The sequence below is a fragment of the Clostridium sp. NkU-1 genome (genome assembly GCA_001312405.1).
The window spans coordinates 56,539-286,209 of sequence record BBDR01000003.1; the positions used below are offsets into that span (position 1 = coordinate 56,539).

Below are 229,671 nucleotides of genomic sequence, written 5' to 3' on the forward strand. Positions count from 1 at the left end.
TTCGCAGCCGGGGCAACGGTCCCGACTTCCACGGTTAAACCTGTAGCCACATGGGTTGCTGAGGGGGGGACCTCTGATAAGCAGAAAAAGACAACCGGGCAGATTGACATTAAAGGCTATAAGCTGAGATGTGCAATTTCAATGACACTTGAAACCTCTGTAATGTCTCTGCAGGTGTTTGAAACAACGTTTGTAAACAATGTATCAGAGGCAATGGTAAAGGCCCAAGAAATTGCTTTTATCTCTGGTACTGGAACCGGTCAGCCGAAAGGTGTATTAACTGAAACTGTTGAAACTAGTCAGAACATCGAAGTTGCAGCGGCAAACGATCCTACATATCAGACGCTTGTTGACGCAGAAGCCGCGCTTCCACTGGCATATGAAAACGGTGCCGTTTGGAACATGACTAAGAAAACATTCATGAAGTTTATTGGAATGGTTGATAGCAATAAGCAGCCGATTGCCAGGGTAAACTATGGAATTAACGGGCAGCCGGAAAGATCATTGCTTGGTAGGCGCGTGGTTTTGAATGATTATATGACAAGCCTTGGTACTACAATCACATCTGATACAGTGGTGGCATTCCTGTTTGACTGGTCCGATTATATGTTCAATACAAACTATAACATGACCATTAAGTCATACGAGGACAATGATACTGAGGATCAGGTGACTAAGGCTGTTATGATCTGTGATGGAAAGACGATTGACAAGAATTCTCTGGTCACCGTAACTAAGAAATCAGCATAATAAAGGGGTGGTTATATGCTGACCATAACTGTATCAAAAGAAGAAATGCGCAGTATGGTTAGAATCAGCCACACGAAACTGGATGACGAATTAGAAATGCTGAAAGAGGCATATCTTACGGATTTGAGTATGGGGGGAGTTAACACCATACCAACCGGGGATATGCTTGCTTTGGCTGCTCTAAGACTATATCTAAGGTGGCAGATGAACTATAACGGCGAAGCTGACAGGTACAGGCAATCCTATGAAGCGACCAAGATAGCTATGTCGCTTGCCAGCGAGTACAAAGGAGAGGAGGTAACACCATGAGGAATGAAGTATGTATACTGGTCGCTCTCACAGCGATTGGAAGCGAAGTTGATCCGACTGAAATAGAAGTATTCTGTAATAAGGCATCTTGTACTAGAAGCGAATTTTATCAGGCTTATGCCGTTGGGTTATCTCCTAAACTCTCTTTAGAGATTGATCCTGAGGATTTTGAAAATGCGTCAATTCTTAAAGATGAAGAACTGGTTAGTCCGCAGCAGGTGGTATACAAAGGAGCCAGATACAACATTTTGAGAACATTCCAAAAAGATGAATCAACATTATCTTTGACTGTGGGGTGAGTATATGAGGGTTGCAATTGATTACAAGGAAGAAATCTCTTATATTGACCAGATGCTTAAAGACCTTCCAAAGGAAATGCAAGCAGAAGAACGAAAGGTCTTGAGTAAAGCCGGGGCTGCGATAAAAAAAGAACGTTGTCAGGTATCTACATAGCAGTGATATTGAATCACTACTTGATATTGAACCAAAAAAATTATGACGGCACCCGTCCATATGTCCATATGAAAGATGATGTAAGATTCACTGTCAAGAAAAATAAGCAAGGTGCCCTTTATGTCAGCGTCAAGGGCGGAAAGTATACCGGTTATAAGTGGCATCTGGCTAATGATGGTCATATAGCCAGAGATGGGAAAACCTTTGTTCCTGGCTTAAAATTCATGGAACGCGCCTTACAGGCATCAGAGGGAGATATCGAAGCAGCGATCAATGATATGATGAAAAAGGTGATGCAGTAATGGATATAGAAAATATTATTAAAACCGTATTAAATATCCCCGTAATAGAATTATCTCAACCGATTTTACCACCTTGTGCTACATGGTATAAATTATTCGAAGAACCGGAGTTATCTGGAGACGGTGAGGTGACGGAAGAATCAGAAACTTACGAGATTAATATATGGGGCAAGGCCAGGGAGGACGTAATAAATAAAACTGGACTCTTAAAAAAAGTCTCTGATTGGTATAAAGTATAACACTTTCCCAAACGTGACTTATTCCTATGATACTAACGGAAAGTCATGGCGTGGAATGATTAATTTTAAGCATATGAAGGAGGATACAGATGTCGTCTAAAAAGTCGAATAGAATAAATGTAGCTAGACTTGTCTACTGCTTAGTGCTTACAGACGCAGCAGAAGGGACTACATACGGACCAGTGAAACCATTTGGAAAGGCCATGCAGATACAACTCACCCCGCAGGTTGCAACAGGTACGCTTTATGGTGACGGAAACAAAGAGGAAGATGTGGGATTACTTAAAGGAATTGCGGTTGCGGTAGACACAAACAAAGTCTTTGCAGAGACCAGAGCCGAAATCATGGGAAATACGATAATTGATGGGGTGGTCATTGAAAAATCAGGAGATCAGCCGCCGGACATTGCCATGGGATATGAAGTTGATCAGCTTGGCGGAACAAAAGAACAGGTTTGGTTACTCAAAGGCAAGGCACAGCCAGGGAACCAGACTATTCAGCAGTCTACAGATAACGTAAACTTCTCCACTGATTCAACCACAATTAATTTTATCCCACGTGAATCAGACAGTCAAATAAGATTTTTTGGTGATACAGCAAATACGGATTACACAGCAGCCCAGGCGGCTGCCTTTTTTTGAGTCCGGTCCGGTCACTTATCCTAAAAAGCCAGAGACACCTTAGGAGGTAAACCATGGCAAGAAAAATAACGGCACTGCCGGCGGAAGAAATATGTATAGAGTTTAATGATAAAGAGTTGATTGCCACATTCAACATGAAAGCTGTCGGGTATATGCAGCAGGAATTATTGAAAAGAAAAAGTAAGAAAAACTCTATTCTTGAATTCGGTTCGGTTGTTCTATATGGTGGAATTAAAGCCAATGATCCGAACTTTACCATAGAAGAGGCCCGAGCATTGGCCCTGACAATGAACCCATCAAGCCTAAATGAAATCATAGAAGCTTATACCGAATCTGCCGGAGCAACTGCGGAAAGCGAATTACTTGACGAAGCGAAAAAAAAATCCTGGCACAGATGTTAATGAATCTTGCGAAATAAACAGCGAATCGTTGATTATAGATTTTGATTTGCTGTTTTATAGGTATTGCTTCCAGCTACACCGATCTGAAGATGAATTTTTATCCAGTTCCCTTGAAAAAGTAGTAAAAATGATTGACATAGCGAATGATGAAGCATTGTTGAAATCAAGTATCATGAACAACGAACCATACACACCTCGTTATTTCACCACGGGAAATAACGACAGAAGCAGAGAGGTAACTACGATTACAAGCATGAAGGAGGTCGAAGGTTTCTTATGAATAGCCAGTACAAAAAAACAATTGTAATCGGCATGGATTATTCTGAGTTTTCGGGTGGGATTACAGAAATCAACAGGAAAATGGGCCTCCTTGATGCTGAATTTAAGAGGGCTACTGCCGAAGCTGATTTATACGGTGATTCAACTGATAAACTTGGTATCCAGCAAGATATACTAAGACAAAAGATAGAACTGCAAAAGAAAAAAGGTCGAGGAAACCGCAAAATCTTATGATAAGATTGTAACTGCTCATGGTTATGAATCAAAAGCAGCCGATCAAGCAGATAAGGCACTGCTGAACGAAAGAACAACCTTATTAAAGCTTGAAGGTGCATTGAAAGATACAGAAGATCAAATTGAAGATACTTCTGATGAAAACCGGTCTTTTGGTGATGCATTACGTGAAGTTTCCGACTTTATTGGGTTAAGTGCAAGCCCAGCTGTTGAAAAATTCGCAGAAAAATTCGACGATGTAGATGCTAATGTAGGGAAAGCTATTCTTACTATAGGTACAATGGTTACGGCGCTTGGTTCACTTACGCTAGGCACCGCAGACCACGCTAAAGAGATAAGTATTGTATCGCAGAGAATGGGAATGACAACAGACCAATACCAAGAATGGGATTATATTATGAAATTGGTAGGAAGTGATGCTGAAAGCATGACTGGAGACATTGCGGCCCTTGCAGAAAAGGCTCTTGATGCAACTGACAAGACCAGTGACACAGCAAAAACCTTTCGACTTCTAGGCGTAAATGTGCGTGATTCTCATGGAGCACTAAAATCACAGAATGAATTATTTAATGATGTGATTAGAGGTTTGCAGAATATGGAAGATGTGACTAAGAGAAACGCCATAGCCAGTGACCTATTATCAACAACTGGAGAAAATTTAGGCCCTATATTGAATATGACTTCCAGAGAAATAGCGAACTTAAAGAGGGAAGCCCATTTAATGGGATATGTGATAAGCGAAGAATCAATTGAAAAATTCGTACAATTAAAAGAGGCTATGAATGATACCAAGACGATTGGAGAAGGATTAGCTAACAGCTTTGCAGCTGCGTTACTTCCTGTTCTCACAACATTATTTTCTGCCATATCTGCTATACCGACTCCGGTTTTAACAATGATTATAACGCTTACCGGTATGATTGCAGCAATGGTCAGTATTGGAAAAGCTGTTGAAAGTACCATTGGAACATTTGGAAAATTTGGTAAGTTTCTCACAGGATTTGACTTTAAAGCAAATCAAACGGCCATGGTGATCTTTGGAGTTGTGGCAGCTTGGCAGCTCTGGCAGCAGTAATTGCGGTAATTATTGGAAAAGGAAGCGAACTTGATAGAACAATGACAGTTGTTGGCAATAGCGTATCAAACATACAAAGTTCTGCCTTGACAGGGCGTACACAGCATTATGCTGCTGGTACTGATTATGCAGAGGGCGGTGAGGCTTGGATAGGAGAACACGGGCCTGAAAGGGTAATCATTCCAAGAGGTTCGAGAGTGCTTACAGCCGAGGAAACACGCAGATCATCAGGTGGAGATACATATATTCTGTATGCCACAATACCTGCAAGGGATATCAAAGAATTGAACGATGTTGTTAATTTCATGCAGCAAGGAAAACAGGCCGCAAGAGCAGGAAGGAGCAAAATGTAATGGCAACACAGATAGTGCAGTGCAAGGCTGATACTTACACATATTTTTCCTCGCCTAATGATAATTTTAGTACATTAGATCATATGCTTGTTAATCGCCCGGTTACGTCAAACGCGATGCTTGCATTTATACAATTTGATATTCCGAAAATGGAAAACAAACAGATTACCAAGGCGGAATTAAAGATATTTTGTATACAAAAAGGCAAGCGATGTATAATTGATGCAGCCCAATATGATATACCAGTAAGCGTAAATACGTTGACAGGCAAAATTGTAGGGAATCAATATATAGATAGTGATATGGCGCATTCGCCGACACAATTAACATCATCTATCACTGTAGCCGGTGCAAATGTATGGGTGTCATGGGATATAACAAGCATAATATCAAATACGCTTGGGAAAAATGATGTTGTTTTTGGACTCCAAGACTTAGAAACGAATATAGCAATTACGGAGTGGTGGAAATTTGCCTCCAGAGAGTCAGGAACATACCATATGTTGAGATTACTTATAACGATGCAGTTCCTGATCTTCCGACTATTCTGTATCCGAATGGTGACGTGATTGAGAAGGGTAATGCTCTGACATTTCAATGGAAGCATAATTCCATGTATGATACTGGCCAGACAAAATATGATTTTGGTTGGAAGCAACAGGGGAACGCTTCTTGGACAGAGGCTTTAGGTATTGTTACTACACAGCAAAGCCGCACGCTTGATACCAACTCCATGCCTACCGGAATTATTGAGTGGAGAGTAAGAACTTACAATGCCAACAATGCTGTATCTGAGTATGCTTATGGTGCTTTTGAACTTACTGGCCGCCCTACTGCTCCTATTATTGACACTATGAAAATGATGCAATTACAGAAATTGCATGGCGGAGTAATGAGGCTGAAACGGCAATATTCAGAATATGGATATACCAAGGCGCAATGCTGGTACATGACAGCGGTGAAAGGCCAGGTGGATTAACAAGTTCATACGTGCCTAATATGATGTTTCCTAACGGTCAATACACTGTTAAAATGCGTATTGGTAGCGTATACGGAGTATGGTCAGATGAAAGCGCAAAGGTATTTACCATATCCGCTGCTATTCCTTCCGCACCCGATATAACGCTGTCTGCCGCGCGCGGTGGAATATTAGTTACTACTTCGTCTACTGCTGCCGATAAGATTGTTTACCGCTCAGAAGACGGGACAACGTTTGTACCCATAGGCCGTTTTAGCGGCTTAACATATATTGACTATGCTGTGAAGTCAGGGAAAATGTATGAATACTTTATAAGGTCGCACAACGGCAGTTATGCTGATAGCGTAAAACGGCCCATGAAAATCAAGTATAAAGGGGCGCTATTATCGGAAATAAAGACTCCAGGCGATTACATTGAAATTTACAAATCAGATAGTGATTGGTTTAACAGCATTAAAACAAAACATTCCAATGAAGCCGAGTTGATCAAGTATGAAGGACGTATATATCCGGTAAAAGAATCTGGAATACATAAAGACTTAGAAATCGGAACTTCATTTTATCTTAGTAATTCCAACGCTGAAAAAATAGAAACATTATATGGGATTAACGGGATTTATTTGTTCAGAAATTCAGAGGTATGTTTTTGTTGTGAAATTAGCAGTTTCAATTATGAAAATACCCTGTTTAATATCGGAAAAAACGTAGAAATATCACTAAGCCGTATTGATTACAGTTTGGAGGTGAGGTTTGATGTATAGCCTCGCGCAGGCGGCATACTCTCATGAAGATGTGTTGAAAATGCTTGAATCTGACCGGACTATCAATTTCAGGTACGAATTGCTTGATAAAAATGAAGTCAAATTAAAAGACCTGGAGAATGTAAGCGGAAACCTAAGATTTGACAGTTCTCAGGAAATCATGTGTACAGCCTCGTTGACAATAAGAGAAATAGGGGACGTAGACCTTAAAACTGTTGATTTGAGGATACGTCCTTTTTTTCAGGCTTAAGACCCCTTCTGGTTGGCTTGAATATCCTATTGGCACTTACATCATGAGCAGCCCGGAGAGATCGAAACAAGGCAGTGGAGTAATGCAACAGGTCGATTGTTATGATTACTCTACCATTCTAAAAGAGGATAAGGTAACAACAAGATTGTTCATAGCGGAAGGTACAAACTACGTTACACAAATACGAAGCATTATAGTGGCAGCAGGAATAAAAAAGACGAACATAGAAACATCACCACTTACTGTAAGTAAGGGCCTTGAATTTGAGATAGGCACCAGCAAACTAGATATAATCAATGATCTTCTTACCGCAATCAATTACGAGCCACTACATTTTGACAATAGAGGATATGCCGTAAGCCGTAGGTACATTGAGCCTCTTAACCGCCGCACAGAGCAATCGTATGCAACTAATGACAGGAGCATTATAAAAAGTGGTGCTAAGCAAAGCGTTGACATATATAATGTACCTAATATATTTGTGAGGTATACCGATGATCCTGACGGGGCAGAACTCAGGAGCGAGTATATAAACGATAGCCCGGGGAGTGTAATATCGACTGTGAACCGTGGCCGTAATGTGGTTGATATTGAAAGCGTAGATGATGTAGCTGATCAATCAACTCTTAACGATCTGGTCCGCCGTGTTGCAATCGAAAAAAAGTCAGACTTACGATGCTGTTATATTGCCTACGGCTCTAATGCCGCATCACTCATACCGTGATTGCATTTATGTAGGCGAAAACAGCCTTGCAGTAGGAAACAAATATATAGAGTATGCATGGGAAATGGACTTAAACGTAGGCGGTACTATGACACACACTTTAAAGAGGGTGATAAAACTATGATGTGGGATAATCCGGGGCAGCAGATTGATGAATTACAAAAGCTGTTTGAAGGAGAAAAGGCTTATCGTATGGCCGTAGTTGAAAATGTTACAGGTGGTAGGCCATACATCAGGTTTTTTGGCGAGAATATGGCAAGCCAGAAACCTTACAAATACCTGCAATCTTATACTCCAGTGGTAGGTGACAAAGTACTTGTTGCACGTGTGGCTAAAACTTATGTAATACTTGGAAAGGTGGTTTAAGATGAATTATGATGTAGTACTCAATGCAAACGACAACGCCATACTGGAGACACAATATGCCTTTACCCAAGGTGATTATGGACAAATACAGTTTAGTATCCGCGTAAAAGCTGATGGGCAGTATATAGCTAATGCAAGTCGGGCTTATATACTGTTTACCCTGTCAAATGGAATGATTGTGACGGGGGCGGATATGCCAAAGAACGTGGCGACATATACGTATGTCTTCCAGGGAAATGAGCTGCAATCCCCCGGGAAAGTGGTGGCAGATGTAAAACTGGTATATGCAAATGGACAAATATCCTCTAATAAATTTACCTTCCTATGTCGTTTTGATCCTCTGGCAGACAAATCAGTTCCGGCGGCTCCATATATTACCGTGTTGCAGCGCATTGTCGATGAAGGGCAGGAGAAAATTGACTATCTGCAAACACTTATTGACTCTATCCAGGGGAGTATTGGAGAAACAGCGATTACAAGAAACGATTTACAAAGCACACGCGATCCTGTAACAGCAGGATTAAAGGCTTTAGATGCTCATTTGGCACAATATATGATGCTAAAAAGTGACCTTGTTAATAATGGGTTAACAACAGTGGAAGGATTTGCCCTTGACGCTCGATACGGAAAAAATTTACAGGACCAGATTACTACGGTAAATAGCAATTTAAATAATAAATTCCTGTTGAACGCAGATTCTAAATACTTAGCAATTAAACAATTTTCTGCATCTGATTCAGGTGGCACTAACTGGATTAATATAAGCTTATCACAGTTGGGTATCACAGGTAAAAAGATGCCAGAATATTGCGCGCCGATGGCTTGCATATCATGGAATACTGGAAATGGCTTTCAAGTAACCTATTGTCATCGTTATGATGACACTACATTACAGGTTGGGTTTAATATTTCATTAGCATCAGCTTTTCGCGTTACACTTATATTTGGACTCATTGATGCCTAAATGATCATTTTGCAATCGCTATCCAATCGACTGTAATAGGGTAATTGGGGACCTTAATTCCTGCCGCCGTACTTTCAACAACGATTATGCCAAATCCGGTTGTAGATGGGTTACTTATTTTAGCGGATATTATTACATCTGGAGCTGAACCTCGAACAGTTAGACTTACTTTAGGTGCCACAGAAAATGTTTTACCGTATGTAACTAAAACACCCCCATCTCCGGCAGGAATTGTGGCTGTTCCTGCTATTAAATTGCTATTTACATTATTAAATAAACTTGTAAACCAGTCCCTTATGGGGCTATTTTTATTGCCTGGAAACAGGCAGAAAGGAATTATATATGAACAAAGAAAAAAAATGATTCTTAATGATGGAACTGCAATTAGTTTGGAAACAGGCGCAAGCTTACTGAGCTTACTGCGATTTTCAAAGACTGGACGGCTGCAGCTTCCATTATGCCAAAGCTGACGGAAGAAAACCTTGCAAGCGTCAAGGTACAGACCGGAGAGGGCACGACCGTAGGAAATTATACTGATCTTGTTCTGCAGCCGGGGTCATGGGAAGAAAAAGCAGATGGTTTATACATCACTATCTCATTGCGTGAAAAAACAGACATTGAAAAACGTCTGGATAAAGTGGAATCAGGACAGGAAGTACAGGCAGGAGCTATAGGAGAACTGGCCGGAATGATGGGAGGTACACAATAATGGTGGCTTTTTATTTAATGAGAATTACAGATGGAAAAATGACGGTGGAAGAAGTACCGCCAAAATGGCATGACGAAGTGGAAGAAAAATTAAAGGAAGAGTGAGGCAAATGAGAATGAAATTTATTGACAAATACAATGCTCTGGTCGGAGCTGCGGTAACAGTACTGACGGCATTATTCGGTACATATTGGTATGTGTTTGCAGGATATTTATTCTGCAATATAGTGGATTATGTAACAGGTTACGCAAAGGCCAGAAAGAACCATACAGAATCAAGTAGTATTGGTATTATCGGAATCGCCAAAAAAATAGGATATTGGATCATTGTTTCGGTATCTTTTTTTAATTCCGAGTTTGTTTGTAAATTTGGGGAAAGATATGTTCGGAATAAACCTATCTTTCCTGGAATTGCTTGGCTGGTTTACGCTTGCGACACTCTTAATAAATGAGATCAGGAGCATATTGGAAAATCTTGTGGAATACGGATGCGATGTACCAGAGTTTTTGATCAAAGGGCTTGCAGTTACCGAAAAACTGATATCAGCCGGAGCAGATAAAACCGAATAAATATAGTGTAGGGCCTGGGATTATCCTGGGCCATTTCTTTGTAAAAGGAGAAGATGTTATGAATATTAGCAAACAGTTTATAAATATAAGCAATTATAACAGGCCAGGAACGAAAAGAAAAAAAACACTACTGCGATAGCCTGCCACTACATAGGAAATCCAGGAACCAGTGCGCAGAACAACAGAGATTATTTTGAAAATTTAAGAACTGTAGGACCACAAAAAGAAGCCAGAGGAGAAAAGGTAACAAAAGCAAGTTGCCATTATATAATCGGCTTAGATGGAGAAATTATTCAGCTAATACCGGAAGATGAAATCTCTTGGTGTACCAATAGTGCAAACAGCTATACTATGTCAATTGAAGCCTGTCACCCAAAGGCGGACGGGGTATTTAATCAAAAGACGTATAATGCGTATGTAGAGTTGTGCGCAGACCTCTGTACTAGATGGGGGCTTGATCCCCTTCATGGGGGCATGATCCGGCATTATGATGTGACAAGAAAGGTATGCCCTAAATGGTTTGTAGATGCACCGCAGGAATGGCAGAAATTTAAAGAAGCTGTTGCCGCAAAAATGACACCAAGATATGATTTGGAGTGGAATCATGACGCTAATGGCTGGTGGTACGCAGATACAAATACTTCCTATTATAAGGCGTGTTGGCAGCTAATACACCATCATTGGTATTATTTCAATCCAGATGGATATGCGGTAACAGGCTGGCAAGTTATTAACGGCAAAGACTATTATTTTGAACCGAGAGCAGGACACCCGTTAGAATGCGCATTATATAAGACCGATGATAGTGGGGTGCAGGCACCAGGAGAATTTTAAGCGTTTGTTCATATTATATAAAAAAATCATATTTAGGCAGGCTTCCGGATTATCGGGCCTGTCTATTTTTTATTGTAAAAAAAATAAGAAAATAGGAATGTTTGGCTAGATAATTATGGGAAGCCTAACCGTGTAAGCGTTGTATTGACATTCATTTCTATGGTGATTTGAATAAAAACACTTGAAAATCTCATAAAAGTGTGGTAAAGGACGAAAACATGTATTATACTGTACTTGAGAGGTAGTAAGAGGTAGCAAGACGGAGGGAGTAGTATGAGATCACCTATGGATAAAAAAACCTTTATGAGTTTTTATAAAAATACGATTTTAGGTTATTCTAATAATTTACAGAGATATATATGCAGTTTATTGGAAGAACAGAATCTTATAACATTTGAGGAACAAAGGAGATTATTTGACTCTGATGAAATAACATATTTTGAATCAAAGAGAGATACTCAGGGGATTATATCAAGGACTTCTTCTGATGAAAAATTTATCGGTTTTTATGAGAAGTGGGAGTTTATTAAATTATATAAATATTCAGTACCTTTATTTTATGAAATTAAAGATAAAACAACGCTTATTGAAAGATTACAGCAAAAAAAATTAATTATCTTTAATGATGAATGTTATGCACCGGAGTATATAATAGATACAGAGTTAAACAGTTCTGTACCTATATATATGATTGAAGAAAATAAAGTATTTATAAAGTTCGTGTTACAAAAATCATTTTTAATTCCTGAGCCATTTGAGAGAATTGATTATCGTTATCCAGTAATAGTATACTTTGATATAAAGAATAGCTGTTTGGAGATTCGCTATGATTCAACAAAGTATAACGCATCTTTTAATAGTGAACTATATGAAAGCATCGTTAATGACTGTATTGATTGGTTAAAAAAAGAATTAGAATTAGATTTATTTATCAGTGAACACAGTAATGCAATTGATGTTATAAATGATAAGAAAAATGAATCGGTAAAAATGTATAAACAAATGATGGAAATGAGTTCAGGTGGTTCGGCTGAGTTGACGTCATCGGAAAACACAGATTATGTGTTGCCGTTTATAGGAGAAATTAGAGAATTAATAGATGAAAATAAAGAGTTATTTAATGAAGCGGAAGAAGTAAAACAATTATTGTTACAATATCTTGAAGATAAGGAAGCTACAGCAAGATATCCATATATATATATTAAATGGATCAAACCTGTAGAATCTCAAAGCTATATAGTAAAAGTAACTTTTGATTATTTAAATCATAAGTATACATTGTTGCAACATATAACGGGAAGTTGTAAAGATTTAGGAATGGAGCGAATGAATGATGCTATCGAATATCTTTGTAAAAGTAGCTCCTTTGTTAGAGGAGAAGAAATATAATACTGATCTAATCATAGGGTTTTTGGGAAAATATAAATCAACACAATATATATACCCAAGTGCAATGCATAGAGAGTTGAAGATAGATATAAAAGCGGTATATGAAATTTTGGAACTGTGTGTTGAAATTGGATTAGTAGAACAATGGTTAGAAATTTATTGTCCAAAATGCAAACGTTTTACTGGGCAGTGCTTCAAGACGGTGGAGGAGATTCCAGAAGAGTTATACTGTTTGAATTGTGATGAGGAAATTTTACATCCATTGAAACATGCACTGGTAATTTATAAGGTGCTGTAGATGAAAGAGAAAAATGATAACGAAATCTTAAGTAAGGCTGAAAAGTTTTTTTGAAGAAAATGATTTGAACTTATTTAAACTTATTGAAATAACTGGTAGGAGTAATTCAAGACTTTTACAATTAGATAATAAAAATTACACTGCATTAAATGAAGTATATTATAAAATAAAAAAATGAAAAAGGGAATAAATCAGTAAAAGGAAAATGGTTGGAGGATTTGACCAATATAGTATTCCATAAAGGAAATTCAAAATTATTAGAATGTCGTAGAAATTGCAGAACTAGTACAAATGAAATTGATTTGCAACTCAACTGGACGCAAGAAGCTAGGTTAGCAGGAGTTAATAATGCTTTTCCTTGCTTTGGTGAGTCTTTTTTTATGCGAATGTAAAAATTATGCTGGAAAAGTAAATGTAACGTATGTTGGAAAATTTTATTCGCTTCTGAAAACATCAAATTGTAAAATGGGAATTTTGGTTGCTTGGGAAGGAGTAACCCGTAGGGGTACTTGGTCTGATTCTTTGGGATTGATTAAGAAAATTGCATTAAAAGATGATACATATATTATAGTAATAGATAAAAATGATTTTGACCGAATTATTGCTAAAGAAACTCATATATTTGAAATTATCTATTCGAAATATATTGCAATGAAAAATGAAATAGATTATTCCAATTATATCTCTAAGCATGAAAATGAAGATAAATTTATAATTTAATCAAAGGTGAGAACTTTAAAGATTAAGGGCGGTTTCCGTAAGGAGGTCGCCCTTTTTCTATTACTATATATGGGAGGAAAAAAATGGACAACAATTAGCCCTATTCTGCTGTATAATAAATGTTATTATGATCATATGTAGGAGGACATTAGATTACATCGTAAATAGCAATTTTAGATAGTGAATTTAATTCCAATAATATTATTGAAAGTGTTACACTATCCCGTCTGCGATATATGCCGAAGGTTAAGGTGCTATACAGATTCCAGGTTTACCGCTATCATTTCTGGTTATAAGATTGCGGAGATCCGTATTCCTTTTACTTTACGTCAAGTGCGGCAGTGATTAACTGTGCCACGCTCGGCTTTTTACGATAATAAGTAGCATGTCCACTTTGTTTTTTTAGTTTTTCGTGTTAAAATATAAGTTATAATAATATAAAGGGGTAAAGCAATGTCAAAAATGTTTAATGGACTTGAGCGTATTGACCTTTTCGCACAAGAGGTTATTTCTCAAATCTCTTTAGGAAAAAGGGAAAGTGTCAATAAAATTATTGAAGAAATGGGCAACAAGAACGTTGTGCATTATTTATTCAACAAGTATAAAGATGATTGGTTTTTATCACTTGATGAAAATTGTCCCTACAATGTTGATGATTGGGAAGAAAAATACTCTGAACTTGCTTATATAAGCGAAAATGATGCTCGCCGCAAATGGGGCATTAGAAACGAAGATGAGGGGCTTTTGCTACTCGTTACACTTACCTTTGAAGTTTTGAGAGAAGTTTTGCATAAAGCATAGTTAAAAATCCCGCCGGCTGTTATAGATGGCGGGATTTTTTTCCGTTTGATATTGCTGTACCACCGAACGCAATCTTACTTAAAGTTTTTCTTAAAGAAGATAAAGTTACAACGTTATATTTGGTAGTATAGCAAAATGGAAAAATGCCGTATTTACGCGGGTAAAGTTACCACGTTATACTACATATAATAATGAAGTTACCTTGCCAAGGTCGGGGTCGCGGGTTCGAGTCCCGTCTCGCGCTCTTATTGATTAATAGTGGAAACCTGGATTTTATCAGGGTTTTCACTATTTTTTGTTATGTAAAAATGCCTTTTCGGGGATAGACTGGGGCAGACATTAGACCGTGCCTTTGCAGTTAATGGTATGATCCGTCTTTTGTTGTCACATTCCGCTTGCCGGCCACCCAATCTGAATATTTTCTTGACATTTCTTTATTGGGTGCCAGTTAAGTCGACCCCTTTGTTCTGGCACCAATTTTATGGATTTTTTTAAAAGTTATTTTTGGTCAAATTATCTTATCAGGACGCGCGGAGGAATTCCGAATTTCTTTTGAAAGGACTCCGAGAAATGGCTCACGTTTGTATACCCCACAGCAAAGGCCGATTCACTCACATTATGCTCCCCTTGCTCTAGCAACGCAAAGGCTTTTTCAAGCCGCTGCTCCCGAATAAATTCATAAACGGTTTTCCCAAAATACTGCTTAAAAGAACGTTTTAACTTGCAATCATTCATATGGATTATCCGGGATAATTCCAGTAATGTTGGGGGTGACTCCAGCCGATTCAGAAGAATCTCACGTGCATAAGCCAAACGATCCATATCTGCTCTGGATAGCTGGCTTACATATTCCTTGCTGTTATCTTTGCAAATCAGCCTTTCTATATTAATGGATAACAGCTCTAAAATATAGCTTTCTAACAGAAGTCTGTTTATTTGATCCGCTTCTTTTATAAAACACATATCCAATTTATTTATAATGCTTTCTTCCCGAGCATCGCTTTTAAAACCACAGCAAGAATACGTATCTTTTTGGAAAGAGCGAAAACCAATATTGCTTTTACCACAAACCGCTTCACAAAAACCATCGAACGTGTAAGGGCTGACCCAAATAGAGTATAGCTGAACTTCTTCACCACTGTTGTATTCTGAATGTGCGGAAGCCTCTCCTAAAAAAACCCAGCGACGAATATCCGGCTGAAGTTCCACAGGCATACCATTTACCTCGCCGTATATGAAATTTTTTCGAGTATAGCTTAGTTCAAACACAGGGGATGTGGTGCCAGATTGTCTCTTTGTATTATTGGAAAATATACCAGAGGATACCATGATATGTACATCCGGACGTATTGCAATTGTTTTTTTCGGAAATATGTTTGATGATTCAAATTTCAACGGTAAATATGACATTCTATCAGTCCTTTGTAATGTCCGTTTTCGAACAAAGAAAATCCGCCGAGGGGCAGAAAACATTTTATCAATCTACTATATTATAGTTAGCTTTGACTAACTAGTCAATAGTTACTTTCTGAAACAAATATCCAGTGCGTACTGCAGGAATACGACTGACCCATACAATTCCGCCAAGGGGCAGAAAAACTCCGTCTAAGCAGAAGGTAAGCCGGACTTTATGTATACTATCAAGGTTAGCAATACCTAACTAAAATGCACGATTTACATTAGGAGGTTTAAAGTGAAGAAACGACTTATGATTCCAATTTGTCTTATGCTGGTGACGGCACTGGCCGCATGCTCGCCTGCGGTAGATCACTCACAAGCATCAGCCAATCAACACCTTCGGCTCAGGCTGCAGAACCAGCAGGTCAAAATGGCGATACCATTATGGTTGAAGACATGAAAGGCCAGGTTGAAATTCCCGCTGATCCCCAGCGCATTGTGGACGTTTCCGGTTTGGCAGATGAACTAATCATTTTGGACATGCCATTTATTGCATCAGCCAACACCAGTATGTATGATGGCATAACCGTTCCGGACTATCTTCAGGAATATTTCACCAATAACAAGATTGAAATTGTTGGCAACTATTCCGGAGCTGCCGCATCGGGTGATTTGAACCTTGAAAAAAATTGCTGAGCTAAAACCGGATCTTATTATTATGAATATCCGGCATGACAAGGTATATGAGCAGCTCAAAGGCATCGCACCTACGGTGATGATTAACGATGACATCAGCTATGTCAACTGGCGGGGACGTTTTCAGCAGTTAGGCCAGTGGTTTGGGAAAGAGGACGTTGTGACACAGTGGCTTGCTGATTATGATGCAAAGGCCGCTGAGCTTTCCGCAAAGGTTAAGGAAATGGTTGGCGACGATACCTTTGCTGTTGTGGAAGCCAATTCAGTGCATTTCGGTTCCTATTATGTTTATCGGACCGGAGGCCCGGGTGAACTGATATACGATGAATTAAAGCTGGCACCTTCCTCGGGAGTTCCGGAGAACGTCTGGGGAGAAGTAGTTGATGCGGAGTACTTTTCAAAAATTGATGCGGATCACATTTTCTTTTTCAGCGATGACGGCCGGATTGGAGATATAGGAAACAGCCCTGTTTGGCAGAATCTAAAAGCCGTAAAGGCCGGAAATGTATATTATGGTAAGAATGAGGCGCAATATAATATGGCTTATACGGCAAACGGCAAACTGCTATATATGGAAAAACTGGCAAATGCCATTCTCAATCACAGCAATGTTGAATGATCACAAAGCTCCGGCAGGCCTTTCGCCTATGCCTGTGCGATGGCTTCGAACCAAAACAGGCTTTGTATTATCTCTTGTTTTGATGGGGTGTGGGTTGCTGCTCTCCCTCCTGTTCTCAGCCAGCGTCGGTGTGGCAGGCGGGAATATTAGTATTTTAATAGATACGCTTTTACATCCTGCAGCATCTACCGACATGGGAAGAATTATGCTGGAGATGCGTATGCCCAGGGCATTGGCTGCCTGTGTTACCGGGGCGGCCTTTGCCCTTGCAGGTGGAGTGATGCAGGGTGTGACGAGAAATCCTTTGGCAGATGCCGGGCTTTTAGGAGTCAATGCGGGGGCTGGGTTTTTCATTGCTCTCACCGCGGTCCTTTTGCCGCCCTTGCCAAGCTTCGGTACGATGATTTTCGCGTTTATGGGAGCGGCATTGGCCGTGCTCCTGGTATATGGGATAGGAATGGGTAAGCATAAATCCGGGTCTATTCGGCTCATCTTGGCCGGAAGTGCTGTTTCCGCCCTGTTAACTGCATTAAGTCAGGGGATTTCTCTCACCTTTGGACTTTCAAAATCGCTGTCATTTTGGACGGCTGGGAGCTTGTCCGGCATCACATGGCAGAGCCTTCTCCTGACTGCTCCATGGATCGCGGGTGCAGGGTTTATCAGCCAGCTTCTTTCCGGAAGATTATCGGTGCTTGCCCTGGGAGAGGAAAGTGCGGCGGGACTTGGTGTAAACGTATGGGCTGTCCGGCTGACCGGCATTGTAGTGGTGTTGATTTTGGCGGGGGCCAGCGTATCCCTGGTAGGCGGAATCTCATTCCTGGGGCTGATCGTGCCGCACATTGCACGATTCCTTGCCGGTGAGGATTACCGCAGGCTTTTGCCGGTATCCGCACTGTTGGGGGCAATACTGCTCGTGCTGGCGGATATCGCCGCCCGTTCCATTAACGCTCCTTTTGATACGCCGGTAGGTGCGCTGGTATCAGCCATTGGCGTTCCGGTCTTTCTGGTGCTGACGTACCGGAAGAAAGGAGCAGTTTTATGAAAAAGAAACACAGGCAAAAGCTTGTTCCATGGGTTCTCCTGTTGGCGGTAATCGGGGCTGTCCTGCTATCAATTAACAGCGGCTATTCAAATATCTCTTATTCAGATGTGGCTGCAAGTCTGCGCCATCCGGGCGCCCCGGATGCATCCGTCACTCTTTTGCAAATTCGCCTTCCTCGCATTATCCTTGCCGTCTTATGCGGAATGGGGTTAGCACTGTCCGGCTGCACACTGCAGGCTGTGACAGAAAATCCACTGGCTGATCCGGGGGTATTGGGAATCAATGCGGGAGCTGGATTTACAGTTATGCTGTTTTTGACTTTTTTTCCCCTCCCTGCACATCAGCACCATGGTCTATCAGCCGCTTTTTGCCATGGCGGGTGGTTGGTGGCAGCGGGCATATTATACGGATTTTCCAAAAGAAACGGGAAGATCATGCCGTCTTATCTCTTGCTTGGCGGCATTGGTATTTCGGCCGGTTTTTCGTCCCTGATGCTGATTATGGCTGCCGACATGGAAAACAGCAGTTATCAGCTGGTAGCCAGATGGCTGGCAGGTAATATCTGGGGCACCAGCTGGTATCAGGTGAAGGCACTGCTTCCTTACCTGCTGATTCTGATTCCGCTGCTTCTTGCCAAAGCAGATATTTTTGACTTACTGCTTTTGGGAGAAGAAGCATCCCTTGCATTGGGGGTTCGCGTGGAGAGGGAACGAAGAATCTTATTGGTTGTGGCAGTGGCATTGGCAGCCAGCTGCATTTCCGTCAGCGGCGGAATCGGCTTTATCGGATTGGTTGCCCCCCATATAGCAAGAAAATTTGCAGGAGGGCGGCACCATGTGCTTTTACCTGTATCCATGCTGCTTGGAGGATTACTCCTGCTTTTTGCGGACACCATAGGGCGTTCTCTTTTTGGAGTCATTGAAATTCCAGTTGGAATCGTGATTTCCGTTCTGGCCGCACCCTATTTTCTCATTCTGCTTCGCAGGCAGACATAAGGAGGTGAAAAATTGTGCAATCATGTATTACAGCTGATAAGCTGTCCGCCGGTTATAACGGCATTTCGGTTTTCCGTGACATGGATATTGACATTCCCACAGGGAAAATAACAACGCTGATTGGCTCCAATGGCTCTGGCAAATCAACCATTTTGAAAACCATGTCCCGCCTGATCGTGCCGTCCGGCGGAGCAGTCTATTTGGAAGGCCAGTCCATTCACAGTATGCCAACCAGGCTGGTGGCACAAAAGCTGGCGCTCCTTCCCCAAGGAGCCCAGACGCCTACCGGTATCACTGTGAGCGACTTAGTGGAATACGGGCGATTTCCCCACCGCACTAAGCTGTCAGGACTTACATCAAAAGATCAGGAAATCATCCAATGGGCGTTGTCCAGCACAAGCATGACAGCGCTTGCCGACCGGGAAATGGATCAGCTTTCCGGCGGACAGCGGCAGCGGGGGTGGATTGCCATGGCGTTGGCGCAAAAAACAGATCTACTGTTTCTGGATGAGCCAACTACATATCTGGATATTTCGCACCAGCTGGAAATCCTGCAGCTTTTGCGGAAATTAAATAAAGAACAGGGTGTAACTGTTGTTATGGTTCTCCATGACTTAAATCACGCCATTATGTTTTCCGATTATTTAGTGGCAATCAAGGCTGGAAAAAAACACAGCGCCGGTTCGCCGGAGGATATGATTACACCCCAGACGCTCCGGGAGGTTTTCGATGTGGAGGCGGCGGTGATTTGTCATCCGGTTCTTGACGTTCCCGTATGTCTGCCTTACGGCGTAAGAGGACAGGTATTTCAAAAATAGAATCAAAAAATGGGAAACAGAGGAAATGAACAATGAAAAAAATAACTTTAGTGATGGCTGCGGCATTGTGCATACTGACACTTCCCGCCGGCTGCGGCCGTTCCGCGGATACCTATAAATCCGGAACTTATACGGCTGCCGCCGAAGGGTATGCCGGTGATGTGGAGGTGGAGGTGGAGTTTGATCAGGACTCCCTCCTTTCTGTAAAAGTAACCGATCACAACGAAACCATTGGCATTGGTGACAGAGCGATTGAGGAATTGCCCCTCAAAATCGTGGAGGAGCTAACCTGGGAGGTGGATGGGGTTGCCTCTGCTACCGTGACCAGTGGTGCAATCAAGGCTGCGGTAAAGGACTGTATAAATCAGGCTAAGAAAAAATAGTTGTTAGGAGGTGAAGGAGGTTGAATACAGAAACTGCTATAAAACATTCCGCTGTGGGGGGAATCATGACCTTTGCACAAGGGAAAAAGGGGCATATGCTGCTTTCTGCCCTATTGTCTATTCTTGGGGTTGTAAGTGGATTTGTTCCCTATCTCATGATAGGCCAGATTGCCAGCAGCTATCTTTCGGGAAATCTGACCTATAAAAGTTTGCTGCTCTCAATTGCCTTGTCTGCAGCAGCATATATTCTCCAAGGGATACTGCAAAGCGGAAGTACGCTCATATCCCATCGGTACACCTTTGAAATCCTTGAAAACATTCGTAAAAGTGTAACTGATAAAATGAGCCGGCTCTCTATGGGCACAATTCGGAAGTATTCATCGGGTGAATATAAAACCTTGTACTGGATGAGGTGGAGAAGCTGGAATACCCCCTTGCCCATGCAATTCCAGAGGTAACCGGCAACCTGTCTGCGTTCTTAATGGCTTTTGTTCTCATGCTGTATATGGATGTCCGTTTGGCTTTCAGCGCTCTGATTACGATTCCCATAGGAATATTGATCATGAAAGCCATGTTTCGCGGATATGGGAAGCGATATGAGCAGTTTATGAAGGCGGGAGATGTTCTCAACCAAACCGTGGTGGAATATATTGATGGAATTGACGTCATAAAGATTTTTAACCAGGTGGACGGCAGCTTTGAAAAGCTTCATCATGCCGTTAACGGCTACAAGGAGTTCACACTGAAATGGTATCGGCACAACTGGCTCTATAAATCGGCATACTATGTGATTTTACCTTCTGCTATTATCGGTGTTTTGCCGGCAGGCATGGCTTTACTTGGGCGGAGTGAGATTTCTCTGGCGACCCTGCTCTTGTTCATTCTGCTCTCGTTTGCGTTAATTTCGCCGCTGCTTAAGCTGACTGAGTTTATTGATAACTTTGCCCTTATTATAAAAACAGAACGTGAGGTGCATGATTTTCTTGCACAGGAAGAACCCCAATATGCTTCTGCTTTGGTAAAGATAAACGATTACGGGATTACTGCAGAAAACGTCCGATTTTCCTACAACCAAGCCCTTGTGCTGGACGGTGTGAGCGCAGAGTTCCCATCCTCCGGTATTACAGCGATTGTTGGTGAATCTGGATCTGGAAAAAGCACGTTTTTGCGGCTGATTTCAAGATTTTGGGATATAGACAGCGGAAAGATATGCATTGGTGGCAGGGACATCCGTGATATTCCCCAGGAACAGCTGATGGATAGTATCAGCATTGTTGATCAGGATAATTTCCTGTTTGACATGAGTATCCGGGACAACATCCTGTTGGGGAAGCCCAGTGCAACCCAAGACGAGCTTTTGAAAGCGGTGCAGGCTTCCGGATGCGGGGAAATCATTGACAGGCTGAAGGAGGGATTGGATACCGTTGTAGGCAGCGGCGGCGATTTGCTCTCTGGTGGTGAGCGTCAACGGGTCTGCATTGCACGTGCCATTCTGAAAAAAAGCCCCGATTCTGCTGCTGGATGAGCCTACCGCCAGCATGGATATGGAGAACGAACGAAAGGTGCAGTTGGCCTTACACGAGCTGGTACAAGGAAAAACTGTCATTGTGGCAGCACATCGGCTAAAGACCGTTGCAGGTGCGAAACAAATTCTCGTTATGGATCACGGGAAACTGCTTGACAGCGGAACCCATTCCGCGCTGCTGCAGCGCTGCCCGCATTACACAAGGCTATGGAATGCCTGTGTCAGTGCAGAGACATGGAGTATTGGGGGAATGAACATGATTAAGCTGCTGCGCCGTGTACTCAAAATGTCCGGCAACCTAAAGCCACGCATTCTTTGGGGCTTTGCCTTCGGGTTTATGGACGGCATTTTTAACATATTCCCATTGATCGCAATCTTTTACGCTGTCAACAGCAGCATATCCGGCAGGGAGGTCGCAGTCACCACCGGCATACTTTTGATTGGGCTCATGGGACGGATACTGTTTCATTATTTGTTATCCAGATTTCAATCCTCCGCAGGATTTGAAATGGTTGCGGAAAACCGCCTGAAAATTGGAAACCTGTTGAGGCAGGCACCTATGTCGTTTTTTTGATACACACAAGCAAGGTGATTTAACTGCCTGTGTGACCACTGATTTGGGTTTTATCGAGATGTATGTTATGTTTATTCTGGATAAGGTTATAAACGGGTTTTTGATGACTGCTATAACAGCGGTGTTTCTGTTTGCTTTTGACTGGCGGATAGGACTTGCAGCTGTTGTGGTATTATTACCGTCGGTCATTGTTTTTGCTGTGCTTCAGAAAAAGGGGAAAGAGCTGGGGCCTCTTCGTCAGAACACCCAGGCGGAGCTGGGTGCGGCTGTGATTGAATATGCACAGGGAATCATGACGGCGAAAGCATATGGCATGAAAAGCCGACAGGCAAAGCGCATTTCTGACGCGTTTCATAACAGCAACGTACATTCCTTTCAGGTGGAGCGCGGGTTTGTAAAGTGGGTGTCAATTTTCCAGGTGAATGTAAAGTTGGCAGGATGTGTGATTGTCCTTGTTTCATCCCTGGCAGCACTTTCCGGCATTCTTGAATCATCCGCCTATCTGATGCTTCTGGTTGCCTCCTTAACAATGTTTGCAGGGCTTGAACAGTGTGCTTCCCAAACACCTATGCTGCGCATAATGGAGGCTTCTCTGGATCGTGTGGAGGAAATTACCAATGCTGGATTAGAAGGAAAACCTAAAAAAACGGCTGGTGCCATACCTGATCGCTTTGATATCACCTTTGATCATGTAACGTTCGGCTATGGAAAAGAACCGGTTTTGAAGGATTTGTCGTTCCATGTGCCGGAGCATACATCTGTGGCACTTGTCGGCCCCTCCGGCAGCGGAAAAAGCACCATTACAAAGCTAATTCCCCGTTTCTATGATGTCTCACAGGGAAAGATTCAAATTGGAGGTATAGACATACGGGATATGCCCCTGGATCAAATCCTTTCCTATGTCAGTATGGTATTTCAGAAGGTATATCTGTTTGGAGATACGATAGCCAACAATATTCGTTTTGGCAAGCAGGACGCTTCCATGGAGGAACTGATTGAGGCGGCAAAAAAAGGCCTGTTGCTATGATTTTATTATGGAAATGGAGAATGGCTTTGACACAGTAATTGGAGAAGGAGGAAATACACTTTCCGGCGGACAGAAGCAGAGAATATCTATTGCAAGAGCCATCCTAAAGGATGCTCCAATTATCCTGTTGGATGAAGCGACCTCCAGCATAGACCCAGAAAACGAAGCCTTGATACAACAGGCAATCAATCATTTGATTAAAGATAAAACACTCGTCATTATAGCACACAACTTGTCCGCTGTTCAAACTGCGGATCAAATTCTCGTTCTTAATCATGGCCAGCTTGCAGAGTCAGGAAAGCACGATACACTTCGCCTTAAGCACGGTCTTTATAAAGACCTGTGGGATATCAGTCAGGAGGTCATCCTGTGGCAGACTAAGTAGGTTATTCGGGTTTAACCAGGGTATATCATGAATCGGAGGCTGGTGGTTGCCGGAAAGAAAAAAACTTCGTAAATTTTAGTATAAAAAACTAGCTTACAATAAACATGATAAGCTAGTTTTTCTCATTATTTCATCTGTTTATCTTGGCAGATTACTTAAAAAGCTTGCATAATCCATATACCAGTTTTTAACATTACCAAATGTACCTACTATGTCCATATGATCTGTATTAATAATTCCATGCATTCCATTCCATTGCCCTATTTTAATTCCACCATTGAATTGTACAATAACATCATTGGAACCTGGCTTAGGCCCATTTTGCTTTTTTTAATCCCCATATCATGCAGATGCCTGTGTCTATCATGTAAGCGTTGGGAGGATTATGGTTCACCCTCAATTTCAACCAATATTAACGTAACATAATCATCTCTGTCTTTTGTACCTATCTCAAATATAAGATATTCCTCATAAGCATTTTTCCCCAGTTTTATCTGATGATCCTTTGCGTACTGCATAATCTTTGTATACATTTCACTGATATTACGATAGCTTCCCTTGTAATAAACCTGGAGATACCAGCCTTCTTTCCGCACCAGGGTATTATTTTTTTTATCAGCATTATTCGTTTTAGTATACAAATAGGAAAAGCTGTCGAATCTTTTATCACGGATATTATCAATGGTAAGCGATGCTCCCAGAAAATCGATGGTACTTGCATTGCTGTTATTTCGAAATGCGATCAGCTCTGTTAAAAAGGTTGGGTAAGAATTGTCATTATCCATTAAGGCACTGCAAAGAGCTTTCATACTTTTATGATAAGCCGGCTCTATGATATTGTATTTTACAGATAAAGCATGTTCTGTTAAATCCTTAAGAGACTCTATCTCGCGTTTCGTGTTTTTTTAACTTTTTAATTTCCTTAGTCACTTCATTTGATTTTTGTTCCAGTAAATCAATTAATTTTTCAGGGTTTCTTTCATCCATATACTTTTTAATTTCTTTTAGTGGCATTCCCAGCCCTTTTAACGCAGAAATAATAGAAAAGGTATCGAATTGGCGGAAGGAGTAATAACGGTAACCATTTTCTTTTGTGATCTCAGGCTGAAAAAGCTTTATCTGATCATAATGAAATAAAATATGCTTGGGAATTCCGCAGATTTTTGCAAATTCTCCTGTTGTTAAGTATTCATTTTTATCTTTAGACATAAAATTACCCCTGTTCTATGCTGCACCTTAAGAATTTCATGTTTGCAGCCGCAGCATAGACCCAAACTTGATTCGGTTAAAATAATAGAAAATATCAAACAATAATGATAATGTATTTATCGGATTTTTTTTCTTGACTATAAGACAACCTTATAGTTTATAATAGTCAAGCAGCCTTTTCCTGTCAAGGAATAGGGCTGAAATTATTTATACATTTATTAAGTAAAGCGAAAGGAGTTAAGTTATGAAGTTAATGTTAAAATATCTGAAAAGATATCCCAGATTAATTCTGTTAAACACCATAGGAATCTTTAGTTTCGTAGCAGTACAGCTTGGAATTCCTACAGTTATGGCATGGATGATTGATAACGGAATAGGCAAAGGCGATATAGATTATATTAAAAAGATGGGAGGAATCATGCTGATTGTCTGTCTCCTCGGAGGTGCAGGTACCATTTTATTAACTTTCGCTTCTTCAAGAATTTCAACCTATATGATTCGTGATATCAGAAATGATGTTTTTGCTCAGTCACAAAAATTCTCCCACACAGAATATAATAAATTTGGTGTATCTTCAATGATTACGCGAACAACAAACGATGCATTTCAGTTAATGTTGTTCTCCAATTTATTGTTTCGAACGGCACTTTTGGCGCCCGTAATGATCTTTATCAGTGTTTTTATGACCATCAAAACCAGCGTTAATCTTTCTATGGTTATCGGAGGAAGCTTCCATTTATAGTAGCGGGTGTTATTATTATTGCCAAAGTGACCAATCCGCTTTCTGAGAAGCAGCAAAAGGGTATGGACCAGCTGAACCGGATTTCAAGAGAAAGTTTAACAGGGGTCCGGGTGATCAGAGCCTTTCGAAAAAGCGAATATGAAGCAGAACGTTTTGCGGAGACCAATGAATACTATGCTTCTAATTCCAAGAAATTATTTAAAATCATGTCATTTACACAGCCGGCCTTTTTCTTCCTATTACACGTTGCAATGATGGCAGTGTTTTGGATATCAAGTGTTATGATTGATAAAGGTACCTTACAGGTTGGGCAGTTAGTTGCTTTCCTGGAGTATCAGTTCCATGCAATGTTCTCTATTATGCTGTTTTCCATGGTATTTGTCATGTATCCGAGAGCGCAGGTATCTGCAAACCGTATTCAGGAATTATTAGATGAGGAACCATTGGTGGAAAGTCCTTTAAAGGGGATCACAGCTGAAAATAAAGGGATCGTGGAATTTGACCATGTTACGTTTCAGTATCCGGATGGGGAGCTTCCTGTTATAAAGGATGTATCCTTTACTGCGAACAAAGGAGAAACTGTTGCGTTTATCGGAAGTACAGGCAGCGGAAAGAGTACATTAATTAATTTGATTCCAAGATTTTATGATGTGACAGGCGGTTCGATTAAAATTGATGGTGTGGATATTCGTAATTATGATTTAAAGGCACTCCGTCAAAAAAATTGGTTTTATCCCTCAAAAAGCATTTCTATTTAAAGGAACCATAGAAGAGAATCTTAAATTCGGCAATCCCAATGCAACTCCGGAAGAAATAGATCATGCAGTTGAAGTGGCACAGGCAAAGGAATTTATTGAGAATAAGCCGGATAAATTACAGGAATATATAAGTGAAGGTGCAAAAAAATATTTCTGGCGGTCAAAAACAGCGAATTTCCATTGCAAGAGCATTGGTCAGAAGACCTGAAATCTACATTTTTGATGACAGTTTTTCTGCCCTTGACTATAAGACAGATGCAACCTTGCGTGCCGCACTTAAGGAAGAAACAAAAGAATCCGTTGTATTCATTGTTGCACAAAGAATTAGTACAATCATGAATTCGGACAAAATAATCGTACTAAATGAGGGTGAAGTGGTTGGCATGGGAACCCATAAAGAATTATTAAAGTCATGCAATGTGTATTATGAAATTGCAGATTCACAATTAACAAAGGAGGAGCTGGAACGATGAGAAAATTATATCCGTATATTAAACCATACTTAAAATTTTTTGTTGTGGCGATTCTCCTTACCATAGGATACTCAGGCTTCTTGTCAGCGGCCCCAATGGTGGAAGGTTTAATCACAACAAGGCTGAAAGATGATATTGTAGATATCGCGAACAAAGTTCCCGGGGCCGCCATCAGCTTTTCCTATATTATTAAAATCTTAAAGATTCTGCTTGCTATTTATATTGGAAATGTGCTGAGCAACTTTGGTTCCCAATATTTTTTTGACAAATGGCATACAAAATACAATGCGTGATTTAAGAAATGATGTGCAGAAAAAGATTTCAAAGCTGCCGGTCAGTTATTTTGATAAACGTACCGTGGGAGATATTCTCAGTATCATCTCCAATGATATCGATACTATGTCAAATGCGCTGCAGCAGAGCCTGTCAAGGATATTGAGTGCTTTCTTATCCATTATTTTGGCAACAGTACTAATGTTTTATATTAATCCGGTTATGGGTGCTGTTGCAGCTTTACTGATACCGGGAAGTGCTTTTATTATGAAATTTATTATGAACCGTTCTTCCGCCATGTTTGAAAAACAGCAGGTTGCACTTGGCGACTTAAATGGTTACATTCAGGAACGATACACCGGGCTGACCGAAATTAAACTGTATGGAAAGCAGGAAGATTCCATAGAACAGTTTAAGGAGATTAATAATAATCTTTGTGAAAACGGATTTAAGGCACAGTTTATATCCGGGCTGATGTCACCGTTGATTTCGTTCATCACTTATATAGGGATTGTAGCTGTTTGCGTATTAGGAGCCATATTTGCAATTACTGGCGTCATAACGGTTGGACAGCTTCAGGCATTTATCCGGTATATCTGGCAGTTAAATGAGCCGCTTGAGCAGGTGGCACAATTATCCGCTTCCATTCAGTCTGCCATGGCGGCAGGGGGAAGAGTGTTTGAATTTCTCTCTGAAACAGAAGAAGTACCGGAAGCCTCCAATCCCGTAAAAATAGATAACCTGCAGGGAAATGTTACCTTTGAAGATGTATCTTTTGGTTACAGCAAAGATAAAATGCTTATTGAGCATTTAAATATAAACGTGAAAAGCGGTCAAATGGTAGCAATTGTGGGCCCCACCGGCGCCGGAAAGACCACGCTTATCAACCTCTTAATGCGTTTTTATGACGTAAATGAAGGGGCGATCAAGGTTGACGGTGTAAAGATCAAGGATATGAAACGGGATGATCTTCGTTCGATCTTTGGTATGGTGCTGCAGGATACCTGGTTATTTAACGGAACGATTGCTGATAATATAAAATACGGGAAAGAGGATGCAACGCAGCAGGAGATTGAAAATGCTGCAAAAACAGCTAATGTAAATCATTTTATCAAAACACAGCCAGATGGCTACAATATGATATTAAATGAAGAATCTTCAAACGTATCAGTGGGTGAAAAACAGCTTTTAACAATAGCGAGAGCGTTTTTAGCAGACCCGGCCATTTTAATCCTTGATGAGGCCACAAGTTCAGTGGATACCAGGCTTGAGTTAATGCTTCAGACAGCTATGAAAAATATCATGAAGGGCAGAACAAGCTTTGTTATTGCCCACCGCCTTTCAACCATTCGAAATGCGGATTTAATTCTTGTTATGAATAACGGAACGATTATTGAACAGGGAAACCATGATGAATTAATAGCAAAGAAGGGATTTTATGAAAAACTGTATATGAGCCAGTTCCAAAATCAGGCTTAAATAGATTTTTAATTAATTAAAGCAGGCTTTCGTTTATGAGAGCCTGCTTTTGCTTTAGGAATCAATCCAATTCCATTTTTTTTATTTTTTCCAGAATGTCCAACACTTCCCAAAGCCCGTTTATGGAATAAGCCGCCAGGCTGCGGTCAAAACTAAATCTGTCATCAATGACGGAGGCAACGGTCATTCCGGCACTATATCCGGCCATGATCCCATAGGTGGAATCCTCCACCACCAGGCATTCCTTTGGCTCACATTTAAGGGTGTCTGCCGTATGGAGGTAGATTTCCGGATTAGGCTTACTTTCCTTAAATTCCTCGCCGCTTACAACGTAGTCAAAGTCACCTTTCAGCCCGCAGCTGGTAAGTACATCTTCAATTCCTGCCCTGCTGGTAGAAGATGCCAGGGCCACCAGATAGCCTCTTTGGTGAAGCTCCCTTAAAAGCTCCGGGACTTCTTTTCTTAAGATGGAGGGGTAGTCCGGACGGCAGTCGGCCCAAAGTCCTGCATATAATTCCTGGAAAGCAGGGGAATCCACATCTTCTCCGATCACACTGCTTACAATCTCCATCGTCCTTTTGGCGGTGGACCCCACCACGGCAAACAGCGCTTCTCTGCTGATATCAGGGTAGAAAAGCCTCAGCTTTTCATACATATGGTCTAAATATATGATTTCGCTGTCAATCAGGACTCCGTCCATATCAAATATAACTGCTTTTATCATTGATTAAATTCCTTTCTGCCATACAGGGCTAAGCTCAGCCTTTGGTCAGCTTACGCCACTAAGTCCGCGTTAAGCCTGATTAATCCAGAAAAAAAGCAACCGTCTTTTTGTATATCTCTACAGTATCTGAAAATATGCAGTTTTAATACTTGATTTACACTTTGTTTGAGGATACTATATTCGTGTCAGCTGCTTTCTCCGGGTTTAACAATAATTATACTATCAAAAGAAATATATCACAATGGCTAACTGGAAACCAGCCTGAATAGTAACCTTTTTTTATTCCTTTTAATAAGATAATGGGAATCAGGCATTGCAATTAACGCTCGAAAATATTATAATACGGAAATGCAATTTCATAGCTGAAATACCAAGGAGGCACATATGGTACATGTTAAAAACATACTTAAAATTTTTGCCGGTGATATAAAACGCATTGCGATTAACCCGGTAGCAGTCATTATTGCACTGGGGCTTACGCTGATACCGGCTTTATACGCATGGTTCAATATTGCCGCCAGCTGGGATCCCTATGCAAATACAAAGGGACTTAAGGTTGCTGTTGTCAACCTTGACAAGGGGGCTTCCATTGACGATATATTTGACACGGATATTGATGATTCTTCCATTAATATTGGTGAAATGATCCTGGATGAACTCAGAAAGAATGAGCAGATAGGCTGGCAGTTCGTCAACAAGGAAGTGGCAATCGATGGAGTGGAATCCGGGAAATATTATGCGGCTGTCATTGTTCCCGAGGATTTCAGCCAGAAAATATCAAGCGTCCTCACCTCTCACATTGAACGGCCGGTGCTTGAGTACTATGTAAATGAGAAGAAAAATGCCATTGCCACAAAGATTACAGGCAAAGGGGTGGAGAGCGTACAGCAGCAGATCAATGAAACCTTTATCAATTCCACTTCAAAGGTAGCTGGGAAGGCCTTAAATAAATATTCAGACAACTGGAGTGTTGACAAGGAAACAGACAGGAACGATGCAATCTCCACTCTTACAGATGTAAAAACAGACTTAGACCAGCTGGTGGAAACCACCACCATGCTTCAGTCCACTCTCCGAACCGTCAACAGTTTAAATGGCGGCATGAAGGGAACTCTCCCTGATGTGAGCAAAATGATCGATTCAGGCGGACAAACGGCCGAAAGTGCAAAAACCCTGATCGATTCTTCCAGAGGGTTCTCTGATACAATGACAGGAGGAATTAAAGATACCCTGGATAATATCAGTCAGGTAGAGGAATCGGTGTATGAATCCTTCCAGGTGATCGGCAAGCTGTCGGATACCTCCGCTGACGGGGCTTTGGATGCATTAAAAGCCACGGAAAAGCTGGTTGAAGGAAGCATCAGCCAGTGCAACAGCGTAAATAAGGTCTTAGGGGAAATTAACCAGAAGCTTCCCATCCCTCTGAAAGACATAACAACTCTTCAGCAGAAGCTTACCGATACCGTTAAGCAGCAGCAGGATCTGGTCAGGAAGCTGCAGGCTGCACAGCAGACGATAAAGCAGACGAAAAGGCTGCCGGATAACATGGAAAAGGATATTGGAGATTCTCTTGATGGGGTTTCTAATTCCATATCAGACGTTCTTAACTTTTATACCGGTAAGGTGGAAATTCCCTTAAAGGACAGCCTTGATAAGACCTATGATGCCCTGGGCACTACTGCAGGGGCTTTAGACAGCATTGGGAGCATGGTGGGGCAGATTGATACCACCCTTGACAGCGTAACCGCCTCATCCCAGAGCCTGATCGAAGCTTTGGACAGCGCCGTCAGCCTGATGAACAGGAGCCAGGAACGGGTGGATGATATGATCGACAGTGTAAATAAGCTGGCGGATAATGAGAAGCTGAATAAGATCATGGACATTATGAAGAATGATCCGGATCAGCTCAGTGATTTTATGAAGATGCCTACGGATATGGTTACCAACAAGATTTATCCTGTAGAAACTTACGGTTCTGCCATGGCTCCGTTTTATACCATTCTGGCCATCTGGGTGGGAGGACTCATTTTGGTGGCTCTGGTAAAAACCAAGGTGGAAGAGAACAGATCCATAGGGCTTAAGCTGTATGAAACCTATTTTGGAAGGTATCTTACCTTCATGCTGTTTGGAATCGCCCAGGCGCTTGTGGTGGCTTTGGGAGATTTGTATATGTTAAAGATCCAGTGCCTTTATCCGGGAAAATTTGTGCTGGCAGCTGTGGCAGCCAGTATTATATTCACCAATATCACTTATTCCATGACGGTTTCCTTTGGGGACGTGGGCAAAGCGATCGTAGTAGTCTTTATGGTCATTCAGGTGGCAGGCTCCGGCGGCACGTTTCCCATACAGGTAACTCCCCGGTTTTTCCAGATGGTATACCCATTGCTTCCATTTACTCATCTCATCAATGCAATGAGAGAGTGTGTGGGAGGTACTTATGGGAATGATTATTGGAAAGACATACGAAATGTGCTGGTCTATATTCCTATATCACTGTTGGTTGGAATCGTATTGCGGAAGAAGGTGTTAAAACTGAATGAATTTTTTTGAAGAAAAACTCAGCCAAACAGGGATCATGTAAGATGGGAAAGGAAAAAAAAACGCCGGGAATCAGACGGCGGCTGGCCTGGGCCGGCGGGGTGGTACTGCTTTTAGGGATTCTTGGTGTTTGGACGTGGCACTATCTTCCTATGCATTATGCAAAGTTTTACCTGACCCGCTCGGCGCTGCAGACCAGAGGGCGGCTAATGGATCTGTGGGGCAAGGACCAGGAAGGAGCTAAGGAGGATTCCTTAAAGCTGATAGCGGATGAGGTGGAATGGAATGGTCATTCGGTGCTGATCCTTCCGGGAGGGTTTGGCATCAACTGGAAGGAACAAAGGGATGAGGGAAATACCTTTGCCCAGGGAAGCCTTGATGTGTATTTTCTGGGGGCTGTAAGGGACGGAGTCCATTACCTGGCGGATAAGGAGAATGCCGTGATTTCCGCGCCTGGGATTAGCGGAACGACCATAAGAACCAGCCAGGATACATTAAAAGAGGTTTTGGGATTCTCCATTGTCCCGGAAGAGCGAAACCATTTAAGAGATCAGCTTGAAACCTTAAAAAAAGGACACCATCAGCATGATGAACCAAAGCCATGTGGAGTTTGTGGGAAGGGATGAGAATGGCGTAACAATTAAGGCATTGGTCCCTTCCGGCATCTTTGACTCTTATGTGAGCAAGATAGGAGAGCTGCTTAAAGAAGGCCCTGGAAAGGATATAAAAGAATGGGGACAGATGTTAGAGGAACGGAAAACCCAGGGAGAGACCCAGGAAATTCTTTTTGCCATTGACAAAGGGCTGCATATAACGGAAATCAAAGTGGAAGGCCTGTCTGATATGAGCCTTTTGCTGGAATCCAATGGCGGAATCCAGCTGGCAGGAAGTATCATGCTTAAAGAGCGGGAGCTTCATATGAGTGCAAAGATCTATTTCGGCAATGGGCATGAAGGGAAGAGGGCATTTCAGATCCCCGAACTAAATATTACATATCATAATGAGGGGTTCCGGCTTTTACTGAAACTGAGCGGAGGCTATGAAGGCGGTAAGATTTCCTCTGAGGCCTTGGAATATGGAAAGCTGTCTGAAACAGGAGGAGAATCCTCTGATGACGGATTAGAAAAGGTCAAGGATGAATTCCTTAAAAGAGCCGGAGAATTAGGCCTTGACTTATATAAGTAAATAAAAAAATCTATTGACAAATACAACTGTAACTTTTATAATAACAGTAAAGATACTGAAACTTACAAAGTTACAGTTATCCGGCAGGTAATAATCCAAAAAACGGGGATATTTAAGGCAATTATGATAAAACTATAAAAAAGAAGACCGTTGGCTGGAAGAAATTGCAGAGGATGTACTGTTCATCATATGATGCGGCGGCATTTCCAGGATGCAGTGAAATGTTGTGAATAGTGAATGAATGGCGCTTTTCGTGAATACACAAAAAGCAAGTCAAGAAGGAGGAACATGATATGGCAGTGATAACATTAACACAGGAAAATTTTGAAACGGAAGTAGCAAATAACAGCGGCATTGTGCTGGTGGATTTCTGGGCGACCTGGTGTGGTCCCTGTAAGATGTTTGCACCAATAATAGACGAAATTGCAGAAGGGAATCTCCCAGGCGTTAAGGTTGGCAAGGTGGATGTAGACCAGCAGCCGGACCTGGCAGGGCAGTTTAAGGTCATGAGCATTCCTACTCTTGTACTTTTCAAGGATGGAAAGGCAGCAGTCACTTCCGTAGGAGTCAAATCCAAGAAAGAAGTTTTGGAAATGATTGAGAAATTAAGATAAATATGCAGTAACAGGCCACGGGTCATCCGGATCACCGGAAGGCCGGTGGTCTTTTTTTACAGATATTTACTATTTGCAGATGCCATTTTTTTTGTATAATAGATTGCATAAGTAGTTGTTGACATTCCCCTATACAGGAAGGATTATACTAAGTTCATCAGTACAAGGAAGCTCGTAAATGAAAGGTAATCTAATATTTAACTCTTAGACAACGCACAGGCTTATGGGGGTTTCTATGGAAGAAAAGAAATTGTATTCAATTGGGGAAGTTAGTAAGATCTGTAATATTTCTACAAAAGCCTTGCGGTTTTATGATAAAATCGGGATCATATCCCCTGATATGATCTGCAAGGAAAACAGCTACCGGTATTATAACAAAGAGTCCCTTCTGACAGTTCCGGTGGTGAAATACTACAAGCAAATGGGATTTAAACTGGAAGAGATGCAGGGGCTGGTGGAAGGTAATACGTATTATTATCTGGAACAGAATTTCCGTAATAAGATTGACCAGCTGTGTCTTCAGGAGCAGCAGATCCATAACAGCTATATTGCGGTTAAGGACTGGTATGAGCTGATACAGGAAGCCAAACTGGTGCTCCAGAACGATGTACATGATGTTGCTGTAAAATATATACAGCCCACCACCTATTGTGGTATGGAGCAGGACTTTGACTATAATTACATGGAATCCATCATTAATATAGAATGGACCAATCACTTAGAATCAGCTGAAAATGAGATCACGGGGCCGGTGATTTTAAAGTTCGACGCGTTTGAGGAAAAGATGGTTGGCAAATGCAGCCGCACCAGAATCATGCAGCAGGCCATTCATCCATGCAGGGGCTGCATGAACCGGCAGATCTTTGGAGGGTTTATGGCCGCATCGGTTTATCATATCGGCAAGCATGAAACCATTGATGAGGAGTATGATAAGATCCTTAAATGGGCGGCTAAAAAAAGGCTATAAGTGCGGAAAAGAAAGCTTTGAACGGTATGTGGTAGATTACTGGACCACCAGAAACCGGGAAGAGTTTGTTTCAGAGGTAATTGTTCCAATATACAGAGAATAAGGGAGCATGTTGTAACGGTTGGCTCCCCTGGATACAGTATAAAAAAAGGTGCTGTACCAGGGGAGTCTTTTTGATATGCCCGGATGTGACCGCTTCTCCCAATATTTGGAGCATAAAAAAAGTTTAAAAACCTGTTGACATTTCCCCTAGGGGGAAGATTTATACTAAATGCATAGAAAAACACAAACCGTCTACCTAAAATTAGTAACATTAACTGGCGTGATGTGTTTTCTAAACGTTTTCAGCTGAACGTAAAGAAAAAAACAGTGAAACAGGCTAACTTGAATTTTGTGCAGTATCAAATGGGGAAGGAAAACTTAGATGACGGAAGCACGAAAGAAATTTAAAGCAATTGGCATTACGACAGGCTTACTGTCCGGCCTTATGTATGGGTTATATACCACATTCGTTTTGATCGCCGGATATTACAAGCCTCTTGCCGGAGCAGTTGGATTGTTTGCTGCTCCATATGTAACCTCAGGCCTCAATGATTTGTTTGCTGGCCTCTGGCTGACCGCTTATAACGTCAAGACCGGAAGAATCCGGGAAATCGGAAGAAGCTTAAGCCTGTTCCCGGGAAAAATCATTCTGATCGGTTCTCTGGTTGGCGGACCCATAGCAAGCGGCGCTTACCTTATGGGACTTGCCATGGCAGGAGCCTATGCAATACCGATTTCTGCTATGTATATACTCTTTGGAGCATTGTTCGCAAGGATTTTCTTAAAACAGAAAATCGTTCCGAGAGTAGGCATTGGTATGGTGATCTGTGTGGTTGGAGCGATTGTCATTAACTGGGTAAAGCCGGAAGGCAGCACTAATTTTACTCTTGGGATCATCTGCGCGTTTGTTGCAGCCGTCGGCTGGGCTCTGGAAGGAGTATTTGCAGCTTACGGAAGTGCCATGCTGGATACTGATGTGGTAATCAATATCCGCCAGCTGTTATCCGGTATTGTGGATTTGATTGTTATTTTGCCGATGGTGGGAGGCATGGGACTTTTAAAGGGTACCCTTTTTGCACTGCCGCCGGTTGCGTGGCTGCTGGTTTCCGGACTTTGCGCCGCAATATCCTACTTGTGCTGGTATAAATCCAACAGTACAATAGGCTGCGCCATGGGAATGTCACTGAATATTACCTACGCGTTCTGGGGCGTGCTGTTTTGTATTCTGTTCTTAAAACAGCCATTGACCCCGACTATAATCATTGGTTCCATTATTATCATTCTGGGTGCGGTTTTAGTATCCGTAGACCCGTTTGAATTGCTCAATAAAAAGGAGGAAGTAAGCAATGAAATATGATGCATTAGGAATGATTGAGACAAAGGGCCTGATTGGTTCTATCGAAGCTGCAGATGCAATGGTAAAGGCAGCAAACGTTACTCTGGTAGGAAAAGAATTTGTCGGCGGCGGACTTGTTACCGTTATGGTAAGAGGTGACGTAGGTGCGGTTAAGGCAGCGACCGACGCAGGTGCGGCGGCAGCCCAGAGAGTTGGAGAACTGGTTTCCGTTCATGTAATCCCTCGTCCTCACGCTGAGGTTGAGACCATTCTTCCGAAAGATAAAAAGGAGTGTAAATAATGAGTAACCAAGGAATGACATCTGGATCCGCGGATGCAAAAATGGCGGCAGTAAACAAAAAATTCAGGACAACCGGTATGACAACCGGTGCATTATCCGGACTGACATACGGAATCTATACCGTACTTGTACTGGTGGCCGGATATTATGAACCTCTTGTCAGTGCGGCAGGACTTTTGGCAGGACCATATGTATGTTCCGGCTTAAACGATCTTTTCGCAGGAATCTGGCTGACTGCTTATAATGCAAAAAGCGGCCGTATCCGTGAGATGGGAAGAAGCCTTAATACATTCCCTGGTAAAATGATCGTTATTGGATCCCTTCTTGGCGGCCCCATTGCCAATGGCGCTTATCTGGTAGGTCTTGCCATGGCCGGTGCCTATGCGATTCCGATTTCCGCATTATGCAGTTTGTTCGGAGCAATTTTTGCATGGATCTTCTTAAAACAGAAAATCACCAAGAGAGTCATGATGGGTATGCTGGTATGCGTAGCCGGTGCCATCATCATCAACTGGACAAAGCCGGAAGGCAGTGATAACTTCACCCTGGGAATTATATTCTCCTTTGTCGCAGCCATCTGCTGGGCCCTGGAAGGCGTATTCGCTACTTACGGCGGAGCCATGATCGATACCGATGTGGCAGTAAACTTACGCCAGCTGATTTCCGGTATTGTAGATTTATTCGTGATCCTGCCAATCGTTGGCGGCATGGGACTTCTGGGCGGAACACTTTTTGCAGGAATTCCAGCCATCTGGCTTGCAGTATCCGGCTTAAGTGCCGCAGTGTCATTCCTTTGCTGGTATAAGAGCAACTCCACGGTTGGATGTGCTGTAGGAATGTCCTTAAATGTAACCTATGCGTTCTGGGGAGTTTTCTTCTGTATCCTGTTTTTGGGACAGGCAGTGACACCTACGATTGTAATCGGTTCTTTTGTAATCGTATTTGGTGCGATTCTGGTAACCATGAATCCACTGGATTTATTCAGGAAAGGGGAATAAAGATATGTTATTACCTGCAAGAACAGCGGTTTTAAATTATTTATACGGAGTAAAAAGTGCGGATATCGGCCAGATCATGGAGGCTTTAAAGCCCCTTTACGGCGGAGAGCGCCAGTTCACCAAAGAACGTTATTTGGATCATGTCATGTCTTTGGAAGCAAACGGTATGGTCAACTTAAGCAGCTATGACCTGGATCAGAACGGGGAGCTGCGCATGTGCTACGAAATCAATGATGACGGAAGAAGCGCTGTTGACAAATATGTGGATAAGAAATACCGCAAATAAAAAAAGTGGAGGTTTACGAAGGTGAGATATTACGGAGATGAAGCTTTAGGGCTGGTTGAGACCGTTGGACTGGTTCCTGCACTGGAAGCAGCAGACAAGATGCTCAAAGCAGCGGATGTAGAATTGATTTCCTATGAAAACGTAGGTTCCACCCTGGTGACCATTATGGTAAAGGGTGATGTGGCAGCGGTACGTTCCTCAGTAGATGCAGGCGCGGAAGCAGCGGCAGCCATTGGCAAAGTGACTGCAAAGAACGTGATGCCAAGACCCATCAAAGAGGTCGGCGACATTGTATCAGTGCACGATATTGACGCATAGAGAAAGGAAAACAGTATATGGAAAGATATGAAGCCCTGGGCTCAATAGAAACATTTGGTCTGGTATTTGTTCTCGAAGCGGCGGATGCAATGTGCAAGGCGGCAGATGTGGAACTCATCGGCTATGAAAATGTAGCTTCCGGTTATATTTCTGTATTGGTACGGGGAGATGTGGGAGCCTGCAAGACGGCTGTGGAAGCCGGAATCAAGGCAGTAAATGATATGGGAGCAGAAGTTTACAGCTCCGTAGTCATACCAAGACCTCATCCCCATCTTGAAAAAATCATCAGACGATATGCCTTAAATACTGCTCCTGAACAGGAATAGCAGGCATCCCGGATGAAGGGAGAATAGGAAATGAGTTTTGTAGATAAAGACCTGCTCTCCATACAGGAGGCAAGGATTTTAATGGAAGGTGCACGGGAGGCCAGAAAGACCATGCTTACCTTCCCCCAGGAAAAGCTTGATCTCATTACCGGCGCCCTGGCTGCGGCAGCAAAGGAAATGGCGGAGGAGCTGGCGGTTATGTCCGCGGAAGAAACCGGATATGGACGTTTCCAGGACAAGTACGTGAAAAACACCTTTGTCTGCAATTTCCTGCCGGAACGTTTAAAAAATATGAGATGCGTCGGCATCTTAGAAGAAGATCCCCAGTCAAAGACCATGGCAGTAGGCGTTCCTGTGGGCGTGATTGCCGCCCTGACGCCGGCAGTGAGCCCGGTTTCGACCGCGATCTACAACGTACTGATTGCCGTTAAGTCCGGCAATCCCATCGTTATCGCTCCCCATGAAAGGGCGAGGAAGGTAACGGGCAGGCTGCTTGACCGGCTGATAGAGGCAGGAAAATCCTGGGGACTTCCGGAAGGTGCCATCGGGTATTTAAAGACAGTGACAAAGGCAGGAGCTCTGGAACTGATCCGTCACCCGGCAGCGGCATGGTGGTCAACACCGGCGTTCCGGAGCTGTGCCGGGAGGCGGCAGAAAGCGGAAAGCCATATATTTACGGCGGCACGGGAAACGGACCGGTCTTTGTGGAGCGGACTGCCGATGTCAGACAGGCGGTAGAGGATATCATTGCCAGCCGTACTTTTGATTACGGTATCGTGTCTGCGGCCGAGCAGTATATGGTGGTAGACAGCCTCATTGCAGCAGAAGTAAAGGCCGAGATGTTAAAGAACGGTGCCTACTTCATGAATGGGGAAGAGGAGAAAAAGCTGATTGAACTCCTCTGCCTGGAAAGCGGGAAGGCGGATACGGAAATCATGGGAAGGCCGGCAGCAGAGCTTGCGGTCAGAGCAGGATTTACGGTGCCTGAGTCCACGACGGTGCTGGTTTCTGAACAGAAGTATATTTCTGACAGGAATCCGTTTGCAAGAGAGCTCCTTTGTCCCGTACTGGCCTATTACATCGAAGATGACTGGATGCACGCCTGCGAGAAATGCATGAGCCTTCTGGTTAACGAAAGCCATGGACACACCCTGGTGATCCATTCCAGGGATGAAGAAGTAATACGTCAGTTCGCCTTAAAGAAGCCGGTGGGCAGAGTTCTTGTCAATACTCCTGCCACCCTGGGCAGCATGGGAGCCACAACGAACCTGTTTCCGGCTATGACTCTTGGCAGCATCACCGCAGGTGCCGGAATTACGGCTGACAACGTTTCACCCATGAATTTCATCTACACCCGGAGCGTGGGATATGGAGTCCGTAAGGTAAAGGAATTCCTTGGGGCTGCGAAGAACGCTTCAGGCGGATATGAGAAAGCTCCTGAGACAAAGGGGAACTGTGAGGATGCAAAAGCACTCCTTAGGCAGATTTTAGAAACCTTGTCCAAAGAGCTAGATGATAAGTGTTGAAAGAAAAGCGTCTTTCAACCTTGAATTTGTGAATCAACTGGATATGCAAGCATATCCGCTTGATTCATTAGGCGGCAAATAATTGAAAGAGAGGGAAACCAGATTGGATATTCGTGAATTTTCAAATAAATTTGTGGAAGCAACGAAGAACATGACACCAGAAGAAAGAGCTTCTTTGATGAAGATGTTTGAAACTGTTTCCGATGAAATCAACAAAAAAAGAACCTGCTGTCCAGTCAGCAGTATGCTGTGAGGGAGGAAAGGAGATACCGAATGGCATTACTCCTAGACTTCAGAATTTAAAGGAAAATTATTTAAAACATAAACCATCTATTACAACATACCGTGCACGTGCTATTACCAAGATCGCAAAAGAAAATCCTGGTATGCCAAAGATCATGCTTCGTGCAAAATGTTTCCGTTACTGCTGCGAAACAGCACCCCTGGTCATTCAGGACAACGAGCTCATCGTAGGCGCTCCCTGCGGCGCTCCCCGTGCAGGTGCATTCTCCCCGGATATCGCATGGAGATGGATGGTAGATGAGATCGATACCATCGGAACACGTCCTCAGGATCCATTCTATATTTCCGAAGAAGACAAGAAAATCATGAAAGAAGAGCTGTTCCCTTACTGGTCCGGTAAATCTGTTGATGAGTATTGTGAGGATCAGTACCGTGAAGCAGGCGTATGGGAATTATCAGGAGAGTCCTTTGTATCTGACTGCTCCTACCATGCCATCAACGGCGGCGGTGACTCAAACCCCGGTTATGATGTGATCCTTATGAAGAAGGGCATGCTGGATATTCAGCAGGAAGCCAAGGATCATTTAGAAGAACTGAAATATGAGAATCCTGATGATATTGAAAAGATTTATTTCTACAAATCCATTATCGATACCACAGAAGGCGTTATGATCTACGCAAAGAGACTTTCCGAGTATGCAGCAGAGCTTGCAGCAAAGGAAACCAATCCAAAGCGTAAGGCAGAACTGTTAAAGATTTCTGAAGTAAATGCTTACGTTCCTGCTCACAAGCCAAGAACCTTCTGGGAAGCTATCCAGGCTGTATGGACCATTGAGTCTCTGCTTGTAGTGGAAGAGAACCAGACCGGTATGTCCATCGGACGTGTGGATCAGTATATGTATCCATTCTACAAGGATGATATTGAATCCGGACGTATGAATGATTTCGAAGCATTTGAGCTTGCCGGCTGTATGCTGATCAAGATGTCTGAGATGATGTGGATCACCAGCGAAGGCGGTTCCAAGTTCTTTGCAGGCTACCAGCCATTCGTAAACATGTGCGTAGGCGGTGTGACCCGCAGCGGACATGATGCTACCAATGATTTAACTTACCTGCTTATGGATGCAGTCCGTCATGTAAAGATTTACCAGCCATCACTTGCATGCCGTATCCACAACAAGTCCCCGAAAAAGTACATGAAAAAAATCGTAGATGTGGTACGTTCCGGTATGGGATTCCCGGCTTGCCATTTTGACGATGCCCACATCAAGATGATGCTTGCAAAAGGCGTATCCATTGAAGATGCACGTGATTACTGCCTGATGGGCTGTGTAGAGCCTCAGAAATCAGGACGTCTGTATCAGTGGACCTCCACTGCTTATACCCAGTGGCCGATCTGTATCGAGCTTGTTTTAAACCACGGCGTTCCGTTATGGTATGGCAAGCAGGTTTGCCCGGATATGGGTGACTTAAGCAACTTCAAGACCTATGAAGAGTTTGAAGCAGCTGTAAAAGAAGAAATCAAATATATTACAAAGTGGACTGATGTTGCCACCGTTATTTCCCAGCGTGTTCACAGAGATTTGGCTCCAAAGCCGCTCATGTCCATCATGTACGAAGGCTGTATGGAAAAAGCCAAGGATGTATCCGCAGGCGGCGCAATGTACAACTTCGGACCTGGTGTGGTTTGGTCCGGACTGGCTACCTATGCAGACTCCATGGCAGCCATCAAAAAGCTTGTTTTTGAAGAGAAAAAAATATACACTGGAGCAGATAAACGAGGCGTTAAAGGCAGACTTCGTGGGATATGACCAGATCCGCACCGATTGCCTCAATGCTCCAAAATACGGAAATGATGATGATTATGCAGATTTAATTGCAGCTGACCTGGTTGACTTTACAGAGCATGAGCACAGACAGTATAAGACCTTATACTCTGTTTTAAGCCATGGTACCTTATCTATTTCCAATAACACCCCATTCGGACAGATGACAGGCGCTTCTGCCAACGGCCGTAACGCATGGCTGCCACTTTCCGACGGTATCAGCCAACCAGGGTGCAGACTTCAAGGGCCCGACCGCTATCATCAAGTCCGTATCCAAGTTGTCCAATGACAGCATGAACATCGGTATGGTTCATAACTTTAAGATCATGGCAGGGCTTCTGGATACTCCGGAAGGAGAAGAAAGCCTTATCACCCTGCTTCGTACGGCATGCATGTTCGGAAACGGTGAGATGCAGTTCAACTACTTAGACAATAATACCTTAGTTGAGGCTCAGAAGCATCCGGAGCTGTACCGCGACTTGATCGTCCGTGTAGCCGGCTATAGCGCATTCTTCGTAGAGTTATGCAAGGATGTACAGGATGAGATCATAAGCAGAACCATGCTGACACATTTCTAAAAGAAAACGGAGATAAATCATAATGGACCATGGAATGACAGGAGAGATTGAACGTAAGGCGTTTATCTTTAACGTGCAGAAGTACAACATGTATGACGGGCCGGGAATCAGAACCCTGGTATTCTTTAAAGGTTGTCCTCTCCGGTGTAAATGGTGCTCCAATCCAGAAGGAATGGTGCGGAAATTCCAGGTAATGTTTAAGCAGAATTCCTGTACAAACTGCGGGGCGTGCGCTGATGTGTGCCCCGTAGGAATCCATGTGATGTCCAGTGAGACCGGGAAGCATGAAATCAAACGGGATAAGGATTGCATCGGATGCATGAAGTGCAAGAATGTCTGCCCCAATAAAGCGCTGACCATTGCCGGAGAGGTTAAGACCATTTCAGAACTGCTTAAAATTGTGGAAGAGGATGCTGCCTTTTATGATATTTCAGGCGGCGGCGTAACCCTTGGCGGCGGTGAAGTGACTGCCCAGCCGGAAGCAGCTTTGAATCTGTTGATGGCCTGCAAGCAGGAAGGGATCAATACGGCGATTGAGACCTGCGGTTATACCAATACGGAAACCATTTTAAAAATTGCGGAGTATGTGGACTTATTCCTGTTTGATATCAAACACATGGACCCTGTCCGCCACAATGAGCTGGTGGGTGTGAACAATGAACAGATCCTTACCAATCTTAAGGAACTGCTTCACCACCGTTTCAATGTGAAGGTCCGCATGCCCATGCTGAAGGGGATCAATGACAGCCGGGAAGAGATCGATGAGGTCATTAAATTCCTGATGCCCTTCCGTGATTATAAGAATTTTAAAGGAATTGACTTACTTCCGTACCATAAGCTGGGCGTGAACAAATACAATCAGCTTGATATGAAATACCCCATTGATGGTGATCCAAGCTTAAGCGCAGAGGATTTAGACCGGATTGAAGTGGATGAAGGAATATCAGTTCCCGGTTACTGTGGTAAAGCACTAAGAAAGGGGAAGAGGCCATGATTGAGATGCAGCGTGTCATAGAGGAGTCCGTTCCGGGCAAGCAGGTGACCATAGCCCATGTAATCGCATCTCCCATACCGGAGGTGTATGAATGCCTTGGCATTGATGAACTGGGTGCCATCGGAATTCTCACTCTGTCCCCTTTTGAAACCTCCATCATTGCGGCGGATATTGCGGCTAAAGCAGCAGACGTTGAAATTGGCTTTTTAGACCGTTTCACAGGCTCTGTGATCATTGCAGGCGATGTGGACAGTGTAGAAACCGCTTTGACTGCGGTATGTGATACCTTAAACCGCGGGCTGGGTTATATGGTGCCTGCGGTAACAAAAACATGAGAAAAAAAAGAATCATGATCATCGGTCCCTGCGGCAGCGGGAAAACTACCCTGGCGAATGCATAAACGGCTTTACCGGTCCTGCCAGGAGAACCCAGAACATGGTATATGGGGAAAAGACTCTGGATGTTCCGGGGGTTTACTTAGAAAGTCCCTGGATGCACAAGCATATCATTGCGGCGGCACAGGATGCCTCCCATGTACTGATGCTGGTAGACCAGTCCTCATGCCGGGAGAGTTATCCGCCTGGATTTGCAAAAGTGTTCCGGGTCCCTGTGATCGGTGTGATTACAGGAAGCGGAGAAAAACCGGAAAATGATGAGTGGTGTATCCGTCAGTTAAAAAAAACCGGAGTTCATGAGCCCTGTTACCATATTAATCTGTCTGAAGGGACCGGTCTTCATGAATTAATGGAAGCATTAAAATAAAAGGAAATACCCTGCGGGTATACCTGTATGCCCAAGGAACATGGGCAAATTTAGAGAAAGGAGGGAAATGTAACGTGGAGCAATTTGTAATGAATACAAAGGTATATATGGGATCGTCCTGTCTTGATAAAATGAAGGAACTTCCAGTGACAAAGGCTTATATAATCTGCGACCCCTTTATGGCCCAGTCCGGAAAGGTGAACTGGATCACAGAGCTTTTGCAGGAGAAGGGGAGCAGCTATGAAGTGTTTTCTGAGGTAGTACCTGATCCGACCATTGAAGTAGTTTCAAAGGCCATTGGTGGAATGAAGTGCTTTGGTCCGGATGCAGTGATTGCCCTTGGCGGCGGCTCTGCCATTGATACGGCAAAGGCTGCAAGCCACATCTACAGTCAGATGGGAAATGAGAAACTGTGTTTGATCGCAGTTCCAACAACCAGCGGTACCGGAAGTGAAGTAACCAATTTTTCCGTAATATCCGATCCTCAGGCCCAGGCGAAATATCCACTGCGTTCCGATAGTATGGTGCCGGATGCAGCCTTTCTTGACCCCCGCTTTACGGTATCGGTTCCGCCTCACATTACAGCGGATACTGGAATGGATGTTCTGACCCATGCCTTAGAAGCCTATGTTTCGACCAATGCAGGTGATTTTACCGATGCCTGTGCGGAAAAGGCTGTAAGGCTGGTATGGAGCTATCTGGCACGTACCGTAGAGGAAGGAAGCGACATGGAAGCCAGAACTCACATGCACAATGCATCCTGTCTGGCCGGAGTTGCTTTTAACGGAGCTTCCTTAGGCTTTGCCACAGCATGGCACATGCACTTGGAGCACGCTTTCACATTCCTCACGGAAGAAGCAATGCAATCCTGCTTCCCCATGTCATCAGCTACAACGCTGGTCTGGAAGATGCGGGAGAGCAGATAGCCTGCGCAAGATATATGGCAATCGCAAACATGCTTGGAATCGCAGCAGGAACAGATAAGGCCACGGTACACGGCCTGGTGCGTCATATCAAGAATCTGATGAACAAGATCAAAATACCTCAGCAGATTACGGACTTAAAAATTGATAAAGACGAATTTGAACAGGCTGTACATGAAATGGCGGAAAAAGCCTGGCTGATAACTGCACATTGACCAACCCAAGAGTGCCAACGGTAGAAGAAATTGAAGCCATCTACCGGAAATTGTGTAAGGGGGGCTATTAATGAAATTCATCACCGAAGACGATTTGAGGATTTTATTTAAAAAAGGACCCTTTACCTCCTATGATCTCCCTGTGGGAACCAGACTGACACCCGGAGCGCGCCAGTTCCTGGTGGATAAGAAGATTCCCATAAGTGACGATCCCTTTGTGGTAAAACGAAAAAAAATGAAAAACCTGCAGAGAAAAAAAGAAGAAGCACCGAAAAAAGAAATCTGTCAGGATCATTTCTTATTAAAAAGGAAAACCCTTCAGGCACAGTTTCTGGAGGCAGGTCTTGAATTATTAAATCGGGACGTGCTGTTAGCGGAGCAGATATTTGAGCTGGAACGAAAGCTTTCTGACCTTGGGAAAGAAGGCAGGGAAGTGGAAATTTCCCCCTCGCCCTGTACCGGATTTCATAAGGAGAACTTTAACCAGCCTTATGAGGACTGCTTCGAAATCACAGGTTTTCATGCACAGTCAGAAAAGGGGAAGGAAATCCTTATTCTGCACCGGCTGCGCTGCAGCGTAAGAGAGCTGGCGGCGGAAACGGAGAATGGGATCCTTAACCCGGTGATCAACCGCTTATCACAGATGATATGTCTGGAATATGGAGGGAAAACATGTCAAAGGAAGTAATTACATTTGATGGTTGCAATGAACTGGTGAGCCAGTTTGAAGCAGTTGTTAAGCAGCCCGTTAAGGAAGCTCCTCTGTTTATTATACCGGAGTCGATCTGGGAACAGCGTGCGTGGTACTGGCCGTGCTGGATGAGAATTACAAACCTGTGCAGGTGCTTACCGTTATGCGGATGTGGTCCGGGATGGAATGGTCGTGGATTACATCGGTGCCATCCGGATCGTACGGGAGCTTAAAGAAGAACTGGAGGAAAAGCTGGGCACAGAATTGCTTTATGCGGCTGCAGCCATTCCTCCGGGCACCGATTCCCTGGACGGAGGAGCGATTAAGAACGTGGTCCAGGGAGCCGGATTTGAAATAACAGCCCTTCTCGATGAGCCAACGGCGGCAAATGCAGTTTTAAAAATTAAAAACGGTGCAGTCGTGGATATCGGAGGCGGCACCACCGGAATCTCCATTTTAAAGGATGGAAAGGTGGTGTATGTAGCGGATGAACCAACTGGAGGAACTCATTTCTCCCTGGTGGTCTCCGGTGCTTATCAAATGTCCTTTCAGGAAGCAGAGGTTTATAAACGGAAGGAAGAAAACCATAAAGAACTGCTGCCGGTTTTAAAACCGGTTGTGGAGAAGGTTGCTTCTATCATAAGCCGCCACATTAAAGGACATGATGTGCAGGAAATCTATCTGGTAGGCGGTACCTGCTGCCTTACCGGGATTGAAGCAATCATTGAAAAACAGACGGGAATCAGGACACGCAAACCTGAGAACCCGATGTTTGTAACACCTCTTGGAATCGCATTTTCCTGTACGCAGGAAGAGCTGGCATAAAGGATGTGGACAATATGGAATACCGTATAATTAAATCACCGTCACAGGGAACAATCGATATTTTGAACCGAAGAAAAGGCTCCGGCAACTCCTCCCCCATAGGAGCTGTGGACGCAGTGGGACTGGTACAGGGCAGAATTATCGAAATGGTCTGTGCCGCAGATGTGGCAGAAAAAGCAGTAGGTGTTACGGTAGAAGACATCAGAGGAAGCTGCCCGCAGAACATGATCATGCTGGCGATTTTTGGAGATACGGCATCGGTAGAGGCAGCTATGGATGAGATTAAGCAAAGAGAGAAGAGAGGGGTGGAAGAATGGTAGCGGCCAGATTGATTGATAACATATGGGCAACCAGAAAAGCGGAGTCCTTAAATGGATATAAATTTATGCTTGCCGAGATCATTGGAGGCACACGGGAAGGCGAGCGGCTGATCGTAGCAGATATCATCAGTGCTGGAATCGGTGACCGTGTGATCATTTCCACCGGCTCTTCTGCCAGACGGATGCTGGGAAGCGATGAGGTTCCCGTAGATGCCGTAGTAATTGGGATTATTGATGAAGATTGCCAATTTATATAGGAGGGAAGTGATCATATGAAGCAGTTGATTTGTGCAAAAGATGTAGAGAAGTTAAACGCTGAGGGAAAAAAAGGTATTTTACGTGGAAAACGGAAGTATCATCACTCCGTCTGCAAAGGATGCTGCAGATTCATTCGGCATCAAATTCTGCGATAAGGCAGAGGAGCAGCAGACACAGGCCCCGGCTGCTTTTGCAGGCATGGATATTGACAGCGATAAAATTTATATGGTACTGAAGACTTTGATGGAAAAGGGTTTGTTAAATGATATTTTAAAACCCTATGAGTCAGAAAGCCATGGAAACGGCCTTAAGGTGGTTCGTGGAAGCTCTGTGAAAATGGATGTATTTGATACGGGTGATCCATCTGTCAAAGCTTATTACCAGGAACTTGTAAGCAAAGACGAGTCCCATATCAGTGCAGGTTTCCTTGTGATCGACCATTCAAGCTTTGAATGGGAATTGACCTATGAAGAGATCGACTATGTAATTGAAGGAACCTTAACCGTTACCATTGACGGAAAGACCTATACGGCAAAAGCCGGAGATGTGCTCTTCGTGCCGTCAGGCTCCAAGGTAATCTGGGGTTCACCAGATAAAGCAAGAGTATTTTACGCAACGTATCCGGCAAACTGGGCTGATTTGGTTTAAGGAGGTAAACAATGCAGGCACTTGGCTTTATAGAAACAAAAGGCGTGCTGGTAGCTATTGAGGCGGCAGATGCCATGTTAAAGGCAGCAGACGTGTCTCTTCTGGAAAAGACTAAAGTCGGCGGAGGTCTCGTTGCTGTTACGGTGACCGGTGATGTGGCGGCAGTAAAGGCAGCGGTGGACGCCGGAGCAGCAGCGGTGGAACGCATAAATGCTGCTGCTTTAGTAACACGCCATGTGATTGCCAGGCCTCATGATGAGCTGACGGCTGTAATTGGCGGAGGTACTCCTGATGAACCGGAAAAAGAACCAGTTCCGGAAATCGAAGAAGAACCATTGGCTGAGGAAGTAAAAGAAATACCGGCAGAGGAGCCGGTGGAAGAACCTTCCAATGAACCGGAAACGGTGGATACCATAAAGCGGGAAACCGTGGACTTATGGATGAAGCAGGACGGTCTGGAAGAAACTATGAAGATACTTGAAGATATGAAGGTAACAGAGCTTAGGACACTTGCCAGAGAATATCCGGAATTCAGTATAGCTGGACGGGAAATTTCAAAGGCAAATAAAACCCTGCTGCTGGAAGAATTCGGGAAGTATTACAGACAGAATGATTAATATTTTTAGAAAGGGAGAACGGGAACATGGAAAATTTTGATTATGATTTACGTTCCATCCAGGAAGCAAGGGACTTAGCAAGATGCGGCGAAGCTGCCGCAAAGAAAATCGCCGAATTTACGGCAGAACAAATTGACACCATTCTTAAGAGCATGGCAAAGGCAGGAGAGGAACATGCTCTTTGCCTGGCAGAAATGGCTGTAGAAGAAACAGGTTTTGGAAAGGTCATGGACAAGGCATATAAGAACCATGCTGCTTCCACTCTTTTATATGAAGAGATAAAGGATATGAAGACAAGAGGGATCCTTTCAGAGGATACCGTAAATAAGACCATTGATGTGGCAGAACCGGTAGGCCTTGTAATGGGTATCGTTCCATCTACCAACCAACCTCAACCGTATTCTTTAAATCCATGATCGCCATTAAATCTGGAAACGCAATTGTATTTTCTCCTCATCCTTCTGCTGCTAAATGCACCTTAAAGGCTGCAGAGGTTATGCGTGACGCTGCAATTGCAGCAGGCGCACCGGAAGGAATCATCGGCTGTGTATCCATGCCATCCATGGGATCTACCAATGAACTGATGAAGTGCAAGGAAGTTTCCGTTATCATTGCAACCGGTGGCCCTGGCATGGTAAAAGCTGCATACAGCGCAGGAAAGCCAGCCATCGGCGTAGGTGCAGGAAACTCTCCGGCTTACATTGAAAAGACAGCAGATGTAAAGCAGGCGGTAAAGACAATCCTTGCCAGCAAGACCTTTGACTATGGTACCATCTGTGCTTCCGAGCAGTCCATCATCTGCGAGGAGAGCAATCACGCAGAAGTCGTAGCAGAGTTAAAGAGCCAGGGCGGTTACTTCATGACAAAGGAAGAAACCGATAAAGTTTGTGCTTTGTTATTTAAAAATGGTCATAACATGAATGCTAAATTTGTTGGCCGTTCCCCACAGGTGATCGCTCAGGCCTCAGGAATCCAGATTCCTGAGGGAACAAAAGTCCTCATCGGAAAACAGGAAGGCGTTGGAGAGGGATATCCCTTATCCTACGAAAAGCTGACAACCGTACTTGGTTTCTATACCGTAAAGAACTGGGAAGAGCCTGCGGCTTAAGCATCCGTCTTTTACAGAACGGAATCGGACATACCATGAGCATTCATACCCAGGACAGGGATATGGTTCTTAAGTTCGCTGCAAAGCCTGCTTCCAGAATCCTTGTAAATACAGGCGGAAGCCAGGGCGGAACAGGAATCAGTACAGGCCTTCCGATTTCCTTTACATTAGGATGCGGAACCTGCGGAGGAAGCTCTGTTTCTGAAAACGTCAGCCCGAAACATCTCCTCAATGTGAAAAAGGTAGCTTTCGGTATTAAGGATTGCTCTACCATCGCAGCAGATGATCCAACCTTTACATGGAAGGAAACAACCCAGGCTGCATCCTTTAGTCCTGCTGACTTCGTAGCATCCTTTGATAAAAAAGAATGCGCACCGGCTTCTTCCTGCCAGGGAGGAAACGATGAAAATGAGAAGCTGGCAGCTCTTGTAAAGGAGATCGTACTGGCTATGAAGGGCCAGTAAAACGAACCAGAAAAGGAGAACAGGAATGGATAAGTATGAAGCGGTAATCAAACTCTTAATGGAAGCCGTGAAAACGGAATCCGGAACCGATGAGTTTCGAATACCAGTCGGCGTTTCCAACCGCCACGTACATCTGTCCCAGGAAGACTTGGATGCTCTTTTCGGCCAGGGTTACCAACTGACCAAACTAAAGGAGCTATCCCAGCCGGGACAGTATGCATGCAAAGAAACAGTCACCGTATGCGGCCCCAAGGGAGCCATTGAAAAGGTCCGCATATTAGGCCCGGTCAGAAAGCAGACTCAGGTTGAAGTCCTGGCAGCAGACTGTTTTAAGCTTGGAACAAAATCAGAACCTAAGATGTCCGGGGAATTAGCCGGAACACCAGGGATCACATTGGTGGGTCCTAAGGGCTCCGTTCAGACAAAGGAAGGCCTTATCATCGCCCAGAGACACATTCATATGACTCCTCAGGATGCCCAGAAGTTCGGTGTACATGACGGACAGACGGTAAGCATTCAGACAGAAGGAATCCGCGGCGGTATCTTTCATCATACGGCAATCCGTGTAACCGATACGTCGAGCCTGGAATGTCATCTTGATACGGAAGAAGCAAATGCCATGGGACTTGGCAGTTCTTCAAGCGTAACCATTGTAAAGTAAGTGAACCATTAAAAATTAATTATAAATCAGGAGGATTTAAAAATGAAATACGATGCATTAGGAATGATTGAAACAAAAGGTTTAATTGGATCCATTGAAGCAGCAGATGCTATGGTAAAGGCAGCAAACGTTACTCTGATCGGCAAAGAATTCGTAGGCGGCGGTCTTGTTACCGTTATGGTAAGAGGCGACGTAGGAGCAGTTAAGGCAGCAACAGATGCAGGTGCAGCAGCAGCTCAGCGCGTAGGAGAACTGGTATCCGTACATGTAATCCCACGTCCACATGCAGAAGTTGAAACAATTCTTCCGGGCACAAAAGAAGCATAGTTAAAAATTCGTTAAAGGTCTGTTTTTTACGGGGTTTTTCTCGCAAAAAAACAGACCTTTTTTGAAGGATTTTTTTGTCTAAACCATGTAGAAGTATGGAGTTTTTTTGACGTGTCAAGAATTATACAGAGTATTGATATACGATGGTTATACAATTACGGATATTATATACATCTTCCATGAAAAACCAGATAAATTTCCGTATATAATAGACAAAATTAATTTTATTAGGTATAATATCAGGTATATGTGCAGGATGCAGAAAGCAGGTGGAATTATGCGCCATAAAAAGAGCGTAATGAGAAGTTTCATGATGGTGACCCAACTGGGAATCAGTGTCATGGTACCTGTATTTGTCTGTATTCTTGCCGGTTACTATATTGACCGGTATGCTGGGACAAAGCTGACGTTATTATTTCTGTTTCTGGGATTTCTGGCAGGAGGTTTAAATGCCTATAAGCTGGCAAAGACCACACTAGCATGAATGAAAGGGAGGAGCGGGCTGAGGATCAGAAGGAGCGCATGGAGCGGCAGGAGGAGGCAAGACCCAAGTCCATAAGCCGAAGCAGCCAAGCCGTGTGAAGGGACATGAAGATGAGAAACTTTTGTAGACAGGAGGACTTGTAATGGGGAAGGAAACAAAGAATCTGATGCTTGAGGTTTCTGCTGGAATTGTATTTTTCACGGCGGTAGTTATGCTTGGGGCATTATTTGTGTATCCAAGACGTGCTGTTTTTGCAGGATTGATTTTGGGAATGGCGTTAGCCCTGGCCATGTTTTTATCCATGGCTATGGTACTTGAACGTTCTATGAAGACGGAAGATCCAAAGACTGTTCAGAAGCAGAGTATTATCAGCTCAGTCATTCGCTATCTGCTGCTTGTTGTTATAATGGTAGCAGTCATTGTCCAGTTTTCGGACTGGTTCAATCCGGTCGCAGTAGTAATCGGAGTCTTAGGACTCAAGGCTGGAGCATTTTTTTCAGCCTGTTATACACAAGATCGCGGTCCGAAGGACAAAAGGAGAGTGATCTTCTTTGCGGTCAAGTGGGATCTCTTAAGAAAGGAGGCTTAAGCGTATGGTAGTTGCGAGTGCCAATAATGTGGACTTTATGATCAAAGGAGTAACAAAATTTCATGCCTTTGGGCAGGAGCTTTGGGTTACAACCACAGAGATAGGCCTTAGCATTGTGACAATCGTAATCCTGATTATAGCAGTGATTGCCAACCGGAAAATGAAGCAGGCCACAGAAGTGCCTGGCACCTTCCAGAATATAGTGGAGTTTGCTGTGGAAGCGCTTGATAACCTGGTGAACAGTACTATGGGTCACAATGCAAAAAAATTTGTTAATTATATCGGAACTATATTTATCTTCATACTGTTCTGCAATATTGGCGGCTTATTTGGCCTTAGAACGCCAACAGGAGACTTTGGTGTTACCTTTATGCTTGGTATTTTCACTTTCTGTATCGTGCAATACCAGGGAATCAAGAATCACGGAATCGGTCATCTGACAAGCTTGTTTCAGCCATTTCCGGTTTTGTTTCCGATTAATTTAATCGGTGAAATTACCAACCCATTATCCCAGGCGCTTCGTTTATTCGGTAATATGATGTCAGGTGTTGTTATTATGGGATTGTGGTATGGGATGATGCCAATTTTTGTAAATATTGGTATCCCATCATTTTTACACGTATATTGCGACGTATTTTCCGGCTGTATCCAGACCTATGTGTTCTGTATGCTGACCATGGTATATGTCAATGATAAGATGGATTAAACTTCAATAATATTAAATTCAGGAGGAATTTTTCTATGAACGGATTTTCAGGACAGGATTTTATCTTAGGCTGCTCAGCAATCGGTGCAGGTCTTGCGATGATCGCAGGTATCGGACCTGGTATTGGACAGGGTATCGCAGCAGGCCACGCAGCTGCTGCAGTTGGACGTAATCCAGGCGCAAAGGCTGATATTACATCTACCATGCTTTTAGGACAGGCCGTTGCTGAGACAACAGGTCTTTATGGTTTCGCTGTTGCTGCTATCCTCATGTTCTTAAAGCCATTCAGCTAAAGAGTGGAGCGGCGGGCGGAAAAAGCCTGCCAGTAGAATGGGGAAAGAATAAAGAGCGAGAGGAGGCGAAACCTTGGAACGATTATTGGGATTTGACCCACAGCTGCTTTTTACTTCATTTATAACAGGCATTAACATATTCATCCTGTTTTTTGCGTTATCCTATATGCTGTTCAATCCGGTGCGGAAAGTCCTGGAACAAAGAAAACAGAAGATTGCGGGAGCATTAAAAAAACGCTGCAGACGATAAGGAAGCTGCGCACGCAATGAAGGAAGAATATGAAGCCAAGCTTCATGAAGTGAAAAAAGAGGCAGAAGAAATCTTAGAGGATGCCAGAAAAAGAGCAAAACAGCGTGAGGCTGAGATTATTGCAGAAGCCAGGGAAGAAGCGGACCGCATTGTTACACGGGGCAACCGCGAGGTGGAACTGGAGAGAAAGAAAGCGCTTGATGATATGAAGGAACAGATTATATCCATCGCTTCTGTTATGGCCGGCAAGGTCGTGGCTGCTTCCATTGACACTACGGTGCAGGATGCCCTGATTGACGAGACTTTGAAAGAGATGGGTGAGAGCACATGGCAAAGCTAGTATCAAAGGTATACGGCGATGCATTGTTTGAGGAAGCTTTAAGAAAGCAGGAAGTGGACACTTTGTTTGAGGAAGTGAGAGGCCTGCAGGTGGTTTGGCGTGAGAATCAGTCATTGGCAGAACTTCTTGATAATCCGAAGATTGTAAAGGATGATAAAATCGGCATTATTAAGAATATTTTTGACGGACGCGTATCAGATGACCTGATGGGTTTTCTGGCAGTCATTGTCGACAAAGGCAGGCAGAAGGAGATTCCGGCAATCTGTGAATACTTCGTAAACACTGTCAAGGAATATAAGAAGATCGGCGTGGCCCATGTGACCAGCGCTGTTGAATTAAATGAGGGCAGAAGGCCCGGCTTTTGGAAAAACTGCTGAACACCACTCAGTATGTGGAGTTTGAGATGGATTATCAGGTGGATCCGTCAATCATTGGCGGCATGGTGATCCGGATCGGTGACCGGGTAGTGGATTCCAGTATTAAGGCACAGATTTATGATCTGCGCCGCAGCCTGTTAAAGCTGCAATTGGCGTGATTTACTTAATGAAAGCAGGCGTAAGCGGGGCTTTTATTCAGCAAATCAGCCGTTGGAGGAGCCGTGAGGCGAATCGAGTTTCCATATAAATAAAGAAAGAAGGTGCAAACCTTAATGAATTTAAGACCAGAAGAGATCAGTTCTGTCATCAAGGAACAGATTCAAAGATATTCTACGAAACTGGATGTCTCTGATGTCGGTACAGTCATTCAGGTGGCGGACGGAATTGCCCGTATCCATGGCCTTGAAAATGCCATGCAGGGAGAGCTTCTTGAGTTTCCGGGAGAAATCTACGGCATGGTGCTCAACCTGGAAGAGGATAATGTTGGTGCGGTATTATTAGGTAGTGGCGCTATCAGCGAGGGCGATACGGTTAAGACTACCGGACGAGTGGTGGAAGTACCTGTTGGCGATGCATTGACCGGACGCGTTGTAAATGCGTTAGGACAGCCCATTGATGGAAAAGGACCGGTCCAGACAGACAAATTCCGTAAGATCGAGCGTGTGGCTCATGGAGTTATTGACAGAAAATCAGTAGACACCCCTCTTCAGACAGGTATTAAGGCTATTGATGCCATGATCCCCATCGGAAGAGGACAGCGTGAGCTGATCATCGGCGACCGCCAGACCGGAAAGACGGCGATTGCCATTGATACCATCATTAACCAGAAGGGCCAGGGAGTTCATTGTATTTATGTTGCCATTGGCCAGAAGGCATCTACGGTTGCCAATATTGTTAAGACACTGGAAGAGTACGGCGCAATGGATTATACCACCATTGTTGTATCCACTGCTTCTGATTTAGCTCCTCTTCAGTATATTGCTCCATATTCCGGATGCGCCATTGGAGAGGAATGGATGGAAAACGGAGAAGACGTATTGGTTGTTTACGATGATTTAAGTAAACATGCAGCCGCTTACCGTACCCTGTCCCTGCTGCTTAAGAGACCGCCGGGCCGTGAAGCATACCCTGGTGATGTTTTCTATCTGCATTCCAGACTGCTGGAGAGAGCCTCCAGGCTTTCAGAGGAGCTGGGAGGAGGTTCTTTAACAGCCCTTCCCATCATTGAGACCCAGGCAGGTGACGTATCCGCATATATTCCGACCAATGTTATTTCCATTACAGATGGACAGATTTACCTGGAGACAGAGATGTTTAACTCCGGTTTCCGTCCTGCCATCAACGCAGGTCTTTCCGTATCCCGTGTAGGCGGCTCCGCTCAGATCAAGGCTATGAAGAAGATCGCAGCTCCTATCCGTGTGGAACTGGCACAGTACCGCGAGCTTGCAAGCTTTGCACAGTTTGGTTCCGAGCTTGATAAGGAAACAGCAGAGCAGCTTGCCCAGGGCGAGAGGATCAGAGAGGTATTAAAGCAGGGCCAGTATCAGCCGATGCCGGTTGAATACCAGATCATCATTATCTTTGCAGCGACCAAGAAGCTGCTCCTGGATATTCCTACCAGGAAAATCCTTGATTTTGAAAAGGCTTTGACCAGTTTTATTGATACCAAATATTCTGAAATTCCCGCAAGCATCCGCGAGACAAAGCAGATCACGCCTGAGACAGAGGAATTGCTGGTAAAGGCAATTAACGAATGCAAAGCAGGTGTTTTTTTAAAGGCAGGTGAACAATCATGGCATCCATTAGGGATATCAAACGAAGAAGAGACAGTATTTCCAGTACCGAACAGATTACGAAAGCCATGAAGCTCATATCTACCGTTAAGCTGCAGAAGTCCAAAGCAAAGGCAGAGGAATCCAAACCTTATTACGACATGATGTTTGATACCATAGGTTCCATGCTGCGCAAATCCGGCAGTATTGAACATAAGTATTTAAAGTCAGGCGACTCTAAGCGGAAGGCAGTCATCGTCATCACTTCAAACCGTGGACTGGCAGGGGGCTATAACAGCAACATTGCCAAGATGGTTCATGGGGATGAGAGGCTTGCGCCGGAGCTTACGGATGTTTACGCCATTGGACGGAAAGGGAAGGAAGCACTGGTGAGAAGGGGATATACGGTTGCCGCGGATTATTCCGAAGTGATCAATGAACCGATCTACCGCGATGCGGCCGATATTACCATGGAGCTTTTAGATGCCTTTGGACAGAACCGGATAGGTGAAATTTATCTGGCTTATACATCTTTTAAGAATACTGTAACCCAAATACCGACTCTTAAAAAGCTTCTCCCGGTTGAAATGGAAAAGGAAAGTGAAAAGACGGATCTGACTTTAATGAATTATGAGCCGGATGAGGACCAGGTATTGGATTCCATTATTCCTAAGTATATGAGCAGCATGATCTATGGCGCTTTGCTGGAGGCCGTTGCAAGTGAGAACGGGGCCAGAATGGCAGCCATGGACTCTGCGACCAATAATGCGGAAGAGATGATAGAAGAACTTGGACTGGCGTATAACCGGGCAAGACAGGGTTCTATTACCCAGGAGCTTACCGAGATCATAGCCGGAGCCAATGCGATTTCATAAGGCGAATCAAACTTTATTTTTCAGGAACGAGAGAAATATAAAAGAAGGAGAAACAAGATGGCAGGACAAAATATTGGTAAGATCACCCAGATCATCGGTGCCGTACTGGATATCAAGTTCAGCCAGGGCAAGCTGCCTGATATTAATGAAGCAATTGATATTGCTACAAAGGATGGCAGCAGACTGGTTGTAGAAGTATCCCAGCATCTTGCGATGATACAGTAAGATGTATCGCCATGGGATCCACCGATGGACTGGTACGTGGTATGGACGCGGCAGCTACCGGCGCTCCGATTACCGTACCGGTTGGAGAGGAGACATTGGGACGTATATTTAACGTTCTGGGTGATCCAATCGATAATAAACCGGCACCGGAAGTAAAAGAGCATTTTCCGATTCACAGGCCAGCCCCTAATTTTGAGGAGCAGTCCACGGAAACGGAGGTTCTGGAAACCGGTATCAAGGTCGTTGACCTTCTCTGCCCTTATCAAAAGGGTGGTAAGATCGGACTTTTCGGTGGTGCAGGAGTAGGTAAGACCGTATTAATTCAGGAGCTGATCCGTAACATTGCCACAGAGCACGGCGGATATTCCGTATTCACCGGCGTTGGCGAGCGTACCCGTGAAGGAAATGACCTCTATCACGAGATGCAGGAATCAGGCGTTATTAACAAAACAACCATGGTATTCGGACAGATGAACGAGCCGCCGGGTGCCCGTATGAGAGTAGGTCTTACCGGCCTTACCATGGCCGAGTATTTCCGTGACCAGGGCGGTAAGGATGTATTGTTATTCATTGACAACATTTTCCGTTTCACCCAGGCAGGCTCTGAGGTTTCCGCTCTGCTTGGACGTATGCCTTCCGCAGTAGCTATCAGCCGACCCTGCAGACCGAGATGGGCGCTCTTCAGGAGAGAATCACTTCCACGAAGAATGGTTCCATCACATCGGTTCAGGCAGTTTACGTTCCGGCCGATGACCTTACGGACCCGGCTCCGGCCAACACATTCGCCCATCTGGATGCGACCACGGTTCTTGACCGTTCCATCGTGGAGCTGGGTATTTATCCGGCAGTTGATCCTCTTGGATCCACATCAAGAATCCTTGATCCCCGTATCGTAGGAGAGGAACACTACCGTGTTGCCCGTGGGGTTCAGGAGGTTCTTCAGAAGTATAAAGAGCTTCAGGATATCATTGCCATGCTGGGTATGGATGAGCTTTCTGAGGAAGATAAGATCACGGTGGCCCGTGCAAGAAAGATTCAGAGATTCCTTTCTCAGCCTTTCTTCGTTGCAGGACAGTTTACCGGTCTGGAAGGCCGCTATGTGCCGCTTTCTGATACGATTCAGGGCTTTAAGGAGATCCTCGAAGGAAAGCATGATGATATTCCGGAGAGCTATTTCTTAAATGCAGGCAGCATCGAGGACGTTCTTGCCCGTGTGAAAAAATAGGGGGTGGGAATATGGCTGATTTATTCAAACTGCAGATCATCACTCCGGAACGAAAGTTTTACGAGGGAGAGGCTTCCATGGTGGAGCTTACTACCACGGAAGGGGATATCGGTGTATACCGGAATCATATCCCCATGACTGCTATTGTTGCCCCGGGAGTCTTAAAGATTCACGAGGAAGGCGGAGTGAAGGAAGCGGCCCTGATGTCTGGTTTTACTGAAATCTTACCGGAGAAGATCGTCATAATGGCGGAAGTTGTTGAATGGCCGGGAGAGATCGATGCAAACCGCGCAGAGGAGGCTAAGATCCGTGCAGAACGCCGCTTAAAGGAACAGAGCGGAGAAATTGATATTGTTAGAGCGGAAGCTGCTCTGAAAAGGGCTTATATAAGGCTTTCACTTACAAAGTAATAGAAAGGGATTTGGACCTTGTGAAACAGGTTCAAATCCCTTTTTCTGTGACAAATGTATTTTTCTAAATGGGAAGAGGGACTGGGGATAATACGGTATCTATGGATTAAAAGCTTCTTTTGTGGTATACTATTAGGCAGATTAAACAAACAGGGAGATAGTATTATGAAGAAAACATCATTAGTGATTATGGCGGCGGGCATTGGCAGCCGGTTTGGCGGGGGGATCAAGCAGCTGGAACCGGTAGGACCAAGCGGTGAGATTATCATGGACTATTCCATATACGATGCTTTAAACGCCGGATTTGACAAAATCGTGTTCATCATAAGAAAAGATCTGGAACAGGATTTTAAGGAGATCATTGGAAAGAGGATCGAAAAGATCGCTCATGTGGAGTACGCCTATCAGGAGCTGGATGACCTTCCCTCAGGCTATACGAAACCGGCTGACAGAACAAAGCCATGGGGAACCGGCCAGGCGCTTTTATGTGCCAGATCGGTGATCCATGAACTTTGTGGTGATCAATGCGGATGATTATTATGGAAAAGAAGGCTTTATAAAGATTCATGAATATCTGGTAAATGAGATGGATCCAATGTCAAAGCCTTTTGATATCTGTATGGGAGGATTTGTTCTGGGCAACACCTTAAGCGAAAATGGAGGGGTGACCAGAGGGGTATGCCAGGTGGATGAAAAAGGGATACTTAAAGAGGTCACAGAAACATATGAGATCAGACGGTGTGATGACTGGGCAGAGGGCAGCAGTGAGGAAGGAACCCCGGTGAAGATCCCCCTGGATCAAAATGTTTCCATGAATATGTGGGGGCTTTCCCCAGCGTTTCTTGAGGAGCTGGAAAGAGGATTCCCAGAGTTTTTAGCCGGTATAAAAGAAGGGGATGTGAAAACGGAATATCTGCTTCCAAAGATCATCGATAAACTGGTCCATTCCCAAAAAGCCCAGGTAAGGGTGCTGGAAACAAGAGACCGGTGGTTTGGCGTGACCTATAAAGAGGACAAGCCTGCTGTGGCTGCTGCTATCAGGGGCCTGGTTTCAGAAGGTGTGTATCCGAAGCGCCTGTTTGATGTGAGGTAAAAAAAGACGGTTTTCTGATGATCTGCCATCGGAAAACCGTATTTTCTTTTCATGGGATATAGCACCTTACCTTTTTGCTTTGCATACTATAGTGTTGTATAAGCAGAAAGCAGGGAGTGATAACAGTCGTGCCCATTAACCCGGATTATACTTATGGAAACAAATCTCAGGAACTGGAGCCATATATGCTTTATGGTGACAGGAGTGCTGCAGGGCGTTCCTTGGAAAGAAGGGATTCTATCGTACAGGATTTGGAATATCTACAGGGAATGTACCCAGGACATATGAAACAATTGCAGGAATATGTGGTTTCAGCGTGTGATCATCTGGATTATAAGAACAGTCCCATGTATGACGAATATCCGGACCGAATGATGATTAACCAGATCTGCGATTCTATATGCGATCAGATACGTAAGGATGGTATCCTGATGGATGAAGTGGCAGAAGAACCAGATTATGCAGAAACGACGGCTGCGGAGCAAGAGCTGGCGGAACAGATGGAGTGGGGCGCAGAGGAGATGGATGAAGCGGATCTGCTGTCCCAGGACCGTGGTTCTACATGGGATCCGTGGGGGCCAAAAGGACCAAGAGGCCGAGAGGGCCGAGAGGGCCAAGAGGACCAAGGGGACCCAAAGGGCCGTGGGGACCTTGCGGTCCATGGGGGCCTTGTGGGCCGGGAGGCCATTGCGGGCCAGGAGGCCGTTGCGGTCCATGGGGACCATGGGGGCCATGGGGACCGAGAGGGCCGTGGAGCCAGAGGTCCGACGGTATGCTGGATGGCGTCGTAAACGTGCTTCTGCTTAATGAGATGCACCGCAGGAGATGCCGCAGCGGACTTTGCAGATAAGAAAAAGGAAAGCAGCTGTCCTTGGCAGGACGGCTGTTTTTTATATGGTCAACAGAGCAGCCCCATTCTGTGCAACGTTTAACGAATGTTTAAGAAAGTTTTCATTGTAGTTTTGGATATTATTGTATACAATAAAGAAGATAAGGTTGAAAGAAAAAAAACTTTCTGCCCTCCGTTTGTGAATTGAACGGATATGCATGCATATCCAGTTGATTCATTAATACAAAATTGCAAAAACAGAGGAAATTTGAGATGAATCGATTGGTAAAAAAAATAGGAATTTTATCTGCGGTTTTTGTAGCGGCAATCGCAGTTTATTTTATGTGGAACCAGAAAAGTACAGAAAAAAACGATGTTATGGTATACACCTCCATGGATGAGGCGGCTTTGCCCGTGGTATATTCCGATATGTACGGAAGAAAGATGAACCTTCTCCATGGGTATACCCAGGATATGAAGCAGGCCGTCTCCCGGGAAGCCCTTACCGTTCTTCCTGCGGACCGGTCCATAAACATACAGATATCGGATTATAAAGGCAGCCTCCAGGGGATCGAGTATGAAGTCCGCAGCATGGACTTAGGACGTCTGGTGGAACGGACAAAGGTGGATACATGGGACCAGGGAGAAGGAGGCGTCACGGCCACCCTTCCTATCCAGAACCTTCTGACAAAGGATAAGGAATACCTTCTCATCCTGTCGCTGGATACCTCCGGGAATGGAAAACTGCTTTATTATACCCGGATTATGTGGACGGACAGCACCAATGTAAAGGATATGATCGATTTTGCGGTTGATTTTACCACCAGGACCTTTGATTATGACCAGGCCCGGCAGCTGACCACTTATCTGGAAACCAGCGAGGGAGAGGATAACAGTTCCCTCGGCCATGTGACCATCCGTTCCAGCTTTTCCCAGCTTACATGGGGAGGACTTTCGGTGACCCCGGTAGGTGACATAAGGGCGACTCTTAAGGATTTAGATGGAATCATGTGCAGCGTTCAGCTGGAATATGAGGTGGCAAGGACCGGAGAAGATAATACTCAGGAGCTATACGAGGTGGAGGACAGCTTTACCATGAAATGGGACAGCAGGCGTATCTACCTTATGGATTTTGAGAGGAACACCAATCAGGTGTTTTCCGGCCAAAAGGGGCTGTTTTCCGGAAACGGATTATGCTGGGGATTTCAGGCCAGGATGCAATACGAACTGCAAAAAGCCCGTCAGGGGATTGCCTGGCCTATGTGGTAAACCGGGATCTATGGACCTTTGACCAGAGCCGGGAGCACGCGGTAAAGGTGTTTTCTTTCCGAAGCGGTGAAGACGATGGGCTTCGCAGCGGCTACAACCAGCACGATATCAAGGTATTGTCGGTCAGTGATAACGGAGATGTGGATTTTCTGGTTTATGGCTACATGAACCGTGGCATTCATGAGGGAAGCCTGGGAATCGCCATGTATCAGTACAGCAGCCAGGACAATGCCACCACAGAGCGCCTTTTCACTCCTGTGACCCTGTCCTTTGACATGCTTAAGGAGGACATTGACCAGCTGGCCCATGTGGGAACCAATGGGATGCTTTATCTGATGGCGGACCGGGCGGTTTACGGTATTGATCTGAACAGCAATGAATATATGGTCCTGGCGGATTCCCTGATTGAAGGTGGATACGCGGTCAGCAGCAGGTCGCGCCGTTTTGCATGGCAGGAGGGCAGTGACCACTATGGAGACCAAGTGGTTCATCTCATGGATCTGGACACCGGGGTGAAGCGAGAGATAACCGGCGGCGAGGATAATATTTACAGGCCCCTTGGATTTGTAGGGGATGATTTCATTTACGGAATTGCCAGGAAAGGCGATGTGTGGGTACAGAACGGAAGGACAAAGGATGCTCCCATGTACCGGATCGAGATCATGGATCAAAGCGGAAAGATCGTTAAGGAATATGAACATGAGAATGTTTACATTGCAGATGTGTCCGTGGATGCCAGCCGGATCCATTTAACACAGGTGACGAAATCCGGTGATCAGTCCTATGTGGCTTCCAGGCAGGATACCATTGTCTGCAATCAGGAGCTGGCAGAGGTCGAGATGGAAGGCATTGGCTGGTACGCCTCAGAGGACAGGAGAAAGCTGTATTTTGTCCAGCTGGATAAAGACATGGTAAGCCGGGATGTAAAGATCTCGGTTCCTAAAAAGGTGGCCTATGAAACCACGGAAGTGGTGGAGCTAAAGGGCAATACAAGAACCCAGGAAAACAAGTTCTATGCATATGGGGGAGGCCATTATCTTGGAAGCAGCCGCAGTTTTACCGATGCCCTTGCCCTTGCTTATGATAAAATGGGAGTTGTGACCGATAAGAATCAGGAAATCATTTGGAGCCGTGTGAACCGTCCGCCGGTCCGCAACATGAAGGAGCCCTTAAAGACCGGAGCAGCCTTTTTGCGGAATCTGGAAGGGTTTACTGAAAACAGCTTCTATGGGGAGGGAGTCCTTATGCTGGATGCCAGGGGCTGCACCTTAAGCCAGGTACTATATTTCATCGGACATGGATGTCCGGTGGCAGCCTACAACCTTCAGGGTGGTTATGTGCTTCTTTCCGGCTATGATTCCTATAATGTGACGGTCTATAATCCGGTGTCCGGAGAGAGCCAGAAAATGGGCTTAAATGATGCCTCTGCTTATTTTTCAGGTCAGGGAAATGACTTTGTCTGCGGAGTATTTACAGAATAGAAAATGCGTTCTCTTTACAAATTCATAAGATATGTTATAATCATTAAAGGCTAAAAGATGAAATTTAAGAATTTTGTAATAGATAACATGATAATCAGAGGTGTGAAATGGAGCAGTATATTATGAAGGGCGGAAATCCCCTGGTCGGTGAAGTGACCATTGGCGGGGCAAAGAATGCCGCTTTAGGAATTCTGGCAGCAGCGATCATGACAGATGAGGATGTTCTGATCGATAATCTTCCTGATGTCAGAGATATAAATGTGTTGCTGGAGGCCATAGAGGAAATTGGTGCAAAGGTGGAACGGATCGACAGGCATACGGTCCGCATAAGTGGCAAGACCATCCGGGAAGTTTCGGTAGATGATGAATACATCCGTAAGATCAGGGCTTCCTATTATTTTATCGGAGCAATGCTTGGCAAATATAAAAGCGCCCAGGTCCCCCTTCCGGGAGGCTGCAACATCGGAAGCAGGCCCATTGACCAGCACTTAAAGGGATTCCGGGCTCTTGGGGCTGATGTAAGGATTGAACGCGGGGCAGTGATCGCCCATGCCATTGATCTGGTTGGAAGCCATATCTATTTAGACGTGGTAAGCGTTGGGGCTACCATCAACGTCATGATGGCGGCAACCCTTGCAGAGGGACAGACAATACTGGAAAACGTGGCAAAAGAGCCTCATGTGGTTGACGTGGCAAACTTTTTAAACAGCATGGGCGCCAATATCAAGGGAGCCGGTACGGATACCATCCGTATCCGTGGAGTGAGAAAACTCCATGGAACCGAATACTCCATCATTCCGGACCAGATTGAAGCAGGTACCTTTATGTGTGCTGCTGCCATTACCCGTGGAGATGTTATGGTAAAAAATGTCATCCCAAAGCATTTGGAGGCCATTTCTGCAAAGCTTTTGGAGATGGGATGCGAGGTCGTGGAATTCGACGATGCGGTTCGTGTGGTCGGAAAGTCCCATCAAAAGCATACGGATATCAAGACACTTCCCTATCCGGGATTTCCAACCGATATGCAGCCTCAGATGACAGTGACCCTGGCCCTTGCAAGAGGTACCAGCGTGGTCACAGAGAGCATTTTTGAAAACCGTTTCCGCTATGTGGATGAGCTTTCCCGTATGGGGGCAAATGTCAAGGTAGAAGGAAATGTAGCCGTTATTGACGGCGTAAACGGCTTTACCGGGGCGTTTGTCAACGCTCCTGATCTCCGTGCAGGTGCGGCGCTGGTAATTGCCGGACTAGCTGCGGATGGATATACGGTTGTGGATGAGATCGGATATATTCAGAGAGGCTATGAATGCTTTGATGAAAAGCTTCAGGGCTTGGTGCCATGATTGAAAAAGTAGATTCTGAACATGAAGTAAAGAAATTCAAATTAAAAGTAGGCTAGGCGGGGAAATTTCCCGCCTTTTCCTATTTGCTTGAGCAACGAGCCGGGCTAAGGCTTTTCAGAGCCTTTTTCTGAAAGGGACCGTATGGAGGTGGCATATTCCGACGGCGTCATCCCGGTCAGCTTTTTGAATTGCCTGGAAAAATAGTGGACAGAGCTGTAGCCTAAGCGGTCAGCAATTTCGGTAAAATTCAGCTGGTTGCTGCGGATGAGATGCTTGGCCGCGTCAATTTTCATGCCTGTAAAGAAATCGATGACTCCGCAGCCATAGACTTTATGAAAGATTTTCTGAAGCTGTGACCGTCCGGTCAGATTATCCCGGCAGATGGTTTCAATGGTAAGGTGCTCCCCGATGTGCTCCTCCATATAACGGATGATGCGGTTATGGGCGTCCCCGTGCATAGGGCTTGCTGTCACCCGTCCGGTGGAGATCTGTTCGGGATTTGAAAAGTATCTGCGGTAAAGATGGATGATCAGCTCCTCCAGATAATTCCCGATCAGCTGTTCCGCTCCAAAGGACAGGGGAGGCTGCCTTCGGACCAGCTCCTCCTGGTACGGGTCGTCAAGCCTTCCTGAAAATGCATTCCGCGCTTCAATGATGATCTGCGCCAGCAGGGCCATTTCCGTCTCCTGTACGGAAAGGACTTCTCCCTCAAAGGCTTTCATGAAGGGGGAATTGCATTCAAAGCTTATCACCACCAGATTGGGGGCAACAGTTCCGTTGGTCAGGATATTGTGGAACTCGCCGGGCTTGTGGAAGATGATGTTTCCCCGCTTTAAAGGGATCTGCTTTTCACCGGCCATTACATCGATGACCCCCTTGTCAACGCAGACAAACTCCCAGAAGTCATGGCTCTCTCCTGGAAAGGAGAAATCGCTCATGTATTCAAAATAATGAATGGTTATGACCTTTTTTACAATCGCTGAAGAACGCAGCTGGGTGCTTTTGTATGCCATGGAAACCTCCTTCCGGACACGTAATTGTGATTATAGACAGTATACCACATTCCGTGGTAAAATGGTGAGAAGAGTACGATAATGCAAATTAAATAATAAATAGTGCAAATATCTTTTGGCGTGCATTCATTATACTGAGGTTAATAGAATTTAGGAGGTAACATCGATGAACAAGAAACCGGTTCTGGTAATCATGGCAGCAGGAATGGGAAGCCGCTACGGAGGCCTAAAGCAGATTGACCCTGTGGATGCTTATGGAAACAAGATCATTGATTTTTCTATCTATGACGCGGTTTGTGCTGGATTTGAAAAAGTAGTCTTTATCATTAAAAAAGACATTGAAAAGGAATTTAAAGAAAATATCGGGAACCGCATGGCGGCTCATGTGCAGGTGGAATACGTATATCAGGAGCTTGACAAGCTTCCGGAAGGATATGGGATACCTGAGGGAAGAGTAAAGCCCTGGGGAACAGGACATGCAATTTTATGCTGCAAGGACGTGGTAGAAGGGCCTTTTGCAGTCATTAATGCAGATGATTATTATGGCAGGAGCGCTTTTGTTTCCATTTATGACCAGCTTAACAAGGTTTCTGATGGGGAGAAGTACCAGTACACCATGGTCGGCTATCAGCTTTACAACACTCTGACGGAAAATGGCCATGTGGCAAGGGGCGTATGCAACACCGATAAGGCTGGAAAGCTGGTTGACATTCATGAGCGGACCAGAATAGAAAAACACGGCGGCAAGGCAGAATTTACAGAGGATGATGGAAAGACCTGGACAGAACTTGGAGAGGACACCATCGTTTCCATGAACATGTGGGGATTTACAAGCAGCATATTAAAGGAGCTTGAGGAACGGTTTGCCGCATTTTTAGACAGGGAGCTGACCGTAAATCCGATGAAATGTGAATACTTCATTCCCTTTGTGTTGATGAGCTGTTAAAGGAAGGCAAGGCAGAGGTTTCAGTATTAAAGAGTGTGGACCGCTGGTATGGAGTCACTTATAAAGAAGACAAAGAAACAGTGGTAAATGCCATCAAAGAACTGAAAAAAGCCGGCCTGTATCCGGAAAAGCTATGGGAGGAAAAGTAATGGGAGACGCACAGTGCGGAAAAATAAGAGAGGCCATTGGACTTCTGGCCTTTGAGGGAGAGCCTGTTTCATGGAACCGCTATGGAAGCGGCCATATTAATGATACGTTTCGCCTGATCTGTAAGACAGGAGAAGGGGAAAAACACTACATCATCCAGAGAATCAACCATGAGGTCTTTAAGGACCCGGTTTCTCTCATGAGAAACATTGCAGGTGTTACTTCCTTTTTACGGGAAGGGATTAAAGCCCAGGGCGGAGATCCTGAAAGGGAGACACTCAATATCATAAAAGCGCTGGATGGAAAGGATTATTGCCAGGACAGCGACGGGAATTACTGGAGAGGCTATCTTTTATTGAAGGGGCCACCACCTATGATAAGGTGAGAAATCCTCAGGATTTCTATCAGAGCGGCAAGGCGTTCGGGCGGTTTAAACGCCAGCTGGCAGAATATCCGGCAGATGAACTGGCAGAAACCATTCCTGATTTCCATAACACCCCGGTGCGTCTGGAAGCCTTTAAGGCAGCTGTGAACGCTGATTCCTGCGGCCGTGCCCATCTGGTAAAGGATGAAATAAAGTTCGTCCTTGACCGGGAGAATGAAGCGTCTGTTGCCATGGATATGTTAAAGGATGGCAGGCTTCCTCTCTGTGTTACCCACAATGATACCAAGCTTAATAACATCATGATCGATGATGCAACCGGAGAAGCTCTGTGCATTATTGACCTGGATACCATTATGCCCGGCCTGGCCATCTTTGATTTTGGCGATTCCATCCGTTTTGGAGCCAATACGGCAGAGGAGGATGAACCTGATGTGAGCAAGGTATCCTTATCCCTGCCCCTGTTTGAGACCTATACCAGGGGGTATTTAGAGGGGTGCAAGGGAAGTCTTACGCCTGATGAAAAGAAGATGCTTCCTATGGGTGCAAAGCTGATGACCTTTGAGTGCGGCGTGCGCTTCTTAACAGATTTCCTTCAGGGAGATACCTATTTCCATACAAGCAGAGAAAATCACAACCTGGACCGTACCAGGACCCAGTTTGCGCTTGTGGCTGACATGGAGAAGAAGTGGAAGGAAATGGAGGAGATTGTCCGCAAGAGTGAAAAATAAGTTTTTAACTCTTGTATTTATGACTCAACTGGATATACAATTATATCCGCCTGAGTCATTGGTATAGAAAATATAAATGAGAAAGAGGAGAGAATATGAGAATATTGGTAACCGGAGGCGCCGGATATATCGGCAGCCATACATGCATTGAGCTTTTAGAACAAGGCCACGAAGTAGTAGTCGTGGATAATCTTTGCAATTCCTCCAAAGTGTCACTGGAGCGGGTAGAAGCCATTACCGGGAAAACCGTGACCTTCTATGAAGCAGACCTTCTGGACCGGGATGCGATAGATGAGATATTTGATTATGAGATAATCGATGCTGTCATCCATTTTGCCGGATTAAAGGCTGTGGGAGAGTCCGTTGCCAAGCCTTTGGAATATTACCACAACAACATCACAGGGACTCTGGTTCTATGTGATGTTATGAGGGAGCATAAGGTAAAGAACATCATATTCAGCTCCTCGGCCACCGTATACGGAGATCCGGCCTTTGTACCGATCACGGAAGAATGCCCTAAGGGAATCATCACCAATCCTTACGGGCAGACAAAGGGCATGCTGGAGCAGATACTTACAGACCTTCATACCGCTGACCCGGAATGGAACGTGATCCTTCTTCGTTATTTCAATCCTGTGGGCGCCCATAAGAGTGGTTTAATTGGAGAAGATCCTGCTGGAATCCCCAATAACCTGACTCCCTATATCACACAGGTTGCCGTAGGCAAGCTGAAGGAAGTAGGAGTATTCGGAAATGATTATGACACGCCCGATGGAACCGGAGTCCGGGATTATATCCATGTGGTAGATCTGGCCCTTGGACATGTAAAAGCACTTGAAAAGATGGCCTCCTCAGAGCCATTGGTACGTATTTATAATCTGGGAACCGGACAGGGCTTTAGCGTGCTTCAGATGATCGAAGCGTTTTCAAAGGCATGCAAAAAAAACCCATCCCATATTCCATCAAACCCCGCCGCCCAGGTGATGTTGCAGCATGCTATGCGGATGCATCCCTGGCTAAGAAGGAACTTGGCTGGGAAGCGCAGCGCGGAATAGATGAAATGTGTGAAGACTCCTGGAGATGGCAGTCCGGGAATCCCAACGGATACAGATAAAGGCTTTAGGGTCTGTGCCTTGCATTATGCTTCGGCTGATCGATGGTCAGCCGGGAGCAGATGCTCTTTGCAGTATATTTCCCGTTATCAAAGTATCTATCCTTAGGACCTTTATTCTTTGGACGGATGCTTTTTTCTTTTACCTGCATTAATTTTATAAAGATAACTTCAGTATCGTGTTAAGGATTGAGTTTGGTGTTAAAGATTAAGAAAGGAAGGTATGACTGTATACTGCATACATAAAGAAAATGAAAATTATTGAAAAATTTATAGCTTCAAAGTATGGCGATGATGCTTTGTGCGAGGATGGGTTATTTATCAATGATAAATTTATTGCTGTCATGGATGGAGTCACTGCCAAGGGAGATATTTTATGGAACAAGAAGACCAGTGGATTTCATGCCAAGGAAACTCTGCTGCATGCAATGGCACAATTAAGTGGAAGTGAAAGTGCGGTTCAGGCATTGGAATTTTTAAATTCCCAGCTTCATAAACAATACAATGGCAACGACGATTTTTTTCTTAAAAATACAACAGAGAGAATACGGTCTACCATTGTAATTTACAGCCGCAGATATAAACAGATTTGGTGCTTCGGGGATTGCCAATTCAGCATTAACGGGCAAGTGTTTCAGGAAGAAATGGAAATTGATCGATTGCTGGCGGAAGTGAGATCTGTATATCTTCAATCAGAGCTTATCAGCGGAAAATCAGTAGAAGAACTATGTATTTCGGACCCATCTCATGAAATTATCTTTCCTGTCATAAAAAATCAGTTGTACTTTGCCAACTGTGATAAAGGCGGTAAGTATGGATTTAATGTATTAGATGGGTTTTGCAATGATTTCTCAAAGATAATCATTCATGACGTGAAAGAAGGAGATACGGTCATAATGGCATCTGACGGATATCCCAGATTAGAACAATCATTACATGAAAGTGAGCTGTATTTAAAGGAACTTAAGGAACATGATCCGTTGTGCATTGATAAGTATAAAGCCGGGTCCGGCTTTACAGACGGAAAAACCTCCATCGATGACAGGACATATATAAAATTTATAGTATAAAAAAAGCTGGGACAGACTTAAAACGGACAAGTAAAATGCCCTGGGAACGCAGCTGTTCTGCTCCAGCCTTCCCCTTGTAACAGGCAAAGAGAAGACTTCACTGAATTCCGGTGAAGTCTTTTCTTTATTACTCTTTAATCAGCCGATGAACCGCTTCATGTATTTTTTTTGCAATGTAAGGGTTGTTCATTGTATAAAGATGAATGCCATTAACGCCATGGACAACGAGATCAACAATTTGATCAATTGCATAGGCAATGCCTGCATCACGCATTGCCTCCGGATTATTTTCGTACCGGTTCATCATTGCGATAAATTTGGGGGGCAGATCCACATGGCAAAATGATACCATGCGTTCAATCTGCTTTTTATTAATTACCGGCATAATCCCTGCTTCAATCGGAACGTGGATTCCTGCAAGGGAACAGCGCTCCTGAAATCTATAAAGATAGTCATTATGAAAGAATAACTGTGTAATTAACTGATCCGCCCCTGAATCCACCTTTTTCTTCAAATTACGGATGTCCTCAATAAGGTTACCTGATTCAGTATGCCCTTCAGGATAGCAGGCCGCTGTAATGTCAAAATCTCCATGCTCCTTAATAAATGCAATCATATCGCTGGCATAGGAAAAGTCACCTCTGGGCTGATGAGAATCTAAGATATCTCCACGGAGTGCAAGAATATTTTCGATTCCGTTTTGCTTGAAAATCTCTAACTGAGAAAGCAGATCTTCTTTCGTAAGGTCAGCACAGGTTAAATGGGCCAAACTTTCAATTTTATATTGATTCTTAATCGTGGATGCAATTTCGCAGGTAGAGTGACCGTTGCCATTGCCGCCCGCACCATAGGTCACGCTGATAAAGTCAGGATTTAATTCATGCAATGCGTTAAGTGTATTGTAAATTGTCTGGATAGAGCTGGTTCTTTTGGGTGGAAAAATCTCAAAAGATAACGTCGCCTGATTTTTTAGGATATTAGATAGTTTCATTTCTCAACCGCCTTGCTGCCTGAACCATGTTTTCGAGACTGGATTTTGTTTCTGCATATCGCCGTGTTTTCAGCCCGCAGTCCGGGTTTACCCATAATTTTTCTTTGGGCAGCCGTTTAAGCATTTCATGCAGAGCTGATTCTATTTCCTCCACAGAAGGAACCCTAGGCGAGTGAATATCGTAAACGCCGGGACCGGCTTCTGTCTTAAAATGATTTTCTTTCAAAGAATCCAGGATCATCAAATCGGAACGGGATGCCTCAAAAGTAATCACATCAGCGTCCATATTATCAATCGCAGGAATAATATCCGTAAATTCACTATAGCACATATGGGTATGTATTTGGGTTTCAGGTTTTACACCGCTGTGTACCAGACGAAACGCGGGAATTGCCCAGCTTAAGTATTCGCTGTCCCAGCCGGATTTTCTTAAAGGAAGTTTCTCCCTAAGCGCGGCTTCATCAACCTGAATGATCCTGATGCCGTTTGCCTCAAGGTCAAGCACTTCATCGCGAATGGCCAGGGCGATTTGGTACGCAATTTCTTTCAGCGAAATATCTTCCCGCGGGAAAGACCAGTTAAGGATAGTAACCGGCCCTGTGAGCATACCTTTCATGGGCTTTTTGGTAAGGCTTTGGGCATAAACGGACCATTCAACAGTCATGGGCTTTTCCCTGGAAATATCTCCCCAAACCACCGGAGGCTTTACGCAGCGGGTACCATAAGACTGCACCCATGCGTTCTCCGTAAACAAAAACCCATTCAGGCACTCGCCAAAATATTCCACCATATCGTTTCGTTCAAACTCACCATGTACGAAAACATCCAGTCCAATTTCCTCTTGGATTTTGACGCATTGGGCGATTTTTTTTCCTTAACAAAATCACGGTATTGTTCTTCTGTTATGCCGCCCTTCCGAAAGGCGGTACGGTTGGCCTTTACATCAGCTGTTTGCGGAAAGGAGCCAATGGTTGTGGTTGGAAAATACGGAAAACCGAAGTTATTTTTCTGGATCGCCTCACGGACCGAAAATTCCGGAACCCTTGTAAATTCACTTTCCTTTATTTCAGATATCCTTTGCTGCACTTTCTCATTGCTGCACTTTCTGTCTTTACTTAATAGACTGACGTTTCTTCTGTATTCCACCGTTTCAAAAGGGTTTTGAGATGAGCAAATTTCTTTTAATTCGTTTAGTTCCCCGAGTTTTTCTGCGGCAAATGAAAGATAGCACGTTTGCTGCCCAGGCAGTTTTGTTTCATTCTGTAATGTATAGGGAACATGTAAAAGCGAGCAGGAGGTTCCAAGAACAATATCGTGGCAATGATTCTGCAATTCGGAGATAATTTCCATGGATTTTGCATAGTTATTTTTCCAGATGTTCTTGCCGTTTGCGATACCTGCAAACAGCGTTTTACCGGAGAGAAATCCGTTTGCCCTTACAAGCTCCAGTGATTTCCTGCCCTCAATGAAATCCATTCCGATCCCGTCAAAATCCAGTTTAGTAATGTCCTGATAACAATCGCGGATATCACCAAAGTATGTTTGTAAAAGTACATTTACGGTTCCTTTTGCAGATAGGATGGCGCTGGAAAGCTGCTTAAATAAGAGAATGTCTTCATTGGTAAGATCGTGTACAAGGTATGGCTCGTCAAACTGCAGCCATTCAGCTCCTGTATCACTAAATTTTGTAAGTATTTCCTGATAAGCAGCTATGATAGCTGCTGTATAGTCATTGGCGCACCTTCCGCCCGTAAACCTTGCCAGCTTCAAAAAGGTAAATGGTCCAATCAAAACCGGTTTCGTTTTAATCCCCAGCTGCAGAGCTTCCTTAAATTCATCAAATGGCTTATTTCCTGCAAGCTGTATTTTTGTATTATCATCAATCTCTGGTACCATGTAATGATAATTTGTATTGAACCATTTTTTTCATGGCAAGGGCTTTCACATCACCGTTTGCACCTTGATATCCCCTTGCCATTGCAAAATAAGTATCTAAAGGCGATAAGGCCAGATTGCGGTAGCGGGACGGAATAGCATTTAGCAGAACCGCAGTGTCAAGAACATTGTCATAAAGAGAAAAATCGTTACTTGGAATAAAGTCGATCCCATGATTCTGCTGTGTATGCCAATGTGTGCTTCTTAAATTTCTTGCCGCTGCCTGTAATTCATCTGCAGATATTTCTTTTCTGAAGTATTTTTCCGATGCAAATTTTAATTCTCTTAAAGCTCCCACCCTTGGGTAGCCAATAACAGATGTTTTCATATAGCATAATCCCTTCCATTTATTTTATAACAAATAATAACATGGGAATGGGGTTATTACGTAATATCAAATAAATATATGTACCTATAGAAAAAACTATGACGCTTTAATAAAACAGCCATAGTTTTTCTAAATAGGGTGTTATTTTCCGGGTTCCTGATATTATTTCTCATGCATAATTAATCTCAAAGTCTGCAGGCAAAAGCCTATAGGCTTGGGTCCCGCAGCATATTTTTTTTCAGACAGCTTTTTTTATGGAAGTGGCGTACTCCGTAGGGGTCATCCCGGTCAGATGCTTGAATTGCCTGGAAAAATAATGGACCGAGGTATATCCCAGCTGATTGGCGATCTGGGTAAAGTTAAGCTGCCGGTTCCGGATAAGCTGCTTGGCTGCATCGATTTTCATACTGTTAAAATATTCAATGACACCTGTGTTTCCCTTTTCAAAGAATAGTTTTTTTAACTGGGAAGTACTGATTAAATTGTCCCGGCTGATCTGGTCAATGGTCAGCTGGGTGCAGATGTTCTTCTCGAAATAAAGAAGTATGGTTTCATAGATGTCTTCTGCGGAAGGAGTGTCCTTATGGAGGACAGGAGTCCGCCGGGCTGAAAAGGAACGGCGGTACATTTGTATTAAGAACATTTCCAGATAAATTTTTATCATCTGCTCTGCCGCAAAGGGCCCATGGTCCTTTCGCACTAATACTTCCTGATAGGGATTGTCAAGCCTTCCGTCAAAGCACTGGCGGGCTTCCGCAATGATCCGCGCCAGAAGCTCCTGCTCCTCCTGACCCACCTTTAAGATCTGCTCCTTAAAAGAAGCCATGCGGGGCGACTGGCAGTCAAATCCGATGACCACAAGGTTGGGAGCGATTACCCCATTGGCCAGAACCCGGTGAAATTCATTTGGCTGATGGAAAATAACATCACCTTTTTGAAGCGTCAGCCGTTCATGGTCGGCTACTACGTCCACTTCTCCCTTATCGACACAGAGCAATTCCCAAAAGTTATGAGATTCTCCCGCAAAAGTGAAGTCGCTCATATATTCAAAATAATGGATGCTGATTATCCGGTGTATTGTCACCTCTTCTGTTAATTCCGTATACTTATATTTCATGCTGTCCCCCCTGGTCTCATATACTAAAAGCTTTTGTGTTCTTAAAAGCATCATTGTGCAAATGGTATATAATTTATCTATATTTTAACTACTAATTATGAAAAAAAGCAAACCATAAAAATCTAAAATGTTAAAAATGATGACCTTTTGTACAAAGCATTTTATCCAAAAGTATAATAATATAGACTCACCAAGAACATCTGACGGAAAAGTTGGATAACAGAGGGAGGTAAAATTATGAAAAAAACGTTTCATGAGTGTTATGCTGAGTGCAGTTATGGCTGCCGGTCTCCTGGCAGGCTGTGCAGGAGGGACTTCTACGGCCACCACAGAGGCTTCGACGGCTGCCGGGGATTCCACGAACGCGCCGAAGGAATCGGCTGCAGGCGGCGGAGAAGGGCTTATTTACTGGTCCATGTGGGAGGCAACAGAGCCTCAGGGCCAGGCGATCCAGATGGCAATCGACAAATTTACGGCAGATACAGGGGTCAAGGTTGATGTTCAGTTTAAAGGACGTACGGGAATCCGTGAAGGACTGCAGCCGGCTTTGGATGCTGGAACCAACATTGACGTATTTGACGAGGATATTGACCGTGTGAATACCACATGGGAGCAGTATCTGATGGATTTAGAGGACCTGGTAAAGACTTCCGGTTATGAGGACAATGCCAATGCAGGCTTAATGAAGGCCTGCAGAGAAGTAGGTAAGGGAACATTAAAATCCATTCCTTACCAGCCCAATGTATTTGCATTTTTCTATAACCAGTCCATTTTTGATGAGGCAGGAATCAAGGAAGTGCCAAAGACCTGGGAAGAGCTTGATGCAGCATGCCAGAAGATCAAGGATGCGGGCTATACTCCCATTACCTGTGATGATGCCTACATCACAGCCATGTTTGGCTATCACATGTCCAGACTTTTGGGCGAACCGGGAACAGAGGCGGTTGTTAAGGAAGGCAAGTGGGATGACCCGGCAGTCCTTAAAACGGCTCAGGCTTATGAAGACTTTGCAAAGAAAGGGTATTTTTCAGAAACCATTGCTTCCAACGTATGGCCTGCAGGACAGAACCAGGAGCTTGCTCTTGGAACAGCAGCCATGTATTTGAACGGTTCCTGGCTTCCCAATGAAGTAAAGGATATGGCAGGAGAAGACTTTAAGTGGGGCTGCTTCAGCTATCCGGCAGTGGAAGGCGGAAAGGATGGCACTAATGCCTCCAACTATGGCGCTCAGGTTCTGGCGATTAACAAGAATTCAAAAAAATGGAGAAAATGCATTTAAGCTGATTGAATACATCACTCAGGGAGAGTTTGATAAGAAGATGTCCGAGATGTCAATGGGTATCCCGGCAGATTCCAGGAATACAGAGTGGCCGGCACAGCTTGCCAGCGTGAAGCCTGTTATGGAGAGCTTAAGCGTACGCTATCCATGGGCAGCCGGAGCAGAAGCCAATGCTGACTTAACACCGATTATCAAGGAAAACTTTATGAAGCTTTGCGGAGGTTCCATTACTGCTGCAGAGTTCACCGATGCTCTTAAAGCAGCAGGCAAATAATCCGGATCAACAGATCTTATATGGTGGCACCGCTTTGGCGGTGTCACCCTCTGATTAAGGAAAGCCGGGGGAGGTATTTAACGTGAAGAAGAATAAGACAATGATTGCCGTATTTCTAACGCCGGCAGTAGTAATGTTTGTCCTTGTATTCCTATATCCTATTCTCAGGACAATTTTAATGAGCTTCTTTAAGATTGAAGGAATCACGGATTCCATGGCCAAATGGCAGTTTACCGGATTAGCCAATTACAGCAAGCTTGCGGCGACCAGCTTATTCCGCATTTCCATGTGGAACCTGTTCCGCATATGGCTGATAGGCGGATTGGTTGTTATGTCCCTGGCCCTTTTGTTTGCGGTGATCTTGACCAGCGGGATACGCTTTAAAAGTTTTTTTCAGGGCAATGATCTATCTTCCCAATGTAGTCAGTGCGGTCGCCCTTGCGACCATGTGGCTTCAGTATGTATACAGCCCTAAGTTCGGTCTCCTTAAAAATGTATTTTCATCCATGGGACTTAAAGCTTTATCCAAAGTCCAGTGGCTTGACAATGATCATAAATTCATGGCCCTGCTTGTTGCTTATTGTTTTGGTATGGTGGGATACCACATGCTGATTTTTGCAAGCGGGATCGAGCGGATCGGGGAGGATTACTATGAGGCGGCCACTTTGGATGGAGCAAATAAGGTAAACCAGTTCCGCTATATCACCCTTCCCCTGTTAAAAGGGGTATTTAAAACCAATATCACCATGTGGAGCGTCACATCGGTAGGCTTTTTCGTCTGGTCCCAGCTTTTCTCAACAGTTACTGCGGATACCCAGACCATTACCCCCATGGTTTATATGTATATGATGATCTTTGGAGCCGGAAACAGCATGACCGAGCGGAATGCTGGTCTTGGAGCGGCAATCGGAGTTCTGTTAAGCATCTGTGTGGTAGCGGTCTTCCTGATATGCAATAAACTGATAAAAGAGGATGATCTGGAATTCTAAGGAGGGGAATCTATGGCTAAAAAGGGAAAGTTTATGGAGCCATTTAACTGGAAAAGAGAGCTTAAGCTTTTTCCGGGATATCTGCTCCTGAGTGTTTGGATTTTATTTACCATTGTATTGCTGGGCTGGGTGGTAGCCGCCAGCTTTTCTACGACAAAGGCTATATTTTCAGGCCATGTCCTGTCCCAGGGAATTCATTTTGAGAACTATGCGAAAGCCTGGACCAATTCCAATGTGTCCTCCATTTTCTTTAATTCCCTGATGTATTCTGTTGTTTCGTGCACACTTCTGATTTTGATCTGTGCGCCTGCCGCGTACGTACTGTCCCGTTTCCGTTTTGCTGGAAATAAAATGATCCAGACCAGTCTTGTGTCTGCCATGGGAGTGCCTGTGGTCATGATCGTTCTGCCCCTGTTCAGCCTGATCGCGGGAATGAACGTGTTAAACAACTACATTGCAAACAAGGCGGTACTGATATTTCTTTATGTGGGGATCAACGTTCCTTATACAACGATTTTTCTTCTCACATTCTTTGCCAATATCTCCAGGGCTTACGAGGAAGCGGCTGCCATTGACGGCTGCCCTCCCATGAGAGCTTTCTGGCTGATCATGTTTCCCATGGCTCAGTCCGGAATCATTACGGTTACTATTTTTAATTTTATTAATATATGGAATGAGTATTTCATTTCCCTGATATTCGCCAATTCCGACAGGGTGCGGCCGGTTGCGGTAGGACTTTACTCCATGATCAATTCCATGAAATATACAGGAGACTGGTCAGGTATGTTCGCTTCTGTTATTATTGTATTTCTTCCTACCTTTATCCTTTATATCTTTTTGTCAGAAAAGATTATTGCCGGTATTACCGGGGGCGGAGTTAAAGGCTGATAAAAAACCTCCTGCTTAACGTGGCACTGCGAAATAATCCATTTACCGGAAGAATTATTATTTCGCAGCCAGGTAAGGCAGGAGGTTTTTAGGTTATTACTTATCAATGACAGGGATCGGCGTTTCGTCCCTTTCATCCAGGTGGTTTAAATAATATTTGGTGTCCTTTGCTACAACGCCTGATAAAAGCAGCACAGCCACAAGATTGGGAATGGCCATCAGCGCGTTTAGGATGTCTGAAATAGTCCACACCAGATCCAGTGACAGCACAGGACCCACAACTACGATTGTCACGAAGATGATCTTATAGGGCAGCATACCTTTGGCACCGAATAAATACTCGCAGCAGCGCTCGCCGTAATAAGACCAGCCAAGAATGGTGGAATAAGCAAAGGTGATGATGCCAATTACCAGAATCGCCGGCCCAAGCACGGGAATCTGGCTGAAAGCAGCAGTGGTCATCTGGCCCCCGTTTTGAATCATATCCATGTTGATGTTCGGATTTTTCATTATGGTCGTAACCAGAACCAGACCGGTCATAAGGCAGACAACAACCGTATCCCAGAAGGTACCGGTTGAGGAAACCAGCGCCTGGCGCACCGGATTTCGTGTCTGTGCGGCCGAGGCTACTAACGGCGCAGAACCCATACCCGACTCATTGGAAAACAGGCCGCGGGCAATGCCGTACTGCATGGCAAGCATAATGCCCCTCCCAACCAGACCGCCTGCGACTGCGCCGGCTGGAAGGCCAGGGTTACAATCGCCTTCAGCCCGGGAATGATGAAGTCAGCGTTGATGCCAAGAATGATCAGGCAGCCTGCCACATAGAAAAATGCCATAAAGGGTACAAGCTTTTCACACACCGTTGCTATGGACTTGATGCCGCCGATAATGACCACAGCAGTAATCGTGCCGAAGACAAGGCCGATTGCAATGCGCGGAATCGGGAGAGGTACGTTGTTTTCAATGATCTCGGCAATGGCGTTGATCTGAGTCCCGCTTCCGATGCCAAAGGAAGCGAACAGGGCGAACAGTGCAAAGAGTACGCCCAGCCATTTAAGACCCAGTACACGCTCCAGGGCATACATGGCACCGCCCTGCATACGGCCATCCCTTGTCTGCACACGATATTTAACTGCAATCAGGGACTCTGCATATTTGGTGGCAATGCCGAATACACCGGTCAGCCAGCACCAGAGAACAGCACCCGGGCCGCCTAAGAATACTGCCGTACCCACGCCAACAATATTACCGGTGCCGATGGTGGAGGCGAGCGCAGTAGTCAGTGCCTGAAACTGGCTGACCTCACCAGGTGAATCAGGGTCTTTTGTTACAGACAGCTTAATGGCCGTAAAGGTTTTGCGCTGGATAAAGCCTGTGCGCACAGTCAAAAATAAATGGGTGCCAAACAGCAGTGCAATCATGGGCAACCCCCAAATTGCTGAGTCCAGTTTGTTGAAAAATTCATTAACAGCTTGCATTGGTTTTCTACTTCCCTTCCTTCATATTTTTTTGTAAAAAAAAGAGTGGGGTATACTCCCACTCACAAAAAAACAGAGATAACGCGATATTCCAAAAAGAAAGGGGAAAAATCGCCTCTGTCCTTTTGCCTGAGAGTTTCGCGCCTGAGCGCTTGCCCCTTCGGCCCCTGCATCATTGCAGGCGTCTCCAGAGTGCCATCCGTCCACGGTCTGCGCTGGCGCATTCCGGAGATTTCATATGGCGAACATTTAAAGAATGGTGTCATTATACAATAATGATCAATTTTTTTGCAAGAACTTTATCCATTGATGCAATGGGAGAAAATTCCCTTGACAGCCGTTTTTAAATACGATAAAATATACATGAAATAAAAAAACTTACAATTGAATAACAAATGAAAAGTACGTAATATCCCTTATTCAGAGTGATGGAGATACAAAGGATCTGTGAAGTCACGGCAACCCCGACCGGAAATGATGGCCTTGGCCAGAAAGGCGCGGCTGGAAGGTGCAACCTGAGCGAGAAATCGAGCAATAAGAGGATTTGATATATTGTTGAATCAAGTCCGCGTTGCTGCGGACTTTTCTTTTTGTTATTCCCCCATGTGGAATCAAGGAGGAACGCCCTGCGGACATACCTGTATGCCCAAAGAGCGTAGCAAAAAGGAGGAAATAACAACATGGAAAAATTATTATTTACATCCGAGTCCGTTACAGAAGGACATCCGGATAAAATGTGTGACCAGATCTCAGATGCAATTCTGGATGAGATGTTAAAGCAGGATCCCATGAGCCGTGTGGCTTGCGAAACCTGCTGTACCACAGGTCTTGTTATGGTTATGGGCGAAATAACGACCCATGCTACGTGGACATTCAGAAGGTGGTGCGGGAGACCGTAAGGGGAATCGGCTATGACCGTGCAAAATACGGGTTTGACTGCGATACCTGCGGCGTAGTCGTAGCTTTGGACGAGCAGTCCGCTGACATTGCTTTAGGTGTTGACCGGGCCTTGGAAGCAAAGGAACACAAGATGTCTGACGAAGAGATCGACGCCATCGGAGCAGGAGACCAGGGAATGATGTTTGGCTATGCCAGCAATGAAACAGAGGAGTATATGCATACCCCATCGCCCTTGCTCACAAGCTGGCCCTCAGGCTTACAAAGGTCCGCAAGGATGGAACCCTTACTTATCTCCGTCCCGACGGAAAGACCCAGGTAACCGTGGAATATGATGAGAACGGCAATCCTCTCCGCTTAGATGCGGTGGTTTTATCCACTCAGCATGATGAGAGCGTGAGCCAGGAACAGATTCACGTGGATATTAAAAAGTATGTATTTGATGAAGTTCTGCCTGCAGAGCTGGTGGATGGGAAGACCAAATTCTTCATTAATCCTACCGGGCGCTTTGTGATCGGGGGACCTCACGGAGACAGCGGCCTGACCGGCCGTAAGATCATCGTAGATACCTACGGCGGCTATGCACGCCATGGCGGCGGCGCATTCTCTGGCAAGGACTGTACTAAAGTGGACCGTTCCGCTGCTTATGCGGCACGTTATGTTGCTAAGAACATCGTAGCAGCAGGGCTGGCTGACAAGTGCGAGATCCAGCTTTCCTATGCCATCGGTGTGGCACAGCCCACTTCCGTTATGGTGGATACCTTTGGAACCGGAAAATTAAGCAATGAAAAGCTTGTGGGGATCATCAGGGAAAACTTTGACTTACGTCCTGCAGGAATCATCAAAATGCTGGATTTACGCCGTCCTATCTACAAACAGACTGCGGCTTACGGACATTTTGGAAGAAATGACTTAGACCTGCCATGGGAGAAGCTTGACAAGGTTTCACTTTTAAAAGAATATTTATAATCTGCACATATAAGAAAGATGCCCCAAAGTCAGCTGGTTCACAGCTGCCAAAGGGCATCTTTCTTTATTTGAGCCATAAGGTCAGATTGATTCTTAAGGATATCATGTTATTTAAGGTTTGGCACTAAAACTAGCGCCAAATCCTTGTTTCTTCCTGTTGAAATCGGAAGCTGACATTGATTATAATAAGGCTATCGAAAGGAATTGATTGGCCAATCATACCTTACACGGATCATACAGTAAATACTATATAATTAAGTGAGGGTATGCAATATGAAAGAGAAGGTACAAGTATTTGGCCGCTTTTTAAGCGGCATGGTAATGCCGAACATCGGTGCATTTATTGCATGGGGACTGATTACGGCATTGTTTATTCCCACCGGGTGGTATCCCAATGAAGCAATTGGTGCCCTGGTCTCCCCTATGGTTTCCATGCTGCTGCCGCTTCTTATCGCTTATACAGGCGGTTCGGCAGTCTACGGACAACGGGGCGGCGTCATCGGTGCAATCACAGCCATGGGCGTGATTGTTGGCTCCAGTATTCCCATGTTTATGGGGGCGATGATCGTAGGACCTGTCAGCGCCTGGGTGATTAAGCAGTTTGACCGGAAGATCGAGAGCAAGATCCTGCCGGATTTGAGATGCTGGTAAATAACTTTTCCCTCGGCATCATCGGTGCCATCCTGACGGCGGTAGCCTTAAAGGGAGTTGCTCCTTTTGTTGAGGTGATGAACCGGGTGATGGAGTCCGGAGTTGGTTTCTTTGTGGATCACAGGCTGTTGCCTTTGGCAAGCGTTTTTATTGAACCTGCCAAGATCCTGTTCCTTAACAATGCCATTAACCATGGAATCCTCTCTCCTATGGGAATCCAGCAGGTGGAGGAAATCGGAAAGTCCATATTCTTTCTTCTTGAGGCAAATCCGGGGCCAGGACTTGGCGTTTTACTGGCTTACTGCCTTGCAGGAAAAGGATCGGCTAAAAGCTCAGCTCCCGGCGCAGTTATCATTCACTTTTTAGGCGGAATCCATGAGATTTATTTCCCATACATACTGATGAATCCCCTTTTACTCCTGGCAGTGGTAGCAGGCGGAGCCAGCGGGATCTTCGTATTTCAGCTCCTTGGCGTGGGATTGACCTCCCCCGCATCTCCGGGAAGCATCCTTGCTGTTCTTGCAATGACACCAAGAGGCGGATACTTTGGAGTCCTAGCCGGTGTTACGGTGGCAGCCGTGGTTTCCTTCCTTGTAGCCCTTCCCTTGCTGCGGTTTTCAGGAAAAGGCGGGGATTTGGAAGAGTCAACGGAAAAAAATGAAGCAAATGAAGCAGGAAGCTAAGGGAAATCAGACGGCAGAAAAGAAAATGGTGCCTGCAGGAACTGTCAAAAAGATCGTGTTTGCCTGTGATGCCGGTATGGGCTCCAGCGCTATGGGCGCTACCATATTAAAGAAAAAGCTGGCGGCAGCAGGGTTCGGAGATATTGAGGTGGTTCATTCCCCGGTGTCTTCCATTCCCCAGGATGCCCAGATTGTGGTGACTCATAAAGAACTGAAGGAGCGTGCGGCCCGCAGCAATCCAGAGGCAGAACTGATTTTAATCACTAATTTTATGGCAGCCCCGGAATATGATGAGCTGGTGGAAGCGTTAAAAAAATAAACAGATACATTGATGAAATGAAACAGACGCCTTCCTAGTATCCGATCACAAACTATGGTACAATGTACACGAAAGCAATGAGCAGTGCGAAATAAGGCAGGAGAAAAATTTCGTTGTGCTCGCACATAAGAAAATTTTCTCCTGTCTTATTTCATAGGGCGAATGCCCGTGAGCGGGTAAAACCTCAGGTTTTACCCGCTGCACTGCGGATCTACGGCACAATACTTTTAAATCATGTATAACAGGTTCAAAAGGGGATTCACATAAATGAAGTTCGCGGGGAGAATACTGAAGTATTACAGCAGAGTAATTGCTGAGTGCATACCTTTGTTTGTGACAGCGGGGCTGCTGTCAGTTTTATCATCAGTGATATTCCAGAACAGATACCTGTCTGAAATGTCCAATATATTATCTTTTCTGGTGATCCCGGTGTTTATGGGATACAAAGCAGGCACTATGTGCGGCGGGGATGCAGGCGGTTTGGCCGGCACCCTGGCCGCTTCTGCTGTTGTCATGACAGAACCTGCTTCCGCCATGATTTTATCTGCCATAGCAGGCAGCGCCGCCGGTTTTTATGCCGGAAAGGCTGGACCGGATCAAGCACCGGATTCCTGCCGGGTTTGAGATGCTCTTTAGCAACTTGTACTTATCAGGGCTGGGGTTACTGGCCGGAGCACTTACCCATTATCTCCTGATCCGGTGGCTGCATGGCTCCTCACCTTTCTGGGAAATGGTCTGTCCCTTATGATCGCAAGGGGAGTCATACCTTTTATCAGCCTTGTAGTAGAGCCTTTAAAGATCATTTTCTTTAATAACTGGATCAACCACGGTTTTTTCCTGCCTCTGGGGCTGGAACAGATGAAAACACAAGGAAGCTCCATTTTATTTCTCCTTGAGACTAATCCAGGCCCGGGCTTTGGAATTCTCCTTGCCTATACCCTGGTCCACCGTAATATGAGAAAACAAATGCTCTCCAGCCTCATTATTCAGTCCCTTGGCGGCATCCATGAGGTTTATTTCCCCTATGTGCTGTCAGATATCCGATTATTGGCTGCTGCCATAGCAGGCAGCATAGCCGGAAATTACTGTTTCATGGTCACTGGCAGCGGGCTTTTGGGACCGGCATCTCCCGGAAGCGTAATCACGATCATGATTATGGCAGACAAAAAGCATTGGCTGGGAATCCTTATGGGAATTGTTGTCTCTGCCGGAGTGACCTGCCTTCTTTCCTGCCTGATTATGTCAGGAAAGAAACAAAAAACAGTTGCTGATGAAGAAACGACACAGAAAGAGGAAGGGATGCAGATGAAGAAAATAGAACATGCCAGAATCTACTTTGTTTGTGACGTTGGCATGGGATCCAGTGCCATGGCCAGTGCGCTGTTTAAGAAAAGGCTTAAACTGGAAGGTTTAACGGACGCCCAGGTGTTTCATGTGTCGGCTGACCGCATTCCACCTGATGCTGACGTGATTGTATGTCAGAAGGATTTTGCCCGTTCCTTATCAGGAATTGATAAACCATGCTTTACAGTCGATAATCTCACAGACATGTCTGGTTATAAGGAACTCTTAAACTGGTTAAGGGGAGGAGGAGGAGATGGCAGGTAATGATTTTACACCCAGGATGCAGCAGATCGTCCTGGCTCTTCTTAAAGAGAATGGGCCGGTTCCTGTTAAGCGGCTTGCGGATCAGATCCATATCAGTAAAAGAACAGTACAAAGGGAACTGGAATATATTCCAAGGGTATTAAAAAAATACGGGCTCACCTTTTGCTCAAAAACCGGAACCGGTATCTGGCTGGAGGGAGACAGAGATCAGGCTGAAGCCTTAAAGGCCGAACTGGAAGAGGATGATGCCCTTGATGTTTCTGACCGGATTGAACGCCAGAAGCGTCTGACCCTGGAAATCCTCAAGGATAAGACCCTGAAAAAGCTATATTACTACAGTGATATGTTTGGCGTGAGCGAGGCCACCGTCAGCTCGGATCTAGAGGTGGTAAAAGGGTGGTTTCACAAGTATCATCTGGAGATAAAGAGAAAACCTGGATATGGTGTATTTATTGAGGGCAGTGAACGGGATTTCCGCCGCGCCCTGCGGGTATTTATTGATGAAAACATCCACACGGAGATCATACAGGAGATGTATGAGGACAGGAACCAGTCTGTGTTAAACGTGATTCAGAATAAAAGTGAGAGGAATATTTACCGGATCCTGGATGACGATATTGTTAAACGGGTAACAGCCTGTATTTTAAGGATCCGGGATAAACGAATTCTCAATCTGACCCAGGATTCCTACCTTGGACTGGTGATTCATGTGGCAATTGCTGTAAACCGGATCCGCAGGCAGGAGATCATTGAGGAAAATACGCTTATGACAGACGGTTTGCGCAATGATCAGGACTATGATCTGGCAAAGACAATCACCAAATCCCTGGAAGCTGAATTTCAGATTCAGATTCCGGAAATTGAGTGTGCCTATATCTGTCTGCATATTAAAGGCTCCAAAATCCAGCAGCTGAATATTGACGAGAAGTCCAGAAGCGAAATAGAGGAATCCAGGGAACTGTGGGATGTGGTCAATGAGATGATCGACTGCTATGACGACAGCATTGCCTATCTGCTGAAACAGGATGAGGAGTTTGTGATCCAGGGATTGATTGCCCATTTAAAGCCGACTCTGGTCCGCCTTACCAATGGCATGAAGATCCAGAATCCTTTGCTGGAACAAATTAAGCAGGATTATCCGGTGATATTTGAACGGTGCAGAACCGTTGCAAAGGTGATCGAAGGGCGGTATGGGTATGAAGTGCCGGAATCGGAGATCGGGTTTCTTGCCATTCATTTCGGTGCGGCAGAGGTTCGGATGGAAAGCAGGAAGGAAAGCCGGAGAAAGGTGAATATAGGGATCGTCTGTGCCAGCGGGATCGGAATCTCGCGGCTTATGTCTTCCAAAATTATCAGGGATTTTGCGGACAGGGTGGAGCTGTCGGTCTATGGAATGGCGGATTTATATCCTTACGTGCTGAGCAAAACGGATTTCTTTGTATCCACCATACCCCTTAAGGAGGAGGCTGATATCCTGTATGTAAGCCCCATGCTTCCTGCTGAGGATATGGAGCAGATTTCCGGAAAGGTGCGCCGGTGCGAGTTTATGCCTAAAAAGCAGGACAACAAAGAGTTTACCATTCAGCTGGACCAGGTGAATTTTATAGCCGTACAGATTAAAAATATCATAAGGCTTATGGAATACCAGAGGGTAAATAATGAGATCACTTTTGAGGAACTGCTGATTGCTGTCAGCGAGAAGCTGGCTGCCTACCCGGAACGGCAGGGTATCATTCAGGAGGATCTTATGAGGCGGGAACGGCTGAGCAGCCAGATATTCCCGGACTTAAGCTTTGCCCTGCTTCATGCCAGGACCGAAGCGTGGTAAAACCGGTGTTTTCCGTGTGCCAGACAAAGGACGGAGAGGCTTTTAGGGACCCTTATTTTAAGGGGGTATGTGTCGTGTTGGTCATGCTGGTGCCAAAGGATGACCATGAGGCAGAAAACAGCGATATACTGGGCGTCTTAAGCGAGCGGCTGATCGAGGAGGAAGAATTTCTGGAAGCTGTGAGGCATGGAGGAAAAGAGGAGATAAGAGCGTTGGTTTCCCAGTATTTAAACCAGTATTTCAAACATTATCTGGATAAGATATGATATAAATAGGTAATGAAACCGAAATCCCATTTTTGTTGTTTGAAAATGGGGTTTCTTGTTTATTAGGAAATCCCTCAATTTGAAAAAATAGTGTATAATAGAAGATGTAATAAAGAATCGTCGCTACTTTGTCCGTGAAGTAAATTTCAAAGGAATGAAAGGAGAAAAAGTATGAAAAAAAGATTTGGAAGCCAAGAGGATTCCAGCGATCAAGGACCGGTAAATATCGAAAAAGTTCCAAAAGAAAAGCAGAAAAAGGTAATTTTAAAGGGCATCTATCTTATATTAGGAGTGGTACTGGCTGTTTTCTTTTTTTTCAACAGCTTTTATACGTTGACGGAGGATAAGGTTGCGGTAGTATGTACATTCGGTAAGCCTGCCAGTGTAACAAAGACGGGGCCTCATTTTAAGATTCCATTGGTACAAACAGTTTACAAGATGTCAAAAGAAATCAAAGGCATGAGGATCGGCTATAACGAAAATAATGAATCAACCGTTAGTGAATCCGAAATGATCACGAAAGATTTTAATTTTGTTAATGTTGATTTCTATGTAGAATATCAGGTTGTAGATCCGGCCAGAGCGTATATTTACCGTGACAATGCTGTGGATATCTTAGAAAATCTTGCCCAGTCTTATATCAGAGATACAGTAGGTGTTTATAGTGTAGATGAGGTGATCACCACAGGAAAAGCTGAAATCCAGGCAAAAGTAAAGCAGCTTCTTTCTGAACGATTGGAAAGAGAAGATATTGGTATCGGTATTAATAACGTAACCGTACAGGACTCAGAACCGCCTACAGTAGAAGTCAGCAATGCATTTAAGGCAGTAGAAGATGCAAAACAGAGTATGGATACGAAAATTAATGAAGCGAAAAAGTATCAGTCCGAGCAGCTCCCGGCAGCAAATGCCAGAGCAGATAAGGCAAAAAAAGGATGCGGAAGCCTATAAGCAGCAAAGAATTAGTGAAGCAGAAGGTCAGGTATCAAGATTTAACGATATGTATGAGGAATACATAAAGTACCCGCTGATCACAAAAAAGAGAATGTTTTACGAGACCATGGAAAGTATTCTGCCGTCGCTAAAGGTTATCATCGATGGATCTGATGGGACACAAACGATGCTTCCTTTAGAACCCTTTGTAAGTAGTGAGAAAGGAGAACAATAACAATGGTTAAGAAAATAAAATATGCGGTTATTATTTTACTTTTATTTTTATAGGTTTAAATTCACTTGTTATCACAACGGCAAACGAATACACATTAGTCAAGCAGTTTGGTAAGGTCATGCGTGTGGAAAATACCGCTGGTCCGTCTTTTAAGATTCCTATGATTCAAAGTATACAAAAGATTCCAAGAAAAAAAATGATCTACGACCTCATTCCAAGTGATGTTACGACCAAAGATAAAAAAGTAATGAATGTTGACTCGTTCGTAATATGGGAAATCACAGATCCGGTTAAATACTTATCTTCCTTAAATGCAAGCATTGAAAAGGCTGAGGTAAGGCTTGACAATGTTGTATATAATTCCATCAAAACTGTTATGTCAGCAACCAGCCAGGAAGAAATTATTTCAGGCAGGTCTGGAGAACTTGCAGAGGCAATTACAAATAATATAGGAACATCAATGGATTCTTATGGAATTCGGATCCTTGCTGTAGAAACAAAAAAAGCTTGATCTGCCGGATTCCAATAAAGAGTCTGTATACCAACGTATGATCTCTGAAAGAAATAATATTGCAGCTCAGTATACAGCAGATGGAGATTATCAGTCATCTCTAATCCGTAACGAAACGGATAGGACAGTAAAAGAGACTGTAGCAAAAGCAGAAGCAGAGGCTGAAATGATTAAGGCAGAAGGCGAAGCTCAGTATATGCAGATTCTTAGTAATGCATATAATGACGAGTCCAAAGCGGATTTTTATAACTACGTCCGTTCTCTGGACGCCCTAAAGTCTTCATTAAAAGGTACGAATAAAACAATTATCTTGAATAAAAACAGTGAACTCGCAAGAATTTTGTCCGGAAATTAAAAGGTCCATATCCAAAAGGTCACTGTCTCAATAGGCGCTATACAATGTTCCGAATTTCAAAAAAAGTTTATAAGCTCTAAGGGCTTATAAACCTTTTTTGTAGTTTCATGTTCTGGTAATACAGGCCTGACAAACCGTTTAGTAATTGAAATCAGATAAGCATATTTTTTTTCTTTGGGGCCATTGGCTCCTTATTCTATAAAATTCTCGTATTTTTATGCTGCATTTCAGATTTGGCATTATCAGATGGCGCCAAATGCCATTTTGTTTTCATTGAAAAGAAGGTGATAACGCCCCTATAATTTAGATAGAAAGTTAACACAGGAGGGCAAGAAAGGTGTTTGGCTACGGAAAAAAGAATGAAAAGAAGAATACAGAGCTTCTGGAAATTGGGAATATCCGTTTGAATTGCAGACCAGAAAAAAAGGAGGCTGTAATAAGGGAGGTAGGGCAGCTGCTTTATAAGTGCGGCTGTGTGGAAGAATCCTACATAGAAGCCATGCTTAAACGGGAACTGTCGTTTTCCACCAATATCGGCAATGGAATTGCACTTCCCCATGGCATAGAGGCCGCTAAAAAATCCGTTAAGCGCTCCGGCATTGCAGTTATGGTATTCCCTGAGGGAACAGACTGGGGAGGAGAAAAGGTAAAGCTGGTCATAGGGATTGCAGGGGCAGGAGAGGAGCATCTGGAAATACTCTCAATCATCGCAGAGTGTCTGGCTGATCCGGCTGATGTGGACCGGATTACAAGGTGCAGTGCAGAAGAAATCCTTACCATGTTTACAGGAAAGAGGTGTCTGCAATGATTATTACAGTCACTATGAACCCTGCTATTGATAAAACAGTAGATATTGACCGGTTTGAACGGGGGGATTTAAACAGAATAAAACGTGTGGAGCTGGATGCAGGAGGCAAAGGCATCAACGTTTCCAAGACCATCAAGGAATTGGGCGGAGAAAGCATTGCCATGGGTTTTGTGGGAGGAACCAGCGGTACCATCATCAGACAGGTGCTGGCTGACCATGGAATTCAAACAGATTTCGTGGAAGTAAAAGGGGAGACGAGAACGAATCTGAAGGTGGTGGAGGAAAATGGAGAAGTAACAGAGCTTAATGAACCCGGACCTGAGGTGTCAAAAGAGCAGCTGGAAGATCTTCTTAAAAGGCTGAATGGTTATGCAAAACCTGATACTTTATTTGTACTGGCAGGAAGCATACCGGCAGGCATACCAACGGATATATACCGGAGGATCACGGAAGAAGTTCACCTGAAAGGGGCAAAGGTCTTGTTAGATGCAGACGGCCCGCTGTTTGCTGAATCCTTAAAGGCAGTACCGGATATGTTAAAGCCTAACCGTTCAGAGCTGGAACGTTATTACCAGATGGATTACCGTGCATCTGAGCAGGAGCTGGTTTCCATGGGAGAAAAGCTGCTGGAACATGGATCAGATATGGCTGTGATTTCTCTCGGCCAGATGGGAGCATTATTTTTAACAGGGGATAAACGGTACCGGTGCCCTGGGCTTCGGGTAAAAGCACATTCAACGGTCGGAGCCGGAGATGCCCTGGTAGGGGCCCTGGCTTACGGGTGGAATGAAAAGCTTCCCCTTGAAACATGCATCCGATTATGCATGGGGGCCTCGGCAGGTGCGGTTACCAGCATAGGAACCAAGCCGCCCGGCCGCAGCCTGGTAGATGAATTGATGCAGCAGGCAGAATTGTTGGAAATCCAGAAGTAAATGAAATGAATAAGGTTGGAGGATAGAAAGATGAAAACAAAAGCGGTAAGAATGTATGGCACAGATGATTTAAGGTTAGAGGAGTTTGAACTGCCACAGATTGCTGAAAATGAGGTTCTTGTAAAAATCATGAGCGACAGCATCTGCATGTCTACCTACAAACTGGTAAAACAGGGCAAAAAGCATAAAAGGGCCCCTCAAAATATAGATACCAATCCGGTGATCGTTGGCCATGAGTGCTCAGGACTGATTGTGGAAGTGGGAAAAAAGTGGCAGGATCAGTTTCAGCCGGGACAAAAGTTTTCACTGCAGCCTGCTTTAAACTATATGGGAAAACTGGATTCGCCGGGATATTCCTATGAATTCTGCGGAGGCGCCTGTACATACTGTATTATGCCAAACGAGGTCATGGAACTGGGATGCTTGCTGGAATACACGGGAGAGAGCTTTTTTGAGGCATCCTTAGGTGAACCAATGAGCTGTATCATAGGTGGATTCCATGCCAATTATCACACCAACAAAAGAAATTACGATCATGCCATGGGAACGAAAGTGGACGGAAATATCCTGATCATGGGAGGCTGCGGCCCTATGGGGCTGGGAGCAGTCAGCTATGGTCTTCAGTTTGAGAATAAGCCGAAGAGGATCGTAGTTACGGATATCAGCGATGAGCGGATCGCCAGGGCCAGGGAAGTGATTTCAGAAGAATCCGCAAAGGAGAGAGGAATCGAACTTCTTTATGTAAATACAGATAAGATGGCTGACCCTGTTTCTGATTTAATGGCTGTTACCGGTGGTCATGGCTATGATGATGTGTTTGTATATGTGCCTGTAAAAGAGGTTGCAGAGATGGGAGATAAGCTTCTGGCCTTTGACGGTTGTATGAACTTCTTTGCCGGTCCTTCGGACAGCCGGTTTAAGGCAGAAATAAATCTTTATAACTGCCACTATACAAGTACTCATATTATGGGAACCACCGGTGGTAATACGGATGATTTGATTGAGGCCAATAAGCTTTCGGCAGAAGGAGCCATAGAAGCGGCTGTTATGGTAACTCATGTGGGAGGGATCGACAGCATTGCAGAAGCAACAAAAAATCTGCCTTCCATACCTGGAGGAAAGAAGCTTGCCTATACACAATTTGATATGCCTTTGACAGCCATTGATGATTTTGAAGAACTGGGAAAAACTGATCCTCTGTTTAAAAAGCTCAGTGAATCCTGTAAGGCGCACAAGGATTGTGGAACGGGGAAGCAGAAAAAATTCTCTTTGATCATTTCGGAATAGACCCAAAGGAATTATAAAATATAAAGAAAGACAAATGATCTTGTATGCTGTATCCTTTCACCTGTAGGAAGGATACAGCATTTTTGATTCCCAATGAGGAAATAATAGGATTAGATAAGTCAATATTTACTGGTAAAATTCGGAAATCTTGCGTAAATGCTTTAAATTTTAGAATTGTTTTATAAATTCTCTTGTCCATGTGTGTTATAATACCCCTATGTAATATTAATTTTTTGTTATAATAAAGTTTCAGAGCATGGGAGAGACGAGAAAAGTGAAATTAAGATTGAGAACCGTCTTGTTGTGGCATTTTTGATTATAACGGTGATTCCCCTGATCCTGATCTTTGGAGTGGTGGCAGGACTTAGCAATTACCAGATGAAGGCGTTTCGCAAAGCTATAATTTAACGGAGCAGATCGATCTTCTGTCAAGCAATTCCCTGCAGCTGTTTAACCGTCTGACCTTGACGGAGCAAAGGGAAATCAGCCAGATTCTCCGAAGTGATCCCGGACAGTTTCAGGATTTGGATTATCTGGGAAAGCTTAATGAAAATCTGGTTTCAAAGTATGCTTATATGATCGTCCGAAAGGGAGACTCTCTTTTTTTTGACGGGAACAGTCATATTACCCAGGGTCTTTATAGCCAGCTTCCCAAATTTGAGGAAATAGACACCTCCATTGACGGTGCCATTTATCTGGATGGAGAGACCCAGCATCTGGTAAAGCAGATGGATTTTCTATATCCCGATGGGGATAAGGGGAGCGTGTTCATTGTTTCCAATGTGAACGGCCTTCTTCCTGAAATCAAGGTCATGATGACGGAAATGCTGATGGCCATTATTATGATCATCGTGTTTACCGATGCCATCCTCATGATGTGGGTATACCGGTCCGTGGTAAGTCCTCTGGGACGTCTTCAGATTGCCACCAAGAAAATACGGGATGGAAATCTGGATTTCTCTCTTGAGGTGGAAAATGACGATGAGATCGGACAGCTGTGCCAGGATTTTGAGGAGATGAGGATCCGCCTTAAGGAATCTGCGGAAGAAAAGGTGGAGTATGATAAGGAGAACAAGGAGCTGATCAGCAATATTTCCCATGATCTAAAGACTCCCATCACCGCTATTAAAGGATATGTGGAGGGAATCATGGATGGAGTTGCTTCCTCCCCGGAAAAGCTGGACCGGTATATCCGCACCATCTACAACAAGGCCAATGACATGGATAAGCTGATTGACGAATTGACTTTTTACTCAAAGATTGACACCAATAAGATTCCCTATACCTTTTCCAAGATCAATGTGGCAGGCTATTTCAGGGACTGTGTTGATGAAGTAGGACTTGAGATGGAAGACCGCAGCATTGAGCTGGGATACTTTAATTATGTGGATGAAGATGTGATGGTCATTGCCGACGCAGAGCAGCTTCGCCGGGTCATTAATAATATTGTCAGCAATTCTGTAAAATACATGGATAAGAGGAGCGGTATCATCAATATCCGGATCAAGGATGTGGGAGACTTTATCCAGGTGGAGATTGAGGACAACGGAAAAGGTATTCCGGCAAAGGATCTGCCCAATATTTTTGACCGGTTTTACCGCACTGATTCCTCCAGAAATTCCGCTCAGGGCGGAAGTGGAATCGGTTTGTCTATTGTTAAAAAGATCATTGAGGATCATGGTGGCCGGATCTGGGCTACCAGCAAGGAAGGCATTGGAACGGAGATACATTTTGTTTTGAGAAAATACCAGGAGGTCTTACAGGAATGAGCAGAATTCTGATAGTAGAAGATGAAGAAAGCATTGCAGAGCTGGAGAAGGATTATCTGGAGCTGAGCGGATTTGAGGTTGAGATTGAGAATGACGGAGAAGAAGGACTTCATATGGCACTCCATGAGGACTTTGATCTGGTGATTCTGGATCTCATGCTGCCGGGAGTGGATGGCTTTGAGATATGTCGGAAGGTCAGGGAAGTAAAAAAACACCCCGATTATCATGGTCTCCGCCAAAAAAAGAGGATATCGATAAGATCCGGGGCCTGGGCCTGGGAGCTGATGATTACATCACAAAACCCTTTAGCCCCAGTGAGATGGTTGCCCGGGTAAAGGCTCATCTGGCCCGTTATGAAAGGCTGATCGGAAGCGGAGTGCCGGACAATGAGATCATTGAGATCCGGGGCCTTAAGATCGACAAAACAGCCAGACGGGTATGGGTCAATGGAGAGGAAAAGAACTTTACAACAAAGGAATTTGACTTATTGACCTTCCTGGCCCAGAATCCTAACCACGTTTTTACGAAAGAAGAATTGTTCAATAAAATATGGGATATGGAATCCATTGGCGATATCGCCACGGTTACCGTTCATATTAAGAAGATCAGGGAAAAGATTGAGTTTAATACGGCCAAGCTCAGTATATTGAGACTATTTGGGGAGTTGGGTACCGGTTTAAGGTGTAATCTTGGCATCATTCGAACTCTGGCATAACATAGAATTAGCTGGAAGGTTGAGTATGTCCATCTGAACACAAAGAGAAATCCCGCGTATGCCAGTGCGCGGGATTTCTTTTTGGCTGGCTGTCTTTATGGTTTCAGTCTGGCCATTTGCAGATAAAGCAGCCGGCAGTAAATTTATTTCCCATGAAAAGGAAGGTGTTGGCAGAATGGTGATGAGGATATAAAATATGAAGGAAAAATTATACGAGATACCGTTAAATGACGCCTTGGATGCAGATGACGAGTGCCCGTTCTGCTATCTTGAGAGAAAAGTGGAACAGGAGCTTATGGATTTTGTATTAGGTTCCTGTGCTTCCTATATGGAAAGCGATACAAGAGAAGCCACGGACCGGACAGGCTTTTGCCGGATCCATCAAAAGAAAATGTTTGATTATGGAAATGCCCTGGGAAACGGCTGGATATTAAAGACCTATTATAAGAAACTGATAAAGGAAATGAAGGAGGAATTTAAGGAGTTTGCTCCTGGAAAAACCTCCTTAAAGGACCGGCTTACAGGAAAAACAGGAGATTGCAATTCCATCAGCGCCTGGATCGAAGGGAAGGAAAAGACCTGCTATATATGCGACCGGTTTTCTGAAACCTATGAGCGGTATGTAGCAACCTTTTTCCACTTATATAAAAAGGATCCGGCTTTTCGGGAAAAGCTTGATAAAAGCAAGGGATTCTGCCTTCACCACTTTGCTGATCTGTGCAGCGGAGCGGATAAATATTTAAATGACAGGGAGCGGAAGGAGTTTTATCCTGCCATTTTTCAGATCATGGAGCAAAATATGGAGCGGATATCCGGCGATGTGGACTGGTTCATTGAGAAATTTGATTACTTAAACCGGGATGCGGACTGGAAGCAGTCAAAGGACGCCATTCAGCGCGGGATGCAAAAGCTGCGGGGCGGATACCCGGCAGATACGGTTTATAAACAGCGGTAAGCCTACCGGCTTAACCGCTTAAACTGTCCGGGCGTATAGCCGGTGGTCTGGCGGAAGGTGCGGATAAAGTTGGAATAATCATGAAACCCTGATAAATGGCAGGCCTCTGAAACCGTATGTCCCTGGGTGAGCAGTTCTTTTGCCAGGGCCACACGCTTTACCACGATATACTGGAAAATGCTGCTTTCTGTCTCAGATTTAAATAAGTGACTGATATAGTATTTATCAAGGGAAAGAGCCTGGGAAATAGAATCCAGGGTCATGGGAGTTGTTAAGTTTTTGTCAATATAACGCATGATCGCCTGGGCCCGGTGGGGCTTTGGTGCCATCCCTCCGGGACTTGTTTTTTTGCCAGGCCATATTAATAAGAATAAGGATCTGGATCAATGTGGTCATTGCCGTTAGATCGCTGCCGTAGGAGCAGCGATTTTTTATTGCCTCATGAAGGCTCTGAGCCATGGAAACCAGGCTTCCATATTCCTCTTTTGAAAGCAGGACCAGATTGCCTATGGCAGGTTCCCGGTGGAAACACTCCAAAAGGTTAGTGTCAGGAGTACAGTAAGGGCGGATAAAGGCGGGATTTACGTGAATGACCAGGCGGGTAAAGGCTTCACTTGTGGTGTTAATGGCCTTATGGATCTCCCGGTTGGAAAACAGGATGAGGCTTCCCGGGTTCATATCATAGCAGGAATTTTCCACAAAATACTGGATGTGTCCGTCCATGAGCAGATAGATTTCATGGCTGTTATGCATGTGAAAATCCACATTTCCGGCAATATGGCTGGTGGTAAAATCGCAGCTGAAGGGCTCGGAAAATTCGCTGTAATGGTAAAGGCTTTCCTTTTTCATGGCTTCCTCCTTAAATAGACAATCTATGCATACTTATAGTCAATCTGCGCAAACAAATTGCGTTAAAAACAGTATATAATAAATCTATCACAGAAAGAGGAAAAAGAAAAGAGGAGGCAATCATGGTTCGGGTTGGGATAATCGGCTGCGGAAACATCGGGCGAGTTCACGCATGGTACTGAATGAAATAAAACAGGTCCGGATCTGCGCCCTGGCAGATATCCGCCTGGAACGGGCAGAGGAATATTCGGCCCGCTTTACGGCCGGAAAGGCAAAGGCTTATGAATCCATGGAGAATATGCTTGAAAAGGAAGCGCTTGACGTGGTCCATATCTGCACGCCCCACTACTGCCATGTGCCCATGGCGGCAGCGGCCTTAAAGAAAGGGCTTCATGTATTCATGGAAAAGCCGCCTGCCATAAGCAGAAAGCAGTTTGAAGAGCTATTAATGATTTCCGGCCAGAGCAGTGGAAGGTTAGGCATCTGTTTCCAGAACCGGTATAATGAAACCACAAAAAAAGGTAAATGAGCTTTTGGCCCAGGGGACCCTTGGCAGGATAAAAGGCGGAAGGGCCTTTGTGACCTGGCACAGGGAGGCTCCCTATTACACAGAAAGCGGCTGGAGGGGAAAGCTTGAGACAGAGGGCGGAGGAGCATTGATCAACCAATCCATACACGCTCTGGATCTGCTTCTTTCCTGGCTTGGAAAACCTGTAAGAACGGAAGGCTCTATGAGCAACCACCACCTGAAAAGAATCGTTGAGGTGGAAGATACCCTGGAAGCCTATATGGCTTTTACGGAAGGAGCAGAGCCGGTAAGCGCCAGTTTTTATGCCACCACCGCCTATGCCATGGATGCGCCGGTTTTTTTAGAGCTTGCCTGTGAAAAAGGGTTCATCCGCCTGGAAGGAAATTCTGTCTGGTATCAGACGGAAGGACAGGAGGAGCCTGTGGTATGGAAGGCAAAAAAAGCTTCCCTTCCGGGAAAAACCTATTGGGGCAGCGGACACGAAGCCTGTATCAGGGATTTTTATGATTGTTTGGAAACCGGGAAGGATTATTTCAATGACCTGGCCTCGGTTCAGAATACATTTTATACCATGATGGATATTTATGATTCCGCAAGAAATGAGGGGAGATAGGACATGGACAAGGTAAGACTGGTATTATCGGAATTGGAAACATGGGGAGCGGTCACTTAAAGAATATTCTGGAGGGAAAAGTTCCGGAGATGGAAGTGACTGCGGTGGCGGACCGCCAGGAAGGCAGAAGAACCTGGGCAAAGGAGCATTTGCCGGAGTCGGTTGCTGTTTTTGAGGAGGGAAAGGATCTGATCACGGCAGGTGTATGCGATGGGGTCTTAATTGCGGTGCCTCATTACCAGCATCCTGAACTGACCATTGATGCCATGAACCACGGGCTGCATGTGATGTGTGAAAAGCCGGCCGGAGTTTACACCAGGCAGGTTCGGGAAATGAATGAGGCGGCTAAAAAGAGCGACAAGGTCTTTGGCATGATGTTCAACCAGAGGACCAACTGCATTTACCGGAAAATGCATGAGCTTGTAACCGGTGGGCAGCTGGGAGCCATCAAGCGGGTCAACTGGATCGTAACGGACTGGTACCGTACTCAATCCTATTATGACTCAGGAAGCTGGAGAGCCACCTGGGATGGGGAAGGCGGCGGTGTGCTGCTAAACCAGTGCCCTCACAACATGGATTTACTCCAGTGGATCTGCGGAATGCCAAGTAAGGTACAGGCATTCTGCCACAACGGGAAATGGCATGACATTGAAGTGGAAGATGATGTAACGGCTTATATGGAATATCCAAACGGAGCTACAGGAGTCTTTGTCACCACAACCGCAGATGCGCCGGGAACCAACCGGTTTGAGATCACTTTGGAAATGGGCAAGCTGGTCTGCGAAAATGACAAGCTCATGCTTCATAGGCTGTCGGAAAACGAGCGCACCTTTTGCAAAACGGCAAAGGGCGGGTTTGATACCCCGGAATGCACGGTGACAGAGGTCACGACAGACGGAGAAAATGAACAGCATATAGGAGTTTTAAAGGCATTTGCAGGGAAGATCCTTCATGGTACTCCCCTGATTGCAGAAGGTGTGGAAGGTATTAACGGACTGACCTTATCAAATGCCATGCATTTATCCAGCTGGTTAAAGCAGGAGGTGGAGATTCCATTTGATGAGGACTTATTCCTGGAGGAGCTTAATAAGCGCCGCAGGGAATCCAGGAAAAAAAGAAGGGACCGGCGCGGTATTTGACACAGAAGGAAGCTATTAGGAAATACCCTTGGGATATCCCTGTATGCCCAAAAAGCATGGGCAGTAATGAGGAAATACCCTTGGGATATCCCTGTATGCCCAAAGAGCATGGGCAGTAAAGAGGAAATGGAAAAAGGAGAAATAATTATGTGGGATGGAATTCTATTATCTGGTTTTGCAGATGAAATCGATATGGACTTAGGAAAGCAGATTGAAGTATTAAAGAAGCTGGATATTCATCATGTGGAAATGCGGGGGGTTAACGGGAAGGGCCTGGTAGAGCATTCCATAAATGAAGCAAAGGAAATCAAAAAGCAGCTTGATGAGGCGGGAATCCGTTTATCCTCTGTGGGCTCTCCCATTGGAAAAATAAAATCACCGATGATTTTGCCCCTCACATGGAGCTTTACAAGCATACAGTGGAAATTGCCCATGTGATGGAAGTTCCATACATCCGTATGTTCAGCTTTTTCATGCCTGAGAATGAAAGCTATGCTTCTTACCGTGGAAAGGTCATGGAACAGCTGGGACAGTTTGCTGATTACGCAAAGGCCAGCCAGGCCGTACTTCTTCATGAGAATGAAAAGGATATTTACGGAGATGTGGCGGACCGCTGCCTGGAAATCATGAAGGAATTCTACGGGGAGAATTTTAAGGCAGTTTTCGACTTTGCCAATTTCGTCCAGTGCAGGCAGGACACTCTGGAAGCCTATGAGATGTTAAAGCCGTATATTGCCTACATCCATGTAAAGGATGCCCTGTGGTCTGACGCCAGCGTGGTTCCGGCAGGTATGGGGGATGGACATGTGGAAGAAATATTAAAAATGCTGAAAGCAGAAGGATATCAGGGATTTTTATCTTTAGAGCCTCATTTAAGCGATTTTGCAGGGTTTAATGCCCTGGAGCAGAATGCCGCTCAGAAGAAAAAGATGAGCGGGGAAGAAGCATTTACCATGGCATATGAAGCCTGAGAAAAATATTGGTAAAAATTTAACTATTTAGAACCAGCTAAAAAAGCGTATCCAGTAGTCCGGTCAGACAGGAACTCCTGGATACGCTTTTTCTTGCTGTAAGGACAGGACTCTGTCCTATGGTTCAGGTGCAATCTCAATGACGCAGCCCAATTCCCTGCAGCTGGAACTGAAGGCATCATCGGGCATCTGTTCGGTCAATATGTAATCAAACTGCCCGATATCTCCGAAGGTCATGAGAGATGTGCGCCCAAATTTTGAGGAATCCGCCAGAAGATAATGCTTCTGGCTCTTTTTTAATGCTGTTTTTTTGATGATGTATTCCTCTGCGGAAGCGTTACAGACCCCGGCCTGGAGGGAAATTCCTGTACAGGCCATAAATGCCCGGATAATGTTATAATCTTCTAAATATTCCACACAGGAGCTGCCAACTAAAGATGCGGTATTCCTTTTTAAGGATCCAGGCAGGACGATTACGTTGATGTTGGGATAATTCATGGATTTGTTGACGACCTGGATGCTGTTGGTTATGACTGTAACCGCCGTCAAATGGGTCAGGTGATCCACAATATTCATGGTGGTGGTCCCGCTGTCAATGAATATGATATCCCGCTCACGTACATAGGAAGCGGCAAGTGCGGCGATTCTCTGCTTGCTTTGGGCATTTCTGCCGGCACGTTCATGGAAGGCGATGAGATTCGGGATAGAGGGCGCATTTTCACCTGCAATGACGCTCCATAGACTTTTTCCACGCTGCCCCGGGCGACGAGGATCTCTAAGTCCCGGCGAAGGGTATTTTTCGAAATTTCAAATTCTTCACACAGAACATCATTGGATGCCGCCTTGTGCTCAAGAATATATTGCTCCAGTTGGTCGATTCGGGAAATTCTCATAGTTGTACTCCTTGCTCAGCAGCCTCTTTGGCTTGCTTTGATAATATTATAACAGATGTACAAAAGAATATCAAGAAGTAACCAGTAAATGATCAAAAATAAAAATTTTTTAAAAGATTTTCTTGACCATTTCCGTGATAAGTGCTAAAATATAACCAAAATATCACATAAATGAAATCAAAATGTACCCATAAAGAAAAAAGGAGATAAAAATTCCTTTCACTGATGAAATGATGGTGAAGACAGGAAATGTTAATATTCTGGCCAATGTAATAGAAGAGCAGGGTATTGGGATTGCAGCCCGGATAAAGGAGAAGAAATATGGGATTAGTAAAAATGAAGGAATTGCTGAATCAGGCATCAGAAAAAAACTGGGCGGTTGGAGCTTCAGCGTGGGAAACCTTGAGATGGTGAAGGGAGCTGTAAAGGCAGCAGAAGATATGAATACCCCCATTATCTTACAGATCGCGGAAGTACGTCTCCCTCACTCCCCCTGATTCTGATGGGGCCCATGATGGTGGAGGCAGCGAAGAACGCAAAGGTCGATATTGCAGTTCATCTTGATCACGGCAAGACCATTCAGGTGCTAAAACAGGCTCTGGGCTACGGGTTCACCTCTGTAATGATGGATAGTTCCCATCTTCTTTGAAGAGAATATGGCAAAGACCCTGGAGGCAGCCAATCTTGCCAGGGAATATGGAGCAACAATAGAAGCAGAGCTTGGCCTGGTGGGCGGCAGCGAAGATGGGAGCACGGATATGGGAATCCTCTGTACCAATCCTGACGATGCCAGAACTTTCTGCGAGAGGACCGGCGTGGATGCACTGGCCGTAGCAATCGGCAATGCCCACGGAAATTATCCGGTGGCTCCCAGACTGGCCTTTGATGTTCTGGAAGCCATTGATCAGAAGACCGATGTACCTCTGGTTCTTCACGGCGGAACCGGAATCACTCCAGAAGATTTCCGCAAAGCCATAGGCCTTGGAATCCGGAAGATCAACATTGCCACAGCCAGCTTTGACAGTCTTACGAAAGAAGCGGTAAAGTATCTGGAATCTGAAGGAAATCATGATTATTTTGGATTGAATGAAGCTATGGTACGGGGAGTGTATGAGAATGTAATAAAGCATATCCGGATTTTTAATTGTAAGGAGCCGTTAACGTAAATCATTTTGATATAATCATTGGTTCTATGTAAAAAAACTATAATAATAAAACCTCTTAAAGCACCCGTTTTTTTATAACGTTTTGTGTTTTGAGCAAAAGAAAGGAATGGATTTAACTATGGGAGAAGTAAAAAAAATTAAAGTATCTTGTGAATGGTCAATGGAAGGAATCAAAGACGGAAAAGTATTCGGATGCCTACGATCCCAGTACCGGCGAAGTAATTGCCAAGGTACCATGCTGTACTCCGGCAGAAGTGGAAGAAGCTGTGGAGGCAGCCAAAGCAGCATTTCCGTCCTGGTCAGCTACCCCTGTAATAAAAAGAGTTCAGGTACTGTATAAGCTCAGAGATTTACTCATCGAGCATATGGATGAACTTACCATGCTTGTGGCAAAGGAAAACGGTAAAAACTGGGAAGAGGCTCAGGGCGATGTACTGAAAGCCAAAGAAGCTACCGAACAGGCCATAAGTGCTCCGTCACTGATGATGGGAGACAGCCTGATGGATGCTTCCACCGGATTTGATACAGTACTGTATCGTATGCCTCTGGGAGTATTTGCCGGCATCGTTCCATTCAATTTCCCTGCAATGATACCTATGGGCTGGATGACCCCCATGTGTATCGCTTGCGGCAACACCATAGTACTTAAAGCTGCATCCTTTACCCCTCAGACCTGTATGCGTATCGCTGAACTGTATAAAGAAGCAGGACTGCCGGACGGCGTTATTAATATTGTTACCTGCTCCAGAAACGAAGCAGAGATTCTTCTCACTCATCCCGACATCAAAGGAATCAGCTTCGTAGGTTCCACATCTGTAGGCAAGCATATCTACTCCACTGCTGCAGCTACGGGTAAGCGGGTTCAGGCGCTCTGCGAAGCGAAGAACCATGCCCTGGTTTTAAATGATGCTCCGGTCAAGCGGGTAGCAGCAGGCATCATCAACTCTGCGTTCGGATGTGCAGGAGAAAGATGTATGCTCTGCCCGTTGTGGTAGTACAGGAGGGAATCGCCGATGCCCTTGTAGCGGAGTTAACCGCTCAGGCTAAGACTCTTAAAGTGGGCCCTGCGTATGATAAGAGTACAAAACTCGGTCCGGTGGTAAATAAGGCTCATAGAGATTCCATCGTAAAGTGGATCGAGACAGGATTGGAAGAAGGCGCAGAGCTTGTGCTGGACGGACGCAACATCGTAGTCGAAGGCAGCGAAGGTGGCTTTTATTTAGGGCCGACCATATTTGACCATGTGACTGCCGGCATGAGCGTAGGAGATAAAGAAATCTTCGGACCGGTTCTGTGCATTAAGAGAGTGAAGACTTTTGAAGAGGGATTGGAGATAATGAATGCCAACCCATTTGCAAATGGCTCTGTTATCTTTACACAAAACGGTCACTATGCCAGAGAGTTCGCCAGACACACCGATGGCGGTATGATCGGTATCAATGTAGGCATTCCGGTTCCAGTGGGCATGTTTCCTTTTAATGGAAAGAAACTGTCATTCATCGGAGATCTGCACTGTTTAGGTAAAGATGGCTATAGATTCTTCACGGAAAACAAGGTTGTCACCAGCAGATGGTTCGACGAAGAAACCGGAGAGTCTACAACCGTGAATACCTGGGATGGCACAATCTAAAATGCCATCCAAAGATATATAAAAACGCCCTGCAAGGTGGTTGAAACCTTGCAGTGTGTTTTTCGTTCTAAGGAATAACCGCCAATCTGACATATGTTAAGAGAAATGACGGGAGCCGGATTCAAAAGCTGACCGGAAAAGTTCAATATGGAACAGAGCTCACGGGGAGAAAATAAAAACAATGGCACACAAAACGATGGGAGAGATGGGACGATGGAATATGTAAAATTTGATGAAACCAGAGAGATGGACTTAATTCTTCTTGGAAGGGTGGCAATTGATTTTAATCCGGCTTACAACGAGTATGTAAAAGAAGAATTCAAGCCGTTAAAAAAGGTGCACATGTTTGAAAAGTTTGTGGGCGGTTCTCCGGCTAACATCGCCGTAGGTGTGACCAGACATAACATGAGGGCGGGATTCATCGGGAAAGTATCAGATGACCAGTTCGGTGAATTTGTCGTAGATTATTTCAATGACCAGGGAATCGATACTTCTCATATTACAAAATGCAAAAATGGAGAAAAGCTGGGACTGACCTTTACAGAAATGCTCTCTTCCAGTGACAGCAATATCCTGATGTACCGGAACTGCATTGCTGACTTACAGCTGGATGTAGAAGATATAGACGAAGCGTATATCAAAAAGGCAAAAGCAATTTTGATATCAGGTACGGCGCTTGCACAAAGCCCGTCAAGAGAGGCAGCCCTTAAGGCAGTCATGCTGGCCAAGAGAAACGATGTCAGAATTATCTTTGATATCGATTACAGAGCATATAACTGGAAAAATACGGATGAGATATCTATTTACTACTCCGCAGTTGCCAAAGAAGCCGATATTATTATGGGCTCAAGAGAAGAATTTGACTTAACGGAAAAACTGATCAAACCGGGCATGACAGATAAAGAAAGTGCGGCTCTGTGGCAGAGCTATCATGCCAGGATCGTGGTCATCAAGCACGGAATGAAAGGGTCTACCGCATATACTCATGACGGACAGTCATTTTCCATCAAACCGTTCCCGGTAGAGGCCAGAAAAGGATTTGGCGGCGGCGACGGATATGGTTCAGGCTTCCTTTATGGCCTGTATCAGGGCTGGGATATCATAGATTGTCTGGAGTTTGGTTCGGCAGAGGCCTCTATGATGGTAAAGAGCAATAACTGTTCGGATTCCCTGCCCACACCAGAAGAAGTGCATGCATTTATAAAAGAAGAAAAAGAGAAATTTGGTGAAATGATTGCCCGTGTATAAAATATAAAGGAGAGCGGAATATGTCAAAAACAATAAGGATGACAACAGCACAGGCACTTGTGAAGTTCCTGGATAATCAATATGTTTCTGCCGATGGAGTGGAAACAAAGTTTGTTGAAGGTGTTTTTACTATTTTCGGTCATGGAATCGCGGTTGGTTTAGGAGAGGCTCTGGATACGGACCCCGGGCAGCTTAAGGTGCTTCAGGGAAGAAATGAGCAGGGAATGTGCCATGCTGCCATAGCCTTTTCAAAGCAGAATAACCGGAAGAAAATTATTCCATGTGCTTCATCTGTGGGACCGGGTGCGGCCAATATGGTAACAGCCTGTGCAACCGCAACGGTAAATAACATTCCGCTTCTGGTATTTCCGGCGGATACCTTTGCCTCCAGACAGCCTGATCCGGTATTGCAGCAGCTGGAACAAAGCGGCAGCCTTGCCACCACAACCAATGATGCCTTTAAACCAGTGTGCAAATACTGGGACAGGATCACCAGACCGGAAATGATCATGAGCGCTTTGATCAATGCCATGCGTGTACTGACGGACCCGGCGGAAACCGGAGCATGCTGCATTGCCATCTGCCAGGATGTAGAAGGGGAATCCTATGATTATCCCGATTACTTCTTTAAGAAACGAGTTCACAGGATTACCAGGCCTCTGGCGGTAGAGGAAGAACTGGCTGAGATCGCAGATATCCTTGCAGAGGCAAAGAAACCGCTTGTAATCGTAGGCGGAGGAGTCCGCTACTCTGATGCCGGAGAAACCGTAGAAAAATTCTGTGAGGAATTTAAGATACCCTTTGGAGAAACTCAGGGAGGGAAGAGTGCCTGTAAATCAAGCCATCCCTATTGTCTTGGCGGAATCGGAGTTACCGGTACCTATGCCTCCAATGTGATCGCAAAGGATGCAGATGTGGTAATCGCCATCGGAACCAGGCTGAGCGATTTTACAACAAGCTCAAAGTGGCTGTTTAAAAAGGAAGATGTAAGATTTATTACCATCAATAACAGCAGATTCCATGCTTACAAGATGGATGCAGTCAAAGCAGTCGGGGATGCAAAGGTAACCGTTCTGGCGCTGGCGGAAAAGCTTAAGGAAAGACAGTACGTGTCTCAGTACAAAAACGAGATTGCCGATGCAAAAAGAAAATGGGATGAAGAGATGGTGCGTTTGGGCAGCATTGAATACACAGGAGATGACTTTGAGCCTAACATTAAAGCACGGGATCCCAGGACTATCCCGGAATTTGTCCGCTTAACTGGCGGAAGAATCACCCAGACAGCCGCACTTTCAGCAATCAGAAGAGTCATTGATGAAGATGCTACCATTATTACGGCAGGGGGCTCTCTTCCAAGCTGTATGCAGCGTATGTGGACAACCGACAAACGGGGCGGATACCATGCGGAGTACGGGTATTCCTGTATGGGGTATGAAGTGGCAGCCACGCTGGGTGTTAAATTTGCAGAGCCGGATAACGAGGTTTACTGTGTTGTGGGTGACTCCAGCTTTCAGATGCTTCACAGTGAGATCATGACCATTATGCAGGAAAGGCAAAAGGTCAATATTCTGATATTTGATAACTGTGGCTTTGGCTGCATCAATAATCTGGAAATGAACCATGGAATCGGAAGCCTTGCCACAGAATTCCGCTATACAGACGGGAAAAAGCCAACAGGAGATTTAATTCCCGTTGATTACGCAAAAATCGGGGAAGGCTATGGACTGAAAGCTTATACCTGCAGAACCGTTAAAGAACTGGAAGAGGCTCTGGAAGATGCCAAAGGACAGGAAAGGGCCTGCCTGTTTGATTTAAAGGTGATTCCTAAAACCATGTCGGATGGGTATGAATCCTGGTGGAACGTAGGAATTGCTACAACCTCTGAAAAGAACAGCGTGAGGGAAGCGTGTGAAAGAGTCATGGAAGGAAGAAACGGAGCCAGAAGGTATTGATTATTGGCCAGCTTACTAAGAAAATATCCGCTGTAAAAAAGGCGGTATAAAAATATGATAATCCAGGGGGATTCAAACATGTTAAACAAGGAGAAAGTAAAATTAGGAATCGCACCAATCGCATGGACTAACGATGATCTGCCAGATCTGGGAAAGGAAAATACCTTTGAACAGTGTGTCAGCGAAATGGCCCTTGCAGGCTTTACCGGTTCCGAGGTGGGCAACAAATATCCAAGAGATGTGGAAGTATTAAAGAAGGCTTTGGACCTTCGGGGCGTGGAAATCTGCAACGCCTGGTTTTCCACCTTCCTGATCAGCAAGCCTTATGAGGAGACGGAAGAAGGATTTGAAAAGCATGTGGCGTTCCTGGCAGCTATGGGTGCCAAGGTCGTAGGTGTTTCCGAGCAGAGCTACAGCATACAGGGGATTCAGGATCAGCCGGTGTTCGAAGGAAAGCATGAGATGGATGACAGGGAATGGAATCTGCTGTGTGAGGGCTTAAACCGCCTTGGAAAGCTTTCCAAAGAAAAATACGGGGTGACTTTAACCTTCCATCACCACATGGGGACCGTTGTACAGAACGCGGCGGAGGTGGAACGCATGATGGCGGGCACGGATCCGGAATATGTAAACCTTCTGTTTGACAGCGGCCATTTTGCATACTGCGGCGAGGATCCGGTGGCAATGGTAGAAAAATATGTGGGACGTATCAAACATGTGCATTTAAAGGATATCCGTCCAGAAGTTGTAAAAAGGGTGAGAGAAGAGAGGATGAGCTTCCTGGCAGGGGTTCGGGCAGGCGCATTCACCATTCCGGGAGACGGCTGCATTGACTTTGATCCGATTTTCAAGGTGCTGGAGGAAGCTTCCTATGAGGGATACATGGTAGTAGAGGCAGAGCAGGACCCTGCAAAGGCAAATCCTCTGGAATATGCTATCCAGGCAAGAAAGTTCATCGCTGAAAAAAACCGGTCTTTAAGATAAAAAAAGAGAAGGGAAAAGAAAATTATGGTAACTGTAGGAATTATTGGAGCAGGAAGAATCGGCAAGGTACATACCACCAGCATTTGCAACCTTGTAAAAAAATGGGAAGATCAAGACCATTGCCGATCCATTTATGAATGAGGAAACAGACGAATGGGCAAGAAACATGGGAGTTGCCAATACAACAAAGGATTACAGGGAAATTTTAGAGGACCCGGAGATTGATGCGGTTTTGATCTGCTCCTCCACCAACACTCATTCCCCTATTTCCGTTGAGGCCATTAAGGCAGGAAAGCATGTATTCTGTGAAAAGCCCATTGATCACGACATTGAAAAGATCAAGGAAGTTATGGAAGCCTTAAAGGGCAGTAAGATTAAATATCAGGTAGGCTTTAACCGCCGCTTTGACCACAACTTTGAAGCAGTGAGAAATGCGGTTGCAGCCGGAAAAATCGGAGAGCCACACATCATCAAAGTGACCTCCAGAGATCCGGAGCCCCCAAGCGCTGAATATGCAGCAGTATCCGGCGGCATGTTCTTGGATATGACCATTCATGACTTTGATATGGTCCGCTTCTTGGCAGGCTGCGATGCGGAGGAAATCTACGTTCAGTCCGCAGTACTTGTGGATCCGGCCATCGGAGAAGCAGGAGATGTGGATACCGCAGTTATCACTCTGAAGATGGAGAACGGAAGCCTGGCAGTTATTGATAATTCCAGAAGGGCAGCTTACGGCTATGACCAGAGAGCAGAAGTATTCGGCTCCAAGGGAATGGTGGCAACCTCCAATGATACCGAATCCAGCGCAGTATTAAGTACTGCCGATGGCGTTACCGGAGAAAAGCCCCTTTACTTCTTCTTAGAGCGTTATATGCAGTCCTTTGCAAAGGAAGTGAACTGCTTCATCGAAGCCATTGAGAATGATAACGATACCCCTCTTGGTGTAGAGGATGGATTAAAGCCTGTATTAATGGGCATCGCCGCCAAAAAATCCGTACAGGAGCACAGACCTGTAAAGATTTCTGAAATATTGATGTAATGAGCGTAAGAGCGCGCAAGAGAGCGAAGGTGAGCTTGCACATCGGTGTGAGCGGCGAATGCTGATCATGAACTGCAGGTTCATGATACAGGCTACAGATGGAGAAAGGAGCTGCCATGAGCGAATTATTCAGTTATCCGGAATTTGATCCCCAAGGAATAAAACTCCTCACCAAAGCAGGAGATGGGGAAAATGATATGTTAATGGACATTGCCGTCTATGAGATGAAGGCGGGGGAGGAACGGTCCTTTTCCAGTGGGTCGGATGAGATGGCGGTCCTTCTCCTTACCGGAGAGATATCATTTTCCTGGGAAGAAAAGAAGGAGTGGGGAAAACGGAGCAGCCTGATGGAAGAAGGACCATACTGCCTTCATGTTTCAAAGGGTGTTTTGGTCAGCATAGGGGCAAAAGAGGACAGTCAGATCCTGGTTCAGCGAACCGAAAATGACAAGGCATTTAACAGCGTTTTCTATAGACCCCAGGACTGTACCAATGATATTTTTGGGGAAGGGCTTTTGGAAAACAAGATGAAGCGGACGGTCCGCACCATCTTTGACTACAATAATGCTCCCTATTCCAATATGGTAAACGGAGAAGTCATCACTCATCAGGCGGGTGGTCCAGCTACACTCCTCATGACCATCCCCAGCCTGAGGTTTATTACTACCGCTTTGAACGGCCTGAGGGCTTTGGCGCCTGCTTCATTGGGGAAGATGTCTTTAAGATCAAGGATGGAAGCTGTGCTGCCATTACCGGCGGCAGGACTCATCCTCAGGTGACTGCACCTGGTTTCCCCATGTACTATTGCTGGATGATCCGGCACCTTCCGGGCAATCCATGGACAACACGGGTAGATGACCCAAGATATAATTGGATCAAGGAATTAAAATAACTTGATTCTGGTGGCCTATACGCACAAAAATTATAGGATTGGATAGCGCTTTTTTTACCTTGATACGATCAACCTCATTTTTAATGTGAAAAGGAGAGTTTATGAAAAAAACGAATTTTAACAACAATCTTAGCTTTAGGTCTTATGGCATCAATGCTTGCAGGATGTGGTGCGGAGAAGTCTGCAGAAACAAATAGCAGCACAGAAGTGGCTTCAGGCAAATACAAGTTCAGCGTCGTTCTGAAAACCCTAAACAGTGAGTATTGGGGGCAGGTCGCTGCGGGTGTTAAGGACGCCGCCGCCAAATATGGCGTAGAGTATAGCCTTTTGGGTGCACCCGATGAAACCAATATCACCGACCATGTAAGTAAACTTGAAAGTGAGCTTACAAGTAACCCCCAGGTTCTGATTACCGCACTTTTGCAGGAGAGCGAAACCTCTACATTGGCACGGTATCCTGAAGTGCCCGTAATCTTTGTTGACTCCAATGCCGAATATCCCGCTAAAAAAAGCGTTCATCGGCACAGGTAACGTCGCTGCCGGTATTAAGGGCGGTGAATACATTGGTTCTAAACTTAAACCGGGCGATAAGGTTCTGCTGGTGGGCGGCCAATCAGGCGAGTCCACAAGCGAGCAGCGCTTAGAGGGCTTCCGTACCGGTCTTGAAAGCAAGGGAATTACTAATATTGATGTTACCTATGGCGGAAACGTTGCAAACGTAGCTATGCCGTATATAGAGGACGCTCTGTCCCGTACACCTGATCTGAAGGCTATCCTGTCCATGAACGACGATATGGCAATGGGTGCGCTGCAGGCGCTGAAGGCAGCAGGACGTGACGATGTGCTGGTTCTTGGATTTGACGCGACAAGCGCGGCAGTAGAAGCCATTGCGGCAGGTACTATGACCGCAAGTATTGCTCAGCAGCCTTATTTAATGGGCTATCAGGCGATCGAGCAGGCGATTAAGGTTGCAGACGGTGAAGAGATTGAGGTTGATCAGGTTGTTTCCGTAACCGTAGTTGACGCGGATAATGTAGAAGGATATAAGAAATAATATGAATTCGCCCGCCTCTTTGCGGTGGGCGAAACTTAAAACAGGGCGCAAAATAAATTCTGCATGGCAATCAATGTTTTTAGTTTGCATGATTGCACTGCCAACTCTTTGAAAGACTAAGAAAGGAGGCATCGCGCAAATGGCGGAAAAGGAAAATCCTGAATATGTAGTTGAACTGCGTGGAATAACAAAATACTTCCCAGGTGTAGTGGCTCTTAAAAATATGCAGCTTCAGATTAAACCTGGCGAGATACATGGACTTATCGGCGAAAACGGCGCAGGAAAGTCTACTCTAATTAAAACCTTAACAGGCGTGTATAAACCCGAAGAGGGGCAAATCTTTGTAGACGGAGCAGAACAGCACTTCCACGGTCCGAACGACGCGCGCACGGCGGGTATTGCCTGCGTTTATCAGGAACTTAATATTATCAAGCTGCTCTCAGTGACTGATAACGTGTTCTTAGGGCATCAGATTAAAGGCGCGGGCGGATTGCTTGACTACCCGAGAATGCATAAAGAGGCGGCAGAGGCTCTTGCGATTTTAGGCAGAACATTGACCCTCAGAAAAATGCGGGCGAGCTGGGTGTTGGACAACAGCAGATGATTGAGATTGCAAAGGCAGTTCGCCTGAAGGCAAAGCTTATCATCATGGACGAGCCGACCTCTTCATTGGGGGAGCACGGCGTAAAACAGCTTATGGAGGTCGTCCGAAAGCTGAAAAGTCAAGGCGTTGCAATACTCTTCGTTTCCCATAAATTAGAAGAACTCTTTGAGCTTTGCGATAGAGTGACTGTTATTCGTGACGGTGAACACGTTAAAACCCAGGACATTGGGGACTGGACCAATGACAGTCTGATTCAGGCGATGGTGGGCCGTTCGCTTGACAATCTCTTCCCCAAGGTGTCAGGAACGAAAGGTGAATGCTACCTTGAGGTGAAGAACCTTATGGAAAGGGGCATGTTCAGCAATATTAGCTTTAAGGCTTACGGCGGGCAGGTACTGGGCTTTGCAGGACTTGTCGGAGCGGGGCGGACAGAGGTTATGCGTGCAATCTTCGGGGCTGATAAACTTGACGGAGGAGAGGTTCACATCAGGGGCAAAAGGATGAAGTTCCGCAGCCCCAAACAGGCCATTGCCGCAGGGCTTGCCTTCATTACAGAGGATCGTAAGGGGCAGGGACTGATCCTGGACCAGACGATTCGGAATAACTTCATATTGGCAACTATGAATAAGTTTATAAAGAACGGCTTCTTAGATGAAGAACGTATCGAAAGTACAGGGCAGAATCATATCAGCAGCCTTAAAATAAAAACGCCTTCTATTGACGAAGTCGTTGGAAAGCTGTCAGGTGGAAATCAGCAGAAAGTCGTCATTGGCAAGTGGGTCAACGCAGAGGCGGACATCTACATCTTTGACGAACCGACGCGCGGGATCGATGTGGGCGCGAAGATTGAGGTTTATAACGTGATAAACAAGCTTGTCGGAGAGGGTAAGTGCGTCATCATGGTTTCAAGTGAGCTGCCTGAGATTTTGGGAATGAGTGACCGCGTAATTGTCATGCGCGAGGGCAAAATTATGGGCGAAATTGAGCGTGAAAGCGAGCAATTTAACAGCGAATCAATTATGAAAGCGGCGTGGGGAGGAAAAATCGCATGAATACGACAAGAGCGGCAAAGCCGCATGAAGCCATCGGAAAAACCTTAACAATTAAAAAAATCATCGGTAAAATGGGGGCCCTTCTGGCATTGATCGTGCTATGTCTTTTAATTGGTATTGCCACGCGCGGACGCTTCTTTGCGACAAGCAACCTTATGAATGTATTGCGCCAGGTGTCCATCAACTGCTTTATCGCGGCAGGAATGCTTCTCGTGCTGATTACGGCGGGTATCGACCTTTCCGTGGGATTTAACGCGGTTTTGGCTACCTGTGTCATGGGCGTCATGGTGAAAGGCGGATTTACGTTTTCACCTGTCTTGATCCTGGTGGCACTTGTCATTGCGGGAATTGTAGGTTATATAAACGGCACACTTTTAACAAGGCTTTCATTGCCTCACCCGTTCGTATCAACACTTGGCATGAAGTTTGTAACCTGGGGCCTGGCATTAATCGTGACGTCTGCAACTCCTATTGGACTTAGCGGTAAGGGCGTTGATGGTATGCTGTGGCTTGGCAGCGCTGCCGTTCCCGGCACAAAGGCCATTGGCCGCTTACCGATGAGCTTTGTAGCGGTGGTCGTGTTGTATGTAATTATGCACATTTTCCTGACACGTACAGAGCTTGGCCGGAAGATTTACTGCGTGGGAGGTAACCCGGAGGCAAGCCGGCTATCGGGCATCGACTGTGATAAGGTTCTGCGAATTGTCTATACAATGAGCGGTCTGCTGTGCGGACTTGCAGGAATTGTTCTGGCAGGGCGTGTGGCAACTGCTGACCCGAACGCGGGCGCAACCTTTGATACAGATGCAATAGCTGCCTGTATCGTAGGCGGAGCGAGCTTTACGGGCGGTAAGGGCAGTATGGGCGGAACACTTGTGGGCGCAATGATTATCGCTGTTATCCGTAATGGTCTGAACCTGCTGGGTGCAAGCACTGATGTTCAGTATGTGGTTATCGGACTTGTTATAATCTTGGCGGTACTGATTGACGTGATGCGTGCCAAAGCGGAGGCAAACGCTCGCAAGCAGGCGATGATCAAATAGTAACCTGTCAAAATAATTGAATTTAAAGGAGAACAAATATGTTTCGTGAGGTATGGACAAGTGCAGCTCCCCTGCGTTGGGGTATGGTTGGCGGCGGTCAAGGCAGCGAGATTGGATACATCCATCGAAGCAGTGCGTGCCGTGACGGAGGATTTAAGTTTGTAGCAGGCGCGCTGGACGTAGATGCAGAGCGCGGACGTGAGTTTGGTGTGAAGCTTGGGCTGTCACCTGAGCGGTGTTATTCTGATTATAAGACGATGTTTGCTGAAGAGGCAAAGCGTGAAGACGGAATTCAGGCGGTGACAATCTGCGTGCCGAACTTTCTGCACTATGAGGTCAGCCGTGAGGCTCTCCTTGCAGGACTTCATGTTGTATGTGAAAAGCCGCTTTGCTTCACCCTGGAAGAAGCAGAGGAACTGAAGGCGCTGGCAATTGAGAAGAATCGTATGTTCGGCGTAACTTACGGCTATACCGGATTCCCGATGGTGCATCAGGCTCGTCAGATGATTGCGAGGGGCGATATCGGTGATGTGCGTATCATCAAAATGCAGTTCGCTCACGGCTTTCAGACCCACCCTGTTGAGAGTAAAAGTGCGGGTACAGCCTGGCGCGTAAACCCGAAAACCTCCGGCTCTACATACGTTTTGGGGGATTTGGGGACACACTGCCTTTATATGAGTCAGATGATGGTACCGGGATTGGAGATTGAGAAGCTGCTTTGCACACGTCAGAGCTTTGTGGCAAGCCGTGCTCCATTGGAGGATAACGCGACAGTTCTCCTGCAGTACAAGGGCGGAGCAGTCGGCACACTCTGGGCGACAAGCGTCAACGCGGGAAGCACTCATCAGCAAAAAAATTCGTGTAATCGGCAGCAAGGCAAGCATCGAGTGGTGGGATGAACATCCAAATCAGCTCTCCTACGAGGTGCAGGGTGAGCCTGTCAGAATATTAGAGCATGGCATGGACTATCTCTACTTAGATGATGAGATGACCGCCAGCAACCGCATGGGAAGCGGCCATTCTGAGGGCTTGTTTGAGTCCTGGAGCGGGATGTATCGCCGTTTTGCAGAGTGCTGCCAAAAACTTGACAGCGGTGCAAAGCTATTAGACGTGCTGAGCGGGACATGGGTTCCCAATATCCTCGATGGAGTTGAGGGTGTGCGCTTTGTAGAGCACTGCGTAGAGAGTGCCGATAACGGTTCTCTTTGGGTTGAATATGTCTAAAAATTCAGGGACTATTCAGGCGTCCGCCTTGCCAAAGGCCAGAAAAAGATGGAAAGCGTTCAGGCTTCTGTCTTTTTCTGGCCTTTATCCGTTGATCAGTCCTTTTCAGAAACACACGAAAACAGGGTCAGGACTGATCCGGGCAAGCAGATACCCTGCAAGTACCTTTTTGCAAACATGATAAACTCTGTCAGCATATTTTATAAGGTATTGATGGATAATTGATATCAGAAAAGAGGAATAATCATGAGCCAGGTTTGGCAAATACTGGTGAGCCTTGTGGAAAGGTATGACCTTATCTACCAGACGGGTTTGTTTTTTCGAATTGTTGTAGCAGGGTTTTTAGGGTATCTGATCGGATATGAGAGAACCAATCGTTATAAGGGGGCAGGGATGAGAACCCATGCCATTGTGGCTATGGGAGCGGCTCTTATGATGGTGGTTTCCAAGTACGGGTTCCGGGATGTTCCCAATTTTGATGCTTCCAGAATCGCTTCCCAGATCGTATCAGGGATCGGCTTTCTTGGAGCAGGAGTGATCTTTGTTAAGAATCATTCAGTCAGCGGTTTAACAACTGCAGCAGGCATCTGGGCGACTGCAGGAGTGGGGATGGCAATCGGCGCAGGCAACTACTTTTTGGGATGCGGAGCAGGCCTTTTTCTTATTTTTACCCAGGTCATTCTTCATGATGTTCCCTTTCTCTCCAGGGAGCCATACCGAGGTGTCTTAAAAATAACCACGAAACAATACAACATCGTTATCACGGAGTTGTTTCATAACTTAAATGAGGAGAAGATCAAGGTTTTAAACATTAAGGTAGGAAAAACAAAGGATGGGGTCAAGGTGGAACTGGATCTCCTTTATCCGGCTGGATATGAGAAAAATGATCTGGTCATCAAGTGGTCAAATGATGAACGGATCGAGTCCATTAACGGCTAAAGTAACAGGTATGATCTTCCAGTAAAGGAATCTTTTGATTGTTTTCAAACTGAATCACCGTAAAGCTATAGAAAAAGTAGGAAATAAACTTAAAAACAGTTGCAAATTAACCTGAAATGTGTTTATAATGAATCTGACTTTTCTGACTGAAAGCCTGATACGGCATCGGTTATAATTAACGGAAAACTGAAAGGAGAAATGTATGAAAAAAAGTTTTTATGAAGAGTGCGGCATTCCTGCTGGCATCTGTCATGGTGCTGGGAGGCCTTACCGCCTGCGGAGGAAAGGACCCGGTTGCAGAAGGTACCACAACTGCTGACGCAGTTTCAGCAGGCGGATCAGATGAAGGAGCCGGAACAACGGCAGCAGGAGGGGAAAGCACATTTACCTATGCAATTGCAGGCGATCCTGGAGCTAATGTGAATGTAATCACCACAAGCGACCGTTTCGGCCTTATGACCATTAAGATGATCTATTCCCCGCTGTATATGTACAATGCGGATGGGATCAATTACTTCCTGGCAAAGAGTATAGACACCTCTGAGGACAAACTGACCTATACCATGCACCTGCGGGATGATGTAAAATGGTCGGATGGAGAGAAATTCACTGCTGATGACGTTGTCTTTACCTTTGAAGCCATGGCAGACGAGAAAAACGCTGGCTGGGCATATTCTCAGCTGGTATTTCCCGAAGGAGCAGTTAAGATCGAAAAGATCGACGACTATACGGTTTCCCTTACCATGCCTTTTGTAAACTCCGCTGCAGTGGAGTTGTTTTCCCAGATTTTCATCATGCCAAAGCATATCTATGAAAATGTGGAGAACTTTGAAAATAATGATGTGAATACCAAGCCTGTAGGCACAGGGCCTTACGTAATGGCAGAATACTCCCCAGGTTCCTACGTGAAATTCACGAAGAATGAGAATTACTTTCTGGGCGCCCCCTCCATTGACAATTTCGTATACAGGATCATTGAAAATGAAAATACAGCCATGACAGCGATTCAGAGCGGAGAAGTAAACGCATGGATCGGAACTCCTGCACAGGTGGCGCAGATGAATCTGGAAGCAGCTAATCTGACCGTTTATCCATATCAGGAAGGCCGTGTGGGATATATGATGATCAATGCAGGCCGTGTAAAGGATGAAAACTTCAGGAAAGCCATTTTCTATGCCCTGGACAAAAAGGCCATTGCAGATGCAGCTCTCTTAGATCCCCAGTATTATGACCTGCCATGGAGCTTCATGCCTCCTAACAGCCAGTATTTTACAGAGGATGTAGAAAAATATGAACAGAACCTGGATAAATCCAAGGAACTTCTTGCTGCTTCCGGTGTATCAAATCCGGAACTGACACTTGCCTATAACGCTTCTGACAGCCTTCAGTCCACCTCTGCCATCATGATACAGGAGCAGCTTCAGAAGGCAGGAATTAAGTTGAACTTAACGGGCGTGGATTCCACTGCTCTCAGCCAGCAGATGAAGCAGGCTGACAACTCTTATGATATGTACTTTGGCGGCTATATCATGGGCATTGATCCGGATACGTTCTCAAGCTTGTTTGAATCAGGTGCCGCATTTAATTACATGCATTATGACTATCCTGAGATGAATGATCTGTTTGCACAGGGCCGTAAGGAAACGGATGTGGCAAAGCGTAAGGAAATCTATACAACCATCCAGCAGAAGCTGCAGGATACCGCTTGTTTCTATCCGCTGTATTCCAATAAACGGCTTCTTGTAGTATCTAAGAACGTATCAGGAATTGAAGAATCAAAGCTGGTTCCTGTTTATACCTTTGAAGATACTTCCAAACTACAGATGAAGTAATGCAGACAGCAGGTGTGTAAGCTGCAGAAATTGTGCGGCGCGGGGATCAGCTGTGAAAAGGAAAGGGTGTTCTGCTGCTGAAATCCTGCAGCAGGCACCTCTTTCTATATATAAGGAGAAACCATATGGCGAAATATATATTAAGACGAATATTGACAGCCATACCCATGGTCCTTTTAATTACAATTCTATGTTTTGCTTTGATGCATTTTGCACCTTATAATGCCATTGATGCTATGACAACACCAAAGATGTCACCGGAAACAATTGAATTGATTAAGGCAAAATATGGGTACGACAAGCCTCTGTTCATCCAGTATTTACGCTGGCTGAACGGAATATTAAATGGAAATTTCGGATATTCCATCGTAACCAAGCAAAGCATTGCAGGAGATCTGGCGGTGAGGATTCCGAACACCATAAAACTGGTACTTCCGGCCTATGCTGCCGCTTATATCCTGGCAATCATCCTTGGGCTTTTAGCAGGCTCCCATAAGAATAAGACAGCAGACAAAGTGATTGACGGAATATCTTCCATAGCGATCGCCGTTCCTTCCTTCTGGTTTTCCATGCTTTTGATTTTTGTCCTGGGTTATAAGCTTAAGCTTCTTCCCATTGTGGGGATGCATTCCGTAGGAAAGGAAGCCTCCATGGTGGATTTTCTAAGGCATTTTATCATGCCTTTTATCACCCTTACCTTTGCATTTTTACCGGCCAATGTAAAATTTGTCCGTTCCTCCACGGTCACCCAGTTTTCAGAGGATTATGTGCTGGTTCAGCGGGCCTCGGGGCTTCCAGAGGGGAAATTATGTATAAGCATGTCTGTAAAAATGTGCTGCTTCCCATTATTACAAGGCTTGGCATGGCTCTTCAGCTGCTGGTAACAGGGGCCATCATAACGGAAACCGTATTTGGCTGGCCGGGAGTAGGACCTTATTTTATCAAGGCGATCCAGGGCATGGATTATCCCATTGTCATGATTGTTCTGGTGCTGTCCTCCACCCTTGTGATTCTTGGAAACCTTCTGTCGGATATCCTCTACTGCATTACGGATCCGCGCATCAGGGAAATGGGGTGACTGGAAGATGAAACGAAACAAAGAGAACATAAAGAAGAACAGATCCGTCAGAGCGGACAGCGTATTGCTGTCATTAAAGCATGATAAGGCGGCAATCATTTCCCTGATTCTTTTGGGAGTGATTATTTTATTTGCATTGATTGCGCCTTTTCTTCCTGTAGAGCCAAATGCCACTAATATTGCAAACCGCCTCCAGCCCCCGTCTGCCGGGCACTGGTTTGGGACCGATGAAGTAGGAAGGGATTATTTTGCCAGAGTCATCTACGGGGGCCGTGTTTCCCTGCTGGTTGGATTCCTGGCCATGCTTACGAGCCTTACCATCGGAGTGGCGGTAGGCACTATTTCCGGCTTTTGCGGCGGCATGGTGGACATGGTCCTTATGCGCATTGTAGATGTCCTGTATTCGATTCCATGGATGATCCTGGTTACCGTTGTCAGCATCTTTTTAAGGCCAGGGTTAAAATCCATTATTCTGGTCATCGGCTTTTTTTACCTGGATGGAAATTGCCAGGCTGGTGCGGGCAGAGACTCTTTCCCTTAAGGAAAGGGAATTCATCCTTTATGCCGAGTTTTCCGGCGTGGGCATCTGGAAGATCATTACCAGCCATATTATACCTTCCGTATTTCCCACGATCATTGTGTCGGCAACCACCAGCATGGCAAATGCAATTATGACAGAGTCTTCCTTAAGCTTCCTGGGGGTAGGCATACAGCAGCCCATGTCTTCCTGGGGAAGCCTTTTGCAAAACGCCCAGGGAACCATGCAGAACACCTTTTACATGGCACTGATTCCAGGGCTTTTGATCATAATCACGATTTTTGCCTTTAATAAGCTGGGAAACCTGCTCCGGGTTTTTGTGGAACCGAAAATTATGAACGACGAGAAAGAGTAAAGCGAGGAAACAGGAATTGGAAGAGACAAAGAAAAACGATGATAAAATCCTGTCCGTACAAAATGTGCATACCACCTTTCATACCCACGGGAAATCGGTAAAGGCGGTGCGCGGCGTAAGCTTTCACGCAGGCCGCCAGGAAATCCTTGCCGTTGTGGGAGAATCGGGCAGCGGAAAAAGTGTTCTGATGAAATCCATCCTGGGCCTGATGCCGGAAAATGCAGAGGTCACTGCGGACCAGATCATGTTCATGGATAAGGACATGCTTAAAATGACACCGGAACAGCTGAGAAAGATGCGGGGAAAAGAGATTGCAATGGTCTTCCAGGATCCTATGACAGCATTGAATCCTGTAAGAACCATAGGTTATCATCTGATAGAAGTACTTAAACGCCACAGAGGTATGGATAAGCGGGCAGCCCATAAGGAAGCGATCACGGTTTTGGAACAGGTGGGCATCCCGTCTCCGGAAAAGAGGTTAAACCAGTATCCTCATGAATTTTCTGGAGGCATGAGACAGAGAGTGTTAATTGCCATGGCCCTTTGCTGCCGTCCCAGGCTTCTGATTGCAGATGAGCCGACTACGGCTCTTGATGTGACCATTCAGGCCCAGATCCTTGAGCTTTTGAAAAAGCTGCAGGATGAGACGGGAATGAGTATCATACTTATCACTCACGATCTTGGAGTGGTGGCAAGCTTAAGCCGCCGGATCCTGGTTATGTACGGCGGACTCCTGATGGAAGAGGGGCTGACCGAAGAAATCTTTTATGCGCCAAAGCATCCCTATACAAGAGCCCTTCTCCAGGCCATTCCAAAGCCCCAGACAGGGGACCGGAAGCGGCTGGAGCCAATCCCCGGAATGGCTCCGTCCCTGGTGGACCCTCCCGATGGCTGCCCGTTTGCAGAACGGTGTAAGTTTGCCTGCGGACAATGTGTAAAAGGAATTCCCCAGTACCGGGTATATTCAGACACCCAGAGAGCCATGTGCATCTTTTCGGAAGAGGAGCTTAATGCAAGGGAAAGGAAGGTGGAGTGATATGGATAACAGGAACCAGGAAATTCTGTTGGAAGCCAGGGGAGTATGCAAGTATTTTCCTGCCAAGGACTTTTTTGGCCGCAAGAAGGCAGAAGTAAAAGCAGTGGACGGTGTAAACCTTACCATCCGGAAAGGGGAGACCTTTGGACTGGTAGGAGAATCCGGCTGCGGAAAATCCACCTTAGGGCGGACCTTGATCCGTATGTACGACCCCACCAGCGGATCCATCCTGTTTAAGGGACAGGATATCACCAGGGTAAAGGGCAGTAAATTGCTTCCCATCCACCGGCAGATGCAGATCATTTTCCAGGATCCCTATTCTGCCCTGGATCCCCATCACAATGTGAGGGAAATCATTGGGGAGTCCATGACGGCAGTATCCGGCATAGGGGCCGGCGAGATAGACGGCAGGATTGAAGAAATGCTTAAAAAGGTTGGAATGAAGCCGGATGACATGTATAAGTATGCCTATGAATTTTCGGGAGGCCAGCGCCAGAGGATAGGAATTGCCAGGGCGCTTGCAGTGGAGCCGGAATTTTTGCTCTGCGACGAACCGATTTCAGCTCTGGATGTTTCCATACAGGCCCAGGTAGTAAACATGTTAGAGGATCTGCAGGAGGAAATGGGCCTTACCTACTTATTTGTGGCCCATGACTTATCCATGGTGCGCCATATATCCACAAGGATCGGCGTTATGTATCTGGGCAGGCTGGTGGAGATCGCAGACAGTGATGAACTGTATGAAAATCCCCTTCATCCGTATACAAAGGCGCTCCTTTCTGCCATTCCGGTGGCTGACCCGGAGCTTTCCGCAAAGTCAAAGCGCCTGATGCTTAAAGGAGAGCTTCCCAGCCCCATGCATGTGCCCTCCGGCTGCCATTTTCACACCAGATGCATGTATGCCAGGGAAGAATGCAGCAGTAAGGTGCCGGAGATGAAAGAGGTTTCTCCGGGACATTTTGTGGCATGTTCCTGCCTTCCATTTATTGGGTAAAAAGAAAATAATCCTTGACTTTTCAAATAAATCTTTTTATAATAACAACAATTAAAAAAAAGACTAAGCAAAGACGCTTAAGAAATTAAAACTCTAAGGCGTCTTTTTGCATATTTTTAGGAAAATCTTACATAATGCCTTACAGGCATACCTTTGTGTCCAAAAAAATATAGACAAAAAAGAGGAAAGGGGATGGAATTATGCCAGATATGGTGAAAGTTGAAAATTTAAAAAAAGAACTTCGGAGATTTAGAGGTTTTAAAGGATATAAGCCTGACGGTAAAGGAGGGCGAAAAGCTGGTCATCATCGGACCCTCCGGTTCAGGAAAGTCCACCTTTATCCGCTGCATCAATTACCTGGAGGAACCCACCAGCGGAAAGATAACCGTGGCAGGCACGGAAGTGACAAAAAAAGAATCATTTGGAAATGGCTAAAAAAATATTCCTCTATGGTCTTTCAGCAATTCAATTTATATCCCCATCTCACTGTCTTAGAAAATCTGACTCTTGCACCCATCAAGCTTCAGCATGTTCCCAAGGAAGAGGCAAAGAACAATGCCATCAAATGCCTGGAACGAGTCGGCTTAAAGGAAAAAGCGGGGAATTATCCGGTCCAACTCTCGGGCGGACAGCAGCAGAGAGTGGCCATTGCCAGGGCTTTATGTACCAAACAGCCATTAATACTCTTTGATGAGCCTACTTCTGCACTGGATCCTGAGATGGTTCAGGAGGTTTTAAATGTTATGGTTGAGCTGGCCCATGAGAATATCACCATGATCTGCGTAACTCATGAAATGGGCTTTGCACGCCAGGTGGCAGACCGTGTGATCTTTATGGATGGGGGCTACATCCTGGAAGAAGGAACACCGGAACACTTTTTTTGAATGTCCGGAGCATGAGCGGACCAAAGCGTTTTTAAGCAAGATCCTTCATTAGGAGGCTGTTTAAATAATATTAATGAGGAGGGAACCAATTATGATGAAGAAAATGATATCACTTGCCCTGGCTTTTGCAGCTATGGCATCCTTGACCGCATGCGGAGCAAAGCTCCGGAGGCTACCACCGCAGAGACGACTGCAAAGGAAGGGACAACGGCGGCTGGCTCAGAGGCAGCAGGCGGAAAAGTAACTGCAGACGTACAGAAGATTATTGACCGCGGAGCTTTAAAGGTTGGCTGTAAGGCAGATATTCCAAAGTTCAGCTTACTGAATACGGCAACCGGTGAATATGAAGGCTTTGAGGATGACCTGGCTTATGAGATCGCCGGCACTATCTTTGGCTGCACCGCAGATGAAGCAAAAGAAAGGAAGCTGGTAGAATTTCAGGGCGTAACCGCTAAGACCAGAGGACCTCTTTTGGAGAACGGAGAGATCGACCTTGTTATCGCGACCTTTACCATTACACCGGAAAGAAAAGAGACTTATAACTTCTCTACTCCATATTTTACCGATGCGGTAGGACTTCTGGTCAATAAGAATTCCGGAATCGAATCCATCGAAGATCTGGATGGCAAGATCATTGGTATTGCCCAGTCCTCCACTACTAAGGACGGCTTTAAGAAATATGTTGACGAAAAGGGATTTAAGGTTAATCCTCAGTTCCAGGAGTTTGACGGTTATCCGGCACTGGCTCAGGCGCTGGCAACCAAGCAGATCGACTGTTTCTCCGTAGACCGTGCAATCCTGACAGGCTATTTAAATGACGGCAACCAGATCTTACCGGACCGGTTCGCAGAACAGGATTACGGTGTGGCAGCAGCAAAGGAGAATGCAGGACTTGCAGCCCTAGTTGATGAAAAAGTGACTTCCATGGTTTCTGACGGCTCCCTTATGGCCCTTCAGGACAAATGGGGATTGCAGTAAAACCTTATGTAAAGGATAGATGACATGATAAAAGGTCTTTTTGATGCAAAACGCTGGAATGCCCTGTTTCAGGCATTTCCTGAATATTATATACCGGGCTTTCTTATGACGCTTAAAATATCACTGGTGGGGCTGGCCGTTGCGCTGGCCCTTGGAGTGATATTTGGTATGTTTTCCACGGCTAAATTTAAGCTGTTAAGGATAATTTCACGAATTTATGTGGAATTCATACAGAACACGCCTTTGGCTTTGCAGGTATTGTGCTACTATTCCGTGCTGCCCATGTTATTTTCCAGCTCAGGCTTCCGGATTCCCAAGTTTGTGCTGGGAGTGATCGGAGTAGGCGTTTATCACGGCGCCTATATATCGGAGGTCATCAGGACCGGAATCGAAGCCATACCAAAAGGCCAGTCCGAGGCTGCTTCATCTCAGGGCTTTTCCTATCTGGAAACCATGTATCATATCATTCTGCCTCAGACCATAAAGATTATTATGCCGCCTCTTGCGAATCAGGCACTGAATCTGGTAAAGAATACTTCCATTCTGGCAATGGTGGCCGGTATGGATCTTATGTACTTTACGGATTCCTGGGGAGCCGACCGGGGATACTTTGCCCAGGCGTACTTTACAAGTGCTGTGATGTACTTTATCATCTGTTTCCCATTGGCAAGGCTGGCCCGTTATCTGGAGATCAGATCCATGCGGCTGCCTATCGCAAAAACGCTTGATATTAAGGCAGATGAGGAGGCAGCATGTTAGAATTATTTCAGCAGATATTTACTCAGGCCAACGTGACTTTCATGCTGAAGGGGCTCAGAATGACTGTCATGATCGCCGTTTTCGCCACCCTTATAAGTACATTTTTCGGGACGATCCTGGCTCTTATCAGAACCTATTCAACGGGAAAATGGAAATGGGCAGGAGGAATTGTGGCTGCCTATACAGAATTTTTCCGCTGTACGCCCAATCTTTTGTGGATACTCTGGATCTATTTCACCGTGAAGGGGAATAAGGTAGGAGTATCAGTATTTGCGATTTCCCTTTTCACCTCAGCGGTTATGGCTGAAATATTCCGGGGAGCTTAAACTCCATTCCAAAGGGGCAGTTTGAAGGCGCCCAGTCCCAGGGATTCAGCTTTGTAGAGACTCTTATATATATTGTGCTTCCTCAGATGTATAAAAAGGTGCTTCCGGCCCTGCTCAGTCAGGTGATCACCATCATCAAGGATACTTCCTTCTTAAAAATGGTGGATGTGGCGGAGTTTATGAGAAACTGCTCCGTTGTTCTTGGAAGCATTTACGATGTCAGGGGCATGCTGCTTTTGTTCGGATTTGAAGCCCTCTGCTATTTTACCATCTGCTTTGCTCTTAGCTGTGTGGTGAGGGGATATCAGAAAACCATTGTAACTGGTTAGGGAGGAACATCTTGCTATGAAAAAGTTTACAATCACCATTACCCGTGAATTCGGAAGCCTGGGACGCTCCATCGCCAAGGAGCTGTCCAGAGAACTGGGAGTGGAATTCTATGACCGTGATATTGTTGAGGAGGTAGCAAAAAAAGCTGAACCTTCCTGTCTCCACGGTCAGCAATGAGGAAGAAAAATCAAAGCATAGCTTTCTGCCCCGTATGTTTCCTTTGGGGACGGACGAGACTTACATGCAGGACATTATTTTTGATGTTCAAAAAGGCATTATTCTGGATCTGGCTAAAAGATCCAGCTGCATCCTGGTAGGAAGGTGCTCGGATTACCTTCTGGAAAAGGAAAAGAACAACATCAATATTTTTATTTATGCTCCTTATGAAAAAAAGGCTGGAAAACTGTGTGAACACACTTGGCATGACTGAGAGTGAGGCGAAACGAATGATCGCGTCCGTTGACAAGGCCAGAAATACCTATCATAAGAAATACGCCGGTTATCTTCCCGGTGATCCGGAACATAAGAACCTGATGATCGATTCTTCCCTTTTAGGAGTCACGGGAACCGCAAAGCTGATTGCAGAGATTGTGCACCAGCTTTATGGAGAATAGTCAGAATGGGAAGCTTTTTATAAAACAGGCCTTTTTGGTGAAGCTTGGGTGAAAGCCCGGTTTTTCGCTGAAAGGGTCTGTTTTGTTGACATGGAAGAAAACCGGGGATAAAATTGGATAAAGAAGCAGGCTGGCAAAGATTTCCTCCTATTATGGACAGCTTTTAAATATCAGCCAGACCTTGACGGAAAATTATAACGGGCTGTTAAAGGATGAGGACTGTGCTCTGTTTCACCTGTTTTCCGGCTCCATGGCAAGGCTTACGGAGCATGGAAAGGAATTAAGGGAATATGCCCTGCAGATCCGGGAAATGTACCAGGTGCATATAGATATGAAGCAGAATCATGTGCTGTCCTTTCTCACAATGGTCACCGCTATTTTCATGCCCCTTACGCTGATTGCCGGCTGGTATGGCATGAATTTTAAAAATATGCCGGAGCTTAACTGGGATTATTGCTATCTGGTCTGTGTGGGAGCCAGTGCCATAATTATTCTGATAGAGATATGGTATTTTAATAAGAATGGATGGCTTAAAAGATAGAAAACAGAGGGATGGAAATCATTTCCTGTTAAAAAAGATGTGGGAAATTCAAGCCATCACCTTGACACTCAAAAGAAAATCTGCTATAATATACCTTTGTGTGAAGCGAGAGGATGAAGGTCTGAAACGTGCCTGATACCTCTCGTTTTGTTTGCGAAAAGTGTGTGCGAGGCCGTCGGCAACATGGGAAGCCGGTTGGCCGTAAGAAAGGAACCAAGCATTTATGGAGACAGTTAGATTTGATGAATTACAGCTAGATGAAAGAATTCTGCGGGCAGTAGCAGATATGGGATTTGAAGAGGCATCTCCCATTCAGGCCCAGGCCATTCCGGTTCAGGCAGAGGGAAGGGATATTATTGGGCAGGCTCAGACTGGAACAGGAAAAACAGCAGCCTTTGGCATCCCTCTGTTGCAGAAAATTGATCCCAAGGTGAAAAAGCTTCAAGCGGTTGCCCTCTGTCCAACCAGAGAGCTTGCTATTCAGGTGGCAGATGAAGTCCGCAGGCTTGCAAAATATATGCACGGTGTAAAGGTTCTTCCGATTTATGGAGGACAAGACATTGTAAAACAGATCCGTTCTTTAAAAGACGGTACTCAGATCATCATCGGAACTCCGGGACGTGTTATGGACCATATGCGGAGAAAGACCGTAAAATTCGAACACGTTCATACGGTAATCATGGATGAAGCCGATGAGATGTTAAATATGGGATTCCTGGAGGATATGGAAACCATTTTAAGCCAGCTTCCGGAAGAGCGGCAGACCGTTATGTTCTCCGCTACCATGCCGTCGGCTATCATGGAGATTGCCAGAAAGTTCCAGCAGGATCCGGTGATTGTCAAGGTGGTAAAAAAGGAACTGACTGTTCCAAAGGTAACCCAGTATTATTATGAAGTAAAGCCTAAGAGCAAGGTAGAGGTTATGTGCCGTCTTCTGGACATGTACGCGCCGAAGCTGTCTGTTGCTTTCTGTAATACCAAAAAGCAGGTAGACGAGCTGGTACAGGCCCTTCAGGGACGCGGATATTTTGCGGAAGGACTTCATGGAGATTTAAAGCAGATCCAGCGTGACAGGGTCATGAACAGCTTCCGTAACGGCAAGACGGAGATCCTTGTGGCAACTGATGTTGCAGCCCGGGGAATCGACGTAGACGACGTTGAGGCGGTATTTAATTACGACCTTCCCCAGGATGACGAATATTATGTTCACAGAATTGGACGTACAGGCCGTGCAGGACGTGAGGGCATTGCTTTCAGCTTTGTAGTAGGCAAGGAAGTTTATAAGCTTCGTGACATTCAGCGCTACTGCAAGACAAAGATCATTCCTCAGGCAATCCCATCCTTAAATGACGTAACAGCCATTAAGGTGGATAAGATTCTTGAAAATGTGGCAGACACCATCGGTGATACAGATTTAAGCAAGATGGTGAACATCATCGAAAAGAAGCTTTTGGAAGAGGATTACACCTCTCTTGATCTGGCTGCAGCCCTTCTGAAAATGACGATGGGCGAGGAAAATGAGGATATCATTGATACAAGACAGCCTCGTTCCCTTGATGAGCTGGACAGCATCTACGGCGGCGGAAGCCGCGGCCGCAGCAGCAGAGGCGGAAATGGAAACAGCCGGGGAGGAAGATACGATTCTTCCAGAGAAGATATGGCCCGTCTGTTCATTAACATCGGAAAGAACCAGAATGTGAAGCCGGGAGATATCCTTGGCGCCATTGCAGGGGAATCCGGTATGCCTGGAAAGATGGTCGGAAGCATTGATATGTATGACAAGTATACATTTGTTGAGGTGCCGAGAGAAAGCGCTGACGCTGTGTTGCAGGCCATGAAGGATGTTAAGATCAAAGGAAAAAATATCCATATGGAAAAAGCCAACGGAAAAGGCAGATAAATTTCCGGGAGCTGGGTGAAAAAGGAAGACGGAGCGTCTTACCGGATCCGCCTTGCTCCCGTTTTTTTGTCCACAGTCCGTAAAAGGTTTTCTTGCTTCTTGTGGAAAAAGAAGTTACAATATGTTCAAGTTGTGCATATGGTACAGGATTCAGGAGGTTATGATGGCAGAGTGGAAAAAGAATGATCGAATAGAAGTAGTGATTGAAGATATGAGCGAAACCGGGGAAGGGATCGGCAAGACTGATGGATTTACCTGGTTTATTAAGGATACAGTTATGGGAGATAAGGCCCTGGCTAAGGTGATGAAGACCAAGAAGTCCTATGGGTTTGCAAAGCTGGAACGGATCACAGAGCCGTCTGTAAACCGTGTGACACCCAGGTGTCCGGTTGCAGGGCCATGCGGCGGCTGCCAGCTTCAGGCAATGGATTATGAGGAACAGCTTCGGTATAAGGAACGGAAGATTTATAACAATATCACCAGGATCGGCGGCTTTTCTGAGGTTCCCATGCTGCCTATCATGGGGATGGACGAGCCATGGAGGTATAGGAATAAGGCACAGTTTCCATGGGGATTGGATAAGGATGGGAATATTATTGTGGGGTTTTACGCGGGGCGGACTCATTCCATTATTGGATGTGAGGACTGCCTTCTGGGGGCAGAGGAGAACCGGGAGGTTTTAAGGCGGATAAAGGCGCATATGGAGCGGTATCATCTGCAGCCTTATGACGAAGCTGCTCATAAGGGCTGATCCGTCATACCCTGATCCGTAAAGGATTCCGGACCGGAGAGCTTATGGTTTGTCAGGTTATTAATGGAAAGAGCCTGCCACACAGCGGGGAACTGGTAGAAAGTCTTCTGGAAATTCCGGGTATGACCAGTATTTCCTTTAACGTCAATAAGGACAGGACTAATGTGATTTTAGGGGACCGAGTGGAAAATCTTTATGGACCGGGATATATTACGGATTATATTGGAGAGGTGAAATACCGTATTTCTCCCTTGTCCTTTTATCAGGTGAATCCGGTGCAGACGGAAAAGCTTTATGGCACTGCCCTTGAGTATGCGGGGCTGACAGACGGGGAAACAGTTTGGGACCTTTACTGCGGGATCGGGACCATCTCCCTTTTCCTGGCTCAAAAAGCAAAAAAAGGTGTATGGCGTGGAGATCGTTCCCCAGGCCATTGCGGATGCAAGGGAAAATGCAAGATTAAATGATCTGGACAATGTGGAGTTCTTTGTTGGGAAGGCGGAAGAGGTTCTGCCGGAGCAGTATGAGAAGAATCATGTGTATGCGGATGTGATCGTGGTGGACCCTCCCAGAAAGGGATGCGATGAGGCCTGTCTGGAGACGATTGTGAAGATGGCGCCGAAGAGAGTAGTGTATGTGAGCTGTGATTCGGCTACTTTGGCAAGAGATATGAAATACCTGGCTGAGAGAGGGTATGAGGTGAAGAAGGTTAGAGGGTGTGATATGTTTCCTCAGGGGCTGCATGTGGAAACCGTATGCTTATTATCCCGTATAAAATAAGGGTTTAACCAGTATCTTATATTGATAAAAGTGGGTGGTGGCCTGTCAATTCAATTAATTGATCATTTTAAGTTTGTTGATTGACGCTGCAATAGAAGAGCAGGCAGTTTTCACCGAATAAGTTGACAAAAAAAATGCTATGATGATAGTATGTTTAGGAATTGAATACTATATAAAGTGAAACACCAAAGAGATGAAAATTTGGTGTTTTTAAAAGGGAATCAGGTGAGAGACCTGAACGATCCGGTCACTGTAAGAAAGGAGTCCTTCTTTATTAATCCATTGTGCAAAGCTATGAGAAGGAAAAGAGGATGTTGAAAATCAAGTCAGGAAACCTGCTTTATGTAGAAGAACGATGACGCTTCCGAGCAAAGCAACCATCTAGAAGACTAAAGGTAAAAAAAATACTGAATAGTCTTTTTTGTGGTGCCTGTGTATACAGACACTTTTTTTCTTTGTTTTAGGAAACGAAGTTGTTCATTCAATAATAAAACAAGGAGAAAAGATTATTATGAGAAACAAGAAAAGAATTGTCAATTTATTATTGGTTATTATGCTTTTATTCACGTTGACAGGCTGTGGATCAAATGTAAAGAATGAAAATACTAGCAGAAAAGATGCAGAAAAAAATTATCGAAGAGAATATGGATACTACCGTACATAACCAAGAAGGTTCAAGCGGTGAAGAAAGTGCAGCAAAGGAAATAAGAACAGAGTATCCTGTGACTATAACTACATATGGAACCAATGGAAAAGAAATAATAACTACTTATGAGAAAGCACCTGAAAAAGTACTGGCCGTGTATCAAGGAAGCATTGAAACCCTATTAGCATTAGGTCTTGAAGAACACATAGTTGCAACGGCTGGATTAGATAATAAAGTACCAGATTCCTTAAAAGCTGCATTTTCAAAAATAAACTATTTGGATGAATTTACTCCTTCATTAGAAACAGTAACGATGCTGGAACCAGATATGATTTTATCATGGGGTTCTCTTTTCAAAGAAAAGACATTGGGAGATGCATCGGCTTGGATAGAAAAAGGCACCAATACTTATATTAATAGCAATACAAGACTGGCTACTGGAGAGGTTTCTTATGATAGAACACTAGAAAATGAGTACAAGGATATTTTAAATTTGGGTGTGATTTTTGATGTACAAGATAAAGCTGAGTCCATTGTAAAGGATATGAAGAATACAGTTGAAGCAGTAGCAGAAGTAGCATTAAAACAGGAGAAAAAACCTTCCGTGCTGATCTTAGAGTCATATGATTCTACTTTTACAAATTATGGGGCAAGTAGTTTAGGTGGTGATATGGTTACTACATTAGGTGGTATATTAGCCAAAGAAGATGGCAGTGATTTAGGGAAAGAAGATATAATAGCTCTAAATCCAGATGTAATTTTTGTTGTATATATGCCTTATGAAGGAGACGATGCAGAAAAATTAAAACAGGAAAAATTAGATGTATTTCTTAAGGATGAGTCCTTGGCAAGTTTAAGTGCCGTGCAAAATAGTAGAGTGGTGCCAATTATGTTAAGTGAAATGTATGCAAGTACGACTCGAACAAAAGATGGTATTGTGACTTTTGCTAAGGGATTATATCCAAATATTGAAATAGAATAGGTATGAAAATAGGAAAAAAGACAGGAAACTTATTTTGGGGCCTATGTTATCTGGGATTGCTTATTGTGCTCATACTTTCAGTGCTGACTGCAATTACCTTTGGGAATGCAGAAATTACAGTTAGTCAGGTCTACGGGGTTTTATTTTACAAATTATTTCATTTAAAGCAATATGAGGCATTCTCATCAGGTGCGATTCATGATGTTGTGTGGTTGATCCGTTTTCCTAGGGTACTACTTGCAATCGCGATTGGAATTGGACTATCTGTCTGTGGAGACGTTATGCAGGCAGTTGTAAAAAAATCCTTTGGCTGATCCCTATGTATTAGGCATTTCCTCGGGAGCTTCTTTTGGGGCAACGCTGGCGATTATGTTGGGAATAGGAAGTCTATTTGGTAATAATTTTATCGGAGTTATGGCCTTTTTGGGTGCTCTTGGTTCTTCCTTCTTGGTAATTAGCTTATCTAACATCAGAGGAAAAGCAAAGACAGGAAAACTTATATTAGCAGGAATGGCAGTTAACTCCATTTGTTCTGCTTTTTCCAATTTTGTGCTATATATTGCAAATGATCGAAATGCTACTACAGAAGTTGCCTTCTGGACTATGGGTAGTTTAGCCGGAGCAAAATGGGACATTGTGAAGGTGGTATTACCAATTATGATTTTAGGAGCCTTGTTTTTCTGGACACAATCAAGGAACCTGAATCTAATGCTGTTAGGGGAAGATACGGCAATTACTCTGGGAACAGACCTAAGAACTATAAGAATACTATACCTTATATTGGTATCTATTATGGTGGGGTTTGCCGTTTTTTCTTCTGGTATAATCGGATTTGTGGGATTAATTATCCCCCATGCAGTTCGTATGGTCACTGGAACTAATCATAAGAAATTAATACCAACCAGTGCGCTTGTAGGGAGTATATTCCTGGTATGGGCAGATGTAGTAAGCCGGGTCATACTAAAACATTCCGAGTTGCCAATCGGTATACTAATTTCTTTAATAGGTGCACCTTGTTTTGTAATTTTAATGTTACGTAAGTCATATGGAATTGGAAGGAAGAAAACATGAGTATAAAGGTAGAAGACTTAACCTATTCCTATGGACATAAAGATGTATTAGATAGTGTGGAAATTCAGTTAAAAAGGAAAAGCTTTACCGGAATAATCGGTCCAAATGGATGTGGAAAATCAACTTTATTAAAATGCATTTACCGTGTACTTAAACCTCAAATAGGGACCATATGGCTAGAGGATAAACTTCTAAATAGTTATAGCATAAAAGAATCATCAAAGTATATATCAGTTATGGCTCAGCACAATTCATACCAGTTTGATTTTAAAGTAAAAGATATTGTAATGATGGGAAGAGCCCCCCACAAAAGATTGCTGGAAAGAGATACTCTAAAAGATTATCAAATTGTTGAAGAAGTATTGGAGAGTGTGAATATGTTGGAATTTTCGGAAAGAGAATTTGCAACATTATCTGGCGGGGAACAACAAAGGGTACTCTTAGCAAGGGCATTAGCTCAAGACGCGAGGACACTCATACTTGATGAGCCAACCAATCATTTGGATATTACATATCAACTACAATTAATGAGAATCTTAAAAAAACAAGATATCACCATATTTGCAGCTATGCATGATTTAAATATCGCCGCCATGTACTGTGATTACCTATATATTATGAAAGCAGGAAAAGTAATCGCACAGGGTGAAACCAAAAAAATATTAACCCCTGAGAAAATTTTTGAAGTCTATCAGGTTGAATCGCAAATAGTACAGGATAAGAATGGGAAACTTCATATATTATTTACAGGAGACCAGCCCTAATAAGTCAAGCTAAAAGGAGACGTATGATTAATAGCCCTAAATTAATCACACAAGAAAAAAAATGGGAATAAAAATAGGTATACTACATTGCTTAGAGGCTACTAAAGTATGTGCCGGATGTGGCTGTCTAAATGCTTTTAATCTAAAGAAAGGAAGTTTTACAGAATATGCGAAGGAAGATGCACTTGCAGCATATTTTACCTGTAATGGATGTAAAAAACAAAATTGTGCTTCTCCAACAGAAGATATGGGCATGATAGAAAAAGTAGAAAGGTTACAATCAGAAGGAATAGATGTAGTGCATGTTGGAATCTGTTGTGAAAATGCAGATGGAAGTTTCTGTGAAAGAATAGTAGAAATTGTTGAAATGATAAAGCTCAAAGGGATTCAGATAAAAAACGGGACTCACATATAAAACATAATTCTGGCATAATGCTTGTATAATTAACCTGAGATATCGGAAACGCTGTCAAGGCAAGTTTTTCAGCCTTACCTGTGTTTCCGATATCTTATATTACAAAATAGGCATTATGTCAACCAGCATAAAGCTTGAAACAGTCTCTAATAGTAAACGGCTACAGTATTTAAAGGAATCCGGGCTGACATTATTCGCCGTTTTCCCGGACGCAGCCAAGAGGTTCTATGGCATATTCACAGGCAGCCAACAGCCCTGCATGGACATTTGAAGCTTCTGAATATAGTACTGAGTATTAGTAATAAACCACATTTGTGCATCGAATTTCATAACGGTCCAAAACGATAAGCCCTGGAGATCATATTCTTCTACCAGTCCGGCCCTTGCGTTAAAGCTTCTTGCATCTTTCGTCCATACTACATGAAGAATCCCATCACTATCCATATAGTAGAAGTAAGGTGCCTGTGCTGTTTCATTAAATTGTATTGGTATACCATTATCCGATGCAATTTCTACTGCACTGTTATAAGATATTACTGTAGCATCTGTGGCACCGGGAATATAGGGAAGTGACCAATCATAACCTAGGGCTGTGATTCCCAGAAAAATTTTTTCAGGGGGAATAATACTAACCATGTAATTTAACAATTCTCTTAATATATTAATCGGAAAAATTGCGTTTGGATAGCTGTAATACCTTGCCCAATCATAGGAAGAAAATATGATTCCATCTACAAAGTCAGATAATTTTGAATAGTCTATTTTTTCAAAACTGATGCTGGGTGTAGCAACACTTGCAGCAGGCGTAACGGTAATCATCACCCTGAAACCTTCTGAATGATATATGCCGGCGGCCCTTTTCAAAAATTCTGCAAGATAATTTATGTTATCAAAGGTTATAGTTTCAGCATATATGTTTATACCATAAAATCCTTTCGTTTTCAGTATTTGAAGAGTATTATCAATCAGGAGATCCTGCACAGAAGGATTATTTAAAATATCATAAGTCACTTCACGGCTAATGACTCCCTCTCCTGTCATAGTGGAAACAAACATCATGGGTGCGGTACCGTAAGACTTAGCCAGCTGGATAAGTTCAGTGTCGTCAGCACTGGAGATAATTTCTCCGTCACTTGTAGCCCTGTAATTAAATATGGTTAAATAAGATAAAAAAGGAAGTGTTTTTATTAAAACAGATTTTTCTATATAGGGAAAGATATAACCATTAGTGGCAATCGTTCTTGTTCTATTTGTTTGATAGCTTATTACTATCGTTTCACCAGCGTACAGATATTCTCTATCAGATAGATGGGGATTATTTCTTAATAATTCCATAGGAGTAGTACTGTGCTGCTCTGCAATGCTCTCCAAAGTGTCGCCAGGTTGGACAGTATAGAGTGTTTCCGGCTGTACAATCACGATGGTTTGGCCAATTGCTAAATTATCGGGGTTTGTAATTCCATTTTCCAATATCAATCGGCTAACGGGGATTTCATAATATTCTGATATAGATAGATGGTTTCATTGGGTTGGACAACGTGTATGATCATGGATTCCCTCAAATGATCTTATTAATACTATTATATGTTAATCTTACATGTTCATAACATCATAGTTTAATTATAAAATGTATCTCAATAATTTTACGCTGTATCTGGTTTAGGCAGTTGGGATAGACCGCTATGATATAGGCGGGGATCCGGTATTCCGGGCCAGCTTCATGTTATTACTACCTGAAAACCTCCAGTTTTGCCGTAAGGTATGAGTTGCATTTAGAGATTTTCTTTATAGAATGCAACTAATTTTTCAACAGCTTGTCTAACTGGTTCTGGCTGGTCGTATAAATCATAGTGACTTACACCTTCAAGAATAAATAAATCCTTTTTAGTTGATGCTGCTCTATTATAAAGCTCATGACCATCTCTGAAGGAACCGAATGCACCTTGCTTATTACCGATTATGATTTGTAATGGCTGAATTAGCAGCGTTTCAGCTAGATTGAAAGCGTCAAAACCTAATACAGAAGCTAAGCTCGTAAATTTCAACATGTTTGGAGCGTTAGGGCATTGTCCCCTCGGTGTTGTATAATAATCTACAGCCTCCACAATGTCGATGTCGGTAATGCCTGCCTGTACTCTCTCTTCTTGATTCCTTGGAATCCGATTTGTAATCATTGGTTCTGCTCCGCGGGCTTCAGCAGTACGCTGCTGACCAATTGACTCTAATGTTGGGACAGGATTGAGGGTTTCACGGTATACATGGCCGATATTAGCACCAACTACTGTACCGACCGCCTTGATCCGATGCTCTGTCATGGCAGCATTTACTGCATAGCCGCCTCCTGCACAAACACCTAAAACGCCAATACGTTTTCGTCGACAAAATCAAGTGTAGTCAGATAATCTACTGTACAGCGGATATCTTCAACGCGTGCAGCCGGTTCTTCAATATAACGGGGTTCCCCTTCACTTCTAAAATCACGGAATGTGATTCAGTCGGCCTTTCTTACAATGCTGATTACGGATGGATTTGATAAAATTACGGTTAAAGGGATTACTGAAAAAGCCTATATCAGCAGAAAGACATTTTATTTGCATTATGTAGATAAATACGACTTGCTAGATACAATCGTCAATATGAAATTAAAAGAGTTGGAAAAAAATTTGTGAGCAGAAAACGGATAAGGGCTTTATCGAAGGCATAGTAATTTGGTTCAATTATTTTGAGCAGCATAAAGCCTTTTTTTTCTGCGTTGTTTAAAACCGAAAGTACGGTTTCTTTCAGGAAACAACTTCTGGATTTCATAGCAAATCAGCTTAATAAAAAAATAAATAAGATAAACTCTGAAAAGGATGCTGAAATACTTCTGCGATTTTTAAGTATGGCTGTCTTAGGCATTGTAGAAGCCTTTGTATTGAACGAATTTAATATTGGTACGGAGCAGCTGGCAAAACAAGTCGGGGAATTATTGGCACAAAATATTTCGCTGGCTCGATCTGCTATTTCATCAGAATCACAAGGATATACGAGTGAAAATCGGCAAGCCTATCAATTATAAACTCATCACCGACATCGTGCGGTGGAGAATAAAGCGGAAAGAGAAAGGGAGTGACACTTTATGACAAACGAGCGCGTATACAAGATGGCATTTTCGACCGTCTACCCGCTGCTTGTTCAAAAGGCGGAGCGCAAAGGGCGCACAAAATCCGAGGTTGATGCTGTGATTTGCTGGCTGACAGGGTATGACGATTCTGGCTTGCAAGCGCAGATTATGAAGAATATTGATTACGAAACCTTCTTTAACGAAGCCCCGCAGATAAACCCCAACGCCACCAAAATTTCAGGAGTGATTTGTGGGCACCGGGTTGAGGAAATCAAAGAACCTCTCATGCAGAAAATCAGGTGGCTTGACAAACTGGTGGACGAATTGGCAAAAGGCAAGCCAATGGAGAAGATTTTAAGAAGCTGAAAGTGACTAGCTAATAAACTCCGCAAGATGCTTGGCTACAAGAACCCGCTGAGGTGCGGTTTTATTACTATGGTAAATCCAAGCAAGAGTTAAAACTTGCATCTAAAATCAGTAATATAATAATTGTAGCTGCAGCAAAGTGTGAGGATAATCCACCATCTTTATAAACAGTAATATGAAATAAAATAGACTTCAGAGGCAATGCCGCTTCATTATATGGAAAAATCTCCATTTCTTTGATTCATGAAGAAATTAGAGATTTTTACACAAAAGCCTTTGGCATGACCTTGAGTTCTCTTCCATGGAGCTCATGTTATTTATTATCCATTTTTTCTTTGTATCTGGCTTGGCGCATAGCCGGTACGTTTTTTGAATAAACGGCTGAAATGGAGCGGATCAGTATATCCCACAGCATCCGCTGCCTCAGTCACGGTACAACCCTGCTCACGCAAAAGCTTAGCGGCTATATTGATCCTGTAATCTATGAGAAAATCAATGGGCCGGCACTGCGTATATTTATAAAAAAGATAGGAAAGCTGTGACTTGCTTTTTCCGATATAATTTGCCAAATCCTCCATTGTCAATGCACTTCTGCAGTTATCTTCTATATAGTCCGCAAGCTTTTTCACGATGCGGTAATCTTCAGCAGAATTATCTTTTTCACCGTTGAAAAAAATGTTCTGAAAAATTTGCCGGGACAGTAACTGCTTTTGGAGGATGAAATGAATGTCCATCTCTTCATTGGCATCAGCCAGCTCCTGCAAAGCCGGAGAAATAGCAGGCAGATCAATGGGTATGGAAAACAATAAATTACTGCTTATTTGATGATAATAAATATTGATATGGGTAAACGGATTCTCCCCTAATACATGAAAGTCAAGCTGGCACCCCGGGCAGCCATGCACCATTGTTCCCGGTCTTGCTAGAAAGCATTTATCATCAAACCTTATTTCTGCTTCTCCCTCAAGGGGAAAGATAAATGCTCCGTGTATGGTTTGGTAAGAGGTAGGCTTGTCCGATGGATACTTTACAAACTGTATTACATTATTTACGCGGAACGGAGAAAGCCGATAAGCCTGTTTCAGTATATTCAGAGCGGTTTGAGCCTCCATTTTATCCCTCCTTTCTTTCAATAGGGTAATAGGAAAACCACCACATAAGGACAGACTGCTCCTTCGCGGTGTTTTCCCAAATAGATTTAATTCGTATGGGTTCATGCTTGTTTATGGGAACTGCTTATCTAAGTAAGCCAATGCCCCGGATAACTTCAGAGGAATATTATCATGATGACCGTAAGGATTCCACTGCATTTCTATATTGCCCTGGGGCAAATGATTTATGAGCGCTTCATAAGTGTCTTTTGTTGCCTGTGCAGCATTTTTTTTAATATCATGGGAACCTTTTCCTTCATCTTCTCCTGAAGAAAGAAATACGGACGCCTTTTTGTTAACCAGAGGATTCTTTTTCACAAATCCGGTCCAGTCCGGATACCAGAAGGAACCCGAAATTGAAACAATATCATCGAAGATATCTGTCTTATACAAAGAATATATCCCAAGCAGTCCGCTAAGCGAGAGCCCCAATAATGCCGTTTTGGAGGGAAGAGCATTGCCAAACAGCTCCTTATTAACGCCTGGAATCAGAACCTTCTCCAAATAATCCAGAAACTCCCCGCCCTTGCCCCCGAAATCGGCAAAACGTTCATGAAGGGCTTTGGCTGGCCAGGGTGTATACTCGGACAGCCGGTCCAAAGGCGGTATACCGACTAAAAGAAAGCGGTATGATTTTTTTTCTTCCGGGATTTTTTCCAGCGCCTTGAAAATGATGTCTGCATCCAGCGCATATACAACCGGACAACTGCTTGTTCCGGGAGAAAAGCCGGATGGCACCAACAGCTCCAAGTCTCTCCCTGCTATAGGAATTGTTTGCATTTGTTTCACCTTAATCAGTTATAAAGGAAGTCTGAAAGTTCTTCCAACGTATCGAAGTTGCGCACACCGTAGTCCATAAAAGCGTCATAGGGTATTTCTATGATCCGGTTGTTTACGATAGCTGGTATTGAGGCCAGTATTTCTTCATTTTTTATACTTTCTACGGCCTTTGCATCACTTTCCGCATTACGGTCTGCAGTAATATAAATAATAACATCAGGATTTGCTTCTACAAGGTTTTCCAACGTAAGATTGGAGCCGCCCTTATCCATGACATTGGCACAATTTAATGCGGAAAGCATTCCGTTTTGCAGCTTTGCATTTGCACCGAAAACCACAAAGGTTCCTTCTTTATAGGTTGCCATAACCAGCACTTGAAGAGTTTTGTCTCCAGCAGAGGCTGCCACCTTTTCTGAGACTGTGTTTAAACGCTGTGTCAGGTTTTCTGCATATGCGTTTGCTTTATCCTGAACATCAAAAATTTCACCCAGGGCAATTACGTCATCGATAATATTCTTCATGGAAACATCTGTGCTCATATCACTTGCTTTTTGTGCATAAACATTGATTCCCAGCTCATTCAGTTCCGGAATGGAACCAAAGGTCCCCTCTGCAAACGTGGCGCTGCGTCCGATAATAACATCCGGTTCCGCCGCCGCAATCACTTCTTTACTGATGGTCATTTTATCGCCCAGAATGTCCAGAGAATCATACAGTTCTTTCCAGTCATCTCCCGGTGCATTATCAATCGCAATGGTACCGGCAATCTTATCTGAAAGACCTAAGTTGTAAAGCAGTTCTATGGCTGAGGCATTTGCTGTAACCACTCTGTCCGGCGTTTTACTATATGTCTGTCCGACAGGTACATAGTCGCTGCCTTTGGTTTGTACCGTAATCGGATACACTGTATTTACGGCGCCGCTTTGTGAAGCCTCTGATGAAGGGGCAGGCGTACTTTGTGAGGCAGGCGTATCCTGAGGGGCCTCCTTTGAGCTGCATCCGCTTAAAATTGCTCCTAATATCATAGTGCCTGCTGTAAAGGCCGCCATTTTCTTTCTCATTTTATTGGTTTTCATTTCTTACTCCTTTATTTAGAATAGTTGTCATGTTACGCAAGGGGAAAATAGCTGATTGCCATCCCCGCCTGACTGTCTTCCGTTATCTTGCAGTCAACGCGATAAATCCGGCGCACCATTTCACGGTTAATAATATTTTTGGGCGATCCAAAGGAATCTATCTCCCCTTTATTTAAAATGTAGATGGTATCGCAATATTGTGCTGCCAAAGATAGATCATGGAGGGCCGCCAGTACGTTAATACCTAAATTTTTGATAATACTCAGAATCTGCAGCTGATATGTAATATCCAGGTGATTCGTGGGCTCGTCCAAAATAAGAAGGGACGGCTGCTGCGCCAGCGCCCGTGCCAAAACAATCCGCTGCTTTTCTCCTCCGGACAAGGTGGCAAAGCTTCGTTTGGCATAGCTCTCCATACCTACCTTTGCTAAGGAATCCGCCACAAGATCACGGTCCTTTTGTTTTTCTCTTTCCAATGTACCAAGGTGGGGAGAACGCCCCAGCATAACAATTTCTTCAACCGTCAAATCAAAATTTATATTGTTGAATTGTCCCACTACTGCCATTTCCCGGGCCAATGCTTTTGGCTTGTAGCTTTGCGAGGGTTTATCATCAAGCATTACCACACCATCAGATGCCTTTTGCATACGGTATACCGTTTTTAGCAGCGTCGATTTTCCACTGCCGTTGGGCCCTAAAACACCAATAAATTTTCCGTTTTTAACCTCCAGCGAAACGCCTTTTAAAATCTCATTTGCTGCTAAATGAACCTTTAAATCCCTTACAGAAACATCCATGCTCAAACCTCACTAACCAAAACGGTAATGCCGTTTTATTAAAATATAGGCAAAGAACGGTGCACCAATCATAGATGTTACAATTCCAATGGCAAGCTCCCCATTGGGTATTATAATTCTTGCCAGTGCATCCGCCCAAACCAGAAATATCCCGCCCAGCAAAATCGTAATGGGCAGCAGACGGCGGTGGTCCGCTCCCACGACCGCTCTTGCAAGATGTGGAATCATCAGTCCGACAAAGCCGATCACACCGCAGGCAGAGACCAATACGCCGGTTAAAAGAGCCGCCGCCGACATATACAGCTTTCTGTAAAAGCTGAGATTTACGCCCAGGGTAGATGCCGCCTCATCACCAAGCAGCATGGTATTCAGAGTTCGGTACTGGCTGAGAAAAAATATGCAGCTGACAGCCACAATGCCGCTCGGCAAAATGATGTTATTCCAGCTTCCCCGGGTCAGGGATCCCATTGTCCAGAATTTTATGCTTAACATCCCATTCCCATCGCCGGATACTGAAATAATAAAATTTGAAAAAGAGGTACATATGGCGTTAACTATTGTACCGGAAAGAATCAGCTTGCCGGATGTGGCTTGTCCGCCCATAGAAGCCAGGAATAAAACTGCACCAGTGCTCCGGCTGCACCTAAAAATGCAAGCAGCGATACGGAAGAGATGCTGCCGGCAAGCGGAATGGCTGTACCGATAAAAACCGCAATCGTGGCTCCAAGTGACGCTCCGGAAGATATTCCCAGAATATATGGCTCTGCAAGAGGGTTTTGTACTGTGGCCTGCATGACTGATCCACACAGTGCAAGACCGGCACCTGCGGCAACGCCCAGCAAAACTCTGGGGAAACGGATTTTCCATATGATTGAGGCATTGGCGCTTCGTAAAACTTCACCGGTTCCCGGCTGCTCGATACCAAATAAGCGGTTCATAATTATGGCATATGTATCAGGAAGGGATATGTGTACCGCACCAAGTCCGAGTGCTAAAAAAATTGACAAAATGAGAGCGGCGCACAAAAGTGCAACAACCAGCCTGAAAGGAAATGACTCTTTATTGCCTGCTGCACTGCTTTTTTTGCTCTTTAATTCTTCCTGGCCATATTTGATCTTATTATTTGCACAACTGAATTTTAACTTATTCAAAACAGGCCTCCTACTTTTGTTAGTTATAACTAACTGCCAAACTATTATACACAATTTTATCCTTTGATACAATGGGTAATAATTCAATGTCATGGACAATTATTAAAAAAACCAGACTATGTCAATCCTTTTAAGTACTTAAAAAAAGAACAGCGGCCTTGATTTTTTCAAGAGCCGCCGCCGCTGTTATTACATTTATGCCCGTTTATGGAAGGAACAAAGCAGCGCAGGCAGTTGGAATCTGGTTACAGCGCCAGTGTGAATCAAAATCAAAGCCTTTGCAAAAGACAGTGTTTAATAATTTATACTTGACAAACACATTAATAAGTATTATATTCAAAACGGTGTTATGAAACACTGTTTCGAATGCAGGAGGAAAATGTATGGCAAAACAAATTGAAGGTGTATATGAGAAAGTGTATGAATGTGCGAAAAAGGAATTCTTGAGTAAAGGATTCAAGGACGCCTCCCTTCGTAACATCGCCCAGGAGGCTGGTACCAGCACAGGTTCCATTTATACACGTTTTCATAGCAAAGAAGGGTTGTTCCATGCCATCGTTTATCCAGTAGTGGAGGAATTGAAAGCATGGTTTCTGGGGATGCAGGAGTCATTTCATCAAATGGATGCTAATTATCAAAAGGAAAATATGTTTCATTACAGCGGAATGGAAGCTGAAAATTTAGTGGCCTACATTTATGATCACTATGATGTTTTCAAGCTATTACTGGAATGTTCAGAGGGAACGGAATTTTCAGATTTCTTAAATCAACTGGTTGAGATTGAGATGGAATATACGGTGAAGTACATGGATGCGACTAAGGATGATGCATTGAAAAATGAAATGATCACAACTGAGTTTCTTCACATTGTAACCAGTGCATATTTTTCCGGAATATTCGAGATGGTGCGGCATGATATGAAAAGAGAAGATGGTATGCTGTATGCAAAACAGCTCAGGGAATTTTATTACGCCGGTTTTTCAAAAATTTATAACTGGAAATAAGGATACACATACCTGAAAAATGCGGGATATCCCGCATTATTTTAAAACATGAGGTTAGCCTGAACTAACCAAAAGGAGGATTTATGGAACAAAAAGATCAAAGTCCACTAAAGCGGATATGGGAATTGGCAAAATCAGAGCATCCAAGGCTTAAACTGGCGGTTTTACTGGCTGTTATTGGTGTTATGTCAGGCTTTATTCCATATTTGTGTGCGGGGAAAATAATTATTATGCTGCTTTCCCAGACGGCAGATATGCAAAGCTGTATTCCTTGGCTGCTCCTTGCCTTGGCAGGCAGTATTGGAAAAGTACTTCTTACGACTTTTTCGACTGCACAATCCCACAAGGCCACCTTTGCAGTATTGGCAGAAGTGCGAAACAGATGTGTACATAAGCTGGCAAAGCTGTCTATGGGGACCTTACAGGATCAGTCTGTTGGAAGGTGGAAGAGCATTCTGGTTGACCAGATTGAGAGCATGGAAACGACCCTTGCCCATCTTTTACCTGAAATGACTTCCAATGTTTTATCACCGCTGGTCCTTTTAATTGCTTTGTTTTTCATTGACTGGAGGCTGGCACTGCTATCAATTGTCACACTTCCTGTCGGCATGGCTTTCATGATGGCTACCATGAAATCCTATCCGGCAAAATATCAGGAATCTGTTCATATCGGAAAGAAAATGAACGATTCAATTGTAGAATATATCAATGGCATTGAAGTTATCAAGGCTTATAATCAGGGTCAGGCAGCTTATGCGGGCTATATGGATGCGGTAAATGCCAATGCATCATTTTATTATAGCTGGATGAAAAGCGCCCAGTTTGGCTCTGCCTGTTACCGGAATTTCAGCCCGGCTGTTTTGGTGGGTGTTTTACCGGCAGGCCTGGCATTTTATCTGAACGGCGGTATTACGGCCTCACAGTTTATTATGGTCATGATTTTGTCCATGGGAGTCGTTGGACCAATTATCGCTGCTACTAATTTTGTTGATTCCCTGGCACAGACAGGTACGATTATAGAATCCATAGAAACCATATTAAAAGCACCGGAACAGCACCATCCAAAGGAGCCGGTCCAGCTGTCAGGAACGGATATTGAAATGAATCATGTTTCCTTTGCTTATGAAAAAGAAAAGGGAAATATCTTAACAGATGTCACACTAAAAATCCGTCAGGGCACAGTAAATGCCTTTGTTGGACCAAGCGGAAGTGGAAAATCAACGATTACAAAACTGATTGCAGGTTTTTGGGATATTGAAAAAGGAAGTATCAGAATCGGTGGAAAGGAAATCAGTGAAATTCCCCTTGCACAGATAGCCGACCAGATTGCCTATGTATCCCAGGATAATTTTCTTTTTGACGATACCATCCGGGAAAATATCCGTATGGGAAAAGAAAATGCTACGGATAAAGAGGTGGAAGAAGTAGCAAAAAGGGCAGGCTGTGATGCATTTATCCGAAAACTGGAGCACGGATATGAAACCAGAGTAGGCGGAGGAGGAGCCCACTTATCCGGCGGCGAGCGGCAGAGGATCGCTATTGCAAGAGCAATGTTAAAAGATGCACCGATTGTCATATTGGACGAAGCCACTGCTTATATTGACCCGGAAAATGAAGCCGTCCTTCAAAAGGCAATTTCCAAACTGGTGCAGGGGAAAACCCTGATTATAATTGCACACCGGTTATCCACGATTGTTGATGCAGATCAGATTCTTTTAGTGGATCAGGGAAGAATCAGTGCTACCGGAACCCATGAACAGCTATTGCAGAAATCAGAATTATACCAGAACATGTGGAATGCACATATCGGAGTAAAGGATGGGGAAAAAGAATGATAGAAATTTTTCGTAAAATATGGAGATTCGCCGGAGAGGAACAAAAAAACATTCGAAACTCTATCATTATAGGGTTTATCAATGCGATTTTTCACATGCTGCAGATTGGAGCGATTTTTCTTACCATTCAGGCGCTGGTAGAAAAGGAAGCGGATAAAGGAACCATATGGTATGTATTAGGACTAATGGTTGTAAGCATAGCAGGTAAAATTATTACAAATTATTTTTCTCAGCTTCAACAGACACATGCAGGATATTTTATGGCTGCAAATAAAAGAGTTTTTATCGGCAATAAGATGAAATTAATACCCATGGGATTTTTTAACCAGAGCAGCCTTGGAAATATTACAGGCATCTGCACTACAGTTCTTGGTGATGTGGAAACCACTGCACCCATGGTTATGGTGCTGACACTGGGCGGTTTTATTACTACAATCGTATTCACGGTTTATATGCTGGTCTTTGACTGGAGAATGGGACTGATTACAGCGGCTGGGGTTCTTTTCTATTGCCTGATCACATCCTCTATGGAGAAAAAGTCCCGGAATACGGCGCCAAAGAGACAGAAAGCACAGGCTGTGCTTGTAGAGAATATGTTAGAGACCATTCAGGGAATGGGAATCGTAAAGTCTTTTAATCTTACAAGAATGGATAACAAAAAAGTCGATCAGGCGATTGAAAACAGTAAAATCACGAATCTGGCAATGGAACAGATGATTACGCCTTATACGATTATGCAGGAAGTGATACTGAGAATATTCAGTGTTATCATGATGGGGGCAGCACTGTTTTTCTATTTTAAGGGAACCATGGAGCTTACCTATTCCCTGATGTTTATTGTAGTTTCCTTTATTGTCTTTGAACAGATCGAGTCTGCCGGGCACGGAGTTGCGGTCCTTCGCATCTGCGGAAGTTCCATTGAGCAGGCCAATCAGATGGATGATGTGCCATTAATGGATGAAAAGGGACAGATTATAAAGCCAGACAATCATGAGATCATATTTGAACATGTGAATTTTTCTTATGAGAAGCGGCAGATCCTAAAAGACATGAACCTTCAAATCAAAGACAAGACAACGACTGCCATCATTGGACCAAGTGGTTCTGGAAAATCAACGATTTGTAATTTGATTTCCAGATTCTGGGATGCGGACAGCGGCAAAATTAAAATTGGCGGAATTAATGTGAAATCTTATACGCTGGAGTCATTGATGGAACAGATCAGCATGGTATTTCAAAATGTATATCTTTTTCAGGATACCATTGAAAATAATATCCGGTTTGGAAGACCAAGTGCCACCAGGGAAGAAGTCATCGAAGCAGCGAAAAAAGCATGCTGTCATGAGTTTATCTGCAGTCTTCCAAAAGGATATGATACCGTGATTGGAGATAAGGGCTTTGCCCTTTCAGGAGGCGAAAGGCAGAGAATATCCATTGCAAGGGCTATCTTAAAGGATGCACCAATTATTATTTTTGATGAGGCCACAGCCAATGTGGATCCGGAGAATGAAGTGCATTTACAGAAAGCCTTTGAAGAATTGACAAGAAATAAAACGATTATTATGATAGCACACCGCTTAAAAACAGTCCGCAATGCGGATCAGATCCTTGTGGTAGATGGAGGAAAAATTGTTCAAAAGGGTAAGCATGAGGAGCTGATGAAACAGGAAGGTATCTATAAACGTTTTGTGGGTGAAAGAAAACAGGCTGTTTCCTGGAACATCTAAGAAAGACTTTAAAGACAAAAATAGATTTATGGGAGATGATTATAGCAGAGTCAGGCAGATTCTTAGAGTTTGATACATCTGAAAGGAATTCTGCTATCTGCCAGCTCTCCTGTACAAATCGTGCCGGATATCCATGTCTGGCACGATTTGTCATATTTACACCCGGTATAGTTATCTACGCAATCCTTTGTATTCCATGGCCGAAACGTTCTTCTAGTTCATAACTCTCCGGTATTCTCCGGGGAGAATCCCAACATTTCTTTTGAAAAGTTCTGCAAATCTGCTGGCATTGGCATATCCGATGGTCTGTGCGATCTGTGCGATACTCAAATCAGTATGGGATAATAAAAATTCAGCATGTTCAATCCGTGCCTGCTGGATAAATTCCGTAATGGTACACCCATGAACCAGCTTGAAGCTCTTTTTTAATTTAGTCTGTCCCATACATGCTATTTTGGATAGCTGTTCCAATGTTAAAGGAAAAACAGCGTGATCCTTAATATATGCCGAGACATTATAAATCTGTTCCATATCATTACCTGAAATATGGGGCTGTTTCTTATCTTGCTTATGAAAATGTTCCACTACCAGAGAAACAGCCTCATTTACCTTTGCTTCATAAAATAGCTTTGCACTGATCCCGGTGCCCCGATACTCAGCTACCTGATTAAGAAGTAACAGCATTTCAGGGAAGTGCAGGGTTTCATCAATGGAGCAAAAGGCATCATAAGGGTTTAAATAATCATCCGGATATTTTTCTTTCAAATAGTGGAGGTAATAGGCAGGAAGTATTTCGATTCCTACTGCCTTAATGGGTATCTTTTTATGCATGACAGCTTTATAAGGACTCTTTCCGCCGATAATGGTCTTGATACAATTCGCATTAATTCTCCGATATGGATTCAGTTCATGACCGGCAATGGATTGATAATAGGACACGCTCATGCATTCCGGCAGCTGGCATTCGAATAAATAATCTTCAAAAAAGGAAAAATCATGTATCTTGATATCATATAAATCAGTTTCTGAATAAATCCAGTAAAATCCTTCTCCTAGGTCCTTGGAAAGCTCATAGGTCTGTCCGCAGGAGTTAAATCTTCCGTTTGGGTCAATCGGTGCAAAACCTCTGTCTGCCAATACATTTTCATAAAAAAAGTCTATCTTCTCTTTCATTAGATTCTCCATTCTCTACAAAATACCTTGATTGGACGAATGATTACCACGATTAGACGAAACTAACTAATAACCATTGAAAATGAAACGCCTATATGGTAATTTTATTTACCGAGGTTAGTTGTAACTAACATATATCATAACATAATTTCTTGTAACGTCAAGAAATAAAAAAAAGGAGGAAATTTGTGAGTAATCAGACGAGAATAAACAAAAAAAGAGCTAAGCATAAAAGACCTGGTAACGATCGGTATTTTTACCGCACTTTTATTTGTGACCATGTTAGTGGGTGGGATTGTATTTGCGCCTAATCCGGTTCTTACCTTTTATATGCCGCTGGGATCCGCTTTACTTGGAGGACCTGTTATGATGCTCCTGATCGCAAAAGTTCCAAAGCGCGGAGCGATTGCAATTGCCGGTATTTTGTGTGGACTGATATGGTTTGCAACCGGGATGCACTGGGCAATGGATTTAGGCTATATGGTTGGAGGAATTATTGGAGATTTTATAGCAGGACGTGGAAAATACAGAAATAAACTGCTGAATATGCTTGCATTCATCTGCCTTAGCTTAGGCGCTGCCGGAACCTATATCTGTTATTTTGCAGACCGTAATACATGGTGCAATTACATGTTAAAAGGCGGAACATCTTCCAGCTATATTAACGCCATGAATGCAGCAGCAAAGAACTGGATGCTGGCTGTTATTTTAATTGGAACGGTTGTAGTGGCAGGAATCAGCGCGTGGATTGGAAATATACTGTTGAAAAAGCAGTTTGAAAAGGCAGGAATTACAGCGTGATGAAAGTTCGATTTGATCCGAGGACAAAGCTACTCCTGCTGTTGCTTTGTGTTCTTTGCACCATGTTTGCACCCTCTTTGCAATATGAATTGGTTCTGGTGTGCCTTATTGCAGTGTTTTCACTGTTGTCAGGGCAGGTTGTACATGCTTTTTTGGGCATTTTATTTTATGGGCTGATTTATGCGGTTACTTTGCTCTCTATTACAAAGATGACAGGAACCACCCAGGCAGTTTTTGCAGCTTTTTTTGGGCTGGTAAATAAGGTGTATCCCTGTGGACTCATGGCGGGCCTAATGATCAAAGCCACCAAGACCGGAGAATTTATGGCGGCTTTTTTATAAAATACATATGCCGGATCGGTTTGTTATTCCTTTTGCAGTTATGATGCGCTATCTTCCGGTTGTAAAAGAAGACTGGCATTATATCAAGGATGCCATGCGCATGAGAGGTATTTCGCCCTCCATTAAAAATATCTGTCTGCGTCCCATGGTAGTGGCAGAATGTCTGTATGTACCGCTTATGATGGCTGCTTCCAATACAGCAGATGAATTATCCATAGCAGCCATAACACGCGGGATAGAAAACCCAAATCCCAGAACAAGCCTTACTGAAATTAAATTTTTATTCAGGGATCTGATCGCGGTATTTGTTTTTACCGGTTACTTTGTCATTGGGCTTGTGGGACCTAAATAAGGAGGGCAGGATTATGGATAAAATTCGATTTGAACATGTTTCCTTTGCTTATGATGGCACAGGGGATGGAAAAATTAAAAACATAAGCTTTTCCGTCCCGTCAGGAGGATGCATTGTATTAACAGGGCGCAGCGGCTGTGGAAAGACTACCGTTACAAGGCTGATCAACGGACTCATACCGGAGTTCTTTTCCGGGGAATTAACAGGCAGCGTATTTGTAGATGGTGAGGATCTCCGGGAAAAACAGCTTTATGAAATTGCAAAAAAGATTGGATCTGTATTTCAGAATCCCAAGACCCAGTTTTTTAATACGGATACGGATGGCGAGATTGCTTTTGGGATGGAGAATCATGGAGTGCCAAGGCAGGAAATTGTAAAAAGGGTAAAGATGACTGCAGATGATTTAAAAATCACCAATCTTTTAAACCGCAGTATCTTTTCCTTATCAGGCGGTGAAAAACAAAAGATAGCATTTGCTTCTGTATATGCCATAAATCCTGAAGTCTACCTTTTGGATGAGCCATCTTCCAATCTTGATACTGATGCGATTTGCGATTTACGAGACTATATTCGAATCCTGAAGAATAAGGGAAAGACCATTATCATTGCAGAACATCGTTTATATTACTTAAAGGATCTGGCTGATGAGATTTACTACATGGATACAGGGGAAATCAAGTATCAATGGACACGGGAGGCTTTTTTTAAAATTATCTGTAAATGAGAGAAAGCAGCTTGGACTGAGAAGTATTCAATATGAAGAACCTGAAATTGAGGAAAAATCAATAAAAGGTGACAACGCTTATTTTGAAATCAGGGACTTTTCCATTGGATACGGTAAAAAAGAAGTGTTAAATGATATTCATTTTAAAGCGAATAAAGGAGATATTATTGCGGTAACCGGGCATAACGGAGTCGGAAAATCTACTTTGTTACGAACGGTATGTGGCCTGCAAAAGGCTCTAAGCGGGACGGCCTTGTGGAATGGAGAAGTCCAGAGCCAAAAGGATCTGTTAAAAAGAACTTATATGGTCATGCAGGATGTGAACTATCAGCTGTTTGCTGACAGTGTGGAGCATGAAACCTGTTTTGGTATTAAAAATCCCGATTTTGCAAAAGTGGAACAGGTATTAAAGGAACTGGATTTATATGAGTTAAAAGACAAACACCCTAATACCCTCTCAGGCGGACAAAAGCAGCGCCTTGCAGTTGCAGTAAGCAGGCTTTATGAAAAGGATGTTCTGGTTTTTGATGAACCGACCAGTGGTCTTGACTTAGAAAGCATGGGGCTGGTATCGGAATTAATGAAGAATCTGGCAAGTATGGGGAAGATCATTTTTGTTGTTACCCATGATTTTGAATTGGTTTCACTGGCGTGTACAAGAATTTTCAGATTAGGTATTGGAAGTATGAAAAAAGAAAGGAGGAACGATAAGAATGAAGAAAAAAGACAGTTCCATACGTCTGCTCCTAAAATGGGCTGGTAAGGATAAATATTTTCTGTATTTGTCTGTATTTTGTTCATTAATAAGCGGACTATGTACGATGATTCCCTATTATGGGGTATACCAGGTGCTTACAGCAATTTATCAAAATGCCTGCACAAAAGAGGTGCTCCTTCATAACAGCATAGTGATTCTGGCGTCAATTACGGTCCGTTTTGTTTTATTTGGATGTTCCGGCGGATTATCACACAAGGGAGCCTACCGTACCCTTTATAAGGTCCGGTGCATGATCATAGACCACATGGCCAAGGTTCCATTAGGTGTATTAAGTGAACATAATACAGGTTCCATTAAAACCGTATTAAATGAGGATATTGAAAAGCTGGAATTATTTCTGGCACACCATCTCCCGGAATTTATCTATTATATGTGCGGGCCGGTTGCAGTATTTATCTATCTTTGTTCTGTTAATGTCCCGCTGGCGCTGGTTTCTTTGGTTCCGTTTGTGCTTGCAATGGCAGTGATGGGCGTGATGTTTTCCGGTATGTCGAAGGTGTTAGGGGATGCAAATCAGTCTCTGGTAAATTTAAATTCGGTTATCATTGAATACATAAGCGGAATGAAAGTCATAAAAGCGTTCCACATGGGAACCAACTCTTTTCAAAAATATAAAAATGCCATTGAGAAAGAAAATACAATATGGAATAAGATATCAAAAAAAGATGGGTCCTCCTTATGCAGCCTATATTGTGATTACGGAATGTGGATTGCTTTTTATGGTGCCAATTGGGGGATATTTCTTTTTACATAAATCCCTTCCCCTAAATGTATTTATTCTTTTTCTGTTTATCGGTTCGTTGTATCTGACAGAGCTAAGACCGCTTCAGGAGCTTGGATCAAACTTTGCAAAGGTTCTGCATGCAGTGACGCAAACAAAAGAAATACTGGATATCCCTGTTTTTGAGGGTGGCGGCGATTTTCCAAAGAAACATGATATCTGCTTAAATAATGTAAGCTTTGCTTATCCAACCAATGAGAATGAGCCGGTTCTGACAAACTGTAATCTTTCTATCCGCCACGGAGAAAAGGTGGCTTTGGTCGGGAAATCCGGTGCAGGTAAAAGTACAGTCATTCAGCTGATTGCCAGATTTTATGATGCAGGGAAAGGCAAAGTAACCATAGGTGGAAAGGATGTGCGGGAATTAAATTATGAACAGCTGTTAGAGAATGTGTCCATTGTATTTCAAAAGACATTTTTAACAAGAGACAGTGTTTTTGAAAACATCCGAATGGGGACGCAGGCAACCCTTGAGGAAGTCAGGGAGGCAGCAAAAAAAGCACAGATTGATTCCTTTATCATGAGCCTTCCAAAGGGATATGAAACAAAGGTGGGAAGCTATGGCACCCGCTTTTCAGGAGGAGAAAAACAGAGAATAGCAATAGCAAGAGCGATCTTAAAGAATGCTCCCATACTGATCTTAGACGAGGCCACTTCCGCAGCAGATCCTGAGAACCAGCTGGAAATTGATAAAGCCATTCATAATCTGTGTGAGGGGAAAACGGTGCTTATTGTTGCCCATCGCTTAAGTGCATTAAAAATATGTGACCGTATTGCAGTTGTAGAAAACCATACGGTCAGCTGCATTGGAAGCCAGAAAGAGGTCTTAAGAGAAAACTCTTATTTTAGAGCTGCCTGGGAAAGCTTTCAGAAGGCAAGGACTATGGCTTATGAGATGGAAGGAGGTTTTGAAAATGAATGAGAATCATCCAATGAAATGGAACAAACAGCTTTTTCTCTCCGTATTTTGTGTCATGTTGGAAGGACTTCTGTCTGGGTGTAATTTTATGGTGATGTATGATATCTTTCAATCCTTGTGGAACCATCAGATGGCCATGGGAAAAATCCTGGAAATCACAGGTGGGCTTGCCCTTATCTTTCTTCTCAGGCTTATTATTTACAGCTTTGGTTATGTAAAAGGTCAGATCGGCGGGGCCAGAGTCAGTAAGCAGATACGGCTGTTTCTTGGAGATAAGCTAAGAAGGATCCCGCTTTCCAGATTCCAAAAATCCCAGACAGGAGAGTATATCAATGCAGCAACTGAAAATGTTAATAGTTATGAGCAGATTTTAACACATAAAATAGGGGATATCATAAAAAAATCTCACACTGGCTGTTATGCTGGTCATTTTCGTGGCAGCCTTGTATGTGCCTTCGGCATTGATTTTATTGGCAGCTGAACTTTTATTCATACCTGCAATTGCCGCCTCTTTCTATGCCGTTAAAAAGCATGGGATGAGAAAGAATGGGATCTGTGCGGAAAATGTCAGCAGTATAGTAGAGTATATTGCCGGGATTCAGACCTTTCGGGCTTATGGAATCGGAGGGACAAAAAACAAATCAGTTACCAGCTCTATGAAGAAATTCAGTGATATCAGTTTTATTTATGAATTAAAAATCATTCCGGTTGGAGTGGTCTATAGTATTCTGATTGGGTGTACGCTGCCGCTTGAAATTCTGGTTGCTGGGGACCGCTGGATGAGCGGAAGCATGGAAACCCCATCTTTTGTCATAATTTGTCTGCTGCCCTTATTTTTGACGAAATTATTAGGCACCATATTTATAGATATGACAAGCTATAAAAATCTGATGATTGCAAAACAGAAAATCAATGGGGTTGTTGAGATTCCGGAAGAAATACAAAGCAGCCAGGTATTTGCTCCGCAAAAACATGATATCCTTTTTGAACATGTTGATTTTTCTTATGAAAAGGGGGAGCTTATCTGCAAGGATATGAATATCCGGATCGAGGATCAGAAATTGACTGCCATTGTGGGGGATTCCGGCTCTGGGAAATCTACGGTTCTGAATCTGATATCAAAGTATTATGAGCCGGATGGAGGAACGATCAGGATAGGCGGATATTCCATTCAGAATGTGGGAACGGAACAGGTTCTCTCACAGATATCCATGGTGGATCAGGATGTATTTCTTTTTGATGATACCATTCGGAATAATATCCGGTATGCAAGACCAGAGGCTTCGGATGATGAAATAGAGCGGGCATGCCAGGAGCAAATTGTGATGAATTCATACGAAAAATGCCGCAGGGATATGAAACAATGGCTGGAGAAAACGGAAACCAGCTATCAGGAGGTGAGCGGCAGAGACTTTCCATAGCAAGAGCCATCTTAAAAGACTCTCCAATACTTTTGCTTGATGAAGCTACGGCAAATCTGGATGTGGAAAATGAATTAGCCGTGAAACAGGCAATTGTAAATCTGCTAAAAAAAGAAAAAGACTGTCGTTATGATTGCCCATACCATGTCCATTGTTAAAAATGCAGATAAGATTCTTGTGATTGCTGACGGGAAAGTGAAGGAAGAAGGAAAGCATGAAGAATTGCTTAGTATAAATGGAAAATATGCTGCCATGTGGAATGCAGAGCAGATGTTATAACTGTTGTATGATAAAAAAGACGAATCAGCATAAAAAAATATGCAGCGATGCGTATGCAAAATTGATTTACATTAATACTTTTGTCCAATTGGACTAAAATGGTCTGATCGGACTAGATTTTTCAAAAGGCTTTTTATATGCTAACAGATAGAAACGCTCTCAGAGCGTTTTTATTTGCCAGTTAAGTTAGCCTAGACTAATCAAAAGGAGGAGTCATTTATGTCACAAATATCAAGAGGCGGCAGTTTGAAAGGAAAAGACCTGATTACAATTGGCATCTTTTCTGCGATCTATTTTGTGATCAATTTTATTTTTATGCTGATGGGAGGATTGCATCCCATCCTATGGATTCTTATGCCCGGATTTATCGCTTTGTTTACAGGGGTTCCCTTTATGCTGATGTGTTCCAAGGTTCAAAAAAATGGGAGCCATCCTATTAATGGGAGTCATTACAGGTTTGATTTATTTTATAACAGGTATGTTTACTGTTGTGATATTAGCCACATTTATAGCAGCCTGCGTGTTAGGAGAAGCTGCACGTTTTATCAGCAGGTATCATAGCACAAAAGGAAATATCGCGGCGTTCATCTTTTTCTCTCTTGGAATGACGGGATCCCCTCTTCCAATCTGGATCATGCATGAAAAATTTATGGCACAGATCAGCGGGCAGGGAATGCCGGACAGCTACATAAAAGCCCTGGAAAGTCTTTCGTCTCCGGCCATGCTTTTGGTTCTTTTCCTTGCACCGGCTCTGGGAGCGGTTCTTGGAGCGTGGATTAGCAAGGGATTGTTTCATAAGCACTTTGAAAAGGCAGGAATGGTTTCTAATGCATAATAGTACAAACAGCGGTTCCTTTTTGGATCCACGAACCTTTTTACTTCTTTTGCTATTGGCAAATGCAATCACCTTCTTTCAAAAAAGCTTATGGATTGAAACAGGCTGGATTGTATTTATAGGTATTATGATGCTGGCAGCCGGAAAATACCAGATGGCAGTTCAATGGATCCTGTCATTTGGGATCCTGTTACTTTTACATTACATTGTGCTGCCTGCAGCACCTGAAATAATATCCACGATTTTTGCCCTTCTGGTGAACTATTCAATCCGGATGTTTCCGTGTCTGATGACAGGTGCTTTTATGATCAGAGAAATAACCTTGCGAAGATTTGTTCTTGCTATGAGAAAATTACATATTTCAGAGAAACTGATCATTTCGCTGTCAGTTACCATCCGTTATTTCCCGGCGATTAAAGAAGAAGCTCACTATATCAAAGATGCAATGAGTTTAAGAAAGATAAAATTTTCAAAGAAGCTGGAGGCAATGCTGGTGCCGCTTATGATGTCGGCCACTGCGACTGCGGAAGAACTATCTGCGGCAGCGGTAACAAGAGGGATTGAGAATCCCATAGAAAAGACAAGTTTACTGACATTAAAATTAAACTCTGCTGACTATATATGCTGTGTGACAGGCTGTTTGTTTCTTGTCGGAACCTTTATAATAAAATAAGGAGCAAAAGTTATGGTATCCATACAAGGTGTATCCTTTGGCTATGGTGGTCAGGACAAAATACTAAAAAAATATTAATATGGAGATCAGGCAGGGGGAATGCATCCTTTTATGCGGAGAATCAGGCTGCGGGAAAACAACAGTGACGAAGCTGGTCAATGGTCTGATACCACATTTTTGTGAGCAATGCCAACTGGAAGGAACCGTACTGATACAAGACGCAGAAGTAGCAGGGACAAAGCTGTATAAAATTGCAGAATCGGTTGGTTCTGTATTCCAGAATCCCAAGAGCCAGTTTTTTCAACTGGATACAGATAGTGAAATTGCATTTGGAATGGAGAATCAGGGAAAAAGCCAGTCAGAGATGAAAGAGAGACTGAAAGAGACCGTTCATAACCTTCATCTGGAAAAGCTTTTAGGCAGAAGTATATTTGAACTGTCAGGAGGAGAAAAGCAGATACTGGCATTTGCTTCGGTATATGCCGTGAATCCATCTGTTTATGTATTGGATGAACCCACTGCAAATCTGGATTTTTCTGCAATCAATTCCTTAAAAAAAGCTGCTCTGCATTTTAAAACAGAATGGCCATACAATTATCATTGCGGAGCACAGACTCTCATTTTTATATGATTTGCTGGATAGAGCGTTCTATTTGAAAAATGGAGAGCTGATTCAGGTTTATTCCAGGGAGGAGTTTTTGGCCCTGCCAAAGCAGGAGCGTAAAAGAATGGGCTTAAGATGTTTAAAGGAAGAGGAAGGGGAGCTTCCCTGGGCTCATTCTGCCGGAAAGGGAATAGGATTATCTGTTGAAGCAATTTCAGTTGGATATAAAAAGAAGCCAGCCCTGTTTCGGGACATTTCTTTTTCGGCAGTTCCAGGTGAAATACTTGCCATAACAGGGTACAATGGAATTGGGAAAACAACCTTGATTCGCTGCATCTGCGGACTAATGAAACAAATGAACGGAGATATTTTATTAGATGGAAAGACAATGTCCGAAAAAATGAGGTGTAAGCAGTGCTTTATTGTCATGCAGGATGTGAATCATCAGCTATTTGCTGAAAGTGTATGGGAAGAATGCAAAATGTCAGGAGACAGTCTGGAGGATTCTGTGATACAATCTGAATTAAAGCAGGTGGGATTATTATCTTATGCTGACAGTCATCCCATGGCTCTTTCGGGAGGGCAGAAGCAGCGCCTTGCTATTGTTACTGCTATCCTGTCTGATAAAAAGGTTCTGATTTTTGACGAACCGACCAGCGGACTGGATTATGCAAATATGAAAATCGTATCCACTTGTTTAAAGAAGCTTGCAGATTCGGGGCGGATCGTAATTGTGGTGACACATGATAAAGATTTCATGCTGTCTACCTGCGACAGAATGCTAAAGATATAGAATATTTATCAAGGAGGGGATGGATTATGAGGTTCCGGGAAATAAAAGAAGAAGAACAGATGCTTCTTTTGGCAGAAACAAAAGAATGCAGTGTTTTTCAGATAAAAAATAATACCGGAGAAGGTATCATGACAATGTATCAGGTATTTCCGGGAGTAAGCATTTCTTATAATGATTACCACATGGAAAGCTTTGATTCAACTTATACCACCAATCGTAATCTGTTCTGTATTGATCATTGCAGGGAGGGCAGGCTGGAATATGCAGCAGCGGAAGGCGCCTTTTCTTATTTCGAGGCTGGAGATTTAAAATTAGACCGGAGAATTACACACCAGGGACATTTTGAATTTCCCCTTGCCCATTACATGGGCTGATGATTGCTTTTGATATGGATCAGGTGGGGGCAACTTTAAAAGAAGAAATAAAGGATTTTCCTGTAAATCTCCTAAGCCTGCAAAAGAAGTTCTGCAAGGGGAAGCAGCCTATGGTGATTCATAATGCACCTGCCATAGAGCACATTTTCAGTGAACTTTATATGGTTCCGGAGAAGATTCGCATACCCTATTTTAAAATCAAAATATTTGAACTGCTGCTATATCTGGACGCATTAGAGCTTCCAAAGAACCTGGAGGAAAAACCTTATTTTTATAAAAACCAAGTTGAAAAAAATAAAAGCCATGCAGAAAATGATGACAGAGAATCTGGAAAAGCATTATACACAGGAACAGTTGTCGGAGTGCTTTGATATTCCCCTCACTCCCATGAAGAATTGCTTCAAAAATGTCTATGGGAGTCCTGTTAATACGTACATGAGAATATACCGGATGAATCGGGCAGCAGTTCTGCTGAAAAATCGAAACGATATGAGCGTTACCGATATTGCTGGTAAAGTAGGTTATGACAGCCCCGGCAAGTTTTCGGCAGCTTTTAAAATGGTAACAGGAAAATCGCCTTTGGAGTATCGTAAAATATTTGGTCCAAATGGAATAAAGTAGTCGGCATGGAGAAGAAAAAAACATAGTATTACTTTATGATATGGATGGTCGGAGAATTCTGACGATCCATTTTTTACCTGATCAAGGAAGTCACCTGCTTTTTCAAACGAAGAGTCTTCCTTATATCCTCTTTTACATACGGAAAAGGCAGAATTCGAAGCAGTAAGAAAAGGAGATATCATATATGGAAAAGAAAAAAAGAAAATTGGTTTTCCTGCCTGATGAATTATGCTAGTGGAAGCAAAGGGAAACTTTCGCTGTCAGTGCTGCTGTCTATCATAAGCGTCGTGTCAGGTCTTGTACCATATTATTGTGTGTACAGAATGATTGAGCTATTTACGGGAAATGAAGTGACAAATGCTTCCATGGTTCATTGGGGTGTAATAATCCTGGCGGCGTATGTGGTAAAGGTGGTTACCTTCGGACTTTCAACCGGTATTTCCCACCAGGCAGCATACCATATTCTGGAGAACTTAAGACTTCGTGTCTCAGATGCATTTATGCATGCACCCCTTGGAGAGGTCACAAGCCATTCGATCGGAGAAATAAAAAAATATTATGGTCGATAAAATTGAGAACATCGAACCTCCGCTGGCACATTTGATTCCAGAAGGAGCCGGACATGCCGTACTGCCGCTGGTAAGCCTTGCCGGACTTTTTATGGTGGACTGGAGAGTCGCACTTGCTTCACTGGTCACCCTGCCTCTTGCATTTGTCTGCATGGTGCTTACCTATAAAATCAGCGGAAAGAATTTTGATAAATACAATGAATCCAATAGTTATATGAACAGTACAATCGTTGAGTATATCGAGGGAATTGAGGTGATTAAGGCATTTGGGAGGGAAGGGACTTCCTATGAGAAATTTGCAGGGGCAATTACAGATTACCGTGATTTTATCCTAAAATGGCTTTCTTCCACATGGGTCACCATGAAATTGTCATTTGCCCTTTTACCATCAACGCTCCTTGGAACACTTCCGGCTGGACTGTTATTATACAGCCGGGGAAGTTTTTCTCCTGCACAAGCAGCCCTTTGCTGTATGCTATCCATGTCCATGATTGGCTCGTTAGCTAAGCTGGAGGTATTTAGTGAAGGCATAAGGGAAATGCAGTTTACCATAGAAAATTTACAGCAGTTTCTTAATATGCCGTCATTGCCAGAAGCAAAGGATAATGTGAAGCTTGGTGAATTCGATATCAGTTTTCGTAATGTTACCTTTTCCTATGATGGAAAAAGGAGCATGAGGTATTGCATGGAATCAATATGAGCCTTCCTCAGGGAAGCTTCACGGCGCTGGTAGGGCCTTCTGGCGGAGGGAAATCAACCATTGCCAAATTGCTGGCACGTTTTTGGGATGTAACTGGCGGGACCATAGAAATTGGCGGTGTGAATGTAAAAGACATTCCGCTTAAACAGCTTGCAGATACGGTCAGCTTTGTCACACAGGATAATTTTCTGTTCCGCTGTTCCCTGCTTGAAAATATTCGGTTAGGCAATCCGAAAGCCTCAGATGAAGAGGTATATGCCGCTGCAAAAGCAGCCCAGTGCGACGAGTTCATCCGTAAGCTGGAAAAGGGTTATCAGACTTCAGCAGGAGAAGCTGGAAAAAGATTATCAGGCGGAGAAAAGCAGCGCATTGCCATTGCGAGAATGATATTGAAAAATGCACCGGTTGTCATTTTGGATGAAGCAACTGCCTTTACTGATCCGGAAAACGAAGAAAAGATTCAGCATAGTATTGCAGCACTCACAAAAGGAAAGACGCTTTTGGTGATTGCCCACCGTCTTTCTACAATTAAGAATGCAGATAATATCGTAGTCCTGAAAGATGGCAATATTACTGCTGAGGGAAAACAGGATGAATTACTGAAACGCTCACCCTTATATGCGGATATGTGGAAGGCTCATATTGGCGCAAAGTCATGGTCTGTTGGATTGCAGGGAAAGGAAGTGAGCCAGAATGTTTAAAACAATAAAACGAATCATTGACTGGTGCGGCGAATTTAAAGGGAAATTATATATAGGGTTTGTATTCTCCTTCTTTTCCGCATGGTTTGCAGCAATGCCAGTTATTATAGCTGCATATACAGTTGGCATGGTGATTGAGGAACAAAGAGGAGGAGCTGAATTTGATACGAAATGGATAGGACTCAGTATAATACTGATGTTACTCTTTATATTCCTTCGTTTTCTCTTTGATTATCTTAGAGCTATATTTCAGGAAGCAATCAGCTATGAGCTGGTTTCCAGAGACAGACTTGCGATTGGCGATTTGCTGAAACGGGTATCTCTTGGATATTTTCAGAGTGTGAATACCGGTGATATCTTAAATTCAATCACAACAGGTCTGCATACATTAGAGAATATGGGAATCCGAATGGTCAATGACTTTATCGGAGGATATCTGAATTTCCTGTGCATTTTCATATGGATTACTGTAATTAATCCAATGGTATCTTTCATAACAATCGCAGGTGTGGCCGGCTCCTTTTTATTCCTGGTGGTAATTTCAAGGTATAGTATGAGGAATGCTCCTGTATCTGCACAGACGGACCGTGATCTTACCAATGCGGCAATTGAATATGCAAGAGGATTGCCTGTAGTAAAATCCTTTGGTCAGGATGGGGCATCCATAGCTACCATGAAAAAGGCCTGCAAAGAGAGCAGGATTATCCATTTGAAAATCGAATGGGGGTTTGTACCAGGCAACTGCCTGCATTTGCTTGTGCTGAAAATTGCTTCTCTTGGCCTTCTCTTGTCAAGCTTTTATCTTGGCTGGACGAATCAGATATCAGTCTCTAATATGCTGTTATTATCGTTCCTGTCGTTCAGCGTATTTGCTTCCATTGAACCAATCAGTGACAGCGCACATGTTCTGGGCGTCATTGAAAACGCCATGAATCAGCTGGATGCACTGAAATCGGAAGAATTTATTGATGAGGGTGGCAGGGAGATTCCGCTTACTCACTATGGGATAGAGTTTCGCGATGTATCTTTTGGTTATGACTCCAGATTGATATTAAATCATGTGAGCTTTAAAATTCCGGAAAAAAACCACGACTGCAATTGTTGGAACATCTGGAAGCGGAAAAACAACGATTTGTAACCTGATTGCAAAATTTTATAATGTAAACAGCGGATGCATTGAAGTAGGCGGTATTAATGTAAAGGAATTTACCTGCGACAGTCTGCTGTCCAATATTTCAATGGTATTTCAGAATGTCTATTTATTCCATGATACAATTCGGAATAATATCTGTTTTGGAAATCCTGAGGCAACAGAGGAAGATATGATACGTGCAGCGAAAAAGGCTTGCTGCCATGATTTTATCACAGCCTTACCAGAAGGATATGATACGGTAATTGGAGAGGGCGGCGGAACGCTTTCAGGCGGTGAAAAGCAGAGAATATCTATTGCAAGAGCAATCTTAAAAGATGCGCCTATCGTCATTCTGGATGAAGCTACCGCTTCCATTGACCCTGAAAATGAACACTATATTCAGGCGGCGATTTCAGAATTAACGAAAGGAAAGACGATCATTACAATCGCCCACCGTCTGGCAACCATTGAGAATGCTGATCAGATATTTGTTGTTGATCATGGAGAAATTGCTGAAAGCGGTACCCATAAGGAATTGGTAAAAAAAGACGGTATCTATAAAAGATTTGTTGAAATACGTGAAAAGGCAGAAGATGGTATATTGAATTATAATGCTTCACCGGTCAGGTGATTTTCAAAAATATTATACTGGAATAGCGTGTCAGGTAATCTGATGAAATTGGTGCCCTGGAGTGGTAATAATACTGCTCCAGGGCAAATCATATATTTGCTGACAGAGCATTTACAAATAAAGATAGAAAGCTGTAAGAGATAATGTTATAATATGAATTGTTTTATATACGCAGGATTATGTGTATCAACAAAATCTATCAGAACTGTCATTGGAGGTAATAATGAATAAAAGGATACTGTTTACGATTATCACAACCTCTCTCCTTATTGTAGGTTGCGGAAAAAATGACTCAACGAATAGTCTGCAGCAAAATGAGAAGCCATCCCTGGAAACTTCTGCAGAAAATAGTGTAACCACAGATTCTCAAGAAGAGAGTATATCTATAACAACAACTACAGCGGCGACAGCAACTACAACAGCAACAGGCAATACAATTGACTATAAGCAATATCTAAAAAAAGACATGGATCAGAAGTACTGATTCCGATTTCCCTGATAATGGGGGCTTATCTATTTTAATTTCAAAGATTGGTGATGGGAAGATTCAGGGAGAGGTCAGTGCAGTTGGCAATGGCCCGGCATACAATATAGATAGCGCAGAATTTGAAGGAACCGTTAATAATGATACAGCGGTGTGCCAGCTTGTAAATGATTCCAGGGGAAATAAGGGAACGATTGAATTTTTATTTAAACCTGATGATACCCTTGAGTCCACGATTACAATAACCGGGAGATCAAATGATACAGTAATGAGCTTCCGGAAGGCACGTTTGAGTTTACTCCATACAATCTTAAAAACATAGATGGCCTTGAGCTTATCAAAGAACAAACCTTTATGGTGGATTTAAATTCATGGGGGAATGTTAAATTCGTATCAGGAAAAATAACAGGGGGTGACCATATACCTGTTGTATTTTATTTAACCAATGAAGATGGAGATATTCTTTATAATTTCTATGCAGCTCTTCCTTATAGCATAGATGTTAAAGCAGTTTCCTTTCAAGATGTAAACAAGGATGGGCGGAAGGATATCATCATTATTGCTGCGGACAACTATGACGGCGCAGCGGGAGATCCCATAGCTACAGTTTACCTGCAGGAGGCCGATGGGTCATTCACAAATGACTATAAGCTGGACCAGGAAATAAATGATTCTGGAAATAATAAAGATGTAAGTACTATAGCGAATTACCTTTCAAGTAAATTCTAGTCATATTTTTGCGTATGGTTATTTATTTAAACTAATTGTTAAGGTAAATCTTTAAAGGGGTAATGCTCTGCCGTCAAGATCCTGTCGGTCTTAACCGATATATTTTTTTGATTGTTTAATTGCCTATGGAAACAAAAAGATTTCAGCAGTATCAAATTGTATAGTTAAAGTAAAATTGAGAGAACTGTAAAAGGTTCTCTTTTTTTATTCCTAAAATTTAAGGAGGATAAAACCTGAAGCATGATATGCAGGAATAAGCGTAAAGGTCCCTGTTCTGAACATAAAATTGATCGTAAATAACGAATCAGTAAACTTTTACAGATCAGAGATAATGTCACCAAAAAAAGCTTGGCAGAATATTATAGTATTACAGAATTCATATAAAGGAGTTAAAAATATGGCAACAGTATCAGGTCAAATTATATTTGATAGAAATAGAAGTGCTATTATAGATGCTGGAGATTCTGGAATAGCTAATGTACCTGTTGTATTACAGAATACAACAGCAGGTGTCAGGCTTGTAGTTCTTACGGATGCTGCTGGAAATTATGCATTTACGAATGTTCCAAATGGCAGCTATAGAATTGTAGAGGCTTATGGTACTGCGGGGGGAGTACCAACACCAGGCGATTTTACACTGGCTTCAGCAGGACCAGTTCCTACTGCTGCAACGCCCCCTATTAGTTTTGTAGCAAATCCCCCTGCAGGGTCAACAAACCTGGACTGTTTAACACCTAATACAATATTAATAACAGTAACAGGAGCAGATGTAACCAATCAAACTATATTAAATGGCCCGGTGATTTATACACCTATAGCAACTATATTAGATCCATGCACAACGGTATCCAGTATAAATCTTATTACAGATGCAGATAACGGAACCTTTGGATTTTTTCCGCCAGGAACATCAGCCAATACAGGACCAGCAACTGCACCTTATCCAAATGTTACGCCAGATTTTACTTATGTAGTACCAGATCCTTCTAAGTTTACACCAATAGATGGAGAATATACAGTACAAAATATTATGACAGATGCAATGAGCAATGTTATAGGGGCCTGGTGGCGTATTGCCGACCATACGACTGGAAATGAAACCGGAAGATTGATGGTAGTAAATGGGTTTAACCCAGGTGCTGTATTTTTCAGGTCAACAGTACCTGTTACACCGAATACTAATTATTTATTCAGCACATGGATACTTAATCTTTTTAAAGTAACAGGGTTTCCGCCGGCACAGTTAGGTGTCAGAATACTGGATCAGAACGGTAATGTACTGTTTCAGCAAGCATTAGGAGTTGAAATTCCGGTTAATATAAATGCACCAGAGTGGAAGCAAATAGGAACCGTTATTAATTCTATGAATAACACTCAAATTACAGTAGAATTCTTCAGTGAGGGAGAAGCTGTTGTAGGGAACGATTATGCGATTGATGATGTTGCTTTACAGGAAATCTTAGTTCCAACATTTACTCCAGTTAAATCAAGCAGCACGTTTACTGCAAATGTGGGCGATATCGTAACGTATACGGTTCAATTAACAAATACGTGTACCAGTCCTCTGACGGATGTGTTTTTTTAAGGATAATATTCCAAATGGTTTATTGTTTTTACCTGGAAGTGTAATTGTTAATGGAGTTCCTGAACCAGGAGCAGATCCTAATATAGGTTTTCCGCTGCCGGATATTCCAGGTGGAACCACTACCGATGTAACCTTTCAGGTTAGAGTTGAAGGTGTTCCGAATCCAAATCCTGCTATTAATACAGCTGCTATGGATTATTCTTATACACCTGTTGAGGGTGGCATACCAGGTACTTTTTCAGAAGAATCCAACCCGGTTCCTCTTATGGTTGAAGAAGTCCCAGGCGAAGCAGATATTGCTGTAGAAAAGCAAAGTAATCAGGTAATTGCTGTGCCAGGAGAACCGTTAAGCTATACGATTACAGTCAATAATTTTGGTCCAAGTACAGCAGAGAATGTTTTACTGATGGATAGTATACCAGGTTCTATTCTTAATCCAGAGTATTCAGTAGATGGAGGAGTAATATTTAACCCGTGGCCGGGATTTCTCGCTTTAGGAACATTACCGGCAGGAGCAGAAAGAATTATTATAATAAGAGGAACGGTAAGTCCTGAAGCAACAGGCGTGATTACCAATACAGCAGTAGTCAGCTCAACTACACCAGATCCAAATCCAGAGAATAATACGTCAACGTCAGAGACTCCGGTATCAGCGATCGAAGCAGACCTTGCGGTAGAAAAGCAAAGCAATCAGGCAATTGGCATACCGGGAGAGCTGCTTAACTATACAATTGTAGTTAATAATTTTGGCCCCAATGCAGCAGACAATGTTCTTTTGATGGATAGTGTACCAAGTTCTATTCTTAATCCGGAGTACTCAATAGATGGAGGAGTAATATTTAATCCATGGCCGGGATTCCTGAATTTAGGAACATTGCCGGCAGGAGCGGAAAGAATTATTGTAATAAGAGGAACTATAAGCACAACAGCAGCAGGAATTATTATAAATACAGCAACAGTAAGTTCTTCTACACCCGACCCAAATCCTGAGAATAATACTTCAACATCAGAGACACCAATATTAACTCCCGCACAAGCAGATGTTTCAGTTACAAAAACTGCAAGTCCCAATCCAGTGGCTCCGGGACAAGAGATAACCTTTACTCTTGCAGTATTCAATGCAGGACCCAACACTGCAGAAAACGTGATTGTAAATGATAATATTTCAGCCAGCATTACAGAACCTGAATATTCAACCGATGGAGGGGCAACATTTAATCCATGGCTGGGATCTCTTAATATAGGAGCATTGCCGGCTGGAGCATCAAGAACGATTATCATCAGAGGAACAGTATCAGAATCAGCTTCCGGGTGTATAAATAATACGGCAATTGTAATTTCAGCAACACCGGATCCTGATTTTCTGAACAACGTATCATCAATATGTATAGCGGTAGCAACGGAAGAAGAAGGAGCAGACATTTCTGTGAAGAAATTTGCAAATAAGATAAAAGCTTGCTGCGGAGAACTGGTGGAGTTTACAATCGTGGTATCCAATGCAGGCCCGGCAGATGCTCTGAATGTTGTTTTAACAGACAGCCTTGCAAACATTCTTAAAAAACCCACATATTCACTGGATGATGGGTCTACTTTCCAGCCGTGGCCCGGAAGCATTAATTTAGGAACAATACCAGCAGGGACATCAAGAGTTATTCTTATAAAAGGGTGCATACGGCAGGCATGTACCTGCAAAATAAATAATACAGCACAAGTCAGTTCGACAACACCAGATCCGGACCTTGACAATAATACCGCGACAGCTGCTGTGCAGGTTTTGAAATGCTATGACGATTGACAGCGTATCAAAAGGCATCAGGACAGCAATGTAGAAAAAGCATTTAAATAATAACTTGACAAATAGTCAGTACTGAGTATAATTATATCAGTACTGACTATTTTGTTATTAAGAAAGGTGAATATTATGATCCCCCTTTATATTCTTGGTTTACTTCAAAGATACGGCCCGCAGCATGGCTACCAGATTAAAAAAATCATTGCAGAGCAGCTCTCTGACTTTACCCAGATCAAGCTGCCGACAATTTATTATCATCTGGAAAAGATGGAAACAGATGGTCTGCTTTCTGCAAACAGGGAAAAGTCGGGGAGCAGGCCGGAAAAAAACGATTTATACGATTACGGATAAAGGAATCGCGGCATTTAAGAACATGATCGCCGGGCTGGTTGAATTTGAATACCGGCCCACGTTTCCTTCAGACGGTGTTTTCTACTTTTCTGATTATATTGAAAATGCAGAGATTTTAAGCCATTTAACGGCTTATGTCCACAAGCTGAATACAACAATATCCAATATTGAAAAACACAGGGAAGAAACCATGCATTTCGTACCGGAGGAGGACAGAACAATGGTAAATATCATATTCAGCCATCATCTCCACCATTACCGGGCGGAGCTTGAATGGGCGGAGGAAACATTGAATCGTTTGAGTTTAAAGGGAGAGAGATGATGAGAAAGCAAAGAGTCATAGAAACGCACGAAGGCATTCAGGATAAGATGACAGTAGAAATCTTCGACGATTTTGCCAGAATCATGCGGGATAAGGGCTGGAACAATGTAGATAGCTTCATCAAAGCAGGGATCACAAAAGGAAATGTACTGGAGATCGGTCCCGGTCCTGGGTATATTGGCCTTGAGTGGCTTAAGAGAGTTCCAGATGCATCTCTTACCGGATGCGAGATAAGCCGGGAAATGATCAGGCTCGCAGAAAAGAATGCAAGGGATTACGGCTTTGAAAAAAAGAACCGCCTATGTTGAAGCAACTGCATGCAGATGCCGCTTCCGGACAGCTCCTTTGATGCTGTTTTTTTCCAACGGCTCCCTTCATGAATGGGAAGACCCTGTAAAGGCTTTTAATGAAATAGACAGAGTATTAAAGCCCCAGGGACTTTTCTGCATCACAGACATGCGCCGTGATGTTATCCCTCTGATCAAGTGGTTCCTTTATTACTCAACCAGGCCGAAAGAGATCCGTCCGGGATTTTTAACTTCTTTTAATGCCTCATATACGGTTGATGAGATAGAAGGCCTGCTCAGTCAGTCAAAGCTAAAAGATACTGCTGTCAGCAAGGAGTTTTTCGGCTTATGTATAACAGGAAAGAAGGCAGCTTTATAGCAGCAGTGTCATGCAATAAGCTTAGTTGTACAGACCCAGACTGTGTTTTATGAAAAATGGCATATATGAAAAGAAAGGTGATTGTGCGTCTGCGGCAATCACCTTTCTCTTTCCACCTTAATTATAGCATATGCAACCAGCCATAACAAGACTGTTTTTATGATTCGGGTTGTGCTAGACTATTTTGAATAACGGTTTAGGAAATAAATTTTCTGCCGATTCTATAATATAAGAGAGGTGGTATTTGTTATGGATAATAACCGGACGGAATTAGAATTTGAGAAGAGCAGGTTAGAACAAACCATTGCTTTAGCGAAAAAGCATCTGGATCAAGCCAGAGACCGCAATGAGGAGAATAAGTCTGCTATAATTTCTGCCAAGAAAGAGCTGCGTGAGAATACGTCTCACTCCATATCAAATCTATGGGGCAGCGAAGCCTTTGAAGCCCTTGCTGCCTTAAACCAGTATATGGATCCGATCACAGATAAAATCGCCGATTATGAAGCGGTAGAAAACAGAATCCTGTTACTGGAGAACATGATCCAATCTCCTTATTTCGCCCGGATTGATTTTAAATTCGATGATGAAGATACATTTGAAAAGGTCTACATCGGACGAACCTCCTTAAAGAAAGATGATACGAATGAATTTTTTATTTATGACTGGAGATCTCCGATCGCAAGCGTTTTTTTATCGTTTTGTATTGGGGCAGGTATTTTACGATGCTCCCGGCGGAAGGATCACAGGAGAGGTTAATTTAAAGCGCCAGTATGAAATTACCAAAGGGGAGCTGGAATATTATTTCGATGCTGAGGTACAGATTGTAGATGAATTTTTAAGAAAGCTGCTGTCCCAGAATACTTCTCCTAAGATGAAAACCATTGTAGAAACCATTCAAAAGGAACAGGACATTGTCATCCGGGATATGGATAATGATTTAATGATGGTACAGGGAGTGGCAGGCAGCGGCAAGACATCCATCGCTCTTCACAGGGCAGCCTACCTTATGTACCAGGGCCTGTCCTCAAAGCTGTCCGCTGATAATATATTGATCATTTCACCAAACTCTTTATTTGAGCAGTATATTTCCAATGTATTGCCTGAGCTTGGAGAAGATCATGTTGTTTCGGTGGTATTCGAAGATATCATTGCTTCCGTGCTGCGAAATGAGCACGTACAATCAAGAAATCAATTTTTAGAAAACCTGATCTCAAATTCTAAATACAGAGAAATGATAAAAAGCAGCATAGAATTCAAAACATCCCGCCAGTTTCTGGAAATATTGGATCGGTTCATTGATGATCTTCCCCACAAATGGATGAACTTTGAGGATGTCTGCTATGACGGCGAGTGCATCATAAGCGGAGAAATGATAAAAGAGAAAGTATTATCCGGAAGAAGCGAAACCCCTCTGGGAATGAGATTAAAGCTGATAAGGGGATATATTTTGGAGCTGATCAGCGAGTCTGGGAAATCCCGCTTAAAGAAATCAGAAAAAAATTCTGATTAATGAAGAAATGCTGGAATTCATGGAACTTGATATAAAGGCTGTTTACAGAAAGCTGTTCCATGATAAAGAATATTTTTACAGCCTGGCAAAAGACATGGAGCTTCCCGGCTGCATGGACCATATTTTAACCTTTACCCAGGAAAATTTAGATACCGATCTGCTATACTATGATGATGCAACGGTTCTCACTTATCTGAATTTAAAAATATATGGGGTTCATAAATATAAAGCCATTAAGCAGGTAGTGATTGATGAAGCGCAGGATTACTATCCCCTCCATTTTGAGATCTTTCATTTGCTGTTTCAAAAAGCGAAATTTACGGTTCTGGGAGATATCAACCAGACCCTGGAAAAAAAGCGAAGACTTATCCTTATACCAGCAGATCAGAAAAATCTTTAATAAGAAAAAAGTCTTCCCTTGTTACAATGGACAAAAGCTTCCGCTGTACAAATGAAATTTTAAATTATGGTTTAAGATTCCTTGAGCAAAGTACAGAGATAAAGAGCTTCAACCGAAAGGGAGATGAGCCGGAGATATATGCGGCTGAAGACCAATTATCGTTTCATGACATGATTATATCAGAAGTGAAATCCTGTCTTGAAATGGGATATCAATCAATCGGACTAATCTGTAAAACTGAAAAAAATGCCCTTTTCCTCTTTGAGTGCTTAAAGGACAAAGCTGATATCCAATTAATAAAAAAATGAAAGCACAACAGATTTACATGGGGTATTCATTATACCGGTCTATATGTCCAAAGGGCTTGAGTTTGATGCTGTTTTGATATGTGACGCTGATGCTGAAAATTATTACAGCCAGGATGATAAAAAGCTTTTATATATCGCCTGCACAAGGGCTCTTCACAGGCTTAACCTGTTCTGCAGGGGAGAGGCCAGTCCCTTACTTAAAGAAAGAAAATCGTAGATTTGATTAGTATGCTGGGGCAGAAGCAGTATTTCGTTTTGTCCCGGCAGGAACAGCTCAGGGAAAAATACCTTCTCATTGCTGAAAAGCCTGAAAGGTTATATAATCAATATCAGTATGCAATCCGCTGGTAAATTTTGTGAGGTAATATAAAATGGATCAAATAATTATGCTGGATATAAATTTTCAATATCAGAATGAAACCCGGACAATTCATCCGGTTTTATTGTTAAGCGCCAATGAGGTTGTTCTTGTGGACTGCGGATATCCCGGTTTCCTTCCTTTATTAGAAGATGAGATGAAGTCAAAGGGTATTGATCCAGGTGCCTTAACAAAGGTATTGATCACTCACCATGATGACGATCACATGGGAGCTTTATTTGAAATAAAGGAAAAATATCCTGAGATTAAGGTCGTGGCAGGCCATGGGGAAAGCGGGTATATTTCGGGCAAGAATAAATCGCTGCGTTTGTTACAGGCGGAAGAAATGCTGAATGTGCTGCCCAAAGAGCAAAAGCCTTTTGGAATTCAATTCTGTGAATCCCTGAGAATGGTAAAACCAGTTTCAGTGGACATAGAGGTTAAGAACGGGGAACATTTTGACTGGGCCGGCGGCTGTGAGATCATTGATACTCCGGGACATATGCCGGGACACATTTCTTTGTATCTGAAAGAGAGCAATTCCGTTATCACAGGAGATGCAGCAGTCATTGAGGGGGATCAACTGGTCATCGCAAATCCACAGTTTACCCTGGATCTGGATACGGCCAAAGCTTCCCTTAATAAACTTATTTCTCTGGAGGCAGACCGTTATTATTGCTATCATGGAGGTTTTTTGGAAAACCGGAGACAATGAGCTTTCCTTGTTTAAAACCTAATATGAATGATATTTTATGGAGGAGGAGGCTGCAATGCTGACTTCCTTTTGGTTAAATCCGATTGCATAACCAGTGCGGTCTTATTAATTGCTGACAGCCGGATCATTGTAAAAAGAGGAAAGGTTATTCTTGAGAGCTGATCTCAGTTTGAAAAGGCTTTGGCCATAAAGATGCACTTGTAAGACCGGGAATATTATGAACTAAATACCGGGAACAAGAGGCTGAGTTTATTGGCAGTAATTATGGCCAGTAAGCACGGCCTTTTTTTAATATAAAAAAGTAAAAAAATAAAAAAATTTGTTACAGAAATAATTTAGATATGTATTTCAATGCCTGGCATGTCACTATATGTTGAAATATGTCGACTTTTGTGGTAAATTATAGTAAATTACAATATTATGACAGAATATTTATGAAGACAAGAAGCTGGAAACGTGGGGCATTGGGGAAGGAAGAAAGTCATGTTTTTCCCATCGGAATCAAGGGGGATTATTTTTGTATACTCCATAGGCGGTTTGTATTTCAATGATTCAGGTGTATACGACCTGTCAAAGAAAATTGATGAAATGACTGGATATGGAGAAATAAACCAGTACCGAGGTGGCTGTAATGAGAAATAATTATTCCAGATATATAGCCGTTCAAACGGTCATAATGTTAATCATTTTCATGGCGATTGTTTTTGTTCTTTTGCGTTCCCAGCAGTCAGAAAACAATTTTCTTCTTTCAAGCATCGGACAATCTGTGTCCTATTCTGTGCAGCAGCATATTTCCATAACAGAAGGCGTATTAACCTCCCTTGCTTATAATTATGAAATTGATGATGAAATCGATAAGCGCAAGTTCGATATATTGGCAGCCAAATACATGGAGGAAAACCCGGACATCCTCTATATCCAGCATAAAGATAAGAATACAATCACGGATATGGTGTATCCAGATATATATGACTATACCATGGGCGCCTCCTTATACGGACGTCCAGAGGTGGAGGAGGCCCTTGAAAAGGCAATTAAAAACAGGATCATAACGGTCAATGACCCCTTTATCTTAAAGGGCACCAGGGACCTGCTGGGGCTTGTCATACGGTACCCTCTATATAAGGACGGTCAGTTTAACGGATTTTTTTGTTGTGGTTTTTAACTTTAATTCTTATATGGACAAGGTGATGAAAGAGGCGGTGCCAAGTTCCTACCACATCAGCATCTATAATAAAAAAGGAGATCTCATATGGGGAGATTCCCCCTGGATGGACAGGAATCCGTACATAGTCCAGATCCCTGTCATGGATACTCTATGGACAATGAAGCTGTCAAAGGGCGGAAACAGCATCAATGCCAACGGAGCGGTCACAGGGTTTATCTCGGTGTTAATATTGTTTCTAATGGGAGTTCTCCTCTATGTGCAGACGTGGCTCTTTAAAAAAAGATGAAAATATCCAGCATCTTGCCAGCCTTCATAAGGAACTGGAAAGGCTGAAGGAAAGCTATACCCTGGCTCTTGACAGTGCCAATGATGCGCTCTGGGAATGGAATCTCTTGACCGATGAGATCATTACTTCCGATAAATGGATCGATATTACCGGAAATGCCTCCAAAGGACATGGCTCAGGGGCATCTTGCAGGAAGAGACCATTCATCAGGAGGATTATCCGGCAGTGCTGGCTGCCTTTGACTCCTGCTTAAAGGGAGAGGCACGGGAATTTCACCGGGAATACCGCATCAAAAGTAAGGATGGCAGCTATACCTGGGTCTTAAACAGGGGAAAAGTCTATTTTGACGGGGATGGCCTTCCCGGCAAGGTCGCAGGGGCTGTGTCCAATATTGAAGACCGGAAGCAGAAAGAATCAAAAATGGAATACATGGCATTTTATGATACGCTGACAGGTCTGCCTAATAAGGTGAAGTTTATGAGCACCCTTGAGGACACCTTAAGAAACATAGGAGAAACCCTGTGTCAGTATTCCATACTTATGATTGATCTGGACAATTTTAAGATTCACAATGATCTTCTTGGGCTTGATTTCTGCGATCAGCTGCTTAAGCAGGTGGGCAACCGGCTGTCACAGATCCTGGGCCAGGAAAATATGGTGGCAAGGTTCGGAGGGGATGAGTTTTTAATTCTCATCAGGGATCATCAGGACATCAGAGAGGTGGAAAAGATTTGCCAGACCATCTTAAGCATCTTTGGCGCCCCCTTTGTACTGATGGAAAAATCAGTTTACTTATCTGTCAGCATAGGCGTTGTCCATGGTCTTGAAGCCGGTCAGACGGCTAATGATGTGCTTCGGAACGCAGATACGGCTCTTAATAAAGCAAAGGAAAGCGGAAAAAAACCAGTACTGTTTCTACGGGGCCCAGATGCATGATGAAATTATCAGAAAATCCAATGTGGAGGCATGTATCAGGGAAGCTCTGGCAAAGGACAGCCTTCTGATTTATTATCAGCTGCAGCAGGACTTATCAGGGGATGAAATAAGGGGAGTGGAGGCCCTGGCAAGACTGTATTCAGAAGAATTGGGCATGATCCTGCCTCTTGAGTTTATAGCGGTGGCCGAATATACGGGATTGATCATTCCTCTTGGCAGCTGGATCTTAAAAAAATGCATGTAAGCAGGGAAAGGCCTGGATTGACAGCGGCTGTAAAATCGGAAAACTATCCGTAAATATCTCAGTCCATCAGCTGCGCAATGAGAATTTCTATGATCAGGTAAAAGAGGTGCTGAATGAGACTCAGTTTCCGGTAAACCAGCTGGAGCTTGAAATTACGGAAAGCGTTCTTTTGGAATTTTCCCAGGACAACATTGAAATTCTCAAAAAGTTGCGGTCCCTTGGGGTCAGCATTGCCCTGGATGACTTTGGTACCGGGTATTCCTCCCTTAACTATTTGACAGTCCTTCCTATTGACATATTAAAAATTGACAAGTCGTTTTTAAGAAGAGCCCTTGAAAGCGAAACTGAACGTCAGGTTATAAAAAGCATTACAGAGCTGGCTCATGGACTGAATTTAAAGGTGGTGTGTGAGGGGGTGGAAACAGTTGAACAAAGGCAGATTCTAAAGGAGATGGGATGTGATTATATCCAGGGGTATTATTTTGCAAAGCCATGCGATGCAGAAAGTATTGAAAAGTGGTTTGTGAAAGGACCAGCAGAAGCTTAGGAGGAGATGCTGGGTTTTCAAAAGGCCGGAACTTACAGATATGGAGGAATTAATTGAGGTGATGGAAATGTCAGAGATTGCCCAACAAGCTTTTAATGTCCATGTACTGAATTTGAAGTGTTTTCCCTTCAGGAAAATATTAAGGAGGTCTTATAATGATGAATAAACTTAAGAAAAAAAGGAGCAGTCTCCATCAGGTTCAAGCTGATACTTTTCACCAGCCTGCTGATCTTAGTATTAACGGCGGTAAACCTGATTACAAGCCTGTTTACCAGCTATCAGGGGATTTTAAAGAATGTCAGGGATGACCTCGCGTCCTTAGGAGCGGTTGCCAATCTGGCCCTTTCTGCTAAAGTAGAGGATTTAACAAGCGATTTAGAGGATGTGGCTGAGCTTGGGCTTTTGTCGGTTTCCTCTGCTGAGCTTGAAAAGCTTGCAAAGAAGAAAGGCTGGCTGTATCTTGCGGTTGCAGATGAAAATGGAATCATCAGAAGCGGGCCGGGGGGATACGAGGGGAGTGATATTGGCTCCCAGGACCTTTTAAACAAAGCTCTGGGGGGAGAAACCGTCATTTCTTCTCCTTACACTGACAGCAAGGGAGCCTTTGTCCTTCAGGTGTATACTCCCATGAATGGCAAGGTTTTAATTGCCGGCATTGATGGGATGTATTTAAGCGGTCTGATCGGGGATTTCAGAGTAGGTAAAACAGGAAATATATTTATCATTGACAGCAGGGGACTATGATTGCCAATATGAGGCCGGAACTGGTGCAGGAGCAGCGGAATTTCATTGAAATGTCAAAAACAGACAGCAGCTACGCATCGGCAGCCAAAGTTTATGCCAAGATGATCACAGGGGCTTCCGGTGTGGATACCTATTCCTATGCCGGTGTGAAACGGATCTGTTATTATTCTCCTGTGTCAGGAAGCAACGGCTGGTATTTTGGAGCAGTAGCACCGATCAATGAAATGACGTCATCCATCCGCACTGTAATATTCAGCCTTCTGGGAGTGGCCCTGATCATGATGACTGGGGGTATCCTGATTGCAGTTTTCTTTGCAGGAGGGATAGCAAATCCCATTATCAAGATCACAAACCGCATGAAATTGCTTTCTGAAGGAAATTTAACAGAGGAAACACCGGTAATTAAAAGCAGGGATGAGATCGGGGAGCTTTCCTCCAGCATTGACAGCTCCGTTAAGACACTTTTTCTTTATGTGGAAGACATCACCAGAAATATGGAGCAGATTGCGGCAGGCAATCTCAGGACCGGCCCTGCTCAGGAATACATCGGTGATTTCAGGCGGATTGAGACTGCTATTTACGATTCTGTGAAAAACCTTTCCGCAACCTTGTCTATGATTCATACGGCCTCTGAGGAGGTCAGCACAGGAGCAAGCCAGGTTGCATACGGAGCCCAGGATCTTGCGGCAGGATCCACGGAGCAGGCCGCTTCCATAGAGGAACTGGGAGCTTCCATAGGAAGGATCGCGGAGCAGGCTTTGGAAAACTCGTCCAATGTTAAAATGGCGGCACAATACGTGGAAGAAACAGGTGCCAGCGTCAATGACGGAGATGAACACATGAGCAGGCTCACAGAGGCGATGACAGATATCAGCACAGCGTCTGATCAGATCACCAGTATCACAAAAGTCATTGAAGATATTTCCTTCCAGACCAATATCCTTGCCCTGAATGCCGCTGTAGAGGCTGCCCGGGCAGGAGAAGCGGGAAAGGGATTTGCGGTTGTAGCAGATGAGGTCCGGAATCTTGCCTCAAAGTCCTCGGAAGCGGCAAAGCGGACGGCGGAGCTGATCCAGCACTCGGCAGCTACCGTTTCGGAAGGCTCCCAGATAGCGGAGAAGGCTGCCCAGATCCTGCGCAATATCAGAGAAAATGCTGTGAAGGTAAACGAAAGCATTGCCAAAATCGAGCAGTCTTCCGCGGAGCAGGCCAGTGCAATCGAAGAGATAAAGATAGGGCTTTCCCAAGTCTCTGCCGTGGTGCAGACCAATGCGGCTACCGCAGAAGAGAACTCGGCAACAAGCCAGGAAATGTCTGCCCAGGCTGCCACACTGCGCGCACAGGTGGAAAAATTCAAGTTAAATAATGAGAGATAAACGGCTTTTATAATGATTTACTTATCGGCTGCATTTCTGGCGAGGTTTACCAGGATGCAGCGATTTCTGCCTCTGCTTATAACATGGATCATGTATTATTTATTCAGGGATATAGCTATGGTAAAGGAAATCATCAAGCATCAGCTTTTCAACTCCTGCCAAAATAGCGATTCCAATTCCATGGGGGTCGTTAAAACGCCATCCAAGCTGCTGGTAATAGGAGCGGCTGAAGGAGCAGCCAGAGCCTGGCAGACACCGTATAAGTCCCCTTTCCGATTAATTACCCTTTGCTTCATTCCTGTCCATGCCCGTTGAATGGACAAAATGCTTTCCCGGCACAGCTTTGGACTTAAAATCCCCAGACGGATTCCCCTGGAAAGAGCGCAGATGAACATGGAAGTGGAGGAAGCCTCTTCATAAGTGGAGGGATCGTCCAGAATCTGATGCCACATGCCGCTTTCATCCTGCACCGAAAGAATGCCTTCTGCCATCTCATGGAAGAATCCGGCCACCGCCGTATGGTCCGGGTGATCCTCCGGGAGAACCAGCAGCAGTTCGGATAAGGCCAGTACACCCAGCCGTTTCCGCGGCTCCAGGGGATTTTATTCATTTTCTTATATTTCAGATCCACAATGTGAGACATCAGATTCTGATCCGGCATAAAGAAATACTGCTTGAATAACAGCGCCTGGTGGCAAGCCTCTGTTAAGTATTCCTCTTTTCCGCTTAACTGGTAGTAAAGGCATAAAAACGGGATGCTCATGTACATATCATCGATCCACATGGTGTTGTCGTTTCTGGAGAATACATGATCCTTTTCCCTGCGCTGGCGGTTTTTCATATAATCAGCAATCACATCCGCCAGGGCACGGGCTTCTTTTGACGGACACCGCCGGTTGGCTTCCAGCAGAAAGGAACCAAAGGAACCGCAGTCATCCAGCTCGGTCAGCCAGCAAAGCTGGGTGTTCACTCCCGGATATCCGAATACTGATTTATCATAAATGGAATAATCATAGACTGCCGCTGTCATTCGGGCATACGCCTGTACATATTCCAGCCAGTCCGGGCGATCAAGGTATTCGCCTGCTTTTAACAGGCCATAAAGGGTCACGCCGCAGGGATAGGTCCATTTTCCGTATAATTCCTGCTCCGCGAATATCCGCACAAAGGAATCCGGCAGGTCTGCCCTCCAGTAGCAGGTGCCATTTGATCCGGGGTACACCTTATCCATGCCTGTAAAGTGGCTGATGGGAGGAATTTCTTTTTCAAAGAGACCGGTATAGATCCATTCTCCCTCATATCCTTTTACTCCGGTGCAAAGAGGCAGGGTACCGCCTGCATCCTGAAATTCAACTGCCAGCCCTGTTTCCTGTCCTGCTTTCTTTTGGCAAAGCAGTATTACCTCGTACTTTCCTCTGGGCAGAGAAACTTCCTTTTCAAAGGTCCCTTCCTGCCATTCCAGGGTCAGATTCCCGTTGATATAGATGTTGACTGGCTGGCTGGAGCTTCCTTTTATCAGGACTTTGCCGGAGTCTCCATGGAAAAAACTGCTTTTGGCAGCAGCAGTTCCCTGGCTGTCCTTGCCGAAGATCCGGGATAAAGGGCAGGAGGGAGCAGATGCCTCATAATTCTGCCTTGGAAACCATGAAAGCCCCTCAAAAGAACCGTCAATAAGGGTCGAGGCCTCCACTGATTCCCGTCCGACAGGCGCGCTGTAGACAAAGCCTGCCTGTCCCTTTCTTTCAGCCAAAGGTGCCGTAAAATGGGAGGGCTGCCATTGAGGCTGTGCATGGCGGAGAGAAAGGCCGAAACCGATTTCCGTTTTTTCGGTTTCCAAAAGAAAATGGTTAAGGCCTGTTTCAAGGGGAATGGAAAATGTACAGCTGGATTTCATGCCTTCCTGAGGAGGGGTGGAATGAAATACTTTTTCTCCATTTACCCATAAAACAGCTGGTCCGCAGCATTGGATCTGAAACTGGGAGACGGTTTGGCTATGGCTGTATAAATTTCCTGCCCCATAGCAGACCTCTCCGGCGGCTGCCTGGGGAAAGCGGCTGCCAAAATCGAATTGATACCAGCCCTTTGTATCACATGTGATGCCGGATGTAAAATCCAGCCGGTACTCATAAGGTGCCTGGGGGTTATGCCCGATAAAACGGTTGGCCATCAGCGCAATTACCTCACGGTCCCGCTCTCCATATACGTGGCAGGCGCTTTCAGCCCAATGGAAGTAATTGTTATCGCTGACTTTGTAACTTTCGTAATTCATAAGGGGTTCCTCCTGTTAAAAGAATTCGTTTCATAAAAGGTTTCTTACAAAGTGGCATCTCATCTTACTTTTAAGCCTGTAAAAGCTTTCTTATTAAGCTTCTTGGGCTCTATATTTTATATTATAATGGATTATAGTATTAGAAATCTTATGTAATCGGGACTTTTTTTTGATTAAATCATACTTTTGGCTACTGATATAAAGGCTGGAATGGAGTGGGAAAAATTGTTATAAAATTGTCTTTAACTATTATATAGAAAATGATAGAATAAACATGTCATTCTGGTATGATTTAAGTACAGATATCCTTTCACCATGGGTTGAGATAAAATAAGAAAAATTGATTAAAACAGGAGGAATTTTTATGAAGTTTTGCTGGAGCACTTTAAACGTTAAGAATTTAGAAGAATCAATTAAATTTTATGAGGAGATCATTGGTCTGAAAGTAACCAGAAGATTCCCTGCCGGTCCTGGTACTGAAATTGCATTTTTAGGGGCTGGGGAAACACAAATCGAATTGATATGCAGCGGGGACAGGGAAATCCACGTAGGAGATGATATCAGCTGGGGATTTGAAGTGGAATCCCTTGATCAGGCCCTTTCCCTTGCAAAGGAAAAAGGCGCGGCTATTTTAGGAGAACCGGTACAGCCAAATCCGCACGTAAGATTTGCCTTTATAAAAGATCCCAATGGCATGAGAGTACAGCTAGTGGAAAATCTGGGGTAAGGAGCGGAAAACCCAGGCAGCGGCGGAAACTACAGAGCAAGGAGCATAGAAAATGAAGCATTTGATTGATAAGCTGTATGAAACTCATAACCTGGAAAAGGACGAGTTCATTTACCTGCTGGAAAATTATGATAAAGAGGCCAGTGAATATTTATTTTCCCTGGCAAGGTCCTGCAGCCAGGATCATTATGAGAAGGAAGTTTATATCAGGGGACTGATCGAATTTACGAATTACTGCAAAAATGACTGCTATTACTGCGGCATAAGAAGAGGCAATAAAAATGCCAGCCGGTACCGGTTGACCAAGGAAGAGATCCTTTCCTGCTGTGAGTCCGGGTATGGATTAGGCTTTCGGACCTTTGTGCTTCAGGGAGGGGAAGACCCTGCATTTACAGATGAGGTGATGGTGGATATTGTAAAAACCATTCGTGAGAAGTATCCGGACTGTGCCATCACCCTTTCCATAGGGGAAAAAACCTATGACCAGTATTTGAAATATTATGAGGCAGGGGCAAACCGCTATCTCCTCCGCCATGAAACGGCTGATGTGGAACATTATTCCCTTCTTCATCCGGATTCCCTGTCCCTGGAAAACCGGAAGGAATGCTTAAGGAATATAAAAAAGATCGGCTATCAGGTGGGGACCGGATTCATGGTAGGCTCCCCCTACCAGACCCCAAAGTGCCTGGCAGAGGATCTGGAGTTTATCAAAGAACTGTCTCCCCACATGGTGGGCATAGGCCCTTTTATTCCTCATAAGGATACGCCCTTTAACTCCTTCCCTGCGGGAAGCGTTGATCTTACCCTGTTTCTCATAGGGATCTTAAGGCTGATGCTGCCGGGTGCGCTGCTGCCTTCCACTACAGCATTAGGGACCCTTGATCCAAAGGGAAGGGAAAAAGGGATATTATCAGGAGCCAATGTTCTGATGCCCAATTTATCCCCCATCGGTGTCCGTAAGAAATATGAATTGTATGACAACAAGATCTGTACCGGAGAGGAAGCGGCAGAGTGCAATGTCTGTCTGAGAAACCGTGTTGCCTCCATTGGCTACAATGTGGTAGAAAAAAAGAGGGGATTTTAAAGAATGAAAAGGAGCCTGGTCCAGTCTGTGCGGAACCGGCACCATTATGGGAAGAAGATTTGATGCTTAGTAAATAAGGAGCCGGACAATGGTTTAAGGCAGAGCAGGCGGTTTTACATTAGCCTGTATCTGCCTTTTTAATGCCTTTATTCTGCTGTTATGGTCTTTGGCGAGCCGGCTGAACTCTTTAAAATCATTTCCAAGATGGGCATTTTCTATTGATTTTACCGTATCAATCGCCTATACTAGGCTCAAAAAGTGAACATCCGGTGTTCAAGCCTTGTAAAGGGAGGTTTTGAAATCAATGTTGATATATTTGTTTGGTTCATGCTCCTGGCAACAATGGGCTCCGTCGTGCTGATGGTATACGCCGTTGCAAGCCACAGTTCTGAACGGTCATTTTTTTCTGATCTTCGCTTCCATCTGCACTTTTTTTGTACACTGCAGGCTATTTGCTGGAGATCATTTCCACCACTCTGGAAGCCTCCTTTATGGGAGTCCGGGTACAGAAAATGGGGACGCCGCTGCTTGTGGTTTTTAATTATCTTTTCATACGGGATGTTTATGGGGAAAAACGCTTTAATTTTTCCAGGTACTGCCTGTTTTTTTGCGCTGCCTGTTTTTAACCTCTTCACCGCCCAGGCATTTCCTCTTGTGCAGCTGCACTATACGGGTATAGAATATTTTCATAACGGATATTTTGCCAACTGCCAGGGGCATCCGGGACCCATGACCTATGTGGCAAATGATTATAATTTTCTGCTGGTTTTTTTGAGTATCCGGCGGATTCTTAAGCATTTAAAGGGCACAAACAGGCTGCAGAAGCGGCAGGGCATTTGCCTGCTGGTGTCAATTTTGATTCCCCTTATTGTAAATATTTATCATGCCGTTTCCTACAATTACCTTCGGCCTGACATAAACCCCTTTGCGGTTTCTGTTTCTCTGGCTCTTCTCCTTTATTCTGTCAGGAATCAGAATCTGCTCAATGTGGTGCCGCTGGCACGGGCCAAGGTGATCGAGTCCATGGAGGACGCCTTTATTGTCTGCAGCAAGGACTTCAGCTTTCTGGATGCAAACCAGGCAGCCAGGGAACTGTTTCCGGAACTGAGCACTCTCACTCCAGGTGAAACCATGGAGAAGATGAAGCAGTTTGAAGGCCATAGGGAGTTGTGCCTCAATATAAATGGGGAGATGAGGTTTTACAAGGTGACCCAGACCCATATCAGGCAAAGCAGCAAAAACAGCGGTATCTGCATTGTATTCCATGACATTACCGATAAAGAAAAGCAGCTTAAAAGCCTGTATGGCAAGGCGACCTTTGATCCTTTGATGCATATCTACAACCGGGCAGCCTTTTTTGATCTTGTAGGTTTTATGCTGAATGCCAGTGAGGCGGAAGACCGCTCCTATGGTCTGCTGATGCTTGATCTAGACCATTTTAAAAAGGTGAACGATACCTATGGCCATCTGCGGGGATATGGTGCTGGAGACCATTGCTGCCATGGTGAGGAATCATTTTCGAAAGGAAGATATTGTGGGCCGCTATGGCGGCGAGGAAATTGTGGAACTGCTGGAGAATGTCTCTGCCGGACAAATGCTTGACTCAGTGGAAAAGCTCCGCGCGGCCATTGAGAACGAAACTGTTTTCTTCCATAATACTCCCATTTGCATTACAATCAGCATAGGGATGGCCCATTCTCCAGCCGGAAGCGTTCACTGCCTGGAGGATATGATCCTTCAGGCGGATCTGGCGCTCTATGAGGCGAAGAACGGCGGACGCAACCGTGCCTGCCTGTATGGCGGGGCGGTTGCATCCTCATAGTTACTGGAATATTTGATTATAGTCAAGGGGATATTCGCAATGACCAATGGGTCAGACCCTCCGCGACCCTGCTTGATTGGGTTAAATCAGTTTAATGCGATAGGCAATGGACTGGGGAGGAATGCTGGCGGTCTGGAAGTTGGCATGCTCGATCTTTACCAGCTGTCCGGGTTTAAGGGAGCTTAAGGGAATGGGATTATTGTTTTGATCCAGTATTTCCGTAGCCTGGGAAACAACAAATCTCATCTGGTCCGCTTTATCGCCGGGATTGCCTGTATTGAGAAAGCCATTTTGAGCATCAACGGAAACGATCCGGTCCGTTGTTATGCGAAACAGGGGCTTCTGCAGGATTGCAACCATCCGGTATGCCTTTGATTGAGGGGGAATGCTTTTTGTCATGGCAGAGGAGAACTCTGCATTGACCCACATCCCCTTTTTGATGGTGCACAAGCTGATAGGGTCGCCAAATTGATTGACTAAGATCGTGTCCCAGCCTATGTTCAATTGGAGAAGTTCAATATAGACCATTTCATTCTGGCCTGGGGCCGAGTAAGAAACGATGACATAGCCTGTTCTGCTGTTGGAAGTATATACATCTTCTACAAGGGCGTTATTAATTTGCAGGATGCTCCCGACCTGGGTAATGCTTCCCCTCCTGCCTTCAGCGGTATCATTCATATAAATCCCCTAAATAGCGCACGTATTAATTAATATTATATGACAGCGACAGGAAATATTCCGAAATCAGCAGCCTTTACCTGGGGAGCACTTCTTAAATTTATTAGTATAAGCTTAAGGAAAATTTCAGGAACTTTAGGCGATGATTATTAGCAGGAACAGACGACAATTTTTCATGAATGTGATATACTGTTTTTTTAAGCGTATCTTTCGCAAAATATAGGACCGTTAAATTGATTAACTGGAAAGAAGGGATTTTCCATCAGAAGGTATGATAAGTTAGTCAGGGACAGGATACCCGAGATGATTAAAGCAGAAGGCAAAAAAGCGGTATGCCGCATTATGACTGATGAAGAATATATGGTGAAACTGGAAGAAAAGCTTAACGAAGAGGTAAAGGAATATCAGGAAGATAAGAGCCTTAAAGAGATGGCAGATGTGCTGGAGGTGTTATATTCTCTTTGCAGTGCCAGAGGTTATACGAAAGAAGAATTAGAGGCTGAGCGGGAAAAGAAGGCAAGAGACAGGGGTGGTTTTAATAACAGGATTTTTCTGGAATATGTGGATGAGTAAATGAAAAAGTGCTTACATGATATGCAAAAATATACATTCCAAAAAGGAGGAATGCGTTATCAGGCGTAAATACACAATATTTCTATCCACAATCATCAGCATAATCTGTACTGTCATGGTATGCTTTTATTTATTTTCCATTGATAAGGTCGGCGATATTTATATAGAAAAGTCAGAGGAAGCGATCTATAACATTAAGAAGGATTTTCTAAGGGATACGGTCAATAACCTGATTTCCGAAATTGGATTAAGGCGGGCGGCCAAATCGTCATACGTGGAAATCTTTGTCTCCAGGACGTCTGATATCATTAACATGAAAAAGGATCTTCCGGACAGCGAATTCAATGATTTTTTTATCCGGCTTTTCCGGGATAATCCGGATTATAAATCCATGACTGTGGTCATTTGGGACAATCAGGCCAATAAAGCTGTTTATGACCCTGGGAATCTGGCAGGAGCTACCTGGAAGGATACTCTTAAGGCCAATACCTCCGGCCTGTCCTCTTACCGGATATTCTTTCACGGAGATTACGTATTCCTGTTTGGATTTACAAAAAGCTACGTTAATGAGCTTGTTAAGTCGGATATTGCCAATGTGATCAGAAATTCAAAATTTGACGGAAATTCCTACATTTGGGTAAATGAGATACAGAATTATCAGGGGGGTAAAAATTATGCCATCCGAAGGATCCATCCCAACCTGCCGGAAACAGAGGGAATCTATCTTTCTACGGATATGGCTGATATCGCAGGAAATTATCCATATTTGACTGAGCTTCAGGGAATTAATAAGGATGGAGAGCTGTTTTTCTCATACTATTTCAAGGAACCAGGCAGCAATAAGGTATCAAAGAAGCTGGCTTATGCCAAGCTTTATAAGGATTATAACTGGGTAGTTGCCATGGGAGTTTATCTGGATGACTTACAGCCATATGTTGATCAGACGAAAAAGGAAAGCAAGGAGCTGGTATCCCGGATTACCCTTATACTGGTATTATTGCTTATTGTTATATTAACTGTCAGCCTGTTTTCCGTTTCCTTATTGGAAAAAATATATTACCGCAATGCGAAAAAGGCAATGGAATCTGAGCTTAACCAGGATGTCCTTACAAAGGCGGGGAACAGAAGAAGCGGGACCAACGATTTGACCAATGCATTTGAGGAATTTAAACGGACAGGCTTAAGTCCCGGAATTATGATGTGCGATGTGGATCATTTCAAAGGATCAACGATAAATACGGCCATTTTACAGGGGATATGCTCTGGCGGAATTTGTAAACGTGATAAAAAGGACCTTAAGAAGCACAGACAAGATCATCCGCTGGGGCGGTGATGAATTCGTTGTCATTCTTTATGGCATGGAAGAGAAACATGTGCAGGATTTTGGAAACAAATTTTTGTCGACCGTGTCTTCTTTGAAAATACTGAATCAGCAGGAAGAGATAGGGATCACCGTATCCATGGGCTTTTCCTTCTTTAAGGAAGGCGATGAGGATTTTCACTGGGCATTAAAGCGGGCGGATGAGGCACTTTATAAGTCTAAGTTAGAAGGACGGAATCAGGCCAATGTTATTTTATAGATAAAAAGGCTCTGAATCCGGAAGAAGAGAGTTTTTATGTCTGGCTTTTTGAAAATGATAAAACGACCCGTAACACCAGCGGGTCGTTTTAATTTTCACAAAAAGCAAAGGCTGCTTAAAAAGCACATTTTATGTAAGGTTTTTAATGCCGGGACAGGGCAGAGGCAGCGGTTTCCATATTTAAAAGATACATATGGTTGAATTTTTCAATGGCAGCCTTTTTTTGTTCCATAAGGGAATGGGAATACACATTAAGGGTGATGGAAACGCTGGAATGGCCGAGCAGTTCGCTGATGGTCTTCACATCCACTCCCAGCTCCAGGGCCCGGGTGGCAAAGGTATGGCGTATGGCATGGAATTTACGGTCCTGGACATGGGCTTCCCTTAATAGTTTCTTGTATAGCTTTTGAAAGCAGCGGGGATCTAAGGGAGTATCCCCGTCGGAAAAAAATATAGTGGTCCGGGTTTGCATGAGAAAAACCCTGTTCCTGCAGCATCTTTAACAGAAAGTCCGGGAGGGGGATTTTCCTTAAAGATTTGCGGCTTTTTGGAGGACCTACCTGCAGAGATGTTTTGTTCCCCCCTTCTTCAAAATGTTTTATTCTGGATACGGTACGTGTTATGGACAGGGTACCGGTTTCCATATCAATATCTCCCCATTTAAGGGAACACAATTCTCCAAGCGTATGCCGGTATAAAAGCTGAGGATAATCCCTGCCCCACGCTTGTCTTTGGAATTCAGTGCGGTATTTTCTATGAGCCTCTGCTCTTTCAGCGAGAAGACGATAACCTCCTTGTCCTCCGGTCTTGGGATTTTCACCTGTTCAATGATGGAAAAACTCTCCGGCGCCCCCTTTAAGATTTCTTTTAATGCTATTTTGAAGATGGTAAGATATTTTTTTCTTAGATGAATCTGCCAGCCTGGTATTTTCTCTTATGGCTTTTACAAAACAAAGAACAGAATCTTCTGTAATTTGCAGATTTTTTTCCTGCTTAAAAAAATGGAATCACGTATTTATCCATGCACCGGTAATAGCTTTCATAAGTGGAGGGCTTCACCCGGAGGGAGGCATCCTCAAGCCATGCTTCAAACAAGCTGCAGACATCGTTCCTGTCCGAAAAAAAGGTTTTCCCGAACGGATTCCTCAATTTCCTGGAAATTTTTCATTTTTTCTTTTACGCCTTTGTAGGTTCTGGAGTAGAAATACCGGTACTTTCCATCCAGCTTTAAAGATCTTCCCTCCCAGCGCCCATCTTTGCGTTTATAAATGTTTTCTCCTCTTCGCGGCATTGTAAAATACTCCTTTGCTTATCATGTATTTATTATAAGATGATTTAAGTAACGGCAAATAATCCAAATATTACCAGAAAAGCTGTAGTAACATCCACAAAACATACGGTAATAGCATATATTGTTAAGTATGGTTGACTTTTCTTCAGACATCAGATAAACTGAATGTGTATGTTAAAATTAATAAAAAGGAAGTGAAACAATGGAAGGCAGCCCTCGAAGTCATATAGATGACTTCAAACCCCAGTATGAAAATATAAATCAATATACCGGCGCTTTAAGCGGGCTTTTGTCCATTGTTTTTGATAAAAATGGGCTTTATTAGCCTATGCTTTTAACGCCGTCTGTTGGGACGGCTTTTTTTATTGCTATTTTATTTTCATTGGGGAATCATAATAAAGAAAGGATGATTCCAATGAAATTCATGAGAAAGAAAACAATCAGCACTCAGATCCAGAAAAATAGACTCGACACGGAAAAAAAGCTCAGAGCCTATGCGTTTCTTGAGGAAAAAATGCTCCTGTCAACCCTTTCCGCTTCAAAGACCGGCCTTACCAATGAGGAGGCTCAGGAAAAACAGGATGAATTCGGGGCAAATGTTATTACTGCAGGAAATAAAGATACCATGCTTCACAGGCTGAGAGAGGCGGTCATCAATCCCTTTAACGTTATTTTGCTGGTCATTGCGGCTGTTAATTATTTCACAGACGTCATTGCTTCCTCGAAGCCTGATTACCTCACTGTTTCCATTATCATTTTCCTGGTGCTTGTCTCAAGTCTGGTTGCCTTTGTCCAGAATCAGCGTTCCAATGCCGCTGCGGAAAAGCTTTCAGAGATGATTTCCAACAAGGCAGATGTGTGGAGAGATGGGAAATTGACCGAGATCCCTATGGATGAGGTGGTTCCGGGAGACGTTGTCAAGCTTTCTGCGGGACATATGCTTCCGGCAGATGTGCGGTTTTTGTCTACCAAGGACACTTTTTTTAGCCCAGGCAGCCCTTACCGGCGAGTCTGCTCCTGTGGAAAAATTTTCTGACGGGGACAATAAGCCTGACGACGCATTAACAGATTTACAGAATATCGGCTTTATGGGATCCAATGTGGTAAGCGGAAGCGCTACGGCAGTGGTTCTGGCAACCGGCAATAACACTTATTTCGGCTCCATGGCCCAATCCTTATCAGGCGATAAGGCCAAGACCAGCTTTGAGCGGGGAGTGGAATCTGTCAGCGGGCTTTTGGTCAGAAGGATGCTTGTCATGATTCCGGTGGTATTTTTGATCAATGGCATTGCCAAAGGTGACTGGGCAGGAGCGCTTCTTTTTTTCCATCAGTATTGCAGTTGGCCTTACGCCGGAAATGCTGCCCATGATTATGACCTCCACCCTGGCAAAGGGAGCGGTTTCCATGTCCAGGCACAAGGTGATCGTCCGCACTCTTGGAGCGATACAGACCTTTGGAGAAATGGATGTGCTCTGCACCGATAAGACAGGAACCCTTACCGAGGATAAGGTGGTCCTGGAAAGATACATGGATTTAAATGGGGATGAGGATACCAGGATTCTGCGCCATGCTTACTTAAACAGCTATTTTCAGACCGGCCTTAAGAACCTCATTGATTTAGCCATCATAAACCGTGCGGAGCAGAACGGACTGGAGAATGTTTTAAGCTCTTACCGGCGAATTGATGAAATCCCTTTTGATTTTACACGGCGCAGGATGAGCGTGGTATTAACGGATCAAAAGGGAAAGCTCCAGCTGATCACAAAGGGAGCTGTGGAGGAAATTCTTGAAATATCCTCCTTTATGGAGATAAACGGGACGGTTCTTCCAATGGATGAGGAAACCCGCCGCGTTGCCATGGCAACCTATGAAAAGTATAATAATGACGGCCTGCGCATGATTGCCGTTGCCCAGAAGAACGAGGTGCCCGGCATAGGGGTATTCAGCGTTGAGGATGAGCGGGATATGGTTTTAATAGGCTTTGTAGGCTTTCTTGACCCGCCAAAGGAGAGCGCAGGCGCCGCCATCGCTGCCCTTCGTGACCATGGGGTAAGAACGGTGGTCCTCACCGGAGACAGCGAGGGCGTGGCGGCAAAGGTCTGCGGCAAGGTGGGCGTAGATGCTTCCACCCTGATGACAGGCCGGGATGTGGAGCAGATGGATGACAAAGAGCTTTTACATGCAGTAGGCATATGCAACCTGTTTGCAAAATTGTCTCCATCTCAGAAGGAACGGGTAGTAAAGGCGTTCCAGAGCGCAGGGCATACGGTGGGTTATATGGGAGACGGCATCAACGATGCGCCGCCCTTACACCAGGCTGATGTGGGGATCTCCATTGACAGCGCTGTGGACATTGCCAAGGAAACTGCCGATATCATTCTTTTAGAAAAGGATTTGATGGTCTTAGAGGAAGGGGTCATAGAAGGCCGCCGCACCTTTGGAAATATCATCAAATATATTAAGATGGCGGCAAGCGGAAATTTCGGAAACATGATTTCCGTTATCGCAGCCAGCCTGTTCCTGCCCTTTCTGCCCATGCTGCCGGTACAGATATTGACCCAGAACCTGCTGTGTGATTTTTCCCAGATGGGGATTCCCTTTGATGATGTGGATAAGGAATATTTAAAAAAAGCCTCATAAATGGGATACAAAGTCCATCAAATCCTTTATGGCTTTCTTTGGCCCCCTCAGCTCTGTTTTTGATATTTTATGCTTTGCGGTTATGTGGTGGGCCATTGGCGCTGATAAAGTGGAGCTTTCCCCATTGTTTCAGTGCGGGTGGTTCGTATTCGGAACCGTGTCACAGGTGCTTGTTATCCACTTAATCCGTACTGAGAAGCTGCCCTTTGTGCAGAGCAGACCTTCTATGCCCCTGTTTTTCTCCACATTTATAGTTGCGGTCCTTGCGCTTTTCATTGGATTTTCAGGTTTTGCCATTGGTCTTGATATGTACCGCCTGCCGGCACACTTTATTCCCTGGCTTGTTTTGATCCTGGCCGGTTATCTTGCAGTCGTGCAGATGATGAAAAAAGTATATATGCACCGTTATAAGGAATGGATGTAACCTTCCTTCAATCATTGAAAGAGCAGCCGGCATATTTTTGCCTGACTGCTCTTTTTGTTTTCCTTTTTATGTTTCTTTGCCGCTGTTTACGTGAGCTTTAATGGCTGCAAAGCTTTCCGCGCTTATTACATGCTCGATCCGGCAGGCGTCATCCAGTGCAGTCTTTTGGGTTACCCCCAGGTCAATCAGCCACTCCGAAAGCAAGGTGTGGCGTTCATAAATCCTTTCTGCTATTTCCAGACCCTTTTCCTGCAAAGTGATGTGGCCGTTTTCGTCTATCCCGATGTACCCGTTTTCCCGGAGATTTTTCATTGCCACGCTGACGCTTGGTTTTGAAAAATCCAGTTCTTCGGCAATGTCTATGGAGCGCACATGGCCGTTGCGCTTCTTAAGCATCAGGATTGTTTCCAGATAGTTTTCGGCAGATTCCTGTATCTTCGTATCATCACCCTCTTTCATAGGATATTTCTTTATTTTAACATGAATCGCCATAGATTTTCAAGATGGCTTCTCCTTATATTGTCTTGTTACTTAATTATTTTGGTTACAGAAAATTTCTGTTACCATTTTTTTGTTGAAATTTGTCGGAATTTTTATTATAATATAATATGGTTGACTTTAATCATTTGGCAGATACCTCATATTGATCAAAAGGTATCCCCTTTAATTGGGTAGTTAAATGAAAAAGCAAGCAGAAAATGGTAATAATCAGGCAAGATATGCTTAAATAATGAATGTACAAGTAACTGACCCAGGGCAAAGCAATCAGGCCGTGCAAGCGAAGATACAGGAGGAGGCATATGTTCAATACGTTTCAGACAGGAGAAGAGAGTAATTTTTCCTGGAACATGATAGGGAATATAGCGGAAGGGAGAAAGAATCTGGGGGAAGAGATGCCCGTCATGATGTACCGGCTGTTCCAGTATTCCTTAAGAGTGAATTGTCAAGGAGATTGGGCGGAGAAATGGCAAGAGAGCTTTTCCGAAGTGCAGGAGAGGTTTCCGGAAGAGAATTTGCCCTGCACATGCTTGATCTGACTCTTCCGCCAAATGATTTCCTTGCATCCCTGCAAAAAAATCCTGGAGGTACATAAGATAGGTATATTAAGAATTGAAAAGTTTGATCCCCATACCGGATATGTGGTTCTGACTGTTGGAGAAGACCTGGATTGTTCCGGGCTTCCTGTGACGGGGGATCAAGTCTGTAATTATGATGAAGGGTTTCTTTCCGGTGTATTAAAGGAATACACGGGAAAGGAATATGTGGTAAAAGAAGTTGATTGCTGGGCCAGTGGTTCACGTGTATGCAGATTTGAGGCCAGTGTCGACCATCGGACGAAGGTGTAGTGGATGACAGAAAAAGATGCTTCTGTTCTTTTGGAGCAGATCCGCAATATCATTTTAAATAAGCCGGTTTCCGGGGAGCTGGAGGAGAAAACGCAGGTGTTTTCAGACCTGGAGCAGGCAGTTTTCTATCTTTCTCACTGTCTCATGGAATCCAACGAGTTTCTTAAGAATCTGGCGGAAGGGAACTTAGACGTTCCTCTGCCTGACCGCCATAATTTCCAGGCAGGAGAATTAAAACAGCTTTATGCCGCCTTAAAGCATTTAACGTGGCAGACCGGCCAGGTGATTAAGGGAGATTATAAGCAGCGGGTGAATTTTATGGGCGACTTTTCCCGGGCGTTTAATGAGATGGTGGTCAAGCTGGAGAAAAGGGAAAATGAGTTGAAAGAGCAGGCGGAAAAGATCAAAAGGTTTAACAGGCTGCTGATATCCATCATGGACAGCCTGAAGGAATGGGTCGTAGTTATTGATGAAGAGAATGGGTCGGTATTATATACCAATGAAGCGGCCAGAAGGCGGTTTTATGACCCTGGGACAGGGCAATATGCCTGTGGGGAAGAGGACTGTCTCCTAATGGACCGTATCAAGTCCTATGCCGGACTGGAGCAGGAGCTGCGGTATGAATTCAAATGCGCCCGCAATAAGACTTTTCAGGTAAAATCCTATTCTTTGATGTGGGAGGAGAAAAAGGCAGTGGTACATCTTGTGACAGATATTACATATCAGAGGGAAAATGAAGCCTTCTTAGAGGTCATGGCTTATAAGGATGAACTGACCGGACTGGATAACCGGCGCAGCGGCCTGCGCACCATTGACTCTTATATCCAGAAAGGCATTCCATTTTCCCTTTGCATGATCGACATGGATGGGCTGAAAAGCATCAATGACCAGTTCGGCCATTTGCTCGGAGATGAATATATAAAGTCTGTTTCGGAAGCGTTAAAGGAATCTGCCCGGGATATTGACTTTACCTGCAGGTTCGGAGGCGATGAGTTTATCATGCTGTTCCGGGATTGCGAGAAACAGTCGGCAGAGGAGAGGATGGATCTTATCGATAAGAAGCTGTCTGATGCTGAGTTAAACTATCCAATGTCCATAAGCTATGGCGTGGTTTACATTGCAAAGGGGACGGACCTGTCTCCGGAAGCTGCTTTAAACATGGCAGATGAACGGATGTACTGCTTTAAAAGGCAGCGGAAACAGATAAATAACGGGCCAGGCGGTGAAGGAATTTAGAAAGCTCAACTTTTCTTGTGTTTTTTTATGATTTTACATTATAATAAAAGGCAGGTTAAATGAAATAGGAGCAAGAAAAGAATGAGATTTATTGGAAGCAAGACATTGCTGCTGGACCAGATTAAGCATGTGATTGATGAAAAGGCGCCGGGAGCGGAGAGCTTTTGTGATATATTTTCTGGAACCGCAGCGGTTGCCAGATATTTTAAACAGTGGTACCAGGTCTGTTCCAATGACCTGCTGTACTTTTCCTATGTGCTGCAAAGGGCTACCGTTGAAAATGACAGCGTGCCAAAGTTTATCCGTTTGCAGGAAGAAACCGGGATCAAGGATCCTGTGGATTTTTTTAACGGCAGGGAAAAAAAAGGATTTAGAGGAGCTTCAAAAGGAGCGCCGTTTTTTTCAGAACACCTATGCGCCTGCAGGCGGCCGCATGTATTTAAATGATGAGAACGCCCTGCGCATTGATTTTGCCAGGTGCACTGTGGAGGACTGGAAGGCTGCCGGTCTTTTAAGTGAGGATGAGTATTATTATCTGATCGCCTGCATTGTGGAGGGGATCCCTTTTGTTTCCAATACCTCAGGAACCTATGGGGCGTTCCACAAGGTCTGGGAGAGACGAAGTTACAAACAGTATGAGCTGTACCGGCTTCCCGTGATCCACAACGGAAAGCAGAACCGCTCCTTCAATGAAAACGGTGTGAGCCTTTTAACACGCATAGAGGGGGACATCCTCTACATTGATCCTCCCTATAATGCGCGCCAGTATCTTTCCAATTACCATGTCCTTGAGACAGCTGCCAGATATGATTATCCAGTGGTGAGGGGAGTTACGGGGCAGCGGCCGGACGGAGGGCAGAAATCAGAGTTTTGCATGAAGAATAAAGTGGTTCCGGCGTTTGAGGAACTCCTTGAGAATGCGCGGTTTAAGCATATCATATTAAGCTACAGCACGGACGGGCTTATGACGGTGGATGAGATTGAGGAAGCCATGAAAAAGCATGGAAAGCCGGAAACCTTCCAGATCTATGAGATTCCTTACCGGAGATATAAGAGCCGGAAGGTGAAGGAAACAGAGCGGTTAAGAGAGCTTTTGTTTTACATAGAAAAGCAGGTGCCGCCATGTACATAAAAAGTCCCCTGAATTATACAGGGGGTAAATTTAAGATCTTAGAGCCCATCTTTCAGGCATTTCCAAAGGATATCCGCACATTTGTGGATGTCTTTGCAGGAGGCTTTAACGTAGGGATCAATGTGGAGGCTGAGCAGATCATCTGCAATGACCAGATCACGTATCTGATTGAACTGTATCAGATGTTCCGTTCCACGGATATCAAGGAGATTCTTAAGAGGATTCAGGGCCTGATCTCAAGATATGAGCTGACCCAGCAGAACAAGGAAGGGTATTATGCCCTTCGCTCCGATTATAACAAAACAAAGGATTTAACAGAGCTGTTTGTGCTTGCCTGTTATGCGTTTAACCATCAGATACGCTTTAATAACAGCCATGAGTTCAATTCCCCCTTTGAGGAACAGAAGCTCCTTTAACGGCAATATTGAAAAGAATCTGACGGAGTTCTGTAAGGCTCTCCATGAGAAAAACGTTGAGTTTTCAAACCTGGACTTTACAGAGCTGGATTTTTCCGGCCTGGGAGCGGAAGACCTGGTTTACTGCGACCCGCCTTATCTGATCTCAACGGGGAATTACAACGATGGGAACCGGGGATTCAAGGACTGGAAGGAAGGAGAGGAGCGGGCACTTTTGGAGCTTTTGGACCGGCTTCATGAGAAGGGCATCCGTTTCGCCCTGTCCAATGTTCTGTATCATAAAGGATTGTCCAATGACCTCTTAATTGAGTGGAGCAAGGGGTATCAGGTCCATTATATCGATAATACCTATTCCAACTGCAGTTATCAGTTTAAAGAACGGAATGCGGTCACGGTTGAGGTGCTGATCACCAATTATTCATGAAGGCTGTGCTTTAGAATAAGGTTCCTATTGGATTATGAAAGGGGAAGCCGCTTAAAGGCTTCCCTTAATTAATGTTTTAAATAATTTCTTTATCCTGGAATAAAAGCCGGAATATATTCTTCTTTTCCCGCTTCTGTCTCTGCCTACATGCATTGCTGCTGCTTTTATCAACATTTCTTATTCACGGACACTCCGCTTTGGCCAGCCGGCAGTTTTTAATATATGATATGCCTCAACCGCCTTATGGCAGACATTACCCAGAAAGCTATGAACATGATAGCTGAAATACACAAGGGGCATATAAAAAAATACGTTCCGGCTGAATAAACTGGATAACATAAACAAATCGCCCAAAAGTGCGAAGCACAGGATAAAGCTGCAGATTAGACCAATTAACAGCCATTGAATGCGCTTCGTATACGGCTTTGCCAACTGTGCCAGCTGGTAAAAGCCCATTACCCTATTAGGAAGACGACCATGGTCGAGGATTCCGTTGTGGGGATATGAAAGAGAATGCTGGCTGATTGTATATAAAGTGTATTAAAAACAACTGTTATTGCGGCAGGAATTGTATGTTCTAAAATATTAGTAAGCAGCTTTCCCTCTGGCCGGGAGTAATTTGCCTGCAGTGCCAAAAAGAATGCTGGTATGCCAATCGTAAGTTCATTAATCGGCATCATTTGCAGCGGCGCAATCGGATAGGGATATGGAATAAAAATATAAATCAGGGTAAGCAAAACAGAGTAGACTGTCTTTAAAAGAAAAATTGCTGCAACTTTTTCAATGTTATTGATCACCCTCCGCCCTTCCTTCAGAACGTCAATCATTACACTGAAATCGTCAGTTATTAACACGAAATCAGAGGCGGAGCGGGCAGCATCGCTTCCGCCAACCATTGCAACGCTGCAATCGGCTTCGCGCATTGCAAGAATATCGTTTACACCATCTCCGGTCATACATGCTGTATGGCCATTTTTTTTCAATCCACGGATCAGCTCCCGCTTTTGCTGGGGCGTCACATGGCCGAATATGGTATATTCTTTGGCGATAGCTGCGTAGTCAGCTTCATTTTCCACCAGGCTCATATCAATGCTTTTTTTCTGATCCTGGGATTCCGGCCTTTTCTGCAACTGCTCGGACCGTATGGGGATTATCTCCGGAAATCACTTTTAGAATCACACCTTCCTGTAAGAAATACCGGAAGGTCTCATTTGCATTCGCCCGCAGATGGTCAGAAAGAATCAAAAGCGCAAAGCAGCTTAGTTCCTCTGGAAGCTTCTCTTCTGAGATAGATAGAGGAGAATGTGCAAGGCACAGTACTCTGAACCCCAAGGCGGCCTCTGCATTGGCCTGTTCTAGAAAATCTTTATTACTGCCCCTGAATACGATATTTGGTGCACCAATGATATAGCTGCCCTTTTCTTTAAAAGTAGCACCGCTCCACTTGCGCTCCGAGGAGAAAGGTAAAATTACGTCAGCAGCCCAATTTTCAGTTTTCCCAAATGCTTTGGTCAATGCTTCGGCTGTTGCATTTTTGTCTTCCAAAGTCCCCATTAGCTCAGATACGGCTAATTCCACCTCTTTTTCAGAGCCATCGGAATATAGTTCCAGCCTTTCAAACTGTAGTGATCCGTCTGTTATGGTTCCTGTTTTATCCAAACACAGCACATCTGTTCGGGCTAAGGTTTCTATACTGTGTAATTCCTGGACCAGTGCCTTTCTTTTTGCCAGTTTAAGCGCTCCAACAGTCATAGTGACACCAGTTAATAAGATCAGCCTGCCGGTATCATGCCCAGCACAGATGCTGACGAGCCCAGCACGGCAGTCTCCAGCGTATCTCCAAGCAAAAAATATTTCATATAGAATAACGTGGTGCCCAGCGGCAGTATCACAATGGTCAAAATCATGATAATGCGGTTTAAGGTACGCAGAAGCGGAGGGACCTGTTTTTTGCTCTTTTTGGCCTCCGCGGTCAGAGAGTGAGCATAGCTGTTTTCTCCTATGGCAATTATTTGAGCATAGCCGTGTCCGCTGGTCACATAACTGCCCGATAGAAGCGTATCGCCCTTTGATTTTTGAATTCTGTCCGCCTCTCCGGTCAGAAGGGATTCATCTACTTCAAGCCGCTCCGAAGAAATAACCATGGCATCTGCGCATACCTGGTTACCAATAGCCAGTATCACAATATCGTCGAGTACAATCTCATCCTGTGCCACTGTATATTCCGCTCCATCCCGGATTACGGTTACATGTGCCTTGGCTAATACAGATAGTTTATCTAATCCGCGTTTTGCCCTCAATTCTTGAAAAATACCCATACACGTATTGCTTACGGCGATCCCAAGAAAAAGTATATTTTCCGGATGCCCGACAATGACCAGAATTACCGCCAGGAAAACATTGATGAAGTTGAAAAGTGTAAAAATATTTTTTTGAAATAATACCGGGGATTGTCGGGGTCAGACCTGTTCTCTGTACATTCACGGCCCCTGCATTTATACGGTTACGGACTTGTTCGGCAGTTAGTCCGATACTGATATCAGGATTGCAGTGTTTTAAAGATTTGTAAGTTTTATTTATTAATAACCCTTTGTCTTTTCTATCTTTCATAAGATGATCACCATTATAATTTATATATAACTTGGTCGTTAACTGGTCCATAAGTCTTCCAATTAGGTTTCCCGTTTTTTTCGGTGAGTTAAACAAACGTTCCTTTACTTGCAGATGAAGGCACAGCCTTAATAAAAAAAGAGCGAAAATCTTCGCTCTTTTTACTGTATTCCCATCTCCTGATGGTTAATTGGATTTTACTTCTTTCCAGGCTTCATTGTAAATGGAATCCACCTGATCCCCAAGATACTTATACACTTCGCTGTTCTTTAAAGAATCCACATCCGGGAAAACAGCTTTGTTATTCTGCAATTCCGTGTCAAGCAAATCAAAGGCTCCCTTGTTTGGAGTAGGATAGGTGATGTATTCAAAGTTCTTTTTTGCAATATCAGGACGGCAGAGGAAGTTGATCCATTTCTCTGCATTCTCCTTGTTGGGAGCATTGGCGGGAATGACCCAGGAATCCAGCCAAAGGTTGGTTCCATCCTCAGGGATCACGTATTCCAGGGAGTAGTCAAGGCCAAGGTCCTTTACTTCATTCTGGATGTAAAGCATTTCTCCGGAATAGATGACACCTACGGCAGCTTCGCCGCCGATCATTTTATCCCTGACCTGGTCGATGACATAGGCCTGGACCAGAGGCTTTTGCTTGATCAGCAGTTCCTTTGCTTCCCTGATCTCTTCCTCATTGGTGGTGTTGGCGGAATAGCAAGGGATTTTAATGCCACCATAAAGGCATCCCGGACGCTGTCCTGCATGAGGATATTGTTCTTAAACTTTTCATCCCAAAGGTCGGACCATTTGGTCGGAACGTCTTTCGGGTCTACCATGCTGGTGTTATAAAGGATTCCCACGGTTCCCCAGCAGTATGGAACGGAATATTTGTTTTCCGGGTCAAAGCTCTTTGACATCTCCTGGTATCTGGGATCAATCTCCTTTATATTAGGAACATTGTCAAAATTGATTTCTGCCAATAGATTATTTTCGATCATTTTCTGGATCATATAATCGGAAGGGCACACCGCGTCATATTTTACGCCTCCTGCCTCAATGACAGGATACATCTCTTCATTGGTTTCAAACATATCATAAACGACCTTGATCCCGGTCTCTTTTTCAAATTCCTGGATAACGGATTCATCAATGTATTCTCCCCAGTTGTATACGTAAACCTCTCCGGCGCTTCCTGATTTGGGGGCGGATTTTCCGCAGCCGCTTAAAAGGGAGAGGGTAAGAGCACACAGGGAGCCGACTGCCATGATCTTAGATAAAGTTTTTTTCATGTATTTGTTCTCCTATTGTTTTTTACGCTTTGGTGCAAAGTTGGTAATGAGTAACAGCACCAGCACCGTGATAAAGATGATGGTTGACAGCGCATACATGGAGGGCTTGATCCCCCGGCGCACTTCGCTGTAAATTAAGGTAGAAAGAGTATTGATACCGGCTCCCCTGGTAAAGTGTGTGATGATAAAATCATCAAGGGACATTGTAAATGCAAGGAGAAAACCGGAAAGCACGCCCGGAAGGATATCCGGGAACACCACCTTGAAAAATGCGGAGACCGATGTGGCTCCTAGGTCCATGGCGGCTTCATAGGTGCTTTTATCTGTTTGCTTTAACTTGGGGCTGACGCTTAAAATGACATACGGTATGTTAAAGGTAATATGTGAAATCAAAATGGTCTGAAAGCCCAGGGAAATTCCAAAGGCAATAAATGCCAGCATAAGAGAGATTCCTGTAACAATATCCGCATTCAGCATGGGGATGTTGGTAATGCCCATGAGAAGGGATCTGGGGACCCGTTTCATGCTGTTAATGGCAATCGCTGCCGCAGTGCCTATAATGACCGCAATCAGGGAAGACAGAAATGCGATCAGCAGCGTATTGTAAAGGGCTGTCATAATGGTGCTGCTTGAGAACAGCTCTGTATACCATCTTGTGGTAAAGCCGCCCCACTGGTACGGGATTTGGAGCTGTTAAAGGACAGCACAGCCATGGTGGCAATGGGGGCATACAAAAATACCATAATAATCACCAGGTAAAAATCCTGAATAAAACGTTTAATAAATCCAGTCTTGCTGTTCATCAGAATGCCGTTCCCTCCCCGTTCTTATCATATTTGGCAATAAGCGCCATGCTGATCAGAATGAAAATCATCAGAACCAGGGAAAGGCCGGAGCCTAAATTCCAGTTGCTTCCCTTGGTAAACTCCTGCTCGATCACATTGCCGATCAGAAGAATCTTGCTTCCTCCCAAAAGGTTTGAGATAACGAATGTGGTAAGAGCCGGCACAAATACCATGGTGATCCCGCTGACAATGCCGGGGATGCTTAAGGGAAACAGGATACGGAATAAAACCTGGACCGTGTTGGCCCCTAAATCCCTGGCAGCGTTTATCACGTTGTCGTCAATTTTCATCAGGACATTATATATGGGGAGAACCATAAACGGCAGAAAGTTGTAAACCATGCCGAGGATAATGGCTCCCGGTGTATTGATCAGATTCTGGTTAGGCAGATGGAGTGCGTTCAGCACGCCGTTTATAACGCCGTTCTTTTCCAGCAAAGTCTGCCATGCCAGGGTCCGAAGCAGGAAATTCATCCACATGGGAAGGATGAAGATAAAAACGATAAAGCTTCCCTGACCCATTCCCCTGGAACGCAGAACCATGGCCAGCGGATAAGCAAGGATCAGGCATAAGGCTGTGCTGATAAAGGAAAGCCCCAGGGAAAGCCAAAGGGCTTTTGAGTGCTCCGCCGTTGTTACGGAGAGGATATTTGCCAGGGTAAAGGCCCCGGACCGGTCCGTCAGCCCGTAAAACACAATCAGCGCCAGCGGGATCAGGATGAAGCCAATCATCCACATAATATATGGGCCGGATAATAATTTTTTATTCATTGATTCCCACAGCCTCCTCATCCTCGGATGTCGGCTTGTTCATGATCTGAATGTCGAAGGGATTTACGTGGATGCCCACCTTCTGTCCCACCGGGAACATATCCGTGCTGTGTACCAGCCATTCAAAGCCGTCAGGCGAGGTCACTTCCATTTCATAGTGAACACCCTTGAAAATCAAATGGGTCACAGTGCCTGTCAGTGTGCCTTCCTCAGGAGCTACCAAATCAATATCCTCCGGGCGTATAACCACGTCAACCGGGGTATTGGTTCCAAAGCCCTTATCAACGCAGACGAATTTGGCATGAAAGATCTCCACCAGCTCATCCCGGACCATAATTCCGGGCACAATGTTGCTTTCGCCGATGAAGTCCGCCACAAATGCGTTTTCCGGTTCATTGTAGATGTTTTCCGGGGAGCCCATCTGCTGGATATAACCCTGGTTCATGACCACGATGGTATCGGACATGGTCAGGGCTTCTTCCTGGTCATGAGTAACGTAAATAAAAGTGATGCCCAGCTCGTTTTTCAGCCGGATCAGCTCATACTGCATATCCTGGCGGAGCTTTAAGTCCAGGGCTCCCAAAGGCTCATCAAGGAGAAGGACCCTTGGTTCGTTTACGATTGCCCTGGCAATGGCGATCCGCTGCTGCTGGCCGCCGCTTAAGGAGCTTACGGAGCGGTTTTCATAGCCGTCTAAGTTCACCAGCTTTAAGGCATATTTGATCTTATCCTGTATATAAGTCTTTGGCTTATTTTTAATTTTTAATCCAAAAGCGATGTTTTCTGCAATGGACATGTGATTAAACAAAGCATATTTCTGGAAAACCGTGTTAAGCTGCCGCTTGTTGGGAGGCAGATTGGTAATATCCTGCCCGTCAAAAATCACCTTTCCCTGGTCAGGGCTTTCAAAACCGCCGATAATCCGAAGAGTTGTGGTTTTGCCGCATCCGCTGGGTCCTAACAGGGTAACAAATGCGTTCTCCTTTACGGAGAGGTTTAAATCATCCAGTACCATAGTACCGTCAAAACTTTTTGTGATATTTCGTAAATCAATTAATGGCTGACCCATAACCCTTTATCCTCCTGTCAAAAGCTCGGCGGGGAACTGACCCAGATAAGGGCAGCGCCGGCCTTGCTGCTTAAGTAATGTTTTTTTGTCTGATACAAAGTAAAAGGATTCCCCTTTTTTAGCTTTGTATGTTTTATTTCCTATATGAATGGAAATATTACCCTGTAGCACATAGCCGAATTCTTCGCCCTCATGAGGATTATCCGGATAGGTCTCCCCGCCGGCCTCCAGGGTGAGAAGGATCGGTTCCATCATGTTTTTCTGCGCATTGGGAATAATCCATTTGATTGTATTCTTAAGTTCTGCATCGTGCTTTTCAAAGTAATCGGTTTTTCCGAATACGATCTGTTCCTCAGGGCTTTCATTAAAGAACTCGCCCACAGAGGTTCCAAGGCATTGCAAAATGTCCAAAAGGGTAGCAATGGAGGGAGAGGTCAAGTCCCTTTCCAGCTGGGAGATGAACCCCTTTGACAGCTCTGCGCGGTCAGCCAGCTCTTCCTGGGTAAGTCCCTTTAAGACCCGAAGCTCTTTTAGTTTTGTACCGATATCCATATGCTCCTCCTTTTTGCTAATGATAAGCTGAAAGTTTACCTATACTAACTGACGATAAAATTAATTAAAAAGTTTAGTAATGATAAACAAGCAGCAAGATACATTATACTGTTTTTTTCTTTGTATGTCAATAGTTTTTAAGGAAGTTTTTCCTTAACAAACAAGGAAATTTATGATATGATAGTTTCAGGTTATGCAAGGAAGTTCGATTGGCCTAAAAGCTTGTCGAACGGCTGATTTTCTGAATTAAGGCTTTACCAGGAATTGTCTTTATTCAGAGAGTTATGCTAAGGAAGAAATCAGGAGGAAATGTATGATGAAAGGCAAGTATATGGCTTATGTAGGTTCTTATTCCTACAACGGACAGGCAAAGGGGATTACCGTATACGATGTTGATGTGAAAGAGGGCCGTTTTATTCCAAGATGCGAGGTTGAAGTTGATAATTCTTCTTATGTGATCGCTTCTAATGATGGAAAGACCCTGTACTCCATCGCAGACGAAGGGATCGTATCCTTCCGCATTCATGAAAATGGGGCGATTACAAGGCTTAATTCAGCCAATATAAAGGGAATGAGGGGCTGTCATCTGTCTACCGATGCAGAGGACAAGTATATCTTTGTATCAGGATATCATGATGGAAAGTCCACTGTGCTGCGGCTGAATAAGGATGGCTCTATAGGAGAGATCGTGACCGGAGTGTTCCATAAAGGCTTGGCAGTGTGGCGGAGAGAAATTTCCGTCCCCACGTGAGCTGTACCAGGAGAACTCCTGACGGAAAATTTATCATGGTGGCTGATTTGGGGATTGACCAGGTCAAAATTTACCGTTTTAATGAGAAGGACGAGGAGATGATCCTTGTGGATGCCCTGCACTGTGAGCTGGAATCCGCTCCCAAATGCTTCCGCTTCAGCTCAGACGGAAGGTTTTTCTATCTCATTTCCGAGTTAAAGAATGTGATCGACGTGTTCACCTATGAGACAGGGGAGCGCCAGCCAAAGATTGAGAAGATACAGACAGTTTCCACCACCGGCCCCAAGCACAGCCAGCTGACTGCGGCGTGTTCTATGCGCATGTCCAATGATGAAAAGTATTTATTCTGCGGCAATGCCGGGGACAATTCCGTTTCGGTTTACAAGCGGGACAAGGACACAGGCTTTTAGAAGCCTTATGCTGTCTTCCCATAAGCGGCAGCTATCCTAAGGATATCTGCGTTTTACCGGATGATAAGCATATTGCTTCCATCAACCATGAGTCAGGCAGTATCACCTTCTTTACGGTTAATTATGAGAAAGGACTTCTGGTCATGAACGGCAAGGAAATCAAGGTCAATGAACCAAATAGCTGTGTGATCGTGAAAGTAAGCAATTAAAATACCTTACAGGCATACCTCTGTGCCCGGAAAACATGGGCAGGGAAGAGGAAACACCTTACAGGCATACCTCTATGCCCAGAAAGCGTGGGCAATTGAGAGGAAAGGAGAGACATAATACATGGCAGGATCAACACTGGGGACAATATGGAAGGTGACAACCTGGGGGGAATCTCACGGAAAGGCAATCGGCGTTGTATTAGACGGCTGTCCGGCAGGACTTAACCTGGAAGAGGCAGATATCCAGGAATACTTAGACCGGAGAAAGCCAGGGCAGAGCAAATTTACCACAAAGCGCCAGGAGGCCGATCAGGTGGAGATTTTGTCCGGAGTTTTTGAGGGAAAGACAACGGGAACTCCCATTTCCATGGTGATATGGAATACGGACCAGCGCTCCAGGGATTACGGAAACATCATGGAGGTCTACCGTCCTGGCCATGCGGACTTTGCCTTTGATGAAAAATACGGAATCAGGGATTACCGGGGCGGCGGCCGTTCCTCCGGAAGGGAGACCATAGGAAGAGTGGCAGCCGGTGCTGTTGCCGCCTGTTTTTTTAAAGAGCCTGGGAATTACCGTGACCGCTTATACCAGATCCGTTGGGCCTTATGAGGTAAAGGCAGACCATTTCAACATAAAAGAGAGAGATAATAACCCCCTTTTCATGCCTGATAAGGAAACAGCGGCCCTTGCTTCCGAATACCTGGAAGAGATGATGGGAAAACTGGATTCTGTAGGAGGCGTGGTGGAATGCGTCATTGACGGTGTTCCGGCCGGAATCGGCGATCCGGTATTTGAAAAATATGATGCGGCTCTTGCAAAGGCGGTCATGTCCATTGGAGCGGTCAAGGGCTTTGAGATCGGAGACGGCTTTGGAGCAGCCAGAGCCCTGGGATCCCAGAACAACGATGGATTTTGTGCGAATCCGGGAAAGGGCATTGAAAAGACCTCTAACCATGCAGGAGGAATCCTTGGAGGGATCAGCGACGGTTCCCAGGTGGTTCTGCGCGCGGCATTTAAGCTACCCCATCTGTGGCACAGCCCCAGAAGACAGTGACGCGCCAGGGAGCGGAAACGGAGATTCAGATTAAGGGGCGTCATGACCCTATTGTTGTTCCGCGGGCAGTGGTGGTAGTGGAAGCCATGGCAGCGCTTACCACCGCAGACTTACTGCTTGCCAACATGGCCTCCAGAATGGACAGGATCCATGCCTTTTACGGCCGGTCATCGGCTTTGGAAGGTGACTTGGAAACTTGATAAAATCCGGCATTTATGATATGTTAAATGCCGGATATATTTTACGCGGTAATGAACGGAACAAATATGCCTGCATGTTCATTCGGCGAATGCCGCGGCAGCTAAGAAAACCCACAAAGCGTGTTTTTCTTAGTTTACTCAGACAACGGTATGGCGGACATGTCTGCATGTTCTGCCGGCAATGACAGAATAACAGGAGAATGACGATGAAGATTGCAATGGGAAATGACCATACGGCCATAGAAATGAAGAATTACATTAAGGAATTTGTAGAGAGCAAGGGATATGAGGTGATCGACTTTGGAACCAATTCCACAGAAAGCTGCGATTATCCGGAGTATGGGGAAAAGGTAGGACACGCTGTTGCAGACGGAGAAGCTGATTTGGGAATCGCAATCTGCGGAACAGGAGTGGGAATCTCCCTTGCCTGCAATAAAGTCAGAGGGATCCGGGCCTGTGTCTGCAGTGAACCCTATACTGCAAAGCTTTCCAGAATGCACAATGATTCCAATGTGCTCTGCTTTGGAGCCCGTGTCATTGGCGTGGAAATGGCAAAGATGATCACGGAAGAATGGCTGGATGCCAAATACGAGGGCGGAAGCATCAGCGCCGGGTGGATATGGTAATGGATATCGAAAAAAAGAAGCTAAAAAAATATGGGAGGGGGAAACATATGAAAAAGATCGGGTTTATCGGAATTGGAATTATGGGAAAGTCCATGGTGCGCAATTTAATGAAGGCCGGTTATGAGGTGGCAGTATACTCAAGAACCAGGAGCAAAGCAGAGGATGTCATTTCAGAGGGAGCCGTATGGTGCGAAGATGTGAAGGCCTGCTCCAAAGGCAGGGATGCGGTCATCTCCATCGTAGGATATCCTAAGGATGTGGAAGAGGTCTATTTCGGAGAAAATGGGATCATCGCAAACGCAGACAAGGGAACCTGCCTGATTGACATGACCACCACAAGCCCAAAGCTTGCTGTGCGGATTTATGAGGAAGCAAAACAGGCAGGGCTAAAGGCCCTGGATGCCCCGGTGACAGGAGGAGATACCGGCGCAAGAGAAGGAACCCTTACCATATTGGCTGGAGGAGAGAAGGATACTTATGACCGCTGCCTTCCTGTTTTTGAAGCAATGGGAAAGGCCATCCAATATGAGGGAAAGGCCGGAAACGGCCAACATACCAAAATGTGCAATCAGATTGCCATTGCAGGAGCCCTTTCCGGAGTCTGCGAGGCAATGGCCTATGCAAAGGCCAATGGCCTTGACGTAGGGACCATGGTGGACTCCATCGCTACCGGTGCAGCAGGAAGCGCCCAGTTAAATGCAATGGCTCCCAGAATCCTTTCCGGGGACTTTGCCCCAGGGTTCTTTATCAAGCATTTTATCAAGGACATGAAGCTTGCAGCTGAGGAAGCGGAAGATGCCGGCATACGGCTTGGTGTGCTTGATTACGTACTTTCCATGTATGAAACCATGCTGCCTCTGGCCATGAAGACGAGGGAACACAGGCTTTGGTCAAATATTACCAGTGGTAAGAGATATATAAAAACGCAGGCAGAAAAGCGGCCTGCGTTTTTTTCTTATTGAATTTTTTTTAATGGAAGGGAAATACCGGAACAGAACCTTTGCAATGATCTTGTCTTTTTCCACGTATTTATGTTTCCATCTTCTTGCATCTGCGGAGAAATTCCGGTTGTCCCCAAGCATGAAGTAACAGTCTTCCGGCACTTCATAATGGGCGTCAGGCTCCGGTTCCATTGGCTCCGGAAGATAAGATTCCTCAAGAGGCGTTTCGGAATTATTTAAATATACCTTTCCGTCCCGGATATCGATGATATCACCCGGAAGGCCGATGACACGTTTTACGTAATAGGTCTTACCGGTAGGATCATCTGGAAAATGGAAAATAGCTATATCGCCCCGCTTTGGGTCGCCAAAATAATAGGATAGCCTGGAGCCGATGACCCGGTCCCCTGTCATAATGGTCTTTTCCATGGATCCGCTGGGTACCCTGCTGTTTGCGATGATAAAATTATTGAGCAAAAACGCAATGACAGCTGCAGTAATGATGATTTTGATCCAACTGATGATTTCTTCCCTCCAGCTGAACGGTTCCCGTTCTTTTGGCATGTTATCGTCTCTTTTCATATGATCTCTTCTTTTCCTTATTATTGTCCACGTTTTCTGGGCATAAAGGTATACCCGCAGGGTGTCCCCTTCCTGGTGGTCCCATTACAAAGTTTAAATGAGATTGATTTATAACGCAAGGGGTTTTACAAAATGGTAAGAAAATATTCACAAATACTCTACGGATTGTCCATAAAATCACGATATAATGAACGCAAGAGAGCGAAGATGAATTTGTTCATCGGCGCGAAGGCTGAATGCCGATCATGAACCACAGGTTTATGATATCATGATTTACAGATAAAAAAATCACAGCAGGGGGAGCCGGATCATGGAAGGGAGAAGCCGGAATCAGGATAGGAGACTTATTGCAGCTTCCGCATTAATGTTTGCAGTTTCATTGCTGCTTCAGATGCTGGCAAGAAAGGTTCCGGGATTTGGGGACTGGTACGCCAGACGGGTTTACCGGTTTGTGGTAGGAAGCGTGGGAAGGCTGTCCGGGGGATTTTCCTTTGCACTTGTGGAGGCCGGCACTTACCTGCTTCTTTTGTATATTATTTATTACGTCTTTACCCACCGTAAGGAGGGGAAAAAGATCCTCATAAGAGCCGTGTTTCTTGTTACCGGCCTTTTTTTACTCTTTACAGTTAATTGTGGGATCAATTATTACCGGAAACCGTTTTCCAGCTATTCGGGGCTGGATGTGAGAATGTCTTCCTTAGAGGAACTAAGAAGCCTCTGCCTTACCCTTACAGATGAGATAAACCGGATATGCAGGGAAGGCTTGGCAAATGAAACGGATTTAAAGCGCCTGGAAAAAGAAAGTGTGAAAGCCATGAAAAGCCTGGGAGAGGCTTATCCGGAGCTGGCAGGCTATTACCCGCCGCCCAAGGCTCTCCTGTGGTCTTACTTTTTTTTCGGTTCAGCAGCTTTGCGGCCAGTACTCCCCTTTTACGGTGGAGGCTACTTATAACCGGTCCATGCCGGCTTACAACATTCCCCATACTGTCTGCCATGAGCTGTCCCATTTAAGAGGGTTCATGAGAGAGGATGAGGCCAACTTCATCGGATATCTGGCCTGCATCGGCTCTGATGATGCCGCATTCCGTTACAGTGGATACTTGACCGGCTGGATTTACGCCACCAATGCCTGGCAAAGGCGGACCAAGAGGCATACGCAGAAATCTGTGGGTCGCTCAGTGAAAGGGCCTGGGAGGATTTAAGGTACAACAATGAATTCTGGGGGAAATACGAGGGGAAGACTGCCGAGGTTTCCAACTTGATGAACGATACTTATTTAAAGCTCAACAGCCAGTCCGATGGGGTAGGCAGCTATGGCAGAATGGTTGATTTAATGCTGGCCTATGCACGGTTTAAATAAGCCTCAATTCCAGTAAACTATTGAAAATTACGTGCCCCGGTGATAAAATATTTTCATAAAGAGGGACCAGGAGGAGCCATGTATGGATGGAAAATTATATGATTTGATGGATTGGGCCGGCATTGAAGAAGTTGTATATTCAGAAGCAGCGAATCCCCACGAGATTCTGGGCCCGCACGTAACAGAGCAGGGGCTGCTTATCCAGGCATTTATTCCTACGGCTGAAGCGGTGAATGTCCGGTTTAGGGAAAGCGGTAAGGAATATCCTATGGAGCTTGCAGATGAAGCCGGCTTTTTGCGGCTCTCATACCGCGCAAAAAGCAGAAGCTTATACTCTGCTGATCACTTACGACAATGGGACGTCAGAGGAATGTCTGGATCCCTATTCCTTTCCGCCTTTCTATAAGTCGGAAGATATCAAAAAGTTTGAATCCGGAATTCACTACAGCATCTATGAAAAGATGGGGGCGCACCCCATGTCTGCAGGCGGAGCGGAAGGGGTATACTTTTCCGTGTGGGCTCCATGCGCCATGCGTGTCAGCGTGGTTGGGGACTTTAACCTGTGGGATGGCAGGCGTCACCAGATGAGGAGGCTTGAGGATTCCGGTATTTTTGAATTGTTCATTCCCGGCTTAAAGACAGGAACCATATATAAGTATGAGATAAAGCATATGGATGGAAATCCCCAGCTTAAAAGTGATCCCTATGCCAATTACTGTGAGCTGCGCCCTGATAATGCTTCCATTGTCTGGGATATTAACCAGTATTCCTGGAGCGACCAGGAATGGATGAAAAAGAGGGCGGGGATTGATTCCAAGCAAAATCCCATGTCTGTTTATGAGGTACATTTAGGCTCCTGGCTCCGGAAGGAAGCGGAGCTTGATGAAAGCGGAGCGGCAGTTGTTGGTTCTGAATTCTACAATTACCGCGAAATTGCAGAAAAGCTTGCAGAATATGTTAAAGATATGGGTTACACCCATGTGGAACTCCTTCCCATCATGGAGCATCCCCTTGATGCATCCTGGGGCTATCAGGTGACCGGGTATTATGCGCCCACCAGCCGCTACGGAACGCCGGATGATTTCATGTATTTCATGGATTATATGCACAAACAGGGCATCGGCGTGATTTTAGACTGGGTTCCGGCTCATTTTCCAAGGGACAGTTTTGGACTTGCCAGCTTTGACGGAACCTGTGTATATGAGCATAAGGACCCAAGGCAGGGGGCACATCCCCATTGGGGAACTTTGATTTATAATTACGGAAGACCTGGGGTCAGCAACTTCCTCATTGCCAATGCCCTTTTCTGGGCGGACAAGTACCATGCGGATGGAATCCGTATGGATGCGGTGGCTTCCATGCTGTACTTAGATTACGGCAAAAATCCGGGAGAATGGATTCCCAATATTTATGGCGGCCATGAAAACCTGGAAGCTGTGGAATTCTTAAAGCATTTGAATTCCATATTCAAGGGGCGAAAGGATGGGGCGGTTCTGATTGCGGAGGAATCTACGTCATGGCCCAGAATCACCACTGATGTAAAGAATGAAGGCCTGGGCTTTGACTATAAATGGAACATGGGCTGGATGAATGATTTTATCGGCTACATGCAGTATGATCCTTACTTCCGGAAGCATCATTATGGAGAGATGACCTTCAGCATGCTCTACGCATACAGCGAGGATTTTGTTCTTGTTTTCTCCCACGATGAGGTGGTTCATGGAAAAGGTTCCATGATGGGGAAGATGCCGGGGGAGACCCTGGAGGATAAGGCGGCGAATTTAAAGGCTGCCTACGGCTTTATGATGGGACATCCCGGTAAAAAGCTTCTGTTCATGGGTCAGGACTTTGCACAGATCAGTGAATGGAATGAAAATAAGAGCCTTGACTGGGAGATTCTTGAGTACCCCCTTCATAAACAGATACAGGATTACGTAAAGGCCTTAAATTATCTTTATAAGAGCCAGCCGGCCCTGTATCAGATGGATTATGATCCGGATGGCTTTGAGTGGGTGGAATGCACGGATTCCAAGGACAGCATTGCAGGCTTTTTAAGAAAGGCAAAGAAAAAGGAAGAAACCCTTCTTATCCTCTGCAATTTTGATACAATGCATCATGAGAAATATCCGGTAGGGGTTCCCTTTGAAGGAAAATACAAGGAAATCTTAAACAGCGATGACAAGGCCTTCGGAGGACAGGGCCGGGTAAATCCCCGGGTAAAAACCTCTAAGAAAAAGGAGGCAGATGAAAGGCCGTATTCCATAGAAATTACCGTGGCTCCCTTAAGCATCATGGTCTTTACCTGCACTCCAGAGAAAAAGAAGCCGGCTTTGGCTGGGAAGAAGGCTAAGAAGCCCGCATATACTAAAAAGGCAAAGGCTGAAAGAAAAAGCCTTTCAGCCCAGAATTTATAAATCAAAGGGATATGCCTTCATATCCGAAAGATTGATTGGTACTTAAAAATTAAAAGGATCAGGAGGTTTTCAAATGATATTCCATATGGTTTCCGGTGTGCTTCCGGGAGAGTCCCTGGCGGATCTCCAGCAGGAGGTACAGGAAAACTTAAACCAGCTAAAGCCTAATGTTATGCTGGAAACCTTAAAGGGCTGGGCCCCCGGGCTGATTGCATTCGGGATAAAGCTTTTAATTGCCCTGGTGATTTTTTTCATTGGTTCCAGGATCATTAAGATCCTGCACAATATGCTGAACCGCTCCTTTAAGAAGGTGGATATGGAGGTCAGCTTAAGGAAGTTCCTTCTGTCCGTTTTAAACGCCGTCATGTACTGCCTGCTGGCTTTTATCATAGCAGGGCAGATCGGGGTGAATTCGGCTTCCATTGTGGCCTTGCTGGGATCCGCAAGTATTGCCGTGGGTCTGGCAGTCCAGGGAAGCCTGGCCAATTTTGCGGGCGGAGTGCTGATCCTTCTTATGAAGCCGTTCCGGGTAGGGGACTATATCGTATCTAAGGATGGGGAAGGTACGGTCCGTACCATCGGGCTTGTGTACACGGTTTTGAACACAGGAGATAATAAGCAGGTGGTCATTCCCAACGGGACCCTTTCCAATTCTCCCTTACCAACGTGACAGCCATGGATAAGAGACGGCTGGATGTTTTAGTGGGAATCGGGTATCATTCGGATTTAAAGAAGGCAAAGGAAATTTTGGAAAACATTTTCCGAAGCCAGAACGGAATCTTAAAAGAGGAACCCATAGAAATTTTTGTCAGCGATTTAACAGAAAATGCCGTTACCATCGGAGGCCGGGGCTGGACCTCCCTGGACGATTACTGGCCGGCCAGGTGGGAGATCTTAGAAAAGGTGAAGCTTGGATTTGAAGAGGCCGGAATTGAGATTCCTTACAGCCGGATGGAAGTGCAGATGGAGGAGCGCCATCCCTGATACAAATAAGCTTTAAAATAGTGAAGTGCACCGGAGGTTAGATATGATTTCGTCTAACATCCGGTGCACTTTTAATTAATCAAGATTCATTATTACACTGTTTTTCAAATGGAACGCTTACGGCGGTTCCTTTGAAGCTTGGTGCCTCTTCGTCTATTACTTTACCCGGAATGTTACAGTTACCTGGCTTCTACGCCGATCTGTCCTGGCTCCACAACCACGGATTTGGCTCCTGCTGAGGTATCTTCCGCTTTTATGGAAGAGGAGTACCTGATATTCGGGTAGGAATTAAGCTCTTCGATGTGAGCGATTCCATTCAGGGTGACTCCGCTGGCAGCGGCAATTGCCTCTGCCTTGACTTTTGCTGCGGCAACAGCCTTTTTAAGGGCTTCCTTGTAGTTATCATCGTATTTGCTGGAAAGATAGTTTACACTGTCAATGCAGTTAATGCCTGCTTCTACACTGGAAGAAAGCATGGTGCCCACCTGGTCAATGGGAAGGTCGGATACGGTGATGCTTGTGCGCATCTGATATCCGGTGATCTGCTGGCCGGTATTGTTCCAGTCATACATTGGCTCAAGGCCGTAGCTGGAAGTCTGGATGGACTTTTCATCAATTCCGGAATTTTTCAAAAATGTTATGACGCTGCTTGTATCTGCGCTGTTGTTTTCCTGGCAGGCTTTTGGGTCTCCGGCCTGGGAGAGCACTGCAAAATTGACCTGGGCCATATCGGGAACCACTTTTACGCCCTCTGTGCTGTTTACCTGTATGGTATTGGTATCCATATTGCTTATGGTGGTCACATTGGTACCTGGGACGGCTGCGGTCCCTGTCTGGGCACATGCGGTCATGCTTAGTACGGTTGCAGCAACGAGAGTGGCTGCCAGTGGTTTATTCATTTTTCTCATAAATAGCTCCTCCTTTTTATATTTTATATTCTACAGGAAAATTTAGGAATTAGTATTTCTTTTCTCTTAACATTCCAGGTCAAAATTCCTAGGTTTTATTTACGAAAATCTGACTATGGAAAAAAATGGGTATAAGGGCTAAATGATAATGAGAAAAGGCTGATGAAAAGAAAAAGTTATGCAAAACGCACAAAAAAAAGAAAATAAAAAATTGAATAGATTAACGAAAAAAAAGAAAAATTTGGTCAAATCTATTGCATTTTTTTGTGCATTATGTTATCTTATACCCATAAGGTTATTGGAAACGTTACCGATATCGTTACCAAGACCGGTGTATTCAATGACCAGGATAGATAAAGCCTGGGAACAAGCAGGTGCAACAAGTTTCTGTATGGAGGCATGCAGGAAAAAATTGGGGGTTGAGGGGACGAATCATCGATCCATCAACCGGAGGGTGCAAATGCACGGAAGGAGGATATTATGAAACTTAGGAAACTGGCAGTACTTACGCTGGCTGCAGCAATGGCGGCAGGAACACTTGTGGGATGTTCTTCCAACAAGGCAACGGAAACAACGGGGGCAGAGCAGAAGACCGAGGCAGGGGAAACCACTGCTGCAAAAACCGGTGATACAGCAGAAGGCAAAGGGCAGGTTTACTATCTGAATTTTAAGCCTGAGGTTGCAGACACATGGGTGGAGCTTGCAGCGAAGTATACAGAGGAAACCGGCGTGCCTATGAAGGTGCAGACAGCGGCAGCAGGAACCTATGAGCAGACATTAAAATCAGAGGTAGCGAAAAAGGAACCGCCGACACTGTTCCAGATCAACGGACCTATCGGCTATAAGTCCTGGGCAAAATACTGCAAGGATTTAAAGGATTCCACAATCTACGGACATCTGGTTGACAAGGATATGGCAGTAAAGGACGGCGATGGAGTTTACGGCATTCCTTACGTAGTGGAAGGCTATGGAATTATTTATAATGATGCCATTATGCAGAAGTATTTTGCTCTTGAGGGTGCAAAAGCGAAATCCATGGATGAGATCAATAACTTTGCTTCTCTTAAAGCCGTTGCAGAAGATATGCAGGCAAGAAAAGCAGACCTTGGAATCGAAGGCGTATTTGCTTCCACTTCCTTTGCTCCTGGCGAGGACTGGAGATGGCAGACCCATCTGGCAAACCTTCCGGTTTACTATGAATATAAAGATGACAACGTATCCGATAAGGATGCCCTTGACTTTAAGTATGCAGACAACTACAAGAACATTTTTGACTTATACATTAACAACTCCTGTACAGATCCAAAGATGGTAGGCGCAAAGACCGTTGAAGATTCCATGGCAGAATTTGCTCTGGGCAAGGTTGCCATGGTTCAGAACGGAAACTGGGGCTGGGGACAGGTGTCCGGTGTTGAAGGAAACACAGTAAAGGAAGAAGATGTGAAATTCCTTCCTATCTATACCGGTATGAGCGGTGAGGAAAAGCAGGGACTTTGCATTGGTACGGAAAACTTCTTCTCCATCAACGGCCAGGCAGCGGAAGAGAACCAGCAGGCATCTCTCGACTTCCTGGAGTGGCTCTTTACTTCCAGCACAGGAAAAGATTATGTGACCAATAAGCTGGGCTTTATCGCTCCATTTGATACCTTTGCAGCAGATGAAAAACCAACCGATCCTCTGGCAAAGGAGATCGACCGGTATATGAACAACAAGGACTTATATTCTGTGTCCTGGAACTTTACCTCCTTCCCAAGCCAGACCTTTAAGGATAACTTCGGGGCATCTCTTCTTGAGTACGCTCAGGGAGGCAAGGAGTGGAAGGCAGTAGTGGATGACATGAAGGCCGACTGGGCAAATGAAAAATCCATGACAAAATAAGAGAGTTAAAATAGTTTCAAAGGAAATGGGTGAGCGCGGGGGAAATGCCTCACCCATTTTTATACAAGAAATTCAATTCCCCCCGGATCACTGAGGGGTTTTACAGAATACCCTGCAGGTATATCTTTACGCCCGATGCCCGATGATGGAGGGCACGCTGTAAAGCGGGGCGGGCCCTGTCCAATCACGTAGACACTAATAAAGAAAGGAGAACTGCTATGCAAAAGTCAATGAAACGGTACTTTCCAATATTTGTTCTTCCCACACTGGCTGCATTTACCATTGCATTCCTGTACCGTTTATCATGGGAATTTATTTATCCTTTACGGAATTCACGACTGTAAAGGATGCGTCCTGGGTAGGGATATCAAATTATAAAAAAATATTTTTGGACCGGAATTTTATCAATGCACTGGTATTTACCGTGAAGTTTACCCTTGTGTCAGTTGTGACCATTAATACCCTGGGTTTTCTGCTGGCCTATGTCCTCACAAGAGGAATTAAGGGAACCAATCTCTTTAGGACTGTATTTTTCATGCCAAACTTAATCGGAGGCATTGTGCTGGGTTATATCTGGCAGCTTCTGCTAAACGGAATTCTTGCAAGATTTGGCGTTACCCTTTCTTTCAGCGCCAAGTACGGCTTTTGGGGCCTGGTGATCTTAATGAACTGGCAGCTGATCGGGTATATGATGATTATTTACATTGCCGGACTTCAAAATGTTCCTGGAGAGCTGATCGAGGCCGCAAGGATCGACGGGGCTACCGGATCCCAGATATTAAAGCGCATCATGATGCCCATGGTCATGCCGTCCTTTACCATCTGTCTGTTTCTGACCCTGACAAATTCCTTTAAGCTGTTTGACCAGAACCTTGCGCTGACCGCAGGCGGGCCTGGAAGGCAGACCAGCATGCTGGCCCTTGATATTTACAATACCTTTTACGGCAGAGTCGGCTGGGAAGGGGTAGGCCAGGCAAAGGCCACGGTGTTCTTTCTTATGGTTGCGGTCATATCTTTGACCCAGCTTACATTAACAAGGCGTAAGGAGGTGGAGAACTAATGAGCAGAAAGGGAAAAAAATACAGAAATTCAGCAAATGGAAGTAGGAAAAACTACGGGAGCATTTTTAACGGCTGTTTTGGCGGTCCTTTCCCTGACATTTTTGTTCCCCATTGTCCTGGTTTTCATGAACTCCTTTAAGAGTAAGCTGTATATCAGCGATGCACCATTCCAGCTTCCAAAGGCAGGCACCTTTGTGGGACTTACCAACTATGTGGAAGGTATTCGGAAAACAGGGCTTTTCCCGGCTTTTGGCAGGTCCCTGTTTATTACGGTAGCTTCTGTGGCAGTGATCATCCTGTTCACCTCCATGACGGCCTGGTTTATAATCAGAGTAAAATCTGCATTTACAAACGTCTTATACTATGTCTTTGTATTTGCAATGATCGTGCCGTTTCAGATGGTGATGTTCACCATGTCAAAGACAGCCAATGACTTATATTTAAACTCCATGTACGGTCTTGTGCTTCTTTATCTGGGCTTTGGATCCGGGCAGGCGGTATTTTTATTCTGCGGCTTTGTAAAGGCAATTCCCCTTGAAATCGAGGAGGCGGCTATGATTGACGGCTGTTCTCCCATTCAGACTTATTTTCATGTGGTATTCCCTATGTTAAGGCCCACGGCAGTGACCGTTGCCATCTTAAATGCCATGTGGATATGGAACGATTATTTACTTCCAAGCTTGATTCTTCCCCAGGAAAAAGGTACAATACCAATGGTCATCCAGAATCTCAAGGGCGGATATGGTTCCATTGATATGGGAGCCATGATGGCAATGCTGGTTCTGGCGATTTTTCCTATCATTGTATTTTATTTAAGTTGTCAGAAATATATCATAAAGGGCGTAGCTGCAGGTGCGGTGAAGGGCTAAAATTACGGAGTATTTGGCCCCTGCAGCATTCGCCGGATGCAGGAATGCAAGTCTCCCTGCACCTGGCTCATTGCTTGCGGAAATAAACAGAAAAAGGAGACTGATTATGCGGGAATGTGGTATGTTGCTCCCGGTTGCAAGCCTACCGTCAAAATACGGCATCGGGGCATTTTCAAAAGAGGCATATGAATTTATTGATCTATTAAAAAAAGCAGGTCAGCAGTATTGGCAGATACTCCCTCTGGGGCCCACCGGTTATGGGGATTCTCCTTACCAGTCATTCTCCGCATTTGCGGGAAATCCCTATTTTATTGATCTGGATGAGCTGGTTGCTGAGAGGCTGCTTACCATAGCGGAATGCGAGGCAGTGGATTTTGGAGATGATCCGAGAGATATTGACTATGAGAAAATGTATTATAACCGTTTTCCTCTGCTAAGAAAGGCTTATGGACGATGGAAGGAGCAGGGGCATACGTCAGATGAGCCGGGAAAGCTCCTTGGAGAGGAAACGGCCGGATACTGCTTTTACATGGCGGTTAAGGATCATTTTAAGGGAAAGAGCTGGATCTGCTGGGCTGAGGATATCCGTCTCAGAAAGGAAGAGGCAGTCTCCCGGTATGAAAAGGAGCTGTCAGATGAGATCGGATTTTATGGTTTCCTTCAGATGAAATTTGAAGAGCAGTGGGGCCGGTTAAAGTCCTATGCAGGAAAGCAGGGCATCCGGATCATCGGCGACATGCCCATATATGTGGCATTTGACAGTGCGGATTCCTGGTTTCATCCGGAGCTGTTCCAGTTTGATGAAAACTGTGAGCCTGTTGCAGTGGCAGGCTGTCCGCCGGATGGATTTTCCGCTACCGGGCAGTTATGGGGAAATCCCCTTTACCGCTGGGATTACCATGGAAAGACGGGCTACGAGTGGTGGCTGAAGCGAATGGAATACAGCTTCCGCCTTTACGATGTGGTGAGGGTAGATCATTTCCGCGGTTTTGATGAGTACTATACCATTCCTGCAGGAAGTGAGAATGCCATCCACGGTGCCTGGAAAAAAGGGCCTGGAATTGATATTTTCAACAAGATGCGGGAGAAATTCGGGACGCTGGATATCATAGCCGAAGACCTTGGATTTTTGACCCCATCGGTTTTAAAGCTGGTAAAAGATACGGGATTCCCAGGCATGAAGGTGCTGGAGTTTGCTTTTGATTCCAGAGAGGAAAGTGATTATCTGCCTCATAACTATACGCAGAACTGTGTGGTATATACGGGAACCCATGATAATAATACCATCAGGGGCTGGTATGAAGACTTATCTTTAGAGGACCGCCGGCTTTCCATTGACTATATGAATAACGAAAGAACCCCGAGAGAAGAGATCCACTGGGATTTTATCCGTCTGGCACTGGCAAGTGTAGCCAGACTGGCAGTGATACCGGTTCAGGATTATCTGGGTCTTGGCGGGGAAGCCAGGATCAATGTACCTTCCACTCTTGGAAAAAAACTGGAGATGGCGTATGGTTTCCGGAGAAATAACGAAAGAGCTTGTAGAAAAATGCAGAAAAATTGCCAGGCTTTACGGCAGGGCATGATGAAAGGAGATGAGTATTTCTGATGGACTCCATTAATATTAAGGATATAGCCAGATTATGCGGGGTGGGTGTGAGCACCGTATCCCGGGCTATCAACAACCATCCGGATATCAATCCAGAGACAAAGAGCATGATCATGCAGGTGATTAAGGAAAACAACTATATTCCCAATAACAGCGCGCGGAATCTAAAACGCACTGATTCCAGAGCCATTGCGGTACTGATCAAAGGAATCGGCAATCCCTTTTTCAGCAAAATGATCCGTATTTTTGAGGAGGAGATCCAGAAAAAGAAATACTCATTTATCCTGCAGCGGGTCGATGAACAGGAAGATGAAGTGGATGTGGCTTTGGAACTGATCAAGGAAAAGAAGCCAAGGGGAATCGTGTTCCTTGGGGGATATTTTTCCCACAGCAGGGAAGAGCTTGAGCAGCTTACTGTTCCTTATGTGTTAAGTACTATCGGAATGACAGAGTACTTAGGCGAATCTCCTGATTTTTCCTGCGTATCCGTAGATGACTACGCGGAAAGCTACAAGATGACGGATTATTTATGTAAACTTGGCCATGAAAAGATCCTTATCTTAACCGCTGCTTCTGATGATGAGAGCATCGGCCGCCTCCGTCTGGAAGGATACAAAAAGGCCCTTTTAGACAACGGCATCACGCCTTCCCCATCCCTGATCATATTCTCAGAGGAATGCGAGGAATGCTATACCATGGACAATGGGTATCGGATGATGAACCGTGTTTTGAATGAAAAGCCGGAATTTACGGCTGTTTACGCGATCTCAGACAGCATTGCCATCGGTGCATGCAAAGCTATCTTTGAGCGTGGCATGCGGATACCGGAGGACTATTGTATGGCCGGCTATGACGGCCTTGATATCGCCCGCTATTATAATCCCTCCATTACCACCATCCGTCAGCCGGTAGAAGAGATGGCAAAGGCCACCATTAAGATCTTATTCGATGTAATCAAAAACAAAGCAGAGCATCAGAAAAAGGTGTTTAGAGCCGAATTAATTGAAGGAGAATCCACAAGAAGGATCAAGTGATTTCACATATCGGAAATAATCCCTCCAGATCAAATGCAACATTATGAGAAAATATATCATTAATGCTTCATTTTACGCATTATTTGATATAATTATTATTAATATCTCATATTTGATCAAGGAGGGATTTTATGCATGATACCATGTTTTTCAGTCTTCTGCTAAATATTGGCCTCCTGGTGCTCATCGCCACTTTGCTGACTAAAATACCCATCGTACGCAGCATGCTTCTGTACGATAAAAATTCCCTCGGCTGCACCGCAACTCTTGCAGCCATATTCGGTCTGGTCAGCATTATTTCCACCTATACGGGCGTGCGGGAACAGGGAGCAATCGTTAACACTCGCGTGATCGGCGTATTGGCGGCCGGTTTGTTAGGAGGCCCCTGGGTCGGTATGGGGGCGGCTCTGATCGGAGGACTTCACCGTTACTTTTTTTGATATTGGAGGCTTTACTGCCGTTTCCTGTGCCTTGTCTACCCTGGTGGAAGGCGTTGCAGGCTGCCTATTCTCCCGCCGGTTCAAAATGGGAAAAATAAGCGGTACCGGAATCTTCCTGATTACCGCAATTGTTGAAATGGGACAGATGGCAATTATACTCCTGATTTCAAGGCCTTTTCAGGCGGCCGTGCAGCTGGTGAGAGTGATCGCATTTCCTATGATTATCATGAATGCCCTGGGCATGATTATCTTTTTGGGAACCTTTAACATGGTATTCATGGAGGAAGACAGCCGGTTTGCCGAAAAATGCGTCTGGCATTGGGAATTGTGGAGAAAAGCCTGCCCCATCTGCGCAAAGGCTTATACAGCAAGGCAGATGTGGAGGCTGCTGCGGAAATCATTTACCGTTCCACTTCCTGTTCCGCCATATTGATCACGGATACCCAGAAGATCCTGGCTATGAAATCTGATGCAGGATTATGCGCTAAAGGGGGATTCCATCCTGGCTCCTATCCTGGCATCTCTTCATGACCGGAAGCCCGCCATTTTTGATCATGCAGAAAAAGAAGATCCTTTCTATCCCATTTTAAAAAAACCACATGATCGTAGCCGCTCCCATGACCGAAATGGACCATCTCATCGGCAGCCTGACTATGGTAGTCAAAAAGCACTGGCACAGTTCACAATCAGACTTAAGTTTTGCTTCTGAACTGGCCAGGCTTTTCTCTACCCAGTTGGAGCTATCTTATCTGGAATACCAGAAAAAGCTGCGGCGCAAAGCGGAGTTTAAGGCTTTGCAGTCTCAGGTAAATCCCCATTTTTTACACAATGCGCTTAATACCATTTCTTACGTTAGCCGGGAGAATACGGACAGGGCAAGGGAACTTCTCCGCTCCCTCTCCACCTACTACCGGCAGACTCTGGAAAATGACCAGTACATGCTGAACTTACACACGGAACTTTATCACATCTCAAGCTATCTGGACCTTGAAAAAGCGAGGTTTGAAGAAAAGCTATGTGTGGAAATCGATGTGGAAGAGGATTTAAACTGCATGGTTCCCGCCTTCATTCTCCAGCCACTGGTAGAAAATGCCATCCGTTACGGTGCCGATCAAATGGGAAACCGCCTGGTGTCTATTCATGCCCATGCCGGCAGCGGCTGGGTTGAAATAGCGGTTTCCGACCATGGTACGGGATTCCCCGGAGAGGTACTTGCACGGCTGTATGCAGGAGAGCATTATGGCGGAGTAGGACTGGAGAATGTACATAAGCGGTTAATGAGCATCTACGGACAGGATAACGGACTTCACATTCAAAGCTCAGGAAATGGTTCCAAGGTCTATTTTCTGATTCCTGAGGCGGTTTCAGAATCCAGATATATTGATGAGCTTGCTGTAACCACTTGGCAAAAAAAATAATGGAATGGAGGAACCATCATGAAAATTGCAGTAATCGATGACGAACGTCCTGCCCGAAAGGAACTGATCCACCAGATCTTATCCATATTGCCGGACAGCCTGCTCAAAGAGGCAGACAGCGGAGCTGCCGCCCTGGAACTTCTTGAGGAAGAATCCTTTGATCTCATGTTTTTGGACATTGACTTAAATGACATGGAAGGAACTACCCTGGCATCGGCGATAAAGCGCATGCTGCCGGAGACCCAGATTGTTTTTGCCACGGCCTATTCCCAATATGCGGTGAAGGCATTTGAACTAGGGGTAAGTGATTACATCCTTAAGCCCATTGAACCGGTAAGAGTACGGCGGGTCCTTGAAAAATGCAGCCGGGAACTGGCCAGGTCACAAAAAGAAAAGTCCGCGGAGGAAGAGGGGATCCCGTCTTTTTCAGCTAACCGGATGCCCATCTGCGTGAACCGTACTATCATACTGTTAGATATCAGCCAGATCGTCTATATTGAAACATGCTTAAGAAGCTGTATCATACATACCGTCTCAAAGGATTACACGGAAAACCAGCTGCTGGGAGAATACGAAAAGCGTCTGGTGCCTTACGGCTTCTGCCGCATCCATAAAAGCTATCTGGTCAATTTAAACCACATTGCAGAAATGTTTCCCTGGGCCGGCAGCAGTATGGCGGTCAAGATGCAGGGATTTGAACAAAATATCCTTCCTGTGGGCAGGGAAAAAGTCAAACATCTAAGACAGCTCATCGGAATTTAAATGCATTCATCCTGTTTATGACACCCATTCTGCCTTTTGTGCATTTAGCACTTCAGTTCATGCAAAAATCATTTATTTTTATACATATTATTGTATAATCGAAGATAAGAATGGTTTTCATAATATTTTACAGGAGGTATGAATATGATAAGTTTCTTTGTGTGTCTGGCATTGCTGATCATCGGTTTCTTGATCTACAGCAAGGTGACTGAAAAGGTTTTTGGCCCGGATGACAGAAAAACTCCTGCTCTGACCATGACAGACGGGAGTGATTATGTACCAATGGGAACGCCCAGGATCTTTCTGATCCAGCTTTTAAACATTGCAGGCCTGGGGCCGATTTTCGGTGCCCTGGCCGGAGCCTGCTGGCCCCAGCGTATTCCTGTGGATCACCTTTGGTACTCTTTTAGGAGGGGGCGTCCATGATTATATGGTTGGCATGATGTCCATGCGCCATAAGGGAGCCAGTGTTTCTGAGCTTACGGGTACATATTTAGGAAATACCATGAAGCAGGTCATGCGGGTGTTCTCCGTGGTCCTTCTGGTTCTGGTAGGGGTTGCTTTTTCAACCGGTCCCGCAAATCTGTTAGCCATGCTGACTCCGGATGTGCTTGATTCCCGCTTTTGGCTTGTGGTAGTATTGATTTACTATTTTATTGCGACCTTTGTTCCTATTGATAAGGTTATCGGTAAGATTTACCCGTTTTTCGGCATTTGCCTGATTGTTATGGCGCTGGGGGTAGGATGTGCCATTCTCTTTAAAGGTTATCATATTCCTGAAATCACCTTATCAAATCTTCATCCGTCAGGAACTCCCATTTGGCCGACCATGTTCATATCCGTCGCATGCGGCGCGATTTCCGGCTTTCATGCAACCCAGTCTCCGCTTATGGCCCGCTGCCTTACCAATGAAAAGGATGGCCGCAAGGTATTTTATGGGGCAATGGTGGCAGAAGGTGTGATCGCTTTAATCTGGGCAGCTGCAGGCGTTGCATTTTACAACGGTACAGGCGGGCTTTTAACAGCATTAGGCAACGGACAATCCAGCGTAGTTTATGAAATCTGCTTCAAACTTTTGGGGCCGGTGGGTGCGGTCATCGCTATGATCGGAGTCATCGCCTGTCCAATTTCTTCTGCGGATACCGCCTATAGAAGCGCCAGGCTGACGCTGGCGGACTGGTTCCAAATGGACCAGAAGCCTGTAAAAAACCGCTTGATTCTTACAATCCCCCTGTTGACCGTCGGTGCCATACTGACCCAGTTTGATGTACAGATCGTATGGAGGTACTTCTCCTGGAGCAACCAGACTTTGGCAATGATTGCACTCTGGTCTGCAAGCGTGTATTTATACCGGAGGAAACGTTTTTACTGGATCACAGTGCTTCCGGCAACTTTTATGTCCGCAGTATCCTTTACTTACATCCTGATTGCGAAAGAAGGGTTCCAGCTTTCCACCGGAATTGCTTATCCGGCTGGTATCCTGTTTGCTGCGGTATGCTTTGGCGCTTTCGTTTATACCTGTGTTCTTGGTAAAGGTAAGAATGCTTCTGCTGCCTCAGAAGAGGAAGAGGCCACAGCATAATTTCTTAAGGGTTAGACAAAAAGGGAGAGACTGCTGCAAAACCAGCTTAAATTAGTTTTGCAGCAGCCTCTCTCTTTTTTTGCATCATTAGCAAGACTCATTTTTATATCCCCTGATTAAAGCTTTTTATTGTAAAATATACTTGAAGTGTTTCAAGAATTACAATCATCAAGATAAACAGATAGGTTATGAACGAAAATCAATAACTTATAGTGTTGGAAAGAATGAGACTAAAAAAATGTCGAAGATATTTATGTTTCAGGATTATATGATGTTGCTGGCAGAATAAAATAATTGAAAAGATATGGATGCTATTTATGCCAGACAGTCAATTGACAAGAAAGACAGTTTATCCATCGAAACGCAATTGAATTTTGCCAAGAGTATTGCAGTGGGTGAACGGGGAATATATACTGATAGAGGAATATCAGGAACGGATATCATTCACAGACCTGAATTTAAGAGACTTTTAAGTGATATAAAAAAGGGACTTGTAAGCAGAGTATTTGTTTATAAGCTGGTATGGAAGAAGTAGGTGAAGATGTAACATGGCGTACCAAACACCTATCCATTATCTAGATGACTGGATAGGTGTTATATGATTGTGAGATTTTTGTTTCGTTACAGATAACCTATTCTTTAATTTTTATATAAATGGAGACATGATTATGAAAATACTTATTGCTGAAGATGAGTTGGCTATGCAGAAAATACTTAAGCTTTATTTTGAAAATGCTGGATATGAGGTGGATGTGGCTTCTGATGGTGAAGGGGCTTTTGATAAATTGTGTCAAAATAAATATGATTTGCTAATTGCAGACTGGATGATGCCCAAAATGAATGGGATTCAATTATGTGAGGAAATACGATCTTATTCGTTACCGATTAAAATTATCATGCTGACTGCGAAAAGTGAAATTGAAAACGAGATAACCGGTTTAAGTTGTGGTGCAGATGATTATATCAGAAAACCATTTGAGCCTAAAATATTGTTGCTGCGAGTTCAAAAATTGTTGCAAATGGAAAATATCCTGCAGTGTGGTGATTTATCTGTCAACATCAAAAATCAAACGATATACAAGGGGCCAGAGGAGATCCGGCTTACTCAAAAAGAATTTCAGCTTTTACAGTTCTTTTTACAGAATAAAGGTATTACCCTTACCAGAGATTCATTATTGCAAAGGGTGTGGGGAGATGAATATAACGGTGATGAACGAACTCTTGATACACATATACGACGCTTAAGAAGTAAAATTGGTAAAGAATACATTACCACTTTTGTGGGAACGGGGTATAGAATGAGTGAGCCCAATGAGTAAGCTGGCGAAGAAATTTATTATAGGAATTATTTTTATCCTGACAGCGGTCACCCTTTTAACTGTATATATTAATTCAAACTTTATTGGACGTTACTTTCTTTATCAAGAAAAGAAAGAAATAAATGCTATTTGTAATCAGCTTATTTCCAGCGTATATCCAATCTCAGAAACGGTTCACAATATTGAAAACTCTGAGGATGTAGTGATTGCATGGGTAGAAGGTTCTAAGGATAATAACCTGCTGAATGAACGGTTACGAGATGCATTTTTAAGAAAAGGAATTGGACTGGATAAATACTGGCTTTGGGAACAGGATCAGCAGGAAGTTATGGAGGCTGGACGCAAAATGAGAGTCTATCAGCAGAAAAAGCTGCACTATAGTCTTCTTGTGGAATATCTGTCAATAGATAATCAATTTATTGCAGTTGCAAAAATAGTACCATCGGTGCAGCAGACACTTTATATTGTAAATAAAGTAACAATTGTCATTTTTTTTGGCGCTGGGTTTATGTCATTTTTGTTAATATCCATTCTTGTACAAAAAAATCATCAAGCCCTTGAAGAAAATAGGCGAAACGGCAAAGGCTATTTCTAATTTAGAGTTTCAAACAGTGGAAATTCACACAAACGATGAATTAGAAACTCTGGCAACAAATATTAATCATATGAGTTTTAACTTGCAGCAAGCCCATCAGGAACTAGAGAAAAAGAATAAACAAATGAAAGAACTTTTATCCAACGTAACTCACGATCTCAAAACACCAGTTTCTCTGATGAAAGCATATGCTAACGGTATAAGGACGGCATTGATGATGGTACATTCATAGATACAATAATAAACCAGACAGATAGGATGGAGCAGATGATTGAACGTCTATTGTGTCTGTCAAGGGTACAGCAGAAAGAATACCATTTTCAACAGATTGATATCAGTGAATGTCTAAGGGAATTGCTACAGGACTATCATTTGCAGGAAGAAACAAATCAAATTGTATTGGAAGCCGAAATACAAGACAGTCTCTTTGTCCATTCCAATTTTGAGGTGGTAAACCTGATTTTTTTCAAATTTACTTTCTAATGCGGTGAAGTATTCCGCTGACAAAAGAATTAAAATTAATCTATGCCTAGAAGAAGACCATTGCGTATTTCGTATTCAAAACCGCGTATCGGATGCTCAATCCATGGATACGGCGCGTTTGTGGGAACCGTTCTATGTAGCAGAACAGTCCAGAAATCAGGAGTTGTCAGGTACAGGCCTTGGTCTTGCTATTGTAAGAGATGCATCCGAACGGTTGGGATGTATATGTGAATGTACTTTGGATAAAAAGATTATTACATTCTCTGTAACTTTTTAGACTGATTTAATTCTTTGATAGCCAGTAATACAGCCAATACGTATTTCTTTTTTTGTTTGTTGCAATTTATCATTTTGACAAATGGATGTAACATGACCGATTTATAATAATGGGCAACGACAAGAAAGGAGAATTAGAAAATGAATTTAAAGATATCAAGAAAATGTGCCAGTTTTCTTATGGCAATTCTGATATTGACGGGATGTGCCTCTAATCCTATCAAGGTAACGGAAAAAGCTGCAGTTACGCAGTCCTTAGACACGGATTTTGCAAAACAAGTGGTGGAAGGAATCGAATATGAGGTTGACCCTGAAACATTTGAATTAGCTGTAAAAAAAGGGGGATATTTCTGTGCCTGTTTCACAACCCTCCCAGAAACGCAGAATAGGAGAACTATCGGATGAGGGAACAGAAACAAGATGGGTGTATCCGGAAGAAAATATTTCTGTATCAATTCAAACGAAGGAAGACTATCTTCACGTAACTATGAAATCGGAGACAAAAGCAGATAATAGTTTTCAGTGGCCAAGTATATCCGGTGAAATATATTATATGCCTTTTGGAGAGGGAAAAAGGATTCCCGCTACAGATAAAGCGTGGAGCAATTATTTAGATGGAAATGTATTCAATACCTTAGAGCAGCTTTCCATGCCCTTTTGGGCAGTATCAGAAGGAGACTATGCCGTTTTGTTTATCATGGAGAATCCCTATCGAAACGAAATGTCTTTCTCTGCTGATCCAGCCATTCATTTTACTTTGACTCATCAATATCCTGAAATTGATGGAATAAAAGAAAATAGCTTTCGTATCTATTTGATTAAGAATAATCCTGCTGCAGCCTCCAAAATTTATCGTCAATATGTAAAGGATACAGGTGATTTTGTAACGTTAGAGGAAAAGGCAGCGGAAAATCCAAATATCAGAAAACTTTATGGGGCTCCTCAAATTTATCTTTGGGGTGATAATCTTATTACTCCAGAAAATATCAATTGGCCGGCTTTCCGACAGTTAGAAGATGGCAGCATCATACAATATCTTAAACAGTTTGCAGATAAGACTGAGACAGGGAAAGAAGCAACTCAGGCATTTACAGACATAGCTGGTCAGGATTATGTCAGTCAATATCAAAAAAATACTATATGCCGTTTTTTTGAGTGAAATTTTGAAGCGAAATGATTTTTATAAACCTCGGGTATTTACGAAGCAGAATGAAAAGATGAATATATTTTTAGAAAAAGGAATAGAAAATTTAAAAGCATCCGGTATAATGCAGTTAAATAAGTGTGCTCTTGCGGTGAATCTTCCTGAGGTGTTTTCGCCAGAAGAGGAATGGATGAATTCTGAAACAATGGAGTTAATTAAAGAACTTAAGAATTCTGGGATCGAGCAAGCCTGGATTGGACTGAATAGCTGGGAACAGGCGTATGCAAAACCGGAGTTGGTTCAAACAGCGGTGGAACAGGGATATTTAATCGCTCCCTATGATTCTTATCATTCTATTCATGAGCCGGGAAATGAGCAATGGACTACCGCAAAATTTGCAGATACATCCCTTTATGAGGAGGCAAGTGTCTCTGATAAAAATGGAGAAAAACTGAAAGGGTTTCAGGATGTTGGCCGTAAATTAAATCCAACATTATCTTTAACCTCTGTGAGGCAAAGAGTCAATGAAATTCTTTCTACCAAAATACCATTTAATTCCTGGTTTATTGATTGTGATGCAACTGGGGAAATATACGATGACTATACACGTTCTCATGTTACCACGCAGCAGGAAGATTTAAAAGCCCGCTTGGAACGTATGGCTTATATCAAGGATAATTATAATATGGTAATTGGTTCTGAAGGTGGAAATGATTTTGCTGCGTCCACCATCGCATTTGCCCATGGCATTGAGTTAAAGACTTTTTCATGGATGGACAAGGACATGAAACAGAATAAGGAGAGCGAATATTATATCGGTAATTACTATAATCCTGCTGGAGGCGTAGCGGAACATTTTGCAAAGACTGTTCCAATCAAGGAACAGTACTATCCTATTTTTGTTGATCCTAAATATGATATACCACTTTTTAAACTGGTTTATAATGATTCTGTTATTACAAGCTATCATTGGGACTGGTCTACCTTTAAAATTGCAGATTCCGTGCAGGAGCGTATGTTAAGAGAAATTCTGTATAATGTACCCCCACTCTATCACCTTGATAGAAATGAGTGGGAAATGCATAAAGAAGATATTTCTTCCCATACAAAGGTCTGGTCTCAATTCAGCAAGAAGGCTGTTACAAAAGAAATGACAGATTTTAAATTTCTGAAAGAAGACGGTTCGGTACAAATGACTGAATATGGAGATGAGATTTCTGTAATAGCAAATTTTGGAGATGTACCATATTCTTATACGGAACATACAATTCCAGAACATTCTTTATTGCTGCAGATGGATGGAAAGTTTTCTATTTACACACCTGTTCTCTCTAATGATAATAAATAGCTTAAAATTCGAAAAGAATTGATAAAAGGTAAAGGAATGGCCACGACTCTTATGCTGTCGTGGCTGTTTTTAAAAGGCGAATCAAATTTTGCTAATACATAGAAAAAAAGGATTGAAAATAGTATGTCAAAAAGTATCATTATTAAATTAATAATATTGTCAAGACAGTAATGCATTTTGATAGATAATATAGTAGAATATTTATGAGATAAGGGGGAGAAAGTGATAGTATACGGATATGGCCGTGTAAGTTCTCGTGATCAAAACGAACAAAGACAGATTGAGGCTTTTCTTGCCTAAGGTATTGATGATCGGCATATATTTATAGATAAAATGAGTGGTAAACATTTTAATAGGCCGCAATATAATCTTTTGGTGGGAACTGAAACATCAGCTGGGCTTTAACGAGAAGGAGATCTTCTTATAAATTTTAATTTGACCAGAGAAGGAGAACTTTTGTAAGCGGTGTGAATTGAAGATGGGTTTAATTGACGTTTCCTGACTGCATTGAAAATAATTAAATGCGGTTTGGTGGTAATTAGAGGTGAAAAAAATGAGTGGTAACATTGAAAAGGTCTATATTAAAATTAAAGATAAATTGGAATCAATTAATTCCAAAATTTCAAGACTTGAAAAAGAGATTCGTGAATTAACAAAAGAGATCAGGTATAATGATAAAAAGGCCATAGAAAATAATAAATGTCTAGATATGAATAAAACTAGGCAGGATAATAAAAATAATAAAAGTTATTTTTTAAAAAATATTAGGGATTCCAATTTTTATATTGTTCATTATGTCAGTATTTTTATACAATTTCTATAATTATAAGAACAAAAATTCTTTAGTAGTTATAAGTGGAATGCCACAAGATTTTGTATGTAACAATTTTACAGGGAAAATAGTAATGAGGCCAAGTTTTATTGAAATTAAAAATGGTAATTTAGTTAATCAAAATTATTTAAAAGCTATTATTGACGGTCAAACGTTTGAAGTGAAGCCAGGTGATTTGAAAATTCAGTTTGATAGCAATAAGCATATAGATAGGTATGGATATCCTTATGGAAATTACTTCAATACAGAAGGCAGGCATATTTTTTTTTCAACCTCCCTTAACAGCGAATATTATGTATATGCCGATAAGTTATCCATTATAAGAAATAGTAATGTGTTCGAATACAATATTAACAATTTATTGCCAATAAAATCGCAATATAATCAAATTCAAGTAGAAAATTTTAGAACAGAAGCACCCATTCAAATACAAGATCAAGATACAATTAAATGTGAAGGTGGGATTTATGTATATATTAATGGAAAGGATATAGTTGAAAATTATCAAACTAATAAAGATATAAAACTTTGTAATATGCAGACCGGTATTCCAATTGGGTTTGACTTGGCAGTTTCAAAAGGTACATTCTATTTCGATGGTGCTAATGGAATTTCATTAAATGGAATAATTGAAAGTTTTTTTTGGGAAAACGGGAATAGATGATGGGAAGATGGTATTTACATCTTTAAATGAGCAGAAAGGTTATGATATTGGAGGTGCTAATTTGTTTGGAGACGGTAGTAGTTTAAATCTCTCATATGATTTTAATAACGGTATCAATCAAATTAATATATCGGGCCAAATAAATACACTAGAGTTTTCAGGAGTTAATATTATGGAAGGTTGGAGAACATTCATATATTCAAACTTGACAAGTATATTTAGCGCTGTAATTGCAGCCATTCTATCTGCTTTTATATTAAGTTCATTTGATAAGAAAAATCATTAGTACTATCATATATGGAGGTTGGAAAATTGAAAATTGTCAGTGGGCACAGCAGGATGAAGGCAAAGAGAAGATTGCGGTCTCTTCACAGTGCTTTGTTTTTTTTATAATGGCCAGCAAATCGTATTAGCATTAGATGAAAATGGTCAAGACTGGGGTACATATGACGAAGAATGTTTATCAGATACGTTTGTTATCGCGTGGAAAGTGTTGGAATCTAGAGAGGAAATAGAGAAGCACTTAGGATAAAGCAAATTTGATTGTTGTGATTGTCTGATAGAAGATAGTTTCGAAGCATGTACGATATTTATTTACTTTAAACGAAAATATAAGTTGAAAAATTACTCTAAACGTAGTACAATATAATAAATGAAGGAGGTGTTTATATTGATTATTTTTACTCTAAAAGATTTATTGGATGAAAAAGGAATGACTCAGACTGAGTTGTCCCGTGATAAGGGAATCAGAGAAGCAACTATGTCTGGGATTATCAATAACACCATTAAGGAAATTTCTGTAATGAATATAGAGAAAATCTGCGATGCACTTGATTGTACACCTGGTGATTTTATTAAGGTCATACCAGTTGATAATTTGGAAAAAAAGGAGAGCATTAATCGGCAGGAAATATCATGTGCCTACAACAACCAAAGAAGAACGCATAAAAATGGTTAATGATGCATTAGCACTTTCTACTTTGGATGCGCCGGAGCCTACAAGATTTACAAAGCAGCTAACAGATCAGTTTATTGAAGGTAAAATATCACAAGAAGAATTACGGCAAATGATACTTGAAAAATACCAGATGTAAGGAGGGCATAATGCGAGATCCGTATTTGTATGAAGATGTCCCGGTATTAATTAATAAACTAAATATTAAAGATGCGGCTAAATTAGAGGCTGCGGAGGCAGACCTTACATTTGCCCAATTTCTCAATATTGATGATTTGAATCAAGGTCAATCCTTAGATTTTGATTATATTAAATGTCTCCATCAACATATTTTTGGAGATATCTATCCATTTGCAGGACAAATCAGAACGGTACAAATATATAAGGCTGAGCGGGTATTAGGTGGAGATACAATAAGATATTCACAACCGGATGAAATTGAAGGACATGCTGAAAATATTATAAATAAAATGAATGACATTAACTGGAGGTCACTTAGCTTAGAAGATCGGTCAATGGAGTTTACCAAAAGTATTGCAGCGTTATGGCAGGTACATCCTTTTAGAGAAGGAAATACAAGAACAACTATGACTTTCGCTTTTCATTTTGCGGATAGAAATAATTTCCCACTTGATAAGCAGCTGTTTAGAGAGAATGCTACTTTTGTAAGGAATGCATTGGTAAAAGCTTCTGATGGCATGT

237 protein-coding genes, 49 pseudogenes and 3 riboswitches (2 of these 289 cut by a window edge) are annotated in these 229,671 nt (G+C 43.9%); of the genes and pseudogenes, 246 read left to right on the forward strand and 40 right to left on the reverse strand.

The annotated features are described in order from the left end of the window. The 27 genes from JCM10519_RS05670 to JCM10519_RS05795 form a co-directional block, all read left to right on the forward strand. Nucleotides 1-750: the 3' portion of a phage major capsid protein gene (locus tag JCM10519_RS05670; RefSeq protein ID WP_054738229.1), read on the forward strand. The gene continues 453 nt to the left of window position 1, outside the view; 750 of the gene's 1,203 nt are visible here — the last part of the coding sequence; its start codon lies beyond the left edge, outside the window; it ends in the stop codon at nt 748-750. A gap of 15 nt (nt 751-765) precedes the next feature. Further along, nucleotides 766-1,059, forward strand: a complete 294-nt coding sequence (locus JCM10519_RS05675; protein ID WP_054738230.1) for a hypothetical protein — start codon at nt 766-768, stop codon at nt 1,057-1,059. Further along, entirely contained in the window at nt 1,056-1,358 is a 303-nt protein-coding gene (locus tag JCM10519_RS05680; protein ID WP_054738231.1) for a hypothetical protein, read from the forward strand. Before JCM10519_RS05675 ends, JCM10519_RS05680 begins: the two co-directional genes overlap by 4 nt. Nucleotides 1,359-1,362: 4 nt before the next feature. Then, nucleotides 1,363-1,512 carry a hypothetical protein gene (locus JCM10519_RS26795; protein WP_347843259.1) on the forward strand — a complete coding sequence of 50 codons (150 nt, stop codon included), beginning with the start codon at nt 1,363-1,365 and terminating at the stop codon, nt 1,510-1,512. An 8-nt stretch (nt 1,513-1,520) separates the two neighbouring features. Beyond that, nucleotides 1,521-1,814 carry a hypothetical protein gene (locus JCM10519_RS05685; RefSeq protein ID WP_347843260.1) on the forward strand — a complete coding sequence of 98 codons (294 nt, stop codon included), beginning with the start codon at nt 1,521-1,523 and terminating at the stop codon, nt 1,812-1,814. After that, nucleotides 1,814-2,053 (forward strand): hypothetical protein, encoded by a 240-nt coding sequence (locus JCM10519_RS05690; protein WP_054738233.1) that lies wholly within the window; start codon nt 1,814-1,816, stop codon nt 2,051-2,053. Before JCM10519_RS05685 ends, JCM10519_RS05690 begins: the two co-directional genes overlap by 1 nt. Nucleotides 2,054-2,142: 89 nt before the next feature. Continuing rightward, nucleotides 2,143-2,694 carry a major tail protein gene (locus JCM10519_RS05695; RefSeq protein WP_054738234.1) on the forward strand — a complete coding sequence of 184 codons (552 nt, stop codon included), beginning with the start codon at nt 2,143-2,145 and terminating at the stop codon, nt 2,692-2,694. Nucleotides 2,695-2,747: 53 nt separating this feature from the next. Next, the gene (locus JCM10519_RS05700) at nt 2,748-3,095 is read left to right on the forward strand and encodes a hypothetical protein (RefSeq protein ID WP_054738235.1); all 348 of its coding nucleotides are present in this window, start codon (nt 2,748-2,750) and stop codon (nt 3,093-3,095) included. A gap of 127 nt (nt 3,096-3,222) precedes the next feature. Then, nucleotides 3,223-3,375 (forward strand): hypothetical protein, encoded by a 153-nt coding sequence (locus JCM10519_RS26800; RefSeq protein ID WP_347843261.1) that lies wholly within the window; start codon nt 3,223-3,225, stop codon nt 3,373-3,375. Continuing rightward, nucleotides 3,372-3,608 carry a hypothetical protein gene (locus tag JCM10519_RS05710; protein WP_054738237.1) on the forward strand — a complete coding sequence of 79 codons (237 nt, stop codon included), beginning with the start codon at nt 3,372-3,374 and terminating at the stop codon, nt 3,606-3,608. Before JCM10519_RS26800 ends, JCM10519_RS05710 begins: the two co-directional genes overlap by 4 nt. 100 nt (nt 3,609-3,708) lie before the next feature. Then, nucleotides 3,709-4,683 carry a hypothetical protein gene (locus JCM10519_RS05715; RefSeq protein WP_054738238.1) on the forward strand — a complete coding sequence of 325 codons (975 nt, stop codon included), beginning with the start codon at nt 3,709-3,711 and terminating at the stop codon, nt 4,681-4,683. Further along, complete coding sequence (locus JCM10519_RS05720) at nt 4,662-5,036, forward strand: hypothetical protein (RefSeq protein WP_054738239.1); 375 nt, start codon at nt 4,662-4,664, stop codon at nt 5,034-5,036. The genes JCM10519_RS05715 and JCM10519_RS05720 overlap by 22 nt, the downstream gene beginning before the upstream one ends. Then, nucleotides 5,036-5,605 carry a DNRLRE domain-containing protein gene (locus JCM10519_RS05725; protein WP_054738240.1) on the forward strand — a complete coding sequence of 190 codons (570 nt, stop codon included), beginning with the start codon at nt 5,036-5,038 and terminating at the stop codon, nt 5,603-5,605. The genes JCM10519_RS05720 and JCM10519_RS05725 overlap by 1 nt, the downstream gene beginning before the upstream one ends. Nucleotides 5,606-5,649: 44 nt before the next feature. Further along, nucleotides 5,650-6,015: a hypothetical protein gene (locus JCM10519_RS05730; protein ID WP_054738241.1), complete on the forward strand. Its 366-nt coding sequence runs from the start codon at nt 5,650-5,652 to the stop codon at nt 6,013-6,015. Beyond that, nucleotides 5,976-6,776, forward strand: coding sequence for a hypothetical protein (locus JCM10519_RS05735; protein WP_347843262.1), 801 nt, complete (start codon nt 5,976-5,978; stop codon nt 6,774-6,776). The genes JCM10519_RS05730 and JCM10519_RS05735 overlap by 40 nt, the downstream gene beginning before the upstream one ends. Next, a complete protein-coding gene (locus tag JCM10519_RS05740) occupies nt 6,769-7,026 on the forward strand; it encodes a hypothetical protein (protein ID WP_054738243.1) in 258 nt (85 codons plus the stop codon). The genes JCM10519_RS05735 and JCM10519_RS05740 overlap by 8 nt, the downstream gene beginning before the upstream one ends. Nucleotides 7,027-7,069: 43 nt before the next feature. Then, nucleotides 7,070-7,750 (forward strand): hypothetical protein, encoded by a 681-nt coding sequence (locus JCM10519_RS05745; protein WP_347843263.1) that lies wholly within the window; start codon nt 7,070-7,072, stop codon nt 7,748-7,750. A gap of 120 nt (nt 7,751-7,870) precedes the next feature. After that, nucleotides 7,871-8,116, forward strand: a complete 246-nt coding sequence (locus JCM10519_RS05750; RefSeq protein WP_347843264.1) for a hypothetical protein — start codon at nt 7,871-7,873, stop codon at nt 8,114-8,116. 1 nt (nt 8,117) lies between these two features. Next, nucleotides 8,118-9,080 (forward strand): BppU family phage baseplate upper protein, encoded by a 963-nt coding sequence (locus JCM10519_RS05755; protein ID WP_054738246.1) that lies wholly within the window; start codon nt 8,118-8,120, stop codon nt 9,078-9,080. A 44-nt stretch (nt 9,081-9,124) separates the two neighbouring features. After that, nucleotides 9,125-9,550, forward strand: coding sequence for a hypothetical protein (locus JCM10519_RS26805; RefSeq protein ID WP_347843265.1), 426 nt, complete (start codon nt 9,125-9,127; stop codon nt 9,548-9,550). Next, the gene (locus JCM10519_RS05765) at nt 9,538-9,789 is read left to right on the forward strand and encodes a hypothetical protein (protein WP_054738248.1); all 252 of its coding nucleotides are present in this window, start codon (nt 9,538-9,540) and stop codon (nt 9,787-9,789) included. Before JCM10519_RS26805 ends, JCM10519_RS05765 begins: the two co-directional genes overlap by 13 nt. Before the next feature lie 115 nt (nt 9,790-9,904). Continuing rightward, nucleotides 9,905-10,240, forward strand: a complete 336-nt coding sequence (locus tag JCM10519_RS05770) for a phage holin family protein (protein ID WP_347843266.1) — start codon at nt 9,905-9,907, stop codon at nt 10,238-10,240. A gap of 253 nt (nt 10,241-10,493) precedes the next feature. Further along, nucleotides 10,494-11,192 carry an N-acetylmuramoyl-L-alanine amidase gene (locus JCM10519_RS05775; RefSeq protein ID WP_347843471.1) on the forward strand — a complete coding sequence of 233 codons (699 nt, stop codon included), beginning with the start codon at nt 10,494-10,496 and terminating at the stop codon, nt 11,190-11,192. 273 nt (nt 11,193-11,465) lie between these two features. Then, nucleotides 11,466-12,581, forward strand: coding sequence for a hypothetical protein (locus JCM10519_RS05780; protein ID WP_347843267.1), 1,116 nt, complete (start codon nt 11,466-11,468; stop codon nt 12,579-12,581). After that, nucleotides 12,559-12,879, forward strand: coding sequence for a hypothetical protein (locus tag JCM10519_RS05785; RefSeq protein ID WP_347843268.1), 321 nt, complete (start codon nt 12,559-12,561; stop codon nt 12,877-12,879). Before JCM10519_RS05780 ends, JCM10519_RS05785 begins: the two co-directional genes overlap by 23 nt. Nucleotides 12,880-13,227: 348 nt before the next feature. Next, nucleotides 13,228-13,599 carry a restriction endonuclease gene (locus tag JCM10519_RS05790; RefSeq protein WP_054738251.1) on the forward strand — a complete coding sequence of 124 codons (372 nt, stop codon included), beginning with the start codon at nt 13,228-13,230 and terminating at the stop codon, nt 13,597-13,599. 453 nt (nt 13,600-14,052) lie between these two features. Further along, a complete protein-coding gene (locus JCM10519_RS05795; RefSeq protein WP_054738252.1) occupies nt 14,053-14,400 on the forward strand; it encodes a hypothetical protein in 348 nt (115 codons plus the stop codon). A gap of 513 nt (nt 14,401-14,913) precedes the next feature. Here the strand turns inward: JCM10519_RS05795 and JCM10519_RS05800 are convergent. Continuing rightward, nucleotides 14,914-15,615, reverse strand: a complete 702-nt coding sequence (locus JCM10519_RS05800) for an AraC family transcriptional regulator (RefSeq protein ID WP_347843269.1) — start codon at nt 15,613-15,615, stop codon at nt 14,914-14,916. A gap of 504 nt (nt 15,616-16,119) precedes the next feature. Here JCM10519_RS05800 and JCM10519_RS26810 point away from each other — a divergent pair. From JCM10519_RS26810 to JCM10519_RS05850, 11 genes are read left to right on the forward strand one after another with little or no spacing between them, the layout of a single operon-like run. Further along, nucleotides 16,120-16,494, forward strand: coding sequence for a hypothetical protein (locus tag JCM10519_RS26810; RefSeq protein WP_347843270.1), 375 nt, complete (start codon nt 16,120-16,122; stop codon nt 16,492-16,494). Continuing rightward, nucleotides 16,478-17,113 carry an ABC transporter substrate-binding protein gene (locus JCM10519_RS05805; RefSeq protein ID WP_347843271.1) on the forward strand — a complete coding sequence of 212 codons (636 nt, stop codon included), beginning with the start codon at nt 16,478-16,480 and terminating at the stop codon, nt 17,111-17,113. Before JCM10519_RS26810 ends, JCM10519_RS05805 begins: the two co-directional genes overlap by 17 nt. A gap of 28 nt (nt 17,114-17,141) precedes the next feature. After that, nucleotides 17,142-18,155, forward strand: coding sequence for an iron chelate uptake ABC transporter family permease subunit (locus JCM10519_RS05810; protein ID WP_054738458.1), 1,014 nt, complete (start codon nt 17,142-17,144; stop codon nt 18,153-18,155). Further along, on the forward strand, nt 18,152-19,150 hold the full coding sequence (locus tag JCM10519_RS05815) for an iron ABC transporter permease (RefSeq protein WP_347843272.1): 999 nt from the start codon (nt 18,152-18,154) through the stop codon (nt 19,148-19,150). The genes JCM10519_RS05810 and JCM10519_RS05815 overlap by 4 nt, the downstream gene beginning before the upstream one ends. A gap of 14 nt (nt 19,151-19,164) precedes the next feature. Further along, nucleotides 19,165-19,968, forward strand: a complete 804-nt coding sequence (locus JCM10519_RS05820) for an ATP-binding cassette domain-containing protein (RefSeq protein ID WP_054738254.1) — start codon at nt 19,165-19,167, stop codon at nt 19,966-19,968. Between the two features lie 32 nt (nt 19,969-20,000). Then, nucleotides 20,001-20,351, forward strand: a complete 351-nt coding sequence (locus JCM10519_RS05825; protein ID WP_054738255.1) for an FMN-binding protein — start codon at nt 20,001-20,003, stop codon at nt 20,349-20,351. A gap of 20 nt (nt 20,352-20,371) precedes the next feature. Continuing rightward, complete coding sequence (locus JCM10519_RS05830; RefSeq protein WP_054738256.1) at nt 20,372-20,809, forward strand: hypothetical protein; 438 nt, start codon at nt 20,372-20,374, stop codon at nt 20,807-20,809. Continuing rightward, nucleotides 20,764-21,876 (forward strand): ATP-binding cassette domain-containing protein, encoded by a 1,113-nt coding sequence (locus tag JCM10519_RS05835; RefSeq protein WP_054738257.1) that lies wholly within the window; start codon nt 20,764-20,766, stop codon nt 21,874-21,876. The genes JCM10519_RS05830 and JCM10519_RS05835 overlap by 46 nt, the downstream gene beginning before the upstream one ends. A gap of 13 nt (nt 21,877-21,889) precedes the next feature. Continuing rightward, nucleotides 21,890-22,450, forward strand: a complete 561-nt coding sequence (locus JCM10519_RS05840; protein ID WP_054738258.1) for a hypothetical protein — start codon at nt 21,890-21,892, stop codon at nt 22,448-22,450. Nucleotides 22,451-22,481: 31 nt separating this feature from the next. Further along, nucleotides 22,482-23,477 carry an ATP-binding cassette domain-containing protein gene (locus JCM10519_RS05845; RefSeq protein WP_054738259.1) on the forward strand — a complete coding sequence of 332 codons (996 nt, stop codon included), beginning with the start codon at nt 22,482-22,484 and terminating at the stop codon, nt 23,475-23,477. A gap of 7 nt (nt 23,478-23,484) precedes the next feature. Further along, nucleotides 23,485-23,862, forward strand: coding sequence for an ATP-binding cassette domain-containing protein (locus JCM10519_RS05850; RefSeq protein WP_054738260.1), 378 nt, complete (start codon nt 23,485-23,487; stop codon nt 23,860-23,862). A 138-nt stretch (nt 23,863-24,000) separates the two neighbouring features. On the opposite strand, the pseudogene JCM10519_RS26815 reads toward JCM10519_RS05850, so the two are convergent. The 3 genes and pseudogenes from JCM10519_RS26815 to JCM10519_RS26825 all read right to left on the reverse strand — a co-directional run. Then, nucleotides 24,001-24,186, reverse strand: a pseudogene (locus tag JCM10519_RS26815) (lipase); the annotation flags it as partial. Nucleotides 24,187-24,245: 59 nt separating this feature from the next. Continuing rightward, nucleotides 24,246-24,671 carry a GyrI-like domain-containing protein gene (locus JCM10519_RS26820; RefSeq protein ID WP_347843273.1) on the reverse strand — a complete coding sequence of 142 codons (426 nt, stop codon included), beginning with the start codon at nt 24,669-24,671 and terminating at the stop codon, nt 24,246-24,248. Nucleotides 24,672-24,735: 64 nt separating this feature from the next. Beyond that, nucleotides 24,736-25,071, reverse strand: coding sequence for a MerR family transcriptional regulator (locus JCM10519_RS26825; protein ID WP_347843274.1), 336 nt, complete (start codon nt 25,069-25,071; stop codon nt 24,736-24,738). Between the two features lie 244 nt (nt 25,072-25,315). On the opposite strand from JCM10519_RS26825, the pseudogene JCM10519_RS05860 reads away from it, so the two are divergent. Both JCM10519_RS05860 and JCM10519_RS05865 read left to right on the forward strand, forming a co-directional pair. Further along, nucleotides 25,316-27,044, forward strand: a pseudogene (locus JCM10519_RS05860) (ABC transporter ATP-binding protein). Then, a pseudogene (locus tag JCM10519_RS05865) lies at nt 27,041-28,796 on the forward strand (ABC transporter ATP-binding protein). Before JCM10519_RS05860 ends, JCM10519_RS05865 begins: the two co-directional pseudogenes overlap by 4 nt. A gap of 61 nt (nt 28,797-28,857) precedes the next feature. Here JCM10519_RS05865 and JCM10519_RS05870 read toward each other — a convergent pair. Beyond that, nucleotides 28,858-29,520: an HAD-IA family hydrolase gene (locus JCM10519_RS05870; RefSeq protein ID WP_054738261.1), complete on the reverse strand. Its 663-nt coding sequence runs from the start codon at nt 29,518-29,520 to the stop codon at nt 28,858-28,860. Between the two features lie 384 nt (nt 29,521-29,904). Here JCM10519_RS05870 and JCM10519_RS05875 point away from each other — a divergent pair, with 384 nt between their 5' ends. The 43 genes and pseudogenes from JCM10519_RS05875 to JCM10519_RS06075 all read left to right on the forward strand — a co-directional run bounded on the left by JCM10519_RS05875 (nt 29,905) and on the right by JCM10519_RS06075 (nt 65,034). Further along, nucleotides 29,905-32,070 carry a YhgE/Pip family protein gene (locus JCM10519_RS05875; RefSeq protein WP_054738262.1) on the forward strand — a complete coding sequence of 722 codons (2,166 nt, stop codon included), beginning with the start codon at nt 29,905-29,907 and terminating at the stop codon, nt 32,068-32,070. Nucleotides 32,071-32,102: 32 nt separating this feature from the next. Continuing rightward, complete coding sequence (locus tag JCM10519_RS05880; protein ID WP_347843275.1) at nt 32,103-32,684, forward strand: hypothetical protein; 582 nt, start codon at nt 32,103-32,105, stop codon at nt 32,682-32,684. After that, entirely contained in the window at nt 32,644-33,243 is a 600-nt protein-coding gene (locus JCM10519_RS05885; protein ID WP_347843276.1) for a hypothetical protein, read from the forward strand. The genes JCM10519_RS05880 and JCM10519_RS05885 overlap by 41 nt, the downstream gene beginning before the upstream one ends. Before the next feature lie 293 nt (nt 33,244-33,536). After that, a complete protein-coding gene (gene trxA, locus JCM10519_RS05890) occupies nt 33,537-33,857 on the forward strand; it encodes a thioredoxin (protein ID WP_054738265.1) in 321 nt (106 codons plus the stop codon). A gap of 235 nt (nt 33,858-34,092) precedes the next feature. Beyond that, nucleotides 34,093-34,927 (forward strand): annotated as a pseudogene (locus tag JCM10519_RS05895) (MerR family transcriptional regulator). 321 nt (nt 34,928-35,248) lie between these two features. Beyond that, nucleotides 35,249-36,223: an EamA family transporter gene (locus JCM10519_RS05900; RefSeq protein WP_054738266.1), complete on the forward strand. Its 975-nt coding sequence runs from the start codon at nt 35,249-35,251 to the stop codon at nt 36,221-36,223. Then, nucleotides 36,213-36,503: an ethanolamine utilization microcompartment protein EutM gene (gene eutM, locus JCM10519_RS05905; protein ID WP_054738267.1), complete on the forward strand. Its 291-nt coding sequence runs from the start codon at nt 36,213-36,215 to the stop codon at nt 36,501-36,503. Before JCM10519_RS05900 ends, eutM (JCM10519_RS05905) begins: the two co-directional genes overlap by 11 nt. Beyond that, nucleotides 36,503-37,501 (forward strand): EamA family transporter, encoded by a 999-nt coding sequence (locus tag JCM10519_RS05910; protein WP_054738268.1) that lies wholly within the window; start codon nt 36,503-36,505, stop codon nt 37,499-37,501. The genes eutM (JCM10519_RS05905) and JCM10519_RS05910 overlap by 1 nt, the downstream gene beginning before the upstream one ends. A gap of 4 nt (nt 37,502-37,505) precedes the next feature. After that, on the forward strand, nt 37,506-37,787 hold the full coding sequence (locus JCM10519_RS05915; protein WP_054738269.1) for a hypothetical protein: 282 nt from the start codon (nt 37,506-37,508) through the stop codon (nt 37,785-37,787). A gap of 21 nt (nt 37,788-37,808) precedes the next feature. After that, nucleotides 37,809-38,105: a BMC domain-containing protein gene (locus JCM10519_RS05920; RefSeq protein WP_054738270.1), complete on the forward strand. Its 297-nt coding sequence runs from the start codon at nt 37,809-37,811 to the stop codon at nt 38,103-38,105. A gap of 17 nt (nt 38,106-38,122) precedes the next feature. Then, nucleotides 38,123-38,431 carry a BMC domain-containing protein gene (locus JCM10519_RS05925; protein WP_054738271.1) on the forward strand — a complete coding sequence of 103 codons (309 nt, stop codon included), beginning with the start codon at nt 38,123-38,125 and terminating at the stop codon, nt 38,429-38,431. 30 nt (nt 38,432-38,461) lie between these two features. Continuing rightward, nucleotides 38,462-39,957, forward strand: a pseudogene (locus JCM10519_RS26830) (aldehyde dehydrogenase family protein). Between the two features lie 103 nt (nt 39,958-40,060). Beyond that, nucleotides 40,061-42,604, forward strand: a pseudogene (gene cutC, locus JCM10519_RS05940) (choline trimethylamine-lyase). Nucleotides 42,605-42,626: 22 nt separating this feature from the next. Next, nucleotides 42,627-43,578, forward strand: a pseudogene (cutD, locus tag JCM10519_RS05945) (choline TMA-lyase-activating enzyme). A gap of 16 nt (nt 43,579-43,594) precedes the next feature. Beyond that, nucleotides 43,595-43,933, forward strand: a complete 339-nt coding sequence (locus JCM10519_RS05950) for a BMC domain-containing protein (protein ID WP_054738274.1) — start codon at nt 43,595-43,597, stop codon at nt 43,931-43,933. Further along, nucleotides 43,930-44,360 (forward strand): annotated as a pseudogene (locus JCM10519_RS05955) (EutP/PduV family microcompartment system protein). The gene JCM10519_RS05950 and the pseudogene JCM10519_RS05955 overlap by 4 nt, the downstream one beginning before the upstream one ends. 131 nt (nt 44,361-44,491) lie before the next feature. Then, a pseudogene (locus JCM10519_RS05960) lies at nt 44,492-45,498 on the forward strand (1-propanol dehydrogenase PduQ). Between the two features lie 70 nt (nt 45,499-45,568). Continuing rightward, nucleotides 45,569-46,186 (forward strand): hypothetical protein, encoded by a 618-nt coding sequence (locus JCM10519_RS05965; RefSeq protein WP_054738275.1) that lies wholly within the window; start codon nt 45,569-45,571, stop codon nt 46,184-46,186. After that, nucleotides 46,171-47,014 (forward strand): annotated as a pseudogene (gene eutJ, locus JCM10519_RS05970) (ethanolamine utilization protein EutJ). The gene JCM10519_RS05965 and the pseudogene eutJ overlap by 16 nt, the downstream one beginning before the upstream one ends. Before the next feature lie 14 nt (nt 47,015-47,028). Continuing rightward, nucleotides 47,029-47,334 (forward strand): BMC domain-containing protein, encoded by a 306-nt coding sequence (locus JCM10519_RS05975; protein WP_054738276.1) that lies wholly within the window; start codon nt 47,029-47,031, stop codon nt 47,332-47,334. After that, nucleotides 47,328-47,591, forward strand: a complete 264-nt coding sequence (locus JCM10519_RS05980; protein ID WP_054738277.1) for a EutN/CcmL family microcompartment protein — start codon at nt 47,328-47,330, stop codon at nt 47,589-47,591. The genes JCM10519_RS05975 and JCM10519_RS05980 overlap by 7 nt, the downstream gene beginning before the upstream one ends. Before the next feature lie 15 nt (nt 47,592-47,606). Next, nucleotides 47,607-48,240 (forward strand): annotated as a pseudogene (locus JCM10519_RS05985) (cupin domain-containing protein). Between the two features lie 11 nt (nt 48,241-48,251). After that, on the forward strand, nt 48,252-48,857 hold the full coding sequence (locus JCM10519_RS05990) for a BMC domain-containing protein (RefSeq protein ID WP_054738278.1): 606 nt from the start codon (nt 48,252-48,254) through the stop codon (nt 48,855-48,857). Nucleotides 48,858-48,883: 26 nt separating this feature from the next. After that, a pseudogene (locus tag JCM10519_RS05995) lies at nt 48,884-50,429 on the forward strand (acetaldehyde dehydrogenase (acetylating)). Between the two features lie 25 nt (nt 50,430-50,454). Beyond that, the gene (locus JCM10519_RS06000) at nt 50,455-51,090 is read left to right on the forward strand and encodes a phosphate propanoyltransferase (protein WP_054738279.1); all 636 of its coding nucleotides are present in this window, start codon (nt 50,455-50,457) and stop codon (nt 51,088-51,090) included. A gap of 42 nt (nt 51,091-51,132) precedes the next feature. Continuing rightward, entirely contained in the window at nt 51,133-51,417 is a 285-nt protein-coding gene (gene eutM / locus JCM10519_RS06005) for an ethanolamine utilization microcompartment protein EutM (protein ID WP_024293096.1), read from the forward strand. 277 nt (nt 51,418-51,694) lie between these two features. Beyond that, on the forward strand, nt 51,695-51,901 hold the full coding sequence (locus JCM10519_RS06010) for an AtpZ/AtpI family protein (protein ID WP_054738280.1): 207 nt from the start codon (nt 51,695-51,697) through the stop codon (nt 51,899-51,901). Between the two features lie 142 nt (nt 51,902-52,043). Continuing rightward, nucleotides 52,044-52,490: an ATP synthase subunit I gene (locus JCM10519_RS06015; protein WP_347843277.1), complete on the forward strand. Its 447-nt coding sequence runs from the start codon at nt 52,044-52,046 to the stop codon at nt 52,488-52,490. Between the two features lie 4 nt (nt 52,491-52,494). Beyond that, the gene (atpB, locus tag JCM10519_RS06020; protein ID WP_054738281.1) at nt 52,495-53,196 is read left to right on the forward strand and encodes a F0F1 ATP synthase subunit A; all 702 of its coding nucleotides are present in this window, start codon (nt 52,495-52,497) and stop codon (nt 53,194-53,196) included. Between the two features lie 35 nt (nt 53,197-53,231). Next, on the forward strand, nt 53,232-53,489 hold the full coding sequence (gene atpE, locus JCM10519_RS06025) for an ATP synthase F0 subunit C (protein WP_054738282.1): 258 nt from the start codon (nt 53,232-53,234) through the stop codon (nt 53,487-53,489). A gap of 73 nt (nt 53,490-53,562) precedes the next feature. Continuing rightward, a complete protein-coding gene (locus tag JCM10519_RS26835) occupies nt 53,563-53,739 on the forward strand; it encodes an ATP synthase F0 subunit B (RefSeq protein ID WP_347843278.1) in 177 nt (58 codons plus the stop codon). Nucleotides 53,740-53,755: 16 nt separating this feature from the next. Beyond that, a complete protein-coding gene (gene atpF / locus JCM10519_RS26840; RefSeq protein WP_347843279.1) occupies nt 53,756-54,079 on the forward strand; it encodes a F0F1 ATP synthase subunit B in 324 nt (107 codons plus the stop codon). Next, the gene (gene atpH, locus JCM10519_RS06035; RefSeq protein WP_347843280.1) at nt 54,067-54,456 is read left to right on the forward strand and encodes an ATP synthase F1 subunit delta; all 390 of its coding nucleotides are present in this window, start codon (nt 54,067-54,069) and stop codon (nt 54,454-54,456) included. Before atpF ends, atpH begins: the two co-directional genes overlap by 13 nt. Next, entirely contained in the window at nt 54,441-54,614 is a 174-nt protein-coding gene (locus JCM10519_RS26845; protein WP_347843281.1) for a F0F1 ATP synthase subunit delta, read from the forward strand. Before atpH ends, JCM10519_RS26845 begins: the two co-directional genes overlap by 16 nt. A gap of 114 nt (nt 54,615-54,728) precedes the next feature. Further along, a complete protein-coding gene (gene atpA / locus JCM10519_RS06040; RefSeq protein ID WP_347843282.1) occupies nt 54,729-56,321 on the forward strand; it encodes a F0F1 ATP synthase subunit alpha in 1,593 nt (530 codons plus the stop codon). Beyond that, entirely contained in the window at nt 56,249-57,103 is an 855-nt protein-coding gene (atpG, locus tag JCM10519_RS06045; RefSeq protein ID WP_054738283.1) for an ATP synthase F1 subunit gamma, read from the forward strand. Before atpA ends, atpG begins: the two co-directional genes overlap by 73 nt. A gap of 57 nt (nt 57,104-57,160) precedes the next feature. Continuing rightward, nucleotides 57,161-58,553: pseudogene (gene atpD, locus JCM10519_RS06050) on the forward strand (F0F1 ATP synthase subunit beta). An 11-nt stretch (nt 58,554-58,564) separates the two neighbouring features. Next, nucleotides 58,565-58,963: an ATP synthase F1 subunit epsilon gene (gene atpC, locus JCM10519_RS06055; protein WP_054738284.1), complete on the forward strand. Its 399-nt coding sequence runs from the start codon at nt 58,565-58,567 to the stop codon at nt 58,961-58,963. 165 nt (nt 58,964-59,128) lie between these two features. After that, nucleotides 59,129-60,056: pseudogene (locus JCM10519_RS06060) on the forward strand (sugar phosphate nucleotidyltransferase). 116 nt (nt 60,057-60,172) lie between these two features. Continuing rightward, entirely contained in the window at nt 60,173-60,847 is a 675-nt protein-coding gene (locus JCM10519_RS06065; RefSeq protein ID WP_347843283.1) for a hypothetical protein, read from the forward strand. Between the two features lie 311 nt (nt 60,848-61,158). Then, nucleotides 61,159-62,154, forward strand: a complete 996-nt coding sequence (locus tag JCM10519_RS26850) for a hypothetical protein (protein WP_347843284.1) — start codon at nt 61,159-61,161, stop codon at nt 62,152-62,154. Beyond that, complete coding sequence (locus JCM10519_RS26855) at nt 62,079-63,635, forward strand: hypothetical protein (protein ID WP_347843285.1); 1,557 nt, start codon at nt 62,079-62,081, stop codon at nt 63,633-63,635. Before JCM10519_RS26850 ends, JCM10519_RS26855 begins: the two co-directional genes overlap by 76 nt. A 107-nt stretch (nt 63,636-63,742) precedes the next feature. Beyond that, nucleotides 63,743-65,034: pseudogene (locus JCM10519_RS06075) on the forward strand (UDP-N-acetylglucosamine 1-carboxyvinyltransferase). 48 nt (nt 65,035-65,082) lie between these two features. Here JCM10519_RS06075 and JCM10519_RS06080 read toward each other — a convergent pair. Then, on the reverse strand, nt 65,083-65,991 hold the full coding sequence (locus JCM10519_RS06080) for a helix-turn-helix domain-containing protein (protein ID WP_054738286.1): 909 nt from the start codon (nt 65,989-65,991) through the stop codon (nt 65,083-65,085). Between the two features lie 166 nt (nt 65,992-66,157). Here JCM10519_RS06080 and JCM10519_RS06085 point away from each other — a divergent pair. From JCM10519_RS06085 to JCM10519_RS06100, 4 genes and pseudogenes are all read left to right on the forward strand, one after another. Then, nucleotides 66,158-67,086, forward strand: a pseudogene (locus JCM10519_RS06085) (sugar phosphate nucleotidyltransferase). Beyond that, nucleotides 67,086-68,197: pseudogene (locus tag JCM10519_RS06090) on the forward strand (aminoglycoside phosphotransferase family protein). The pseudogenes JCM10519_RS06085 and JCM10519_RS06090 overlap by 1 nt, the downstream one beginning before the upstream one ends. A gap of 95 nt (nt 68,198-68,292) precedes the next feature. Next, nucleotides 68,293-69,311 (forward strand): annotated as a pseudogene (gene galE / locus JCM10519_RS06095) (UDP-glucose 4-epimerase GalE). 248 nt (nt 69,312-69,559) lie between these two features. Further along, nucleotides 69,560-70,378 (forward strand): hypothetical protein, encoded by an 819-nt coding sequence (locus JCM10519_RS06100; protein ID WP_054738287.1) that lies wholly within the window; start codon nt 69,560-69,562, stop codon nt 70,376-70,378. 127 nt (nt 70,379-70,505) lie between these two features. On the opposite strand, the gene metF is transcribed toward JCM10519_RS06100, so the two are convergent. From metF to JCM10519_RS06115, 3 genes and pseudogenes are all read right to left on the reverse strand, one after another. Further along, a complete protein-coding gene (gene metF, locus JCM10519_RS06105; protein WP_054738288.1) occupies nt 70,506-71,369 on the reverse strand; it encodes a methylenetetrahydrofolate reductase [NAD(P)H] in 864 nt (287 codons plus the stop codon). Next, nucleotides 71,356-73,632 (reverse strand): annotated as a pseudogene (gene metE, locus JCM10519_RS06110) (5-methyltetrahydropteroyltriglutamate--homocysteine S-methyltransferase). Before metE ends, metF begins: the two are co-directional and overlap by 14 nt. 238 nt (nt 73,633-73,870) lie before the next feature. Beyond that, on the reverse strand, nt 73,871-74,749 hold the full coding sequence (locus JCM10519_RS06115; protein WP_054738289.1) for a helix-turn-helix domain-containing protein: 879 nt from the start codon (nt 74,747-74,749) through the stop codon (nt 73,871-73,873). Nucleotides 74,750-75,002: 253 nt separating this feature from the next. On the opposite strand from JCM10519_RS06115, the gene JCM10519_RS06120 reads away from it, so the two are divergent. The 5 genes from JCM10519_RS06120 (at nt 75,003) to JCM10519_RS06130 (ending at nt 78,179) form a co-directional block, all read left to right on the forward strand. After that, nucleotides 75,003-76,028 carry an ABC transporter substrate-binding protein gene (locus JCM10519_RS06120; RefSeq protein ID WP_347843286.1) on the forward strand — a complete coding sequence of 342 codons (1,026 nt, stop codon included), beginning with the start codon at nt 75,003-75,005 and terminating at the stop codon, nt 76,026-76,028. A 40-nt stretch (nt 76,029-76,068) separates the two neighbouring features. Beyond that, on the forward strand, nt 76,069-76,302 hold the full coding sequence (locus JCM10519_RS26860) for a hypothetical protein (RefSeq protein WP_347843287.1): 234 nt from the start codon (nt 76,069-76,071) through the stop codon (nt 76,300-76,302). Between the two features lie 82 nt (nt 76,303-76,384). Beyond that, complete coding sequence (locus JCM10519_RS26865) at nt 76,385-76,777, forward strand: hypothetical protein (protein WP_347843288.1); 393 nt, start codon at nt 76,385-76,387, stop codon at nt 76,775-76,777. Beyond that, complete coding sequence (locus JCM10519_RS26870; RefSeq protein WP_347843289.1) at nt 76,704-77,291, forward strand: sugar ABC transporter permease; 588 nt, start codon at nt 76,704-76,706, stop codon at nt 77,289-77,291. The genes JCM10519_RS26865 and JCM10519_RS26870 overlap by 74 nt, the downstream gene beginning before the upstream one ends. A 12-nt stretch (nt 77,292-77,303) precedes the next feature. Beyond that, nucleotides 77,304-78,179: an ABC transporter permease subunit gene (locus tag JCM10519_RS06130; protein ID WP_054738290.1), complete on the forward strand. Its 876-nt coding sequence runs from the start codon at nt 77,304-77,306 to the stop codon at nt 78,177-78,179. Nucleotides 78,180-78,275: 96 nt separating this feature from the next. On the opposite strand, the pseudogene JCM10519_RS06135 reads toward JCM10519_RS06130, so the two are convergent. Next, nucleotides 78,276-79,660, reverse strand: a pseudogene (locus JCM10519_RS06135) (alanine/glycine:cation symporter family protein). A gap of 107 nt (nt 79,661-79,767) precedes the next feature. Then, a riboswitch (glycine riboswitch) is annotated at nt 79,768-79,861 on the reverse strand. Nucleotides 79,862-80,073: 212 nt separating this feature from the next. Beyond that, nucleotides 80,074-80,201, forward strand: a riboswitch (SAM riboswitch). Between the two features lie 193 nt (nt 80,202-80,394). On the opposite strand from JCM10519_RS06135, the pseudogene JCM10519_RS26875 reads away from it, so the two are divergent. From JCM10519_RS26875 to JCM10519_RS06195, 17 genes and pseudogenes are all read left to right on the forward strand, one after another. Beyond that, a pseudogene (locus JCM10519_RS26875) lies at nt 80,395-80,582 on the forward strand (S-adenosylmethionine synthetase N-terminal domain-containing protein); the annotation flags it as partial. A gap of 192 nt (nt 80,583-80,774) precedes the next feature. Next, nucleotides 80,775-81,526, forward strand: a pseudogene (gene metK, locus JCM10519_RS26880) (methionine adenosyltransferase). Nucleotides 81,527-81,799: 273 nt separating this feature from the next. Further along, nucleotides 81,800-83,179 (forward strand): annotated as a pseudogene (locus tag JCM10519_RS06145) (PTS mannitol transporter subunit IICBA). A gap of 267 nt (nt 83,180-83,446) precedes the next feature. Continuing rightward, nucleotides 83,447-83,803 (forward strand): hypothetical protein, encoded by a 357-nt coding sequence (locus JCM10519_RS26885; RefSeq protein ID WP_347843290.1) that lies wholly within the window; start codon nt 83,447-83,449, stop codon nt 83,801-83,803. A 120-nt stretch (nt 83,804-83,923) separates the two neighbouring features. Then, nucleotides 83,924-84,787, forward strand: a complete 864-nt coding sequence (locus JCM10519_RS26890; RefSeq protein ID WP_347843291.1) for a hypothetical protein — start codon at nt 83,924-83,926, stop codon at nt 84,785-84,787. Beyond that, the gene (locus JCM10519_RS06155) at nt 84,777-86,615 is read left to right on the forward strand and encodes a transcription antiterminator (RefSeq protein WP_347843292.1); all 1,839 of its coding nucleotides are present in this window, start codon (nt 84,777-84,779) and stop codon (nt 86,613-86,615) included. Before JCM10519_RS26890 ends, JCM10519_RS06155 begins: the two co-directional genes overlap by 11 nt. Next, nucleotides 86,609-86,881 carry a hypothetical protein gene (locus JCM10519_RS26895; RefSeq protein ID WP_347843293.1) on the forward strand — a complete coding sequence of 91 codons (273 nt, stop codon included), beginning with the start codon at nt 86,609-86,611 and terminating at the stop codon, nt 86,879-86,881. Before JCM10519_RS06155 ends, JCM10519_RS26895 begins: the two co-directional genes overlap by 7 nt. A 171-nt stretch (nt 86,882-87,052) precedes the next feature. Beyond that, a complete protein-coding gene (locus JCM10519_RS06160; protein WP_347843294.1) occupies nt 87,053-87,832 on the forward strand; it encodes a protease modulator HflK in 780 nt (259 codons plus the stop codon). After that, nucleotides 87,789-88,049: a hypothetical protein gene (locus tag JCM10519_RS26900; protein WP_347843295.1), complete on the forward strand. Its 261-nt coding sequence runs from the start codon at nt 87,789-87,791 to the stop codon at nt 88,047-88,049. Before JCM10519_RS06160 ends, JCM10519_RS26900 begins: the two co-directional genes overlap by 44 nt. Nucleotides 88,050-88,167: 118 nt before the next feature. Beyond that, nucleotides 88,168-88,560 carry an SPFH domain-containing protein gene (locus tag JCM10519_RS26905; RefSeq protein WP_347843296.1) on the forward strand — a complete coding sequence of 131 codons (393 nt, stop codon included), beginning with the start codon at nt 88,168-88,170 and terminating at the stop codon, nt 88,558-88,560. 37 nt (nt 88,561-88,597) lie between these two features. Next, nucleotides 88,598-88,915: a hypothetical protein gene (locus JCM10519_RS26910; RefSeq protein WP_347843297.1), complete on the forward strand. Its 318-nt coding sequence runs from the start codon at nt 88,598-88,600 to the stop codon at nt 88,913-88,915. Between the two features lie 337 nt (nt 88,916-89,252). Next, a complete protein-coding gene (locus JCM10519_RS06170) occupies nt 89,253-89,723 on the forward strand; it encodes a PTS sugar transporter subunit IIA (protein WP_054738291.1) in 471 nt (156 codons plus the stop codon). Further along, entirely contained in the window at nt 89,720-90,655 is a 936-nt protein-coding gene (gene pfkB, locus JCM10519_RS06175) for a 1-phosphofructokinase (protein WP_054738292.1), read from the forward strand. The genes JCM10519_RS06170 and pfkB overlap by 4 nt, the downstream gene beginning before the upstream one ends. Before the next feature lie 30 nt (nt 90,656-90,685). Continuing rightward, nucleotides 90,686-91,942, forward strand: coding sequence for a zinc-binding dehydrogenase (locus tag JCM10519_RS06180; RefSeq protein ID WP_347843298.1), 1,257 nt, complete (start codon nt 90,686-90,688; stop codon nt 91,940-91,942). 464 nt (nt 91,943-92,406) lie between these two features. After that, nucleotides 92,407-93,711: a HAMP domain-containing sensor histidine kinase gene (locus JCM10519_RS06185; protein ID WP_347843299.1), complete on the forward strand. Its 1,305-nt coding sequence runs from the start codon at nt 92,407-92,409 to the stop codon at nt 93,709-93,711. Next, nucleotides 93,708-94,398, forward strand: a pseudogene (locus JCM10519_RS06190) (response regulator transcription factor). Before JCM10519_RS06185 ends, JCM10519_RS06190 begins: the two are co-directional and overlap by 4 nt. 224 nt (nt 94,399-94,622) lie before the next feature. After that, on the forward strand, nt 94,623-95,381 hold the full coding sequence (locus JCM10519_RS06195) for a DUF6062 family protein (protein WP_054738293.1): 759 nt from the start codon (nt 94,623-94,625) through the stop codon (nt 95,379-95,381). A gap of 2 nt (nt 95,382-95,383) precedes the next feature. Here the strand turns inward: JCM10519_RS06195 and JCM10519_RS06200 are convergent, their stop codons facing one another. Together JCM10519_RS06200 and JCM10519_RS06205 are read right to left on the reverse strand one after the other, a co-directional pair. After that, nucleotides 95,384-95,677 carry a helix-turn-helix domain-containing protein gene (locus tag JCM10519_RS06200; RefSeq protein WP_054738294.1) on the reverse strand — a complete coding sequence of 98 codons (294 nt, stop codon included), beginning with the start codon at nt 95,675-95,677 and terminating at the stop codon, nt 95,384-95,386. Beyond that, on the reverse strand, nt 95,664-96,230 hold the full coding sequence (locus tag JCM10519_RS06205; protein ID WP_054738295.1) for an AraC family ligand binding domain-containing protein: 567 nt from the start codon (nt 96,228-96,230) through the stop codon (nt 95,664-95,666). Before JCM10519_RS06205 ends, JCM10519_RS06200 begins: the two co-directional genes overlap by 14 nt. Nucleotides 96,231-96,402: 172 nt before the next feature. Between JCM10519_RS06205 and JCM10519_RS06210 the strand changes: the two genes are divergently transcribed. The 5 genes from JCM10519_RS06210 to JCM10519_RS06225 all read left to right on the forward strand — a co-directional run bounded on the left by JCM10519_RS06210 (nt 96,403) and on the right by JCM10519_RS06225 (nt 99,482). Next, a complete protein-coding gene (locus JCM10519_RS06210) occupies nt 96,403-96,759 on the forward strand; it encodes a Gfo/Idh/MocA family oxidoreductase (RefSeq protein ID WP_054738296.1) in 357 nt (118 codons plus the stop codon). Continuing rightward, nucleotides 96,734-97,372, forward strand: coding sequence for a Gfo/Idh/MocA family oxidoreductase (locus JCM10519_RS06215; protein ID WP_054738297.1), 639 nt, complete (start codon nt 96,734-96,736; stop codon nt 97,370-97,372). The genes JCM10519_RS06210 and JCM10519_RS06215 overlap by 26 nt, the downstream gene beginning before the upstream one ends. Nucleotides 97,373-97,413: 41 nt before the next feature. Further along, nucleotides 97,414-98,511 (forward strand): Gfo/Idh/MocA family oxidoreductase, encoded by a 1,098-nt coding sequence (locus JCM10519_RS06220; RefSeq protein WP_347843300.1) that lies wholly within the window; start codon nt 97,414-97,416, stop codon nt 98,509-98,511. A gap of 147 nt (nt 98,512-98,658) precedes the next feature. After that, nucleotides 98,659-98,949 (forward strand): hypothetical protein, encoded by a 291-nt coding sequence (locus tag JCM10519_RS26915; RefSeq protein ID WP_347843301.1) that lies wholly within the window; start codon nt 98,659-98,661, stop codon nt 98,947-98,949. Continuing rightward, on the forward strand, nt 98,931-99,482 hold the full coding sequence (locus JCM10519_RS06225) for a sugar phosphate isomerase/epimerase (RefSeq protein WP_347843302.1): 552 nt from the start codon (nt 98,931-98,933) through the stop codon (nt 99,480-99,482). Before JCM10519_RS26915 ends, JCM10519_RS06225 begins: the two co-directional genes overlap by 19 nt. 117 nt (nt 99,483-99,599) lie before the next feature. On the opposite strand, the gene JCM10519_RS06230 is transcribed toward JCM10519_RS06225, so the two are convergent. Beyond that, nucleotides 99,600-100,127 carry a hypothetical protein gene (locus tag JCM10519_RS06230; RefSeq protein WP_347843472.1) on the reverse strand — a complete coding sequence of 176 codons (528 nt, stop codon included), beginning with the start codon at nt 100,125-100,127 and terminating at the stop codon, nt 99,600-99,602. Continuing rightward, on the reverse strand, nt 100,055-100,375 hold the full coding sequence (locus tag JCM10519_RS06235; RefSeq protein WP_054738299.1) for a DeoR family transcriptional regulator: 321 nt from the start codon (nt 100,373-100,375) through the stop codon (nt 100,055-100,057). The genes JCM10519_RS06230 and JCM10519_RS06235 overlap by 73 nt, the downstream gene beginning before the upstream one ends. Nucleotides 100,376-100,696: 321 nt before the next feature. On the opposite strand from JCM10519_RS06235, the pseudogene JCM10519_RS06240 reads away from it, so the two are divergent. The 35 genes and pseudogenes from JCM10519_RS06240 to JCM10519_RS06385 all read left to right on the forward strand — a co-directional run bounded on the left by JCM10519_RS06240 (nt 100,697) and on the right by JCM10519_RS06385 (nt 132,776). Further along, nucleotides 100,697-101,541: pseudogene (locus JCM10519_RS06240) on the forward strand (class II fructose-bisphosphate aldolase). Nucleotides 101,542-101,690: 149 nt separating this feature from the next. Further along, nucleotides 101,691-103,171 (forward strand): annotated as a pseudogene (locus tag JCM10519_RS06245) (CoA-acylating methylmalonate-semialdehyde dehydrogenase). Nucleotides 103,172-103,384: 213 nt separating this feature from the next. Beyond that, nucleotides 103,385-104,419, forward strand: a complete 1,035-nt coding sequence (iolC, locus tag JCM10519_RS06250; RefSeq protein WP_054738300.1) for a 5-dehydro-2-deoxygluconokinase — start codon at nt 103,385-103,387, stop codon at nt 104,417-104,419. Between the two features lie 20 nt (nt 104,420-104,439). Continuing rightward, a complete protein-coding gene (iolD, locus tag JCM10519_RS06255; protein WP_054738301.1) occupies nt 104,440-106,371 on the forward strand; it encodes a 3D-(3,5/4)-trihydroxycyclohexane-1,2-dione acylhydrolase (decyclizing) in 1,932 nt (643 codons plus the stop codon). Between the two features lie 78 nt (nt 106,372-106,449). Further along, nucleotides 106,450-107,355 (forward strand): myo-inosose-2 dehydratase, encoded by a 906-nt coding sequence (gene iolE, locus JCM10519_RS06260; protein ID WP_054738459.1) that lies wholly within the window; start codon nt 106,450-106,452, stop codon nt 107,353-107,355. 24 nt (nt 107,356-107,379) lie between these two features. Further along, a pseudogene (gene iolG, locus JCM10519_RS06265) lies at nt 107,380-108,394 on the forward strand (inositol 2-dehydrogenase). Between the two features lie 224 nt (nt 108,395-108,618). Next, nucleotides 108,619-109,286, forward strand: a pseudogene (locus JCM10519_RS06270) (5-deoxy-glucuronate isomerase). Nucleotides 109,287-109,430: 144 nt separating this feature from the next. Beyond that, the gene (locus JCM10519_RS06275; RefSeq protein WP_347843303.1) at nt 109,431-109,817 is read left to right on the forward strand and encodes a substrate-binding domain-containing protein; all 387 of its coding nucleotides are present in this window, start codon (nt 109,431-109,433) and stop codon (nt 109,815-109,817) included. Next, nucleotides 109,774-110,340, forward strand: a complete 567-nt coding sequence (locus tag JCM10519_RS06280; protein WP_347843304.1) for a sugar ABC transporter substrate-binding protein — start codon at nt 109,774-109,776, stop codon at nt 110,338-110,340. Before JCM10519_RS06275 ends, JCM10519_RS06280 begins: the two co-directional genes overlap by 44 nt. A 139-nt stretch (nt 110,341-110,479) precedes the next feature. Next, nucleotides 110,480-110,944, forward strand: a complete 465-nt coding sequence (locus tag JCM10519_RS26920; RefSeq protein WP_347843305.1) for an ATP-binding cassette domain-containing protein — start codon at nt 110,480-110,482, stop codon at nt 110,942-110,944. A gap of 65 nt (nt 110,945-111,009) precedes the next feature. Continuing rightward, nucleotides 111,010-111,996, forward strand: coding sequence for a sugar ABC transporter ATP-binding protein (locus JCM10519_RS06285; RefSeq protein WP_347843473.1), 987 nt, complete (start codon nt 111,010-111,012; stop codon nt 111,994-111,996). Beyond that, nucleotides 111,993-113,039 carry a sugar ABC transporter permease gene (locus tag JCM10519_RS06290; RefSeq protein WP_054738304.1) on the forward strand — a complete coding sequence of 349 codons (1,047 nt, stop codon included), beginning with the start codon at nt 111,993-111,995 and terminating at the stop codon, nt 113,037-113,039. Before JCM10519_RS06285 ends, JCM10519_RS06290 begins: the two co-directional genes overlap by 4 nt. A gap of 83 nt (nt 113,040-113,122) precedes the next feature. Beyond that, a pseudogene (locus JCM10519_RS06295) lies at nt 113,123-114,263 on the forward strand (Gfo/Idh/MocA family oxidoreductase). Nucleotides 114,264-114,509: 246 nt separating this feature from the next. Further along, on the forward strand, nt 114,510-115,202 hold the full coding sequence (locus JCM10519_RS06300) for an MgtC/SapB family protein (protein ID WP_054738305.1): 693 nt from the start codon (nt 114,510-114,512) through the stop codon (nt 115,200-115,202). Between the two features lie 218 nt (nt 115,203-115,420). Further along, complete coding sequence (locus tag JCM10519_RS06305) at nt 115,421-117,034, forward strand: ABC transporter substrate-binding protein (protein ID WP_347843306.1); 1,614 nt, start codon at nt 115,421-115,423, stop codon at nt 117,032-117,034. A gap of 167 nt (nt 117,035-117,201) precedes the next feature. Next, nucleotides 117,202-118,112, forward strand: a pseudogene (locus tag JCM10519_RS06310) (ABC transporter permease). A gap of 7 nt (nt 118,113-118,119) precedes the next feature. Next, the gene (locus JCM10519_RS26925) at nt 118,120-118,653 is read left to right on the forward strand and encodes an ABC transporter permease (RefSeq protein ID WP_347843307.1); all 534 of its coding nucleotides are present in this window, start codon (nt 118,120-118,122) and stop codon (nt 118,651-118,653) included. After that, entirely contained in the window at nt 118,628-119,005 is a 378-nt protein-coding gene (locus JCM10519_RS26930; protein WP_347843308.1) for an ABC transporter permease subunit, read from the forward strand. The genes JCM10519_RS26925 and JCM10519_RS26930 overlap by 26 nt, the downstream gene beginning before the upstream one ends. A 16-nt stretch (nt 119,006-119,021) precedes the next feature. Next, nucleotides 119,022-120,041 (forward strand): oligopeptide/dipeptide ABC transporter ATP-binding protein, encoded by a 1,020-nt coding sequence (locus JCM10519_RS06320; protein ID WP_054738306.1) that lies wholly within the window; start codon nt 119,022-119,024, stop codon nt 120,039-120,041. A gap of 1 nt (nt 120,042) precedes the next feature. After that, nucleotides 120,043-121,035, forward strand: a complete 993-nt coding sequence (locus tag JCM10519_RS06325; RefSeq protein ID WP_054738307.1) for an oligopeptide/dipeptide ABC transporter ATP-binding protein — start codon at nt 120,043-120,045, stop codon at nt 121,033-121,035. A 209-nt stretch (nt 121,036-121,244) separates the two neighbouring features. Further along, nucleotides 121,245-121,971 (forward strand): annotated as a pseudogene (locus tag JCM10519_RS06330) (amino acid ABC transporter ATP-binding protein). A 98-nt stretch (nt 121,972-122,069) separates the two neighbouring features. Beyond that, on the forward strand, nt 122,070-122,897 hold the full coding sequence (locus JCM10519_RS06335; RefSeq protein ID WP_347843309.1) for a transporter substrate-binding domain-containing protein: 828 nt from the start codon (nt 122,070-122,072) through the stop codon (nt 122,895-122,897). 24 nt (nt 122,898-122,921) lie between these two features. Continuing rightward, entirely contained in the window at nt 122,922-123,656 is a 735-nt protein-coding gene (locus JCM10519_RS06340) for an ABC transporter permease subunit (protein WP_054738308.1), read from the forward strand. After that, a complete protein-coding gene (locus JCM10519_RS26935) occupies nt 123,650-123,982 on the forward strand; it encodes an ABC transporter permease subunit (protein ID WP_347843310.1) in 333 nt (110 codons plus the stop codon). Before JCM10519_RS06340 ends, JCM10519_RS26935 begins: the two co-directional genes overlap by 7 nt. A gap of 5 nt (nt 123,983-123,987) precedes the next feature. Then, complete coding sequence (locus JCM10519_RS26940) at nt 123,988-124,311, forward strand: hypothetical protein (protein WP_347843474.1); 324 nt, start codon at nt 123,988-123,990, stop codon at nt 124,309-124,311. A gap of 16 nt (nt 124,312-124,327) precedes the next feature. Beyond that, entirely contained in the window at nt 124,328-124,489 is a 162-nt protein-coding gene (locus JCM10519_RS26945; RefSeq protein WP_347843311.1) for a cytidylate kinase family protein, read from the forward strand. Further along, nucleotides 124,458-124,926 (forward strand): annotated as a pseudogene (locus tag JCM10519_RS06350) (cytidylate kinase-like family protein). Before JCM10519_RS26945 ends, JCM10519_RS06350 begins: the two are co-directional and overlap by 32 nt. A gap of 130 nt (nt 124,927-125,056) precedes the next feature. Further along, a complete protein-coding gene (locus tag JCM10519_RS06355) occupies nt 125,057-125,467 on the forward strand; it encodes a CorA family divalent cation transporter (RefSeq protein WP_347843475.1) in 411 nt (136 codons plus the stop codon). A 223-nt stretch (nt 125,468-125,690) separates the two neighbouring features. Next, nucleotides 125,691-127,367 (forward strand): DEAD/DEAH box helicase, encoded by a 1,677-nt coding sequence (locus tag JCM10519_RS06360; protein WP_054738310.1) that lies wholly within the window; start codon nt 125,691-125,693, stop codon nt 127,365-127,367. A 163-nt stretch (nt 127,368-127,530) separates the two neighbouring features. Beyond that, nucleotides 127,531-128,898, forward strand: a pseudogene (rlmD, locus tag JCM10519_RS06365) (23S rRNA (uracil(1939)-C(5))-methyltransferase RlmD). Nucleotides 128,899-129,056: 158 nt separating this feature from the next. Beyond that, a riboswitch (cobalamin riboswitch) is annotated at nt 129,057-129,256 on the forward strand. 259 nt (nt 129,257-129,515) lie between these two features. Further along, entirely contained in the window at nt 129,516-130,526 is a 1,011-nt protein-coding gene (locus tag JCM10519_RS06370) for an ABC transporter substrate-binding protein (RefSeq protein ID WP_347843312.1), read from the forward strand. 65 nt (nt 130,527-130,591) lie between these two features. Further along, entirely contained in the window at nt 130,592-130,840 is a 249-nt protein-coding gene (locus JCM10519_RS26950; protein WP_347843313.1) for an iron chelate uptake ABC transporter family permease subunit, read from the forward strand. Continuing rightward, nucleotides 130,833-131,597 (forward strand): iron ABC transporter permease, encoded by a 765-nt coding sequence (locus JCM10519_RS06375; protein ID WP_347843314.1) that lies wholly within the window; start codon nt 130,833-130,835, stop codon nt 131,595-131,597. The genes JCM10519_RS26950 and JCM10519_RS06375 overlap by 8 nt, the downstream gene beginning before the upstream one ends. Next, on the forward strand, nt 131,594-132,361 hold the full coding sequence (locus tag JCM10519_RS06380; protein ID WP_054738312.1) for an ATP-binding cassette domain-containing protein: 768 nt from the start codon (nt 131,594-131,596) through the stop codon (nt 132,359-132,361). The genes JCM10519_RS06375 and JCM10519_RS06380 overlap by 4 nt, the downstream gene beginning before the upstream one ends. Nucleotides 132,362-132,422: 61 nt before the next feature. Further along, the gene (locus JCM10519_RS06385) at nt 132,423-132,776 is read left to right on the forward strand and encodes a CGGC domain-containing protein (RefSeq protein WP_054738313.1); all 354 of its coding nucleotides are present in this window, start codon (nt 132,423-132,425) and stop codon (nt 132,774-132,776) included. Nucleotides 132,777-133,001: 225 nt separating this feature from the next. Here the strand turns inward: JCM10519_RS06385 and JCM10519_RS06390 are convergent, their stop codons facing one another. Together JCM10519_RS06390 and JCM10519_RS06395 are read right to left on the reverse strand one after the other, a co-directional pair. Next, nucleotides 133,002-134,285 (reverse strand): glycosyl hydrolase family 18 protein, encoded by a 1,284-nt coding sequence (locus JCM10519_RS06390; RefSeq protein ID WP_347843476.1) that lies wholly within the window; start codon nt 134,283-134,285, stop codon nt 133,002-133,004. A gap of 263 nt (nt 134,286-134,548) precedes the next feature. After that, the gene (locus JCM10519_RS06395) at nt 134,549-135,091 is read right to left on the reverse strand and encodes an alpha/beta hydrolase (RefSeq protein ID WP_347843315.1); all 543 of its coding nucleotides are present in this window, start codon (nt 135,089-135,091) and stop codon (nt 134,549-134,551) included. 407 nt (nt 135,092-135,498) lie between these two features. Here JCM10519_RS06395 and JCM10519_RS26955 point away from each other — a divergent pair, with 407 nt between their 5' ends. After that, complete coding sequence (locus JCM10519_RS26955) at nt 135,499-135,834, forward strand: TetR-like C-terminal domain-containing protein (RefSeq protein WP_347843316.1); 336 nt, start codon at nt 135,499-135,501, stop codon at nt 135,832-135,834. Nucleotides 135,835-135,894: 60 nt separating this feature from the next. Then, nucleotides 135,895-136,245, forward strand: coding sequence for a DUF2200 family protein (locus JCM10519_RS06405; protein WP_054738315.1), 351 nt, complete (start codon nt 135,895-135,897; stop codon nt 136,243-136,245). Nucleotides 136,246-136,565: 320 nt separating this feature from the next. On the opposite strand, the gene JCM10519_RS06410 is transcribed toward JCM10519_RS06405, so the two are convergent. From JCM10519_RS06410 to JCM10519_RS26965, 6 genes are all read right to left on the reverse strand, one after another. Continuing rightward, nucleotides 136,566-137,357, reverse strand: coding sequence for a helix-turn-helix domain-containing protein (locus JCM10519_RS06410; RefSeq protein ID WP_054738316.1), 792 nt, complete (start codon nt 137,355-137,357; stop codon nt 136,566-136,568). A gap of 111 nt (nt 137,358-137,468) precedes the next feature. Beyond that, nucleotides 137,469-138,146 (reverse strand): alpha/beta hydrolase-fold protein, encoded by a 678-nt coding sequence (locus JCM10519_RS06415; RefSeq protein WP_054738317.1) that lies wholly within the window; start codon nt 138,144-138,146, stop codon nt 137,469-137,471. 44 nt (nt 138,147-138,190) lie between these two features. Continuing rightward, nucleotides 138,191-139,252 (reverse strand): ABC transporter substrate-binding protein, encoded by a 1,062-nt coding sequence (locus tag JCM10519_RS06420; RefSeq protein WP_054738318.1) that lies wholly within the window; start codon nt 139,250-139,252, stop codon nt 138,191-138,193. A gap of 32 nt (nt 139,253-139,284) precedes the next feature. Next, nucleotides 139,285-140,049, reverse strand: a complete 765-nt coding sequence (locus tag JCM10519_RS06425; protein ID WP_054738319.1) for an ATP-binding cassette domain-containing protein — start codon at nt 140,047-140,049, stop codon at nt 139,285-139,287. 12 nt (nt 140,050-140,061) lie between these two features. Next, nucleotides 140,062-140,652, reverse strand: coding sequence for an iron ABC transporter permease (locus tag JCM10519_RS26960; RefSeq protein WP_347843317.1), 591 nt, complete (start codon nt 140,650-140,652; stop codon nt 140,062-140,064). Continuing rightward, nucleotides 140,622-141,200 carry an iron chelate uptake ABC transporter family permease subunit gene (locus JCM10519_RS26965; protein ID WP_347843318.1) on the reverse strand — a complete coding sequence of 193 codons (579 nt, stop codon included), beginning with the start codon at nt 141,198-141,200 and terminating at the stop codon, nt 140,622-140,624. Before JCM10519_RS26965 ends, JCM10519_RS26960 begins: the two co-directional genes overlap by 31 nt. A 383-nt stretch (nt 141,201-141,583) precedes the next feature. Between JCM10519_RS26965 and JCM10519_RS06435 the strand changes: the two genes are divergently transcribed. The 3 genes from JCM10519_RS06435 (at nt 141,584) to JCM10519_RS06445 (ending at nt 145,766) form a co-directional block, all read left to right on the forward strand. Further along, entirely contained in the window at nt 141,584-142,204 is a 621-nt protein-coding gene (locus tag JCM10519_RS06435) for a TetR family transcriptional regulator (protein WP_054738320.1), read from the forward strand. A gap of 83 nt (nt 142,205-142,287) precedes the next feature. Then, the gene (locus JCM10519_RS06440; RefSeq protein ID WP_054738321.1) at nt 142,288-144,039 is read left to right on the forward strand and encodes an ATP-binding cassette domain-containing protein; all 1,752 of its coding nucleotides are present in this window, start codon (nt 142,288-142,290) and stop codon (nt 144,037-144,039) included. Continuing rightward, nucleotides 144,036-145,766 carry an ATP-binding cassette domain-containing protein gene (locus JCM10519_RS06445; RefSeq protein ID WP_054738322.1) on the forward strand — a complete coding sequence of 577 codons (1,731 nt, stop codon included), beginning with the start codon at nt 144,036-144,038 and terminating at the stop codon, nt 145,764-145,766. Before JCM10519_RS06440 ends, JCM10519_RS06445 begins: the two co-directional genes overlap by 4 nt. A gap of 213 nt (nt 145,767-145,979) precedes the next feature. Here JCM10519_RS06445 and JCM10519_RS06450 read toward each other — a convergent pair whose 3' ends face one another. Further along, nucleotides 145,980-146,939: a helix-turn-helix domain-containing protein gene (locus JCM10519_RS06450; protein ID WP_054738323.1), complete on the reverse strand. Its 960-nt coding sequence runs from the start codon at nt 146,937-146,939 to the stop codon at nt 145,980-145,982. A 228-nt stretch (nt 146,940-147,167) separates the two neighbouring features. Between JCM10519_RS06450 and JCM10519_RS06455 the strand changes: the two genes are divergently transcribed. The 40 genes and pseudogenes from JCM10519_RS06455 (at nt 147,168) to JCM10519_RS06590 (ending at nt 175,804) form a co-directional block, all read left to right on the forward strand. After that, on the forward strand, nt 147,168-147,740 hold the full coding sequence (locus JCM10519_RS06455) for an MptD family putative ECF transporter S component (protein ID WP_054738324.1): 573 nt from the start codon (nt 147,168-147,170) through the stop codon (nt 147,738-147,740). Continuing rightward, the gene (locus tag JCM10519_RS26970) at nt 147,737-148,081 is read left to right on the forward strand and encodes a hypothetical protein (protein ID WP_347843319.1); all 345 of its coding nucleotides are present in this window, start codon (nt 147,737-147,739) and stop codon (nt 148,079-148,081) included. The genes JCM10519_RS06455 and JCM10519_RS26970 overlap by 4 nt, the downstream gene beginning before the upstream one ends. Before the next feature lie 7 nt (nt 148,082-148,088). After that, nucleotides 148,089-148,433 carry an energy-coupling factor transporter transmembrane component T gene (locus JCM10519_RS26975; RefSeq protein ID WP_347843320.1) on the forward strand — a complete coding sequence of 115 codons (345 nt, stop codon included), beginning with the start codon at nt 148,089-148,091 and terminating at the stop codon, nt 148,431-148,433. A 13-nt stretch (nt 148,434-148,446) separates the two neighbouring features. Beyond that, entirely contained in the window at nt 148,447-149,157 is a 711-nt protein-coding gene (locus JCM10519_RS26980) for an ABC transporter ATP-binding protein (RefSeq protein WP_347843321.1), read from the forward strand. Further along, a complete protein-coding gene (locus JCM10519_RS26985) occupies nt 149,078-149,920 on the forward strand; it encodes an ATP-binding cassette domain-containing protein (protein WP_347843322.1) in 843 nt (280 codons plus the stop codon). Before JCM10519_RS26980 ends, JCM10519_RS26985 begins: the two co-directional genes overlap by 80 nt. Continuing rightward, a pseudogene (locus JCM10519_RS06470) lies at nt 149,871-151,638 on the forward strand (ABC transporter ATP-binding protein). The gene JCM10519_RS26985 and the pseudogene JCM10519_RS06470 overlap by 50 nt, the downstream one beginning before the upstream one ends. Continuing rightward, nucleotides 151,631-153,335: pseudogene (locus tag JCM10519_RS06475) on the forward strand (ABC transporter ATP-binding protein). Before JCM10519_RS06470 ends, JCM10519_RS06475 begins: the two co-directional pseudogenes overlap by 8 nt. A gap of 315 nt (nt 153,336-153,650) precedes the next feature. Then, nucleotides 153,651-153,896 (forward strand): MptD family putative ECF transporter S component, encoded by a 246-nt coding sequence (locus JCM10519_RS26990; protein ID WP_347843477.1) that lies wholly within the window; start codon nt 153,651-153,653, stop codon nt 153,894-153,896. Further along, nucleotides 153,784-154,170 carry an MptD family putative ECF transporter S component gene (locus JCM10519_RS26995; RefSeq protein WP_347843478.1) on the forward strand — a complete coding sequence of 129 codons (387 nt, stop codon included), beginning with the start codon at nt 153,784-153,786 and terminating at the stop codon, nt 154,168-154,170. The genes JCM10519_RS26990 and JCM10519_RS26995 overlap by 113 nt, the downstream gene beginning before the upstream one ends. Then, nucleotides 154,163-154,843, forward strand: a complete 681-nt coding sequence (locus JCM10519_RS06485; RefSeq protein ID WP_054738325.1) for a CbiQ family ECF transporter T component — start codon at nt 154,163-154,165, stop codon at nt 154,841-154,843. Before JCM10519_RS26995 ends, JCM10519_RS06485 begins: the two co-directional genes overlap by 8 nt. Before the next feature lie 79 nt (nt 154,844-154,922). Beyond that, on the forward strand, nt 154,923-155,474 hold the full coding sequence (locus tag JCM10519_RS27000; RefSeq protein ID WP_347843323.1) for an ABC transporter ATP-binding protein: 552 nt from the start codon (nt 154,923-154,925) through the stop codon (nt 155,472-155,474). A 22-nt stretch (nt 155,475-155,496) separates the two neighbouring features. Further along, entirely contained in the window at nt 155,497-156,240 is a 744-nt protein-coding gene (locus JCM10519_RS27005; RefSeq protein ID WP_347843324.1) for an ATP-binding cassette domain-containing protein, read from the forward strand. Nucleotides 156,241-156,266: 26 nt separating this feature from the next. Continuing rightward, a complete protein-coding gene (locus JCM10519_RS27010) occupies nt 156,267-156,614 on the forward strand; it encodes a hypothetical protein (protein WP_347843325.1) in 348 nt (115 codons plus the stop codon). Then, a complete protein-coding gene (locus JCM10519_RS27015) occupies nt 156,614-156,985 on the forward strand; it encodes a hypothetical protein (RefSeq protein WP_347843326.1) in 372 nt (123 codons plus the stop codon). The genes JCM10519_RS27010 and JCM10519_RS27015 overlap by 1 nt, the downstream gene beginning before the upstream one ends. 64 nt (nt 156,986-157,049) lie before the next feature. Further along, complete coding sequence (locus JCM10519_RS27020) at nt 157,050-157,235, forward strand: helix-turn-helix domain-containing protein (protein WP_347843479.1); 186 nt, start codon at nt 157,050-157,052, stop codon at nt 157,233-157,235. Between the two features lie 221 nt (nt 157,236-157,456). After that, a pseudogene (locus tag JCM10519_RS06500) lies at nt 157,457-159,205 on the forward strand (ABC transporter ATP-binding protein). Then, nucleotides 159,198-160,968 (forward strand): annotated as a pseudogene (locus JCM10519_RS06505) (ABC transporter ATP-binding protein). Before JCM10519_RS06500 ends, JCM10519_RS06505 begins: the two co-directional pseudogenes overlap by 8 nt. A 223-nt stretch (nt 160,969-161,191) precedes the next feature. After that, entirely contained in the window at nt 161,192-161,452 is a 261-nt protein-coding gene (locus tag JCM10519_RS06510) for a hypothetical protein (protein ID WP_054738326.1), read from the forward strand. A gap of 354 nt (nt 161,453-161,806) precedes the next feature. Then, complete coding sequence (locus JCM10519_RS06515) at nt 161,807-162,181, forward strand: hypothetical protein (RefSeq protein ID WP_054738327.1); 375 nt, start codon at nt 161,807-161,809, stop codon at nt 162,179-162,181. 397 nt (nt 162,182-162,578) lie between these two features. Continuing rightward, a complete protein-coding gene (locus tag JCM10519_RS06520; RefSeq protein ID WP_347843327.1) occupies nt 162,579-163,766 on the forward strand; it encodes an SdrD B-like domain-containing protein in 1,188 nt (395 codons plus the stop codon). Further along, nucleotides 163,753-165,561 carry a DUF11 domain-containing protein gene (locus tag JCM10519_RS06525; protein ID WP_054738329.1) on the forward strand — a complete coding sequence of 603 codons (1,809 nt, stop codon included), beginning with the start codon at nt 163,753-163,755 and terminating at the stop codon, nt 165,559-165,561. The genes JCM10519_RS06520 and JCM10519_RS06525 overlap by 14 nt, the downstream gene beginning before the upstream one ends. Before the next feature lie 126 nt (nt 165,562-165,687). Beyond that, nucleotides 165,688-165,909 (forward strand): PadR family transcriptional regulator, encoded by a 222-nt coding sequence (locus tag JCM10519_RS27025; protein WP_347843328.1) that lies wholly within the window; start codon nt 165,688-165,690, stop codon nt 165,907-165,909. Further along, nucleotides 165,836-166,231 carry a hypothetical protein gene (locus JCM10519_RS06530; RefSeq protein WP_347843329.1) on the forward strand — a complete coding sequence of 132 codons (396 nt, stop codon included), beginning with the start codon at nt 165,836-165,838 and terminating at the stop codon, nt 166,229-166,231. Before JCM10519_RS27025 ends, JCM10519_RS06530 begins: the two co-directional genes overlap by 74 nt. Then, on the forward strand, nt 166,228-166,539 hold the full coding sequence (locus JCM10519_RS27030) for a methyltransferase domain-containing protein (protein ID WP_347843330.1): 312 nt from the start codon (nt 166,228-166,230) through the stop codon (nt 166,537-166,539). Before JCM10519_RS06530 ends, JCM10519_RS27030 begins: the two co-directional genes overlap by 4 nt. Further along, the gene (locus JCM10519_RS27035; RefSeq protein WP_347843331.1) at nt 166,514-166,897 is read left to right on the forward strand and encodes a methyltransferase domain-containing protein; all 384 of its coding nucleotides are present in this window, start codon (nt 166,514-166,516) and stop codon (nt 166,895-166,897) included. The genes JCM10519_RS27030 and JCM10519_RS27035 overlap by 26 nt, the downstream gene beginning before the upstream one ends. 249 nt (nt 166,898-167,146) lie before the next feature. Further along, nucleotides 167,147-167,653 (forward strand): hypothetical protein, encoded by a 507-nt coding sequence (locus tag JCM10519_RS27040; protein ID WP_347843332.1) that lies wholly within the window; start codon nt 167,147-167,149, stop codon nt 167,651-167,653. Then, nucleotides 167,601-168,407, forward strand: coding sequence for a hypothetical protein (locus JCM10519_RS27045; protein ID WP_347843333.1), 807 nt, complete (start codon nt 167,601-167,603; stop codon nt 168,405-168,407). Before JCM10519_RS27040 ends, JCM10519_RS27045 begins: the two co-directional genes overlap by 53 nt. 19 nt (nt 168,408-168,426) lie before the next feature. Then, nucleotides 168,427-168,807 carry a UvrD-helicase domain-containing protein gene (locus JCM10519_RS27050; RefSeq protein WP_347843334.1) on the forward strand — a complete coding sequence of 127 codons (381 nt, stop codon included), beginning with the start codon at nt 168,427-168,429 and terminating at the stop codon, nt 168,805-168,807. 351 nt (nt 168,808-169,158) lie between these two features. Continuing rightward, nucleotides 169,159-169,332 carry an ATP-binding domain-containing protein gene (locus tag JCM10519_RS27055; RefSeq protein WP_347843335.1) on the forward strand — a complete coding sequence of 58 codons (174 nt, stop codon included), beginning with the start codon at nt 169,159-169,161 and terminating at the stop codon, nt 169,330-169,332. Nucleotides 169,333-169,501: 169 nt separating this feature from the next. After that, the gene (locus tag JCM10519_RS06545) at nt 169,502-170,188 is read left to right on the forward strand and encodes an MBL fold metallo-hydrolase (protein ID WP_347843336.1); all 687 of its coding nucleotides are present in this window, start codon (nt 169,502-169,504) and stop codon (nt 170,186-170,188) included. A gap of 631 nt (nt 170,189-170,819) precedes the next feature. After that, a complete protein-coding gene (locus JCM10519_RS06550; RefSeq protein ID WP_054738331.1) occupies nt 170,820-171,353 on the forward strand; it encodes a hypothetical protein in 534 nt (177 codons plus the stop codon). Continuing rightward, a complete protein-coding gene (locus JCM10519_RS06555) occupies nt 171,343-171,642 on the forward strand; it encodes a hypothetical protein (protein ID WP_054738332.1) in 300 nt (99 codons plus the stop codon). Before JCM10519_RS06550 ends, JCM10519_RS06555 begins: the two co-directional genes overlap by 11 nt. Further along, nucleotides 171,611-171,895: a hypothetical protein gene (locus tag JCM10519_RS27060; RefSeq protein WP_347843337.1), complete on the forward strand. Its 285-nt coding sequence runs from the start codon at nt 171,611-171,613 to the stop codon at nt 171,893-171,895. The genes JCM10519_RS06555 and JCM10519_RS27060 overlap by 32 nt, the downstream gene beginning before the upstream one ends. Beyond that, nucleotides 171,868-172,578 (forward strand): sensor domain-containing diguanylate cyclase, encoded by a 711-nt coding sequence (locus JCM10519_RS06565; protein WP_347843338.1) that lies wholly within the window; start codon nt 171,868-171,870, stop codon nt 172,576-172,578. The genes JCM10519_RS27060 and JCM10519_RS06565 overlap by 28 nt, the downstream gene beginning before the upstream one ends. Continuing rightward, complete coding sequence (locus tag JCM10519_RS06570; protein ID WP_054738335.1) at nt 172,571-172,822, forward strand: EAL domain-containing protein; 252 nt, start codon at nt 172,571-172,573, stop codon at nt 172,820-172,822. Before JCM10519_RS06565 ends, JCM10519_RS06570 begins: the two co-directional genes overlap by 8 nt. A gap of 34 nt (nt 172,823-172,856) precedes the next feature. Further along, nucleotides 172,857-173,369 carry an EAL domain-containing protein gene (locus tag JCM10519_RS06575; protein ID WP_347843480.1) on the forward strand — a complete coding sequence of 171 codons (513 nt, stop codon included), beginning with the start codon at nt 172,857-172,859 and terminating at the stop codon, nt 173,367-173,369. Nucleotides 173,370-173,524: 155 nt separating this feature from the next. Further along, on the forward strand, nt 173,525-173,677 hold the full coding sequence (locus tag JCM10519_RS27065; RefSeq protein ID WP_347843339.1) for a hypothetical protein: 153 nt from the start codon (nt 173,525-173,527) through the stop codon (nt 173,675-173,677). Then, a complete protein-coding gene (locus tag JCM10519_RS06580) occupies nt 173,655-174,113 on the forward strand; it encodes a cache domain-containing protein (protein ID WP_347843481.1) in 459 nt (152 codons plus the stop codon). Before JCM10519_RS27065 ends, JCM10519_RS06580 begins: the two co-directional genes overlap by 23 nt. Then, nucleotides 174,110-175,489, forward strand: coding sequence for a methyl-accepting chemotaxis protein (locus tag JCM10519_RS06585; RefSeq protein WP_054738338.1), 1,380 nt, complete (start codon nt 174,110-174,112; stop codon nt 175,487-175,489). Before JCM10519_RS06580 ends, JCM10519_RS06585 begins: the two co-directional genes overlap by 4 nt. A 54-nt stretch (nt 175,490-175,543) precedes the next feature. Then, the gene (locus tag JCM10519_RS06590; protein ID WP_347843340.1) at nt 175,544-175,804 is read left to right on the forward strand and encodes a hypothetical protein; all 261 of its coding nucleotides are present in this window, start codon (nt 175,544-175,546) and stop codon (nt 175,802-175,804) included. A 34-nt stretch (nt 175,805-175,838) separates the two neighbouring features. Here the strand turns inward: JCM10519_RS06590 and JCM10519_RS06595 are convergent, their stop codons facing one another. Further along, on the reverse strand, nt 175,839-177,758 hold the full coding sequence (locus JCM10519_RS06595) for a glycoside hydrolase family 88 protein (RefSeq protein WP_054738340.1): 1,920 nt from the start codon (nt 177,756-177,758) through the stop codon (nt 175,839-175,841). Nucleotides 177,759-178,122: 364 nt separating this feature from the next. On the opposite strand from JCM10519_RS06595, the gene JCM10519_RS06600 reads away from it, so the two are divergent. The 4 genes and pseudogenes from JCM10519_RS06600 (at nt 178,123) to JCM10519_RS06615 (ending at nt 181,391) form a co-directional block, all read left to right on the forward strand. Then, nucleotides 178,123-178,485 carry a VOC family protein gene (locus JCM10519_RS06600; RefSeq protein ID WP_054738341.1) on the forward strand — a complete coding sequence of 121 codons (363 nt, stop codon included), beginning with the start codon at nt 178,123-178,125 and terminating at the stop codon, nt 178,483-178,485. A gap of 52 nt (nt 178,486-178,537) precedes the next feature. Next, a complete protein-coding gene (gene hydE / locus JCM10519_RS06605) occupies nt 178,538-179,569 on the forward strand; it encodes a [FeFe] hydrogenase H-cluster radical SAM maturase HydE (RefSeq protein WP_054738342.1) in 1,032 nt (343 codons plus the stop codon). A gap of 434 nt (nt 179,570-180,003) precedes the next feature. After that, nucleotides 180,004-180,195, forward strand: coding sequence for a hypothetical protein (locus JCM10519_RS27070; RefSeq protein WP_347843341.1), 192 nt, complete (start codon nt 180,004-180,006; stop codon nt 180,193-180,195). A 103-nt stretch (nt 180,196-180,298) separates the two neighbouring features. Then, a pseudogene (locus JCM10519_RS06615) lies at nt 180,299-181,391 on the forward strand (diguanylate cyclase). Between the two features lie 81 nt (nt 181,392-181,472). Here JCM10519_RS06615 and JCM10519_RS06625 read toward each other — a convergent pair. After that, nucleotides 181,473-182,069, reverse strand: coding sequence for a hypothetical protein (locus tag JCM10519_RS06625; protein WP_054738346.1), 597 nt, complete (start codon nt 182,067-182,069; stop codon nt 181,473-181,475). 303 nt (nt 182,070-182,372) lie between these two features. On the opposite strand from JCM10519_RS06625, the gene JCM10519_RS06630 reads away from it, so the two are divergent. The 3 genes from JCM10519_RS06630 (at nt 182,373) to JCM10519_RS27075 (ending at nt 184,222) form a co-directional block, all read left to right on the forward strand. After that, on the forward strand, nt 182,373-182,642 hold the full coding sequence (locus tag JCM10519_RS06630) for a nucleoside triphosphate pyrophosphohydrolase (RefSeq protein ID WP_347843342.1): 270 nt from the start codon (nt 182,373-182,375) through the stop codon (nt 182,640-182,642). A gap of 115 nt (nt 182,643-182,757) precedes the next feature. Next, nucleotides 182,758-183,975, forward strand: a complete 1,218-nt coding sequence (locus JCM10519_RS06635) for a cache domain-containing protein (RefSeq protein WP_347843343.1) — start codon at nt 182,758-182,760, stop codon at nt 183,973-183,975. Further along, nucleotides 183,923-184,222 (forward strand): GGDEF domain-containing protein, encoded by a 300-nt coding sequence (locus JCM10519_RS27075; RefSeq protein ID WP_347843344.1) that lies wholly within the window; start codon nt 183,923-183,925, stop codon nt 184,220-184,222. Before JCM10519_RS06635 ends, JCM10519_RS27075 begins: the two co-directional genes overlap by 53 nt. Before the next feature lie 142 nt (nt 184,223-184,364). Here the strand turns inward: JCM10519_RS27075 and JCM10519_RS27080 are convergent, their stop codons facing one another. From JCM10519_RS27080 to JCM10519_RS27090, 3 genes are all read right to left on the reverse strand, one after another. Beyond that, the gene (locus JCM10519_RS27080) at nt 184,365-184,694 is read right to left on the reverse strand and encodes a tyrosine-type recombinase/integrase (protein ID WP_347843345.1); all 330 of its coding nucleotides are present in this window, start codon (nt 184,692-184,694) and stop codon (nt 184,365-184,367) included. A gap of 521 nt (nt 184,695-185,215) precedes the next feature. Next, complete coding sequence (locus tag JCM10519_RS27085) at nt 185,216-185,281, reverse strand: hypothetical protein (RefSeq protein WP_347843482.1); 66 nt, start codon at nt 185,279-185,281, stop codon at nt 185,216-185,218. Between the two features lie 28 nt (nt 185,282-185,309). Continuing rightward, entirely contained in the window at nt 185,310-185,513 is a 204-nt protein-coding gene (locus JCM10519_RS27090; RefSeq protein ID WP_347843346.1) for a hypothetical protein, read from the reverse strand. Nucleotides 185,514-185,928: 415 nt separating this feature from the next. On the opposite strand from JCM10519_RS27090, the gene JCM10519_RS27095 reads away from it, so the two are divergent. The 4 genes and pseudogenes from JCM10519_RS27095 to JCM10519_RS27110 form a co-directional block, all read left to right on the forward strand. Then, on the forward strand, nt 185,929-186,549 hold the full coding sequence (locus tag JCM10519_RS27095; protein ID WP_347843347.1) for a cation-transporting P-type ATPase: 621 nt from the start codon (nt 185,929-185,931) through the stop codon (nt 186,547-186,549). Further along, a complete protein-coding gene (locus JCM10519_RS27100; RefSeq protein ID WP_347843348.1) occupies nt 186,533-186,997 on the forward strand; it encodes a hypothetical protein in 465 nt (154 codons plus the stop codon). The genes JCM10519_RS27095 and JCM10519_RS27100 overlap by 17 nt, the downstream gene beginning before the upstream one ends. Further along, complete coding sequence (locus JCM10519_RS27105) at nt 186,879-188,153, forward strand: HAD-IC family P-type ATPase (RefSeq protein WP_347843349.1); 1,275 nt, start codon at nt 186,879-186,881, stop codon at nt 188,151-188,153. Before JCM10519_RS27100 ends, JCM10519_RS27105 begins: the two co-directional genes overlap by 119 nt. Nucleotides 188,154-188,166: 13 nt before the next feature. Further along, a pseudogene (locus tag JCM10519_RS27110) lies at nt 188,167-188,577 on the forward strand (cation transporting ATPase C-terminal domain-containing protein); the annotation flags it as partial. A gap of 66 nt (nt 188,578-188,643) precedes the next feature. Here JCM10519_RS27110 and JCM10519_RS06650 read toward each other — a convergent pair. Continuing rightward, nucleotides 188,644-189,036 carry an iron dependent repressor, metal binding and dimerization domain protein gene (locus tag JCM10519_RS06650; RefSeq protein ID WP_054738461.1) on the reverse strand — a complete coding sequence of 131 codons (393 nt, stop codon included), beginning with the start codon at nt 189,034-189,036 and terminating at the stop codon, nt 188,644-188,646. A gap of 341 nt (nt 189,037-189,377) precedes the next feature. On the opposite strand from JCM10519_RS06650, the gene JCM10519_RS27115 reads away from it, so the two are divergent. The 7 genes from JCM10519_RS27115 (at nt 189,378) to JCM10519_RS27135 (ending at nt 193,131) form a co-directional block, all read left to right on the forward strand. Beyond that, nucleotides 189,378-189,614: a hypothetical protein gene (locus JCM10519_RS27115; protein ID WP_347843350.1), complete on the forward strand. Its 237-nt coding sequence runs from the start codon at nt 189,378-189,380 to the stop codon at nt 189,612-189,614. 12 nt (nt 189,615-189,626) lie between these two features. Next, entirely contained in the window at nt 189,627-189,923 is a 297-nt protein-coding gene (locus JCM10519_RS27120) for a 4-vinyl reductase (RefSeq protein ID WP_347843351.1), read from the forward strand. 3 nt (nt 189,924-189,926) lie between these two features. Then, nucleotides 189,927-191,159, forward strand: a complete 1,233-nt coding sequence (locus JCM10519_RS06660; RefSeq protein WP_054738348.1) for a diguanylate cyclase — start codon at nt 189,927-189,929, stop codon at nt 191,157-191,159. A gap of 81 nt (nt 191,160-191,240) precedes the next feature. After that, a complete protein-coding gene (locus tag JCM10519_RS27125; RefSeq protein WP_347843352.1) occupies nt 191,241-191,606 on the forward strand; it encodes a DNA adenine methylase in 366 nt (121 codons plus the stop codon). Further along, the gene (locus JCM10519_RS06665; RefSeq protein WP_347843483.1) at nt 191,500-192,291 is read left to right on the forward strand and encodes a DNA adenine methylase; all 792 of its coding nucleotides are present in this window, start codon (nt 191,500-191,502) and stop codon (nt 192,289-192,291) included. Before JCM10519_RS27125 ends, JCM10519_RS06665 begins: the two co-directional genes overlap by 107 nt. Beyond that, nucleotides 192,282-192,707, forward strand: coding sequence for a DNA adenine methylase (locus JCM10519_RS27130; RefSeq protein WP_347843353.1), 426 nt, complete (start codon nt 192,282-192,284; stop codon nt 192,705-192,707). The genes JCM10519_RS06665 and JCM10519_RS27130 overlap by 10 nt, the downstream gene beginning before the upstream one ends. Then, complete coding sequence (locus JCM10519_RS27135) at nt 192,685-193,131, forward strand: DNA adenine methylase (RefSeq protein WP_347843354.1); 447 nt, start codon at nt 192,685-192,687, stop codon at nt 193,129-193,131. Before JCM10519_RS27130 ends, JCM10519_RS27135 begins: the two co-directional genes overlap by 23 nt. Nucleotides 193,132-193,586: 455 nt before the next feature. On the opposite strand, the gene JCM10519_RS06680 is transcribed toward JCM10519_RS27135, so the two are convergent. The 9 genes and pseudogenes from JCM10519_RS06680 to JCM10519_RS06715 form a co-directional block, all read right to left on the reverse strand. Then, nucleotides 193,587-194,207, reverse strand: a complete 621-nt coding sequence (locus JCM10519_RS06680) for an HAD-IC family P-type ATPase (RefSeq protein ID WP_347843355.1) — start codon at nt 194,205-194,207, stop codon at nt 193,587-193,589. Between the two features lie 10 nt (nt 194,208-194,217). Continuing rightward, the gene (locus JCM10519_RS06685; RefSeq protein WP_054738351.1) at nt 194,218-194,883 is read right to left on the reverse strand and encodes an HAD-IC family P-type ATPase; all 666 of its coding nucleotides are present in this window, start codon (nt 194,881-194,883) and stop codon (nt 194,218-194,220) included. A 20-nt stretch (nt 194,884-194,903) separates the two neighbouring features. Continuing rightward, nucleotides 194,904-195,449: a hypothetical protein gene (locus JCM10519_RS06690; RefSeq protein WP_054738352.1), complete on the reverse strand. Its 546-nt coding sequence runs from the start codon at nt 195,447-195,449 to the stop codon at nt 194,904-194,906. Then, nucleotides 195,406-195,792 carry a hypothetical protein gene (locus JCM10519_RS27140; RefSeq protein ID WP_347843356.1) on the reverse strand — a complete coding sequence of 129 codons (387 nt, stop codon included), beginning with the start codon at nt 195,790-195,792 and terminating at the stop codon, nt 195,406-195,408. The genes JCM10519_RS06690 and JCM10519_RS27140 overlap by 44 nt, the downstream gene beginning before the upstream one ends. A gap of 135 nt (nt 195,793-195,927) precedes the next feature. Continuing rightward, nucleotides 195,928-197,024: pseudogene (locus tag JCM10519_RS06695) on the reverse strand (ABC transporter substrate-binding protein). 12 nt (nt 197,025-197,036) lie between these two features. Beyond that, nucleotides 197,037-197,827, reverse strand: a pseudogene (locus tag JCM10519_RS06700) (ABC transporter permease). Next, entirely contained in the window at nt 197,827-198,639 is an 813-nt protein-coding gene (locus tag JCM10519_RS06705; RefSeq protein ID WP_054738353.1) for an ABC transporter permease subunit, read from the reverse strand. Before JCM10519_RS06705 ends, JCM10519_RS06700 begins: the two are co-directional and overlap by 1 nt. After that, nucleotides 198,632-199,708 (reverse strand): spermidine/putrescine ABC transporter ATP-binding protein, encoded by a 1,077-nt coding sequence (gene potA, locus JCM10519_RS06710; protein ID WP_054738354.1) that lies wholly within the window; start codon nt 199,706-199,708, stop codon nt 198,632-198,634. The genes JCM10519_RS06705 and potA overlap by 8 nt, the downstream gene beginning before the upstream one ends. 17 nt (nt 199,709-199,725) lie before the next feature. Then, nucleotides 199,726-200,260 (reverse strand): annotated as a pseudogene (locus tag JCM10519_RS06715) (helix-turn-helix domain-containing protein). A gap of 313 nt (nt 200,261-200,573) precedes the next feature. Between JCM10519_RS06715 and JCM10519_RS27145 the strand changes: the two are divergent. From JCM10519_RS27145 to JCM10519_RS06735, 6 genes and pseudogenes are all read left to right on the forward strand, one after another. Next, the gene (locus JCM10519_RS27145) at nt 200,574-201,011 is read left to right on the forward strand and encodes a beta-propeller fold lactonase family protein (RefSeq protein ID WP_347843357.1); all 438 of its coding nucleotides are present in this window, start codon (nt 200,574-200,576) and stop codon (nt 201,009-201,011) included. After that, nucleotides 200,981-201,421, forward strand: coding sequence for a beta-propeller fold lactonase family protein (locus tag JCM10519_RS27150; protein WP_347843358.1), 441 nt, complete (start codon nt 200,981-200,983; stop codon nt 201,419-201,421). The genes JCM10519_RS27145 and JCM10519_RS27150 overlap by 31 nt, the downstream gene beginning before the upstream one ends. Nucleotides 201,422-201,465: 44 nt before the next feature. Then, entirely contained in the window at nt 201,466-201,630 is a 165-nt protein-coding gene (locus tag JCM10519_RS27155) for a hypothetical protein (RefSeq protein ID WP_347843484.1), read from the forward strand. A 121-nt stretch (nt 201,631-201,751) separates the two neighbouring features. Then, nucleotides 201,752-202,885 (forward strand): annotated as a pseudogene (gene aroC / locus JCM10519_RS06725) (chorismate synthase). A gap of 206 nt (nt 202,886-203,091) precedes the next feature. Beyond that, a pseudogene (rpiB, locus tag JCM10519_RS06730) lies at nt 203,092-203,528 on the forward strand (ribose 5-phosphate isomerase B); the annotation flags it as partial. A 30-nt stretch (nt 203,529-203,558) separates the two neighbouring features. After that, nucleotides 203,559-204,421 (forward strand): annotated as a pseudogene (locus JCM10519_RS06735) (NAD(P)-dependent oxidoreductase). Here JCM10519_RS06735 and lepB read toward each other — a convergent pair. Further along, entirely contained in the window at nt 204,402-205,034 is a 633-nt protein-coding gene (gene lepB / locus JCM10519_RS06740; protein ID WP_347843359.1) for a signal peptidase I, read from the reverse strand. The pseudogene JCM10519_RS06735 and the gene lepB overlap by 20 nt on opposite strands. A 310-nt stretch (nt 205,035-205,344) precedes the next feature. Here lepB and JCM10519_RS27160 point away from each other — a divergent pair, with 310 nt between their 5' ends. The 5 genes and pseudogenes from JCM10519_RS27160 to JCM10519_RS27170 all read left to right on the forward strand — a co-directional run bounded on the left by JCM10519_RS27160 (nt 205,345) and on the right by JCM10519_RS27170 (nt 209,792). Next, nucleotides 205,345-205,986 carry a DUF3810 family protein gene (locus JCM10519_RS27160; protein WP_347843360.1) on the forward strand — a complete coding sequence of 214 codons (642 nt, stop codon included), beginning with the start codon at nt 205,345-205,347 and terminating at the stop codon, nt 205,984-205,986. Next, nucleotides 205,889-206,394, forward strand: a pseudogene (locus JCM10519_RS27165) (DUF3810 domain-containing protein). The gene JCM10519_RS27160 and the pseudogene JCM10519_RS27165 overlap by 98 nt, the downstream one beginning before the upstream one ends. Nucleotides 206,395-206,675: 281 nt before the next feature. Beyond that, nucleotides 206,676-208,808 carry a 1,4-alpha-glucan branching protein GlgB gene (gene glgB / locus JCM10519_RS06750; protein ID WP_347843361.1) on the forward strand — a complete coding sequence of 711 codons (2,133 nt, stop codon included), beginning with the start codon at nt 206,676-206,678 and terminating at the stop codon, nt 208,806-208,808. A gap of 73 nt (nt 208,809-208,881) precedes the next feature. Further along, nucleotides 208,882-209,478, forward strand: a complete 597-nt coding sequence (locus tag JCM10519_RS06755) for a mechanosensitive ion channel domain-containing protein (RefSeq protein ID WP_347843362.1) — start codon at nt 208,882-208,884, stop codon at nt 209,476-209,478. Nucleotides 209,479-209,483: 5 nt separating this feature from the next. Continuing rightward, the gene (locus tag JCM10519_RS27170) at nt 209,484-209,792 is read left to right on the forward strand and encodes a mechanosensitive ion channel family protein (RefSeq protein ID WP_347843363.1); all 309 of its coding nucleotides are present in this window, start codon (nt 209,484-209,486) and stop codon (nt 209,790-209,792) included. A gap of 179 nt (nt 209,793-209,971) precedes the next feature. Here the strand turns inward: JCM10519_RS27170 and JCM10519_RS06760 are convergent, their stop codons facing one another. Continuing rightward, on the reverse strand, nt 209,972-210,700 hold the full coding sequence (locus tag JCM10519_RS06760; RefSeq protein ID WP_347843364.1) for an SIMPL domain-containing protein: 729 nt from the start codon (nt 210,698-210,700) through the stop codon (nt 209,972-209,974). A 480-nt stretch (nt 210,701-211,180) separates the two neighbouring features. Here JCM10519_RS06760 and JCM10519_RS06770 point away from each other — a divergent pair, with 480 nt between their 5' ends. The 23 genes and pseudogenes from JCM10519_RS06770 to JCM10519_RS06860 form a co-directional block, all read left to right on the forward strand. Next, a complete protein-coding gene (locus JCM10519_RS06770) occupies nt 211,181-212,578 on the forward strand; it encodes an extracellular solute-binding protein (RefSeq protein WP_054738356.1) in 1,398 nt (465 codons plus the stop codon). Nucleotides 212,579-212,796: 218 nt separating this feature from the next. Next, nucleotides 212,797-213,638 (forward strand): annotated as a pseudogene (locus JCM10519_RS06775) (sugar ABC transporter permease). Nucleotides 213,639-213,674: 36 nt separating this feature from the next. Continuing rightward, nucleotides 213,675-214,508 (forward strand): ABC transporter permease subunit, encoded by an 834-nt coding sequence (locus JCM10519_RS06780; protein ID WP_054738357.1) that lies wholly within the window; start codon nt 213,675-213,677, stop codon nt 214,506-214,508. A gap of 106 nt (nt 214,509-214,614) precedes the next feature. Beyond that, a pseudogene (malQ, locus tag JCM10519_RS06785) lies at nt 214,615-216,094 on the forward strand (4-alpha-glucanotransferase). A 22-nt stretch (nt 216,095-216,116) separates the two neighbouring features. After that, nucleotides 216,117-217,151 carry a substrate-binding domain-containing protein gene (locus JCM10519_RS06790; RefSeq protein ID WP_054738358.1) on the forward strand — a complete coding sequence of 345 codons (1,035 nt, stop codon included), beginning with the start codon at nt 216,117-216,119 and terminating at the stop codon, nt 217,149-217,151. Between the two features lie 131 nt (nt 217,152-217,282). Beyond that, nucleotides 217,283-217,591, forward strand: coding sequence for a LytS/YhcK type 5TM receptor domain-containing protein (locus tag JCM10519_RS27175; protein ID WP_347843365.1), 309 nt, complete (start codon nt 217,283-217,285; stop codon nt 217,589-217,591). Between the two features lie 43 nt (nt 217,592-217,634). Continuing rightward, nucleotides 217,635-218,024: a LytS/YhcK type 5TM receptor domain-containing protein gene (locus JCM10519_RS27180; RefSeq protein ID WP_347843485.1), complete on the forward strand. Its 390-nt coding sequence runs from the start codon at nt 217,635-217,637 to the stop codon at nt 218,022-218,024. Nucleotides 218,025-218,208: 184 nt separating this feature from the next. Then, a complete protein-coding gene (locus JCM10519_RS27185) occupies nt 218,209-219,009 on the forward strand; it encodes a histidine kinase (RefSeq protein WP_347843366.1) in 801 nt (266 codons plus the stop codon). A gap of 18 nt (nt 219,010-219,027) precedes the next feature. Continuing rightward, complete coding sequence (locus JCM10519_RS06800; protein ID WP_054738359.1) at nt 219,028-219,771, forward strand: response regulator; 744 nt, start codon at nt 219,028-219,030, stop codon at nt 219,769-219,771. A 144-nt stretch (nt 219,772-219,915) separates the two neighbouring features. Next, nucleotides 219,916-221,353: pseudogene (locus JCM10519_RS06805) on the forward strand (carbon starvation CstA family protein). 304 nt (nt 221,354-221,657) lie between these two features. Continuing rightward, entirely contained in the window at nt 221,658-221,888 is a 231-nt protein-coding gene (locus JCM10519_RS06810; RefSeq protein WP_054738360.1) for a recombinase family protein, read from the forward strand. A 133-nt stretch (nt 221,889-222,021) separates the two neighbouring features. Next, complete coding sequence (locus tag JCM10519_RS06815; protein ID WP_054738361.1) at nt 222,022-222,672, forward strand: response regulator; 651 nt, start codon at nt 222,022-222,024, stop codon at nt 222,670-222,672. After that, complete coding sequence (locus JCM10519_RS06820) at nt 222,665-223,267, forward strand: hypothetical protein (RefSeq protein WP_054738362.1); 603 nt, start codon at nt 222,665-222,667, stop codon at nt 223,265-223,267. The genes JCM10519_RS06815 and JCM10519_RS06820 overlap by 8 nt, the downstream gene beginning before the upstream one ends. Then, nucleotides 223,230-223,499, forward strand: coding sequence for a HAMP domain-containing protein (locus JCM10519_RS06825; RefSeq protein WP_347843367.1), 270 nt, complete (start codon nt 223,230-223,232; stop codon nt 223,497-223,499). The genes JCM10519_RS06820 and JCM10519_RS06825 overlap by 38 nt, the downstream gene beginning before the upstream one ends. Before the next feature lie 668 nt (nt 223,500-224,167). Beyond that, the gene (locus JCM10519_RS27190) at nt 224,168-224,431 is read left to right on the forward strand and encodes a hypothetical protein (protein ID WP_347843368.1); all 264 of its coding nucleotides are present in this window, start codon (nt 224,168-224,170) and stop codon (nt 224,429-224,431) included. Next, entirely contained in the window at nt 224,379-225,185 is an 807-nt protein-coding gene (locus JCM10519_RS27195) for a hypothetical protein (RefSeq protein ID WP_347843369.1), read from the forward strand. Before JCM10519_RS27190 ends, JCM10519_RS27195 begins: the two co-directional genes overlap by 53 nt. Continuing rightward, the gene (locus tag JCM10519_RS27200; RefSeq protein ID WP_347843370.1) at nt 225,139-226,518 is read left to right on the forward strand and encodes a glycoside hydrolase; all 1,380 of its coding nucleotides are present in this window, start codon (nt 225,139-225,141) and stop codon (nt 226,516-226,518) included. Before JCM10519_RS27195 ends, JCM10519_RS27200 begins: the two co-directional genes overlap by 47 nt. Nucleotides 226,519-227,062: 544 nt before the next feature. Beyond that, a complete protein-coding gene (locus JCM10519_RS06840) occupies nt 227,063-227,341 on the forward strand; it encodes a hypothetical protein (protein ID WP_347843371.1) in 279 nt (92 codons plus the stop codon). A 37-nt stretch (nt 227,342-227,378) separates the two neighbouring features. Next, nucleotides 227,379-228,014: a hypothetical protein gene (locus JCM10519_RS06845; RefSeq protein WP_347843372.1), complete on the forward strand. Its 636-nt coding sequence runs from the start codon at nt 227,379-227,381 to the stop codon at nt 228,012-228,014. A gap of 7 nt (nt 228,015-228,021) precedes the next feature. Next, nucleotides 228,022-228,300, forward strand: coding sequence for a hypothetical protein (locus tag JCM10519_RS06850; RefSeq protein ID WP_054738367.1), 279 nt, complete (start codon nt 228,022-228,024; stop codon nt 228,298-228,300). Between the two features lie 384 nt (nt 228,301-228,684). Continuing rightward, nucleotides 228,685-228,972, forward strand: coding sequence for a helix-turn-helix domain-containing protein (locus tag JCM10519_RS06855; RefSeq protein WP_054738368.1), 288 nt, complete (start codon nt 228,685-228,687; stop codon nt 228,970-228,972). Further along, nucleotides 228,965-229,108: an antitoxin VbhA family protein gene (locus tag JCM10519_RS27205; protein WP_347843373.1), complete on the forward strand. Its 144-nt coding sequence runs from the start codon at nt 228,965-228,967 to the stop codon at nt 229,106-229,108. Before JCM10519_RS06855 ends, JCM10519_RS27205 begins: the two co-directional genes overlap by 8 nt. A 10-nt stretch (nt 229,109-229,118) precedes the next feature. Continuing rightward, a protein-coding gene (locus tag JCM10519_RS06860; protein ID WP_054738369.1) for a Fic family protein crosses the window boundary here: on the forward strand, nt 229,119-229,671 show its 5' portion. The gene runs 320 nt beyond the window's last position; 553 of the gene's 873 nt are visible here — the first part of the coding sequence; the start codon lies at nt 229,119-229,121; its stop codon lies off the right edge, out of view.

Coding starts and splice junctions, on each gene's coding strand:
- JCM10519_RS05675 (WP_054738230.1), top strand. CDS start 766: ATGCTGACCATAACTGTATCAAAAGAAGAAATGCGCAGTATGGTTAGA.
- JCM10519_RS05680 (WP_054738231.1), top strand. CDS start 1,056: ATGAGGAATGAAGTATGTATACTGGTCGCTCTCACAGCGATTGGAAGC.
- JCM10519_RS26795 (WP_347843259.1), top strand. CDS start 1,363: ATGAGGGTTGCAATTGATTACAAGGAAGAAATCTCTTATATTGACCAG.
- JCM10519_RS05690 (WP_054738233.1), top strand. CDS start 1,814: ATGGATATAGAAAATATTATTAAAACCGTATTAAATATCCCCGTAATA.
- JCM10519_RS05695 (WP_054738234.1), top strand. CDS start 2,143: ATGTCGTCTAAAAAGTCGAATAGAATAAATGTAGCTAGACTTGTCTAC.
- JCM10519_RS05700 (WP_054738235.1), top strand. CDS start 2,748: ATGGCAAGAAAAATAACGGCACTGCCGGCGGAAGAAATATGTATAGAG.
- JCM10519_RS26800 (WP_347843261.1), top strand. CDS start 3,223: ATGATTGACATAGCGAATGATGAAGCATTGTTGAAATCAAGTATCATG.
- JCM10519_RS05710 (WP_054738237.1), top strand. CDS start 3,372: ATGAATAGCCAGTACAAAAAAACAATTGTAATCGGCATGGATTATTCT.
- JCM10519_RS05725 (WP_054738240.1), top strand. CDS start 5,036: ATGGCAACACAGATAGTGCAGTGCAAGGCTGATACTTACACATATTTT.
- JCM10519_RS05730 (WP_054738241.1), top strand. CDS start 5,650: ATGTATGATACTGGCCAGACAAAATATGATTTTGGTTGGAAGCAACAG.
- JCM10519_RS05735 (WP_347843262.1), top strand. CDS start 5,976: ATGCTGGTACATGACAGCGGTGAAAGGCCAGGTGGATTAACAAGTTCA.
- JCM10519_RS05740 (WP_054738243.1), top strand. CDS start 6,769: ATGTATAGCCTCGCGCAGGCGGCATACTCTCATGAAGATGTGTTGAAA.
- JCM10519_RS05745 (WP_347843263.1), top strand. CDS start 7,070: ATGAGCAGCCCGGAGAGATCGAAACAAGGCAGTGGAGTAATGCAACAG.
- JCM10519_RS05750 (WP_347843264.1), top strand. CDS start 7,871: ATGATGTGGGATAATCCGGGGCAGCAGATTGATGAATTACAAAAGCTG.
- JCM10519_RS05755 (WP_054738246.1), top strand. CDS start 8,118: ATGAATTATGATGTAGTACTCAATGCAAACGACAACGCCATACTGGAG.
- JCM10519_RS05765 (WP_054738248.1), top strand. CDS start 9,538: ATGCCAAAGCTGACGGAAGAAAACCTTGCAAGCGTCAAGGTACAGACC.
- JCM10519_RS05770 (WP_347843266.1), top strand. CDS start 9,905: ATGAAATTTATTGACAAATACAATGCTCTGGTCGGAGCTGCGGTAACA.
- JCM10519_RS05780 (WP_347843267.1), top strand. CDS start 11,466: ATGAGATCACCTATGGATAAAAAAACCTTTATGAGTTTTTATAAAAAT.
- JCM10519_RS05790 (WP_054738251.1), top strand. CDS start 13,228: ATGCTTTTCCTTGCTTTGGTGAGTCTTTTTTTATGCGAATGTAAAAAT.
- JCM10519_RS05795 (WP_054738252.1), top strand. CDS start 14,053: ATGTCAAAAATGTTTAATGGACTTGAGCGTATTGACCTTTTCGCACAA.
- JCM10519_RS05800 (WP_347843269.1), bottom strand. CDS start 15,615: ATGCCTGTGGAACTTCAGCCGGATATTCGTCGCTGGGTTTTTTTAGGA.
- JCM10519_RS05810 (WP_054738458.1), top strand. CDS start 17,142: ATGCCTGTGCGATGGCTTCGAACCAAAACAGGCTTTGTATTATCTCTT.
- JCM10519_RS05815 (WP_347843272.1), top strand. CDS start 18,152: ATGAAAAAGAAACACAGGCAAAAGCTTGTTCCATGGGTTCTCCTGTTG.
- JCM10519_RS05825 (WP_054738255.1), top strand. CDS start 20,001: ATGAAAAAAATAACTTTAGTGATGGCTGCGGCATTGTGCATACTGACA.
- JCM10519_RS05840 (WP_054738258.1), top strand. CDS start 21,890: ATGGATATGGAGAACGAACGAAAGGTGCAGTTGGCCTTACACGAGCTG.
- JCM10519_RS05850 (WP_054738260.1), top strand. CDS start 23,485: ATGGAAATGGAGAATGGCTTTGACACAGTAATTGGAGAAGGAGGAAAT.
- JCM10519_RS26820 (WP_347843273.1), bottom strand. CDS start 24,671: ATGAAAGCTCTTTGCAGTGCCTTAATGGATAATGACAATTCTTACCCA.
- JCM10519_RS26825 (WP_347843274.1), bottom strand. CDS start 25,071: ATGTCTAAAGATAAAAATGAATACTTAACAACAGGAGAATTTGCAAAA.
- JCM10519_RS05870 (WP_054738261.1), bottom strand. CDS start 29,520: ATGATAAAAGCAGTTATATTTGATATGGACGGAGTCCTGATTGACAGC.
- JCM10519_RS05875 (WP_054738262.1), top strand. CDS start 29,905: ATGGTACATGTTAAAAACATACTTAAAATTTTTGCCGGTGATATAAAA.
- JCM10519_RS05880 (WP_347843275.1), top strand. CDS start 32,103: ATGGGAAAGGAAAAAAAAACGCCGGGAATCAGACGGCGGCTGGCCTGG.
- JCM10519_RS05885 (WP_347843276.1), top strand. CDS start 32,644: ATGATGAACCAAAGCCATGTGGAGTTTGTGGGAAGGGATGAGAATGGC.
- trxA (WP_054738265.1), top strand. CDS start 33,537: ATGGCAGTGATAACATTAACACAGGAAAATTTTGAAACGGAAGTAGCA.
- JCM10519_RS05900 (WP_054738266.1), top strand. CDS start 35,249: ATGACGGAAGCACGAAAGAAATTTAAAGCAATTGGCATTACGACAGGC.
- eutM (WP_054738267.1), top strand. CDS start 36,213: ATGAAATATGATGCATTAGGAATGATTGAGACAAAGGGCCTGATTGGT.
- JCM10519_RS05910 (WP_054738268.1), top strand. CDS start 36,503: ATGAGTAACCAAGGAATGACATCTGGATCCGCGGATGCAAAAATGGCG.
- JCM10519_RS05915 (WP_054738269.1), top strand. CDS start 37,506: ATGTTATTACCTGCAAGAACAGCGGTTTTAAATTATTTATACGGAGTA.
- JCM10519_RS05925 (WP_054738271.1), top strand. CDS start 38,123: ATGGAAAGATATGAAGCCCTGGGCTCAATAGAAACATTTGGTCTGGTA.
- JCM10519_RS05950 (WP_054738274.1), top strand. CDS start 43,595: ATGATTGAGATGCAGCGTGTCATAGAGGAGTCCGTTCCGGGCAAGCAG.
- JCM10519_RS05965 (WP_054738275.1), top strand. CDS start 45,569: ATGAAATTCATCACCGAAGACGATTTGAGGATTTTATTTAAAAAAGGA.
- JCM10519_RS05975 (WP_054738276.1), top strand. CDS start 47,029: ATGGAATACCGTATAATTAAATCACCGTCACAGGGAACAATCGATATT.
- JCM10519_RS05980 (WP_054738277.1), top strand. CDS start 47,328: ATGGTAGCGGCCAGATTGATTGATAACATATGGGCAACCAGAAAAGCG.
- JCM10519_RS05990 (WP_054738278.1), top strand. CDS start 48,252: ATGCAGGCACTTGGCTTTATAGAAACAAAAGGCGTGCTGGTAGCTATT.
- JCM10519_RS06000 (WP_054738279.1), top strand. CDS start 50,455: ATGGATAAGTATGAAGCGGTAATCAAACTCTTAATGGAAGCCGTGAAA.
- eutM (WP_024293096.1), top strand. CDS start 51,133: ATGAAATACGATGCATTAGGAATGATTGAAACAAAAGGTTTAATTGGA.
- JCM10519_RS06010 (WP_054738280.1), top strand. CDS start 51,695: ATGCGCCATAAAAAGAGCGTAATGAGAAGTTTCATGATGGTGACCCAA.
- JCM10519_RS06015 (WP_347843277.1), top strand. CDS start 52,044: ATGGGGAAGGAAACAAAGAATCTGATGCTTGAGGTTTCTGCTGGAATT.
- atpB (WP_054738281.1), top strand. CDS start 52,495: ATGGTAGTTGCGAGTGCCAATAATGTGGACTTTATGATCAAAGGAGTA.
- atpE (WP_054738282.1), top strand. CDS start 53,232: ATGAACGGATTTTCAGGACAGGATTTTATCTTAGGCTGCTCAGCAATC.
- atpF (WP_347843279.1), top strand. CDS start 53,756: ATGAAGGAAGAATATGAAGCCAAGCTTCATGAAGTGAAAAAAGAGGCA.
- atpH (WP_347843280.1), top strand. CDS start 54,067: ATGGCAAAGCTAGTATCAAAGGTATACGGCGATGCATTGTTTGAGGAA.
- atpA (WP_347843282.1), top strand. CDS start 54,729: ATGAATTTAAGACCAGAAGAGATCAGTTCTGTCATCAAGGAACAGATT.
- atpG (WP_054738283.1), top strand. CDS start 56,249: ATGGCATCCATTAGGGATATCAAACGAAGAAGAGACAGTATTTCCAGT.
- atpC (WP_054738284.1), top strand. CDS start 58,565: ATGGCTGATTTATTCAAACTGCAGATCATCACTCCGGAACGAAAGTTT.
- JCM10519_RS26850 (WP_347843284.1), top strand. CDS start 61,159: ATGAATCGATTGGTAAAAAAAATAGGAATTTTATCTGCGGTTTTTGTA.
- JCM10519_RS26855 (WP_347843285.1), top strand. CDS start 62,079: ATGCTGGGGATTTCAGGCCAGGATGCAATACGAACTGCAAAAAGCCCG.
- JCM10519_RS06080 (WP_054738286.1), bottom strand. CDS start 65,991: ATGGCATACAAAAGCACCCAGCTGCGTTCTTCAGCGATTGTAAAAAAG.
- JCM10519_RS06100 (WP_054738287.1), top strand. CDS start 69,560: ATGAAAATTATTGAAAAATTTATAGCTTCAAAGTATGGCGATGATGCT.
- metF (WP_054738288.1), bottom strand. CDS start 71,369: ATGAAACTATCTAATATCCTAAAAAATCAGGCGACGTTATCTTTTGAG.
- JCM10519_RS06115 (WP_054738289.1), bottom strand. CDS start 74,749: ATGAAATATAAGTATACGGAATTAACAGAAGAGGTGACAATACACCGG.
- JCM10519_RS06120 (WP_347843286.1), top strand. CDS start 75,003: ATGAGTGTTATGCTGAGTGCAGTTATGGCTGCCGGTCTCCTGGCAGGC.
- JCM10519_RS26860 (WP_347843287.1), top strand. CDS start 76,069: ATGTCCGAGATGTCAATGGGTATCCCGGCAGATTCCAGGAATACAGAG.
- JCM10519_RS26870 (WP_347843289.1), top strand. CDS start 76,704: ATGATCTATCTTCCCAATGTAGTCAGTGCGGTCGCCCTTGCGACCATG.
- JCM10519_RS06130 (WP_054738290.1), top strand. CDS start 77,304: ATGGCTAAAAAGGGAAAGTTTATGGAGCCATTTAACTGGAAAAGAGAG.
- JCM10519_RS26885 (WP_347843290.1), top strand. CDS start 83,447: ATGAAGTTCGCGGGGAGAATACTGAAGTATTACAGCAGAGTAATTGCT.
- JCM10519_RS26890 (WP_347843291.1), top strand. CDS start 83,924: ATGATCGCAAGGGGAGTCATACCTTTTATCAGCCTTGTAGTAGAGCCT.
- JCM10519_RS06155 (WP_347843292.1), top strand. CDS start 84,777: ATGGCAGGTAATGATTTTACACCCAGGATGCAGCAGATCGTCCTGGCT.
- JCM10519_RS06160 (WP_347843294.1), top strand. CDS start 87,053: ATGAAAAAAAGATTTGGAAGCCAAGAGGATTCCAGCGATCAAGGACCG.
- JCM10519_RS26900 (WP_347843295.1), top strand. CDS start 87,789: ATGCCAGAGCAGATAAGGCAAAAAAAGGATGCGGAAGCCTATAAGCAG.
- JCM10519_RS26905 (WP_347843296.1), top strand. CDS start 88,168: ATGCGTGTGGAAAATACCGCTGGTCCGTCTTTTAAGATTCCTATGATT.
- JCM10519_RS26910 (WP_347843297.1), top strand. CDS start 88,598: ATGATCTCTGAAAGAAATAATATTGCAGCTCAGTATACAGCAGATGGA.
- pfkB (WP_054738292.1), top strand. CDS start 89,720: ATGATTATTACAGTCACTATGAACCCTGCTATTGATAAAACAGTAGAT.
- JCM10519_RS06180 (WP_347843298.1), top strand. CDS start 90,686: ATGAAAACAAAAGCGGTAAGAATGTATGGCACAGATGATTTAAGGTTA.
- JCM10519_RS06195 (WP_054738293.1), top strand. CDS start 94,623: ATGAAGGAAAAATTATACGAGATACCGTTAAATGACGCCTTGGATGCA.
- JCM10519_RS06200 (WP_054738294.1), bottom strand. CDS start 95,677: ATGCGTTATATTGACAAAAACTTAACAACTCCCATGACCCTGGATTCT.
- JCM10519_RS06205 (WP_054738295.1), bottom strand. CDS start 96,230: ATGAAAAAGGAAAGCCTTTACCATTACAGCGAATTTTCCGAGCCCTTC.
- JCM10519_RS06210 (WP_054738296.1), top strand. CDS start 96,403: ATGGTACTGAATGAAATAAAACAGGTCCGGATCTGCGCCCTGGCAGAT.
- JCM10519_RS06215 (WP_054738297.1), top strand. CDS start 96,734: ATGAAACCACAAAAAAAGGTAAATGAGCTTTTGGCCCAGGGGACCCTT.
- JCM10519_RS06220 (WP_347843300.1), top strand. CDS start 97,414: ATGGGGAGCGGTCACTTAAAGAATATTCTGGAGGGAAAAGTTCCGGAG.
- JCM10519_RS26915 (WP_347843301.1), top strand. CDS start 98,659: ATGTGGGATGGAATTCTATTATCTGGTTTTGCAGATGAAATCGATATG.
- JCM10519_RS06235 (WP_054738299.1), bottom strand. CDS start 100,375: ATGAGAATTTCCCGAATCGACCAACTGGAGCAATATATTCTTGAGCAC.
- iolC (WP_054738300.1), top strand. CDS start 103,385: ATGGAATATGTAAAATTTGATGAAACCAGAGAGATGGACTTAATTCTT.
- iolD (WP_054738301.1), top strand. CDS start 104,440: ATGTCAAAAACAATAAGGATGACAACAGCACAGGCACTTGTGAAGTTC.
- iolE (WP_054738459.1), top strand. CDS start 106,450: ATGTTAAACAAGGAGAAAGTAAAATTAGGAATCGCACCAATCGCATGG.
- JCM10519_RS06275 (WP_347843303.1), top strand. CDS start 109,431: ATGGCATCAATGCTTGCAGGATGTGGTGCGGAGAAGTCTGCAGAAACA.
- JCM10519_RS06280 (WP_347843304.1), top strand. CDS start 109,774: ATGCCGAATATCCCGCTAAAAAAAGCGTTCATCGGCACAGGTAACGTC.
- JCM10519_RS26920 (WP_347843305.1), top strand. CDS start 110,480: ATGGCGGAAAAGGAAAATCCTGAATATGTAGTTGAACTGCGTGGAATA.
- JCM10519_RS06290 (WP_054738304.1), top strand. CDS start 111,993: ATGAATACGACAAGAGCGGCAAAGCCGCATGAAGCCATCGGAAAAACC.
- JCM10519_RS06300 (WP_054738305.1), top strand. CDS start 114,510: ATGAGCCAGGTTTGGCAAATACTGGTGAGCCTTGTGGAAAGGTATGAC.
- JCM10519_RS06305 (WP_347843306.1), top strand. CDS start 115,421: ATGAAGAGTGCGGCATTCCTGCTGGCATCTGTCATGGTGCTGGGAGGC.
- JCM10519_RS26925 (WP_347843307.1), top strand. CDS start 118,120: ATGAAACGAAACAAAGAGAACATAAAGAAGAACAGATCCGTCAGAGCG.
- JCM10519_RS06325 (WP_054738307.1), top strand. CDS start 120,043: ATGGATAACAGGAACCAGGAAATTCTGTTGGAAGCCAGGGGAGTATGC.
- JCM10519_RS06335 (WP_347843309.1), top strand. CDS start 122,070: ATGCGGAGCAAAGCTCCGGAGGCTACCACCGCAGAGACGACTGCAAAG.
- JCM10519_RS06340 (WP_054738308.1), top strand. CDS start 122,922: ATGATAAAAGGTCTTTTTGATGCAAAACGCTGGAATGCCCTGTTTCAG.
- JCM10519_RS26935 (WP_347843310.1), top strand. CDS start 123,650: ATGTTAGAATTATTTCAGCAGATATTTACTCAGGCCAACGTGACTTTC.
- JCM10519_RS26945 (WP_347843311.1), top strand. CDS start 124,328: ATGAAAAAGTTTACAATCACCATTACCCGTGAATTCGGAAGCCTGGGA.
- JCM10519_RS06360 (WP_054738310.1), top strand. CDS start 125,691: ATGGAGACAGTTAGATTTGATGAATTACAGCTAGATGAAAGAATTCTG.
- JCM10519_RS06370 (WP_347843312.1), top strand. CDS start 129,516: ATGCAGAAAAAAATTATCGAAGAGAATATGGATACTACCGTACATAAC.
- JCM10519_RS06380 (WP_054738312.1), top strand. CDS start 131,594: ATGAGTATAAAGGTAGAAGACTTAACCTATTCCTATGGACATAAAGAT.
- JCM10519_RS06385 (WP_054738313.1), top strand. CDS start 132,423: ATGGGAATAAAAATAGGTATACTACATTGCTTAGAGGCTACTAAAGTA.
- JCM10519_RS06395 (WP_347843315.1), bottom strand. CDS start 135,091: ATGACAGAGCATCGGATCAAGGCGGTCGGTACAGTAGTTGGTGCTAAT.
- JCM10519_RS06405 (WP_054738315.1), top strand. CDS start 135,895: ATGACAAACGAGCGCGTATACAAGATGGCATTTTCGACCGTCTACCCG.
- JCM10519_RS06410 (WP_054738316.1), bottom strand. CDS start 137,357: ATGGAGGCTCAAACCGCTCTGAATATACTGAAACAGGCTTATCGGCTT.
- JCM10519_RS06420 (WP_054738318.1), bottom strand. CDS start 139,252: ATGAAAACCAATAAAATGAGAAAGAAAATGGCGGCCTTTACAGCAGGC.
- JCM10519_RS06425 (WP_054738319.1), bottom strand. CDS start 140,049: ATGGATGTTTCTGTAAGGGATTTAAAGGTTCATTTAGCAGCAAATGAG.
- JCM10519_RS26960 (WP_347843317.1), bottom strand. CDS start 140,652: ATGGGCGGACAAGCCACATCCGGCAAGCTGATTCTTTCCGGTACAATA.
- JCM10519_RS06435 (WP_054738320.1), top strand. CDS start 141,584: ATGGCAAAACAAATTGAAGGTGTATATGAGAAAGTGTATGAATGTGCG.
- JCM10519_RS06440 (WP_054738321.1), top strand. CDS start 142,288: ATGGAACAAAAAGATCAAAGTCCACTAAAGCGGATATGGGAATTGGCA.
- JCM10519_RS06445 (WP_054738322.1), top strand. CDS start 144,036: ATGATAGAAATTTTTCGTAAAATATGGAGATTCGCCGGAGAGGAACAA.
- JCM10519_RS06450 (WP_054738323.1), bottom strand. CDS start 146,939: ATGAAAGAGAAGATAGACTTTTTTTATGAAAATGTATTGGCAGACAGA.
- JCM10519_RS26975 (WP_347843320.1), top strand. CDS start 148,089: ATGCCGGATCGGTTTGTTATTCCTTTTGCAGTTATGATGCGCTATCTT.
- JCM10519_RS26980 (WP_347843321.1), top strand. CDS start 148,447: ATGGATAAAATTCGATTTGAACATGTTTCCTTTGCTTATGATGGCACA.
- JCM10519_RS26985 (WP_347843322.1), top strand. CDS start 149,078: ATGAGATTTACTACATGGATACAGGGGAAATCAAGTATCAATGGACAC.
- JCM10519_RS26990 (WP_347843477.1), top strand. CDS start 153,651: ATGCTGATGGGAGGATTGCATCCCATCCTATGGATTCTTATGCCCGGA.
- JCM10519_RS06485 (WP_054738325.1), top strand. CDS start 154,163: ATGCATAATAGTACAAACAGCGGTTCCTTTTTGGATCCACGAACCTTT.
- JCM10519_RS27000 (WP_347843323.1), top strand. CDS start 154,923: ATGGAGATCAGGCAGGGGGAATGCATCCTTTTATGCGGAGAATCAGGC.
- JCM10519_RS27010 (WP_347843325.1), top strand. CDS start 156,267: ATGAGGTTCCGGGAAATAAAAGAAGAAGAACAGATGCTTCTTTTGGCA.
- JCM10519_RS27015 (WP_347843326.1), top strand. CDS start 156,614: ATGATTGCTTTTGATATGGATCAGGTGGGGGCAACTTTAAAAGAAGAA.
- JCM10519_RS27020 (WP_347843479.1), top strand. CDS start 157,050: ATGAGAATATACCGGATGAATCGGGCAGCAGTTCTGCTGAAAAATCGA.
- JCM10519_RS06510 (WP_054738326.1), top strand. CDS start 161,192: ATGAATAAAAGGATACTGTTTACGATTATCACAACCTCTCTCCTTATT.
- JCM10519_RS06515 (WP_054738327.1), top strand. CDS start 161,807: ATGGTGGATTTAAATTCATGGGGGAATGTTAAATTCGTATCAGGAAAA.
- JCM10519_RS06520 (WP_347843327.1), top strand. CDS start 162,579: ATGGCAACAGTATCAGGTCAAATTATATTTGATAGAAATAGAAGTGCT.
- JCM10519_RS06525 (WP_054738329.1), top strand. CDS start 163,753: ATGTGTTTTTTTAAGGATAATATTCCAAATGGTTTATTGTTTTTACCT.
- JCM10519_RS27025 (WP_347843328.1), top strand. CDS start 165,688: ATGATCCCCCTTTATATTCTTGGTTTACTTCAAAGATACGGCCCGCAG.
- JCM10519_RS06530 (WP_347843329.1), top strand. CDS start 165,836: ATGGTCTGCTTTCTGCAAACAGGGAAAAGTCGGGGAGCAGGCCGGAAA.
- JCM10519_RS27030 (WP_347843330.1), top strand. CDS start 166,228: ATGATGAGAAAGCAAAGAGTCATAGAAACGCACGAAGGCATTCAGGAT.
- JCM10519_RS27040 (WP_347843332.1), top strand. CDS start 167,147: ATGGATAATAACCGGACGGAATTAGAATTTGAGAAGAGCAGGTTAGAA.
- JCM10519_RS27050 (WP_347843334.1), top strand. CDS start 168,427: ATGGAACTTGATATAAAGGCTGTTTACAGAAAGCTGTTCCATGATAAA.
- JCM10519_RS27055 (WP_347843335.1), top strand. CDS start 169,159: ATGTCCAAAGGGCTTGAGTTTGATGCTGTTTTGATATGTGACGCTGAT.
- JCM10519_RS06545 (WP_347843336.1), top strand. CDS start 169,502: ATGCTGGATATAAATTTTCAATATCAGAATGAAACCCGGACAATTCAT.
- JCM10519_RS06550 (WP_054738331.1), top strand. CDS start 170,820: ATGAGAAATAATTATTCCAGATATATAGCCGTTCAAACGGTCATAATG.
- JCM10519_RS27060 (WP_347843337.1), top strand. CDS start 171,611: ATGTGCAGACGTGGCTCTTTAAAAAAAGATGAAAATATCCAGCATCTT.
- JCM10519_RS06570 (WP_054738335.1), top strand. CDS start 172,571: ATGCATGATGAAATTATCAGAAAATCCAATGTGGAGGCATGTATCAGG.
- JCM10519_RS27065 (WP_347843339.1), top strand. CDS start 173,525: ATGATGAATAAACTTAAGAAAAAAAGGAGCAGTCTCCATCAGGTTCAA.
- JCM10519_RS06585 (WP_054738338.1), top strand. CDS start 174,110: ATGATTGCCAATATGAGGCCGGAACTGGTGCAGGAGCAGCGGAATTTC.
- JCM10519_RS06590 (WP_347843340.1), top strand. CDS start 175,544: ATGCAGCGATTTCTGCCTCTGCTTATAACATGGATCATGTATTATTTA.
- JCM10519_RS06595 (WP_054738340.1), bottom strand. CDS start 177,758: ATGAATTACGAAAGTTACAAAGTCAGCGATAACAATTACTTCCATTGG.
- JCM10519_RS06600 (WP_054738341.1), top strand. CDS start 178,123: ATGAAGTTTTGCTGGAGCACTTTAAACGTTAAGAATTTAGAAGAATCA.
- hydE (WP_054738342.1), top strand. CDS start 178,538: ATGAAGCATTTGATTGATAAGCTGTATGAAACTCATAACCTGGAAAAG.
- JCM10519_RS06625 (WP_054738346.1), bottom strand. CDS start 182,069: ATGAATGATACCGCTGAAGGCAGGAGGGGAAGCATTACCCAGGTCGGG.
- JCM10519_RS06630 (WP_347843342.1), top strand. CDS start 182,373: ATGATTAAAGCAGAAGGCAAAAAAGCGGTATGCCGCATTATGACTGAT.
- JCM10519_RS06635 (WP_347843343.1), top strand. CDS start 182,758: ATGGTATGCTTTTATTTATTTTCCATTGATAAGGTCGGCGATATTTAT.
- JCM10519_RS27080 (WP_347843345.1), bottom strand. CDS start 184,694: ATGCAAACCCGGACCACTATATTTTTTTCCGACGGGGATACTCCCTTA.
- JCM10519_RS27090 (WP_347843346.1), bottom strand. CDS start 185,513: ATGCCGCGAAGAGGAGAAAACATTTATAAACGCAAAGATGGGCGCTGG.
- JCM10519_RS27095 (WP_347843347.1), top strand. CDS start 185,929: ATGAAATTCATGAGAAAGAAAACAATCAGCACTCAGATCCAGAAAAAT.
- JCM10519_RS27105 (WP_347843349.1), top strand. CDS start 186,879: ATGATTATGACCTCCACCCTGGCAAAGGGAGCGGTTTCCATGTCCAGG.
- JCM10519_RS06650 (WP_054738461.1), bottom strand. CDS start 189,036: ATGAAAGAGGGTGATGATACGAAGATACAGGAATCTGCCGAAAACTAT.
- JCM10519_RS27115 (WP_347843350.1), top strand. CDS start 189,378: ATGTTCAATACGTTTCAGACAGGAGAAGAGAGTAATTTTTCCTGGAAC.
- JCM10519_RS27120 (WP_347843351.1), top strand. CDS start 189,627: ATGATTTCCTTGCATCCCTGCAAAAAAATCCTGGAGGTACATAAGATA.
- JCM10519_RS06660 (WP_054738348.1), top strand. CDS start 189,927: ATGACAGAAAAAGATGCTTCTGTTCTTTTGGAGCAGATCCGCAATATC.
- JCM10519_RS27125 (WP_347843352.1), top strand. CDS start 191,241: ATGAGATTTATTGGAAGCAAGACATTGCTGCTGGACCAGATTAAGCAT.
- JCM10519_RS27130 (WP_347843353.1), top strand. CDS start 192,282: ATGTACATAAAAAGTCCCCTGAATTATACAGGGGGTAAATTTAAGATC.
- JCM10519_RS06685 (WP_054738351.1), bottom strand. CDS start 194,883: ATGACTGTTGGAGCGCTTAAACTGGCAAAAAGAAAGGCACTGGTCCAG.
- JCM10519_RS06690 (WP_054738352.1), bottom strand. CDS start 195,449: ATGGGTATTTTTCAAGAATTGAGGGCAAAACGCGGATTAGATAAACTA.
- JCM10519_RS27140 (WP_347843356.1), bottom strand. CDS start 195,792: ATGGACCAGTTAACGACCAAGTTATATATAAATTATAATGGTGATCAT.
- JCM10519_RS06705 (WP_054738353.1), bottom strand. CDS start 198,639: ATGAATAAAAAATTATTATCCGGCCCATATATTATGTGGATGATTGGC.
- potA (WP_054738354.1), bottom strand. CDS start 199,708: ATGGGTCAGCCATTAATTGATTTACGAAATATCACAAAAAGTTTTGAC.
- JCM10519_RS27145 (WP_347843357.1), top strand. CDS start 200,574: ATGATGAAAGGCAAGTATATGGCTTATGTAGGTTCTTATTCCTACAAC.
- lepB (WP_347843359.1), bottom strand. CDS start 205,034: ATGAAAAGAGACGATAACATGCCAAAAGAACGGGAACCGTTCAGCTGG.
- JCM10519_RS27160 (WP_347843360.1), top strand. CDS start 205,345: ATGGAAGGGAGAAGCCGGAATCAGGATAGGAGACTTATTGCAGCTTCC.
- glgB (WP_347843361.1), top strand. CDS start 206,676: ATGAAGCCGGCTTTTTGCGGCTCTCATACCGCGCAAAAAGCAGAAGCT.
- JCM10519_RS06755 (WP_347843362.1), top strand. CDS start 208,882: ATGATATTCCATATGGTTTCCGGTGTGCTTCCGGGAGAGTCCCTGGCG.
- JCM10519_RS27170 (WP_347843363.1), top strand. CDS start 209,484: ATGGATAAGAGACGGCTGGATGTTTTAGTGGGAATCGGGTATCATTCG.
- JCM10519_RS06760 (WP_347843364.1), bottom strand. CDS start 210,700: ATGAGAAAAATGAATAAACCACTGGCAGCCACTCTCGTTGCTGCAACC.
- JCM10519_RS06770 (WP_054738356.1), top strand. CDS start 211,181: ATGAAACTTAGGAAACTGGCAGTACTTACGCTGGCTGCAGCAATGGCG.
- JCM10519_RS06780 (WP_054738357.1), top strand. CDS start 213,675: ATGGAAGTAGGAAAAACTACGGGAGCATTTTTAACGGCTGTTTTGGCG.
- JCM10519_RS06790 (WP_054738358.1), top strand. CDS start 216,117: ATGGACTCCATTAATATTAAGGATATAGCCAGATTATGCGGGGTGGGT.
- JCM10519_RS27175 (WP_347843365.1), top strand. CDS start 217,283: ATGCATGATACCATGTTTTTCAGTCTTCTGCTAAATATTGGCCTCCTG.
- JCM10519_RS27185 (WP_347843366.1), top strand. CDS start 218,209: ATGACCGAAATGGACCATCTCATCGGCAGCCTGACTATGGTAGTCAAA.
- JCM10519_RS06800 (WP_054738359.1), top strand. CDS start 219,028: ATGAAAATTGCAGTAATCGATGACGAACGTCCTGCCCGAAAGGAACTG.
- JCM10519_RS06810 (WP_054738360.1), top strand. CDS start 221,658: ATGGATGCTATTTATGCCAGACAGTCAATTGACAAGAAAGACAGTTTA.
- JCM10519_RS06815 (WP_054738361.1), top strand. CDS start 222,022: ATGAAAATACTTATTGCTGAAGATGAGTTGGCTATGCAGAAAATACTT.
- JCM10519_RS06820 (WP_054738362.1), top strand. CDS start 222,665: ATGAGTAAGCTGGCGAAGAAATTTATTATAGGAATTATTTTTATCCTG.
- JCM10519_RS27190 (WP_347843368.1), top strand. CDS start 224,168: ATGAATTTAAAGATATCAAGAAAATGTGCCAGTTTTCTTATGGCAATT.
- JCM10519_RS27200 (WP_347843370.1), top strand. CDS start 225,139: ATGTCAGTCAATATCAAAAAAATACTATATGCCGTTTTTTTGAGTGAA.
- JCM10519_RS06845 (WP_347843372.1), top strand. CDS start 227,379: ATGCCACAAGATTTTGTATGTAACAATTTTACAGGGAAAATAGTAATG.
- JCM10519_RS06850 (WP_054738367.1), top strand. CDS start 228,022: ATGGTATTTACATCTTTAAATGAGCAGAAAGGTTATGATATTGGAGGT.
- JCM10519_RS27205 (WP_347843373.1), top strand. CDS start 228,965: ATGGTTAATGATGCATTAGCACTTTCTACTTTGGATGCGCCGGAGCCT.